Source organism: Pseudactinotalea sp. HY158 (assembly GCF_009660225.1).
GTDB lineage: Bacteria > Actinomycetota > Actinomycetes > Actinomycetales > Beutenbergiaceae > HY158.
Genome location: NZ_CP045920.1, coordinates 2065662 through 2296347, shown reverse-complemented (window position 1 = coordinate 2296347; position 230686 = coordinate 2065662). Strand labels below are relative to the sequence as shown.

Here is a 230686-nt window from a genome sequence, read left to right as displayed (position 1 = left end):
CCGCGAGCTCACCCGCGGCCTCGGTGCCGGGGCCGACCCGGAGGTCGGCAAGAAGGCCGCCGAGGACCACTCCGAGGACATCGAGGAGGTGCTGCGCGGGGCCGACATGGTCTTCGTCACCGCCGGTGAGGGCGGCGGCACGGGCACCGGGGGAGCCCCGGTCGTGGCGAAGATCGCCCGCTCGCTCGGAGCCCTGACGATCGGCGTGGTCACGCGCCCGTTCACGTTCGAGGGGCGCCGCCGCGGCGTCCAGGCCGACTCCGGCATCGAGGCGCTGCGCGCCGAGGTCGACACGCTCATCGTCATCCCGAACGACCGCCTGCTCTCGATCTCCGACCGCAACGTCTCGGTGCTCGATGCGTTCAAGTCGGCCGACCAGGTGCTCCTCTCCGGTGTTCAGGGCATCACCGACCTCATCACCACCCCGGGCCTGATCAACCTCGACTTCGCCGACGTCAAGTCCGTCATGCAGGGCGCCGGCAGCGCGCTCATGGGCATCGGTTCCGCCCGCGGGGAGGACCGCGCCGTCCAGGCCTCCGAGCTGGCGATCTCCTCGCCGCTGCTCGAGGCGAGCATCGACGGCGCCCACGGCGTGCTGCTCTCCATCCAGGGCGGCTCCGACCTCGGCCTGTTCGAGATCCACGAGGCCGCGCGCCTCGTGCAGGAGGCGGCCCACCCGGAGGCGAACATCATCTTCGGTGCCGTGATCGACGACGCCCTCGGCGACGAGGTCCGCGTGACCGTCATCGCCGCCGGCTTCGATTCCGGCAGCCCCACGCCGCGCAAGCAGGTGCCCGCCGCGCGTCCGGCCGCGCAGCCGGCGGTTCCCGCCGTGCCCAGCCGGGTGCCTGAGGACGACGCAGCACCCCTTCCGTCGGTCGCCTCGCCCGCGCGGCCCGCGCCGGAGCCCCAGCGGCCCGCGGAGCCGGCGCCCCGGCGCGCGGACCAGTGGAACGGGTCCGGCACCTCGCCCGCCGTCACCTCGGCCCCCGAGGTGAGCATGGAGGTGCCGCGCGTCTTCGCCGACGAGCCCCGACGCCGCTCGAGCGACGACGACCTGGACGTGCCCGACTTCCTCAAGTGAGCGACGTCGCGCGCTTCCCTCCGACACGCCGACCCGGCTGCCCGCTCCGTCGGGCCCGCTGGTCTAGCGTCTGGAACACGATCAGCCACCACTCAAGGGAGCAACCATGGCCGGAGCGCTGCGCAAGACCATGCTGTACCTCGGCCTCTCGGAGGCCCAGCAGGAAGAGCAGGACCGCCAGGAGGTGATGGAGACGGATTACATCGACGAGGCGAACTACGAGGACGACTACCGTCACGTGGAGCAGGCCGAGATCACGCCGCTGCCCACGGCCCGCTCGAGCCTGCGGCGGATCACCACGGTGCACCCGCGCACGTACAACGACGCGAAGGTCATCGGTGAGGCGTTCAGGTCCGGCACGCCGGTCATCATGAACCTGACCGAGATGAGCGACGCGGACGCCAAGCGGCTCGTGGACTTCTCGGCCGGGCTCGTGTTCGGACTGCGCGGCGCGATCGAGCGCGTGACCAACAAGGTGTTCCTGCTCTCACCCGCCACGGTCGAGATCGCCTCCGAGGAGTCCCAGCCCGAAGGCCAGCAGGCCCGCTTCTTCAACCAGAGCTGAGTGTGCAGATCCTCCTGAGCGTCGCCTACCTGGTGGTGCTGCTGTTCATGATCACGCTGTTCGTCCGGCTCGTCTTCGACTGGATCCAGGTGTTCGCCCGGGATTGGAAGCCCTCCGGCGTCGTGCTGATCATCGCGGAGGGCGTCTACACGGTGACCGACCCGCCGATCAAGGGGCTGCGCCGACTCATCCCCCCGCTGCGGATCGGCTCGATCGCGCTCGACCTGGCCTTCCTCATCCTCCTCATCGGCTGCTCGATCCTCCTGAACATCCTGGCCGGGATGGCACGGTGACGATGCGCCACCGGATCGGGAGAGACCGCGCCGCGCCATCGGCTAGATTTGTCTCCTGAACCTGCACGACCGACTCACGCTCTCAGACTCGAACGAAAATCCGAGGTGACGACCATGTCCCTGCTCACCGCAGACGACGTCCTCAACAAGAAGTTTCAGCCGACCAAGTTCCGCGAGGGCTACGACCAGGACGAGGTCGATGACTTTCTCGACGAGGTAGTCAACACCCTGCGCGCGGTCTACGCCGAGAACGAGGAGCTCAAGGCCCGCCTCGCCGCCGGTGGCGCGGAGGCGCCGGCCGAGTCGGCCGCCCAGCCGTCGTGGCAGTCCCCGGTCCAGTCCGCCTCGGCCGGAGAGCCGGCGGGCTCGACCCCGTCGCCGGAGGAGTCCTCTCCGCCGGAGCAGCCGGAGGCGATCGTCTCCTCGGCGCCCGTGTCGGCGGCGTCGGTGGCATCGGCCCCGGCCCCCGTGTCGGCGCCTGCGGAGGCCGCGAACGAGCCCGAGTCGGCGACCGGCATGCTGCAGCTCGCCCAGCGGCTCCACGACGAGTACGTCTCCAACGGCAAGACCGAGGCCGACCGCCTCATCAACGAGGCGCGCACCGAGAGCGAGCGGATGGTCGGCGAGGCCGAGGAGGTCCGTAACCGCACGATGAGCCAGCTCGAGACCGAGCGCAACGTGCTCGAGCACAAGATCGACGAGCTCCGCGGCTTCGAGCGCGACTACCGCGCCCGCCTCAAGAGCTACCTCGAGGGCCTGCTGAGCGACGTCGAGGGACGCGGCCCGGGCACCTCCTCGCTCGGTCAGACCAGCCAGACGGGCCAGAACGACCTGCGTCGCTACTGACGCCGCACCGATCATTCTCGGATCGAATCGAACCGGACGGCGGATCCCCTGTGGGTCCGCCGTTCGGCTGCCATGAAGGGCACCCATGACCTCCCGCACCCCCGCCGAACCCACGCCTGAGCGCGAGGAGCCCGGGAGCTCTCCCGCGGTCGATCTCGGCGGGCAGGCCCCCGACGTCGAGGCGGCCAGGCCGAAGTGGTCGCGGCTCGAGGGAACGGACGCGGGGTCCGGCGATGCTGATGAGCCTGGTCGGCCCGACGAGCCCGATGAGCCCGGAGTGCCGACCGGGCAGACCGGGCAGACTACGGCCGATGGACGACGCCGGGTGCCGCTGCTCTTCGTCGTCGGGCTCGCGCTCGTGTACTTCATCGCCGACCAGGCGAGCAAGTTCTGGGCGATGTCGGCGCTGGAGCCCGGCAGCTACCGGCCCGTGATCGGCGATCTGCTCGGCTTCCAGCTCGTCTTCAACTCCGGCGCGGCCTTCTCCCTCGCCGAGGGGATGACCTGGGTGTTCACGATCGCCGCGGCGGGCGTCTCGGTGGTCATCGTGCGCGTGGCCCGCAATCTGCGCTCCCGCGCCTGGGCGCTCGTGCTGGCCGGCCTCCTCGGCGGCACCCTCGGCAACCTGTTCGATCGGCTCTTCCGTGAGCCGGGCTTCGGCCGCGGGTACGTCGTCGACTTCATCAACTACAACGGCTTCTTCGTGGGCAACGTCGCCGACATCTTCATCGTGGCCGCCGCGATCGGCATGGGCGTGCTCACGTTCATGGGGATCGGCTTCGACGGCCGGAGCGACGGTCACGTCGACACAGCCAACACAGCCGACACAACTAACACAGCCGACACAACGGGCACAGCGGACACGACGGGTACAGCCGACACAGCAGAGCCCGCCGACAGCGCCGAGGCAGCCACCCCGGTCGAGTCCGCGCGCGTGGCAGAATCCGCCGAGACGGCCGACCCGTCAGCCACCGCCGATACTGCTGAGTCGGTCGGCTCCGCCCCGGCCGACGGGCCGGACGATTCTCGTGCCTGAGATCCGCTCCCTGCCGGTGCCCGAGGGGCTCGTGGGGGATCGAGTCGACGCCGCCCTGTCCCGGCTCCTGGGGATCAGCCGCACCCGGGCCGCCGAGCTCGCCGAGGCCGGTGGGGTCGCCCTCGACGGCGTCCCGGCCGGGAAGTCCGACCGGCTCGCGCCCGGCGCGTGGATCACGGTGGAGCTCCCCGACGTCCAAGCGCCCCCGCCGCCCGAGCCGGTGCCCGGCCTCCTCATCCGCTACGACGACCCGGACCTCGTCGTCATCGACAAGCCCGTCGGGGTCGCGGCGCATCCGAGCCCCGGGTGGTCCGGGCCCACCGTTCCCGGGGCCCTCGCCGCGGCCGGGTACCAGATCTCCACCTCCGGGGCCGCGGAACGTCAGGGCATCGTGCACCGGCTCGACGCGGGCACGTCGGGCCTGATGATGGTCGCCAAGACCGACCTCGCCTATTCGGTGCTCAAGCGCGCGTTCAAGGAACGCACCGTGACCAAGACCTATCACGCTCTCGTTCAGGGGCTGCCGGACCCGTCGATCGGCACGATCGACGCCCCGATCGGGCGCCACCCCAAGGCCGACTACAAGTTCGCGGTCACGACCGACGGGCGGCCGTCGGTCACCCACTACGAGGTGATCGAGGCCGTGCGGGGCGCGAGCCTGCTCGAGATCGGCCTCGAGACCGGGCGCACCCATCAGATCCGTGTGCACACCTCGGCGATCGGTCACCCCTGCGTGGGCGACCTGACCTACGGCGCCGATCCGTCCCTGGCCCGTCGGCTCGGCCTCACCCGGCAGTGGCTGCACGCGATGGCCCTGGGGTTCCACCATCCCCGCAGCGGGGAGTGGACGGTCGTGCGCAGCGAGTACCCCGAGGATCTCGCCGCCGCGCTCGCGGCCCTGCGCGATCACCCCTGAGCCTGCGCCCGTCCTTCCGGCCAGTCGTCCTTCCGGCCAGTCGTCCTTCCGGCCTGCCGTGGAACCGGTGGTGCAGGCCGGCTGCTCGGTGGGCGCGCGCGGCGGGCGTAAACTGTTCCGCGTGACTCCACTCTCCTATGTCATCGCGGGATCCGAGGCCACCGGCGGAGCCGGTATCCAGGCGGACCTCAAGGCGTTCCAGGCGCTCGGCACGTATGGGATGGGCACGCTCACGTGCATCGTCTCGTTCGACCCGGCGAACGACTGGGGGCACCGTTTCGTTCCGCTCGACCCGCAGGTCATCGCCGACCAGATCGAGGCGGCCACGGCCTGCCACGATCTCGACGTCGTCAAGATCGGCATGCTCGGCACGCCGGCGACGATCGACGTCGTGGCCGACTCGCTCGGGCGCCGGCAGTGGCGGCACGTCGTGCTCGACCCGGTGCTCATCTGCAAGGGCCAGGAGCCGGGTGCTGCGCTCGACACGGACAACGCCCTCAAGGCCCGCATGCTCCCGCTCGCGACCGTGGTCACCCCGAACGTGTTCGAGGCTCGCACCCTCGCCGGGATGGAGTCGATCTCCACGGTGGCGGAGCTCGCCGAGGCGGCCCGCCGCATCCACGCCCTCGGCCCGGCCTACGTCGTGGCCAAGGGCGGCGTCGAACTGCCCGGAGCCGACGCCGTCGACGTCTTCTACGACGGCGAACGGACGATCGCGTTCTCCGCGCCGAAGGTCGGCGATGAGCGCGTGAGCGGAGCCGGCTGCACGTTCGCCGCCGCGATCACGGCCGAGCTTGCCAAGGGGGCGGACGTGCTGGACGCGGTGCGCACGGCCAAGGGCCTCGTGACCCGCGGCATCCACGACCGCCTCGCCTGCCACACGCCGTTCGACGTCCTGCGCCTCGTTCCCGGCGCGGAGGCCGTCGCGGTGACCGAACTGACCCTGGACTGACCGTGGCGCCGGCCGCAGCGGGCGAGTGGCCGATCCGGATCGTGCGGGCTCGCACCCCCGACCGGCTCCGGCAGTGCCATGCGGTGCGGGCCGAGGTGTTCATCGCCGAACAGGGCGTGAGCGCCGCCGAGGAACTCGACGGCCGCGACGACCTTCCCGGCACCGTTCACGTACTCGCGCTCGCCGGCGCGGGCACGCCGGTGGGAACGGCGCGGCTGCTCGCCGATGGCCGCGGCACCGGGCTCGCCGAGCAGGACGCCCCGCCGGGGGAGCGGGGCGAGGGGCTACCGGTCGTGCACATCGGCCGGGTCGCCGTGGTCTCCGGGCTGCGGGGGAGGCAGCTGGGCAGGCGCCTCATGAGCGCACTCGAGGAGATCGCCCTGGCCGAATACGGGCGTGTCGCCGGCGGCGAGCGGGCGGTGCGGGTGGAGTTGTCCGCCCAGGAGAGCGCCCTCGGTTTCTACGAGCGTCTCGGCTATCGCCTCGCGCACGAACGGTATCTCGACGCGGACATGTGGCACCGCGACGCCTGGAAGGTCTGTCGGGGCGATTCCTGAGACGGCCGCCGGGCCGCGCTCCTTTCGAGGTCGAGATCGGGTCGAACCGGGTGACATCGGTCGAATTCGGGCAATAGTCGGCCACGAATCGAATGTTCGGCCAGGGTCGGCCGATGTTCATTCGTAGGTCGCGATCGAACGATGATGGTGGCACTTAAGGCATGGATTGATAGCTACTTTAGTCTCGCCGTGACGTAGTTGTTATCAAGCCGATATCACGAGCCGAAGTAAGCGCCCGTCTAGCGGATACCCTGACTCCGTACCTGGGCGTTACCTGAAGGGGTGGCGCCGGGATCCGTCGCACCGAATGCCGCGGGTTCGTACACCTATTGATCGATCTCAGGGGAGTGAGATGCAGCACCTTGGTGAATTGCCGCGTAATTCTGCGCGGTCCAGATGGCGGCGCCCAGCCGTGATCGCCACCGCTTCGGCGGCGGCGCTCTCGCTCGGCGCCATCGGTCTTGCGGGTGGGTTCCCGCCGGCCTCGGCGGCGACGGGGGACGAGAGCGAGGCACAGGCGCGACTCATCGACGGGTCGCTCCTGAGCAGCCTCGACGTGACTCTGCTCGATGATCTGCTCGCGGCGGTGACGACCGAGGCGGGCAACCCGAGCGATGCGGGCCCGAACAACGGCTCGGTCGACGTCGGTGCGCTCGCCGACAACCTCGCGGTCGACGTCGGCTCGATCTCGCTGCCGCTCATCGACGACGGCGCGAATGGGGGGCTCCTCGATCTCGGCGTGGGCGCCGGACTCGGCGTGCTCAACGGCTACGCCGCGGCCCCGAACGGCCAGGAGGCCCACGCGGCCTCCGGCGCGGTGACCGGTCAGGGCGCCATCGACGTGGGCGAGAGCGGCGACGCCATGATGGCCCGCGTCGACCTCACTGCCCTCCTCGGACAGCTCGGCATCGACGGTCTGACCGACACCGTGGTCGACGACCTGTCGATCGGACTCGGTGCCCTCGCCACGACCGCCGACCAGACGGCTCCGGACGCGGCGACGAGCGCCTACGAGATCGCGGGCGCAGAGCTGACGCTCCACAGCCCGGCCGTGGCCGGCCTGTCCGACACGGTCACATCCGTCGTCGATAGTGCCGAGACCGCCGTCAATGGCGTGCTCGGCCCGGACGGCACCGTGCAGGGCGCCCTCGACGCACTCACGCTGGCACCGATTTCGATCGATCTCGGCATCGCGAAGGTGAGCGTCGATCTCGGTTCGCCCGACCTCAATGCGACCGTCGACCTCGGATCCGTCGTCGACGACGTGCTCGGACAGGCACTGACGGACGCCGACGGCATCGTCGGAATCGATCTGAGCACCGGCACGATCACGGTGAACCTCGCGGCACTGCACGCCGACGGCCTCAACAGCCTCGACCCGAACACGAATATCCTCCAGACCGGTGAGATCGACCGGATCACCACCGCGATCGCGAACGCGCTCGGCGACCTGACCGACAATCTCGACACCGCGATCCGCGACGCGGTCGCCGGCATCGACCTCACGATCACGCTCAATCCGACCGTCGGTGGCGACGTCCTCCTCATCACGATCGGCGGCGACGTCGGCATCTCCATCAACGGGACCGTCGGTGACTTCCTCGGCCTCGACGGCAGCGCCGAGCCGGTCGTCGACGTCACGACCACCGTCGAGGTCTGCCTGATCCTTGGAGCGTGTGTCGACCTTGGCAAGGGCCTGCTCGAGACCGCCCTCGAAGGCACGGTCAGCACGCTCCTGTCCACCGTCGGTACCGCCCTCGAGGGCGTCCTCGACACCGCCGTCGGCGGACTCGGTGACACGGTCGGCGGCGCCGTCTCCGGCGTGCTCACCGTGCTCGCCCCGCTCGACCTGGTGCTCGAGCAGATCGTCACCCTCACGGTCAATGCGCAGCCGACCGAACTCGACCCCGCCCAGGAGGGCGACCTCGGAGCCGACTCCTTCACGGTGCGCGCGCTCTCGATCGCACTCCTGCCCGGAGTCCTCGGCGGCGTCACGCTCGACCTGGCCTCCTCCAGCGTCCACACGACCGCGCTCGCGCCCGTGGCGGACGTGACGATCACGGCCCCCACCGCCGGCCAGGCATTCACGATCGCACCGGGTGAGACCGGCGCCGACGTCACCGTCAGCGGCACCGGCGAGGTCGGCGCGGACGTCACCGTGACGGTCGGAGCCGACGAGCAGGCGACCACGGTCGCCGGCGACGACACCTGGTCGGTCACGGTGACCGACCTCGGCGCCGGAGACCACACCGCCACGGCAGCGCAGGACTTCGACGGCGCCACCTCCACGGCGAGCGTTGACTTCGTGGTCGAGGCCCCGGCCGACGCCGACAGCTACGAGCCGGCGTACGCGGCCACGGACGCGGTGCCGAACCAGCCCGCGACCTCGGCCGCGCCGACGTTCACCGACGCCGGCGGCGCCGCGACGACCGCCCCGACCGGAACCTCCTACGCCATCGGCCCGGACGCTCCGACCGGCGCGAGCGTCGACCCCGCCACGGGTGAGGTCACCTGGACTCCGGCGGACTCCGACGCCGGCACGACGGTCACGGTTCCCGTGGTCGTCTCCTACCCGGACGCCACGACCGACGCGGCAGGCGCCCCGTTCACGGTGGGTGACCTGGCCGGTGCCTACAACCCCGCCTACGCGACGACGGCCGCCGTGCCGGGTGCGCAGGCGACCTCGGACGCGCCGACGTTCACCGACGCCGCAGGCGCGACGGTGACCATGCCCACCGATGCGACGTTCGCACTCGACTCGGCCGCACCGAGCGGTGCCGACATCGACGGCGCCACCGGCGTCGTCACCTGGACGCCGGGCATCGAGGCCGCGAACACCATCGCCGACATCCCGGTCCTGGTGACCTACGCCGACGACTCGAGCGACGCCGTCGACGCGCCGTTCGAGGTGGGTTCCGTCGCGGACGCGCTCGCTCCGGCATACGCCCCGACCGACGCGCAGCCGAACGTCGAGGCCACCTCGCAGGAGCCCACGTTCACCGACACGACCGGTGCGACGATCGACGCGCCCACGGGCACGACCTTCGCGCTCGGCGCGAGTGCACCGGCCGGCGCGGAGATCGACGGCTCGACCGGCGCGATCACGTGGACCCCGGGCACGGACGACGCGAACTCCGTGGTCAACATCCCGGTCGTGGTCACCTACCCGGACGACTCGAGCGATGATGCGACCGCCGCGTTCAACGTCGGCGACGTGCTCGACTCGGACGCCTACACCCCGGCATACGAGTCGACCCCGGTGATCCCGGGCGAGACGGCGACCTCCGAGGTGCCGACGTTCACCGACCTCGCCGGTGACGAGGTCTCCGCCCCGGCGGGCACGACCTTCGCCGCCGGGACCGAGGCGCCCACGGGTGCCGTCGTCAACGAGACGACCGGCGCGGTCACCTGGACCCCGAGCTTCGACCAGGCGAACAGTACCGTCTCCATCCCGGTCGTGGTCACCTATCCGGACGCCACGACGGACGAGGCGACCGCGCCGTTCGAGGTCGGCTCGATCGCCGACGCGCTCACCCCGGCGTACACGGCCACGGACGCCATCCCCGGTGAGTCCGTGACCTCCGAGGTGCCGACCTTCACCGACAACGCCGGTGACGACGCAACCGCCCCGGACGGCACGACCTTCGCCCTGGGCGCGGACGCGCCGAGCGGTGCGGCCATCGACGCCGGCACCGGTGCCGTGACCTGGACCCCGGGTGCAGGCGATGCGAACAGCACCGTCTCCATCCCGGTCGTGGTCACCTACCCGGACGCCACGACGGACGAGGCGACCGCGCCGTTCGAGGTCGGCTCGATCGCCGACGCCCTCAACCCGGCGTACACGGCCACGGCCGCCGTCCCCGGTGTCGAGGTCACCTCGGAGCCCCCGACGTTCACCGACAACGCCGGTGACGCCGCGGACGCCCCGGACGGCACGACCTTCGCCCTGGGCGCGGGCGCGCCGAGCGGCGCGACGATCGACACCGCCACCGGTGCCGTGACGTGGACCCCGGCCATCGCGGACGCGGGCAGCACCGTCACGATCCCGGTCGTGGTGCTCTACCCGGACGCCTCCTCGGACGAGGCCGACGCCCCGTTCCAGGTCGGCGACCTGGCGGAGGCCTACACGCCGGCGTACGCCGACACGGCCGCGTTCCCCGGGGTCGAGGTGACGACGGCGCCGCCGACGTTCACCGACGGCAAAGGTGAGACGGCCGACGCTCCCGAGGGCACGATCTTCGCGCTCGGGGCGGATGCCCCGGCCGGTGCGACGATCGACGGCTCGACCGGCGTGATCACGTGGACCCCGGGCGCGGGCGACGCGAACAGCACGGTCGACATCCCGGTCGTGGTCACCTATCCGGACGACTCCACCGACGACGTGAACGCCGCGTTCGTCGTGGGCACCATCGCGGACGACCTCACCCCGGCCTACGGCACGACCGAGGCCACGGTCGACACGCCCGTCACCTCCGACCCGCCCACCTTCACCGGCGGTGACGGTCCCGCGGAGGCACCGACGGGTACGACCTTCGCCCTCGGCGACGACGCTCCCGCCGGCGCGTCGATCGACGAGGAGACCGGGGCCATCACCTGGACCCCGACCCAGGCGGACTCCGGCACGACCGTGCAGATCCCCGTCGTGGTGACCTACCCGGACGCCTCGAGCGACACCGTCGAGGCCCCGTTCGACGTCCAGGTCTCCAACGCGGATGCGTCGGCTTCGGCTGCGGCGTCGGCGAATGCGGATGACGACTCCAATGCGGCGGCTCAGGCGGCTGCGCAGGCGGCGGCGACCGCGGATGCGGACACGACGGCCTCGGCTGCGGCGGATGCCTCGGCGGAGTCGGCTGCTGCGGTGGCTGCGAATGCGGATGCGTCCTCGGATGCCTCGAGTGACGTGAGTTCGGATGCGAATGCGGCGGCTGCTGCGTCGTCGCAGGCTGCGGCGAATGCGGATGCGACCTCGCAGGCGGATGCGAATGCGTCGGCGGCGTCCTCGGCTGCTGCGGATGTCAATGCCGCGGCTGCCTCGGATGCGTCGTCGGAGGCGGCTGCGAATGCGGATGCGTCCTCGGCGGCCTCGGCGGATGCCTCGGCTGATGCGAACGCGGATCTGAATGCGGATGCGTCGGCTTCAGCTGCGGCGTCGGCGAATGCGGATGACGACTCCAATGCGGCGGCTCAGGCGGCTGCGCAGGCGGCGGCGACCGCGGATGCGGACACGACGGCCTCGGCTGCGGCGGATGCCTCGGCGGAGTCGGCTGCTGCGGTGGCTGCGAATGCGGATGCGTCCTCGGATGCCTCGAGTGACGTGAGTTCGGATGCGAATGCGGCGGCTGCTGCGTCGTCGCAGGCTGCGGCGAATGCGGATGCGACCTCGCAGGCGGATGCGAATGCGTCGGCGGCGTCCTCGGCTGCTGCGGATGTCAATGCCGCGGCTGCCTCGGATGCGTCGTCGGAGGCGGCCGCGAATGCGGATGCGTCCTCGGCGGCCTCGGCGGATGCCTCGGCTGATGCGAACGCGGATCTGAATGCGGACGCCTCGGCTGCGGCCGAAGCCTCGGCGAACGTCGATGCCGAGGCCTCGGCGAACGCGAGCGCCGAGACCGAAGGCACCGCCGACGATCAGGGTGCTGCGGCCGACGCGCAGGGCGCGTCCGCCCAGTCGTCCGCGGCGGCGAACGGCTCCGGCGACGGGCAGCTGCCCGACACCGGGTCGACGCTCAACCTGCCGGCGATCCTGGGCGCGATGCTCCTGGCCCTGCTCGGGGCGGGCGTGCTCGTGGCCAACCGCAAGCGCGGCTGACACGATCCGAGCCCATCGGTGAATGAATGAGGTTCGGCCCCGCATCCAGCATGCGGGGCCGAACCTCATTCGGCTGCGGAGCCAGGCCCCCTGTCGGTCGGATAAGGTTCCGCGTGGAGAAGATGCGATGAAGCCCAACGAAGATTCGAACCCGAACCCGAACCCGACGCCCGCGCGCCCGGCGGTGCACAGCGGACTGACCACGGCGAAACGCGTCGTCATCCTGCTGGCGGTGTTCTTCACCGCGTTCCACGTGTTCGCGACGTTCCTGTGGATCGCGCCCACCTCCGCGCTGCGGGACGTCATCCCCGGCAAGGTGCTGCACAACTACATGATCCCCATGTTCGGTCAGAGCTGGAGCGTCTTCGCCCCCGACCCGATCAACGGGGACTACCGGCTGCAGGTGCGTGCCGTCGTCGAGACCGACGGGCAGCCGGTCGAGACCGAGTGGGTCGACGCGACCGCGGCGGAGCTGACCATGCACATGCACAACCTGTTCCCGCCCCGGGCGGCGATGTCGGCGAACGACGTCGCCTCCCGGGTCAAGGGTGCCTTCGACAAGCTCGACAAGGACCAGAAGGACGTCGTGGCCCTCGGGTACTACGACGGCGACGACTGGCGCGATCGGATGGAGACCGCGCTGCGCGCCTACGACGACGACGGCGTCACCCGCTACATGAAGGCCGACCGGCTCGCGTCGGCCTACTCCACGCAGGTGGCCTACGCGATGTGGGGCGAGGACGTGACCCAGGTTCAGTTCAGCGTGAGCCGGCAGAACGTCGTGCCCTACGAGAAGCGGAACGATCCCGAGGCCGAGCGGCCCGGCGTGCAGGCCGTGCCCATCGGCTGGCGCGGCCTGGTCGAGGAGCCCGGACAGTCCCGGGAGAACTTCGCCGAGATCTTCCTCACCGGAGTGGAGGAGTCCGGCCGATGACCGACACGACACGCGACGCCGGCCCGCAGGAGGGCGCTACGGCGCCCGAGCAGGCAGACCGGGGCGAGGCGCCGTCGTCCACGCGCCGCGGCCCGCTCACCGCCGCCGGATCACTGGCCGGCACCCTCCTGAGCGAACTGTTCGGTGTCCTCGGCCGCGGGCTCGATCGCGGGATCGAGCGGATCGAGTACTGGCTCGTCGACGCCCGGCACGCCCGGTACGGACTCGCGATCACGCGGATCCTGCTCGGGCTCACCGGACTCGGGCTGCTCATCACGAACTTCCGCACCCGCTACTACGCCTTCGGCAGCGGGTCGGCGTGGAACGGTGAGGCCGCGCAGCCGGTGAGCGACTTCCCGCAGATCTGGATCTTCAGCCTCTTCCACCGGCTCGCGCTGCACGACGGGTGGTTCACGCTCGCCTGCCTCGTGCTCGGCGCCCTCGCCGTGCTCGTGATCCTCGGGTGGCGCACGAAGATCGTCCTGCCGATCTTCTTCGTCGGGTGGGTCTCGTTCATCGAGGTGAACGACGCGCTCGGCGACCAGGGCGACAACATGTACCGCATCACGCTCCTCGCGCTCCTGTTCGCCGACACCGCCGGGCGCTGGTCCCTCGACGCGCGCCGGCGCGGGCGAGGGCAGGCGCTCCGCGGCCCCTGGTGGAAGCGCGCCTGGCACGGCGGGGAGTTCGCCCCGGCCTGGCTCACGAACACGCTCCACAACCTCGCCCTCGTCGCCGTGGCGACCCACGTGTGCTTCGTCTACGCCTCCGGCGCGCTGTACAAGGCGGGCGGGGCCGCGTGGCAGCACGGCTACGCGATCTACAACCCGCTGCAGACGCAACGGTTCGGACCGTGGCCCGAGCTGAGCGACCTGTTCACCACGTGGGGCCCGATGGTCGCCGTGATCTCGTGGACCTCGATCATCCTGCAGATGTCGTTCCCGATGATGCTCATGCGCCGGCCGACCCGGATCATCGCGCTCTTCGGGATCTGCGGCTTCCACATCGGCATCGCCGTGCTCATGGGGCTGCCGTGGTTCTCGCTCGCGATGATCGCGATCGATGCGATCTTCGTGCGGGATGTGACCTGGGCCCGGCTCGCCGGCCGGATCGGCGACGGCTGGCGCCAGGCCCGGGCCGGGGATCGCGGGGACCCGGACGGCGACGACACCCCCGAACGCGGGGCCACCCCGGCGACGGAGGAGTCCGAGCAGGCCCGGGAGGTGGCGGCCCCGGACGAGGCGCCCGAACCGGCCCGATGACGGCCCCCGCCACATCCGGCACGCGGTGACCCTCCCGCCGGCCCGCCCGCCGCTCTCCCGCGAGGGCCGGCTCGTGCTGTGGATCGCGATCCTCGCCTCGTTCGTCGCGTTCCTCGACGGCACGGTCGTCAACGTGGCCCTGCCCGCCATCGAGAACGAACTGGGCGGCGGGCTCGTGACCCAGCAGTGGGTCGTCGACGCCTATCTCATCACGCTCGGCGCGCTCATCCTCGTGGCCGGCTCCCTCAGCGACGTGTTCGGGCGGATCGTCGTGATCCGGGTCGGGCTCATCGGCTTCGGCCTCACGTCCGTGGCCGTGGGGCTCGCCCCGACCGCGCTCACGATGATCCTCGCCCGCGGCGCCCAGGGCATCGCCGGGGCCATGCTCGTGCCGAGTTCGCTCGCCCTGATCACCTCGACGTTCGGCGGCCGCGCCCAGAGCCGCGCGATCGGCACCTGGACCGGCGCGACCACGACGGCGATGGTCGTGGGCCCGGTGCTCGGCGGCGCCCTCGTGGACCTGGCGTCCTGGCGACTCGTGTTCCTCATCAACGTCGTGCCGATCGCGATCACGCTCGGACTGCTTCACCGGCTCGCCCGCACGGGCCGGCGCGATCGGCGCGATCCCGCGGCGCGGGTCGACTGGCCCAGCGCCGCCCTGTGCACGATCGGCCTGAGCGGGGTGGTGTTCGCACTCATCGAACAGGGCCGGCTCGGGTGGTCGGCGGCGACGATCTGGGGACCGTTCGCCGTCGGAGCGATCTGCCTGGGCGTGTTCCTCGCGCGGCAACGGCGGCTGCCGCAGCCGATGATGCCGCTCACGCTGTTCCGGGTGCGCAACTTCTCCCACGGGAACCTCGCCACCACGTTCGTGTACGCCGCGCTCGGCCTCTACGGGCTCGTCGTGGCGGTGTACCTCCAACAGGGCGCCGGCATGCCGGCCACGGTCGCCGGGTTGGTTTTGCTCCCGCCGACGATCCTCATGATCCTCGGCAGCTCCCGGGTCGGGGACCGGGCGGGGCGCGTCGGCCCGCGGGCGTTCATGACCGCCGGGCCGATCGTCATGGCCGCCGGCGCGCTCGGGCTGCTGCGGGTCGCGGACTCCTTCGACCTGTGGACGCAGGTGCTGCCCTCGGTGGTCGTGTTCGGGATCGGATTGACGTTGACGGTCGCGCCGCTCACCTCGGCGGTGCTCGGGTCGATCGAACCCGCGCGCGCGGGGATCGCCTCGGCGATCAACAACGCCATCGCCCGCGTGGCCGGGCTGCTCGCCGTGGCGGCCCTCGGACCGATCACCGGCGGCGTGCTCGACCTCGGCGGGTTCCACCGCGTCGCCGTCGTCGTCGCGGTGCTGCTCGCCCTCGGCGGCCTCGCCTCCTACGCGGGCATCCGCAACCCCTCCGCACCCGAGCCCGGATGACACCGCCGGCCGGGCCCGTCGAGGCGGCTTAGAATCGAGGGCATGTCGTCGGCTGATTTCGTCCACCTGCACGTCCACACCGAGTACTCCATGTTGGACGGCGCAGCTCGCCTCGACGACCTGTTCGCCGAGGCGCAGCGGCTCGGGCAGACCTCGCTGGCCATGACCGACCACGGCTACCTGTTCGGCGCGTACGACTTCTGGCGCACCGCACGCAAGCACGACATCAAGCCGATCATCGGCGTCGAGGCCTACGTCACCCCCGGCACGAGCCGCTTCGACAAGACCCGGGTCCGCTGGGGGGAGGAGTCCCAGCGCGGCGACGACGTCTCCGGCAGCGGCGCCTACACCCACATGACCCTGCTCGCGGAGAACACCGCGGGCATGCACAACCTGTTCCGGATGAGTTCCCTCGCCTCGCTCGAGGGCCAACTGGGCAAGTGGCCGCGCATCGACCGCGATCTGCTGCAGCGCTACTCCGGTGGGCTCATCGGCACGAGCGGTTGTGCGTCGGGGGAGGTGCAGGTCAAGCTGCGGCTCGGGCAGCGCGAGGCCGCCCGCCGGGCCGCCGGTGAGATGCAGGACATCCTCGGCAAGGACAACTTCTTCATCGAGATCATGGACCACGGCGCCGACATCGAGCGGCGCACGATCAGCGAGCTGCTCGAACTCGCGACGGAGCTCGACGCGCCGCTGCTCGCCACGAATGACCTGCACTACACCCGCGCCGAGGACGCCCACTCCCACGAGGCGTTGCTGTGCGTGCAGTCGGCCTCCACCCTCATGGAGCCCACCTACGACCAGGGGGGAAAGCGGTTCGCGTTCTCCGGGCAGGGCTACTACCTCAAGAGCGCCGCGGAGATGCGCTCGATCTTCCCCGATCACCCCCAGGCGTGCGACAACACCCTGCTCGTGGCCGAGCGCTGCGACGTCTCCTTCACCGAGGAGGTCGGGCGCTACATGCCGCACTACCCAGTGCCCGAGGGGGAGGACGAGATCTCCACCTTCGTCAAGGCGGTCGAGGTCGGCCTGCACCGCCGCTACGCCGGCGCCGTGCCCGACGACGTGGACAAGCAGGCGCGGTACGAGATCGAGGTCATCACGTCCAAGGGGTACGCCGGCTACTACCTCGTGGTCGCGGACTTCATCAACTGGGCCAAGGACAACGGGATCCGGGTGGGGCCGGGGCGTGGTTCGGGGGCCGGGTCGATGGCGGCGTACGCCATGGGCATCACCGACCTCGACCCGCTCCAGCACGGGCTCATCTTCGAGCGCTTCCTCAATCCCGAGCGGATGAGCCTTCCCGACTTCGACATCGACTTCGACGAGCGTCGCCGCGGCGAGGTGATCAAGTACGTCTCGGAGCGCTACGGCGAGGAGCAGGTCTCCTACATCGTCACCTACGGCACGATCAAGGCCAAGCAGGCGCTCAAGGACTCCGCGCGCGTGCTCGGCTACGAGTTCTCGATGGGGGAGCGGCTGACCAAGGCGCTGCCGGCCGCGGTCATGGGCAAGGACATCACCCTGAGCGGGACCCACGACCCGGAGGACAAGCGCTACGCCGAGGCCGGCGACTTCCGCGAGCTCATCTCCACCGACCCCGACGCCGCGCGCGTCTTCGACACGGCCAAGGGGCTCGAGAACCTCAAGCGGCAGTGGGGGGTGCACGCGGCCGGGGTGATCATCGCCTCCGAACCGCTCATCGACATCATCCCGATCATGCGCCGCCCCCAGGACGGGGCCGTGATCACCCAGATCGACTTCCCCGCCGGGGAGGATCTCGGGCTGGTCAAGATGGACTTCCTCGGCCTGCGGAACCTGACGATCCTCGACGACGCCCTGGAGAACATCCGCCTCAACGGCAAGGAGCCCGTCGTCATCGAGGACGTGGCCCTCGACGACCGCGACACCTACGCCCTGCTCTCGCGCGGTGAGACCCTCGGGGTGTTCCAACTCGACGGCGGCGGCATGCGCACCCTGCTGCGGCAGATGCGCCCCGACAACTTCGAGGACATCTCGGCGGTCGGCGCGCTCTACCGCCCGGGCCCGATGGGCGCGAACTCCCACACGAACTACGCCCTGCGCAAGAACGGCCTGCAGCCGATCACCCCGCTGCATCCGGGCCTCGCGGGCCCGCTCGACGACATTCTCGGTACCACCTACGGCCTGATCGTGTATCAGGAGCAGGTCATGGAGATCGCCCAGAAGCTCGCCGGGTACACGCTCGGGCAGGCCGACCTGCTCCGCCGAGCAATGGGAAAGAAGAAGAAGGAGGTGCTCGACGCCGAGTACATTCCATTCTCGGGCGGAATGCGCGCGAACGGCTACACCGACGCCGCCATCCAGGCGCTGTGGGACGTGCTCGTGCCGTTCTCCGACTACGCATTCAACAAGGCCCACTCCGCGGCCTACGGCGTGGTCTCCTATTGGACCGCCTACCTCAAGGCGAACTACCCGGTCGAGTACATGGCCGCGCTCCTCACCTCGACCAGGGTCGACAAGGACAAGTCGGCGCTGTACCTCAACGAGTGCCGGCACATGCGTATCACGGTGCTGCCGCCCGACGTCAATGACTCCGTGGGAATGTTCACCGCCGTCGGGGCGGATATCCGATTCGGGATGGCGGCCGTGCGCAACGTCGGCGAGAACGTCGTGGCCGGAATCATCGCGGCGCGCGAGGAGAAGGGCGCCTTCACCTCCTTCAGCGACTTCCTCGAGAAGGTCCCGGCCCAGGTGTGCAACAAGCGCACGATCGAATCGCTCATCAAGGCCGGCGCCTTCGATTCCCTCGGCCACACCCGCCGGTCGCTGCTCATGATCTACGAGCAGGCGATCGACGCGATCGTCGGCGTCAAGCGCAAGGAGGCCGAGGGGCAGTTCGACCTGTTCGCCTCCCTCGACGGCCCGGACGAGGGCGCGACCTTCGCCGTCGAGGTGCCCGACCTGCCCGAGTGGGAGAAGAAGCAGAAGCTCACCTTCGAGCGGGAGATGCTCGGCCTGTACGTCTCGGATCACCCGCTCGCGGGCATCGATCACGTGCTCGAGCAGGCCGCCGACTGCTCGATCGCGACGCTGAACGAGGACGAGTCACGCCCGGACGGCTCCCAGGTGAGCGTCGCGGGGCTCATCACGGCGGTCGACCGGCGCAGCTCCAAGGCCGGACGCCCGTTCGCGATCGTCACGGTCGAGGACATGACCGGAAGCATCGAGATCATGTTCTTCGGGGAGACGTACCTCGCGTACACGACCGCCCTGGCCCAGGACACGGTCATCATCATCAAGGGCCGGGTCCGCCGCCGGGACGAGGAGATGGGCCTGCACGCGGTCGAGGTGACCGTGCCCGACGTCATCGCCGGCGACCACGCGCCGGTGCGGCTGACCATGCCGACCATCCGGTGCACCGAGCCGATGGTCGAGCGGCTGCGCGGGGTCCTCACCACCCACCCGGGCGGATCCGAGGTTCAGCTGTGGCTCACCGCGGGAGACAAGGCCACGATCATGCGTCTGGACGACGGGTTGCGGGTCGAGCGCAATGCCGCACTCTTCGGGGAGCTCAAGGCCCTGCTCGGTCCGAATTGCCTCAACTGATGAGTGTGCGCGTGTGGCGCGTCCGTATTTCTGCAATCGTGATTTCGGCGGAGCCATTGCGTAGGTGAGCCTCGCCTCCGTGAGGATACCCTGGCCTCATCAAGGTGAGCCTCACCTTGCTGGCGGGAATTCATTTCCAGTGCTTCGATTGATTCATGAGCATCAGGGTGCAGGATTCGGGAACGAGCGCCGGCGAATTGGCCGGCCGGCTCAATTGGCTGCGCGCCGGCGTCCTCGGGGCGAACGACGGCATCGTCTCGGTCGCCGCCGTGGTCGTCGGCGTGGCCGGCGTGACCACCGACAGCACGCCCATCCTCATCGCCGGGCTCGCCGCCGTCATCGGTGGGGCGATCTCGATGGCGCTGGGGGAGTACGTCTCGGTCTCCTCCCAGACCGATTCGCAGCGGGCCCTCGGGATCGAGGAGGACGAGGTCGTCAGCCCGTGGCACGCCGCGCTCGCCTCGGCGATCGCCTTCCTCGCCGGCTCCCTTCTGCCGATGCTGGCGGTCATGCTGCCACCCGCGCCGGCCCGGGTCCCGGTCACGTTCGTCGCCGTGTTGCTCGCGCTGGCGCTGACCGGCTGGGTCGCCGCCTGGATCGGCCACGCGAACACCCGCCGAGCCGCGCTGCGAGTGGTCGCCGGCGGCGCCCTCGCCCTGGTGGCCACCTACGGCATCGGACTCTGGCTCAACTCGGCCGGGGTGAGCTTCTGACACGCGAGGGTGAGGCGATTCGTCGCCCCGCCCGCCCGCGGAGCGATAGCGTGAGGGCCAGGACCCGGAGGAGACGACCATGGTCAACAAGCTGAGCCTGCTAGCCAAGGCCCGCGAGCTCGCCGACAAGGCGAGTCGTGCCCCGAGCGGTCGCGCCGCCGACACGGTCCTCGGTGGCCACGAGAAGCGGATGCGCCAGACCGTCGTCGCGATGCGCGCCGGCGTGACCCTCGCGGAGACCGCCAGCCCGCACGAGGTGACGCTGCTCGTGATCTCGGGCCGCCTCTGGCTGGAGTCGGGAGACGATCGCTGGTCCGCCCGCGAATGGGGTTACCTCATCGTTCCCGGCGAGCCCTACAGCGTCGTCGCCGAGACCGACGCGACCTTCCTCCTCACGGTCGGTATGGCCTGACCCGCGTCGCACGCGCGACGTAGGACGACGCGCGCCTGCTCCGGTAGCCGAGGCGAATCGAGGAGCGTCCGCTGCGTCCGGAGCGCGAAGCGGGATGGGCGCGCGTGCACGGTGACCGAGGTGTGGGCAACCCGGCCGGGCGGCGACGACCGACCGTAGGATGGGTCCCGTGATACGCACGATCGATCTTCGTGGCCAGCACCTCGACGCGGCAGACCTGGAGAGCAGGTTGCCCCGGGCCGAGGTGGACATCGACGTCGCTCTCGAGCGGGTGCGTCCGATCCTGCAGCGCGTGCGCACCGAGGGCGCCGCGGCGCTCGGCGACCTGGCCGAACAGTTCGACGGCGTCCGCCCCGCCCGGTTGCGCGTGCCCGCCGAGGCGATCGCAGCGGCCGAGGCGGCCCTTCCGGCCGACCTGCGGGCGGCGATCGTGGAGGCGATCCGCCGTGCCCGCGCCGCACACACGGCCCAGCTGCCCCAGCCGGCCACGACCGAGCTCGGCCCCGGCGCACTCGTGCACCAGCGCTGGATCCCCGTGCGGCGCGTCGGACTCTACGTGCCCGGCGGGCTCGCCGCGTACCCGTCGTCGGTCATCATGAACGCCGTCGCGGCCCAGGTCGCCGGCACCCGCTCCATCGCGCTCGCCTCCCCTCCGCAGAAGGACAACGACGGCCTGCCGAACGCCACGGTGCTCGCCGCGTGCGCGCTCATGGGCATCGAGGAGGTCTATGCCGTGGGCGGCGCCCAGGCCGTGGGGATGTTCGCCTACGGCGTGGATTCGCGAACGGACGGCGCACCCGACCCGGGCAACTCCTGCCCGCCCGTCGATGTGGTCACCGGGCCCGGCAACATCTACGTCGCCGCCGCCAAGCGCGCCGTGCTCGGCGTCATCGGGATCGACTCCGAGGCCGGCACGACCGAGATCGGCATCCTCGCCGACGACACGGCCGACCCGACGTGGGTGGCGGCCGACCTCATCTCCCAGGCCGAACACGACCCGGCCGCCGCCTCCGTGCTCGTGACCGCGTCGACCGAGCTCGCGGACGCCGTGCGGGAGGCGCTCGAACACCAGGTCACCCTCGCCAAGCACAGCGACCGGATCGCCACGGCGCTCGGGGGCCCGCAGTCCGCGATCGTCCTCGTCGACGATCTCGAGGCCGGCGTGGCCGTCGTCGACGCCTATGCCGCCGAGCACCTCGAGATCCAGACGGCCGACGCCTCCGCGCTCGCGGCCCGGATCAGCAACGCGGGCGCCATCTTCGTGGGGCCGTACTCGCCCGTGCCGCTGGGCGACTACATCGCGGGCTCGAACCACGTGCTGCCCACGGGCGGCACCGCCCGATTCTCCTCCGGGCTCGGAGTGCAGGCATTCCTCAAGTCCGTGCAGGTGGTCGACTACACCGCCGACGCGCTCGCCGAGGTGACCGACGCGCTGAGCGTCCTCGCCGAGGCCGAGGATCTTCCGGCTCACGCCTACGCGGCCCGGATCCGTCGCGGCGACTGAGCCGTTCACAGGAGTGCCCCGACCTCGGTGGCCTCGGTGGCCTGAGTGGACTCGGCGGCCTTGGTGGCGCGGAATCGAGGTGACGCGCGGTCTCGCGCCGCGTACGGTATGGGCATGGACGCCGTATTCCGCATGATCCGTAGCACCGGATTCCGCCGTGGCCCCGCGCGCATCCTCGGTGGCATCTGCGGGGGCATCGCCGCGGCGACCGGGGTCAACGTGCTCTGGATCCGCGTGGCCGTGCTCGTGCTCTTCCTGCTGCCGGTCTTCGGCTTCGGGTTGTACCTGCTCGTCTGGGCGCTCACGCCCTGGGGCGCCGGGGCGATCCCCGCGGAGCGATTTCTCGACGGCTGGGCGGGTCGCTCCTGAGGCCGGCCGGCGGCCCGCCCGCGGTCCGACCGGTGATCCGACCGTGATCCGACCCGGAGGGTTTCCCCCAGGAAGAATCCGGGTGATCCCCGATTCCGTGCACCCATCCCATGATCTACCGTGTTCGCAGGACGCGAGGAGATGACATGTTCGATGCGGTGACCGAGATCGTGCTGGCCACGGCGGCGTCCGCCTGGGTGCTGCCCGTCCTGTTCGTGTGCACGCTGATCGATGGGGTCTTCCCGCCGATTCCGAGTGAGTCCGTGGTCATCGCTCTCGCGAGCCTCTCGGTCACCCATGAGGGCCCGGCCCTCGGATGGATCGTCCTCGTGGCCGCGCTCGGTGCCTTCGCGGGGGACAACCTCGCCTACCTCATCGGCTCGAAGCTGCCGGTGCACCGCTTCGGCGTCTTCCAGCGCCCCAGGGGAGCGAAGATGTTGGCGTGGGCCGAGCGGGCGCTGGCCCGCCGCGGAGTCGTCTTCATCCTGGCCGCCCGCTATGTTCCGATCGGGCGCGTCGCAGTGAACATGACCGCCGGTGCGGTGGGCTACCCCTACCGCCGGTTCGTCCTCGTCTCGGGGGTGGCCGCCGTGATGTGGGCCGGCTACTCCATGGCGCTGGGACTGAGCGCCGGCGCGGTGCTCGACGAGCATCCGCTCATCGCGATCGCAGCGGGCGTCGTGCTCGGGGTGAGCATCGGCTGGGTCATCGACCTCGCCTTCCGAAGATTCTTCGACGACGGCACCGACGCACTCGACATGCTCGACACGGCGGATGAGGCGGGGTCGGCCGGCGCGGTCGCCGAGGAGCCCGCCGGTGCGGCGTCCGAGCCCGTCGAACTGGACCTGACCCCCTGACCGTGCCGGGCGGTCCCCGTCGCGGCGGGGCGACGGTCGTGTCCGGTCAGGTCAGGGCCGCGTCGTCCCGTTCTCCGGTGCGGACCCGGACGGCCTCCTCGACCGGCAGCACCCAGACCTTGCCGTCCCCGGGAACCTCGGTGCGGGCGGCGTCGACGATGACCTGCACGATCCGGGGCGTCTGGGAGTCCTCGGCGAGGATCTCCACCCGGATCTTCTGCAGCAGGGCCACCGTGTAGGAGGCGCCCCGGTACACCTCGCGGTGACCGTGGTAGTCCTCCCGATGTCCGTGCTGGGCGCCGTAGCCGGCGGCGTCCGAGATCGTCATGCCGTGGATGCCGAAGTCCTCGAGCGCCTCCTTGGTCTGCGGGAAGCACTCGGGGCGGATGACGGCGGTGATGAGCTTCATGGTGTTCTCCTCAGGTCCGGAGCTGATGGTCGAGGTCGATGGGCCGGGGGCCGCTCAGCCGCGGACCGAGAACTGGCCCGAGGTGCCCGAGGCGAAGGAGTAGGCGGTCTCGGCGTGTTCGCCCAGGTCGATCCCCTGCACCTCGGACCTCTCGTCGACCCGGAAGCCGATCGTTCGGTCGACGAGCGCGGCGATCGCCCACGTCACGAGCCCGCCGAAGACGACGGTCACGAGCACCGTGACGACCTGTGCGGCGAGGAGACCGGGGCCGCCGCCGTAGAACAGGCCCGCGCGCCCGATCGCCGGGGACGCGATGAACCCGAGCGCCACGGTGCCCACGATGCCGGAGACGAGGTGCACGCCGACGACGTCGAGTGAGTCGTCGTAGCCGAGGCGGTACTTGAGCCCGACGGCGAAGGCGGAGGCCACCCCGGCGCAGGCACCGAGCACGATGGCCCACGCAGGCGTGATGTTCGCGCACGTGGGCGTGACGGCCACGAGCCCGGCCACGACCCCCGAGGCCGCGCCCAGGGTGGTCGCGTGACCGTCGCGGAACCGCTCGACCACGAGCCACGAGAGCATCGCGGCACCGGGGGCCACGAGCGTGTTGATCCAGATGAGGCCCGCCTGCGCGCCGTCGGCCGCGGCCCCGGCGTTGAAGCCGAACCACCCGAACCAGAGGATCCCCGCTCCGAGCATGACGAGCGGAAGGTTGTGCGGCCGCTGGTTCTGGTCGGTGCCGAAGCCGCGCCGGGCGCCGAGGACGAGGCAGAGCACGAGCGCCGCCACCCCGGCGTTGATGTGCACGACCGTTCCGCCGGCGAAGTCGATCGCCTCGCCGAGCCGCCGGCCGATGACCCCGTCCCGCATGAGCCCACCCGTGCCCCACACCATGAAGGCGACCGGCGCGTAGACGAGCGTGACCCACAGCGGCACGAACAGGCACCAGGCGCCGAACCGTGCCCGGTCGGCCACCGCCCCGGAGATGAGCGCGACGGCGATGATCGCGAACGTGGCCGAGAATCCGACCAGGAGCAGGTCGCCGCGGGCCAGCGCGTCGATCGAGCCGAGGTCGGAGAACGGATTGCCCGCGAGACCCGGCACGAACTCGTCCCCGGCGGCGATCGACTGGCCCCACAGCACCCAGACCACCCCGACGATGCCGATCGCCACGAAGCTCATCATCAGCATGTTCAGGGCCGCCTTGACCCGGGTCATCCCGCCGTAGAAGAACGCGAGGCCCGGGGTCATGAGCAGCACGAGCGCCGCGGCCACCATGGTCCAGACGGTCGGAGCGTCCAAAGAGTCCATCGCCTGCCTCCTCCAGCTAAACCATCTCGATATCAAGACATTGCTGGAATATTACGCAACGATGGCTCAAGCGCTGTCAAGGGGTGATCGCATCATGGGCATGGCGACGGCTTGGCGTGCCCAAGGGGTGATCTTGGCGTGTGCTTGGTGTTGGGTGGGTCGGAGCCCGAACGGACGCGTGCCCGACCTACCCGAGCCCGAGGGTGAGTGGATACACGGCTCGTGCCCCGGCCGCGACGAGCAGCCGCGCGGCCACGGTGAGCGTCCAGCCGGAGTAGGTGACGTCGTCCAGCAGGAGGATCGATCGGCCCGCCACTGCCAGGTCGGGCAGTCGCAGGCGCCGGGCCACCGCCGCTAGCCGGTGGGCCGAGTTCACATCCCTGCTCGTGGGCTCGAGCTGCTCCGCGCGCGCGCCGAGCGCCCCGAGGATCGGGACCTCCAGGAGGGCGGCGGTGCCGCCGGCGAGATGGCGCACCAACCGGGGACGCGTGACCGAATCGACCGCGACGATCGCCTCGACCGGCGGCCGCCAGTCCGACAGGAGCGCGCTCAGGGGCCCGCGCAGCCGGTCCGGCACGTCGCCGTCGGGCCCGGTCACGCAGTCGCGCACGGCCAGCGAGAGCCCGAGGCCGTCGAGCCGGGCGAGGGCCCGGCCGGGCTCGGCGGGTGGCGAGATCCGCCCGGAGAGGGCGGCTCCGGCGACCGTGACCCCGGCGGCCTTCATCCCGGTGGGCCAGGCCTTGCGCGGGGTGATCTCGACGCCCGGGCGCTCGAGGGCCCGGGCCGCCGCGGTCACGACCTGCACCGCGGGCAGCTCCGGCACCGGCACGCCCCCGCAGTTGTCGCAGCGCCCGCACGGCTCCCCGGTGAGGGTGGGGTCGTCGAGGCAGCGGCGCAGGAACCGCATCCGGCACTCGTTCGTGCTCTCGTAGTCGATCATCGTGGCCTGCTCGGCCCGCCGGGCCTGCTCGACGCGCTCGTAGCGGGCCGCGTCGTAATCCCAGCGATCGCCGGTGGCGATCCATCCGCCGCGCACCCGCCGCACCGCGCCGTCGACGTCGAGCACCTTGAGCATGAGCTCGAGCCGGGTGCGGCGCAGGTCGACGTGGGTCTCGAGCGCCGCGGTCGACATCGGCGCCTGCCCCTCCCGCGGCAGGGCCGCCAGGGCCGCCGAGACCGCCGCCGGCGGCGGGAACGAGAGGGAGCCGAAATAGTCCCAGATCGCGCGGTCCTCCGGACCCGGCAACAACACGACCTCGGCCCGGTCCGTGGCCCGGCCGGCCCGGCCGATCTGCTGGTAGTACCCGATCGGCGAGGCGGGCGCCCCCAGATGGATGACGAACGCCAGGTCGGACTTGTCGAACCCCATCCCGAGGGCGGACGTGGCCACGAGCGCCTTGACCTCGTTCCCCAGCAGCGCCCGCTCCAGCTCCTCCCGGCGGGTGGGGTCGGTCCCGCCCGTGTAGGCGGCCACCTCGTGGCCGGCCTCGCGCAGGAACCGGGCGGTCTCCTCGGCGGCCGCCACCGTGAGGCAGTAGACGATCCCCGAGCCCGCATAGCCGCCGAGCCGCTCCGCCAGCCACGCGAGCCGGGTCGGCTGATCGGCCACCGGCGCGACCGCCAGGCGCAGGCTGGCTCGGTCGAGGCCGCCGCGCAGCGTGAGCACGTCCGCCCCGAGCTGCTCGGCCACGTCGGCACACACGCGCTCGTTCGCGGTCGCCGTGGTCGCCAGCACCGGCACCCTCGTGGGCAGTGCCGCGAGCAGGGTGGAGATCCGCCGATAGTCCGGGCGGAAGTCGTGCCCCCAGTCCGAGATGCAGTGCGCCTCGTCCACGACCACGAGACCCGCCTCGGCCGCCAGGTGCGGCAGCACCTCCGCGGCGAACGTGGGGTTGTTCAGCCGTTCGGGCGAGCACAGCACGATGTCGGCGGCGCCCGCGCGGATCTCCTCGTGCAGGGCGTCCCAGTCGCCCGTGTTGGCCGAGTTGAGCGTGATCGCCCGGATCCCGGCGCGCGTGGCCGCCGCCACCTGATCGCGCATGAGGGCCAGCAGCGGCGAGATGATCAGGGTGGGGCCGCTGCCGCGTTCGCGCAGCAGCGCCGTGGCCACGAAGTACACGGCCGACTTGCCCCATCCCGTGCGCTGCACCACGAGCGCCCGCGCCCGATCCACCACGAGCGCACGGATCGCCTCCCACTGATCCGCGCGCAGCGTCACGCCCTCCCGCCCGACGAGCCGCGTGAGGACGGCGCCCGCCCGCTCCCGTAGTTCGGCCTCCTCGGGGGATCGGGCCGGGGGAGGTGCGCAGGTGGATGCGGCCGGGGCCGCCGTGGGGGAGGAGCTCATCCTGCGAGACTAACCGCGGCCCCCGACACCGGCGACGGGGGGTCCGCGAGCCGCCGCGAACCCCGCCGCCGCAGGATCCACCGGGCCCGCCCGGCACCGCCCGGCACCGCCATGAACCGCCCGGCACCGCTCGGCACCGCCCGTGTCGAGGCTGTCCACGCTCTCGGACAGTTCATGGCCGGTTCTCAGCCGCCGCTATGGTTGCCCCGGCGGGCGAGCCGTCGACGATCGTCGAGGAGGTCGGTGTGGACGACAAGGTGAGCGTTGCCGTGCTCGGACCCGTGGAGGTCAGCCGGCGCGGGCTCCCCCTGGACCTGGGCGGGGCGAAGCAGCGCGCCCTGCTGGCCCGGCTCGCGGTCTCGGCCCCGGCGGCGGTCTCCGTGGACGCGCTCGTGGAGGACCTGTGGAACTCCGCCCCGCGCGAGCCCACCCGCGCGCTGCAGCAGCACGTCTCGCGGCTGCGCGCGAACCTGCCGGTCGAGCGGCGTCACGGCGGCTATCGGCTGGCGCCGGAGAGCGTCGTCGTCGACGTCACGACCTTCAAGCAGCTGAGCGCTCGCGGCCAGGACCTCCTCAAGGCCGGCGCCGCCGACGAGGCGGCCGGCTACCTCGACCGCGCCCTGACGCTCTGGCGCGGCACCGCCTTCGCCGACCTGGCTCCGAACTCCGGGATGACGACCATCGCGACCCACCTCGAGCATCTGCGCCAGTCGGTCGAGATCGACCGCAACGAGGCCTACCTCGCCTGCGGCCGCGGCCCCGACCTCATCCCGGAACTGCAGCGGCTCACCGGCGCGAGCCCGCTCGTGGAGGCGTTCTGGGCGCACCTCATGGCCGCCCTGTACCAGCACGGCCGGATCCCGGAGGCGCTCGCGGCCTTCCACGCGGCCCGCTCCGCTCTCGTCGGCGCGCTCGGGCACGAGCCGGGGGAGCGGTTGACCGAGATCCACCGGGCCCTCCTCGTGGGCGCCGCGCCGCCCGGGCTCGCCGACTCCCCGGGCGCGCCCGCTGTGCCCGCCTCACCCGCCTCCCCCACTGTGCCCGCTGTGCCCGCCGTGCCGACTCTCCGGGCCGAGCAGCGCCCGAGGGCCCGCGCGCGGGCGAACCGCGACGACGCGCGCCCCGGACTGCCCGGGCGCCGACGCGAGCTCGAGATCCTCGAATCCGCCTGGCGGGAGGCGCGACGCGGACTGCGCGTCGTTACCATCACCGGCGAGCTCGGCATCGGCAAGAGCCGGCTCGCGGAGGAGTTCGCCTCCCGGCTCGCGCGCGAGGGCGCCCGGGTGCGATACGGCCGCTGCGACGACGACGTCGAGAGCGCCTATCAGCCGTTCGCCGACATCCTCGCCGCCGACATCGAGCACGTCGCGGGCACGGACGCCACGCGGGCCCGCAACCGCCTCGGGCCCGACGCCCGCGACCTGCTGCCCATCGCGCCCGCGCTCGCCCCGCTCCTGCCCGGCCCGGGGGAGGGGACCGACCCCGCCACCCAAGTGCACAGGGTCCGCGCCGCCCTGACCCGCTGGCTCATCGAATCCACCCGGGTCACCCCGATGGTGTGGGTGATCGACGACCTGCACTGGTCGAGCCCGGAGACCACGGCGCTCCTCGAGCACCTCATCCGCTCCGCCCGGTCCGCCCGCGTCCTCGTCCTCATCACGCTGCGCGATCGCGACGACCCGGGCACGCGCCGCACCCCGGAACGGTTCCTGCCCGTGCTGCGCCAGTCCGAGGTCGTGACCCAGCTGTCGCTGGGCCGCCTCGACCGGTCCGCGACCCGCGACGTGGTGCTCGCCGAGGTCGCGGGCGGGGGAGGCGAGGCGAGCGAACAGCTCGTCGACCGGATCCAGCACGCCTCGGGCGGACTGCCGCTGTTCGTGCTCGAGCTCATGCGCCAACTGCGCACCCTCCCGGGCGAGGCCGCCCCCGGGACCGTCGCCCCGGCGGACCCCCGCGACGCGGGCCGGCCCCCGCTCGGCGCGATCCCACCCGGGCTGCGGACCGTCATCCATGCCCGCCTCGAGACGCTGCCGCGTCGTGCCCGCGAGGTGCTCGAGCAGGCGGCCGTGCTCGGGCGCCGGTTCGAACTCGAGCTCCTGGCGCAGGTGTACGGCGACGAGGACCGCCTCGACGACGCCCTCTCGGCCGCCGTGTACGCCCGCCTCATCGAGGCGGACGGGCAGCCGTGGCGCTACGTGTTCTGCCACGACGTCGTGCGGGCGATGCTCTACGAGGAGATCGCGCCCCTGCGGCGGGCCCGGCTCCACGCCCGGGCGGCCGCCGCGCTCGAGGCCGCCGCCGCCGCGAACCCCTACGCCCGCGCCCACCACAGCGAGCGGGCCGCGCCGATCGCCGGGCCGGACCGCGCCGTCACCGCGCTCGCGCTTGCCGGCGAGGCGGCCCTGGACCAGCGAGCCCCCGGGAGCGCCGAGCGGTTCTACCGGCGCGCGCTCGCGCTCGCGGACACCACCGCCGAACGGAGCGGCTCGGCCCAGTACTGCGATCTGCTCATCGGGCTCGGGCGGGCGCTCTTCGGCGGGGCCGACCCGGCCTACCGCGACACGCTGCTCGAGGCGGGCCGCCTGGCCCGACGACTCTCCGATCACGACCGGCTCGTGACCGCCGTGCTGGCCAACTCGCGCGGCTGGTACGCGAGCACCGTGGGCCTCGATCACGAGCGCGTGGCCCAGCTCGAGGATGCCCTCGCCGCCTGCCCCGCGGACCGGCACTCGACCCGGGCCCGGCTGCTCGGGGCGTGGGCCGTGGAGATCGTGCGGGACACGAGCCGCCGCGAGGAGGCGCTCGAGCGCAGCGCCCGGGCGCTCGAACTGGCCGAGGGCGCGGGCGACGAGCGGATCCTCGGGCAGCTGCTCTCCGACCGGTACGCCGTGATGTACGCCTCCTTCGAGGATCCGGCGGGCTGCGTCGAACTCAACCGGCGCCTCGAGCGGCTCGCCCGGCGCCGCGGCGACGAGGGGCTCGAGCTCAGCGCGACGATCGGGCTGGCCCAATCCGCGCTGACCGTCGGCGACGGCGCCGAGGCCGATCGAGCACTCGCGCGCGCCCTCGGCCTCGCCGATACGCTCAACGAACCGGCCCGGCTGTGGATGACCCGCTGCTGGCAGGCGACCCGCACCGCCGGCACCGGCGACCTCGCCTCGGCCCGCGCCCAGGCCGACGCCGCCCTCGAGCTGGGCACCGCCTCCGGGCAGCCCGACGCTCACGCCTGGTACGCCGGCCAGATGTTCATGCTGCTCCTGCACGCCGGGGGTCCCGGCGACCTGCGCGACGACTCCGCCGAACAGGCGCTGCGCTACGCCGCGGCCATCCCGGCGTGGCGGGCCGCCCACGCGCTCGCCCTCGCCCACTCCGGTGCGCACGACCAGGCGCGCGCCCTCCTCGCGGAGTTCGTGGACTCCGGCTTCTCCACCCTTCCCCGCGACATGCTGTGGCTGCACGGGATGGCCTACCTGTGCCAGGCCGCCGCGGCGCTCGGGGACGCGCCGTCCGCCCGCCTGCTCGCCGGCGCGCTCGCGCCCTACGAGCGGCTCGTGGCCGACAACGGCACGATCGACGCCGGCCCGATGGCCCTGCACCTGGCCGCCGTGACGGCGGTCGCCGGGGATCGGGAGCAGGCCGCGCGGCTTCTCGACGTCGCCGCCCGCGTCACCGACCGCCTCCGCGCCCCGATCTGGCACGGGCACCTCGACGCGCTGCGCCGGCGGCTCACGCCGCAGGCGTAGGGACGACGCCCGGCTCGCCCGCGTGGACCGGTGCCGGTCTGCTCGGTGTGCGATGCGTAGCGATGACCGCTCCGCTACCCGAGGGCGGCGAGGGCGGCGTCCGGGGCGTCGACCGTGACGACGATCCGGTCGTAGGGCTGTCCCGCCACATCGAGCACGATCGCGGGCCGCTGGCCATGGCAGACCGCGAATGTCGTGCGGTCCGGCTCGCGGAACGTGCCCACCAGGATGACTCCGGGAAAGCCGGTCCCGGGCATTCGCAGGCCGTGCACCTCCTCCAAGCCGTCGGGGACTTCGCGCGCGCCCGTGATCGCCGAGCGCGGAATCGTGACATCGGGGTGAAGTGCCTCGATCTTCTCCGCGATGGACAGGGCGATCGTCACGGTGTCGCCGTGGACCTGCAGCTCAGCCATGGCTCCGAGTCTGTCACGCCGGCCCGGCAGCCGGCCGGCGATCGGGCGATGTTCATCACGTCGGACCGCGTCGTGTGCCTGCCGTGGCGACCCCGCCATGCGGAAGAGTCGGAGCGGTGGACGCCTCAGTAGACTCGTCCCGTGACGAACCTCCCGATCCGACCGGACCTGCGCGGCCTCGAGCCGTACGGCGCCCCCCAGCTCGACGTGCCGCACCTGCTCAACGTGAACGAGAACCCCTACGAACCGACCCCCGAGGTCGAGGCGGCGATCACGGCGGCGGTGACGGACGTCGTCCATACGCTCAATCGCTACCCGGATCGCGAGTTCGCCGGGCTCCGCGCGGACCTGGCCGCCTACCTCGCGGCCGAATCGGGCGTTCGCGGGCTCGGCGTGGAGAACATCTGGGCCGCGAACGGCTCGAACGAGGTCATGTTGCACCTGTTCCAGGCGTTCGGCGGGCCCGGGCGGGTGGCGCTGAGTTTCACGCCCACCTACTCGATGTACCCGGAGTACGCCCGCGACACCTTCACGGCCTGGGTCACGGCCGAACGCAACGCGGACCACACCCTCGACGCGGACACGGTGATCGCCCGGATGCGCGCGGAACGGCCCGCGCTCGTGCTGCTCGCGAGCCCGAACAACCCCACCGGCACGGCGCTGTCGGTGGCCACGATCGAGGAGATCGCGGCGGCGGCCCGAACCACCGGACCGGAGGGGGCAGCGAGCGTCGTCGTGGTCGACGAGGCCTACGCCGAGTTCCGGCGCGAGGGCACGGGCAGCGCGCTCGAACTGCTCGCGCGGCACCCGCACCTGGTGGTGACGCGCACGATGAGCAAGGCGTTCGCGTTCGCTGGGGTCCGGCTCGGCTACCTCGCCGCCGCACCGCAGGTCGTGGACGTGCTGCGGATCGTGCGGCTGCCGTATCACCTGTCGGCCGTCACCCAGGCCGTCGCGCGGGCGGCGCTGGCCCACGCGGGCGGGTTGCAGGCGCAGGTCGCGGAGCTGCGCGGCGCGCGGGACGACCTGGCCGCCTGGCTGGGGGAGAATGGTTTCACCACCGTGGATTCGGACGCGAATTTCATCCTGTTCGGGGAGTTCGAGGATCGGCACGCGGTGTGGCAAGGACTGCTCGATCGCGGGGTGCTCATCCGGGAGACCGGGCCGGAGCGGTACCTGCGAGTGAGCGTTGGCACCGGCGAGCAGATGGCTGCTTTCCGCACGGCACTACTGGAGGTCACCGGCCGATGAGCCCGTCAGCGAATAATGGAACGGCGGCCCGCACGGGCCGCGTCGAGCGCGTCACGAGCGAGTCGAGCGTGCTGGTCGAGCTGGATCTCGACGGCCGTGGGCGCACCGAGATCGACACCGGCGTGCCGTTCTACGATCACATGCTCACCGCGCTCGGCAAGCACTCCCTCATCGACCTGACCGTGCGCGCCCAGGGCGATGTGCACATCGACGCCCACCACACCGTGGAGGACGTGGCGATCTCGCTCGGGCAGGCGCTGCGCCAGGCGCTCGGCGACAAGGCCGGCATCGCCCGGTTCGGGGACGCGCTCGTGCCGCTCGACGAGGCGCTCGCCCAGGCCGTCGTGGACGTCTCGGGCCGGCCCTACCTCGTGCACTCCGGCGAGCCCGCCGGGCAGGAGTACCACCTCATCGGGGGGCACTTCACCGGATCGCTCACCCGACACGTGTTCGAGTCGATCGCCCACCACGCGAACATCTGCCTGCACGTGCGCGTGCTCGGCGGCCGCGATCCGCACCACATCGTCGAGGCCCAGTTCAAGGCCCTCGCGCGGGCGCTGCGCGCGGCCATCGAGCGTGACCCGCGGGTGGAGGGGATTCCCTCCACCAAGGGCGCCCTGTGATGTCTGCCGGCTCCAGTGGCTCTAGCGGCTCCGGCGGCTCCCGTGGCACTGGGGGCTCTGGCGGCTCCAGTGGCACGGGCGGCTCAGGCGGCACGGGTGGCTCGGGTGGCTCGGGTGGCGCAGGGGCCTTCGGCGAGGACGACTTCGATCTCGAGGCGTTCGACGCCGACTTCGCGGCGCACTTCGGCGCGACGACCGAGGAGACGGACGGCGCCGGCGAACCGGGGCCGAGGTCGGGAGCCGGGGATTCGGCAGAGACGGGCGACGCCGACGAGTCGGGGGGGCCGGGCGAGTCGGCTGACGCGGGCGAGTCGGTCGAGCCGGGTGAGGCCGGTGAGTCGGACGGTTCGGACGCGGCCTCGACCGTGACCGCGGTGGTGCTCACCCCGCTTGCGCACGCCCCCGCCCTCGCGCGACTCATGGGCCTGGCCGGGATGGACTGGCCGGTCGTGCCCACGCGGACCGGAGCGGTCACGGCCTGCGCCGTGCCCGTCGCACCGGATGACCTCTCGGCCCTCACCGGGGAACTCCCGGGCGACATCCTCGACGTGGCCAAGGCGCTCTCGCACACCTCGAAGTACGGGGTGGTCCTGCTGACCGCGCGGGTCACGCATTCCGCCGAGGAAGGGCCGGGCGGGAACGTGAGCGCCGACCGGTACGTGGCCGGAAAGCACGTGGAGTCCCTTCCGCCCGGACTCGTGACCACGGGGGCCGACGACGTGGTGGAGCAGCTCGTGCTCGGCCAGATCGCCCCCGCGGACGTTCCCGGCGCGCTCGATCCTGCGACCGAGGCGGCCGCCGGCCCGCAGACTCCGGGAGCCTCGGGCAATCCGACCAAGCGCGGCCCGAAGTGGCGCCGGCCGTGACGCGCATCGCCGTGCTCGACTACGGCTCGGGCAACGTGCGCTCGGTCGCCTGTGCCCTCACCCGGCTCGGCGTCACGGTCGACCTCACGTCGGACCCGGAGGCGGTGGCCGGCGCCGACGGGCTCGTGGTGCCCGGGGTCGGCGCCTTCGCGGCGGTCATGGATCAGCTGCGTCGCGTCGGCGCCCCCCGGATGGTCGAACGTCGCCTCGCCGGCGGCCGCCCGGTGCTGGGAATCTGCGTTGGCATGCAGGTGATGTTCGCCCGCGGCAACGAGCACGGCGTGATCGCCGACGGGCTCGGCCAGTGGGACGGTCTCGTGGAGCGGCTCGACGCCCCGATCGTTCCGCACATGGGCTGGGCGCAGGTGGAGCCCCCGGCCGACACCGTGCTCTTCCGCGGGATCGCCGATGAACGGTTCTATTTCGTGCACTCCTACGCGGCGCGGACCGCGCCCGAGCATACCGACATCACCTGGGCCGAGCACGGCCACCGGTTCGTGGCGGCCGTGGAGAACGGCACGCTGCGGGCCACCCAGTTCCACCCGGAGAAGTCCGGCGACGCGGGCGCGCAACTGCTCGCGAACTGGCTCGAGACCCTGGACTGAGAACGGCCGAGCACGGCCGATCGCCTAGGCTGGTTCCCGGCCGCGTGCCCGCAGACCCATCGACGAAACGGACCTCCATGACCCGCCTGCAACTGCTCCCCGCCATCGACGTGGTCGAGGGGCGGGCCGTGCGCCTCTACCAGGGGGAGGCCGGCTCGGAGACCTCCTACGGCAGCCCGCTCGAGGCCGCCCGGCAGTGGGCGGATGGCGGGGCGGAGTGGATTCATCTCGTCGACCTCGACGCCGCCTTCGGGCGCGGGTCGAATGCCGAACTCATCGCCGAGGTCGTCGCCTCGGTCGACGTGCGGGTGGAGCTCTCCGGCGGGATTCGGGACGACGACTCGCTCGCCCGGGCGCTCGCGACCGGCTGCGCTCGGGTCAACCTGGGTACCGCCGCGCTCGAGCAGCCCGAGTGGACCGCGCGCGTCATCGCCGAGCACGGCGAGAAGATCGCCGTCGGGCTCGACGTGCGTGGCACGACCCTGGCCGGCCGCGGCTGGACCAAGGAGGGCGGCGACCTGTGGGAGGTGCTCGAGCGCCTCGAACGGGACGGCTGTGCGCGATATGTCGTGACCGACGTGACGAAGGACGGCACCCTCCAGGGCCCGAACCTCGACCTGCTCACCCAGATCTGCGAGCACACCCGGGCGCCGGTCATCGCCTCCGGGGGCATCTCGGGGCTCGACGACATCCGCGCGCTCACCGCGCTCGTGGATACGGGCGTCGAGGGCGCGATCATCGGCAAGGCCCTCTATGCCGGAGAGTTCACCCTGCCACAGGCCCTGGACATCGCGGGCCGGCCGTGACCGTTCCGCACGATCACGGCGCCACGCGGGATCACAGCGGGCCGGGGGATCACGGCGCGCCGCGGGATCATGGGGCACTGCCCGACCTGAGCGCGCTCGCCAACCCGACCGAGGCGGGGCCCGGCGGACTCAAGCCGTTCCCCCAGTCCTCGGCCTTCGCCGGGGACGACGGCTCCACGCCCGTGGCCCTGGCCGCTGCGTTCGCCACCGAGCAGCCGCACCGGCTCGGCGCGATCGTCGAGGCACTGCGCGAGGCACGCCTGCTCATCCCGGTCGTGGCGAACCTCGACGAGATGGAGACCCCCGAATTCGAGGGTCAGGTGGTGGGGGAGAAGAGCGCGCACGCCGCCATGGTCACCGTGGCCGCCCCGGACGGTCGGGGGGCGATCCCGGTGTTCTCCTCGGTGGCCGCGCTCACCGCATGGCGTGCGGATGCCCGGCCCGTGCCGGTCGAGGCGCGTAAGGCCGCGCTCGCGGCCGGTACGGAGGCCGATTCACTCCTCGTGCTCGATCCCGGAAGCGACCACACGACCCTCGTGCCCAGCCACGCCGTGGCGGCCATCGCCACGGGGGAGCCGTGGTCGAACCCGCTGGTGGACCCGGAGGTCCACGAGGCGATCGCCGGGATCGTCGAGTCGATCCCGGCCGCCGTCCGTGCCGAGGTCCGGCCGGGCACCGGTGCCGAGATCCGGATCGTGCTCGCCCTGCGGCCCGGACTCGACCGCGTCGGGGTGATCAGCGCCTCTCAGCAGGCTTCGGCGGCCCTCGGCGCCTCGACGGTGGTCACGGCCAGGGTCGACTCCCTCGAGCTGCGCATCACGACCGCCACGGACGCGGAACCCGCGTAGCCGCGTAGCCCGCAGAACGTCTGTAGCCCGTGCAGCCGCTGTCGCCGCTTCCGTCGTACCCGTCCAACCCGTCGTACCCGTCCAACCCGTCGTACCCGTCCAACCCGTCGTACCCGTCCAACCCGTCGTACCCGTCCAACCCGTCGCACTCGTCCAACCCGTCGCACAGTCCAACCTGCTCAACCCGTGTCGTGGCTCTCCCCGCGACCGGCGGATCGCGGCGCTCTATCCACGAGGTGGCCCGGGATCGTCCGTTCGCACCGTGTTCTCCCCGGCCGGCGGCTCGTGACCGGTGGTTCGTGATCGACGGCTCATCGTGCTCTGTCCACGAGGTGACCCGTGACCGTCCGTTCGCAACGTGTCCTCCCTGACCGGCGGCTCGCGATCGGCGGTTCGTGATCGACGGCTCATTGTGCGCCGTCCATGAGGTGGCCCGTGTGTCGGTGGACGACACGCGGTGCGCCGCTCGCGGATCGGAGCAGCCGATCCGTTCAGCGGTCTCGAATTGGTGGTGTGCATGCCGGCGTCGTGTCTGCGCTATGTGCCTCACGGCTCACGCCACGGCTCGCTTCGCGGCTCACGCTACGGCTCACGCCACGGCTCGCTTCGCGGCCGGCTTCGCACTCGTCCGCGAGGCTCGACCGGGTTCCCTGGATTCCGCGGGTTCCGCGGGTTCCCCGGGTCTCCTCGAGGTTCCCCGGGTTCCCCGGGGTCCGAGGGTTCCCTGGGTCCCGCGGGTTCCCGCGTGCCTCCGCGGGTTCCCGCGTGGCTCTGGGGCCTCTTCGGGGTTCCGCCCCGATGCCGCGGGATGGCACCTCGATTCCACGGGATCCGGGCCGTGGTCCCCGTCGTCCCGCTGTCCGGGGTGAATGTCGGTGCTCGGTTCTAGGGTTGTTTCATGAGCACGAAGGCGGCCCGGCAGATGCGAGCGCGGCGAGCGGAGATCGCCTCGCTCGCCTCCGAGGACGCGGTACTGGACCGGGTCCGCCAGGTGCGCAAGGTCCAGGCGGGCGCGGAGGCCGATCTGTTCTTCCTGGCGATCGAGATCGCCCAACGTAGCCCGGTCACCGAAGAGTGCGGGGCGTGGTCGTGTCACACCGATCTGGCCCTGGGGGTCTCGTATTGTGATTCGGTGGCGAACTGGTTCGCGGCCGTGACCGGCTTCTCCACCGACGCCGCCCAGGCGATGCTCCTCGAAGCCCTCGAGGTCGCCGAACGCCTGCCACTGCTGTACGGGCGGGTCCTGGATGGGCGTACCCGGGCGCACACGGCCCGGCTCGTGGCCGAACAGACCCTCGGTTTGACTGTGGAGGCGGCCCGGTTCGTCGATGTCCAGGTCGCTGCCGCCGGGGCGATCCGGGGCCGCTACGCGATCAAGTCCCTGGTGCGGGAGGCGATGATCACCCACATGCCCGACCAGTACGCCGACCTGCAGCGGGCGCAGGCCGATCCGCGCCGGGCCGATGTCCACATCGGCACCGACGGCACCGGCCGCATCGACGCGATCGTGTCCGCGTTCGCCGCCCTCGATCTGGAACAGAGCCTGGCCTTCGGGGCCGCGCAACTCAAGGCCGCCGGATCCGGTGAGGTCCTCGACGCCCGACGCTCGCTCACCTTCGAGGGCATCATCGCCGCCACTCACCACCCCGAACCGGCCCGGCAAGACGGCTTCGACCTCACCGCCGGGCAACCAGGCCAACAGGCCCAGCAGGCCCAGCAGGCCCAGCAGACCCAGGGGACCCAGCAGGCGCAGGGACCGGGGGCGGGGGCGCCGGACTGCACGAACAGCACGAACAGCACGAACAGCACGGGCGGCACGGGCGGGACGGGCGGCACAGTCGGCATCGGCGGTGCTGTGGGCATGGCTGCGGCCGCTGTAGTCGATATGACTCCCGATGAAGCCGCGGGCCAGTTCGACGGCCCGTCCGTGAGCACAGCCGCGGCCCCGGCCACGAGTACGGCCGCGGGTCCCGCTGGGAGTGCAGCCGTGGGCAGCGCCGGGAGTGCAGTCGTGGGCAGCGCCGGGAGTGCAGCCGTGGGCAGCGCCGCCGGAACGGCGGTGGGCGAAGCTGCGGCGGCGGACCCGACCGGCGAGGCGCCTGCCACGGTGACTGGTCGTGGTGTGTCCTGCGGTCCTGCGCGGTCGGGTCGGGGCGTGCCGCGGGCGAAGGTCGTCATGTACCTGCACATGAACGCCTCCGCGTTCTGGCCCGACGGCAGGCCACCCGACCGACCCGGCGGCCCACCCCGTGATCATTCCGATCACGGGCCCGGTCACCATCCTGGCGGCCCGCCTCCCGATCATCTTGGCGGCCCGCCTCCTGATCATCCCGGCGGCCGATCCCCTGATCATCCCGATCGTGATCCCGGCGGCCGGCCTCATTGCCATCCCGGCGGCCTGTCCGACGATGGGTCGTGCGCGGATCCGCCGGGCTCGGCAGGTACGGGCTGTCTCGAAGATACGGCCGGCTCGACGGGCACAGCGGGCGCAGTCGATCCCGAGCACGTCGCCGACGCGGCCTACGTCGCCGGGCGGTTGTCCCGTGAACCCGTGCACATCGAGGGGCCGGGGATCCCGCCCGGGCTCGTGATCACCGCCGCCGAGGTCGCGGCCATGTTCACCACACCCCACGACGCGGCCATGCCCGGGCGCGCTGGCGGGTCCGGCGCGGCGCACGGGCCTGGCGGGTCGGGTGGGCCGTGGGGGCCGCAGGTGTTCGTGCGTCCGGTCATCGACCTCGAGACCGAACACGAAGTCTCCGGCTATGCCGCGGGGGACGTGATCAAGGACCACCTCCACCTGCGGGATCGAACCTGCGTGTTCCCGGCGTGTGCCCGCCCGGCGCGTGCCTGCGATGCCGACCACATCGACCCCTGGAAGACCGATCCCCAGGGTGACCCGGTCGGTGGGCCGACCTGCACGTGCAACCTCGCGAGCCTGTGTCGCCGGCACCATCGCTGGAAGACGCACAATCATCCCGGGCAGCCGCAGGGGCGGGGCTCGTGGTCGTACGTGACGCTCGGACCCGGAACCTACTACTGGACGGGCCCGATGGGCCTACGGTTCCTGCGCACCCCGACCGGCACGACCGAGGTCACGGACCAGGCCTGGCACCGCCACGACCTCGCCGTGCTCCCAGACCTCCACGACCTCCAGGGGCTCCAGGACTTCAACGGGCGTCAGGGCCTCGGCGCTGTTCCAGGCCGCGAGCCGCACCCAGATCACCCGGCGCGCCCGGACCAGCCGGCTCTCCCACGCCACGAGACTCTCCCAGGACTCGGAGCTCGCACGGTCCTCGGAGCTCGCACGGACCTGGGAGCTCGCACGAACCTCGGAGCTCGCACGGACCTCGAGGGTCACGCGGAACAGCCCGACCGCTCGGACATTGAGGCCAGCCCCGACTCGCGGGCCCGCCGGGACGACCTCGACGAGGCCTTCATGGACGCTCTCGACTACGAATACGGCAATGCCGACAGCGACGTCGAGCCCAGCGAGGCCGACCTCGAGGCCATCCTCGCCAACAGGTCATCGCAGCCACCCTCCGTGTAGAGCCCGGAGCACAGGAGCCCGGCGCACAGGACGCTGCTGGGCAGCACCGCCCGGTGACGAGGACGGCGGACACTCTCCAACGATTGCCTGGGCGCCGTGCGCACCTGGCTGCCTGCGCGCCCTACGGGCCTGACGGTCTGTGCGCCCTGCGGGCCTGACTGTCTGTGCGGGGTACACGCCCGACCACCCGTGCCCGACGGCCTGCCGTCCGTATGGAGCGCACAAAGGTCACAAGGGCGCTGTCATTACGTCGTGTCCACGATGCAGACTTATGTCTTGACGCGACCCAAAGTGCTCCGTATAGTCCGTGCTGTGTGACCCACCCCATATCGGAAGCCCGATGGCAGGGCCCGGAGCGGGGCCCCGGGTCGCGCAGAGCCCTCGGCGACGAGGGCTCGAACATCCGAGCCGGAACGCACCCACGGGGCGCCGGTGCGGCTCGCCCATGCGACCACGAAGGCGGATCGCGGCGAGAGGCAGATTCCGTACACATCGAGGAGGATTTGTGGTCAGACGGACAGCAGCCGGCCGATGGTCGGCCCGAGGCGCGACGGCGGTCATGACCGCCGCGTTGGTGATACCCCTGGCGATGACGGGAGCGTCGGCCGCGCCGGGCGACGGGGTGAGCACCGCGGCGCTCCCCGAGCAGGAGCCCGGCGTCACCCTGCGCACATTCCAGCTCGGGCGTGACCCGGGCGCGGTCTGCCCGCTCACCCCGGGCACCACCCCGAACGTCGACAAGATCATGCCGACGATCGACTGGAGCGCCGACGCGGACTTCGGCCTCTCGAGCAACTTCATCACCCACGCCATCGCGAACCTCCACGTTGCCGAGGCCGGTTCGTACGAGTTCCGCATGACCAACGACGACGGTGCGATCTTCTACCTGGACGACCAGGTCCTGATCAACAACGACGGGCCGAGCGACTCGACCTCCGTCACCGCCACCGCCACCCTCGACGCCGGCGTCCACCCCGTGCGCATCGAGCACTACGAGGGCTTCGACAAGCAGCGCCTCACCCTCGAGTGGAAGCAGCCGGGCCAGAGCGCCTTCGAGGTCGTTCCCGCCTCCGTGCTCACCACCGAGGCCGGCGTCGTACGGGTCACGGCACCGGGTACGAAGAGCTGCGTGGGCGACACGGACACCTCCGGCGACGGCATGCCGCTGTCGACCGTCAACCCGAACTACGAGCTGGTCGATCTGCGGCCCGAGGGCTTCGAGCCCGCGGTCTCCGCTCTCGACTTCAACGCGGACGGCGATCTCGTGGTCGTCACCTCCGGCAACGTGAGCCCCGGCGGGTGGACCGATGACCCGTACTCGGGCGAGGTCTACATCCTCGAGGGCGCCCAGGGGGCGGACGGTCCCGAGGACGTCACGGCCGTCAAGGTCGCCGACGAACTGTTCAACCCGATGGGCGTCGCCGTCATCGGCGAGTCGATCTTCGTCTCCGAGCGGGACGGGCTCACCGAGCTCACCGACCCCGACGGCGACGGCGTCTACGACCAGCGCAACCAGTTCGCGACCTGGCCCTTCGGAGAGAACTTCCACGAATTCGCCTTCGGCCTCATCTACGACGAGGACTACTTCTACCTGAGCCTCTCGGTCGCGATCAACCAGGGTGGTCACTCCACCGTGCCGCAGCCGGCGAGTAACCGCGGCACCTCGATCAAGGTCGACCGCGACACCGGTGAGGTCACGTTCGTGGCCGGTGGCCTGCGCACCCCGAACGGGATCGCCTGGGGACCGAACGAGGACGTCTTCGTCATGGACAACCAGGGCGACTGGCTACCGAGCTCGAAGCTCGTGCACATCGAGCAGGACCGGTTCTTCAACCACTACATGACCCCGGCCGGCCCCTTCGACGACCAGCCCGTGACCGACCCGGCCGTGTGGATCCCGCAGAACGACATCGGCAACTCCCCGAGCGCGCCGTTCCTGCTCGAGCAGGGCCCCTTCGCCGGGCAGATGCTCTTCGGCGACGTCACCTACGGCGGCCTGCAGCGGATCTTCCTCGAACAGGTCGAGGGCGAGTACCAGGGCGCCGTGTTCCGGCACAGCGCCGGGCTCGAGGCCGGTGTCAACCGCACGATCGTCGGCCCCGACGGGTCGATCTACGTCGGCGGAATCGGCGAGGCCGGCAACTGGGGCGAGGCCGGCAAGCTCCGGTACGGCCTGCAGAAGCTCGTGCCCGTCGGCGACGACACCTTCGACATGCACGAGATGCGCCTGACGGACGACGGCTTCGCGATCACCTACACCCAACCGCTGTCCGAGGAGACGGCGGCCAGCATCGCCGACGCCTACACCCTGTCGCAGTGGCGCTACGTGCCCACCTCCTCCTACGGTGGACCCAAGATCGGCGAGGAGATCCTCGCCGTGACCGGCGCGGAGGTCTCCGCGGACCGGACCACGGTCAACCTGACGGTCGACGGGCTCAAGCCGGGCCGCGTCGTCCACCTGCGGTCCCCGCACCAGCCCCAGACCTTCTCCTCCGCCGACGGCCAGCGCCTGTGGAACACCGAGGCCTGGTACACGCTCAACACCCTCCCGGGCTACGTCGGACCGGCCGAGCGCGGCTACTACGAGGCCGAGGACGCCGTCCTCGGCGGCGGGGCGGACATCGACACCGAGCACAGCAACTACTCCGGTGCGGGCTTCGCCGACGCGATCAACACCGTGGGCGCGAGCGTGCGGTTCGACGTCACGGTCGACGAGGCCGGGACCCAGCCGGTGTACCTGCGCTACGCCAACGGGCCGAACCCGTTCGAGGGCACCAAGACCATGTCGCTGTACGTCAACGGCGAGCTCATCGGGCCCTGGGAGCTTCCCAGCACCGGCACCTGGAAGGACTGGGGCACGGTCACCCGCGACCTGGACCTGCGTGCCGGAGCCAACTCGATCATGCTCCGCTACGACGAGGGCGACGACGGCAACGTCAACCTCGACATGCTCTCGATCGGCGCACCCGACATCTGCACCCCGTTCCAGGCCGATCCCGGCTACACCGCGATCTACGACGGCACCCTCGCCAGCATGGACGACTGGAGCCTCGCGGGCGGCGGATCCTTCGGGCGCTACGAGGACTGCTCCCTGCGTTCCACCGGCGGCATGGGGCTGCTGTGGTACACCCAGCAGGACTTCGACAACTACAGCCTCAAGCTCGACTGGAAGCTCATCAAGGACGACAACGGCGGGGTCTTCATCGGCTTCCCCGACCCCGGCAACGACCCGTGGGTCGCCGTCAACCAGGGCTACGAGATCCAGATCGACGCGAGCGACGAGCCGGACCGCACGACCGGTGCGGTCTACACCTTCCAGGGCGCCGACGAGGTGGCCCGCGACGCGGCGCTCAACCCGGTCGGGCAGTGGAACTCGTACGACATCGTCGTCTGGGGAGACACCATCAAGATCTTCCTCAACGGCGAACTCGTGAACGACTTCATCAGCACCGACCCGGCCCGTGACCTGAGCCAGGGCTTCATCGGGCTTCAGAACCACGGCGGCGGCGAGACCATCTATTACCGCAACGTGCAGATCGACGAACTGGACGAGGCACCGGTCTACCCGGAGGCGACCCCGGCCGAGGTGACGTTCTCCGACGAGGACGGCACCGACGCCGACACCTACACCATTCCCGCGGTCGAGGGCGTGGCGTACCGGGTCGACGGCGCCGTGGTCGAGGCCGGCACCCACCCGGGCTCCGGCACGGTGACGGTCACCGCCCACGCAACCGGGCGGTACGTGCTGGCCGAGGGCTCCACCGCCGAGTGGAGCCACGAATTCTCCGCCGACGACGGCGGCCCGGTCGGCGTGCTGACGGAGACGGCGGTGACGACCCGGTGCGTGGCCGGCCGGCAGGTGCTCGTGGCGTCGGTGACGAACGTGGCCGGCGCGCCGCTCGATGTGAGTGTGGAGACGGCCTTCGGTACCAGGTCTGTTGTGGGTCTGGCCGATGGTGCGACGAAGTCGCTCGCGTTCACGACGCGGTCGGTCGCGATCGACGGCGGTGAGCTCACCGTCGATGCGACGGGCGGCGACGGGCTCGATGGGCAGGAGGTGCTCGCCTACGAGGCGGTGTCCTGTTCCTAGGTCCGAGTGCGCGACCGGTCGGCCTGCCCCTGCGGGTCCGCCCCCGCGGGGGCGGGCCGACCGGTGAATGAACGTTTCGACATCCGCGGGCGAAGCAGCCCGGCAGTACACATCTCGACGCGGCGAGCGCCGGTCGGGGAGATGGGAGAAGAAGATGGTCAAGCGCAGTGTGGTCAAGCGCAATGTGGTCGGACGTGCCGTGGTCGGTGCGGTCGGTGGTGTGATGCTCGTGGGCGTCGGGACGGCGGCGATGGCCGCGCATCCGGATGCCGAGGACACCAGTGCGGTCGAGATCGGTGTCGAGATCGAGTCGGCGGGTGCGTTGACGATGACGGTCGACGGCACCCAGTCGACGCTGGTCGAGGACGGCTCGACCGAGGAGTTCCGTCAGTTCACGGGCGCGTTGCCGGAGGTGACCGTGACCGATACCCGCAGTGACGCGCCCGAGGGCGTGTACTGGTATGTCAACGGTCAGGCGAGTGACTTCGTGGGCGACGCCGGGCAGGCCCCGATCGGTCCGGAGCATCTCGGGTGGACGCCGGCGATGGTGACCGAGAGCTCGAGCGGGGCCGTGATGGAGGGCCAGGAGGTCGGCACCGTGCTCGATGCCGACGGCGAGGGTCCCGGGCTGGCGGGTGAGGAGTTGTTCCTCCTGGCGCTCGACTCCCAGGAGGCGCACGCGGAGAACGGCAGCTGGACGGCGAACGCGGACCTGGTGCTGCGCACCGAAACCGACGTGGCCCCGGGCAGCTATTCCTCGGTGCTCACCCTCTCGCTGTTCGAGGATTCGTACTGACCCACCCCGGCGGTGCGTGATCGCCCGTGGCCGGGACCCGCGACCGGGTCCCGGCCACGGGCGTGCCGGTGGTCACCACCGGCACGCGACCCGCCCGACACCCGACCCGGCCCCGACACACGAAGACGGCGCCGCCCGAGGTGAGCGACGCCGTCCCTACGCGTGAGAACCTACGAGACGTGCCCGGTGAACTTCTCGCCCGGGCCCTTCCCGGGTTCGTCCTGGACCTCGGAGGCCTCCCGGAACGCGAGCTGGAGCGAGCGCAGGCCGTCCCGCAGCGGCCGGGCGTGCCGGTCGTCCAGCGCGGGCCCGCTCGCGGTGATGAGCCCGGCGAGGGCGTCGATGAGCTTGCGCCCCTCGTCGAGGTCGAGATAGTCGCCGCTCGCCTCGTCCTCGGCGAGGCCGACCTTGACGGCCGCGGCGCTCATGAGGTGGACGGCGGCGGCGCCGATGATCTGCGCCGCGGAGACGTCGGCGATGTCGCGGATCTGCGCGTCCGCCGAGAGATGGGTGTGGTCCGGGCCACCATCGGAGGGCGAGTGGTCGATGCCACGGTCAGCTGCGTTCATATCTGGTAGTGTTCCAGATCGACCGACTGTTGAAGAACACGGCCGCCGAGCCTCACCGCCCGGCACCGCGTCTCCTCGACAGAGTGCAAGTGGAGATTCTCCCACCTCGGCCCGACCGTTCAGCAACACCGAACCGACAGGGCCCAGGTAGTCAAGGTCGGATGCGCCGTGAAGAGCGGACCGCATCCCGTGGTGTGTCCGAGCGATCCACTGCGCCACCTTGAGGCCTCCGCATGCAACCGCGAGCGGGGGCCTTTTCTCGCTCGTGGCGGACGCCCACACACCACGGTGAAGGAGCAACACATCAGCGAGCCCCGCATCAACGAGCGGATCCGTGTGTCCGAAGTACGCCTCGTCGGACCCAACGGTGAACAGGTAGGCATTGTTCGCGTCGAAGACGCATTGCGGCTGGCGAACGAGGCCGACCTCGACCTGGTCGAGGTGGCCCCCGACGCCCGCCCGCCCGTCGCCAAACTCATGGACTTCGGTAAGTTCAAGTACGAAGCCGACCAGAAGGCGCGGGATGCTCGGCGAAACCAGACGAACACGGTTCTCAAGGAGATCCGTTTCCGGCTGAAGATCGACCCGCACGACTACGGCACCAAGAAGGGCCACGTCGAGCGGTTCCTCAAGGGCGGCGACAAGGTCAAGGTCATGATCATGTTCCGTGGCCGTGAGCAGTCCCGCCCCGAGATGGGGATGCGGCTCCTGCAGCGGCTCGCCGAGGACGTGGCCGAGCTCGGCCACGTGGAGAGCGCCCCGCGCCTCGATGGCCGCAACATGACCATGGTGATCGGCCCGAACAAGAAGAAGGCCGACGCCCAGCGCGAACAGCGCAAGCAGCGTGAACAGGCACAGAAGGCTGCCGAGCAGTCGTCGAGTCAGTGACAACCAAGGATGAATGATGCCGAAGAATAAGACGCACTCTGGTGCGAAGAAGCGTTTCCGGGTGACCGGGGCAGGCAAGCTCATGCGTGAGCGCGCCCGCCACGTGCACAAGTTCCAGGAGCGCTCCAGCGCCCAGGCGGGACGTCTGAAGAACGACGTCGTCGTCGCCCCGGCCGACGCCAAGAAGATCAACAAGATGCTCGGCCGCTGACGGCCCCCAACACCAAGGAGACGACGTGGCACGCGTCAAGCGGGCAGTCAATGCCCAGAAGAAGCGCCGGACAACCCTCGAACGGGCCAGCGGCTACCGCGGTCAGCGTTCGCGCCTGTACCGCAAGGCCAAGGAGCAGGTCACTCACTCGCTGAGCTACTCCTACCGCGACCGCCGGGCGAAGAAGGGTGACTTCCGTCGCCTGTGGATCCAGCGGATCAACGCGGCCGTCCGGGCCGAGGGGATGACCTACAACCGGTTCATCCAGGGCCTCAAGGCCGCCGGTGTCGAGGTGGACCGCCGCCTCCTCGCCGAGCTCGCCGTGAACGAGCCGACCGCGTTCTCCGCGCTGGTCGAGACCGCACGGAAGGCCCTGCCGGCGGACGTCAACGCCCCGGCCGCCTGATTCAGGCACACCGCAGCGCCCTCGGGAGTCTCCCGGGGGCGCTGCGCTGTGCTGAGGCGCCGTCTCGTGCTCAGGGACGGCGACGCTCACCTCGGGTGGGCGCCTCGCCCGTGCCTCGCGCGCCGGTGCGCGGACGGGTGGCCACCTCGGGGGTGGTCGAGCGCGCTCGCCGGGCGCGGTTCAGGCCTGCTCGGCGGCCCAGGCGGCGACCCGGGCCGCGGACTCGGCGTCGGAGAGGTCCTCGACGCGGGTCATGATCGACCAGCGCACCCCGAACGGGTCGCGGATCGAGGCGAACCGGTCCCCGGAGACGAACGTCGCGACCGGTTCGCGGACCGTCGCTCCGGCCGCCTCGGCCCGGGCCGCCACCGCGTCGACGTCGGCGCAGTACAGCCCGATCGAGTAGCAGGCGTCGTCCCCGGCCGGGGGAGGGACGAGGTGGTAGGCCGGGCTCGGCTCCCCCAACTGCAGCAGGCCCTGCCCGAAGTCGAGCACGGCGTGCACGACGACCCCGCCCATCTCGGTCACGTCGACCACCCGGGCGCCGAACACGCCCGAGTAGAACTCGATCGCCTTCGCCGCCCCCGGCACGGCCAGGAACGGGGTGAGGCTCGTGGCGCTGTGGGGGACGCCGTCAGTAGTGTGTGCACCGGTGACGCCCCGTGGCGCCGTCATTCTCTCGCTCATGCAGGAACGCTAATCCGCGGTGCACGGCGAGAACTTGTAGATTCGCGACAGGATTCGACCGGGGAGGTGTCCGTGACCGACGAGCTCGACCCCCGCGGCATCCTCTTCCCCTCCGGGCTGCCCGAGTTCCACCGCGTGCCCGCTCCCGCCGAACTCGCCGACCTCGCGCGCTGGTTCTGGATCCCCGAATGGAGGCTGGCGCCGGGGGAGACGTCCCGCCAGGAGGTCCTGCCCTTCCCCGCCTGCAACCTGACCGTGCAGGCCGGCAGCGGTGGGCCGGCCGGCGGTGGGGATGCCGGTGCCACGGTCGGACTGACCGGCCCGACCACCCGGATCTCCCAGCGCGAGCTGAGCGGGAGCGGCTGGGCCGTGGGCGCGCTCCTGCGACCGGGCGGCGTGAGCGCCCTTCGACTCTCGCCCGCCGAGCTGCGCGACCTCGAGGTGCCCTTCGACGCGCCGGGCCTGGCCGGGGCGGTGAGCGACGCGATGGTCGAGGCCGGCCCGCCCGATGTACCCGGGGTGCCCGATGCGCCCGGGGTGCCCGAGGTGGCCGGCCGGCGCGAGCGCGCCGCCGGCGCCTATGGCCGCTGGCTGGCCGAGCACGCGGCCCCGCCCGATCCCGCGGCCCTGACCGCGAACGAGCTCGAGGAGCTGATCCGCACCGACCGCGAGGTCGTGCACGTCGATCGACTCGCCCGCCTCCTCGGTCTCTCCACCCGGAGCGTGCAGCGCCTCTCGCTGCGATTCATCGGGCTGCCGCCGCTGGCCGTCATCCGGCGCTACCGCCTGCAGGAGGCCGCCCTGCGGCTGCGTGAGCACCGGGACGTCACGATCGCCGAGATCGCCGCCGAGCTCGGCTACTCCGATCAGGCGCACCTGGGCGCCGACTTTCGAACCGTGCTCGGATTCGCCCCCGGCGCCTACCGCCGCGGCAGTCGCTGACGGCAGGCGCCCGCCGTTGCCGGGCCTTGCCGGGTCACGGCCGCGGATTCAGGCGTCCGTGCCGTCCTCCGGTGACCGCGGCGAGGCGCTGCCGCGCCCGTTCGGCGGCCCCGCCGGCGGGGGAGGGTCGGTGATGACCCGACCCCCGAAACCCGGCGGGTCGAACGGGGGGCCGTGGGGCATGTCACGGCCGAGGCGTTCGACCGCCTCGCGCATGGCCTCCCGGTAGCGGGCCTGACGCTCCAGCGTGCGTGGGCGGGCGAGCACGCTCGCCACGATGAACGCGATCAGGACGACGAGCAGGTAGATGCGCGTCGCCCGTTGCATCGTGTCGTTGTTCCCGTCGACGGCGGCGATGATGAGCAGGATCCATGCGGGCGCCGCGAGCAGGTGGAGCCCGGCGTAGCAGCCGATCCGCGCGAGCACGCCCCAGCCGCGCCAGATGAAGACGAGCGCCGCGAGGTAGGCGAGGATCAGGATGAGGATCCACATGGTTCCCCCGGGTCGTGGGCGCAGACGTGTCCGCACCAGGTTAGCGCCGCCGGCTCGGTGCGGATGCGTCATGATGGTCATGTGCTGCCCTCGATGACCAACCCCAAGGCCGACCGCGTCCGCCGCATCCGCGCGCTCGCCACAGCCTCCGGCCGGCGCCGTCAGGGCGCCTTCCTCGTCGAGGGGCCGCAGGGGGTGCGCGAGGCCGTGCGGCACGCCCCGCGCCTGGTCCGCGACCTGTACCTGTCGGTCGAGGCCTCTCAGCGTCACGCCGAGATCCTCGACGACGCCACTCGCCACGACCTGTACGTGCACCTGTGCTCCCCGGACGTGATCGACGCGATGAGCGCCGATGCCCAGGGCCTCGTGGCCGTGCTCAGCAGCGACGCGCACTCGCTCGAGGCGATCCTCGAGGGCGCCGGCGACCGGTCGCCCCGGCTCGTGGCGGCCCTGGTCGAGGCCCGCGACCCGGGGAACGCCGGCACCGTGATCCGGGCCGCCGATGCCGCGGGAGCCGACGGCGTCGTGCTCACCGCCGGCAGCGTCGACGTCGAGAACCCCAAGGTGCTGCGAGCCTCCGCCGGGTCCGCGTTCCACCTGCCGGTCGCCACCGGCGCGCGCGCCGAGGAGTTGATCGAGACCGCCCGGGCCGCCGGCCTGCAGGTGCTCGCCGCGAGCGGCGCCGGCGACGTGAGCCTCGACGACCTCGCCGCCGTGGCCTCCGCGGAGGCGGCCGAGCGGGGCCACCACCACACCCCCCAGGTCGGCATCGACCTCACCCGCCCCACCCTGTGGCTCTTCGGCAACGAGGCCCACGGCCTGATCGGCCCCGTCCTCGACGCGGCCGACGCCGTCGTGCGCATCCCCATCTACGGGGAGGCCGAGAGCCTCAACCTCGCGATGGCGGCGACCCTGTGCCTCTACGCCTCCGCCCGCGCCCAGCGCGACTGACGCCCGCCTCGGCGGGGGAGCGGGCGCCGTCCATACGCATGACGCCCGCTCGCGCGAGCGTGACGGCCGCCACTGTCGATTACTTGACACGTCACGTGATCGGCCATACATTTTCATTCAGGTCTTGAGTGTCAGCACGAAGCCCCGGCTAGCTGACCGGCAACCCTCCAGTCGCGGTGGGGTGCCCCGGGTGACGACCAGGCCCGCCACCACCGGTGAACGGGCAAGCGCAACCCGCCAGAGATCCTGGCACCAGGAGAAGGAAAAGCACATGTCGCAGGTCCAGGTACACACGGTCGCATCGACGCGCTCCTCGTACTGCATGCACATGTGTCACATGACGGTCATGGCGATGGGCTGCCCGGCCCGCTGAGCCACCCGCCCGACGCCTCGGGCTCCCGCCCCTTCGGCGTCACCCCTCGGATGACGGCAGGCACACGTGCGGATCGAGTGAGACGATCCGCGTGCCCGGCCACCCGAGCGCTTTCTCCTACGACCTTCACGAAGGCGTTGTCATGGCCAACTTCTCTGCTCGTACCTCGATCGTCTCCCTCGACCTGACCGGCGCCGGCGCCCCCGTGGCGTGGCAGCGCGATCACGACCCGGAGACCGAACTGTTCGTCATGGGCCGGCTCGCGGGCCTGTCCGCCCTCGCCGACAAGGCCGGCGTCGACCTCATCACGCTCGACTCGAGCTTCCGGCTCGGCGGCCGGCGGCGGCGCGACGCGTGGCTCGACGGCGCACTCGCGGCCTCCCGTCTCGGCAACCACACCGCGGCCGCGGTCATCGCCGCGAGCGTGCCCCTCGGCGTCACCCCGAACGACCAGGTCGCCTCCGCGGTCGCGAGCCTGCACCGGTCGACGGCGGGCCGCGGCGGCTGGCAGGTCGAGTCGCCCGCCGCGCACACCGCCCTGCCGGGGGGCGTCGACGCCGTGGTGAACCAACTCCGGTCCCCCCGTCAGCCGGCGCACGGGAGCCGTCGCATCGGGCCCGGCCCCGGCCGTGGTCGTGCGCGTCGGATCCGACGTCGACGTCGAGATCGCCGCCGCCCGCGCCGACGTGGCCCGGCTGCGTGTCGACTCCGTGGAGGAGGCCCGCAACCTCCGGGCCGCCCTGCGTACGGCGGCCCGCGACTGGGGCCGTGACGCCGATGAGATCAAGGTGCTGGTCGACGTCCATACGCTCATCGCGCCGGACGCGGCCCGTGCCCAGGCCCGCGCGGACCTGCTGCGCGACCTCGGGCTCGCGCCCGCCGACGGGCTGCTGCGGACCGCGGGCCCGGCCCACGAGCTCGCCCGGCTGTGGCAGAACTGGGTGCGCGCCGGCGCGGCCGACGGCTTCACGGTGATCCCGGCGTCGGTGCCGACCGACGTCGTGGCGCTCGTGTCCGAGGTGCTGCCCGACCTGCGTGCCCGGGGCCTGCGCAGCCAGATCGCCCCGGTGCCCGCGGAGTTCGCGGCCGCCGAGCGCACCTCTCGTGAGCGCGCCGGCTCCCCGGTCGCCGCCTGAGCCTGGTCGCCGCGCCCCGCCGTCCGGGGAAACTCGCTGGTGCGAGGGACGGGGGAACGTCCCCGGATCGCGGGCCGGCGCGGGCCACTCGTCGTGCGGGGAAATTCGCTGGTGCGGGGGACGCAAAAGTTTCCCCGCCCCGCGGCGGCACCGCTGTTGACGGTGCGGCGGCGGGTTCCCTGGTCCCGCGGGGAAACTTGTTGGTGTGAGCGACGGGGGAATTTCCCCGGATCGCGGGCTGGCGCGGGCCACTCGTCGCGCGGGGAAATTTGCTGGTGCGAGGGACCCAAAAGTTTCCCCGCCCCGCGGCGGCACCGCTGATGATGGCCCGGCGGCGGGCTTCCTGGTCCTGCGGGGAAACTCGTCGGTGTGAGCGATGGGGAAAATTCCCCGGATGGCGGGCCGGTGCGGGCCACTCGTCGTGCGGGGTAGATCGCCGGCGTGCAGGACCAACGAGTTTCCCCGCACCGAGGCGCCGGGCACCGAGACACCGAGGCGCCGAGGCAGCACCGGAGTGGCCGGCGAGTCGCCACCGAGCAGGCAGCCCGGACGGCGGGTTCCCCGGGTCCGTAGACTGGGGCCATGACTGCCCAGGCCAGCGCTGACCACGAATCGAGCACGATGAGCACCGAGACCACCGAGAACACCGGCCCCGTCGACACGGCCGCCGCGATCACCCGGATCGCCGTCGCCGCGAAGGAGGCCTCCCGCCGCCTCGCCCGGCTCACCCGTGCCGAGAAGGACGACGCCCTCGAGGCGCTGGCCGCCGCGCTCGTGGCCGCCACGGCGCGGATCATCGAGGCGAACGACCGCGACGTCGAGCGCGAACGCGCCGCCGGGATGAGCGAGTCGATGCTCGACCGGCTCGCCCTCACCCCCGCCCGGATCGAGACGATCGCCGGGGCGCTGCGGGAGCTGGCGGCGCTGCCCGACCCCGTCGGGGAGGTCGTCTCGGGCCAGCGGCTGCCGAACGGGCTGCGCATCCGCCAGGTCCGGGTGCCGCTCGGCGTCGTCGGCATGATCTACGAGGCCCGCCCGAACGTGACCGTCGACGCCGCCGGCCTCGCCCTCAAGTCCGGCAACGCCGTGATCCTGCGGGGCGGCTCGGCGGCGCAGCAGTCGAACGTCGCGATCGTCGACGTGCTCGGCGACGCGCTGACCGAGCTCGGCCTGCCGCGCACCGCCGTGCAGTCGATCGACGCCTACGGCCGGGCCGGGGCGAGCGAGCTCATGCGGGCCCGCGGGCTCGTCGACGTGCTCATCCCGCGCGGGGGAGCCGGGCTCATCCAGACGGTCATCACCGACTCCCTCGTGCCGGTGATCGAGACCGGCACCGGGAACTGCCACGTGTACGTGGACGCGAGCGCCGACCTCGACCAGGCGGTGGCGATCGCGATGAACTCCAAGACCCACCGCCCGAGCGTGTGCAACGCCGCCGAGACCCTGCTCGTGCACGCCGACGTCGCCGCCGAGTTCCTGCCGCGGGTGCTCACCGACCTGAGCCGCGCCGGGGTCGGGATCCACGCCGATGCCCGCGCCGCCGAATACGCGAGTTCCCACGGCCCGGTCGACGTGGCCACCGAGGCGGACTGGGCGGGCGAGTACCTCTCCCTCGACCTCGCGGTCAAGGTGGTCGGAGGCATCGACGAGGCCCTCGAGCACATCCGCACGTACTCCTCCGGCCACACCGAGGCGATCTGCGCCACCGACGTGCGCGCGATCGGCCGGTTCACCACCGAGCTCGACTCGGCCGCGATCATGGTCAACGCCTCCACCCGGTTCACCGACGGCGGCGAGCTCGGGCTCGGCGCCGAGATCGGCATCTCGACCCAGAAGCTGCACGCCCGCGGCCCGATGGGGCTCGAGGCGCTGACGACGAGCACATGGATCGTCGAGGGCGAGGGCCACATCCGGGCCTGACGCCCGGCGCGCCCGTGTTCGGGGCCGCACCCGCCGGGTTCCCCCGTTTCCGGCGAAACGTGCGAGAATAGGCAGCGGACTTGGACACGGGTGAAAGGACCCTTCATGAGCAGTTCGCTCGTACCCCTCATGGCCGCCGAATCGTCGGAGGGCTTCGGTGCGCTCGGTTACGGGATCGCCGCGTTCGCAATCCTCATCTTCCTGCTGATGGTGACGGTGGCCTTCCGGTCGGTCTGGACCCGCCGTCGCTGACATGACCGGGACCATCGAGGCGTCGACGACGCCGGCAGTAGCGTGACCGGCCGGAGGCGCGGCCGGTGATTGCAGCGGCTCACGAACCGCAGCGGATCGGGATCATGGGCGGGACCTTCGATCCGATCCACCATGGCCACCTGGTGGCCGCGAGCGAGGTCGCCGACGAGTTCGATCTCGACGTCGTGGTGTTCGTGCCCACCGGCGCGCAGCCGTTCAAGCTCGACCGCCAGGTCACGCTCGCCGAGCACCGCTACCTCATGGCGGTCGTGGCCACGGCCTCGAACCCGCGCTTCACGGTCTCCCGCGTCGACATCGACCGGCCCGGCATCACGTACACGATCGACACCCTGCGGGAGTTGCGCGAGCGGTACCCGGCCGCGGAGCTGTTCTTCATCACCGGCGCCGACGCCCTCGATCAGATCCTCCAGTGGAAGGACTCCACGGAGTTGTGGTCGCTCGCCCATTTCGTGGGCGTCACCCGGCCCGGCCACACGGTGGAGACCGACCGGCTGCCGCAGGGCGAATACTCCCTCCTCGAGATCCCCGCGATGGCGATCTCCTCGACCGACTGCCGCGCCCGCGTGGCTGCCGGCAAACCGGTCTGGTATCTCGTGCCCGACGGCGTGGTGCAGCACATCGCCAAGCACGGCCTCTACCGCGACGCCTCGACCTTCACCCACGGAGTCGGCGAATGAGCGCGCATTCGGCCGGCAGCCCGGGCGAGGGCACCGGCGAGTTCGAGAACCTCGACACGGCCGCCCTCGGGGAGCGCCGCCGCCGCCGCGAGGCCGAGCGCGCCATCGAGCGGGCCCGCGAGCAGCCGCTCACCCGGCGGGAGATCCGCGCGCGGGACGAGGCGATCGCCTCGGGCGCGCTCCAGCTTGGGGACGTCGCAGCTCGCGCCGCGCGGACCGGTCACCTTCCCGGGGGCTCACCCGGGCACGAGTCGGCGGCCGGGCCGGCACGCCCCACGGGCGCAGGCTCGACCGACTCGGCCACGTCGACCGGTGAGACCGGTTCGACCGGCTCAGCCGGTTCGACCGGTTCGACCACTTCGACCGGCTCAGCCGGTTCGACCGGTGAGACCAGTTCGACCGGCTCAGCCGGTTCGACCGGTGAGACCGGTGAGACCGGTTCGACCACTTCGACCAGTTCGACCACTTCGACCGGTTCGACCGGTTCGGCCACTTCGACCGGTTCGACCGGTTCTGTCGGTTCGGTCAGCTCGGCGGGTTCTATCGGTGCGACCGGTTCTGTCGGCTCGACTGGTTCTGTCGGTTCGGCCGGTTCCGCGAGTTCCGCGAGTTCCGTCAGTTCGGTGGCCTCGGCGGGTTCGACTGGTTCAGTCGGCTCCGCTGGTTCGGAGGACGCGGCGCGGGAGGAACCGGCCGCGCGGTCTGGCCTCGCTCGTCCCGTTCAGTCCGCGCAGCCCGGTCGTTCGGCCGGGCGGGCCCTGACCCGGCGGGAGCTGCGTGAGCAGGCGGCCGCCGCGGCCGCGGCTGCAGGTGCCGCGACTGCCGACGCCGATGCGTCCCCGGCGGCCGCGAGTGGGGTCAGCTCCCCGTCCGCAGCGCACGCGGGCGCGGAGCGGCCGAGCTACTCGAGCGTGCAGGCCCTGCGCACCGGCCGTCGCGGCCGACCCCGCCGCCGGGCCTGGTGCCCGCGCAGCCATCCCGGCCGGACCCCGAGCCCGCGCCGACCCCGATCCCGAGCCAGCCCCCGACCCCGAGCCAGTCCTCGGCCCCCAGCCAGCCCCCGACCCCCAGCCAGTCCTCGGCCCCCAGCCAGTCCCCGGCCCCGGCCCCGAATCCGGCCGAGGAGGAGCAGGAGAGCACGCAGACCTTCACGCCGCAGTGGGCGTCGATGTCCGCGCCGACCCCGGACGAGAGCCGGCCGCCGCGCCGCGTCAGTTATCGGGACGTGCCGCCGCCGGACGCCGCCGCGCGGCTGGCCGAGGCGGCCCCGGAACGCACGCTGCGTCGTCCGGTGGTTCGACCCGCGACGGGCGTGATCGCAGTCGGCGAGGACCCGACGGGTGCGACCCGCGCCGTGCCGGGCACCCCGCGCAGATCCGTCTACACCGCCTCCGTGCCCGCCCTGAGCGGTGAGGAGGACGTTCCCGTCGCCGAGAGCGCCTCGCCCGTGCACTGGCACAGCACCGCGACGGGGGCGGTCGTGACCGACGACGTGACCCCGACCGGGGCCCCGGTGCCCGAGCCGGGCAGCGCGCACGAGCCCGCCGAGGAGCCGTCCGGGAGCAGCGCCGAGCCGCGCTCGATCGACGAGGTCGTGGCGGGGGAGGACGACACCGGCGAGCAGTTCCCGGTCCGGCCCGAGTGGGCGGCCGTCGGTTCGGTCGGATCGATCGGCTCGGCCGCCACGGCGACGCTCGCCGCCATCGGCCACGAGCCGGGCCTGAGCCCCACGACGGCGGAGGAGGCTACGGAGGGCGCGGAGGCGTCGTCCATAGGCGATGAGGACGAGGACGACGAGGGATCGCCGAGGTGGCTCGTCGTACTGCAATGGCTGGTCATCCTGGCGGTGGCCGTCGTGCTCGGAATGCTCGTGTGGTACGTGGCCACCGGCGGGCTCTCCGGTGAGAGCGGCGCCGCGGGGCCGATCGAGATGTGGAGAATGACATGACCGAGAAGGAGAACCGTGCCCGCAGATGAACGAGCCCGTGAGCTGGCGGTCCGTGCCGCCCAGGCAGCGGCGGCGAAGAAGGGCGAGGGCATCGTGGCCCTCGACGTGGCGGACAGGCTGGTGCTGACCGACGTGTTCGTGATCGTCGGCGCCGAGAGCGAACGGCAGGTGCGCGCGGTGGTCGACGCGGTCGACGAGGAGATGCACCTCGCCGGGGCGCGGGCCGTGCGCAAGGAGGGCACGAACGAGGCCCGCTGGGTGCTCATGGACTACGGCGACATCATCGTGCACGTGCAGCACACCGAGGACCGGGAGTTCTACGCCCTCGAGCGGCTGTGGAAGGACTGCCCCGTGGTGGAGCTGCCCGACCTGTCCGGGATCGCGGCGGCCGCCGATGATCCGGTGGGACAGCGCGAGGAGGCGTGAGCGCCGGCACGGTCATCCTGTGGCGGCACGGACAGACCGACTACAACGCCGAGGGGCGGCTCCAGGGGCAGATCGACATCCCGCTGAACGACGTGGGCCGGGCGCAGGCGGCTCTGGCGGCGGAGCAGCTGGCGCTGCTTGAGCCGGCGGCGATCGTCTCCTCGGATCTGTCGCGGGCCGTCGAGACCGGTCGGGCCCTGGGGGAGCTGACCGGGCTCGACGTGACCACGGACGAGCGGCTGCGCGAGCGCTCGTTCGGGATCTGGGAGGGGCGCACGCACACCGAGATGCGGGCCGAGTGGCCCGACGCGTTCGCGCAGTGGCGCCGGGGTGCCCACCCCGAGGGGATCGACGCCGAGTCGCGCGAGGAGCTCGGGGAGCGGCTCGTGGCGGCGGTCGGTGAGATCGCCGGCCGATATGAGAGGTCGGACACAGTCGTGCTCGTGGCCCACGGCGCCGCGATCGCCACCGGGATCACCGCGCTGCTCGGGCAGAACCCCGAGGGATGGCGCGGAATCGCGGGTCTGGGCAACTGTCACTGGTCCACGCTGCAGCCCTACGGCGGGCAGCCGGCGTGGCGGCTCACGGGCCACAACGTCGGGGTGCCGGTTCGGGATTTCACATCGGCGGGCAGGATCGTCTAGAGTAGAGCCTGCCCGCGAGGGCAACCCGCACGGGGCTATGGCGCAGTTGGTAGCGCGCTTCCATGGCATGGAAGAGGTCAGGGGTTCGAATCCCCTTAGCTCCACAGACTAGTCGAGACCCCGCCCGATGGGCGGGGTTTTTGCGTTGCGGCTCCCGGCCGGGGCTGTTATAGCGCGGATTGCGCCGGGCTGAGATCGAGGGGGAGTGGTGAGGAGAGCTCGTGCATGGTCAGCGCCTTTGATACGTCGGTGCTCAAGCCAGAGCTCGTGCGCGACCTGAGTCGGCTCGCCGACGAGCGGAGCACGCTTTCGACACCCATCTTGTTCGGCCACGCCGGGAGAAGCTCAACCCAAGCGGCACCTCCGTCAGTATCATCGTGGGTGTTGGCCTGCCTGGGCCATTGAGCGAGGGAGGAGCAACATGGCTGAGTTGTGGCTGTCCGCAGACGGCATCGCCGCATGCCTCGGGATCGCCAAAGACACCGTTTACACGTCGACCGCCGAGAAGGCCATGCCTACGCAAGGGGTCCGGCGCCTCTGGAAATTCCAGGCGAGCGAGATCGACGACAGGGTGCGTGCAGGCGTGGCGACCAGCAATCATCAGTCTCCCGCAGTCCATCCCAGTATTGGTGGCCCCTCCTACGTTCGTGACGACGAAGAGCGCGGGGTTCGACGATGACGCTGAGAGATGCCCAGCGCTTGGTGAAGTCTAGGCAACGCGTCGTGGACCACGGCGAGGTCTTCACGCCGGCGTGGATGGTCGGGGACATGCTCGACCTCGTCAAGCACGAGTCCGAGCGGATTGACTCGCGCGTGCTCGAGCCTGCCTGTGGCTCCGGCAACTTCCTCGTCCCCGTCCTGGCACGCAAACTCGTCACGGTCCAGCTTCGCCACGGCAAGAGCGAGTTCGAGAAGCGCCAATACGCACTTTTTGCGCTGATGTGTACGTACGGTATCGAACTCCTTGCAGACAACGCCGAAGAGTGCCGCAACAACCTCGCCGAGGTGTTCAACAAGTTCTTGGGCATCGGTGACGATGACCAGTGGGCGCAAGCAGCACGCGCGGTCCTAGCCGTGAACATCGTCCAGGGCGATGCCTTGACTATGACCGTGCCCAGCGGCCAACCGATCACCTTTCCTGAGTGGGGCTACCTCGGCAAGGGGAAGTTCCAGAGGCGCGACTTTCGCTACGACGACCTCACTCAGCGCGCCTCGTACGAGGGAACCCTATTCGGCGAGCTCGACGACGGCGACCTGTTTGTCCCCGCGCAGACTTATCCGACGATGACCGTCGATCAAATCGCCGAGGTCACCGCGTGACCCTTGCGCCTTTTGCCCTCCGAGGACACAACCCGGATGTCTTGACCTGCATCGCGAACCTCTCCAATGATGAGGTCTTCACCCCGCCAGAGTTCGCGAACCAGATGCTCGACACGCTTGCCGCCGCCTGGGCAGACGCCAACGACGGCGCCGACATTTGGGCCAACCCTGATGTCACGTTCCTCGATCCGTTCACCAAGTCGGGGGTGTTCCTCCGCGAGATCGTGCGTCGGCTCACAGACGGACTGATCCTGACGATCCCCGACCTCGCCCAGCGCGTCGATCACATCCTCACCCATCAGGTCTTCGGCATTGGAATAACCCAGCTCACGGCGCTACTCGCGCGCCGGAGCGTCTACTGCTCGAAGTTCGCCAACGGCCCGCACTCGATCGCTAAGTCATTCACGACCGAGAGCGGAAACATCTGGTTCGAGCGCACTGAGCACACCTGGGGCGGCGGCAAGCGTGAGTTCCGCGTCGATACCCTCACGAGTGAAGAGATCGCGGTCTACACCAACCGCAAGTGTGTCTACTGCGGGGCGGGCGAGGACGACTACGCACGAGGCGGAGACCTTGAGACTCACGCCTACGCCTTCATCCACACCGACGACATCAAAGCTCGCAGTGCGGAGCTGTTCGGAGACAACATGCAGTTCGACGTCATCATCGGCAACCCGCCCTACCAGCTTAGCGACGGGGGCTACGGCACCTCTGCCGCGCCGATCTACCAGATGTTCGTAGAGAAGGCACTTGGGCTCGACCCACGCTTCGCTGTCTTTGTCACCCCGTCTCGCTGGTTTGCAGGCGGCAAGGGTCTCGATGAGTACCGCAAGAAGATGCTCGCCGATCACCGCATGCACGACATCGTCGACTACCCAAAGCTCTACGAGGCCTTCCCGGGCGTGAAGATCAGAGGTGGCGTCTCGTACTTCCTTTGGGACCGCGAGCATGACGGACCTTGCACCATCCAGACAATGTGGGATGGGCAGCCGGTGGGCGAACGGGCGACGCGATACCTCGACGCCTACGATGTGCTGGTCCGTCGGAATGAAGCGGTTCCGATCCTCGACAAGGTTCGGGCGCTCGCTGAGCCAACGCTCGACTCACGGGTGTCGAGCCGTAAGCCTTTCGGACTGCCGACCAACTTTCACGGCAAGCCGAGACCCACTGGCCTCAAAGCTCCTGTGGAGCTCTTCGGCTCGCGGAGGGTGAGCTGGGTGGATCGTGCGGAGATTCCGCTCAACGACTCATGGGTTGATGAGTGGAAGGTGCTCATGACCGCAGTGCAAGGCACGAGCGCTGCGATCGAAACCAAGTTCCTCTCGCGCCCGATTCTCGCGGGTCCAGGCACCGCGTGCAGCGAGACGTATCTTGTCGCTGGCCGGTTCGGGATCGAGGAGGAGGCTCGGCGCTACGCCGGGTACTTGCGGACGCGCTTTGTCCGGTTCCTTGTGTCGTTGCGGAAGTCCACTCAGCACGCCACCAAGGACGTTTACTCATTTGTGCCTGACGTTCCGCTCGACCAGGACTGGACTGATGCTCTCCTCTACGAGCGCTACAGTCTAACTGGCGACGAGATCGCCTTCATCGAGTTGCAGATCGCTGCCCACGACGACACACTCTTCGACGAGGACGGGGCCGACGATAGGGATGAGTAGGGACATCGACGAACTACTTCCTGAGAAGCCGGAGGCTCGGCTGCGGATCTACGCATGGTCGCCGAACGATCCGCCAGTCGGCTATGCGGGACTCCTCAAGGTGGGACAGACGACGAAGGCGGATGTGAACGCGCGCATCCGCGAGTCTCAGGGGCAGATGCAGCAGGCCTACACGCTGCACGTTGATGAGCTCGGCAAATGTGACGACGGGTCGATCTTCCGTGACTCCGATGTGCGCCAACGGTTGATCGACAAGGGCTTCGAGAACCCGATCTTCGGCTCAGCGCGCGAGTGGATGCGCTGCACCCCGGACGATGTGCACACGGCGATTACAGAGCTTCGCACCGGCATGAAACTTACCGGCACCCACCACAAGACGTTCCCGATGCGCCGGGAGCAGGCCAGCGCCGTGGACAAGACTGAGGGCTACTACGAGTCCATCTGGGGCGAGGAGTCCGACGCGGTGCCACGGTTCCTGTGGAATGCCAAGATGCGCTTTGGGAAGACCTTCGCCTCCTACCAACTGGCCAAGCGGCTCGGCGCTAAACGCATCCTTGTGGTCACCTTCAAACCCGCGGTGGAGGATGCCTGGCAGACCGATCTGGAGTCTCATGCCGACTTCGACGGCTGGCAGTACCTGTCCTCAGCGATCGGAGGTAGCCCGGATGAGGCGGACAAGACTCGGCCGCTGGTTTACTTCGGTTCGTTCCAGGATCTGCTCGGGCGAGACCGGAAGACCGGGCTCATCAAGGCGAAGAACGAGTGGGTCCACACGACCAACTGGGATCTCGTGATCTTCGATGAGTACCACTTCGGTGCGTGGCGTGAGTCCGCCAAGGAGCTGTTCGAGGGCGAGGACGAGAAGGTCAAGCAGAAGGAGCTGGCCGCCGAGTACCACGATGGCCTCGTGGCCTTCGACGAGGAGTTGGACGAGCTCGGAAACGATGAGGATGACTTCCTGCCGATCACCACCCGTGCCTACTTGTATCTGTCGGGCACGCCGTTCAAGGCGCTGGCATCCGGTGAGTTTATCGAGGAGCAAATCTTCAACTGGACCTACACCGACGAGCAGCGCGCCAAGGCCGAGTATGCCGCCGCGCACCTGGACGCCTGGAACCCGTACGGGGCACTCCCGGAGATGCGCCTGTTCACCTACCAAATGCCTGACGAGCTCATCGCCGTCGCGAACCGGGGAGAGTTCGACGAGTTCGACCTCAACGAGTTCTTCGAGGCAAAGGGCGCCGGCAACGACGCCGAGTTCACCCACAAGACCGACGTGCAGAAGTGGCTCGATCTCATCCGCGGCGCTCACTTGCCCACCCAGGTCGACGCGATGCGAATGGGTACCCGACCGCCCTTCCCATACTCCGACGTTCGGCTCCTGCCGTACCTGCAGCACTCGTTCTGGTTCCTGCCCAACGTGGCTGCCTGCGAGGCGATGTCGAACCTGCTCGCGGAGAAGCCGAACGTGTTCTGGCACGACTACCAGGTGCTCGTCGTAGCGGGTCCCGGCGCGGGTATCGGGCTGGATGCTCTCCCGCCAGTGCGGGCGGCGATCGGCGACGGGCACGACACCAAGACGATCACCCTGTCGTGCGGCAAACTCACCACGGGCGTCACCGTCAAGCAGTGGTCCTCGATCCTGATGCTGCGCAACCTCAACTCACCCGAGACCTACTTCCAGGCAGCGTTCCGCGTGCAGTCACCGTGGTCGATCAAGAACCCCGATGGAGACAACCCGAGCGCCGAAGCAGTCCTCAAGCCTGTGTGCTTCGCGTTCGACTTCGCGCCCACCCGCGCGCTGCGTCAGATCGCCGACTACGGCGCTGGGCTCTCGCCGGAGACGCCGAACCCCGAGCAAGCGGTCGAAGAGCTCGTGAAGTTCCTCCCCGTGTTGGCCTACGACGGGTCGAACATGACTCAGGTCGATGCCGGCGGCATCCTCGACATCGCCATGTCGGGCACCTCCGCGACCCTCCTGGCCCGCAAATGGGAGTCCGCGATTCTCGTCAACGTCGACAACGACACCCTGCGCAAGATTATGAACAACCCCGACGCCCTCAACGCCGTCATGAACATCGAAGGCTTCCGCGCGCTCGGCAACGACATCTTCGAGACCGTCGTGAACAAGAGCGACGCCGTTAAGAAGGCGAAGAAGGAGAAGAGCGAGGACATCACTCCGGCGGAGAAGAAGGAACTCACGGCGGAGGAGAAGGAGTACAAATCCAAGCGGAAGCAGATTCAGGAGAAGCTAGTCAAGTTCGCCACCCGCATCCCGGCGTTCATGTACCTGACCGACTTCCGCGAGAACACCCTCCACGACGTCATCACCAAGCTCGAACCCGGCCTGTTCCGCACCGTTACCGGACTGACCGTCGACGACTTCCACCTGCTCGTCAGCCTCGGCGTCTTCAACGCAACTCATATGAACCAGGCCGTCTTTGCCTTCCGCCGCTACGAGGACTCGTCCCTGTCTTACACCGGCATCGAGTCCCACGAGGGCCTGGGTCGCTACGGCCTCTACGACACGGTGGTCGCCATCGATAATGATGCCATCACCTGACGACCTGCCCGCCTGACCGAGAGAACCCCGCACGTCCTTCCAGACCCCGCGCAGTATCGAGGAGATGCTGACTGCCATCCATGTGTACGGGTACCTGATACTGGTGATCCAGCGCGAGTTAGTCTGGTGTCCAGATCAGATGATCAAGCTCGCCGACAGCCTCATGTGCCTCAGAAACGTCCGCCACCGTGTCATCCGCTCTCTTCTCCACTCCGGACAACCCACCGACCGAATCAACGCACTCTAAACCGAAAGAGCCACGTAAGTTGCTCGCGGCGCGGACCGCCGACACCTCGACGAATCTGAATTCCGGGCGCGATCAGCCGCCTACGGACAGTTCCTCGTGAGACGTCGAGAGGAACGGCCTCGTGCTCCGGTGAGAAATCTGCCTCGTAGAAGGCCGCTGCCGTTGAAAATTCGGCGCCATGCAGGCAGTCACGTTGGGAGCCGGGAGGTCCACGCGGTAGTCTGGAGCGTCATGAAGAAGATGGCTTCGGTCAGTGCACCTGAGTTGGCGATGGCATACGATCGTTATCTGCTGTTCTATACAAGCAGGAACCAGTGAGTGGAGAGATTGATGGCAAATCGTGCAGAAGGATTCAATTCGGCGCTCATTGCAGCGTTTGCTGATGTTTCAGAACAGATTGATGAGTGGGAGGCCGTGGCGCTCACAGTCGAAGGGACGATTGAACACCTTGACGGTGAGGCTGCTTCGATTGGCGGAACTATCATGAACGCAATTTGGGAGATTGATGGAGATCTCGCCGAGACGGATCATGTCAGGGTGTGTGATTCGGTTGACATTATTGAAGAGGCCTTGCGAAAGGCTGGCGCCGTATTGATTCGAAAGTCTGTCGCGAGTGAGCTGGCGGATGTGGCCACTGACGGCGATGTGCTTGGTGTGGGAGCGGAAGATATTGGTGAAGCGCTCCTTTCGATTTCAACCTTCGAAACCGCAAAGGTGGACTTGATTGACAGTTGTCCGGAAGGTGGGGTGGATGGTGATTTGATCGACGCCATTGAAGCGGCTGAGCGCACTGCTGTCGAGATGGTTCGTGCGGCCAGCGACGATATTCGCAAGACCTGGGAAGACGCTCACATTGCGTCGGATCAGTGTGACCTATATCGACTTCTCGTGAAGCTTGGAGAGCTAGAAGTGGCGGGGCGCCGACTTCGTGCGGCTTATGATGAGTGGTATGCGCTACTCGGCGGCTTGTCAAATGTTGCCCCCGAGCGTATTGGTGGAGTTGATGGGGCAATACTTGAGGGTCTTTCGTCCTTGTGCACCACTCGGTCGGACCGAGGTTGAGTGTGTGACGAGACTCGTTAGTCGCTTTCGATTAGTGCTTGTGGAGCTCTCCCGCTTTGGTGGACCGTCGCCCGACTGGGATACTGGTTTACGGGAGAGAATGTGATCATGGGTGAAGCACGTAAGAAGTGCACGGACTCGTTTAAAGTGGCTCTTCCGGTGTCAGAGTGTGTAGCGAGCGTGCAGCGCACGGTGCTCTACAGTCCTGAGGGATCGCCGTTATCACGCAGGAGTTCCTAGGCGATGCCTGGCGGCAGCGGGAACCGAGAGCATGAGCGCGGTCGGGTGATAGGTGCTGCGAGTGCGTGTCAGGGCGGGCCTCTTCGTCTGGGGGTGAGACGTGTGGACAACGGCTTCTAATCATGTCCTGCGATAGCGGTATTGTCCCCAGTGGATGCCTTCTGGCCGAGGGGTGGAGCGCGTGTCGATCCCACCCTCATCACAGCCCCCTGCTTTCGCTATGGATGCCGCTGAGCTGCGCCTCTCGCGCGCCTCGTCATCTCCGCCACTGCTGCTTCGTGGCCAAGTGAGAGGGTTGCAGAAGCCATGCGTGACCGCCGCCGGCGTACGCTGGGCCCACCATCGTGAAAGAGGCCCGTCATGGCCGCCAGCACGCACGAGTCGCGGACCCGCCCCCGGCGGGCCGAGTTGCTCGCGGCCACGTCGCTGGCGATCGACCTGGGCCTGGGCCAGCCGATGGAGCACATGCTGCGCGCGTGCGTGCTCGGCAGCGGGCTCGCCGAGCGGCTGGGCCTGCCTGCCGAGCAGCGGGACCGGATCTTCTACGCCTCGCTGCTCGCCTGGATCGGCTGCCACGCCGACTCGCCCGAGCTGAGCGCCCTGTTCGGCGACGACATCGCCTTCCGCGCGGGCACCTACGCCGTGGACAAGCACGGCCTCCCGCTCGTCCGGTTCAGCCTGCACTTCCTGGCCGCGGGCGCGGGCGCCGGCACCCGGGCGGTGCGTTCGGCCCGGTTCCTCGCGATGGGCGGGCGGCCGCTGCGCGACCTCATCCGCTCCCACTGTGTGTCGGCGGGGGTGCTCGCCCGGCGGATGGGCATCGACGAGGTGGTCAGGACTCCTGACATAGCTATTGCGGCTCTTCACAATCCAGGGTGTAGTTGGGGTCTGAATCCGCCGGCCTCGAGCAACGATCTGGCTACATAGTTGGTCAGGTTTCGGAAGCCGAGGGCTGAGCCGCGGAGGTGTTCGAGCCGGCCGTTGATCGCCTCAGTGGGGCCGTTGGAAGTGCCGGGCCGGTCGAAGTAGGCCAGGACGTCGCCGGCGCGGCGTGTCAGGGTGCGGCCGAGTCTGCGTAGTTCGCTCAGGGCGGCGGGAACGCCGTGGGCCAGGGAGTCGATCAGGCCGGACATCATCTGCCGCCCTCGTGTCCTGTCGGGGTCGCGGTAGGCGGCGACCATGCGCTGGTAGACGGCCCAGGTCACCTCGACTGGAGCGTGGGCCTCCTCGGCGAAGAGGACGTTGATGCGCTCGTCCTGTTTCGTGGTGAGCAGGTCCGCGCCGGTGTGCAGCACCCGCCGTGCGGAGTAGAGCGGGTCGCCCTTCCTGCCACGATGCCCGTGAGTGTGCTGCTGGATGCGCCGCCGGACCTCGTCGAGGGCGTCACCGGCGAGGCGGATGACGTGGAAGGGATTATGCCGACGTCGGCATAATCCGTTTTATGTCGATGTCCTGGTTATGCCGATGTCGGTGCGTGGGGGCTGCTGCTGCCTGGGTGCGGTGGTGGGCACGTCGGCATAATTCGTGTGGTGCGGGAGCCTGGTTCCTTCCCTGATTGGAAGGAGCAGATTCATGCATTCAACTCCAGATCCGTCTCACGTTCGGTTCATCGGCCCGTTGTCGCCGCATGCGTTGGCGCTGGTGGCGGAACTGACGCGACTTGGTTACACGGCGACGTCGGCAACGGCTGTGATGCTGCTCGCGGCACACCTGTCGCGGTGGTTGGACTCCCAGGACCTCGAGCTGGGGGAGTTGACCGGCCCAGTCATTGAGCAGTTCCTCGCGGCTCGCCGTGCCGCGTACACGAGTCAGTACTCGTTGCGGGCGCTAGGTCCGGTGCTTGGTTATCTGCGCCGTGAGGGGCTGGTGCCGGACCCGGCGCCGGCGCCGGTGCCCTCGTCTCCGGCCGAGGCGCTGCTGGCTCGCTATCGGCGGTATCTGCTCGAGGATCGCGGATTGAGTAATCCAGTCGCTGAGGCGTACGCGCATTGGGTCGCCCCGTTCGTCCAGGCCATGGTCGGCACAGAATCTGTTGCGGGGCTTGCCGGGTTGACTGCCAGCGACGTGACCGGGTTCTTGACCGCGCGTCTGCCGTCGATGACGCGGAAGACGGCGCAGATGACGGCGTGCGCGCTGCGCTCGTTCCTTCGTTTCCTGCACGATCAGCAGATCCTCCCGGTCTTGCTCGCTGACGCGGTCCCGGCGGTCGCGCACCGCAGACTGTCCGGTCTACCCGAGCCGTTGACCCAGGAACAGGTTGCCGCACTGCTGCATGCCTGTGACCGGTCTACCGCGGTGGGGCGACGCGACTTCGCGGTGATCACCGTGCTGCATCGGCTGGGCCTGCGCTGCGGCGAGCTCGCCGGGCTGGGGCTGGATGACGTGGACTGGCAGGCTGGCGTCCTCACCATTCACGGCAAGGGAGACCGGACCGACCGGCTACCGCTACCCGTCGATGTCGGCAAAGCGGTCGTGGACTACCTTCGCGATGGCCGCCCGGATACCGCGGCGCGGACCGTGTTCGTGAAGGCCGTCGCGCCACATACACCGCTGGCGTACTCGGGACTGAGCTGCATCGTTGCCCGGGCGGCCAAACGCGCCGGGCTGGGCACGATCCACGCGCATCGGTTGCGTCACACCGCGGCCAGCCAGACCCTCAACGCGGGAGCGAGCCTGGAGGAGGTTTCGCATCTGCTGCGGCATGCGAGCCCGGCGACCACGGCGATCTACGCGAAGACCGATCAGACCCGGCTAGCCGGCCTGGCGCGCCCGTGGCCGACTGGGGGGAGCGTGTCATGAACACCGTGCTGGAGGACCTCCCGAGGCTGATCGGCGACTATCTGCGGGTGCGACGCGCGCTGGGATACAAGCTGGACGGCGTCGAGCACACCCTGAATCACTTCGTCGCCTACCTGCACGTCCGTGGCGCGCGCACGGTGACGATCGAGCATGCCGTCGGCTTCGCGACGGCACCCCCGGCGCGCACGCCGCGCACCCAGGCGCTGCGGTTATCGGCGATCCGCTGCTTCGCCCGCTGGGCGCACTGCCAGAACCCGGACATCGAGGTCCCGCCGGCCAGGCTCCTGCCGGCGCGACCCACCCGGGTCGCACCGTTCATCTATACCGCTGCGCAGGTCCAGGCGATGCTGGACGCTGCCGGGACGCTGACACCGGAACTGCGCGCAGCGACCTACCAGACGCTGATCGGACTGATGGCCGCGACCGGGATCCGCACCGGGGAAGCGATCGCGTTGGACATCGCGAGCTTCGATCAGCGCGGGCGCACCCTCACAGTGGTCGGGAAATACGGCAAGGTCCGCATGCTCCCGTTGCACCCGACGGTCGCCGCGGCGCTGACCGCCTACCTGCAGCAGCGGGATCGGCTGCTCCCAGCGTCGACGTGCACCGCGCTGCTGATCTCCACCGTGGGCACCCGGCTTCATCCCTCCGGTGTACACCCGACCTTCCGGAAGCTCACCGACAAGGCCGGGTTGGGCCCGGTGTCGTCGTCGTGCCGTCCACGGCTGCACGATTTACGCCACACGTTCGCGGTGAACACCATGCTCGACGCCTACCGCGCCGGCGCCGATCCCGCCGCAGTCCTGCCGGTGCTGGCGACCTGGCTGGGACACACGGAACCCCGGGACACGTACTGGTATCTCACCGGCACCACCGAACTGCTCGCCACCGCGACCGAGCGGCTCGATGCCTCAGCGGCTCCCTCCGGTCGCGACCGAGGGGACCGATCATGACCCGGCTCGCCCCGATCCTGCAGGCGTTCTTCACGACGCGGCTGTCGGCTCAGTATGGTGCCAGCGCCCACACCATCGCCGCGTACCGCGACTGCTGGCGACTGCTGCTGCGTTACGCCGCCATGGCCACCGGCACAGCACCGGCGGCGCTGGAACTGTCGCAGCTGGACCACGACCTGATCACCGGGTTCCTCGCGCACCTCGAATCCGAGCGCGGCAACACGGTCAGCACCCGCAACGCGCGGCTCGCCGCGGTGCACTCACTGTTCACCTACGCCGCGTATCAGTATCCTGAGCACGCCGACACGATCAGCCGGGTCCTGGCGATCCCCGCGAAACGAGCCAGGCGCACCGAGATCACCTACCTCACCCCTCCCGAGGTCGCCGCCCTACTGGACGCGCCGGACCGTTCCACCCCGGCCGGACGCCGCGACCACGCGCTGATCCAGGTCGCGGTCACCACCGGGATGCGAGTCTCCGAGCTCACAGCGCTGAGGGCCGGCGATGTTCACCTCGGCACCGGCGCGCACGTCGTCTGCCACGGGAAGGGCCGGAAGGACCGGATCACGCCACTTGACCGTCAGACAGTCCGGAGCCTGCGGCCCTTCACCGCCGGGGCCAGCACCGACACATTCGTGTTCCCCGCTCGTGAGGGGACGAGGATGAGCCGTGACGCCGTTGCCGCTCGGCTAGCACTGCACACCGCCACCGCGACCAGTACCTGCCCGAGCCTGACCGGTAAGAACGTCACCGCGCACGTCCTGCGGCACACTGCCGCCATGCGGCTGCTGGCTGCGGGGATCGACAGCAGCGTCATCGCTCTCTGGCTCGGTCACGAGAGCATCGAAACCACGCAGATCTACCTGCACGCGAACATGAAGACCAAGGAGGACGCTCTCGCCAGAACCAGACCTACCGGCACCAAACCAGGACGCTACACCGTCACAGACGACGAGCTGCTGGCCTTCCTTCAAGGACTCTGATTATGCCGACATGCCCACCACCGCACCCAGGCAGCAGCAGCCCCCACGCACCGACATCGACATAACCAGGACATCGACATAAAAGGGATTATGCCGACGTCGGCATAATCCGTTCCACGTCGTCCGTCTAGCCGGTGACGCCCTCGATGAGGCCCGTCGCCGGGTACAGCAGGACACCTGTGGGCACCGTGGCCGCACCGGCGACCCGCTCTATGGCGCCCGCCGCACCCTGCACACCGCGCCGACCTGCTCACCCAGAAGCAGACCCGCCGCATCGAGGCCCTCTTCGCCGACGAGGCTCACATCGAGGTCGAGGCGACCTGGGGCGTCTACCAGCGCATGGTCGCCGCCTACCGCGACCCCGACAGGACACGAGGGCGGCAGATGATGTCCGGCCTGATCGACTCCCTGGCCCACGGCGTTCCCGCCGCCCTGAGCGAACTACGCAGACTCGGCCGCACCCTGACACGCCGCGCCGGCGACGTCCTGGCCTACTTCGACCGGCCCGGCACTTCCAACGGCCCCACTGAGGCGATCAACGGCCGGCTCGAACACCTCCGCGGCTCAGCCCTCGGCTTCCGAAACCTGACCAACTATGTAGCCAGATCGTTGCTCGAGGCCGGCGGATTCAGACCCCAACTACACCCTGGATTGTGAAGAGCCCCTTTCACTTCGCACCGCTGACGCCGTCATGTAGTTTGTCGTCGTCAGCAATCGCGAACGGCTAAGAGCGAGTTGTGTTTCAGGACGTAAATGCAATTTCGGTAATTCGTCAATCTCTACCCATTTGCATTGCGCGATCTCGTGCCAATGTTTCGGGGTGGGGTTCCCTTTTGTCTCGATTCCAAATAGATTGTCGATATGCTGGTGAGTGCCCTGAATGTAGGTGTCAATTAAATGTGCCGCGCGGACATCCACATGGAGTCCAGTCTCTTCAAAGAGCTCTCTAGTGGCGCAGGCTTCTGGGGATTCATGGTGCTCAATGAACCCTCCAGGAAAGCCCCAAGTGTCGCCGGAGTAGTGTTGGCGAACCATTAGTACGCGATTGCCGTCTTTCGCTATCAATATTGAACCCATGGTAAATTTCGGCTTGAAGATGAACGCTAATAGCCGCACGATTGCATGAATGATTGTAGCGTTTGAAGATTCCATGAAGCTTTCTACCTTCTGCTGGCGCTATTGGCAGTCTGAATAGTGGTCGGTTTGCTTATGTGAGCCTGCAAGCTCGCGATTCTTTGCCGCGAGGTCACGATTTCGCTGCAGTGCCGCCTCGTCTGGACAGGATCTTCCCGCGCTTGCCTATCGGTGAGGTTCAGAACGGCTGAGCCTCTGGCGCACCCTACCCAACCGTTGCCCGCAATGCGTCTCTGTGAGTGTCGAAGGCGTTGCAAGCACAATTCGGCGCTGGCGCGCCGTGAAGGTCGAAGGAGTCGTGCCTGCGGCCGTAGGCGCGCGCTGCACGCCGACGCTAAGTCTGTTGCGTGCTTGGGATAATGGGCCTCCGGACTCTCCATGACCACACTTTAGAGTACATGGGGCGCTACGTCTTTAGAATGTCGTCTCGGGACTGCTGGACGTATAGGTGACAACTGATCTGGCTTGCCCACTGGGCGGCGTGAAGGATGTGCACCATGCCCTCCCTGCGCCCTACCCCAGGAGTTCCGCGAACGTGTCGCGCGAGTGGCCCGGTCGCGCGGGGGTGGCGTCACAGAGGTTTTCTCACCGTAGGGTTGGTGGTGCCGGTTGGATGCGGCACCCGATCGGTGGGGTGGCGGTGTGTCGCGCTCGGGAGTGTCGTAGCGCGGCCGGGGCCCTGCCGGGCGAGGGTTGTTTCTGACGAAGGTGTCTCCTCAGGGGACGGGGCCCGCGCGTGGTTACCTAACGTGCCACCTTCGACGTGCCGGTTGCGCCTCTCGCGCAGGTCTCGCGCTGGCTGGCCGCTCACCGCAACGGTCATGGCCGTGTCGCCCTGGCGGCGCGCGGGCACACCGTTCGTGCAAGTGCGTGATGCTGTTGCGCTGGTACAAGGAGCGCACCGTCATGCGGATCCTGGCCCACGAGGCGGCCGCGTCGATCGCGACCGCCTACGGTTTGCGCTCGAGGGCATCGACGTCATCGCCGCTCACGCGCCGGGCCTAATCGAGGTCCTTGACCGGGCCGTGGACGCGGGCTGGCAGTACGTGTCCCTGGGCGGCACCCTGATCAACGGCATTCGATCATCCGCGTGCTCCGAGTGCTGCCACGACGTGTGGTACTCGGGCAAACGCAAGCAGCACGTCGGCACCATCCAGGTCCTGACCGACTGAATCGGCTCAAGTTCTCTGCCGCTACCTTGTGGGTTCGGACTCTCGGCCGAGGACCTCGTAGTGGAGTGTCTCGAACACTGCGGGCGTGAGCATCCCGAATTGGCCGTGGAGGCACCGGTTAAACTACCACAGTCCCAGCCGGCGGTGGCGTACTCGACAGGCGTGGCCGCCAACAATCGTGCGGAAGGGGGCGCTATCCGTGCCCCGAGGACCCGTGCCCGCTGGCACCTGAGGGCGGACGGTCGCATGCGGGGGTCGGGACACCCGGTACGATCTAGCCATGCCAGGCACCACAGCACAGAACGGAGATGTCTACCGCGTTCACCGGAACGCCACGCTCGACCGCAACGATACGCGCGAAGCGCACCCGATCGCGTGCGTCGCGTTCTCACCTCACGACCCTGTAGCTTGGAAAGGTCTCCCGCGCACCAGCACTGGAGCCGCGAAGGGCGACCTGCCGAGCCCCACGCACCCGAGCCTCCCGTTCACCCGCGACGGGCACTGGACGTTGCGGTTCGTACGATCCGTCCGCAAGGACCTCACCGGTGACGACGAGTTCTGCCCGTTTATGGTCACCCTCCCCGAACCCGAGCGCGTAGCGGTCCTCGAATTTTACCGTGGCCGTAACCGCCGATGAACCCTCCGCACATAGACAAGGCATGAGCACCATCCCACTCGACACAGCACCGCCCGGGGTCGACGTCGACACCTGGGTCAACGGTGCGCCCGCACGACCAGCCGCCGGCGACTTGTGGCTGCTGTCCTGGGACGGCCACGGTCTTGGCCTCGGTGTGATCGCCTCCCGCCACGACGGCTTCGTCCTCGTTTGGCCGGTGAGCCTGCCCGGCGATCCCGTCGCACCTCCCGCCGTCCAGGTCGACGACACACCGCTCGGTGTACCGCTGTTCCCCTGGCCTTCTCGTGAGACCGGCATCGGTGACGCGCTCCTGCACCGCCGCCTTGGTCCGCTTCTGGCGCCCGAGGCGATGGGCGCGACCGCGGACGCCTTCGAGGACGGCACGCCTCCACCTCTGCCGTTCGCGCCCACCCCGCCCCCTCAGGGCGCCGATGCCGCCGATACCTACTCACGACAGCTCATCGACACCTGGGAGCGCATCTGCTTCATCCAGTGGCCTGCCCCGGACGCCGCCGAGACGATCTACACCGACGCACTGCGGGCTGCCGGGCTCGCACCATCCGAGGTTGCAGACCTGCTTAACCTGCCCACTGACCAGGCGGTCGCGATCTTCCTCGGGCAGGCACCCGTCACGCCAGAGCAGGCGAGCACGCTAGAGGGCGCGGCACAGGCCGAACCGGGGTTGTTGAGGGCGCCGATGCTCGACGCGGCGGCCCGCAAGCTGATCGACCCGGGACGTAAGGCCCAGGTGCTCGCAGTCAGCGGGCACCGCAACGTGTCCGAGAGCCAGGCGCGCGATCTCGTCGCGTCGCAGTTCGCTCTCGCCGCACGGTCGAACGCCAACGCTGACGCACGGCTTGACGCGGTGTTCGCCCGTCTCCTGGCTGACCACTAGCCGTGGACGTGCCGGACCGCAGCTACCTTGCCAGCCTAGCGCGCCGTCACGACCACTGGGCCGTCGCTGCCGCTCTCGTCGCGGCCGAGCGTCGACGCGGCGTGCACGACCTCGACGCGCTGCGCATCGACCCAGTCGCCGAGGTCACACGCGCTGGCGAGGTGCAGGTCGCGGTCGAGGACCTGCCTCAGGACGACTGCCCCGTCGCCGGCTACTACGACCACACCAGCAGGACGATCATCCTGCACCCGTCGCCGACGCTCGCCCGCGACCGGTTCACAATCCTGCACGAGCTCGGTCACCACGTCCAACGGCTCGTCCCGGAGTGGGCCGACGTGTGGTGCGTTCTGCCCGCCCACGAGGGCCGCGTCGCGAACGAGGCGGTTGCAGATGCGTTCGCCGCGCACATCCTCGTGCCGCCTGACCTGGTCGACCTATCCGGTGCCGACGTCACGGCCCGCCAACTCGTCGCAGCACACGTGAAGGTGTCGACCGCGTCCCGCTCCGCACTGGCCCATCAAGTCCTTCGGGGTGCCCGCCCGGCCGACGATGTCGCCGTGGTGGTGTGCGACCTGGCCGGCGAGGTCGTGTTCGCACGCGCCCACGGGCAGCTGTTCGCCCCCGCGCGCGGTCTCGTGCAGCCTGGCCTGGCGGTGCTGCTCAAGCGCGCGCGGGCTGGCAGCGCCACTGCCAGCGGCGACCTTGCACCTGGGCTGGTGGCCACCTCCGGGGCCGTCCACGAAGGACTGCGCGCCGACGTCGCGATCGACACCAGCGGACGTTTCGCGTTCGCTGTCATCCGCACTCAGCGTCGCCTCGCTCCCGCGACCTGGGCGGACCGCACTGTCGAGTGTGCCAGCGCAGCCTGCGGCGAGACCTTCACCCCCGAGCACCGTGCAGCACCCTGCCGCACCTGCGGTGAGCACCGGTGCCTTGCTTGTGGCTCTTGCGCGTGCGCGAATGACGCCACTGCCACGTGCCCCACTTGTCATCTGGCGTACACCGCCGCGGAGCGTGCACAGACCGACCTGCATGAGTGCTGGTAGAGCCGCACTCGAACCCCGGACAGTCTGCCGGCGGGCCGGGCTCACCGGGGTCGAGGAGGCTGGGCTGTGACTCGCCCACCGCGGGGCGCTGCCGGAGCCGGGGCCTGCTGGTTCGGACGGTATTCCTGGTCGGTACGTCGTAGGCTCCTGGAGGCCAGAGTCTCGAGGACGTGCGCACGCTGCGATACACGTATCGTATCAAGGGAGGCGCGTTCCGGCAGGGTCTGGAAGTAGACGATGCGGTAGTTGAACCGCCTGATGCCCTTGGTGCGGACGATCGGCTCACGGTCCCAGCCCGAGAGCGGCGTCCAACCGTCTGGGTACTGTTCGATCGCGCTGATCGCCAGGGCAACCTGCTCGAACAGCGCGTGGCCAAGTCCCGGCTGAATCTGCTCATAGCGTTGCGCGGCATCGAACAGCTCGGCACCCGCGTCGGGATGCTCGGGGTGCCTATCGGTCACCGCGCGGGCTGGGGTACGTGGCGACGAACCTGGCGCGCGTGGCCTCGAACGACCCCAGCTGGACCCGACCCTCGATCACATCATCGAGGCGTCCGGCGACCTCGGTGCGCCACGCGGCGTCGATCTGATCTTGTGATGCCTCGGCGGGAGCACCGTCGAGACTCAGCAGGCCCATGTGGATGACGGCGGCACGCTCCTCGGGAGCGAGCGCGAGCAACGCCCGCTCGACCTCTGCGACTTCCGGTGTCATCCGTCGAGCGTACAGCGGCGTGCCGACACGCCACAGAACCGTGCGGAACGTCACAGGATCAGACCGACATGAATCTCGCGGCCGATCGCCCCGCCGGGCATGGGTCGCCCGGCCTCACGCGGGAGCGCCCGCCTCGCCCGTTTCCACCACGTCGACACCGGCGGCCGTGATCCACGCCCGGGTATCGGCCGGCAGTGCGCCGGTGATCAATGCGTCGACCGAGCCGCTCGGGCTCACGGTGAATGTGGCCGAGGTGTTGAGCTTGTCGGGCGTGGCTACGGCGATCGTGCGGCGCGCGGAGGCGAGCATGGCCCGCTTGGTCTCGGCGTCCTGGGTGGAGGTCGAGGTGAGGCCGGAGTGCTCGTCCCAGGCGCACACACCCAGGATCGCGAGGTCGGCGCGGAAGTCGAGCACGTCCTGCACGGCGCGGTGGCCGAGCCAGGTGAGGTCGTCGCCGTCGAGCGGGCCGCCGGGGGTGATGATCCGGGCGCCCGGGCGTTCCCCCGCGGCGGCGGCCGCGGGCACCGAGAGCACGAGCACGGTCACGTCCCGTCCGGCGAGCGCCCCGGCCACGGCCGCCGCCGTGGTGCCGGCGTCGACGATGATGCTCGACCCGTCGGGCACGAGCTCGGCCGCGGCCCGGGCGATCGCCTGCTTGAGGCCGACCTGACTCTCGAGCCGGAGCGCGAAGGGCGGGCGGGCCCCGCGTGCGGGCAGGCTCACGGCGCCCCCGTGGACGCGCCGGAGCACGCCCTGGCGTTCGAGCTCGCCCAGGTCGCGCCGGATCGTCATCGCCGAGGCGCCCGTGGCCGCCACCAGATCGCTCACCCGCACGCCGGCAGGGGAACGCACAGCGGTCATGATCGTTTTGAGGCGGTTCGCACGTTGCACGTGTTCGATTCCACCGCAACAGTGCTCGACGTGCAATCCACACCCCGCCGCGCCCGGATCGCGACGATCGTCGCGTTCGCCACGAACGGCGCCCTGCCCGCGACCCTGCTCGCCCGCTACGCCGAGGTCAAGACCGCCCTGTCCCTCGACGCGGCCGCCTTCGGCCTCGTCGTCGTCGGCTTCACCCTCGGTGCGGCGGCCTCCTTCCACCTGCCCGGGGTGATCCTGCGCCGGCTCGGAATCCGCCGCACGGCCGCGCTCGGCACCGCCTGGATCGCCCTCGCGCTCCTCGCGGCCGCCGCCGGGGTCGCTCACGGCAGCGTGTGGATCTTCCTCGGCGGCCTCGCCCTGGCGGGGTTCGGGGACGCCGTGGTCGACGTCGCCCAGAACGCCCAGGGCCTGCTCGTGCAGCAGGCGTACCGGCGCTCGCTGCTCTCCTCGATGCACGCCGGCTGGAGCGTCGGCGCGGCGCTCGGCGGCATCGCCGGCACCGTGGCCGCCTCCCTCGGCGTGCCGCTGCCGGTCCACCTCGCCGCGTGGGGCGCGGCCGCCGTCGTCGCGATGGGAGTCTCCGCCCGCTCCTTCCTGCCCGAGCCGGCCGCCGCGCCTCCCGGCCGACAGCCGACAGGGCCCGCCGAGCCCGCCACGCCCGCCACGCCCACCGAGTCCATCGAGTCCACGGCACACGCCCGACCCGCCCGGATCGACGCCCGCGCCCTGCGGCTCCTGGCCCCGCTCGCCCTCGTGGCGCTCGCGGGCTTCGCGGTCGAGGACGTCGGCAACAACTGGTCGGCGGTCCTGCTCGCCACCGAGCGCGGCGTGCCGGCCGCCGCGGCCGGGATCGGCCTGAGCGTCCTGCTCGTGGCCCAGTTCGCCGGCCGGCTGCTCGGTGACCGGTTCATCGACCGGGCCGGGCGCCGGGCCGCCCTGGTCACGAGCCTGAGCGCGGTCGCCGCCGGCCTCGTCGCCGCCGCCTGGGCCCCTGGGCACCCGCCACGATCGCGGGCTTCGCGCTCGCCGGCGCCGGCTGCGCGATCACGGTCCCGCTCGCGTTCGCCGGCGCCGACGCGGTTCCGGGCCTGCGCCCGCATGCGGGGGTCACGTTGGTCAGCTGGACCATGCGCGCCGGCGCCGTCGGACTCAGCCCCGCGATCGGCCAGGTGGCCACGCTCGTCTCGCTCCCGGCCGCGATCTCCGCCGTCGCGCTCCTCGCCGTGGCCGCCCTGCTCCTGCACGCCCGTGGCGCCCGCGCCCCCCACGCTGATAGAGTACGAGGAGTTTCGTAAGGGAGGAGCAGGCCCGCATGAACGCCCCGGCCGAAAGCCCCGTCGCCTGCCTCGACGCCGTCCGGGCGGCCGACCTGCCCCTCGTGGGCGGCAAGGCCGCCAACCTCGGAGAGCTGCTCCACGCCGGTCTTCCCGTGCCGCCGGGCTTCGTCGTCACGACGGCCGCCTACGCACGCGCCGCCACCCGCGCCGGGCTCGACGACCTGCTCGCCGACCCCGCCATCGCCCCCGCCACCCTCCGGGTCGCGATCGAGACGGCGCAGGTCCCCGCCGACCTGCGCGAGGCCGTCACGGGCGCCTACCGCGCGCTCGGACCCGACGCGGCCGTCGCCGTGCGCTCGAGCGCCACCGCCGAGGACCTGCCCGGCGCCGCCTTCGCGGGCCAACAGGACACCTATCTCAACGTCGTCGGCGCGGGCGCGGTGGTCGACGCCGTGCGCCGCTGCTGGGCCTCGCTGTGGACCGACCGCGCGATCGCCTACCGTCGCGACCGCTCGATCGACCCCGCCGACGTGCGCATCGCCGTCGTCGTCCAGGTCATGGTCGAGGCCGACCTCGCCGGCGTCATGTTCACCGCCGATCCCGTGAGCGGCGCGCGCGACCGCATCATCGTCGACGCCGGCGCCGGCCTCGGCGAGGCGGTCGTTTCTGGACTCGTCACCCCCGACCACTACGTGCTCGACCCGCGCGGGCGCCTGCTCGAGTGGACCCCCGGCCGCGGCGAGGTGATCGTGCGCGCGTCCGCCGCCGGCGGCGTCGTCCGCGACGAGCGCACGGACGGCGCCCCCGGCTCACCCCTGCTCACGCGCGCGGCCCTCGCCGGCCTCGCCGCCCACGCCCGCACGATCGCGGGCCACTTCGGCCGCCCGCAGGACATCGAGTGGGCCATCGCCGGATCCGACGCGTGGATCCTGCAGGCCCGCCCCATGACGGCGCTGCCGCCCCCGTCGGTGCCGCTCAACCGCCGGCAGCGGCTGCAGGGCGCCATCCTCACCGAGTACCTGCCGCAGCGGCCCTACCCGATGGACGTGACGACCCTCGTGGCGCGCGGGCCCGCGGCGATGATGGCCGAGATCGGCCGGGAGTACGGCATCGCCGGCCTGTTCGCGGACGTCCTGCGCGAGGAGGAGGGCGTCGCCGTCGCGATCGTGCCCCCGAGCGTCCACCCCACGCCCCGCACGCTCGCGCGCATCGGCGCGGTCGCCCGCCGCATCCGCCGATACCGGCCCGCGGACTGGGCCCGCGACCCCCGACACGCGGACTACCTGGCCGAGGTCGCCGCCCTCGAGGCCCTCGACCTCGCCGCGCTGCCGTGGGCCGGGCTCATCGGGGCGGGTGAACGCGCCCTCACCGCGCAGGACTACTGCCGCGACCTGCGCATCGACTACCTGCCCGGCGCCGCCGCCGCATTCGTGCGCGTGACGCTCGCGGTGACCCTGCTCGGGCGGCGCGCGCTCCTCGCGGAGCTGCTCGGCGGCGTCCGTACGCGCACCGAGGATTCCAATCGCGCGCTCGCGCGGCTTGCGGACGACGTCCGCGCCGATCCGCGGCTGCGCTCGCTTCTCGAGGGCGCACCCGGCGTGAACGTGCCGGCCGCGCTCGAGCGGGACGGCCGCTTCGAGGACTTCCGCGCCGGCCTCGAGGCGTTCCTGCGCGAATACGGCCGCCGGGAGACCGCCTCGCCACTGCTCGTCAGCCCGCCCACCCTGGCCGAATCGCCCGAGATCGTGCTCGGCATGATCATCTCCCTCGCCGGCCGGCCGGCGCCCGCGGGGGAGGCGGTCTCCCGCTCGGCCGAGGCACTGCGGCGACTGCTCGACCACCCGCTGCTGCGCCGCAGCCCGCGCCGGCGGGAGCGGATGCGCCGCCGCGTGCAGGCCGCGCGCGACGGGGTCGCGTTCCGGGAGGACACCCACTTCTACTTCACGGCCGCGCTGCCGACCCTGCGCCGCGTCGTCCTCGAGCTCGGGCGCCGCCTCCACGCAGCGGGACTGCTCGACGATCCCGCCGACGTGTTCCAGCTGCGCTGGGAGGAGGTGGGAGCGATCGCCGAGCCGGACGCGATCGATCCCGCGCGGCTCGACGAGCTGCGGGAGGAGGTCCGCCGGCGCGCCGCCAAGCGGGCCGAGCTCGCCGGGGTCCCGATGATCGACCCGCGCCGGGTCTTCCCCGCGGCGGCCACCGGCGACGCGCTCGTGACCGGCACCCCGGCGGGCTCGGGCACCGCGACCGGGACCGCCCGGATCATCCGCGGCGCCGACGACTTCGACCGGCTCGGCGAGGGCGAGATCCTCGTGTGCCCCTACACGAACCCGGCGTGGACGCCGCTGTTCCAGCGCGCCGCGGCCGTCGTGGTCGACACCGGCTCCACCGCCTCCCACGCGGCGATCGTGGCCCGCGAGTACGGACTCCCCGCCGTCATGGGAACCGGATCCGGCACGGCCGTGATCGCCGACGGCCAGCTGGTCACCGTCGACGGCACCCGCGGACGGGTGATCGGATCAGACCCGCGATGACGACCGCCGACCACCGCACGAGCCCCCGCCGGCGCGGGGACGTGCTCGTGCGCGCGATCCTCGCCGCCACGCTCACCGAACTGCGTGAGCGGGGGTACGCGGCCCTGACCATGGACGCCGTCGCCCGGCGCGCCGGGGCGAGCAAGGCCTCCCTCTACCGGCGCTGGGACTCCCGCGCCGCGCTCGTCATGGACGCCGTCTACGAGCTGGCACCCTCACCCGGCCAGGTGCCCGACACCGGCGACCTGCGCGGCGACCTGCTCGCCGCGCTGCGCCAGAGCGCCGCCGTCCTCGAGGGGCCGGCCGGGGCCGCGCTGCGGGGCATGCTCGCCGAGGCGCTGCCCGAACCCGGCCGGGCCCGCGAGCTGCGCGCCCGCTCGCGTGGCACGAACCGGGCGCTCATGGCCGAGGTGCTCCGCCGCGCCGTCGAACGGGGCGAGATCCCCCCGGGTGCCGTGACCGGGCCCCGCCTCGAGGTGGGGGCGGCGATGCTGCGCAACCACTACCTGTTCCACAACGAGCCCCTGGGCGAGAATGTGCTCGTCGGCATGGTAGACGACGTGCTGCTGCCGCTCTGCCGAGCCGAGCCGCACCGGCCCCCGCCGCCCTTACCGGGCTCGCAGCCCCGGCCGGCTCGGCCCGGCGTAGGCTGAACGCATCCTTCGCGGAGGAGGCCCGACATGGCCGCCAGCACGCACGAGTCGCGGACCCGCCCCCGGCGGGCCGAGTTGCTCGCGGCCACGTCGCTGGCGATCGACCTCGGCCTGGGCCAGCCGATGGAGCACATGCTGCGCGCGTGCGTGCTCGGCAGCGGGCTCGCCGAGCGGCTGGGCCTGCCGACCGAGCAGCGGGACCGGATCTTCTACGCCTCGCTGCTCGCCTGGATCGGCTGCCACGCCGACTCGCCCGAACTGAGCGCCCTGTTCGGCGACGACATCGCCTTCCGCGCGGGCACCTACGCCGTGGACAAGCACGGCCTCCCGCTCGTCCGGTTCAGCCTGCACTTCCTGGCCGCGGGCGCGGGCGCCGGCACCCGGGCGGTGCGTTCGGCCCGGTTCCTCGCGATGGGCGGGCGGCCGCTGCGCGACCTCATCCGATCCCACTGCGTCTCGGCGGGGGCGCTCGCCCGGCGGATGGGCATCGACGAGGTGGTCGCCCGGCAGCTCGGCTACGTGTTCGAGCGATGGGACGGCGCGGGCGCCCCCGACGGCGCGCGCGGGGAGGAGATCCCGCTCGAGATGCGGATCGTGCACCTGGCGGACACGGCCGAGGTGCACCTGCGCGAGGGCGGCACGGCGGCGGCGATCCGGATGGTGCGCGACCGCCGCGGCACCCAGTTCGACCCGGGACTGGCCGATGAGTTCTGCGCCTACCTCGCCGCGCCGCCGGCGGGCGAGTTCGCGGGCGAGCTCATGGACGACGCGTGGTCGGCCGCGCTCGCGTGCGCGCCGCAGGATCGGGTGGTCACGGGTGCCGAGTTGGACGAGTCGCTGCGGGCGATGGCCGACTTCGCCGACCTTAAGTCGGCCTACACGGCCGGGCACTCGCGCGCGGTCGCCCGCCTGGCCGGGGCCGCGGCGCGGGTGGCCGGGATGGCCGAGGGCGATCGGTCGGCCCTGCACCGGGCCGGTCTTGTGCACGACCTCGGCCGGCTCGGGGTGTCGAACGCGGTGTGGGACAAGGCCGCACCGCTCACCCCGGTCGAGCGCGAGCGGGTGCAGCTGCATCCCTACCTCACCGAGCGGATCCTCACCCGGGTGCCGGCGCTGGCGGGGCTGGGCCGGCTCGCGGGCGCGCACCACGAACGCCTCGACGGATCGGGATACCCGCGCGGGACCGGCGGGGAGGGCACGGGAATGCCGGCTCGGATCCTCGCGGCGGCGGACTGCTACGAGGGCTGGCTCGAGCCGCGCCCGCACCGGCCCGCGATGCCCCGGTCCGAGGCCGCGAGTAGGCTGCGCGGCTGTGTCGCGGACCTGCGCCTCGATACGGCCGCGGTCGAGTCGGTGCTGTCGGCCGACGGGCGGCCGGCCCGGCGCCGCGGCACCTGGCCCGCCGGGCTGACCGCCCGGGAGGTCGAGGTGCTCCACCTCATCGTGCACGGGCGCTCCACCCGCGAGATCGCCGCGGAACTGGTCATCTCCCCGAAGACCGCCCGGCACCACGTCGAGCACATCTACCTCAAGCTCGGCGTCTCGAACCGGGTCGGGGCCGCACTCTTCGCGATGGAGCACGGGATCGCCGGCGCCCCGGGCACGCCCACGGGACACTGAGCAAGTCGGAAGACTGAGCGACGGCGGGGCAGCGGAGCCATGGCGACTGACCCGTCGCGGCGGCCGATTCTTGATTGGGGTTGGGGCGCGTGAACACGTCCCGCAGTCACCGCGAAACTGCGCGGAATACCGCTGCGCGAGCAGCGGTGCCTGCGCCTCGTTCGAGAGTGGCGAGGACTTGTGCCTCGGATCTGGGGGGAGAGTCGCACGACTCTCGCACGGGCCGCGCGAATCTTGTCGGGGAAGCGGTCGGCGAGTCGAGTGAGCAGGCTGCCCGCGTCGAGAAGGTCGATGCCTCATCCAGCGCTGCCGGAAGCGCCTTGTGTTCTGTGTGAGGAGGACGTCGGCGTCAGCGGAGAGGACGGCTGCGAGGACGTGACGGTCGTGAGCGTCCATGTCGATGGCTTCGGCTGCGGCGAGGTCCGCGGGGTCGACGTCGATGGGGCATCGGGACCCGGCTCGCCGGGCTCAACCGGCGCCGGTGCGCAGGGCCCGCAGGCCCGAAACCGGGCAAAGATGGGGCAGACGCCCCATGCCGGGGCGCGCTCGCGGGTTCACGATCGGATGCATGAACACCACGACTCGCACGACCGCACCCCTGACCCCGCACGCGGCGACGACCGCCGGTCCGCCCCTCGGGGACGGTCCGGGTGACCACCTCACGGGCTTCGGCGTCATGGGTATTCCCTTCGGCGCAGAGGACTACCTCGCGCTGCGCTGCTGGCCGGAGAGCTCCTTCGGGCCCGGCTACCGGTCGATCTGGCATCACGGCTCCGCCGGCTGGACGATCTACTCCGATGCGTCGCCCGCGCTCAGCTGCGCCCGCTTCGTGGGCTCGGCCGCGCAGCGCACGGTGACCACCCCGATCGGCCTGACCTGGCAGGACGAGGCGAGCGTCGTCGTCCATACGGGAACGGGGCTCGCCTGGACGATGCGCTTCGGCGGCTCGCAGCGGACCGCCCTGCTCAACGCCTGCGCCGGCGCGATCCCCGGGAGGGCGTGGAACACCCGCGGCCTGCTCACCTCGATGGGCCTCATGGTCGGGCCGCTCATCGGCGGCGGGCGGCTGCGGATGATCGGCACGATGCCGAACGGTCAGCGCTACCGGATCGCGGCACGGCACGTCTGGATCGTGACCGAGACCGCCGCCGAGATCGAGGGCCGACGGCTCGAGCCGGCCGAGCCCGACCGGCGCCAGCAGCGACTCGGGCCACTGTGGCTGCCGCGTCGCGGCTTCCTCTACGCCCTCACCACCGCCCGCTTCACCAACTGAGGAGATCCATCATGTCCACCACCACGCACACCACCGCCCCGAGGGGCGAACGGGAGATCGACCCGGAGGCGCTCATGGGATTCATTCACCGCGTCGTGGGCGAGGTGGGGGCCTCCCTCAACGCCGCGCTCGTGGTCATGGGCGACGAACTCGGCTACTACCGCGAGCTCGCCGGCGGCGAGGCCCTCACGCCCGCCGAGCTGGCCGGGCGCACCGGCACCGACGCGCGCTACGCGGGGGAGTGGCTCAACGCCCAGGCCGCCGGCGACTTCCTGCGCTACGACGCGGACGCGGGCCGGTACACCCTCCCCGCCGAGCACGCCGCCGTGCTCGCCGATCCGGACTTCGACTACTACCTGCCGGGCTTCTTCCAGACGGCGTACGGGGCCCTGGCCGATCTGCCGCGGATCGTCGCGGCGGCCCGCTCCGGCACCGGCCTCGGCTGGGACGAGCGCACGGGCGACGTGCACACGGGATGCGGGCGGTTCTTCCTGCCGGTCTACCGCGCCAACCTCGTGAGCGCCTGGCTCCCCGCCCTCGACGGGGTGGTCGACAAGCTCAGCGCCGGTGCCGCCGTCGCGGACGTCGGCTGCGGCCTGGGCGCCTCGACCATCCTCATGGCGCAGGCGTTCGGCGCGAGCACGTTCACCGGCTTCGACTACCACGCCGGTTCGGTGGCAGTCGCGCGCGAGCGGGCCGAGGCCGCGGGCGTGGCGGACCGCGTCCGGTTCGAGGTGGCCGACGCCGCGGCGTTCGGCGGCTCGGGCTACGACCTCGTGACGATGTTCGACTGCCTGCACGACATGGGCGATCCGGTCGGCGCGGCCGAACGCGTGCGCGCCGCGCTCAGCCCGGACGGTACGTGGATGGTGGTCGAGCCGGTCGCGGCCGACCGGGTCGAGGCGAACCTCACCCCGGTCGGGCGGGTCTACTACGCGCTGTCGGTGCTGCTGTGCACGCCCGCCTCCCTCGCCCAGCCGGTCGGGCGCGCGCTCGGCACCCAGGCGGGCGAGGCCCGGCTCGCCCGCGTCGCCGCCGAGGCCGGCTTCGGCTCCTTCCGCAGGGTGGCCGAGACGCCGTTCAACATGGTGCTCGAGGGGAGGCTGTGAGGCGATCGCACGGACGCGAGCCACGCTGGGTGACCGGCCGCGGCGCGCCGTCAGCGGCCGAAGAGGCGCGCGAGCAGCCCGGTGCGCGGCTCGGCTCGCTGGCCCTGTGAGCGTGACCGGGCCGCGCGCGCCGGTCAACGCGTCGGTGTTCTCAGCCGGGAGCGTCAGTATCGCGCCCACGTGCAGGCCGTGGGGTCCCAGCGACCGCTCCGCCGAACGCCACTGAGGACTGGGTCGAGGAAGGAGCGGGTGAGCGTGACCGCAGCGTCGAAGTCCATGCCGCTGCAGACCGGCGTACTCCTCGCTTCCTGCGCGTATTGCGGCGCCCAGGAGGATGGGACATCGAGCGTGGGTGCCGCAGGCAGGTTGCGCATGGATCGTTCAACCTCGACCGCGTTCCATAGTGCTCCGGCGTCGAACTCCTGCGTCCGCGCGAAGACGACGAGGTCCACCAAGTCACGTGCCCGGCTCGATCGTCTATCCCGATCGATCCCGTACCTGGACTCTGTGGCGCACAGCTTGTCGGCGACATGATCGACGGCCGGGTACACGCGGTAGGTCGGCGTCCGGATCCCCTCCATCTCGAACGGCATCGGGGGAGTGATCTTCTCTGGCTCGGCCGTCATGGTCGAGCCCACAACGAGGTCCACGCGGAACCTCTCGATCGATGTCGGGCCGATCAGGGCTTCCATCCGCAGCTCGGCACCATTCACTGCCGGCTGACCGTCGTTGTCGCGGGTGGGGGTTCGGCCCGTGATCTGGAACGTAAACGGGTCATCGGCCTTCCGTCCGCAGGCAGCGCGCAGGCTAAGGACGGCGTCGTCGATGTCCGTGAGCGCAGCCAGAAGATCGATGTCCTTGCTGTGGCGCGCGTCGATCACCCGAGCCAGGACCGCCACGCCGCCCTTGAGCACCCAGGTCTCATCCTGGAAGACACGAGCGAGGAAACGCGAGTAGACGAACTGTCGCTGCAGGTCGCCGGGTCGGCGCCCCGTGCCCTGTGCGGCGTTGCGGGCCCGATCGCCGATCGACCGGCGCCAGGCGACGGGTGTGCGTGGAGCGAGACTCATTCGATCGTCCCGATCGCATTCTCATTCCGGCCGTCCGGCTCGTGGTGGACAACGAGATCTGTTAGGTGCTTGCGAGCCATCGCCGTGGCTACCTTCGTGATCTGCTCGGACCACCTCGCGGGTTGTGAGGATGGTCGGACCTGTTTCAGAACAGCAAGGTCCCGCTCGAGTTCTCGGAGGTCGGGCATGCCCGCGTGCTCGAGTGGGGGCACCATCGTCGGTCGCTGCGCTTCCGGTGCGGCTGCGGGACCTTGACGGTGGGCCTTCGTGGTGACGAGCGCCCGAATCTGCAGTCTGCTGACCTCGCGCGCATACTCGCTCGCGACTTGTTGGACCAGGGGGTTGCCGAGAGCGCGTGCGAGGACCTGGCCCTCGTCGAGCTCGGCGATGCCGAGCAGTGTGCGGATCAGGGGACGGACGCGGGGCGAGTCGGGCCGGCGCCCGGCGGCGGCGTGGAGATCCGCGATCGTCATTCGGCGGGTCGCAATCGCCTCGCGCAGGATCTGAGCCACGTGCTCGAGGTCGTGTCTGGACATCAGCAGGTCGGTGATCGTGCGGGCGATCGTCGTCACGGGCAGGCCGGCGACGACAAGGACATCCTCGGCCATCAGATCGGCACGGTGGATGCGCACCCCGACCTTGCGTGAGCGGTAGGGGCGAGGGAGCGTGTAGTGAAGGTCGACGCTGAGCAGTGACCCGAGATCGTGGAGCCCGGCGGCGCTCGCGTGTGAAACCACGCCGGTCGTCACGGCATTCTGCAGACGCTCGGCCGCTGTCGCCTCCGGCTTCAGCGCGAGCCATTCGGCGCGCAGGTCGACGTTCGGATCCGCGAGGGCGACCGGTTGCGCGTACACCCCGTGGCTCACGCGGTCCAGAAGTCCCCGCTCCACGAGGCGGGAGAGGTGAAGGCGGGTGAGCCCATGAGCAACCGCCTGCCTGGTTGTGAGCAGCCCCCACTGGTCGGCGGCAAGCTCACCGACAGTGACCAGTAGATCCGTTCGCATGGCTCGATCGTATCAAACATATCGATACAATCAAGCCATGAGGGGCTGCCGAGGTTGTTGATTCCGCCCCCGCCGTTCCGCCGTCACCGACGACGCCTATGGCCGGCTGCCGAGGAGGGGAGACCGAATGAGCGGCCAGAACAGGACGCACAACCGGGCCGAGCAGGTCTACGGCGCCCGGCCAGGCGCCGTCCATTCGCGATGGCCGGATGTGGTGCCAGGGAGTGCTCGTGTCATAGTGGCGGCGGCGCGGGTGAGGGCGGCGCGCCCGCTAGCGTGAGCCGCGTCCGCTCCGATAGATCGGGGGAGAGCCCATGGACGCCGTCGACCTCGCCTATCCGTTCATCGGCCGCTGGCTCGCCCGGAACAGTCCGGCCGACCGGGTGCCGAGTCACGGCACGGAGCTGTTCGCCTCGGCCCATGCGATCGACTTCGTGGCCGTCGACAGCGCCGGCCGCACCGCCCCGATCACGCTCCGATCGCTGCTCCGCCCGGAGCCGGCGAACGGGTTCCCGGGGTTCGGCCGTCCCGTGCTCGCGCCGGCCGCCGGGACCGTGGTCGCCGCGCACGACCACCAGCCCGACCACGACGCCCGGCGGGGCATCCCCTCACTCGGTTACGCCCTGACCCAGCGGCGCCGGGCCGCCGACGGCTGGCTCGCGCTCGCCGGCAACCACGTGTTCATCGACGTCGGCGCGGCCGTCATCGCGCTGTGCCACCTGCAGCGGGGGAGCGTGGCCGTGGTCGCCGGTGAGCGGGTCGAAGCGGGCACCGTCCTCGGCCGCTGCGGCAACTCGGGCAACAGCACCGAGCCGCACCTGCACCTCCAGGCGGTCGACACCCCCGACCTCGGCCGTGCCCGCGCCGTGCCGATCACCTTCGGCGGCACGCTCCCGCGGAACGGGCAGGTGATCGAAGCACCCTGATCGCCGTGCGGCCTGCGCGGCGTTCTCGAGAATCCATCGCCTTCGGTCGGAGTGGAACGAAGTCATGACCGAGAATGGACGCTTCTGCCCGGCTCCGTCCGCACGGGCCGTCGACTCGGCACGTGCCGACAGCGAGTCGGCGGGTGGGTCAGAACGCTGCGAGTCGGCGCGAGAACGTCGCCAGGGCGTCGGCGATAGCGCGCAGATCCGTGGTGTCGTCGCCTTCCGCCAAACGCTCGACGATCCAGGTGCGGGCGAGCGTGGAGGCAGGAATGCCGGCCCGTTCGGCGGCGGCCTCGAGTGCCTCGATCTCGGATTCGTTCAGTCGCAGCGAGTACACACGGGAGCGCTGATTGCGTCGTGTGATGAGTGTGCCGGGCCGGAGAGGGGCGTCGGGGTTCGCCTCGGCGGCCTCGGCCTCGAGACGCAGGACGTCCGCAAGGTCGTCGTGGTCGTTCATGGTGGATCGCCTCCTGTGGCGTAGCGACGTTGGTCGGTGGCGTTCGCGGGCCAGCCGTTCACCCCGAAGCGCACTCCGTTGCGGTCGAGCACGATGACGGTCAAGACTCGTCCGGTCGAGCGGGCCCGCCCGATAATTCGGATGCTCTGCCCGCTGGCGCTCGCCGGGTCTGGGATGAATGTCACTGCACCTGGATCAGCCATGGACTCGTTTGCTTCTGCGGGCGTCACACCGTGACGGGCGAGCATGTAGTCACCTCGGTAGGTCCAGTCGGCATCGTGCACGACGATGTCAGTGTATGACGGCTCGTCATACGGGATCAAGAGGTGGCGCCTACTTCTCACGGCTGCGCGTGAGTACGTGCCGCGGCCTCCGGCCGGTTGCCGGGGCCGGACAGACCTCCCGCCTCGCACTGGGGAGCGAGGGCCGCGCTCGTAGACCTGGAGGCCTTCGCCGGCGGGGACCCCTCCCGCGACATTGACGATGCCCGGGAAGGAACCTGCTCCGCGACGCGATCAGTCGCTCGTTCGCGGCCGCACGAACCACGCCGTGATCCACGCGCCCGGTTCGGACGATGTCGGGCGCGCGTGGCAGCATGGATGCCTATGACGGACCAGCCGACCGAGAACGCCACCCCCGCCGCCGACGGGCAGGGCAGCTACGGTCCGTTCGCCTACCTCGCCACCCCGACCGGGCCGCTGTATCGGCGCGTCATGCGCGCCCTCATGGCGCAGAAGGAACGCTTCACGGTCCACGTGCGGCCCGAGGAGGTGGTCGAGGCACTGCGTACGGACGGCGGAGCGCGCGTTCCGGAGGAGGCCGTCGCCGAGGCGCTCGAGCGGCTCGCGCAGCCGTCGTGGGGGAACGTGCTCGCCTTCCCCGACTCCAGCCGGGTCACCGCCCTGGAGGACTTCTACCGGCGGCGCATGCTCTACCAGCTCTCCCGCGAGGGGGAGGCGGCCGAGCGGGCCCTCGCCCAATACGACGCCGCCCTCGGAACCCGCGGCGCCCTGCAGTCCGTCGCGCTGGAGGACATCGTCGTGCTGCTCACCCGGCTGCGCGACACCGCGCTGGCCCATGCGGCGGGGGAGGGCGTCGATACCGCCGTCACCCACCAGGCGCTGCGCAGCCTGCGCGAACGGTTCACCGAGCTCGCCGAGAACGCCGTGGCCTTCATGGGGTCGATGCAGCGAACGATCGATCTGCACGATGCCGACGTCGAGGCGTTCCTCGCGTACAAGGAGGAGCTCATCGCCTACCTCGAGCGGTTCATCCACGATCTGCTCACCCGCGGCGCCGCGATCAGCGGTCTGCTCGCCGAGATCCCGGAGGCCGGCGTCGCCTTCCTCGCGGCCACCGCGGCCGAACGGGAGTCCGCCGACGCCGCCCCGGGCGAGGCGGGCGACGCCCGCGAGGCGGTCCGGCGGACGTGGCTGCGGCAGTGGTCGGGGCTGACCGAGTGGTTCGTCAGCACCCCCGCCCGCGAGAGCGAGGCCAAGCTGCTGCGCGCCCGGGCCCGCGCCGCGATCCCCGCCCTGCTCGCCGTCGTGCGCGCCCTGCACGAGAGGGCCGGCGGCCGCACCGACCGCAGCGAGGACTTCCTCACCCTCGCGACCTGGTTCGCCGCCCTGCCCACGGACGGCGACCGGCACCGGCTCTGGCGCTCGGCGTTCGCACTCACCCCGGTGCGCCACCTGAGCGTCACGCCCGCGACCGAGGAGGCGTGGGCGGCCGTCGAACTCGGCAACGCCACGCCGTGGGAGCAGGCCCCGCCCCTCGAGATCAGCCCGCAGCTGCGCCGCAGCGGATCCTACGAGCGCCGCGGCAAGGCCGTGCGGGTCGCCGACCGCACCGAGGGCAAGCGGCTGCTCGCCGACCGGGCCCGGCACGAGAGCGAACAGACCGCCGCGGCCCGCAGCCGCATCCTCACCGGCGGACCCCGGCCGCTGTCGAGCTTCGGGGAACTCGACCCGGAGGCCTTCCGCCTCTTCCTCGGCCTCCTCGGCGATGCGCTCGCCGCGATGGGTCCGGCCGCCGACACCTCCCAGGTGCACACCTCCGACGGCGAACTGACGGTCACCCTCACCCGCATCCCGGGCGCGGCCACGATGGTGCTCACCACCCCGGACGGGCGGCTGAGCGGCCCGGACCACCTCGTCGACATCGCCTCCGCGACCCTTCCGGGCCCTGAGGTCGAGGCTCCGCCCGAGCCGGTCGTCGGCCCTGCCGACCCTGTCGCCGGCCCCGCGCCCGGTCGGGGCGAGTCGCACTCGCCCGCGCCCGCGGAGGTCTACGCATGAGAAGCCCTATGTCAAGCCGCCTTGTTTTCGGGGGTGAGGTAGGGCTGGAGTGCTCGGTGTTTGCTGGGGTTGTATGGGACGTGGTCTTGCCAGCAGTGCCAGATGATGGTGAGCCATGCTCGGGCGAGGATTCGGACGGCGTGGGGGTGGTCGTGGCCTCTGGTTCTGGCTTGTTGGTAGAGGTGCGCGGCCCATGGGTTGGCTTTGATGCTGTCGGCGGCGAAGTCGGTGACGGCGTCGCGGAGTTGTTTGTCGCAGGACCAACGGAATCCGACGACGCGGATCCTCCCGGATTGGCGGGTCGATGGTGCTGCTCCGGCGAGGCAGATGAGTGCTTCGGGGGTGGGGAATCGGGAGCGGCAGTCGCCGATCTCGGCGAGCAGTCGGGCGGCGCGGACGCGCCCGGATCGGGGCAGGCTGGTGAAGATGTGCGCGTCGGGGTGGGTGGTCAGCTGCTGATCGATGTGCTTCTCCAGGGTGCGGGTCTGGGCCTGGAGGGTGCGCAGGACGGCGACGTGGCTGGCGGTGATCGTGGCCAGGGCTGTGGCGAAGTCACCTTCGGGTCCGCGGGGTGCGGCGAGGATCTTCGTGTGCAGCACGGTGGAGCTGGTGCGTCCGGAGTATCCCTGTTTGCGCAGCCAGGTGCCGAGTCTGGTGGGGGTGAGCCAGTCCAGCTTGTCTTGGGTGTCGAAGCGTTCCAGGAACGACAGAGCTATGTCGGAGTCGATGTCCTTGAACAGTCCGATTGTGGCGGGCAGTGCGTTGCGCAGGTGCGCGCGCAGCTGGTTTCCGGTCGCGATGCGGTGGGCGATGAGGTCCTTGCGTGCACGGCATGCCCGGCGCAGAGCTATCGTGTCGTCTCGGTCCGGGACGAGCGGGCGCAGTCGTGCCCGGTCGGTGCGGAGCGTGTCGGCGAGGACGAACGCGTCGAACCGGTCGTCCTTGTTGCCGGAGGAGCCGTATCGGCGTCGGATGTTCTTGACTTGGTTCGGGCTGATCACGACCACGGTGATGCCGGCGTCCAGCAGCGTGTCGATCACGGGTCCGTCGGGGCGTTCGATCGCGACTTCGGTGGCGTTGTTGCGGGCCAGGAAGGTGAGCAGGGCGCGCAGCCCCTCCGCGGTGTGTTCGATCATGCATCGGTCGATTTCACGGCCGCGATGATCTACCACGCTGACCGCGTGGTCGTCACGGGCCCAGTCCAGACCGGCGGTCACGTCGCCGGGAGGTTCCTCGGGCAGGCACAGGGTTTGTTCATGGGTGGGTGTGTTGGCAGACTTCATGTCAGCCTCCTTGCTGCTCGTACCAGTGGGGAGGCGCCCTCGTCTCACGGTGCTGTGGGAGCCGGGACGTGTCTGCCGGTTCGCTCACTGATCGGCGCTCGCCCCCGTCACCGGGTTTGGCGCTCAGCCCTATCGACGGTCCACACGTCCCGGGCAGCCACCAGACCTCGCAGATCTCATGCTGGACATCAACAGTGTCGAGCGAGCTGGGCGATGGCCCGGCAGCACCCGGGGTGCATCAGCGTCCTATCGAAGAACGCTGACACAAGGAAGGTAGACCAGTGAGCGAGGTCCTGCGGATGAACGAGGTCTGCATATGAGCCCGGCGAGCCCGATCGACCTCGCCCCGACCATCTCCGGGGCGCTCGAGGCCCGCGAGAGCGAGGAACGGGTCCGCGCCGTGCGGGCGCTGCTGGCCCGGCCGGTGCTCCAGGCGCAGGCCGACGGCGAACTGTTCCGGCTCGTGCGCCGCCACGCCGACGCCCTGCGCGCCTGGTTCGATCGCGAGACCGGCTGGCGCCTCCTGGTCGAATCGCAGACCGTGCGCCTCCTCACCGCCCACGTGCCGCACGGGCCCACCGCGATCGCCATCGCCGAACGCCACCCGGCCCGCGCCCGCAAGGGCGACCCGCCCTTCACGCGGCGGCGCTACGTGCTGCTGTGCCTCGCGCTCGCGGTGCTCGAACGGTCCGACCCGCAGATCTCGCTCGGGCGCCTCGCCGAGAACATCGTGCTCGCCGCCCACCGGCCCGGCCTCGACGACGTGGTGTTCACCCTGACCGGCCGCGAGGAACGCTCCGACCTCGTGGCCGCGATCCGCCTCCTGCTCGCCTACGGGGTGCTCCAGCGCGTGGCCGGCGACGAGGAGTCCTACGTCTCGGCCGCCGGCGACGCACTCTACGACGTGGACCGGCGCGTGCTCGCCACGATGCTCTCCACCACCCACGGGCCCGGGCTCGTGGCCGCCACGGCCGGCCCCGGCCGGGGCATCGACGAACTCGAGGCCGCCCTGCACGAGGCCCCGCCCGCCTACACCGAGGAGGAGACCCACCGCCGGCTCCGCCACGCCGTGAGCCGGCGGCTCCTGTGCGACCCGGTCGTCTACTACGACGAACTCCCGGCCGACGAACGCGCCTACCTCGTGAGCCAGCGGGTCCAGCTCACCCGCCGGCTCGCCGAGGCCACCGGCCTCGTTCCCGAACTGCGCGGCGAGGGGATCGCGCTCGTCGACCCCGACGACCAGCTGACCGACGTGCGCATGCCCGAGCAGGGCACCGACGGTCACGCCACCCTCCTGCTGGCCGAACGGCTCGCCGCCGGCGGCGCCACCGACGTCGCCGGCCTGCGCCGCCAGGTGCGGCGCCTCGCCGGCGAACACGCCGCCTACTGGCGCAAGACCGCCCAGGAACCGGGCGCGGAGAACGCGCTCGTGGCCGCCGCCCTCGACCGGCTCGTGGGGCTCGGCCTCGTGCGCCTCGAGGGAGAGGGGAGCGGGGCCGTCGTCCATCCGCTGCCCGCGCTGCGGCGCTTCACCATGACCGCCCCGACCATCACCGCCCGGAGGGCCCGATGACCGCCCCGACCCACACGGACACCGCCGCGCTGCCCCGGCCCACGAGCGAACGCTGGCAGCCGCTGCGGCTCGGCCTGGTCGACCTGTTCTACTACGACGACGAACAGTTCTGGTTCCACGACGGGCGGCTGCTGCTGCGCGGCAACAACGGCACCGGCAAGTCGAAGGTGCTCGCCCTCACGCTGCCCTTCCTGCTCGACGGCTCGATCGCGCCCCGGCGGGTCGAACCGGACGCCGACCCGAAGAAGCGCATGGAATGGAACCTGCTCCTCGGCGGCGCCCACCCCCACACCGAACGCACCGGCTACAGCTGGGTCGAATTCGGGCGCGTCGACGCCGCCGGCACCGAGCACTTCACCACGCTCGGCATCGGCCTCAAGGCCGCCGCGGGCCGTGGCATCGTCAAGACCTGGTACTTCACCTCCACCCGGCGCATCGGCGACCTGCGTCTCCTCGACGAGCACCGCACCGCCCTGAGCGCCGAACGCCTGCGCGACGACCTCGCGGGCTCCGGCGCCGGCCACGTGCACACGACCCAGGAGGCCTACCGCCGCGCCGTCGACGAGGCCATGTTCCGCCTCGGCCCGGAGCGCTACTCGGCCCTGATCGACCTGCTCATCCAGCTGCGCCAACCGCAGCTGTCCAAGCGGCCCGACGAGAAGGCCCTCTCGGCCGCGCTCACCGAGGCCCTCACCCCGCTCGACCAGGCCGTGGTCGCCGACGTCGCCGAATCGTTCCGCTCACTCGAGGACGAACGCTCCGGCGTCGCCGAGGCGAAGGAGACCCTGCGCGCGGCCGAGGCCTTCCTGCGCCACTACCGCGCCTACGCCCGGGTCGCCTCGCGCCGGCGCACGACCGCCGTGCGGGCCGCGAACTCCGCCTACGAGCAGGCCGGACGCGACCTGCGCGAGGCCGAGGACTCCCTCGCCGCGGCCACCGGCGAGGTCGAACGCCTCGCCCGCCACAAGCAGGAGCAGGAGGAGGAGCAGGGCTCCCTCCAGGGGCAGGAGCGGGCGCTGCGGGAGAGCCCGGAGATGCGGGACGCGGCCCGGCTCGAGGACGCCGAGCGATCGGCCCGGGAGGCCGAGGACCTCGAGGCCGCGGCGGCGCAGGAGCAGCGGCGGGCCGCCGCGAGCGCCGAGGAGCAGGTCCGCGAGGCCGACGAGGCCGCGGCCCAGCGGGACGAGGCGGCGACCGGGGCGCACCGGCAGGCGGCCGAGGCCGCCTCCCTCGCCGCGGCGGCCGGGCTGGCGCCGGAGCATCCACGGCTTCTGGACGACGCTGCCGCGGCCGGGCGGGCGCTCGATCGGCGCCGCGACCAGGTGCGTCACGTCGAGGCCCTCGTCGCGGCGGCGGCCCGCGCCCGCGGCCAGGCCGAACAGGAGCGGCGCGCCCTCGACGCCGCCCAGAGCGCCTTCGCCGGCCGGACCGAGGAGCTGCACACCGCCCGGGAGGCGGTCCAGGCGGCCGTCACCGGCTACCGCGAGGCGGTCCGCGGCCACCTGCGCGGGCTCAGGTCGCTCGACCTGGCCGGGAGCATCGACGAGATCGTCGAGGCGGCCGAGGCCTGGGCCCGCACCCTCACCGGCGACGCGCCGGCCCGGAGTGCGATCGCCGCGGCGGCCACGGACGCGCTCGCGCGCATCGGCCGGGAGCGGGCCACCGCCGACCACGAGGCCCGGGTGCTCGCCGGGGAGCTGGCGCAGCGGCGGGCCGAGATCGCCGAACTCGAATCCGGTCGCGACCCGGAGCCGCCCCCGGCCCCCGGCCGCGACGAGGCCGCCCGCGTGGGCCGGGCCGGGGCCCCGCTGTGGCGGCTGACCGATGTCGCCGGCGGCGTGAGCGAGGGCGACCGGGCGGGGATCGAGGCCGCGCTGCAGTCGGCCGGGCTGCTCGACGCGTGGGTGCTGCCCGACGGCACCCTCGAGGCCGCGGGCGACGTCGTGCTCGGCCCGGCGGGCCCACCGGTCGCGGACTCCCTCGCCTCCGTGCTCGTTCCCGCCCCCGGGCCCGACGAGACCGTCGGCGCCGAGGCGATCGGGGCGGTGCTGGCCCGGATCGGCCGGGGCGCGGACTCCGGCGCCGCCTGGTGGGTCGACACCGGCGGCCACTGGGGCGCCGGCCCGGCCCGCGGCTCGTGGACCAAGCCCCGGGCCGAATACCTCGGAGCCGGGGCCCGCGCGGCCCACCGGCGCGCCCTGCTCGAGGACCTGCGCGCCCGCGTCGAGCTCCTCGAGGAGAACCTGCGGGCGGCCCGCGCGGCCGTCGCGGCCGCGGACGCCGCCGCCGCGGAGGTCCAGCGCGAGCGGGCCGGCTACCCCGAGATCCTCGAGCGGGAACTGAGCGCGGAGCACGCGAGGTCCGCCCGCGCCCAACAGGAGGCCGACCGCGCCGAGGCGGCGACCCATGCCGCCGAGACGACCTGGCAGCGCGCCGACGACGAGGCCACGTGGGCGCAGACGGAGCTGACCGACCAGGCCGGCGAGCTCGGCCTCGGCACCACGAGCACCGAGATCGACGCCGCCCGCGAGGCGGTCCACGCCTACCGGGCCGCGCTCGAGCGGGCGCGCTCCGCCGTCCATGCGCTCACGGCGGCGACGACCGCCCTGGGACGGGCGACGGCGCGCTCGGAGGAGGCGCGGGAGCTGCTCGCCTCGCGCGAGGCGGACCACCGGCAGCGGCGCGCCCGGGCCACCGGGCTGCGGTCCACCTTCGAGGAGCTGCACGCGACCGTCGGCGCCTCGGTCGCCGAACTGCAGGCCCGCCTCGGCGAGGCCACTGCCGCCCTCGACCGCGTGGCCGAATCGCTCGCGCGCACGGCCCGCGACCAGCTCGGCGCCGCCTCGACGCAGGGGCGGCTGACCGAGACCGTGCAGGAGCTGCAGCGCCGGCGCGACGAGTCCGACCGGGCCCGCGCCGACTCGATCGAGGAGCTGCGACTCTTCGCCGGAACAGGACTGCTGCGGGTCGCCCTGCCGGAGGAGCCCGTGCCGGACGGGCCCGAGGCCTGGAACCTCACCGCGACCCTCGCCCTCGCCCGCTCCGTGGAACAGCAGCTCGGCGACGACGAGTCCCCCGACGCGTGGGCGCGGGCCCAGCAGCGCGTCTCCGGGGCGGCCACCGACCTGAGCGCGCAGATGAGCCGGCACGGGCACACCGCCTTCGTCGAGCAGCACGGCGACGTGCTCGTGGTGCGGGTGCGCTACCTCAACGAGGAGGTCGACATCGACCGCCTCGCGCTCCGGCTGGCCCAGGACGTGGCCGATCGCGAGCGTCTCCTGAGCGCCCGCGAACGGGAGATCCTCGAGAACCACCTCGTGAGCGAGGTCGCCGGGCACCTGCACGAGCTGCTGCTCACCGCCGAGGGCCAGATCGACCGGATGAACCGGGAGCTCGCCGCCCGCAAGACCTCGACCGGCATGCAGCTGCGGGTGCGCTGGCGCGAGCGCGGCGACGGCCCCGCGGGTCTGGCCGCCGCGCGCGGGCTCATGGTGCGCTCCGATGCCTCCTGGACGGCACAGGACCGGGCCGCCATCGGCGACTTCCTGCAGGCGCAGATCGCCGAGGTGCGTCAGGCCGACCCCACGGGGAGCTGGCAGGAGCACCTCGAGCGGGCCCTCGACTACCGGCAGTGGCACACGTTCGTGGTCGAGCGTTGGCAGAGTGGGCAGTGGCGCTCGGCCTCCGGCCCGGCCTCGGGCGGCGAGCGGGCGCTGGCCGTGTCGGTGCCGCTGTTCGCGGCCGCCTCCGCGCACTACAACTCGGCCGGGCCGCACGCGCCCCGGCTCATCCTCCTCGACGAGGCGTTCGCGGGTGTCGACGACGACTCCCGCGCCAAGTCCCTCGGGCTGCTCGCCACGTTCGACCTGGACGTCGTGATGACCAGCGAGCGCGAATGGGGCTGCTACCCGCAGGTCCCCGGGCTCTCGATCGCTCAGCTCTCCCGGGTCGAGGGCATCGACGCCGTCGGCGTCACCCGGTGGCGCTGGGACGGGCGCCGGCGCGAACGGGATGCCGAGGTGGCCGCGGCGGCCCGCGCCGGGGGCGAGACGATCGCCGCCGACGACGCCACCCTGTTCGGATGAGCGGCGCGGCGGCCGCGCTCGAGACGCTCCTCGGCGGGCCGGAGACGGCCTGGCTGCTGTCCCGGGTGCGCCGCCGGATCCTCCGCCGGGAGGAGGGCGCTGCGGGCGAGGTGCTCACGGGCGTCGTTCGCCTGAACGATCCGACCCCCGAGCAGCGCGCCGCGGCCTGGCGGCTCGTGGGGCGGCCGCGACGCGCCGGCGACTCGGTGCGCGTGGACCTCGCGGTGGTGGAGGAGATCCTGCGCCGCGGCCCCTGGCCCGCCGGACTGGCCGACGCGGTCGAGACCCTCACGGGCCCCATCGTGGACCACGCGGCCGAGCGCGACCGCGAGCGGGCCGCCTGGGACGCCGCGCGCGACGCGTTGTGGCCGGCCGCCCGCCGCTTCCCCGGGCTCGGCCCGTGGTGGGAGCAGTGGTGCGGTGTCGGCGGGCTCAAACGCGCCGCCGCCGCCGAGGCCGCCCGGGCCCCCGGCCCCGGCGGAGCCGGTACCGTCACGGGTCCCGCGGTGGGGGAGCGACTCGCCTCCGACGCGGCCGCCGTGCTCGACCTGCTGCCCGCGGGCGGTGAGCCGCTCGCCGTGCTCGCGCGCCGCGCCCTCGGCGACGCCCACGGCCTCGACTCCGCCCGCCCGCTCGGCCGGCTCGTCGCGGGCATCGTGCGGGCCGCGTTCTCCCCGGAGACGGCCGAGGATCTCTCCGCCCGGGACGTGTGGGCCAGGGCCGGGGTCGTGCTCTCGACCGTGGCCTCCACGGCCCTGTGCCTCGGGGTCGCGGGGTTCGACCCGGCCGATGTGGGCGGTGCGGGTGAGCTGGGCGGTGTGAGCGCCGTGCCCGCACCGAGGGCCGCGACCGCCGCGGCGCTCGAGGCGATGCGGGCGGCGCGGATGCCGCTCGTGCTCACGCTCGAACAGGTGCGCTCCGGGGGCGTGCGGCCCGTGCCCCGCGCCGGCGTGATCCACGTGTGCGAGAACCCGACGGTCGTCGAGGTCGTGGCGGACCGGTGGGCGCGGGCCCCGCACGACGGCCCGACCGGCGGGGTGGTCGGCGGGGCAGCCGGCGCGACGGCCGGTGGGGTGGCGTCCGGCCCGGTGCTCGTATGCACCTCCGGGCAGCCGTCCACGGCGGTGGTCGACCTGCTCGCCGCGCTCACCGCCGAGGGCGCCGCCGTTCGCTATCACGGCGACTTCGACTGGGCCGGCCTGCGGATCGCGCGCTCGCTCGCCCGGCACGTGCCCTGGCTGCCGTGGCGCTTCGAGGCCGGCGACTACCGGGCGGCGCTGAGCGGACCGGTGCCCTCCCTGCCGCTGACCGGCAGCCCGGCCGAGTCCCCGTGGGATCCGGGCCTGGCCCGCGCGATGGCCGAGCTCGGGCTCGCGGTCGAGGAGGAGGCCGTGGCCCAGGAACTCGCCGCCGATGTGCTCGCCGGCGTCCTCGGCGGCCGCCCGGCCCCTGTGTCTGGCCGCCGGGCCTCGGGGCAGGAGTCAGGTACGGGCATCGAGGAGGAAGCCGAGGTCGACTTCTAGGAGCCGGGCGTTAGAAGTCAGTAGCCGCAGCCCCTCGTGCTGCGCCTGGGACAGGAGCATTCGGTCGAACGGGTCGCGCCGTGCGAGCGACGGAAACGAGCTGAGGCCGACCCCGTGCTGTGCATTGAAAGGCAACTCGATCAGGCCCGCGTCCGCGCCGGCACCGACGATGTCACCGGGAACGCGCAATCGTCCAAGCATCTCCTTGAGAGTGATCTCCAGAACCGAGACCGCGGAGAAGTGCACCCGCGGTGCCTCGGCCACCTGCGCGCGGGCCCGGCCACCGAGTCGTGGATCGCCGGCGAGGACCCAGATCAGGGCATTCGTGTCGAGCAGGACTCCGATCATGACGCCGGTGCGCCGTAGAAGAGGTCGTCGATCTCGGCGTCCGGACCGTCGAAGAGCGACGGATCACTCCGGTAGTCCTGCCACCCGTCCACGCCGATGACCACCGTCGGAACCTGATGGGCCACCAGATCGACACCTCTTCCCCATGCCCTGGCGGCGCGCAGTGGCGATCGGGGGCCCCACGGCCACGGGGCGGGCGAGGCCGGGAGTCTCACCAGAGCCCGCCGGCCCACAGGCCCAGCCCGGCGGCCGCCGTCGCGGCGATGAGCACGCCGAGCCCGTTGAGCGCGCCGGCGACCCAGCGTCGCTCCTGCACGAGGCGCACGGTCTCGAAGCTCGCGGTGGAGAACGTGGTGTAGCCGCCGAGGAAGCCGGTGCCGACCACCAGGTGCCACGTCTCGGGCACGATCCGGCCCGCCGCCAGCCCCGTGAGCAGCCCGAGCACGAAGGATCCGCTCAGGTTGATGAGGATCGTGGCCCACGGCACCGTGGCGGCCATCCGGGCGCGGATGAAGCCGTCGAGCACGAGCCGGGCCGCGGCGCCGAGCCCGCCCGCGAGGGCCACGAGCGTGAAGGTCCAGGCCGCCACCTCAGCCCGCCCGTCCCGATGGGCCACCGCAGAGCGCCGCCGCCGCGATCCCGCCCCACGTGGCGAGCGCCCCGAGGATCAGCGTGGTCAGCGCGTAGCCGAGTCCCGCGCCGGCCCGGCCGTCGCCGAGGAGGGAGGCGGTGCCGACCGCGAGGGTGCTGTACGTCGTGAACCCGCCCATGAAGCCGGTTCCGAGCAGCAGCCGCCAGGCTCGCCGGCGTCCGTGATCGGGGCCGCTGCGGGTGAGCCCCGCGAGCAGGACCCCGAGCAGGAACGCCCCGGCGACGTTCACGGCGAGGATCGCGACCGGGATCCCGGCCACCGGCTCCCAGGCGAGGGCGACGGCCTCCCGCGCCGCGGTGCCGGCGGTCCCGCCGAGGGCCACGAGGCCGAGGGAGGAGGCGCGCAGGTGCGGCGGCCGCGCTACACCGGGCCCGGCCCGCAAGGGCGAGTCGAGGCCGGGATCGGGGTCGAGGGGCAGGGCGCGGTCACCGGTGAGACGGGTGGCCGGGGTGGCGGGGATGTCGTCGTTCACTGGACTCCATAGGGCAGACCGGGGTGGTCGAGCTCGATCTCGGTGAGACGGTTGTACTTCGCCACCCGTTCGCCGCGTGCGGGGGCGCCCGACTTGAGTTGGCCGGCGCCGGTGCCCACCGCGAGATCGGCGATGAAAGGATCCCACGTCTCACCGGAGCGGTGGGAGATCATGCACGCCATGCCCAGCTCGTGGGCGGTGCGGATCGCCTCGAGGGTCTGGGAGACCGTGCCGATCTGATTCGGCTTGATGAGCGCCGCATCGGAGTAGCCCGCCTCGAAGCCGGCGCGGATGCGCGCCGGATCGGTCACGTACAGGTCGTCTCCCACGAGCTGCACGCGCCCGCCCGCGGCGCAGGCCAGGGCGATCCAGCCGCCGGGATCGTCCTCGGCGAAGCCGTCCTCGAGGCTGCGGATCGGGTAGTCCTCGAGGAGGCCGAGGTAGTAGTCCACCAGGCCCGTCCGATCGAGCTCGATCCCGTTGATCCGGTAGCGGCCGTCGCCGAGGTGGAAGCTATTCGCCGCCGGATCGAGCGCGATGGCGACCTGCGCCACCCCGGGCGGGTACCCGGCGTCCGTGATCGCCTCGACGAGCAGGTCGAGAGCCGCACGGGGATCCGACACGGGGGGAGCGAAGCCGCCCTCATCGCCCAGGCCCGAGCTGCCGAACCGGCGGCGCACGAGCGCGGCGAGCGCGTGATAGACCTCCGCGCCGATCCGGACCGCGTTCTCCTCGCTGCCCGCGGCGACCGGCGCGATCATGAACTCCTGGAACTCCAGGTCGTTCGCGGCGTGCGCGCCGCCGTTGAGCACGTTGAAATGCGGCACGGGCAGCCGTTCGCGTGCACCGGAGGCGCGCGCGATCCATTCGTGCAGGCTGAGCCCGGCCGCGTGCGCGAAGCCCCGGGCGGCGAGCATGGAGACCGCCACGACCGCATTCGCGCCGAGCCGTGAGTATTCGCCGGTGCCGTCGGCCTGGGCGAGCGCCCGGTCGAGGCTCGCCAGATCCGGCCAGTCGTGGCCCGTGAGCAGGGGTGCGATCCGCTCATGGACGCCGGCCACGGCCGCCCGTACGCCGCGCCCGGAATAGGCCTCGTCGTGGTCGCGCAGCTCGACCGCCTCGTGCGCACCGGTCGAGGCGCCCGCGGGGGCGGCCGCGCGCAGCATCGTGCCGTCGGCGAGGCGGGCGCGGGCCTCGAGCGTCGGATAGCCGCGGGAGTCGAGGATCGTGCGGGCGGTCAGGTCGGCCAATCGCAGGGGGGCATTCATTGTTCGTCCTTTCGCCAGGGCAGTTCGTCCTCGCCGCTCACGGGGTTGAGCGGGATCACGACGAGCGGCCGATGCTGATGATGTGCGAGCTGCACCGCCACGGATCCGCTGAAGAACGAGTGGAGCGAGCCGCGCAGGCCCGCCTCGCGGGTGCCGACGACGATCATCGCCGCGTCGAGTTCGTCCGCCAGCCGTGCGAGTTCGCGGGCGGCGCCCCCGGCCAGGGCGCGCAGGCTCCATCGCACCCGGCTCCCGCGGAGCGCCGAGGCGATCGAGTCCCGCAGGCCGGGGTCGATCTCCGCCACGTCGGACTCGGCCGAGTCCGGGTCGATCGGCATCGCCACGACCGTGCCGTCGGGCAGCTCACGCACCGGATAGCGCGAGGTGTCGACGAAGGCGCACACGAGATCGGCACCGACCTGACCGGCGAGGATCGCGGCCTCGGCCACGACGGCGGCCGGCTGCCCGGGGATCACCCCGACGATGATCGGGCGAGGCCTGTCGGTCACGTTGCCTCCTACCTTCGGGCGCGCTCGCGCCGATCGGGTAGGGACCGTTGTCGGAGGAATCCGAGGTTGGCTGCGGCGAGCCCCACCGCCGCGACGTCCATGCGTCTGCAACCATTCTGGCACGCCCGGGTTCGCGGGGCGAGTGGTGAGACCCGGCCGGCCCGCCGGCGGACTCGAGGAAATCGCTTGACGGCGGCCCCTGCGCGCGCCGTATCGTCGCGCTACTCACGCCCGCACCGCGGTCCGCGGCCGATCACCCACCTCAGCCCCCCGGACCTGCCGGCGACGGGGACGGCACGAAGAGAAGGGGACGATCGATGTCCTTTCAGGCCTACCTCGACACCATCGAAGACCGGACCGGACTCACTCCGCGGCAGCTGGTCGACATCGCGACGAGTCGGGGCTACGACTCCGCCGACGTCAAGGCCGGCGTCATCCTCGACTGGCTCGCCACCGACTACGGCCTGGGGCGCGGCCACGGCATGGCGCTCGTCCACGTGATCAAGAGGGGCCCGCGCATCGACGCCGCGCACGTCGGATCCACCGGCCCGCACCGCGACGAGGCGGATGTGCTCTGGCTTGACGGCAAGGCGACCCGGCCCCGATGATCACGATCACGACTCGGGACGACGTCCGGTTGCCGGGGTCGTCGACCGCACGCTTCGTCGGCGACGGGCCCGACAATCTCCAGATGCTGTGCATCCACGCCTCGCCGACGATCATCCAGGAGTTCGTGACCCCGCCGCGGACGTGGTGAGCCGGCGGGCCCCGTGCGCAACCGTCCGCCCGCCCGTGGGCCCCGGCTCGGCCGTCACGGCTGCTTGCGCACGGCGTACCGGTGGAGAACGACACCCTGGGAGCAGGCGCGCTCCTCGAGCAGGTCGAGCCCGAGCGGTTCGGGCATGCGGTCGAAGAGCGGGCGGCCTGCGCCGAGGATCGCGGGGTGCGTGAACAGCACCAGTTCGTCGAGCAGGTTCGCCTCGAGTACCTGGGTCGCGATCGTCGCCCCGCCGATCCCGATCGGACCCTCGCTCGTCTCCCGGAGTTCGGCGAGCCGCTCGATCGCGTCCGATCCGATCACCCGGGTGTTGTGGCCGGCCTCGGTGCGGGTGCGCGAGACGAGCACCTTCGGCGCCGACGTCCAGATGCGCCCGTACTCGCGCAGGTACTCCGGCGCCGAGGCGTCGTCGGCGGCGCGCGGCCAGAAGCCCTCCATGGTCTCGTAGACCACCCGGCCCTGAACCATCGCGACGAGCTCACGGGCCCGCTCGTTGAACACCCGGTGGAGCGACTCGTCGATGCGCAGCCAGTCCCCACCGCCGGACTCGCCCGCGGCATGCTCGATGCGCAGGTCGAGCGAGACGTTCATCCAGTACACGAAGGTCCCGGCCATCGGCTTCCTCTTCCCAGGATCGGGCGCCCCACGCTATGCCGACGCGGGCGCGGACACAATGGCGCGGCCGGAAAAAGACGTGACAGCGGTGCGTAGGGTGACGTCCCGAAGGGAGAACAGATGACTCACACCGACCGTCCCGATCCGGCCGCCCGGCTGCGGCATGCCTTCGCCGCCGCCGACTCCTCGAGCCGGCTCCAGGCCGCGCTCGCCGCCGGAACCGATCCCGAGCCCGACCAGCTGACGGTGCTCGTGGACCAGTGCGCGCTCGAGCCGGACTTCTTCGTGCGGGACATGCTCACGTGGGCCCTCACCCGGCACCCGGAGCACACGGTCGTTCCGCTGGTGCTGGCGCAACTCGACCGGGTGGAGCCCCAGGCCCGCAGTCAGGCCCTCCACACGCTGTCCAAGATCGGCGACCCGGCCACGTGGAGTGCCATCACGCCCTCCCTCCTGCACGATGTGGACGACGAGATCGCCAGGGCGGCGTGGCGCGCGGCGGTCGTGCTCGTTCCCTCCGGCGGGGAGGGGGCGCTGGCCTCCGAGCTGGCCGCCGAATTCGGGCGCGGCGGCCGGGATGTCCAGCTGAGCCTGAGCCGGGCACTCGTCGCGCTCGGGGAGCGCGCTGCTCCGGCCATCGACGCGGCCGCGACGAGCGGCGAGGAGGCGGCCCGAACCCACGCGGTGGCGACCGGCCGGCTGCTCGAGGATCCCGACGAGGGGTTCGAGTCGGCGATCTTCGAGGCTCGACGGCTCGTCGCCCTCGGGCCCTGACTTCCCGCCCGGCCGGTTCGCCCGGATCGGCGCTCCCGGTTCGTCCCGGCGGCGCGGCACTTGACCGGGGCCGGGCCGACCGGTCCACACTGTGACGTATGGACGGCCCAGCCCGGCTCGAGTTCGTGGACGGCGCTGTCGACGGCCCGCTTCGGGGCGTGATCGGGTCGATGGTCGGGTACCGGGCCACCGGGGCCATGCCGTCCCTCCACCGGGGCGTGCCCTCGCCCTCGCTCACCTTGATCGTCAACCTCGATACGCCGATCGTCGTCGGTGAGCATGCCGGCGCCCTCGCCGACGGCTCCGCCCGGGCGTACGAGAACATTCTCGGCAGCCTGCACGTCCGGCCCGCCTACGTGTTCCAGCCGAGTCGGCAGGCGGGCATCCAGCTCGCCCTGCACCCGCTCGCCGCGCGGCGTCTCGTCGGCGTGCCGGTGCGTGAACTGTCGGATCTCTCGACCGATGCGGCGGACGTGCTGGGCGAGGGCATCCGGCTGCTGCAGGAGCGGATCGCCGACCAGGCGGGCTGGCCGCAACGGTTCGCGACGGTCGAGCGGTACCTGCTCGACCGGGCGGGGCGCGCGCCGTCCGTCGCCCCGGCACGCCCGGAGGTGAGCGCCGCGTGGCGCTGGATGGTCGCGAACCGGGGGAGGGGCCGGATGGACGATCTCGCCCGTCACGTTCTGCTCAGCGGCCGGCAGCTCACCAGGGTCTTCCGCGCCGAGTTCGGCGTGACGCCGAAGGCCGTCAATCGGCTCATCCGGTTCGACCGGGCCCGCCGGATCGTCCAGTCCCGCGTCCTGGCGGGCCGCGCGGTCCGGCTGGCGGACATCGCCCAGGAGACCGGCTACTTCGACCATGCCCATCTCGTGCGCGAATTCCACGGCTTCCTCGGCTGCAGCCCCACGGACTGGCTCGCCGAGGAGGTCGGAAACATCCAAGCCGGCGGGCATCGCCACGGGGAAGACTTGCGGTCATGACCACCGACGACACCGCCTCGGCCCCTGCACCCACCGTCTGGCCGGCACTGCAGGCCAGGGACGCGCACGCTCTCATCGAGTTCCTCGTGGAGACGGTCGGCTTCCTCAGAACCGCCGTCTACGGGGACGGGGGCACGGTCGCCCACGCCCAGCTCGACTGGCCCGAGGGCGGCGGCGTCATGCTCGGATCGCACAAGTCCGGCGGCGAATGGTCCCTCGAGCCCGGCACGTTCGGGGCGTACGTCGTGACCGATCACATCGACGAGCTCTACGCCCGCCTCGTCGCCGCCGGGGCGACGATCCTCCGCGAACTCGCCGACCAGGACTACGGCAACCGCGAATTCGCGATCGCCGACCCCGAGGGCAACCGCTGGTCGTTCGGGCCCTACCGCGGCGAGCCGCGCGCCTGACCGGCACGACACTCACCCCGGCTGACCTCGGCCCGCTCAAGGGGCCGTCCGTCCAGATCGGTACCCTCAACGCGAGCCGCACGGGCTACCCGAACGGGGGCCTCGCCTACCAGTGGCGGGGAGATCGCCCAGGGTCGCTAGAACTGTGTGGGTAACGGTCATAGGTGACAATGCGTACACATTGATACCGTGACAAGTGAGGTCTCGACCTGAGAGCTGCGCCCAGGATGTTGCCGCCTACCGCGAGGCGATCGACGCCGACGATGGCGCGCGCGTCGGTCTCGACGAGCTACGACGCGACCTGGCGCAGTGAGCTACCGTGTCGAGCCCGCCACCGCTGCTGCCCGCCGCGCTGCCCACCGCCGCGAGGTGTATGACCGCCAACGATCGTTTTCGGGGCGGATGCCGGCGACGTCGATCGGGGCCCGACTCGCCGAGCATCGGCCAATCGAAATTCATCTCCCAAACCCATGCGCACCGAAACTTGCGCTAGATCGTTTTCGGTTGCCCCGGTAGAATGGTCTGAGAGCCAGGAGAGGGGAGCCCCATCGTGGCTACGACGTTCGATATCGAGGAGCGCTGGCCCGAGTTGTTCGCGCAGCTCGACGAGACCCAGCGTCGTGCCGTGGTGCAGTCGCTCGCCAGCGCGTGGCACGAGGGGTGGACCCCGAACCGCGAGGATGTGGAGAACCTGACCGACGAGGCCCGCGGCGCGATCGACGCCGAGGAGTACCGCCGGCGCGCCCATGCAGCGGTGGAGCGTCAGCGAGCGATGCCCCAGCAGCGGGTGTTCTTTCGGGATGTGAAGCCGTATGAGGTCCCAGAGAAGCTGGAGGACTTGAAGGGTCCAGTCGGGGGTGTTGTCGATCTGCCCCACACGGTGCTATGGGCACCGGGTGGTGGCCGCGTCGATCTTGATGCGGAGGGAGGTGCAGGTCTGGCGTATCGGGCGGTGTTGTCCGAGGGTACCCTTGCCGACCAGGTGGCCGTCGTCAATCGCGACCGGCTCATGGCGGTGTGGCCGGGGCTGCTGTTGCCGCGGCGTGTTCGCGAGCTGTGGGAGGCTCGGTTCCCCGAGTTGCGTGCGGTGGTGAGTGCGTGAGCGCGGAGAGCGACGCGCAGCGGGAGGTAGCCCGAATCGCGTTGGCGGGCATCGCGGAGGCCGGGTTCGCACTGGCGGGCTCGGGTGCGATCCGTGAACATGGCGTGATCAACCGGCCGACCGAGGATGTTGACCTGTTCACCACGGAGCAGGACACTGACGAGTTCGCGAGAGCTGTCGAGCGCGTGGTGGCGGACCTGCGTGGGAGTGGATATGAGGTCGAGGAAGCCCGCCGGGCCGCGCACTTCGCTCGTTTGGCGGTGAGCACTGGCGAAGGGTTCCAGTTCGACGTCGACGCGATCCGCAGGTGGGGTCGGTTCACTGACGAGGAACTGGTGAGCGCAGCCGCCGCGCGTGATGCTGGATTCGAGGTGAGCGTGTTCGCCCAGCAGTTGGAGGCTGTGCGCAGGGTGACGCTCCTGGACGTCGAGCGGTATGGCATCAGCGCCGAGCAGTTGTCTGCCGTCAATGCGCGTTGCATGCAGTGGGCCGCGCACCTGCGTGGGCGGTCGGACGGTGCCGAGGTGGAGTCCTCGCGTCTGGCCGAGCTACAGCGCTCACGGCCGAGTGATGGTTTCCCGAGGGCTGCACCTCGGGCGACCAGCCAGCCACCGCGGACGGGACTGCAGAGGGGCCCCCAGGTGCGCCACGGCGGCCCGTACCTGCCGGGCCACGGTAGCGGGACCGGGCAGGGGAGGTGAGGCCGTCATGAGCAACCTCGTGGGTTACGTGCGAGTGTCGAAGCGCGAGCAGAACCCCGAGGCCCAGGGGGCCGAGCTGCGCGCCGCCGGCGCGGCGCGCGTGTTCGTCGACCACAGCGAGTCGAGCTGGGTCACGGACCGGCCACAGTGGCTCGCGTGCCTGGACTACCTGCGTCCCGGCGACACCCTCATGGTGCGTCGCCTCGACCGCATCGCAGGCAGCCAGACGATGGCGATCCAGACGCTCAATGAGCTGCACAAGGCAGGCGTGAACATCAAGAGTCTGACCGAGCCCGATATCGACACGACGACCCCGATGGGGCGGGCGCTGTTCGGCATCGTCGCCGTGTTCGCGCAGTTGCGCGTCGACACGATCCGGGAGAACACCCGGCGCGGCCTGGCGCATGCTCGTGCTCAGGGGCGTGTCGGCGGGCGGCCGTCGGTGATGACGCCCGAGCGCATCGACGCCGCGATGAGGATGCGTGCCGACGGACAGAGCATCGCGCGCATCGCGAAGGTACTCGGCGTGGGCGCCTCGTCGGTGTCCCGAGCCCTGGCCAAGGTGGACGCCGAGGCCGAGGCGACCGTCTCGTCGTAGGAGGTCCTGACCGTTCCTCCCCATCCTCCCGATAGCTGCAGCCCGGTCACCCTTCGGTGATTGGTCGTGACGCTGCCGACGGTCCGCGAGGTGGCGGACATCGTCGAGCTCGACACCCGCCTCGTCCGGTCGCGATGGGCGAGGATGGGTCCATGGCCGGGCGACACATCCTGTGGGACATGGGCGGCACCCTGCTCGACACGTATCCCGACGTCGAGCGCACGCTGGCCGCCGTCGTCTCCGAGCACGGCTCGACCGTGGATCCGCTCACCGTGGCGTTCCTGACCCGCGGCGGCCCCGGCAGTTCCACCGCGGGGGCGATCTCGGAGCTGTCGGCGCGGTTCGCTATCCCTCGCCGCGCGTTCGTCGGCGCCTACGACGCCCTGAAGCGGCGGTGGCGCGACGCTCCGCCACCGGTCATGCCGGGAGCGGGCGAGGTGATGGGCCGGGTCTTTCGAATGGGCGGGCTCAACCTCGTGGTGACGCACCGAGATCGCGCCAGTGCCGAGGCGCTCGTGGCCGCGCGCGGCCTCGAGGTGGACGACCTGATCTGCGCCCCGGACGGGTACCCGCGCAAGCCGGATCCGGCGATGTACGCGGCGATGCTCGAACGGCACCACCTCGACCCCGCCGACTGCCTCGCCGTGGGCGACCGGGACGTCGACGTCGCCGCCTCCCTCGCGGCCGGCATCGCCTCGCTCCGGTTCATCGTGCCCGCACTTCCCGCCCCGGCCGTTCCGCACGGCACGTTCATCGGCGACCTCACCGAGGTCCTGCCGTTCCTCGGCTGATCCCGGCACCGACCCGGCCACGGGCGGGAATCGGCGTGCGCGGGCGCGGGTGGCGGTTGTAGCGTGAACGGGCCGCCGGTCCCGAGGCGGCAGTCGACTCCACCGGGGGAAGATGGACGCCTTCCTGATCGTGAGCGTGCTCGGGCTGCTGGTGATCGCGGCGGCCACCCTCATCGCGTCCCGGGTCGGGGTCGCCAGCCCGCTGCTGCTCGTGGTGCTCGGCCTCCTCGTGAGCCTCGTGCCGGCGGTGCCCGAGGTGACGATCGCGCCGGAGTGGATCCTCGCCGGGGTGCTTCCGCCGCTGTTGTACTCGGCTGCGGCCTCGATGCCCTCGCTGGACTTCCGGCGCGAATTCACGGCGATCGGCAGCCTGTCGGTCGTGCTCGTGATCGTGAGCGCACTGCTCACCGGGCTGTTCTTCACCTGGGTGATCCCGGGACTCTCGCTCGCGTGGGGGATCGCGCTCGGGGCGATCGTCAGCCCGACGGACGCGGTGGCCACCTCGATCGTCAAGCGGACCGGAATCTCGCCCCGGGTGATCACGATGCTCGAGGGGGAGGGGCTCCTCAACGACGCGACGGCGCTCGTGCTGTTGCGCGCGGCGATCGCAGCCACCGCGGCCGCGGTCTCGATCGTCGGGGTCGCCGGTTCCTTCGCGCTCGCCGTCGCGGTGGCCGCCGCGGTCGGGTTCGCCGCCGGTCGCCTCAACCTGGCGGTGCGCTCGCGGGTGAGCGACCCGACGGTGAGCACGGTGCTCTCCTTCACCGTGCCGTTCCTCGCCTCGGTGCCGGCCGAGCTGCTGCACGGCTCGGGGCTCTTCGCGGCCGTGATCGCCGGGCTCGTGACCGGCCGCGGTGCCGTCCGGCGGATACCGTCGCAGCATCGGCTCGCCGAGCAGCAGAACTGGCGCACGATCGAACTCCTGCTCGAGGGTGGGGTGTTCCTCCTCATGGGGCTCGAGCTCACCGGCGTCCTCGATCAGGTGATCCGCGACCACGACGGGTATGGACTGGCGATCGGGGCCGCGGCGGGGGCGCTCGGGGTGACCGTGGCCGTGCGCACCGGGTACGTCGCGCTGCTCGTGGCGTCGCTGGGGTGGCGGGCGCGGCGCCACCGGCGACTGCGGCCACGGCTCGATGCCGTGCAGGAGCGCATCTCCCAACCCGGTGCGGACCAGCGCTGGGCGGAGAACGGCAGGCGGGGCCGGCGTGGGCGGCAGTGGACCCTCGAGCGGGTGCGCGTCCGGGTGGCGCGGCTCTCCGCCGACATCGACTACTTCCTCGCCCGGCCCTTCGGGTGGCGCGAGGGCACGGTGGTCGTCTGGGCGGGCATGCGCGGGGTCGTGACGGTCGCCGCCGCCCAGACCCTCCCCGCCGACACCCCGCACCGGTCGCTGCTCGTGCTCATCGCGTTCATCGTGGCGGCCGGCTCGCTGCTCCTGCAGGGCAGTTCCCTCGGCGCCGTCATCCGCTGGGCCAAGCCGGACACGGAGTCCCCGGTGGTGCTGGCCGCCGAGCGCCGCGCGCTGCGCGAGCTGCTCGAGGAGGCCGCCGCCGGGGCGCCGGCGGCGGCCTCCCAGCTTGCCGTGCTCGCGGCCCAGCGGGACGCACTGCTCGACGCGCGCGACAGCGGCCGCTACTCCTCGGCCGCGCTGAGCGGCGCCCTCGAGGTGCTCGACGCCGAACAGGTCCGCCTCGAACTGCTCGGCGAGGGCTGATCGCCCGCCCGAGTCGGCTCGACCCCACCGGGCCAGTACGCTGAGAACCCCGACGCGCCGCACCCCCGAGAGGACCCCCGTGGCCGCAAGCCTCTTCGCCCTGCTGGACGATATCGCCGTGCTCGCCCGGGCCGCCGCCTCGTCCGTCGACGACGTCGCGGCCGCCGCCGGCCGCGCCTCCTCGAAGGCCGCCGGCGTGGTCATCGACGACGCCGCCGTGACCCCGCAGTACGTGCAGTCGATCAGTCCGAAGCGGGAACTGCCGGTCGTGTGGCGGATCGCGCGCGGCTCGCTGCTGAACAAGGCCGCGATCATCGTGGTCATCATGGTGCTGAGCGCCTGGGCCCCCGGGGTGTTCCCGTGGCTGCTGCTCGCCGGCGGCACCTATCTCGCCTACGAGGGCGCCGAGCGCGTGTGGCACTGGCTGCACCGCCGGCACGCACCGAAGGCCTCGGCCACCGAGGTGCTCGAGCGCCCGGCGGCCGACGAGGACAAGATCGTCGCCAGCGCCGTGCGCACCGACCTCGTGCTCTCCACCGAGATCATGCTCATCTCGCTCGCGAGCATCGACGTCGACGGCTGGGTCATGCGCCTGGCCGTGCTCGTCGTCGTGGCGGTCGTCATGACGCTCGCCGTGTACGGGGCGGTCGCGCTGCTCATCCGCATGGACGACGTCGGCCTCTGGCTCACCCGCCGCTCCGCCGCCCTCGCGCGCACCATCGGGGCCGGCCTCGTGCGGGCGATGCCGAAGGTCTTCTCCCTCATCACGGTCGTGGGCGTCGTCGCGATGCTCTGGGTCGGCGGCCACATCCTCGTGACGAACCTGGCCGAGGTCGGCTGGGCCGGCCCGCACCACGTGGTCGTCGCGGCGACCGAGGCCGTCGGCGGGCCGGGCGCCCTCACCTGGGTCATCGACTCGGCCCTCTCGGCCGTAGCCGGCCTCGTATGGGGAGCGGTGATCGTCGTCGTCGTGGGCGCGATCGGGCGACTGCGCCGGCGCCGCGCCTGACCGAGTCGGCCGCCCGTCGCCCTATTCACCGGCTCGCCAACCCACCGGAATATCGCCCCGCCCGCGCGCCTTGAGGAGATCATGAGCGACATCACCGCAGCAGGAACACTGGAGTTCACCGGCCTCGGCACCGTCACCCGCCTCGGCTTCGGGGCCATGCGCCTCACCGGCCCGGGCATCTGGGGCGAGCCCGCGGATGCCGAGACCGCCCGCGCGGTCGCGCGCCGCGCCGTCGACCTCGGCGTCGACTTCATCGACACCGCCGACTCCTACGGGCCCGAGGTGAGCGAGCGGATCCTCGCCGAGGCGCTCCACCCGTACCCGCCCGGGCTGCGGATCGCCACGAAGGCCGGCCAGGTGCGCACCGGCCCGAATAAGTGGATCCCCGTGGGCCGGGCCGAGTACCTGCGCCAGCAGGCCGAGCTGAGCCTGCGCCGGCTGCGGGTCGAGGCGCTCGACGTGTTCCAGCTCCACCGGATCGACCCGAAGGTCGAGCTCGCCGAGCAGTTCGGCGTCATGGCCGAGCTGCTGGCGGAGGGCAAGGTGCGCTCGCTCGGACTGTCCGAGGTGAGCGTCGAGGAGATCCGCATCGCGCAGACGTACTTCCCGGTGTCCTCGGTGCAGAACCGCTACAGCCTCGTGCAACGCGGCTCCGAGGGCGTGCTCGACCACTGCACCGACCACGGCATCGCCTTCATCCCGTGGGCCCCGCTCGACGCCGGTCGCCTCGCCGCACCCGGGGGAGCGGTCGACGCGGTGGCCACGCGCCTCGGCGTCACCCACTCCCAGGTGGCCCTCGCCTGGCTGCTCCAGCGCTCGCCGATGATGCTGCCCATCCCCGGCACGGGCTCCGTGGCCCACCTCGAGGAGAACGTGGCCGCCGCCGGCGTGATTCTGGACGACGCAGCGCTCGTCCCGCTCGACGCCGCCTCCTGAGCGCGGCTCGCCCCGCCCAGGAGGCCCGCTGAGACGGCCGGCTCAGCCGGCCCGGTGGCGTGGCCGGCCCGGCTCGCACGACCGGTCGGGGGAGCCGGTGGTTCCGGTCCGGGATAATGGGGGGAAGTCGTCGTTGCGAAAGGGAGTCGATGTCGGAATTGGTGGCGAACCTGCGGGCCGTCGAGCGGAGAATCGAGGAGGCCGCGCGCCGGACCGGTCGAGACCCGGCCGACGTCCGGCTCCTGCCGGTCTCCAAGACGGTGCCCGAGGAGCGCCTGCACGAGGCCGTGGCGGCCGGCTGCCACCGGCTCGGGGAGAACAAGGTGCAGGAGGCCAAGCGCAAGTGGCAGGCGCTGGCGGATCTCGACGTGTCGTGGGCCGTGATCGGGCACCTGCAGACGAATAAGGCAAAGGACGTGGCCGCCTTCGCCGCCGAGTTCCAGGCGCTCGACAACGTGCGTCAGGCCGCCGCGCTCGATCGCCGGCTCCAGGCGGCCGGGCGGGGGCTCGACGTCTACGTGCAGGTGAACACCTCCGCCGAGGAGTCCAAGTTCGGACTCGTGCCGGAGGAGCTGCCCGGCTTCCTCGCCGAGCTTCGGGCCTATTCCTCGCTGCGGGCACGCGGGCTCATGACGCTCGCGGTCTTCTCCGCCGAGGAGGCCCGCGTGCGCGAGTGCTTCCGGCTGCTGCGCACGCTGCGCGACCGCGCCCGCGAGAGCGATCCCGATCTCATCGGCCCCGGCGAGCTCTCGATGGGCATGAGCGGCGACTTCGAGCTCGCGATCGAGGAGGGCGCGACCTGCGTGCGCGTGGGGCAGGCGATCTTCGGTGCCCGCGCCACCCCCGACTCCCACTACTGGCCGCCCGCGCAGGGCTGAGTCGCCAGACCCCATCGGCGCCGGCCGCCGAGACAGACCATGAGGGTTGTCCTGACCCTCCCAGAGGGGGTTGGGGCCACCCTCATCGGCGGGCGCCATCATGAGGGTTGTCCTGACCCTCTCACAGGGGGTTGGGGCCACCCTCATCCGGCACGAGTCTGCCCCGGGGCTGCCAGTTCCGTCCGCGACGGGCCGGATAGGCGCGCGCCAGCAGCACGAGCGCGAGTGCGACGAATGCGATCGCGCTCAGTCCGGCCGAGACCGCATGGGCCGTCTCCCACGTCGAGCGGTACGCCTCCCAATCGGATGGGAGCGTGCCTGGCGTCCAGGCCGCCACCAACGAGTTGACCGGCCGGTTTCCCAGCCAGTAGGAGACGAGCGTGCCGGCCATCGCCACGGCGGCGACGGCGAACCCGGTCGCCGCCCCGGCCTGCCGGCGCCGCGATGCCGCGACCGCGGCCCAGGCGGCGGTGACGAGGCCGAGCACCTCGGCGATCCCGCCGACCACCGCGAAGCCGCCGTAGAAGGTGTGCATGACCGCCAGCCAGGCCGGGCCGTCGAGGCTCAGGCTCCCCGGGGCCTGCAGGACGTGGCCGAGCGTCAGCCCGAACACGAGGGTGGCGCTGAGGAGGGCGAGCCCGTGCAGGGCCCGGATGGTGGTCGAGGCGGCGTGAGTCGTCATGTGGAACTCCCTTCGAGGAGGCTGGGACCGCGGCTGCTGCCCACGCTCTGTTCCAAACGGTACATCTGTGTGACGGTGTCGGCGAGGGGTTTTCCGGGCGGCCCGAGATCGCCGCCCTGGCACCGGCTGCGCCTGTGAGGGGCCGCCCGGTCGCTACGATGGCCCATCGTGAGCGAGGCACGAGACCGGCTGTTGTCGACGGTGGTCGACGAGATCGCCGAGCACGGCATGGCCGGCCGCAGCCTGCGCGAGCTGGCCGGCGCCGTCGGCACGAGCCACCGCATGCTCCTCTACCACTTCGGCTCCCGGGAGGGCCTGGTCGCGGCGATCAGCGCCGAGGTGGATGAACGCGAACGCGGACTCCTGGCCGGCCTCGTCGCGGGCGCCGACGGCCCGGCCGACCTGGTGCGCGGCCTCTGGGTGCGCGTCTCCTCACCGCAGTGGCGCCCGTATGTGCGCCTCTACTTCGAGTCCCTCTCCTCGAGCGCGCGCTACCCGAGCGCGGAGGACGACCTGACGGCGCCCTGGCTCGAGGCGGGCGCCCGGGCGGCCGAGGCCGGCGGCTGGACGATCGGAGCCGACGATCTGCGCCTGGCCGTCGCGGTCGTGCGGGGGCTCCTGGTCGACGTGCTGGCCACCGGCGAGACCGCCGCGGCGACCGCCGCGCTCGAGCGCTTCCTCCGGCTGTGGGACCCGCCCTCGGCAGGGTGAGGGCGCGGCCGGCCGCAGGCGGCATTCCGTCGAGCTCCGGCCGGCCACCACCCGCACAGAATCGCGCGGTCGGCTCGTCAACCCGGGCTGTGCGCGGGGGAGGGGAAGTGGGTCGGGTGGGGGCCCGCCTGGCTGATCGGCACCGGAAGCCGCTGCTGCGTCGAGGCGGGCGGCGACCCGTGCGGGTCCGCGGCCAGGCGCTCGTGCAGCCGGTCGAGCGCCTCCCTGCCCAGGGCGTGCCCGTCGACGGCGACGGCCGGTGAATCCGGCACGCCGACGACCTCGATCAGGCCGGGTGAGGACGACGCGGGCCCGAGCGTGCTGTGGCCGGAGCGCACGAGCTCGAAGAGCACGCCGAGACCGAGATCGGCCGCATACGGCAGCACGGCGGTGGCGCCGCTGGCGCGCACCTCCTGCGCCAGCGATTGACCCACGAGGAAGTTCGGCTCGGCGGGCCCGAGCACGGTGATGTCGACCCCGCCCGTGCGGGCCGCGTGCTCGATCGCGCGTGTGCGCTGCACGTTCTGCCACGACCGGTCCGGACCGCCGATGAACACGACCCGGCGGTGCCCCGCGGCCGCCAGCCCGCGCATCAAGGCGGCGAACGCGCTCGCCGTGTCGGCCACGACGGAGGTGTGCCCGTCGATCTCACGATCGACGAGCACGGAGGGCCGCAACGCCATCGCCCGGGTGACCAGGGCGTCGTCCCCGCGCGGAGCCACGACCACGAAGCCGTCGACCTGACGCGCGAGATCGGCCAGGTGCGACAGTTCGGCGGCCGCCGCGAGCGGCTGGGCCGTCACGGTGAGGTAGAGCCCCAGCTCCTCCGCCCGATCCTGTGCCCCGGCGATGATCGGCGTGAAGAAGGCGTTGCTCAGGGTGGGGAAGAGCATCGAGACGATCCCGGTGCGGCCCAGCGCCAGCTGCCGGGCCAGCCGGTTCGGTACGAAGTCCAACTCCCGGGCCGCCACGAGCACCCGCTCGGCCGTCGCCGGCGCCACGAGGGCCGGGTGATTGAGCGCGCGCGAGGCGGTCGCCTTGGAGACCCCCGCCCGGATCGCCACATCGTTCAACGTCGCCACGCCGCCTCCATTCGCCTCGAACTCCTCTCGCCCGGCCGCCGGTACTCCATGGTGGCGGGTCGGAGCCGATCCCGCCGCACGGTCGCCGGCCGTGCCGCCCGTGCCGGCCGTGCCGGCCGGCGAAGGGTTCACAACCGAACCGAGTTGCCTATACACTACTGGCCGTAACCGGTTCCACAACCGGTTACATCGGAAGTTTACCGATCCCTTCCCTGCCTCGACCACGGGAGTGACATGCGAGGACGCAAGTACTCATTCCTCATCCTGCCGGGACTGCTCGTGCTCCTCGTCGGCTTCCTCATCCCCTCGGTCGCGATGCTGCTCGCCCCACCCGGCCTCGGCCCGGCCGACGTGTTCGCCCGGCTCGGGCAGATGCTCACGGACTCCTACGACCTGGAGATCATCGGCCGCACGGTCGGCCTCGGCCTGATCACCACGGTCATCTGCGTGGTGCTCGGCTTCCCGATCGCGTATCTGCTCGCCCGGACGGCGGGCCGGTGGGCCGGCATCCTGCTCGCGCTCGCGATCTTCCCGCTGCTGCTCTCCTCGGTCGTGCGCACCTTCGGCTGGCTCGTGCTCCTCGGCTCCCAGGGCGCCATCGGGCAGCTGCTCACCGGCCTGGGACTCGTGGACGAGGCGCCGCAGCTGCTCTACACGCCGCTGGCGATCGTGCTCGGCCTGACCCAGCTGTTCCTGCCGCTGGCGATCATCACCTGCTACTCGTCCGTGGCGCAGGTCGACGCCGGCCTCGACGACGCGGCCCGCGGCCTCGGCGCCACGCGCACCCGCACCTTCTGGTCGGTCGTGTTCCCGCTGTCGCTGCCCGGGGTCGTCGTCGCCGCCACGCTCGTGTTCGCCGGGGCGATCACCGCCTACACCACCCCGTACCTGCTCGGGGGGTCGCGGCAGCGGATGCTCTCCACCCAGCTCTTCACCTACTCCAGCACCACCCTCGACTGGGCGGCGGCGAGCGCCACCGCGATCATCATGACGATCCTGGTGTTCGCGGTCTCCGGCGCCTCCGCCCTCCTCGCCCGGAAGGGAGCCGTCTCGTGAAGAACCGCCGCCCCGTCACCGGAACCCTCGCGGTGCTCGGCTACGTCGTCATGATCGTGCCGCTGCTGTTCGTGGTCGTCACCGCGTTCTCGGCCGAACGCACGCTCCGCTTCCCGCCCTCGAGCTATTCGCTCACGTGGTTCGGCGAGGCGCTGAGCTACACCCCGTTCATGACCTCGCTCGCCAACAGCCTCGGGCTCGCGCTCATCGCCGTGGTCATCGCCCTCGCCCTCGGGGTGCCGGTCACGCTCGCGATCCACCGCGGGAACCTGCCGGGCAAGAGCCTGCTCGAGGGGCTGTTTCTCTCGCCCCTGATCGTGCCGGAGCTCGTGGTGGGCCTGGCGCTCTACCAGCAGCTCATGGTGCGGTTCGGGCTCGACAACTTCCAGACCCTGCTGTTCGGGCACACGGTGCTCATGTTCCCCTACGCCGTGCGCGTGACCGGGGCTTCGCTGGCGCTCATGGACCCGGCGGTCGAGGACGCCGCCCGGGGACTGGGGGCCTCGCCCGTGCGCACCTTCTTTTCGGTGGTGCTGCCGCAGCTGCGCCCGGGGCTGTTCTCGGCCGCGCTGCTGAGCTTCATCGCCTCGTTCAACAACGTGCCGCTCTCGCTGCTCCTGCAGAGCCGGGAGTTCCGCACCCTGCCCGTGGTCATGCTCGACTACGTCCAGCAGAACTACACGCCCATCGTCGCCGCGATCTCGGTGCTCATCCTGGCGGCCACGGTGCTGATCGCGGTCATCACCGAGCGAACGGTCGGCTTCACGCGAGTATTCGGAGGAATCAACGGATGACTGCTGCCGAGTTCCAGAACCTCACCAAGTCCTTCGGCGACTTCACCGCCGTGGACGACATGAGCCTGACGATCCCGCAGGGCAGGCTGACCACGCTGCTCGGCCCCTCGGGCTGCGGCAAGACCACGAGCCTGCGGATGCTCGCCGGCTACCTGTCCCCGGACTCGGGGCGAATCCTCATCCACGGCACGGACGCGACGACCACGCCGCCGGAGAAGCGCAACCTCGGGATGGTCTTCCAGTCGTATGCGCTCTTCCCACACATGACCGTGGCCGAGAACGTGGCCTTCGGCCTCAAGGTGCGCCGGGTCCCGGCCGAGGCGCGTCGCCGCAAGGCGCTCGAGTCGCTCGAGCTCGTCGGGCTCGCCCATCAGGCCGGCAAGAAGCCGAAGCAGCTCTCGGGCGGGCAGCAGCAGCGCGTCGCCCTCGCCCGGGCGATCGCGATCGAGCCGGAGCTGCTCCTCCTCGACGAGCCGCTGTCGAACCTCGACGCACGGCTGCGGATCCAGATGCGCGCCGAGCTCCGACGCATCCAGTCCGAGACGGGACTGAGCGTCGTGCTCGTGACCCACGACCAGGACGAGGCGCTCGAGATGAGCGACGAGATGGTGCTGATGAAGGACGGCCGGATCCAGCAGCAGGGCGCCCCGCAGGACGTGTTCCCGAACCCCGCGAACCGGTTCGTGGCCGAGTTCCTCGGCTACGAGAACTTCCTCACCCTCGCCGGCGGCCGCCGGGCGACCGTGCGGCCCGAGCACCTGCGCCTCACGGAGAACACGGCCGGCACCGCCGACGCCCGGCACACGGCGGACGCCGCCACGCTCACCCTGACCGGGCACGTGCGCGACATCGTCTACCGCGGCGTCGACGTGCTCACGACCGTCACCGCCACCGACCGGAGCGGGGACGAGGTGCGCCTGCTCGTCGATTCCCGCGCCACGACCGTGCCGGACCTGCGGATCGGCGACGCGGTGAGCGTCCACGCCCCCGACCGGCACGTCGTCACCCTCTCGAACTGACCCGCCCCGAGCGCCCCACCCCCATCGGAAGGACCACCCACATGATCACTCAGCGACAGATCCTCGGCACCGGAGCCGCGGTGCTGGCCGCCACCCTCACCGTGGCCGGATGCAGCGACTCGGGCGAGCAGTCGGGCGGTGACGCCGGCGGATCGGCGAGCATCGTCGTCTCCACGTTCCCGTTCGGGGTGGAGGAGTTCACCCAGGCGGTGCTCGACCCGTTCACCGAGGCCACCGGCATCGAGGTGGAGATCGACACCGGCTCGAACGCCGACCGGCTCTCCCAGCTCTCCCTCGCCGACGGTTCGAACGGCGTCGACGTCATGCTCATCTCCGACACCTACGCCGGGATGGGCGAGGAGGAGGGCCTCTTCCAGCCGGTCACGGCCGCGGACGTGCCGACCATGGACGAGATCGCCCCGTTCGCGGTCTCGGAGCAGTACTCCGGCCCCGCGTACAGCTACCAGCTCAACGGCACCATGTACAACACCGACGAGCTCACCGCCGAGGAGGCCGCCTCCTGGGACCTCTACGCGAACGCGGACTATGCGGGCCGGCTCGCGCTGCCCGACATCTCGGTCACGGCCGGGCAGCTCATGGTCTCCGGGGTCGCCGCGAGCGTCGGCTCCGGCCCCTACGACGTCGACGCCGCCTTCGCGACCCTCGGCGAGTGGGCCCCGAACATCCTGCAGTTCTACAGCTCCACCACGGAGATGACGAACCTGCTCACCCAGGGCGAGATCGTCGCCGGCGACGCGCTCAACGGGTTCGCCACCGAGCTCGTCGCGGCCGGCGAGCCGATCGCGTGGACCGCCCCGGCGCAGGGCCGGTACATGGCCACGAACCGGGCGATGATCCCGGTGGGCGCCGAGAACGTCGAGGGGGCCACGAAGTTCATCGACTTCCTGCTCGGGGTCGAGGCGCAGCAGGCCTCCGCGGAGATCGTCGGCGACCTGCCGGTCAACCTCGGCATCGAGTTCCCGCAGGAGATCATCGACGTCGTCGGCGACATCGCCCAGGACCCGACCGGCGCCGGCTACGAGACCCTCGACCCGCGCGAGATCGTGCCGAACCGCGACGTGTGGGTCGAGCGCTTCGCCCGCGAGGTCGTCGGTGGCTGAGCCGGTGCCCGCCCCGAACCCGACCGACCTGCTCACCCGGCTGCCGAAGGTCGACCTGCACTGCCACCTGCTCGGCACGGTGCGTGCGGCCACGTTCGGCGAACTGGCCCGGCGCGAGCGGCTCGACCTGCCGGAGAGCCCCGAGGCGATCTACGCGGGCATCAATTCCCGCCCGCCGGATCCGGAGCTGTACCGCAGCACCCGCATCCCGATGCCGCAGGGCCGCAGCCCCGACGAACCGAAGACGTCCTACTCGCTGTTCCAGGCCTCCGAATGGGTGCGGGCCGTGGTGCGCACCCCCGAGGACCTGTCCCGGATCGCCTACGAGGCGTGCGCGGACGCGTTCCTCGGCTCGGGCACCCGGCACCTCGAGTTCTCCTTCGACATGATCCCCGGCCACCTCGCCCCGATCGGGTACGCGGGCGTGGTCGAGGCGATGGCGGATGGGATCCGCCGGGCCGAGCGCGAGTTCGCCATGACGGCCCGGATGCTCGCGGCGATCGACCGGTCCGGCTCCGCGCAGGAGGCGCTCGAGTGGATCCGCACCGTGGTCGAGCACCCGCACGAGTACGTCGTCGGGATCGGCCTGGACAACCTGGAGAACTCCGGCCCGCCGGAACGGTTCGCCGAGGCCTACGCGCTCGCGGGCGCCGCCGGGCTCGGGCGCACCGCCCACACGAGCGAGCACGTGCCGGCCGCGACGAACGCGGTCACCTGCCTCGACGTGCTCGGCTGCGACCGGCTCGACCACGGCTACTTCATCCTCGAGGACGACGAGGTGGTGGCCCGGATGCGGGCGGAGCAGGTGCCGTTCACGGTCGCCTCGACCACCTCCCGGCGCTCCTGGCGGCCGTGGCGGCGCGCGTCGATCGCGGCGATGATCGAGGCCGGGATCAACGTGTTCCCCGCCTCGGACGACCCGGCGATGTTCCCGACCACGCTCCTGAACGAGTACCTCATCCAGCACGAGCAGATCGGCACGAGTCTGGAGCACCTCGGCCGGATGGCCCTCGCGGGGATCGACGCCTGCTGGCTGCCCGAGCCGGCGAAGAGCGAGCTGCGGGCCCGCTCCGAGGCCGAGATCGCCGACCTGCTCGCGGGCCGGCCGGCCTGAGGGCCGCCGAACGCGGGATTCCGTGCGGGTCGCAGCCGGCCTCGACGGAGTCCCGCGTTCGGCACCGCGGTATCAGCCGAGCGCCGGCCCCCAGTCCCCGGGCACCGGGGAGCCCGCCTCGTAGTCCTCCATCGGCACGGTTCCGGCCTTCCAGGCGGCGAGCACCTCGTCGGTCAGCCGCCAGCACTCCTCGGCCGCATCCCCCCGCACGGAGAGCATCGCCTCCCCGTCGAGGATCGCGGCGAGCACCTCGCCGTAGGCCGTGAGCTCGGCGCGGCGCAGCTCGGTGGCGAACGTGCTCTGCTCGAGCTCGAAGGGGTCCTCGGTGCCGTTGGTCGTGAGCCGCAGCTCCATCACGTCCGGGTCGAGGCCGATGATGAGCCGGTCGCGGGTGTCCGCGCCGCGGAACCCCTCCGGCAGGTGCCGCACGTCCTCGAACGTGATGACGATCTGCTTGTGCGTGTGCCCGAGCGCCTTGCCGGAGCGCAGCGTGATCGGCACGCCCCGCCAGCGCTGATTGACCACCTCGACCGTCACCTGCGCCATCGTCTCGGTGTCGCGGGCGGGATCGACCCCGGTCTCGTCGAGGTAGTTCGGCACGTGCCGCTCACCGATGGTGCCGGCCGTGTAGCGGCCGCGCCGGCTCGCCGTGGCCGCGTCCCCGCCCCAGAGCCGGGTGGCGCGCAACACCGCGGACTTCGCGTCCCGCAGCTCCCGCCCCGTGATCTGCGAGGGCGGCTCCATCGCCACGACCGCCATGACCTGCAGCAGGTGCGATTGGATCATGTCGACGAGCGCGCCCGCGTGGTCGTAGTAGCCGGCCCGGCCCTCGAGCGCGAGCGCCTCGTCGTAGGCGATCTCGATCGCCGCGATGTGATCGGCGCTCCATACCGCCTGGGTCATCCGGTTCGCGAACCGCAGCGCCATCACGTCGATCACGGTCGACTTGCCGAGGAAGTGATCGACCCGGTGCACCCGCTCGTCCGGCACGAGGCGGGCCACGAGCTCGTTCAGCGCCCGCGCGCTCTCCTGATCGCGGCCGAACGGCTTCTCCATCGCCAGGTGCGTGTCCGGGGGCAGGTCGCAGTGGGTGAGCGCGTGGCACGCCCGCTCGGTGACCGCCGGCGGCAGCGCGAAGTACAGCACGAGCCGCTCATTCGCGTCGCCCGCGACGTCGGCCAGCACCCGCGCGAACTCGTCGGCGTCGGTCACGTCGAGGCGGTGGTAGTCGCTCTCGCGATGTCGAGCGAGGACGGCGTCGCTCGCCCCTCCCTCCGCCAGCGCCTCGCCGAGCCGGTCGGCGAAGCCGTCTGCGCCCAGGTCCGCGCGGTCGGCGCCGACGATCCGCAGCGGCCGGTCCGGGTCGCGTTCGAGGAGCGACCCGAGCCCGGGGAGCAGGAGCCGGCGCGTCAGGTCGCCGGAGGCGCCGAGCACGAGGAGGGTCGTCGGGGTGGTCATGGGGTCTCCTGCTCGGTCGTGGTCTCGTTGAACGCGTGGCCCACCTGCTCGATCTCCGCGGAGAGCACGGCGTCGGCCGCCCGCACGAGGGTGAGGTGGCTGAACGCCTGCGGGAAGTTGCCGATGTGGAACTGCCCGGCCGGGTCGTACTCCTCCGCGAGCAGGCCGAGCTCGGAGGTGCATTCGACGAGCCGGTCCATGAGCTCGTACGCCTCGGGGATCCGGCCGCTCTTGGCGTACTGCTCGACGAGCCAGAAGGAGCAGGCGAGGAACGGGTGCTCGTCGCCGGCGAGCCCGTCGGTGCCGGTGGTGCGATAGCGCAGCAGCAGGCCGTGCTTGGTGAGGTCGCGCTCGATCTGGGCCACGGTCGCGAGCATGATCGGGTCGTCGTAGGCGATGAAGCCGGTCTGGGGGATCTGCAGGAGGGAGGCGTCCACCTCGGCGTTGTCGTAGGTCTGGGTGAAGCCGCCGGTCTCGGCGCTGATGCCCTTCGAGAGGATCTCCGCGCGCAGCCGCTCCCGCAGCGCCGCCCATTCGCGGGCGGGGCCCGGCAGGCCGTAGTCGGTGCAGGCGCGCACCCCGCGGTCCAGCGCGGCCCACATCATCACCCGGGAATGGGTGAAGTAGTGGGGATCGCCGCGCATCTCCCACAGCCCCTGGTCCTTGTCGTCACTGTGGCGCACCACGTGGTCGATCATCGCCCGCTGCAGCGGCCACGAGAAGTCGTCCTCCTCCACGCCGGCCTCGCGCAGCTTGGCCAGGGCGATGATCACCTCGCCCACGACGTCGGCCTGGAACTGGTTGACCGCCGCGTTGCCCACCCGCACCGGCCGGGAGTCGGCGTATCCGGGGAGGTGGTCGAGGATGCGTTCGGGCAGCTCGCGCTCGCCGGCGATGCCGTACATGATCTGCAGGTCCTCCGGGTCGCCGGCGACGGCCCGCAGCAGCCAGTTGCGCCAGTGGAGGGCACCCTCGGTCCGCCCGTGCAGCAGCAGCGCCTCGAGCGTCAGGGCCGAGTCCCGCAGCCAGCAGAACCGGTAGTCCCAGTTGCGCTCCCCGCCGGGATCCTCCGGCAGGCTGGTCGTGGGCGCGGCGACGATCCCGCCGGTCTCGTCGTTGGTCAGCGCCCGCAGCACGAGCAGGGAACGGCGCACGACGCCCGCCCACGACCCGCCCGCCTCGATCTGGGCGCTCCAGTCCTGCCAGTACTGGCGGGTCTGGCGCAGCGCCTCGCGCACGTCGACCGGCGTGCACCCGCCGACATGGGACGGCACCCAGGTGAGCACCCACGAGTGGGAGTGCCCGGCGTGGAGCTCGAACGAACCCCGGTGCCGGGTGTCGGCGGCCTCGAGCCGCGGGCCGTGGAGGATGTAGGCGTCCGGTCCGGCGATCGCCTCGAGATAGGAGCCGTCGTCGTCGTGGACCCGGCGCACCCACGGCACGGTCGAGCCGTAGTTCGGGCGCAGCACGAGCTCGTGGTCGATCTGCACCGTGCCGGAGAGGCAGCGCACGTGCCGCACGAGGTCCGAGCGGCCGTCGACCGGGGGCATGAACTCGGTGACCTCCGCCTCGCCGGTCGGCGTCCGCCAGCGCGTGACGAGCACGAACGTGCCCGGTTCGTAGTGCCGGCCGAGCACCTCGCCCTCGCGCGGGGCCATGAGCCAGCGGCCGTGCTCCTCGGTGCCGAGCAGCGCCGAGAACACGGCGGCGGAGTCCATCCGTGGCAGGCACAGCCAGTCGATGCTGCCCGTGCGGGAGACGAGCAGACTGGAGCGTCGATCGGACAGGAGTGCATAGTCGCCGATGGGAGTACTCACCCCTCCACCGTAGACGCCTGACCAGGGTTGCGGCACGGGACCGGCGACTTCGCCTGCCCGATCCGCCCGAATCGGGGCCGGTAGCGGCCGGTAGCGGCCGGGCTGGGTCGGGCTGGGTCGGGCTGGACCGGACCGGAGCGATCGGCGAGCTCGCGCGGCGGGTGAGCGGGCGTCGTCCATACGAGAGAAATCTCACGCAAGCTGCCGTCGCGGCGGGGACTCGCTACGGTGGGCGGCTGAGCGTTTCAGCCGGCTGCTTCGACCAGCCGGGCGCACCGTCACCCGACACCGACCGAGGGCCCTCATGATCGAGTTCGACGTCTACCTCGCCATCACGGCCCTGAGCGTGCTGGTGATCTGCTCCTACGTGTTCCAGTTGATCAGCACGAAGACCCGGATCCCCACGGTGCTCATGCTCCTGCTGCTCGGGGTGGGCATCCGCGAGCTGCTCACCTCCCTCGACCGGCACGTCGAGGTGCCGCTCGACTTCATCCAGTTCTTCGGGGTGCTCGGGCTCATCCTCATCCTGCTCGAGGCCGGGCTCGACCTGAACGTCTCCCGGCGCAAGCTGCCGCTCGTGCGGCGGGCGACGGCGTCCGCGCTGTTCGTGCTGGCGATCTCGATCACCGGCATCGCCGCGGTCGTCCACGGCCTGCTCGACCTGCCGTGGCTGACCAGCTTCGTCTACGCCGCGCCGCTGGCGGTCATCAGCTCGACCATCGTGGCCTCGAGCATCGGCTACCTGAGCGAGGACAAGCGCGAGTTCCTCACCTACGAGTCCGCGCTGTCGGACATCTTCGGGATCCTGCTGTTCAACGTGCTCGTGGCCGGCGGCGGATTCTCGATCGGGCTCGTCGCGCTCAACGTGGGCAGCATCGCGCTGGCGCTCGTGGTCTCGGTGATCGTGTCGGTGCTGCTCGTCGTGCTGCTCGCGAAGGTCAAGGTGCACATCAAGGCCTTCCTCATCCACCCGGTGCTCATGCTCGTGTACGCGCTCGGGCACCTCTTCAACACCCCGACCCTGCTCACCGTGCTCATCTTCGGGCTCATCATCAACAACTGGGGGCAGAGCCGGCATCGGCCGCTGCACCGCTACCTCGACCCGGGGTCGGTGGAGCGGGCGACCGAGACGATCAAGTCCGTCACGAGCGAGTCGGCCTTCCTCGTGCGCACCGTGTTCTTCACCCTGTTCGGGTACACGATCGACGTGCGGGTGCTCGGGGACGGGCGCGTCGTGGCGGTCGGGGCCGCGATCGTGGCCACGATCTTCGCCGCCCGGTACGTGTACCTGCGGATCTTCGTGCGCCACCACGTGCTGCCCGAGCTGTTCTTCGCCCCGCGCGGGCTCGTGACGGTCGTGCTGTTCTACTCGATCCCCGCGAGCATGACCGTCAACGCCTTCAGCGACGGGATCGTGTTCTTCGTGGTCGTGGCCACGACCCTCGTCATGACCGTCGGGAGCCTGTGGTTCACCCCCCGCGAGGCCACCCGGCGGGTCGAGGACGCCCGGAGCGCCCGGGAGGGTGAGGGCGCCCTCGCCGCCCGCGCGGGGGAGGACGGCGAGGGCGAGCCGGCGGGAGTCAGCGCAGCGGCGCCCGGAACCGGTCGAGCATGAGCCAGACGAAGCCGGCGGTGATGACCGTTCCGCTGAGCGCGTGCACGAACCCGAACCACCTGCTTACCTCGAAGCCGAGCCCGACGAGCATTCCCTGCACCGCGAAGAGCAGCACGGCGAGCACGAGCGGGATCACCCACGACTTCCAGCCCGAGCGGGCCAGGAGGCCGGTGACGAGCACGAGCAGGGCGAGGTAGCCGAGCGCGGTTCCGAGCTCGCCGTGCGGGGCGAAGGCGGCCCGGGTGGCGTCCTCGCCGCCGCCCGCGGCCTGGGCGCCCCAGAATCCCAGGGCGGCGAAGCCGATCTGGAGCGCGCACAGCACGACGCCGAGCAGCGCGAGCCAGCGCTGTGCCGTGTCGAATCCGCTCCGGTACCCCGCGACGGCGGGGACCGGCGCGGGCTCGTGGCCGGCACGATTTCTTGTTGCGGTGGTCATGACGACTCCTTCCACGGTGGCGTGGCGGCGTCTCCGCCGCGCCCGAAGACCATGCCGGCGGTGCCGTCGACCTCGACGGGCTCGCCGTCGCGCAGCGTGGACGTCGCAGCGACCGTTCCCAGGACCGCCGGGATTCCGTATTCCCGGGCCACGATGGCCGCGTGGGAGAGCTCGCCGCCGATGTCCGTCACGAGCGCTCCCGCGAGCGGGAACAGCGCCGACCAGGCCGGATCGGTCATGCGCGTGACGAGGACCTCCCCGCCGCGCAGCGTGCCCGCGTCCGCCTCGCCGTCGACGATGCGCACGGCCCCGCGGTAGCGGCCGGGGGAGCCCGGGATTCCGGTGAGGATCGGGACGGCTCCGTTCCGGGGCGCGGGCCGGGTGGGCCCGTGTGCGGGCCCGTGCGCGGGTCGGTGTGCGGGTCGTGTCGCCGGGTCGGAGCCCGGTGCGGCCGGCCGCCCGGCCCGCGCCCACAGCATCGCCTCGTTCACGAGCCGGGCGCGGCGGGGCAGCCCGCGCAGGTCCGGCGGGGCGGGACTCGGGCCGCCGAGCACGGCCGGCCCCGGATGCGCGCGCGTCCAGGCACGCTCGGCCCGGGCGGTCGCGACCGCCACCCGCAGGTCGGCGCCCCCGCCCTCGACGGCGGCGAGGAGATCGTCCAGCCCGAGGTCGACGACGTCGTGCGCGCGGTCGATCCGCCCCTGGCGGGCCAGGCTGCGCCCGGCCGCGAGCGCCGCCTCGTGGACGAGCCCGCCGCACTGCGAGCCGGTCCAGAAGGCGACCTCCTCCCGCAGCCCGTGGGCGGCCTCGGCCGCCGCGAGGGCGGCGTCGAACTCCCGTCGGGCCCGCACCGCCAGCCCGGACCGGGCCTGCGCCACGGCGCCCCGGCGCGCGCTGCGGACCGACTCGACGCGGCCGGAGGCGGCCGCCGGATCGGTGAGCAGCAGCGCGCGCACGAGGTCGGGCCGGTCCGCGAGCACGCCCGAACCGGGGTCGTCGTTCAGGCAGGACCGGGCGTACCGGTGCAGCCAGTCGGCATAGTCCCGCGCGAGGTCGGGGGACGTCTCGGCGAGCACCGCGGCCACCTCCTCGCCCGCCGCGACCCGCGCGCGGGCGCCCGGATGCCCCGCCAGTCGCTCGCCGATGCGGGCGAGGGCGACGGATCCCGCGGAGGTCGCCGGTGAGGCGCCGGCGAGCAGCCGCAGGCAGGCGCGATCGTCGTAGCCGAGCAGGCGCCGGCACACCCGCACGAAGGCGTAGACCGGGACGATGCCCGGCACGGTGAGGTCGAAGTGCAGCCGCATCGCCCGGGCGAACAGGTCCCTGCTGTCGCGCAGGTGTGCGGCGAGGCCCGGGCCGTCCAGGCCGCCGGTCGCCACCGCGCGGAGCGTCTCGAGCCGGTGCTCCAGGTCGGGCCGGTCGATCTCGCGCCAGCGGGCGACGGCCGCCGCGACGGCGGTGGGGGAGGCGTGCACGCGCGCGGCGCGCATCCGCCGGCGCAGCGCCGTGCGGGCGAGCACGGCCAGGAGGAGCGGGTGGGGCGGGGCGCCGGTCCCGTCGCCGGCCAGGGGGACCATCCGTTGGTACAGCTCACCGCCGATCGAGCGGCACTCCACCCTGCCGATGAGCCCGCCGTAGCGCCGGAACGCGGCGCTCAGCCCGTCCGTCACGGCGCGGGTGGCAAGGGAGGCCCCGAGCGCGGTCATCGGTTCCGCATACCGCTCGGTCTCCTTCGTCTACGTCCCGGGCAGGTGCGCGGGCCGCGGCGGCCGTGGCAGCGCCGTGATGGGCCGCGCCTGCAGCACGACGAGCCGGCCGGCGTCCATGGCCCACTCGACGTCGGCCGGCGCGCCGATGATCGCCTCGATCCGTGCCGCCAGGTCGGCGATCGCCCGGGCCTGCTCGGCCGTGAGGGCCTGGAGCGAGGCCCGCTCGGCGAGGGCCGCCCCGCCGGTCACCCGCCACCGGTCGGGCGTGACGAGGCCGGCGGCGAGGCGATCCCCGAGTCCCGGCACGGCCGAGACGACGGCGACGTCCCGGTCACCGGTGACCGGGTCGGCCGAGAAGGCCACCCCGGCCACGTCCGGGTCGAGTTGGCGCTGCACGAGCACGGCCATCCCGCCGGCTCCGGCCATTCCGCCGGCTCCGGCCGGCCCCGGCGTGTCCGCCCCCACCCGGGTGGAGGCGGCGGATTCCCAGCACGCGCGGACCGCCGCGCGCAGCCGATCCTCGCCGCGGACCCCGAGCACGGTCCGGTACAGGCCCGCGTGGGACGCGAGCGGGCCGTCCTCGACGACGGCCGAGGACCGGACGGCCAGCGTCGCACCTGCGAAGTGGGCGGCGATGGCGTGGACGGCCGCCCCCACGGCGGGTGGGACGGGCAGCGGACGGCGGGATGCGTCGTCCACAGGCGGGTGCAGGGCCGCGAGCGCCAGCGCGTCCCGGTGGGCCTCCGTGCTGAGCACGAGCCCCTCCGGCACGGCGATCCCCGCCGCGACGAGCCGCGCCAGGCCCGCGGCCTTCGCGCCGAGCTGCGAGACCACATCGGCCTCACCGGGCTCATCGGCCTCCTCGGCCGAGCCCGGGTTCCGTTCGGGCGTGCTGCTGCCCGCCAGGGATTCGACGTACCCGGCCGCGCCCGGGCGTTCGACGTCGCCGGGCGGGAGGATTCGGTTCGTGGTCACGGTTCAAGCGTGCGCCCCATCCCGCGCCGCCGGTATCGGTCGAACTACGTAATCGACCCGTTCGACCCGTTCGACCGCCCGAGCAGGCCGGAGTCGGCGAGGTAGCGGGTCAGTGCGGCCCGGGAGCCGAGGCCGAGTCGCTGATAGACGTGGTCGAGATGCGAGGTCACCGTGCGCGGGCTGATGAACAGCGCGGTCGCGACCTCGGCGTTCGTGCGCCCCTCCGCGACGAGGCGGGCCACCTCCAGTTCCCGCCGGCTCAGCCGCACGGGTTCGGCGGATGCCGGTCCGGGGCCGGGCGGGCCGCCCCGCGACTCGGCGGCGAGTGGGTCGAGGTCGTGCACCAGCGCGCGTGCCCGCCGGGCGTGGTCGCGCGCGCCCAGCTGTGAGAACACGGCGAGTGCGTCGCCGGCGAGGTGGCCGGCCTCCTCCGCGGGGGAGTCGGCGCCCGCGTGCGTCCACCGGGCCAGGTCGAGGCGGGCGCGGGCGGCCAGGAAGGGGAGCCCGAGGGCGTCGAAGCCGTCGATGCTGCCGCGCAGCAGCGCCTGGGCGCGGTCGAGGGTGGAACGATCCGGGTGGCCGGCGGGCGACCCGGGCGCCGGGATCGGCAGGCACGCGGCGTCGATTCCGGCGGCGACGGCCGCGGGAAACGCGGTGCCGCAGGACCAGGCGCGGACCTGGTCCGCCAGCGCCGCCGCGGCGGCCGGGTCCGTGACGGCGAGGGCCTCGCCCAGCACCAGGGCGGGGGCGAACGGATACCAGCTCGCGGTGAGGTCGGCCAGCGGCGCGCCCACCCGCGCCGCCTCGCGCGGGTTCCCGCGGGCGAGGGCGAGGGCCGCGCCGGCCGTGCACACCGCGATCGACGGGCGTGGCTCGCCTCGGGTGGACCGGGCCTGGAGCGCGCGGGCCCGGGCGAGCAGGCCGTCCGCCTCCGGCAGCGAGCCGCGCAGCACGAGCAGCCAGGCGTGCATGCCCAGCGCCCGGTCCCAGTTCCCGCCGAGGAGGTCGGCCAGGATCAGCCGCATCCGCGGCCACACGGCCATCGTCTCCACGCCGAGGCTCTCGCCGATCTCCAGGCCGGCGGTGCTGCGGCGCCGCAGCTCCGGGATGTCCCCGGCGATGCTCGCGATCACGGAGAGCTGGTCGAGCGCGCGGGCCTCGAGCACGGGGTCGCCGGTCGCGCGGGCCAGGTCGAGTGCCCGCGTGTTCCCCGTGCGCGCGGCGCCCAGGTCGCGGGCGAGCGTGTCGCCGGCGGCCTCGACGAGCCACAGCCGGATGCGCAGCCCGGGGTCGTGGAGGCGGGCCGCGATCGGGCGGAGCCGATCGGCCAGCTCCGGCACGATCGCGACGTCGCCGTCGCGCACGGCGACGAGCATGCGCGAATACAGCACCTCGGCGAGCTCGCGGGAGGGTTCGAGCCCGGCCTGCGCGCGGGTCGCGGCCTCGAAGTGGTCGGCGGCCACGGCCCCCTCGCCGTCACCCCAGGCCAGCAGGGCCAGCTTCCGGTGGGCGCGGGTGATGCCACCCGCGTCACCTCGCCGCCGGGAGTGGCGCAGGGCCGCGCGCCACTGGGCGACCGCCTCGTCGCGCCGGCCCGCCTGGAGCGCCAGGTCGCCGAGTTCGACGAGCAGGCCCGCCTGCTCGGAGTCCGGGGAGAGGTCGCGGGCCGCGCGGAGGTAGCGGGCGGCCTCGTCGATCGCGCCGAGGTCGCGTGCCCGCCGGGCGGCCCCGATCACGACGGCCGGATCGGTGAGCGAGCCGCTCCGCAACAGGTGGTCGGCGATGCGGGGGTCGTCGGGATCGTGGGCGCGCAGGGCGCGGGCGAGTTCGCCGTGCCGGCGCCGCCGGGTGGCCGGGACCATCTCCGCGACGAGGGCCTCCCGCAGGAGGCCGTGGGCGAGTCTCGACGCACCGTCGTCGCCGGTGACCACGAGCAGGCGCCGCTCGAGCCGTTCGAGCAGCTCGTCCAGCGGGGTCGAGAAGGGGGCGCGCGCCCCGGAGTCGGGGCGGGCGGCCGCGGCGAGCACGGCGTGCCCGGGGTGCGTCCCGGCCAGGGCGAGGAGCTCGAGGAGGTGACGTTCGTCGTCCGTGAGCCCGGCGAGCCGGACCGCCAGCCGGGCCCGCAGGTCTCCGGGCAGCGGCGCGCCCGAGCCGGCGAGGCGCGGCGGATCGCTCGAGCGGAGATCGGCGGCCACGGCCGTGAGCAGCAGCGGCACGCCCGCGCAGGCCTCGAGCACGCGCACCGTCAGCTCGGGATCGACCGGCGGTCCCAGGGCGCCGGTGAGGAGGCGGCGGGACTCGGAATCCGTGAGCGCCTCGAGCCGGAGGTGCTCCTGCGACCAGGTGCCCGCGGCGAGGCGCGCGAGCAGCCGTACGGACCGGGTGTGGTGCGGCTCGTCGGCGCGGGTGGTCACGACGAGCAGGAGCCGGCGGCCCTCGATCGTCACGGCGAGGTGGGCCAGGAAGGCGGCGCTCTCGGGGTCGAGGGCGTGGGCGTCGTCGATGAGGAGGGCGAGCGGGGCGCGCCGGGTGAGTCGGTCTGTGAGGCGGGTGAGGCCGTCGACGATGCGCAGCCGCTCCAGGGCCGGGTCGTCGAGGGGCCGGGGCGCGCCGAGCCCGGCGATGACCGGAGCGAGCTGGTCCAGGCCCCGCAGCAGGCTCGCGCGCTCCGGCGGCGGGACGGCCCGCAGGAGCCCGCCGAACAACGACACGACGGGGGCGTAGGCGAGGTCGTCGCCGGCCTCGTCGGCGCGGCCGATGCCCGTGAGGAATCCGGCACGGCGGGCGAGCGTGAGGGCCTCCTCGCCGAGCCGGCTCGTGCCGATCCCGGGCGGGCCGCTCAGCACCACGGCGACCGGATCGCCGGCTGCGGCACGGGCCAGGGCCGCCTGGATCCGGCCGAGCTCGGCGGCGCGCCCCACGAGCGGGAGGGCGCGCACGACCGCCCCGTCGGCATCGCCCCGGCCGCGATCGCGCACAATTCAGGTATGGCACAGCCGCACCGGGGCGGTCAACGGAGCCCGGCGCTGAAGCCGGATGCCGGATCCCGGCACCGGAGCCCGGATCGGCCCCTGGCGCCGCCCGAACGCCCGGCGTACGCTCGTGGCTGCAGGCAGGAGGGTCGAGATGGCGCACAGTATTCGCAGATGGGCACCGGCCGGGGCCGTCGCGCTCGTCGTCGCCGCCTCGGGGGCCTGGGCCGACGCCGGGTCGGGCATCGCCACCCAGAATCTGCCCGAGCGCGACGCCGGCGAGGTGCTCGCGCTGCTCGCGGGGCACGATCACGAGCAGTTCAGCGCGAGCTTCGAGACGACCAGCGACCTCGGGCTGCCCGCGCTGCCCACGAACATCCCGGGTACGGACTCCGGGGCGCTGTCGGCGCTCTCGGCGCTCACGGGCGACCACGAGGGTCGGGTCTTCGTGGGCGAGAAGGGGCAGGCCCGCGTGCAGGTCTTCGAGGACTTCGGCGAGCGGGACCTCATCACGAACGGCACCGAGGCCTGGTACTTCGACTCCGGCGACAACTCGGTGGTGCACGTGAGCGCGCCCAGCGGTGCCGGGCATGCCGATGAGAACTCCGGTACGCCGGGCACGCAGGCGCTCCAGGTCACGCCCGAGGCGCTCGCCGCCCGCGTGCTCGCGGCGGTCGACCCGAGCACGCAGGTGAGTGTGGACGGCACCGGTTCGGTCGCGGGCCGCGCCGCCTACAACCTCGTGCTCACCCCGCGCACCGCCGACACGCTCGTGGGGCGGGTTGCGGTCGCGGTCGACGGCGATACGGGTATCCCGCTGCGCGTCGCGATCACCCCGCGTGGCGCGGACCGGCCCGCGCTCGAGGCCGCGTTCACCTCCTTCGACCTCGGCGCCCCCGACGCCGGCCTGTTCTCGTTCACCCCGCCCGCCGGGGCGACCGTGACCGAGCAGGAGCTTCCGGCGCTCCCCGATGGGCATGGAGTGGCCGATGGGCATGGACGGGGCGATATGCACGCGACGGGCGATGCGCCCGGAGCCGCGCGGCCCACGGTCGTCGGCGACGGCTGGGCCGCGGTGCTCGAGCTCCCGGCCGGCACAGTCGGGTCCGACGCGTTCGCCGCCGGCGGTCTCGCCGACCAGCTGACCACCAAGGTCGACGGCGGCCGCGCCCTCGAGACCTCCCTGGCCACGATCCTGTTCACAGACGACGGCCGGGTGCTCCTCGGCGCCGTCCCGCTCGACCGGCTCCAGGCGGCCGAATGAGCCCTGCCGCCGGCCCGGCGGTCGAGACCTCCGGGCTGACGAAGCGATTCGGCCGCCAGGTCGCCGTCGACGGGCTCGACCTGGCGGTGCCGCGCGGGAGCGTGTTCGGCTTCCTCGGCCCGAACGGCTCCGGCAAGACCACGACCATCCGGCTGCTGCTGGGCCTCGCGGCCGCGACCGCCGGCACCGCCCGCGTGCTCGGCTCCGAGGTGCCGCGCGGGCTGCCGGACGCCCTGCCCCGGGTCGGCGCCCTGATCGAGGGGCCCGCGTTCTACCCGTTCCTCGGCGGCGCCGCGAACCTGCGCCGGCTCGATGCGGCCGATCCCCGCGCGAACCCGCGCACGCGCACGGTCCGCGTGGCCGGCGCGCTCGACCGGGTCGGGCTGTCCGCCGCCGCCCGCAAGAAGGTGCGCGCCTACTCCCTCGGGATGAAGCAGCGCCTGAGCATCGCCGCGGCCCTGCTCACCCCACGCGAGCTCGTCGTGCTCGACGAGCCCACGAACGGGCTCGACCCGCAGGGGACCCGGGAGGTGCGCCGGCTCATCCGCTCGCTTGCGGACGACGGAGCCACCGTTCTCGTGTCGAGTCACCTGCTCGCCGAGGTCGAGCAGGTGTGCAGCCACGCCGCGATCATGCAGGACGGCGCGCTGCGGGCCCAGGGCACCCTGTCCGACCTGCGGGCGGCCCGCCGGCCCCGGGTGCGGGTGCGGACCCCGGATCGCGAGCAGGCGGCCGGGATCCTCGCCGGTCTCGGTCTCCGGGTGGTGCAGGGCGCGCCCGGGGATCCGCCGGATCTGCTCGCCGAAGCCGCCGGGCCGGCCGAGGATTCCGGGTCTGCTCGGTCTGCCGGGTCTGCCGGGTCTGCCGGGTCTGCTGAGGGTGCCGGGTCTGCTGAGGGTGCCGAGCTTGCTGGGTCCGTCGAGTCGGTCGGGGAGCTGCCAGAGCCCGAGCTGCTCGTCGCCGCGCTCGTGGGCGCCGGGGTGCGGGTGCGCGGCTTCGAGGTCCTCACCCCCTCCCTCGAGGAACTGTTCGTGGGCCTGACCGGCGAGGGCTTCGATGTCACCCGGTGAACCCGCGGTGGGGGCCGCGCGCCGAGCCGCCGTGGCTACCGGAGACGCCGTGGGCGCCCGGCGCGGCCGGGTCGGGTCGCTGTTCGCCTCGGAGGTCGGCCTGCTGTTCCGGCGCGGGCGCACGTGGGCGATGCTCGCGGCCCTGGCCGTGATCCCGGTGCTGCTCGCGCTCGTGGTGTACTTCTCCGCGGAGCCGCCCGGGCCCGGCGAGGGGCCGCCCTTCCTCGACCGGGTCACCCAGAACGGCATGTTCGTGGCGGTCACGGCCCTCGTGGTCACGACCCCGCTGTTCCTGCCGCTCACGATCGCGGCCACCGCGGGCGACACGGTCGCGGGGGAGGCCGCCCACGGCACTCTTCGCTACCTGCTCGCGGCCCCGGCCGGCCGCGGGAGGCTGCTGCTCGTCAAGTACGGCGCGGCGGCGCTCTTCTGTGTCGCGGCCCCGGCCGTGGTGCTCGTCGCCGGATGGGTCGTCGGCCTCGTGCTCTTCGGCGCGGGCCCGGTCACCCTCGTGTCGGGGGACGTGGCCTCCACCGGCGAGGCGCTCGTGCGCACGCTGCTGGTGGCGGCGCACGTCGCGATCTCGATGCTCGGCCTGGCCGCGATCGGGCTGTTCATCTCCACGCTCACGGACGTGCCCGTCGGAGCGATGGCGGCCACGGCCGTGCTCGCCGTCGTCGCCCAGGTGCTCGGCCAACTCGACCAGCTCGCCTGGCTACACCCCTGGCTCTTCTCGCACTACTGGTTCTCGTCGGTCGACCTGCTCCGGGAACCGATCAGCTGGGGCTCCTTCACCGATAACGCGCTCCTGCAGGCGGGCTACGTCGCCTTCTTCGGCGCGCTCGCGTACGGCCGGTTCGCCACGAAGGACGTCCTCTCCTGACCCTGGGACGGATGCGCCCCAGCAGGCCTCGCTGCCACGATCGGCCCTATGCGCCTCGTGCGCGCCGGCCGAGCCGGACCAGGGTCACGACGGCGGCGAGGGTGAGGGCCGCGATGGCCGCCGCGAAGACCAGACTCGCCGAGCGTAGATCCCAGGCCGTGGCCAGGAGCCCCACGAGCACCACCGGCAGCGAGAGGCCGACATAGCCGATCACGAAGAACGTCGACATCGCTTCGGCGCGCCGGTCGGGCGGACTGGCCGCCGTGATCGCCGCGACCGCGGCCCGGAACGTGATCCCGTGGCCGACGCCCACCACGACGTTCGTGACGACCAGCGCCGCGAGTGAGGCGGTCAGGAGCGAGCCGGCGAACGCCGCCAACCCCGCCAGGAGCACGAGGCAGCCCGTCGGGAGGGCGGCCGGACCGGTGAACCTCGCCAGGGACACCTGCCCCAGGGCGGACCCGGCGAACATCGAGAACAGCAGCAGCCCGGCCAGGGCCGGGCTCGAATCGTCGAGGAGTTGCCGCAGGATCGCGGGCTCGATCGCGGTGAGCAATCCGAAGACCGAGAACGCGGCGAAGCCGACGAGGGCGGCCGGCAGGAACGCCGCCCGCGCCTGGTGAGGAACGCTGAGGCGCTGGGGAGGTGGCAGGCGGCGTCGCACGTGCCCCACGGTTTCGGGCATGAGCCACACCGCCGCGAATGCCAGCACGAGCAGCGCCAGGTGGGCGGCGTAGGGCAGGCGCAGCGGTGCCGGTGCCCAGGCGGCGAGGAATCCGGCCAGGAGCGGCCCGAAACCGAGGCCGAGCATGTTCACGGTGGTGGCCACGAGGGCGGCTCGTGGTCGAAGCTCGGGGCGCGCGAGTTCGATGATCGCCACGGTCGCGGTGCCGGTGAAGATGCCCGCGGAGACTCCCGAGAGCACGCGCCCGGCGAACAGGATCGCCGGTCCTGTGCCGAGAAGGAACACGAGCCCGGAGGCGGCGGCCGCAGCCAGCCCGGCCAGAAGCATCGGACGGCGGCCCACCGAGTCCGAGGCGCGGCCGAGCAGCATGAGGGCGGCGAGCACCCCGGTGGCATAGACCGCATAGATGAGCGTGGTCATCAGGTTCGAGAACGAGAAGAGCTGCTCGTACAACGGATACAACGGTGTGGGCAACGTGGTGCCCACCATGACGATCCCGAACGCGAACGCCACCCCGGGCAGTGCGACCTGCGGAGGAAGGGCTCGCCGAGCAGTGGTCCTCACGGGGATCGAGGGTAGCGCCGACGTCTCTCCGACGACGTATCGACCGGCCGTGGGTGCCGGTGCGGGGCCGGCGGGACGATCCAGGCGCGCACGTGGTCCAATACGGTGCAATTGTCCTACAAGTTGGCCACGGGATGTCCGATAACATCGAGCCTTGACGGCGCCAATCCCGCATGATCTACTGTCGTCATGGTCACCAACGGCGATGATGTACGACAAGCGAACGAGATTGCCCCTCTCCTGTCTGACAACATTGAGGAGGGTGGACTGAATCGGTCGCTCTTCGCCCGAGTCGCCCGTCTGCTCCGTAGTCGTGGAATTCGGGGCGGTGACGCGCTGCCGACGGAGGCGAGCCTCGCCCGCGACCTCGGTGTCGGCAGACCGCAGCTACGCGAAGCGCTCAGCGCGCTCGAGGCCATCGGTGTGGTTCGTAGTCGTCAGGGTGCGCGCCGAGTCTGGGTCGACTTCGACCTGGGCCGCTTCTCGATGCGGGCACTCTCCATACTGGCGCCCGATGACGCCGTGGCACGGGATCTGTTGGAGGTGCGCCATGCACTCGAGACGAGCCTCTTGCCCCGTGCCGTGCAGTTCCTGGATCGGGTTCAGCGTGCAGAATTGCGCGAGTTGGCCGCGGAGATGCTCAGCCTCGCGAAGGGCGGACAGTCGTTCTCCAGCATCGACATGGCGTTCCACAGGCAACTCTTCAGTCCGCTGAACAACTCGGTCCTCAACGGTGTGCTCGAGTCCTTTTGGGCCGTGTTCGACGAGATTCGACCCCCGAGTGAAACGGTTGTCGAAGATCCAGAAATCGCAGCGATGCACGGGTACATCCTCGATGCGATCGAAGAGGGAGATATGCGCCGCGCCGTCCACGAATTGGATGCGCACTTCTACGGCGTTCGCAACAGGTTTCCGGATATGACCTTCTCGAGTCATGAGGCGGCAGTCCGGTCCCAATAGACCAGGAATGTCCGAAGAGCCCATCGCGGTCACACCTGTGTGTGGGCATGAATCAGTAGAACAGGAGTGATAGCATGAAACGCAGGAGTTTCACTGGCATGGCAGCCGTCGCCACGGCGGCGATGATGATGGCCGCCGGCTGCTCTGGCTCGGATGGTGGTAGTGAAGGGTCCGGAGACGGCCCGGTCGACGTCACGTACTGGCTGTGGCAAGACGACGCAACCGACCCCACGTGGGACAATCTCGCAGAAGAGTTCAACAAGACCCACGACGATGTCCAGGTCACGCTCGAAAACATTCCGCTCGACCAGTACCAGAATCAGGTCGTCACAGCCGTGCTCAACGGCACGGGCCCGGACGCAGCGCGATCGAAGGACTGGTGGCTCGGACAGTTCGCCCCGCAAGGGGCGATCGCGGACCTCACGCCGTTCGTCGACTCGTGGGACGGGAAGGCAGACGTGGTCGACGCGCTCTGGGACACCGGGAGGGTTCCAGGCGACGACCACATCTATATGCTCCCGCACCAATACACGACGCTCTACCTCTACTACCGTGTGGACTACTTCAAGGAGGCCGGCATCGAGCCGCCCGCCACACAGCAGGAGTTCTTGGATGCCGCCAAGGCGCTGACGAAGGACGGACGCTACGGCTTCGACGTCCGTGGTGGCGCCGGCGGCCAGGATCAGTGGCTCGCATGGATGTATGCCGGCGGTGCGCAGATCGTCGACTCCGATGGGAATATCGTCCTCGATGACGACACCGGCGTCGAGGTCAACCAGCGGTACCTCGATCTCGTCACCGACCTGAAGGCGACTCCGCCCGGCTCGATCACCGCGGACTTCGCCGCCGTCAAGACGAACTTCGCGGACGGCCTGACTGCGATGATGATCCACCACCCCGGATCCCTCAAGGAGATGCAGGAGCACTTCGGCGACAAGCTCGGCGTGATCCCGGTTCCGACGGTCGACGGGCAGCCGGGCCCGACACTCGGGAGCATGAGCGGAAACGTCATCATGGCGAACTCCGAGAAGAAGGAGGCGGCCTGGACGTGGATCTCCTGGTTGAGCGAACAGGACCAGATGGAGACGATGTCGAACTCTGCGCAGGGGCAACTGCCGGTGCTGCAGTCGGTCATCGACACTCCCGCCTACACGGATGACCCGCAGCTCAAGGTGGCCGTGGACGCGATCCCGCGCGCCAAGGTGTGGCCCGGGATCCCGGGCGTGGCCGAACTGGCGGCAAAGGAATGGAACCCCACGATCCAGCAGGCGTTCCAAGGATCGATCACGAGTGATGAGGCCCTCACGACCATGGCCGACGTCCTACGTGAGGGTGCCGAGTAGTCGTGGCTGCAACCCAGACGCCACCACGAGTGGTGGCCCGTGCGCGGAAGCGACGGGTCACCACCCCGGTCAGGCGTAAGCGTGTATGGAACGTCGAGCCATTCGTGTTGCTGGCCCCCGCCGTGATTTTGGTGGCGGTGTTCGCAGGGTATCCACTCGTGCGTTCGGTCTGGTACTCGTTCAACGAGGTTGCGCCGTTCTCCGGCGAGACCACGTTCGTCGGAATACAGAACTTCATCGACATCATCTCCGATGCCGGCTTCACCCCGACGCTCGGGCGCACGGCTGTGTGGGTGTTCGGAGCGGTATCGCTGCAATTTCTGGGTGGCTTGCTCGTCGCACTCCTGTTGAACACGCGGTTTCCGCTGCGGGGGATGTACCGAGGTCTCATCATGGTTCCCTGGGCGACACCGAGCGTGCTCGTCGCCTTGATGTGGAAGTGGATCCTCGATCCCAATAACGGCGTACTCAACCGGACGCTGATGAATCTTGGAATCATCGACGCTCCGATCGAATTCCTGTCGTCGAGTGATACCGCGTTGTTCACCCTGATCGCTCTGGACGTCTGGCAGGGAATCCCGCTGTTCGCCGTCATGATCCTGGCAGCTCTCCAGAGCGTGCCGCCGGAGCTCAAGGAGGCTGCCTCGATCGACGGGGCGGGCCGTGTCGGGGTCTTCCGCCACGTCGTCATCCCGGCGATCCTGCCCACGATTCTCATCACGACCGTGCTCCGACTCATCTGGACGGCCAACTATGTCGACCTCATCTACATTCTCACGGGCGGCGGTCCCGGGCATGCCTCGACGACGCTCGCGCTGGAGTCGTATCTGACTGCCTACAAGGCGACGGACTTCGGGCAAGGAGCAACCTACGCGGTGCTGCAGGCGGCGATCCTCGCGATCTTCGTCGTGATGTATGTCCGTCTCTCACGAAAGCGGGGTGACCTCGGATGAGAACCAAGACCGGATCGTTCCAGTGGCTGCTGTCACGCTCGGTGCTCGGCATCGCCCTCGTCATCATCCTCATGATGACCTTGGGGCCCTACGTCGTCATGCTGCTCACCTCGTTGACCCCGGCGTCGGACCTCACGGCAGCCGGAGCGTCGCTGGTGCCCGACTCCTTCACGTTCGACTCCTACCGTCAGCTCCTCTCGACGACTCCGTTCCTGCAGTACATGACCAACAGCCTGGTGGTCGCGGCCATCGCGGTGCCCCTGACGCTGGTGGTTTCGACCGGAGCCGCAATCGCCCTGTCTCGTTTCCGGTTCAGAGGCAGGCAATCGTTCATGACGGGCCTGCTGCTCGCACAGATGTTCCCCGCGGTGCTGCTCGTGATCTCGTTGCAGGGTCAACTTCGCAGCTTCGGACTGATGGACTCAAGGTTCGGCCTGGCACTCGTGCATGCGGCCTTCGCGACGCCGTTCGCGGTCTGGCTTCTCAAGGGCTTCGCGGACTCGATCCCCCGGGATATCGAGGAGGCGGGTCAGATCGACGGGGCGAGCACCTCGCAGGTCATCCGCAAGCTGGTGTTGCCGCTGCTGCTCCCGGGAATGGTCGCGGCGGGAACCTATGCGTTCATCCTGACGTGGAACGAGTTCCTCTACGCATTGACGTTCACCTCCTCCACGGGGACGCGGACGTTGCCGATCGGACTGCATCTGTTCATCGGCGAGTACCAGATCCGATGGGATCTGCTGACCGCGGGCGGTGTGCTGTCGGTGCTCCCGGTGATTGCAGGGTTCCTCATCGTTCAGCGCCGGCTTGTCGCCGGGTTGGCCGCCGGTGCTGTCAAGGGTTAGACCTCACTTCTAGAAGGGAAGAGTTTTCAGTGAAGATTGAATCGATCAGTGCCCAGTTGTCGCGCATGCCGCTCCCGAAGGGGCCGTGGGGGGACCAGATCCACCACGTGACCGACATCGAGATCCTTCTCGTCGACATCACCACGGACAGCGGTCTCGTCGGTACGGGGTTCAGCCATACGTCGGGCGTCGGCGGTCGGACGATGCGCGCGATGCTCGACGAACTCACCCCGACTCTCATCGGCAAGGATGTCAACCCTCGAAAGGTGTGGCACGAGGCGTGGCAGTATCTGCGCGACAACGGCCCCGGCGGGGTGACGACGCTCACGCTCGCGGCCGTGGACCTCGCTCTATGGGATCTGTTGGGCAAGCACCACGATCTCAGCCTCCCGGCGCTCCTCGGGCAGGTACACGACCGCATCCCCCTGTATGGCAGCGGGATCAACCTGAATCTGTCCGTCGACGAATTGGTCGAACAGGTACAGGAGTGGAAGGCTGCCGGCTTCTTCGCCGGCAAGGTGAAGGTGGGCAAGCCGGACATCGAGGAGGACTACTTCCGTCTGCGCAAGATCCGAGAGGCGGTCGGGAGCTACCCGCTCATGATCGACGCGAACCAAGGGTGGACCTACGCGCGGGCTCAGCAGGCACTGAACCGGTTCGCGGATCTCGATCTGTACTGGGTCGAGGAGCCGTTCCGGGTCGATGACGTCGTGTCCCATTCGCGGCTCAAGCGCCACACTGCGACGCCGATCGGCCTCGGCGAGAACCTGTACACGCTTCAACAGTTCAACGAGTACCTCACGGCGGACGCGTGTGACTTCATTCAAGCGGACCTGGGGCGAGTCGGCGGGATCACCCCGTACATGGACATCGCCGCGCTCGGGCGGGCGTTCAACGCACCGATGATCCCGCACTTCGTGATGGAACTGAGCGCGACTGTTCTCTGTGCCGTTCCGAACGCCCTCGGCGCCGAGATGACCGACGGCGGCACGCTCACCGAATTGGGCGTGATCGAGCCCCACGTGCATGTCGACGGGTACTTCGTTCCTCGCAGCACTCCGGGCCTGGGGCTGGAGTTCAATCGGGCGCTGCTCTCCAAGAACGCCATCTGACGGAGGGAATGAGAATGACAGACATCTTCGACGTCACGGACCGCATCGTGCTGATCACCGGTGGCTTCGGTCAGATCGGCCAGGAGTTCGTCAGGGAGTTCCACGCGCGCGGAGCCCGGATCGCCGTCGCCTCGCGCGGCGCGGGCCCGGACCTCATGAGGAGCACCTTTCCCGACCTCGGGAGTGACCGCGTGCTGCCGGTCCCCATCGACATCACCGACAAACTCAGCGTCGAGGCGGGACTCGACGCCATCGAGGAGCGCTGGGGTGATAGTCCCGACATCCTGATCAATAACGCCGGTCTCGACACGCAGCCGAGTGCCCCGCCGGAGGTTTCTGGACCCTTCGAGGACTTCCCGATCGACGTGTTCAGGGACGTCGTCGATGTCAACCTGGTGGGCACCTTCATCATGACGCAGGCAGTCGGATCGAGGATGCGCGAGCGTGACAAGCCCGGTTCGATCGTCAACGTCGGCTCGATCTACGGGATGGTCTCTCCCGTCCAGGACATCTACGCATACAAGGAGGAGGCCACGGGGACGCCGTTCATCAAGCCGGTCGCCTACGCCGCCGCCAAGTCCGGTGTCTACAACCTCACCCGCTATTGCGCGACCTACTGGGGGCGTCATCGCGTTCGGGTGAACACCCTGACACCGTCCGGTGTCGGCCGAGACACGCAGGACGCGCAATTTCAAACGAACTACACCGCCAGGATCCCGATCGGACGGATGGCCCGGGCGGACGAGTTCAACGGTGCCGTCGTGTTCCTCGCGTCCGACGCATCGCGCTACATGACCGGGTCCAACCTCGTCGTCGACGGCGGGTGGACGGCGTGGTGACCCTGCCGGACGAGCTGTCGGTCCTGACGGCGGCGATCGCCACGCCGCTTCGCCCCGACGAATCCCTCGATGAGGGAGTCCTGTTCGAGCTGACGACCCGCTATCTCGAGCGCGGCATCGAGGGGCTCTACTGCTGTGGGTCCTCCGGTGAGGGCGTGCTCCTGTCGACCGAGGAGCGAAAGAGGGTCGTTGCGACCGTCGCTCGTGCGGTCGGGGGACGGGTGCCCGTCGTGGCGCACATCGGCGGCGGGGCCACCCGCGATGCGATCGAACTCGGACGTCATGCGGCGGAGGCGGGCGTGACGGCGGTATCGATGATCCCGCCCACCTACTATCGCTTCGGTCAGGACGCGGTGGTCGAGCACTACGCTGCGGTTATGCGGGCCGTCGAATTGCCGATGATCGTGTACAACATTCCACAATTCACCGGTACGGAGTTCACGCCCGAATCGATCCGGCCACTCCTGGAGAACGATCAGGTGGTCGGTGTCAAACATACCGCCCACAACATGTTCTCGCTGCAGCAGATGGCGGCCCGGTTTCCCGGAAAGGCATTCATCAACGGATTCGACGAAGTCTTCGTCGCCTCGCTCGCGGCAGGTGCCCGGGGGACGATCGGAACCACGGTGGGGCTGCAGTACGAACTGTTCGCGGCCGCGCGACGACGATTCGATTCTGGCGATGTCGACGGTGCTCGACAGGTGCAGGGCCGAATCAACGACATCATCCGGGAGCTCGTGGATATCGATGTGTTCCCGGCCGCCAAGTACGTGTCGGGCCGCGACGCTGCGGGCCTGGGCAGCCTCGGATCGTGCAGACGGCCGTTCGTTCCGTTGTCACAGGCTGCTCGGGCCCGTCTCGATCGACTCGACGAACGGTTGACGGAGTACCTCCGGCTGACCGCGCACGAGGAGCGTTCTGCCCGGGTGTGAGAGGTGCGAGGATCCGACGAACGCGGGCCGTGCGGCCCGCGTTCGTGGCGGGAGTGGGAAGGTGCCCGCGTGCGCAGGCGCCGGCGGGGAGCATGACGTGCGGCCTACACTCCGGCGACCTCGACGTGGTGGTGGAGGGCGTCGCGCACGAACCGGGCGCCCTCGGGCGAGCGACGGGTGTAGTTCTTCGCGAACCTGGGGTCGGCCACGTACATGTCCGCGAGGTCGCGAACGACCTCGGCCGTCAGCTCCCGGCCCTGCCAGGCCGAGCGCAGCCAGGCAAGGTGCCGGGCCGCGACCTGCTGAGCCGCGGGAGAGGTGGGCGGCGCGCCCGAGGCGATGACGTCGTCCCAACTCGAGTTGAGGTGCGCGACCTCACGGCGGAAGCCGTCCTTCTCCGGCTCGCCGAGGCCCTCCCACCAGCGGTTGGAGCGGTCGGCGGCCTCGTCTCCCCAGCGCTCGCGGACCTCGGCGTCGTAGACGGTGTGGTCGAATCCGTTGAACATCTCTTCCGGCATGAGGGTCTCTCCATTCTCGAGGGCGGCGATCGTGGTGTCGACCGCGCGTCGTTGGTCGTTGATGCGGGCGCTCTCGCGCTCGAGGCTCTCCCGCTGCTCGCGCAGGGCGAGGAGGTCGTCGGTCTGGCCGGCGAGCAGCTCCTTGATGCGTGCGAGCGGGATGCCCAGCTCGCGCCACAGCAGGATGCGCTGCAGGCGCACGAGGGCGGCCCGGTCGTAGTGGCGCAGCCCGCCCGGGCCGGTCGTCGTGGGTCGAAGCAGGCCGATGCGGTCGTAGTGGCGCAGGGTGCGGGAGGTGAGGCCGGTCGTGCGGACCACCTCGTGGATCGAGTGCATGGGCTCCTGCCTCGTCGGGATCGGTTGATCGATGCTGCACGACCAGGTGTACCGGTTGACGTTACGTCAAGCGCAAGGGGGTGAGGGTGGGGAGGCCCGTCGACGTCGCGTCCCCGCCGCACCGGGCGCGGGATTCTGCCGACGTCGCGGGCCGCTACCTGGACAGAATCGCGCGTTCGGCTGCGATCACTCCGGCCGCCTCGGCTCCGGCCGCCTCGACTCCGGCGGGCTCGCCCTCGACCCCGAAAACCGTTCCCAGGGCACCGGCGAAGCGATCCGGGCCCTCGGTCACGGCGAGCCGGCGAGCCCGCGTCGAGGGGGCGTGCACGAGCATGGCGGCGAAGTGCCGCACGGCCCGCTCCGCCTCGGGGGAGTCCTCGCCCCGGCGGCGCAGCCGGGCCAGTTCCTCCTCGACGAGCCCGTCCACGTGGTCGCGCAACGCGAGGATCGCGGGAGTCGCCTCGGCCTCGGCGACCGCGGCCGCGAACCGGTCCGTTGCCCGGGCCACCTCGTCGCGCGCCCGGGCCGAGGCCTCGAGATCGGCCACCGGGGCGTGTCGAGCGATCGTGGCGAGGTCGAGGAGTTCGACCCCGGACACCTCGCCCGCGGCCGCATCCACGTTCGCGGGCATCCCCAGATCGACCACGAGCAGCGGGTCGCGCGTGCGTTCCCGTGCCTGCGCCACGAGCCGCGCCCCGACGACCGGCCCGATTCCCTGCCCGGTGTCCGACCCAGTGCCCGACCCAGTGCCCGGTAGGGCGCCCGCCCGGGTCGCGGGCGCCACGGTCGAGGTGACGAGCAGATCCGCGCCGGCCAGCAGGTGGGCGAGCCGTTCCCACGGCCTCGGCACGGCGCCGTCGCGGCCGGCCATCGTCGCCTCCCGGCCCGAGGGGGAGACCACGTCGACCTCGCCGGCTCCCCGCTCCCGCAGCGCCACGAGCGCCGCCCGGGCGTAGGAGCCCGTGCCCACGAGCACGATCCGCGCCTCCCGCCACGTGCGGATCCTGCTCTCGGCCAGGTCGAGCGCGAGCCGGATGAGCGAGCGGCCCACGGCGTCGATACCCGAGCCCGTGCGCACCCGGCGGGAGGTGGTCGAGGCCATCTGGAACAGCCGCTCCAGCTCCGGGGTCATCGTGCCCGATTCCCGGGCGAGCACGGCCGAGCGACGCACCTGCCCGGCGATCTCCACCTCACCCACGGCCACGGACTCCAGCCCGGAGGCGACCGCGAACAGGTGGGCCGGCACGCGCGATCGCGTGAGCAGCCGGGTGGCCGCTCGGACCGTGGCGGGCGGGATCCGCGCGGACCGGGCGAGCCGCCCGATCAACTCCTCCGCGGCGCTCGACGACGGGGCCTCACCGGCCGCCTCGACGTCGAGATACGCCTCGAGCCGGTTGCACGTGGAGATCGCCACGGCACCCCGCACCCCGGGCAGGGTGAGCAGCTCCGCGGCCGGGAGGGCCGCGCCCGTCAGCCGATCGAGCACGTCGAACCCGGCCGTCCGGAAGCTCACACTCAGACAGACCAGCACCGGGCCAGGGTAAGCCTCCACGGCCGGCCCCGATCGCGACGGGGCGTCAGGAAACCGCATGATTGTGCGGATTCGGCGCGAACCGTGGCAGGATCGGGAACCGTGCACACTCCCACGATCCACCCCCTCGAGGGCGCCACCGCCCTCGCCCCGCTCATCGAGGCCTACCGCGGCCGCCGCCCCGACCGGCTGCCCGTGTGGTTCATGCGACAGGCCGGGCGGTCCCTGCCCGAATACCGTGCCGCCCGCGCCGCCCGTGCCGGCATCGGGATGCTCGAGGCGTGCCTCGACCCGGCCCTCGCCACCGAGATCACACTCCAGCCCGTGCGCCGTCACGGGGTCGATGCGGCCATCCTGTTCTCCGACATCGTGATCCCGCTGCGCCTCGCCGGCGTCGAGGTGGACATCGCCCCCGGCGTCGGGCCCGTGTTCGCCGAGCCGATCCGCGACCGTCGCGGCATCGAGGAGCTCGTGGCCCGGCCGATCGAGGAGGGCATGTTCGCCCCGGTGACCGAGGCCGTGCGGCTGCTCACCGCCGAGCTCGGGCCGATCCCGCTCATCGGCTTCGCGGGCGCCCCGTTCACCCTCGCCGCGTACATGGTCGAGGGCCGGCCCTCGCGCGATCACCTCGCGGCCCGCACCCTCATGCACGCCGATCCCGGCCTCTGGCGCGCCCTCGCCGACTGGACGGCGCGCCTGTCCGGGGCGTTCCTCCTCGCCCAGGCGCGGGCCGGGGCGAGCGCGGTGCAGCTCTTCGACTCCTGGGCCGGCTCGCTGCCCGCGCCCGACTACCGCCGCCTCGTGGCGCCCGCCTCGCGGCTCGCGCTCGCCCCGGTGCGCGAGGCGCGCATCGCCGGCGGGACCGTGCCGACCGTCCACTTCGGGGTCGGCACGGCCCACCTGCTTCCCGACCTCGCCGGCGTCGGGGCCGACGTCCTCGGCGTCGACCACCGGCTCTCCCTGACCGACGCCGCCCGCGCCGTGCCGGGGGTGCCCCTCCAGGGCAATATCGACCCCGCGCTCCTCGGCGCGCCGTGGCCCGTGCTCGCCGAGCACGTGCATCGCGTGATCGAGGACGGCGCCCGCGCGCCCGGGCATGTGCTCAACCTCGGTCACGGGGTTCCGCCCGAGACGGATCCGGGGGTGCTCACCCGGATCGTCGACCTCGCCCATGCGTGAGGTCGCCCATGCGTGAGGTGGTCGTGATCGGGGCCGGGATCGCGGGCCTCGTGGCGGCGCGCGCGGCCGCGGCCGCCGGCGGGTGTCACGTCACGCTCGTGGCCCCGGCCGGGGACGGTCAGGTGCAGCGCGGGCGGCTGCGGCCCGTCGGCCCGGTGGTCTCCGGCCCGGTGGGCCCCGGTCCGGTGGTCCCCGGACCGGGGAGGTCGGAGGCGTCGGCCGGAACGGCGGTCGGGGGAACGATTCCGGCCCCGGGTACACCCGGTGCCTGGGTGGAACTCGGGGCGGAGGGCTTCGCCACCCGCGGGGGAGTGATGGCCGACTACCTGGCCGAGCTCGGCCTGGCCGGAGCCATCCTCGATCCGGCTCCCCACCCCACCCGCGTGTACCGGCGGGGCGGGCTGCTGCCGATCCCGACCGCCGCGGTGCTGGGCATCCCCGCGGACCTGTCGGATCCCCTGCTCGCGCGCTCGATCGGAGCCGGCGCCGTGCGCCTCGCCCGCGAACTCGACGCCGAGCCCCTCCCGGACCCGCTGCCCGGCGCACCCGGCGTACTCGGCACGCTCGGAGACCTCGTGCGCCGGCGGATGGGCCCCGCGGTCGCGGAGCGGTGCGTCGCCCCGCTCGTGGCCGGCGTGCTCGGCCGTGATGCGGACCGCACACCCGCCGAGGACCTCGTGCCCGGCCTCACCGCGCACCTGCGCGCCGCCGGCTCGCTCGCCGGTGCCATCGGCCGGATCCGCGCCGAACGTGCGGGGACGGCGGCACGTGTGGGGAGGTCCGAGCGCGATGGGCCATCGGGGGGCACTGCCCCGAGCGGGCCGAGCGGACCGAACGGGCTGAGCGGGCCGAGCGGGCCGGGCGAGGAGGGTGGGCCGGGCGCGACGGCCGGGAACGGCGAGCTGGCGGGCCTGGCCGGGGGGATGTCGGTGCTCGCGATCCGGCTGCGCGCCGAGTGTCACCGGCTCGGAGTGCGGCGGGTGTACACGCGGGTCACAGCCATCGGCGGGGCCGGGATCGACGGGGCCGGGATCGACGGGGCCGGGGTCGACGGGGCCGGGATCGGCGGGACCATGTCGATCGAGGGGACCGAGCGGAGTGCGGGCGGGTTTCGGCTGCGGCTCGAGGGCGGGCGCGTGCTCCGGGCGGCGCGGGTGGTGGCCGCGGCCCCCGTGCCCGGGCTGGGTGAGTGGCCGGCGGTGCGCCACCGGCAGGTGCTCGTGCTCGCGGGCGACCTCTCCGGCCCGACCGACCGCGGCGGGATCATCCTGCCCGATGACCTGCCCGGTGACGTGCCCGGTGATCGGCCCAATGGCCAGCCCGGCGACCGGCCCGGCACCCGACTCACCGCCGTGACGTTCACGAGCGCGAAATGGGGCGGGTCGAGCCCGTGGGGGGAGGTCGTCCGGCTCACGTATTCCGGCCACCGCCCCCGCACCCCCGAGCACGGGCGGGCGGACCTGCGCGAGCTGGGCTACGTCGTCCATACGCGTGCCTGGGCCCACCGGGCCTGGCGGCTCCCGATCGCCCGCCCGGCCACGGACACCCCGGAGCCGCCGGGGATCCGGCTCACCGGCGCGCACGTGCTCGGCCCGGGACTGGCACGGATCGTCGCGCACGCCCGCGCCGCCGGCGAGGAGGCGAGTGCCTGAGCGGGCCGCGCCGATCGTGCTGACGCGCGGTCGTGATCGAGGTGACGGGGCGTCGCGAGTCGGGGCGCGGCCGCGGGCTTACGGTGTGCGGGTGACTACCGATACGTACACCCTGTGGGCCGTGGTCCGGCGCGATCCGGCCGGCGGCGCGGCAGCCCCCACGACCCCGGCCACCCCCACGACCACCGCGGTCGCCGAGTTCGAGGACGTGATCGCGGCCCTGCCCGGAGCGGCCGAGCTGCGAGGAATCTACGACGTGTCGGCCCTCAAGGCCGACGCCGACCTCCTGTTCTGGCTGCACGGGCCCACCGCCGAGGGGCTCCAGGCCGCCTGGCGGGCCCTGCGCGGCACCCGCCTGCTCGCGGACACGGCGCCCACGTGGAACGCCATGGGCCTGCACCGCGAGGCGGAGTTCAGCCGGGATCACGTGCCGGCGTTCGTGCGCGGGGTCGAACCGCGCGGCTGGCTGTGCGTGTACCCGTTCGTGCGCAGCCGCGAGTGGTACCTCCTGCCCGCCGAGGAACGGCGCGCGATGCTCGCCGAGCACGGCCGCGCGGGCGCGGGCTTCCAGGTGCTCACGAACACGGTCGCGGCCTTCGCGCTCGGGGACTACGAATGGGTCGTCCCGCTCGAGGCGGACGATCCGGCCGAGCTCGTCGACCTCATGCGCGCGCTGCGCTACGTCGGGGCCCGCCGGCACGTGGTGCTCGAGACCCCGTTCTTCACCGGGCGGCGGATCGCCGCGGCGGAGGCGGCGGAGGTGCTCGGGTGAAGCCGGCCCCGGCCACGGGAGTCCACCTCGCGGCGGGCGCCCGGGTGCCGAGCGCGAGCCCGGCCGCGGCCGCCGGCGAGGCCCACGTGAGCGCCCCGACGTCCTACGACGCGGTGCTGCTCGCCGGGTTCGGCGGCCCCGAGGGGCAGGCCGATGTGCTGCCGTTCCTGCGCAACGTCACCGCGGGCCGGGGGATCCCCGACGAGCGGCTCGAGGAGGTGGCCGTGCACTACCGCCACTTCGGCGGGGTCAGCCCCATCAACGGCCACAACCGGCAGCTGCGCGAGGCGCTCGAGGCGGCCCTCACGGCCGCCGGACTCGACCTGCCCGTGTACTGGGGCAACCGGAACTGGGATCCGTACCTGACCGATGCGGTGCGCGCCGCCCACGACGCCGGCCACACCCGCCTGCTCATGATCCCGACCTCCGCCTACGCCTCCTACTCCTCGTGCCGGCAGTACCGCGAGGATCTCGCCGACGTGCTCGAGGCGACCGGGCTGGCCGAGGCGATGGAGGTGGACAAGGTGCGCCAGTTCTTCGATCACCCCGGCTTCGTCACCCCGTTCGTCGAGGGCGTGCGCGCCGGGCTCGCCGACCTGCGCGCCCGCGGCGCCGAGCGGATCGAGGTGCTCTTCGCCACCCACTCGATCCCGATCGACGACGCCCGCCGCTCCGGCCCGGCGCTGCTGCCGGACGGCCACGCGAGCGATTGGGGTGACGGCGGGGCGTACGCCGCCCAGCACCTCGCCGTCGCGGGGGTCATCATGGAAACCCTCGACGAGCCCGGGGCCGGCTGGCAGCTCACCTACCAGTCCCGCTCCGGCCCGCCCGACCAGCCCTGGCTCGAACCGGACATCAACCACGCGATCGAGGCGCTCACCGACCGCGACGCCGTGCTCATCGTGCCCCTCGGGTTCCTCTCCGACCACATGGAGGTCATGTGGGACCTCGACGAGGAGGCGACCGAGACCGCCACCGCGCGCGGGCTGGCGTGCGCGCGGGTGCCCACCCCGGGCGTGCATCCGGACTTCGTGCGCGGGCTCGTCGACCTCGTGGCCGAACGGGCCGGCGCCCGCCCGGTGGCCGAGCGCGCCGCTCTCACCGACCTGGGCCCGTGGTTCGACGTCTGCCGTCCCGGCTGCTGCGAGAACGTGCGGCGCGGCTTTCGGCCCGCGATCGCCGGCGTGGCACCGTGATCCGCATCGGCACCCGCGCCTCGGCGCTCGCGACCGCCCAGTCCGGCACGGTCGTGGCGGCACTCGCCGCCGCCGGGGAACCCGCCGAGCTCGTGCCGATGGTCTCCGCCGGCGACCGCACCCGCGCCTCGCTCGCGAGCCTCGGCGGCACCGGGATCTTCGCGACCCGGCTGCGCGAGGCGCTGCTCGCCGGCGAATGCGACGCCCTCGTGCACTCCCTCAAGGACCTGCCCACCGCGCCCCATCCGGGACTCGCGTTCGCCGCCACCCCCGCCCGGGAGGATCCCCGCGACGTGCTGTGCGGGGCCCGGCTGGCCGACCTGCCCCGCGGTGCCCGGGTGGGCACCGGCTCCCCGCGCCGGCGCGCCCGGCTGCTGGCCGCCCGGCCCGACCTCGACGTGGTCGATATCCGCGGCAACGTCGAGACCCGGCTCGCCCGCGCGCTCGGGCCCGGCGCCGACCTGGACGCCGTCGTGCTCGCCGCCGCCGGCCTGCGCCGCCTCGGCCGCACCGAGGTGATCGACGAATATCTCGACGGGCCCGCCGCCCCCGGCCAGGGGGCGATCGTCGTCGAGGTGCGCGCCGGCGACGACGCGCTCGCCCGCCGCCTGCGCGTGCTCCACGATGCGCCGACGTGGGCGGCCACCACGGCCGAACGCAGCCTGCTCGCCGCGCTCGAGGCGGGGTGCGCGGCCCCCGTCGCGGCGCTCGCCGGCACCGGGGACCCTGCGAGCCCCGGGAACTCTGACAACCCTGAACGCACCGGGCCCTCTGGGAACCCCGACCTGCGGCTCGAGGCGATCGCCTACGCCCCCGACGGGTCGAGTCTCGTGACCGGCACGGCCACGGGAACGGCCGAGGGGGCCGGGGCCCTCGGCCGCGGGCTCGCCGCCGAGCTGCTCGCCGGGGGCGCGGCGGCATGGCTGTGAGGGCGGCCGGCCCGCGCGCCCGGGTGCTCGTGCCCCGGGCGGGGGAGTGGGGACGACGCGTGGCCGGCCTGGTCGAGACCCTCGCCCAGGAGGAGGGCGTGGGCGCCGAGGCGTGGATCGTGCCGCTCATCCGCACCCTCCGCGCCCCGGCCGGACCGCTCGAGGCGGCCGCCACCCGGGTCGCGTCCGGCCGCTACGACTGGATCGTCGTGACGAGCGGGGCCGCCGCCCCCGCCCTGGCGGCCTGGCACGTGCCCGCGACCACCCGCGTCGCCGCCGTCGGCCCGGCAACCGCGCGGGCGCTGGCCGAGATCGGCTGGCGGGTCGACCTCACGCCGCGGTCCGCCACGGCCGCCGCGCTCGCGGCCGCGCTCGGGGAGGAAATCGACGGCCCCGGCACGGGCGACGGCGACGGCCCCGGCACCGGCGGGCGGCGGATCCTGCTGCCGCACTCCGACCTCGCCCACCCCACCCTCGCCGCGGACCTGGCGGCCCGGGGCTGCACGGTCGAGGAGGTCACCGCCTACCTCCCCGGACCGCGCCCCTGGGCGGCGACGACGCCGCTCGGCTGCGCGCCGGCGAGGCGGATGCAGCCCTCGTCACCTCCGGCTCCGTGGCCCGGGCACTGGCCGCCGTGCCCATCGGCGCCGGCACCGCCCTCGTCTGCCTCGGCGATCAGACCGCCCGAGACGCCCACGCGGCCGGGCTCACGGTCACGGCCACGGCGGCTGCGCCGTCCATGCGCTCCCTCGTGACCACCGCCCTGGGCCACCTGCCCGCCCCGACGCCCCCGCACCGCTGAGGAGTATCCGTTTGAGAATCCGGCCCCGCCGACTGCGCGCCACCCCCGCCCTGCGGGCGATGTCCGCCGAGACCCGCCTCCATCCGCGCTCGCTCATGCTGCCGATGTTCGTGCACGAGGGCGACGCCCCCAGGCCGATCGCCGCGATGCCCGGGGTGGTCCAGCACGGCCTCGACTCCGCCCGCTCGACCGCCTGCGCCGCCGCCGCGGCGGGGATCGGCGGCCTCATGCTCTTCGGCGTGCCTGCCCGCAGGGACGCGACCGGCAGCGGCGCCACTGATCCCGACGGCATCCTCAACCGGGCCATCGCCGCGATCGCGGCCGAAGTGGGCGACGAACTCGTGGTGGCCGCCGACCTGTGCCTGGACGAGTTCACCGACCACGGCCACTGCGGCGTGCTCGACGCCGACGGGGCCGTCGACAACGACGCCACGCTCGAGCGCTACCGGGCGATGGCCCTCGCCCAGGCCGAGGCCGGAGCCGGGCTGCTCGGCCTGTCGGGGATGATGGACGGCCAGGTCGCGGCCGTGCGGGACGCCCTCGAGGAGGCCGGGCGCACCGACTGCGCGATCCTCGCCTACTCCGCGAAATACGCGTCGAGCTTCTACGGGCCGTTCCGCGAGGCCGTCGGTTCGACGCTCCGCGGGGATCGGCGCACCTACCAGCTCGACCCGGCCAGCGCCCGGGAGGGTCGGCGCGAGGCCGCGCTCGATGCGGCCGAGGGGGCCGACGTCGTCATGGTCAAGCCCGCGCTCGGCTACCTCGACGTGCTCGCCGGGATCGCCGCCGAGAGCCCCGTGCCCGTGTGGGCCTATCAAGTGTCGGGGGAGTACGCGATGATCGAGGCCGCCGCAGCGAACGGGTGGATCGACCGGGACGCCGCGATCGCCGAATCGGTCACGTGCATCGTGCGGGCCGGAGCCGACGCGGTGCTCACGTACTGGGCGCTCGACCTGGCGGCCGCCCTGCGCGATGCGCCGACGACGCGGCGGGGGGAGGGGGCATGAGCGAGCTGGACCGGGCCCGGGGCGTCATCCCCGGCGGGGTCGACTCGCCCGTGCGGGCGTGGGCCGGCGTCGGCGGGGACCCGCTCGTGATCACCGGCGCGCGCGGGCCGCGGGTGTTCGACGAGTCCGGGCGCGGCTATCTCGACCTCGTGGGCTCGTGGGGGCCCGCGCTCCTCGGCCATGCGCACCCCCGGGTGGTCGAGGCGGTTCGGGACGCCGCCGGCCGGGGCCTGTCCTTCGGCGCCCCGACGCCCGGGGAGACCGACCTGGCCGAGCTCATCCGCGACCGGGTTCCGGCCGCGGAGCGGGTGCGGCTCGTCTCCACGGGCACCGAGGCGACCATGACGGCGGTGCGGCTCGCCCGCGCCGCGACCGGCCGGGACCTCGTGATCAAGTTCGCCGGGCACTACCACGGTCACTCGGACGGGCTGCTCGCCGACGCGGGCTCCGGCGTGGCCACGCTCGCGATCCCCGGGTCCGCGGGCGTTCCAGCCCCGATCGCCGCGCTGACGGTCGTGCTCCCCTACAACGACGAGGCGGCCGTGCGGGCCGCGTTCGCCGCCCATCCGGGCCGGATCGCCGCCGTGATCACCGAGGCGGCGGCCGCGAACATGGGGGTCGTGGCCCCGCGCGCCGGGTTCAACGCGTTCCTGCGCCGGGTCACCCGCGAGCACGGGGCGCTGCTCATCGCCGACGAGGTGCTCACCGGCTTCCGGGTCGGCCCGGCCGGCTGGTGGGGCCTCGACCGGACCGACGAGTGGACGCCGGACCTGTTCACGTTCGGCAAGGTGATCGGGGGCGGTCTGCCCGTGGCCGCGGTCGCCGGCCGGGCGGGGGTGCTCAACCTCCTCGCCCCGCTCGGGCCGGTGTATCAGGCGGGCACGCTGAGCGGGAACCCGGTGGCGGTGGCCGCCGGCGCCGAGACCCTGCGGCTGGCGGATGCGGGCGTGTACGAGCGGGTCGACGCGGCGGCCGCCGCGATCGGTGCCGCCGCCGCGGAGGCGCTCGCCGGCGCCGGCGTGCCCGCGCTCGTGAGCCGGGCCGGGAACCTGTTCTCGATCGTGTTCGGGCCGGACTCGCTGTGGCCGGACGGGCGCCCACGCGACTACGCGGGCATGCAGCGCAGCGAGCACTGGCGGTACGCCCCGTTCTTCCACGCCCTCGTGGTTGCGGGGATCGCGCCGCCGCCCTCTCCCTTCGAGGCCTGGTTCGTCTCCGCGGCCCACGACGCCGCCGTGGTCGAGGAGATCGCCGCGGCCCTGCCCGCGGCGGCCCGGGCGGCCGCGGCGGCGCCGCGGCCGGAGTCGTAGTTCGGCTGCAGGAATCGGGAGCCGGGGCTGGGGTCGCGGGACTACCAGCAGCAGAACCCGCCGTCGACGAGGAGGTCGACCCCGGTGCAGAAGGACGCGGCCGACGAGAGCAGGAACACGGTCGGCCCGGCGATCTCGCTCGGCTCGGCCATGCGCGCGAGCGGGGTGTCCGCCGCGAACCGCCGCGCCTGGTCGGCGACCTCGGGGCGGCGGTTCATCGGGGTGGCCGTGTAGCCCGGGCTGATGGCGTTGACCCGGATGCCCCGGTCGGCCCATTCGACCGCCAGCGACTTCGTCAGGTGTGCCACGGCGGCCTTGGCCGAGTTGTAGTGCACCTGCGTCAGCCCGCGGTTGGCGATGGTGCCGGACATCGACGCGACGTTGACGATGGCGCCGCGCCGGCGCGGGAGCATGACCCGGGCCTGCGCCTGGCAGCTGAGGAAGACGCCGGTGACGTTCACGTCGTACAGGCGCTGCCACTGCTCGCGTGGGAGGTTCTCCGCGGGGGCCGCATTCGCGATTCCCGCGGAGTTCACCGCGAGGCTCAGCTCGCCCAGGTCGGATTCGACGGTGGCGACGGCGGCGCCGAGGGCGTCCTCGCTCGTGACGTCGCATTCGAGGGGCAGGGCGGTGCGGCCGAGGCCGCGAATCCCCTCGACGGTGGCTGCGAGGGAGTCGCCGTCGCGATCGAGGCAGGCGACGTCGGCGCCGGCGGCGGCCATCGCCCAGGCGATCGCCTGGCCGATGCCGCTCGCCGCACCCGTCACGAGTCCGACCTGCCCGGCGAGGGAGAAGTCGGCGCCGTGGGAGCGTGCGGGGGAGGGATTCATATGGGTCTCCGAGGATCGAGGATGGACAGCGGGATCGGGGCGAGCAGCACCGGCGGCACGGGCAGCACTGTCGGCACGGGGTCGGTCAGGCCGTGGCGAGGGTCATGACCCGCTCGGGGGTGGCCTCCGCGCGCGGCAGCAGGCCCTGGGCCTCGCCCCCGGCGAGCACGAGCACGCGGTGCGAGAGGCCGAGGACCTCGTCGAGATCCGAGCTGACGACGATCACCGCCAGCCCCTTCTCCGCGAGTTCGCGGATGACCTCGTAGATCGCGGCTCTCGCGCCGACGTCGATCCCGCGCGTCGGCTCGTCGAGGACGACGACGTTGGGCCCGAGTTCGAGCCATTTGCCGATGACGACCTTCTGCTGGTTCCCGCCGGAGAGGGCGCCCACGCTCGTGTCCGGCCTGCCCTTGACGCCCATCCGCTCGATCACCCGCTCCGCGAGGGACCGGACCTTCTCCTCGCCGATCCAGCCGCCGCGGGTGACGCCCGGGAAGTTGACGAGCATCGAGTTCTCGCTGATGGTCGCCTCGGCGATGATGCCCTGGTGACGGCGATCCTCCGGCACCATGACGACGCCCGCGGCGAGCGCGCCGGTGACCGACCCGTTCGTGAGCGCGGTGCCGTTGACGTGCACGCTGCCGTGACTCGAGCGGTCGGCACCGGTGATCGCCCGAACGAGTTCGGTGCGCCCCGCCCCGACGATCCCGGCGATCCCGAGGACCTCCCCGGCGTGGACCTGGAAGGAGACGTCACGGAAGCGACCGTTGATCCCGGCCAGGTCCTGCACGTCGAGCACGACCTGCCCGGTGGGCGCGGGCATCTCCGGGAAGAGACGCTCGACCGAGCGCCCGACCATCTGGGAGACGAGGATGTCGACGTCGATGTGGCTCTCGTCGTGCTCAGCGATCAACGCCCCGTCGCGAAGGATGACGATCCGGTCGGCGATCCGCCGGATCTCCTCGAGGCGGTGACTCACGTAGACGAACGAGTGGCCCTGGTCGCGCAGCGCCCGCACCTGCGTGAAGAGCGCGTCGGTCTCCTCGGCGCCGAGCGCGGCCGTGGGCTCGTCGAGGATGAGGAGGCGGGCGTCGACCATGAGTGCCTTGGCGATCTCGACCTGCTGCTGCGCCGCGACGCTCAGGTGCCGAACGAGCGTCGTCGGGGGCGGCCGGAACCCGAGCCGACGCAACGCCTCGGCCGCCTGCCGGTTGAGCGTCTTGTGGTCGACGAACCCGCCGGCCGAGGCCGGCCAACGCCCGATGACGACGTTCTCCGCGGCGGTCAGGTCCGGCAGGAGCCGCATCTCCTGGTGGATGAGGGCGATCCCGTTGTCGAGCGCCTCCCGCGGCGATCCCGGGGTGTAGGGCCGGCCGCGCCACGTCATCGTGCCCGTCGTGGGCGGCGTGAGCCCGGCGACGATGCTTGCGAGGGTCGACTTGCCGGCGCCGTTCTCGCCGAGGAGCGCGACGACCTCACCGGGGCGGATCTCGAGGTCGACGTGGGCGAGTGCCTGGGTGCCGGGGTAGGCCTTGCTGATCCCGGAGAGGACGAGTCCCTGATCGTTGGTGCTCATGATGGTCTCCTTGCGCGTCGGCGTCCGATCACGGGTGCTGTTCGATGAAGGGCTCGACGTTCTCGGGTGTCGTGACGATGCCTTCCTGGAGCTGCTCGGCGGGGACGTCCTTCCCGTCGATCAGCTTGATGGCCGAGTCGAAGGCGAGGCCGCCCATGAGCTGGGTCTGCTGGGTCACGGTCGCGTCGATGACGCCGTCACGAACCGCCTCGAGGCCCGCGACGTCGCCGTCGAACCCGACGATGAGGATGTCCTCCGGGCTGTAGCCGGCGGCGCGGGCGGCCTCGGCGGCCCCCAGGGCGAGGGCGTCGGCGCGGCCGAAGATGATGTCGATGTCGGGGTTGGCCTGGAGCATGTCCTGGGCGATGTTGAAGCCCTCGTCCTGGTGCCATCCCTGCGAGGCCTGACGGGCGACCTCGGTGATGTCGGATCCCTCGAGGGCCTCCTCGAAGCCCTTGTTTCGGGCGATCTCGGGGGTGGTGCCGATCTGGCCCTGGATGACCCCGAGTCTGCCCTCGCCGCCGGTCTGCTCGACGACCCAGTCACCGAGGGCCTTGGCCGCGGCGACGCTGTCCGTCGCGATGAACGTGTCGCCCGGTTCCTCCTCCGGGTTGCGGTCGACCGTCACCACGGGGATGCCGGCTTCGTGCGCATCGCGGATCGGGACGGACGCGGCGGTGGCGCCGGCCGGGATGTAGATGATCGCGTCGACCTTCTGGGTGATGAAGTCCTGGATCTGGCTCACCTGCCGGTTCGCGTCGCCGCCGGCGTCGGAGAGGATCACCTCGACGCCGTCCTCGGCGCCCCGGGCCTGCACGGCCTCGCGGATCTGGTTGAAGAAGTCCGCCTGCTGGTTGGCCACGGCCAGGCCGATGCTGATCGTGTCGTCGCTCTCGCCGGCCTGGGTCAGGGCGCAGCCGCCGAGGAGCGTGATGCCGGCGATTCCGGCGATGAGTGCGCGCGAGGCGCGGGACCTGAGGTTCATAGTGCTCTCCTTCGAGTGAATGGTGTGGATCGGGGATGCGCGAGGTGTCGCGCGGGCGCTCTACTTCGTGCGGCGCTGGAGGACGTCGGCCATGACGGCCAGGGCGATGACGAGGCCGATGAAGATCTGCTGCAGGAACGGGGAGACCCCGAGGAGGTTGAGGCCGTTGCGGAGCATGCCCATGATGAACACGCCCGCGATGGTTCCGGCGATCCGGCCGGTGCCGCCGTTGAGGCTCGCGCCGCCGATGACGACCGCGGCGATCACGTCGAGCTCCAGGCCCGTGCCCGCGGACGGCTGGGAGGAGTTGAGTCGGGTCGCGAGGATGACCCCGCCGAGCCCGGCGAGCAGGCCCGCCCAGACGTAGGTCATGGTCGTGATCTTCTTGACCTTGAGCCCGGCCAGCCGGGCGACGTCCTTCCCGCCGCCGATGGCGTAGAGGGAGCGGCCGCCGGGGCGGCGCTTGAGGTAGATCCCGCCGATGGCGAACGTGACGATCATGACGAGCACCGTCACGGAGAGCACGCCGATGTAGCGGTTCGAGGACAGCTGGAAGAACCAGTCCGGGTAGCCGATGATCTGGCGGCCGTCGGTGATGAGGTTGGCGAGCCCGCGTGCGATCGAGAACATCGCGAGGGTCGCGATGAACGGCGGGAGCTTTCCGAGGGTGACGCCCAGGCCGTTCGCCAGTCCGGCGAGGGCGCCGGTGGCCAGGGCCGCGAGGATGGCGATCCACATCGGGAAGCCGCCGTCGTGGCTGAGCCAGCCGAGCACCATCGTGCTCAGGGCGAGCACGGAGCCGACCGAGAGGTCGATCCCGCCGGTGATGATGACGGCCGTGGCGCCGACGGCGATGACCGAGAGCACGGTCGCCTGGTCGAGCACGTTGAGCAGGTTCGAGCTGCTGAAGAAGCCGGGGGTCGTCAGCGACAGGACGACGAAGAGTGCGGCGAGGCCGACGAAGGCTCCGCCGGATCCCGTGAGCCGGGTGTACCAATGCGGTGTCGGCCGGCCGGTGGCCTGGGTCGTGGGGGTGGTGTCGATCGTTGTAGACATCTGGGGTGCGCTCCGTTGCGATGCGTCTGGGGTCAGTTCATGAACATGCCGCCGTCGATGTTCAGCGCCTGTCCGGTGATGTACGTACCGGCGTCGGAGGCGAGGAACATGAGGGCGTGCGCGATGTCCGCACCGGAGGCGGCGCGGCCGAGGGGGATCGATTCGATGGCGTTGCGGATGTACTCGCCGGGCTCGTAGCCGCCGATGAGGCGACCCCATTCGCGGTCGTTGTACTCCCACATCTCCGTCTCGACGATGCCCGGGCAATAGGCGTTGACACGGATGTTCTCGGGGGCGAGCTCCTTGGCGAGCGACTGTGTCATGCCCATGACGCCGAACTTCGAGGCGGCGTAGCTCGGGGTGAAGATGAAGCCCTCACGTGCCTGGCCGGAGGCGGCGTTGAGGATGCTGCCCCCGCCCGCGGCCCGGAGCAGCGACAGCGCCTCGCGGGCGGCGAGGAACTGGGCCGTCGTGTTGACGGCGAGCACCTTGGCGAAGTCCTCGGTACTCGTCTCCTCGAGGCGGCTGATCGTGATGATGCCGGCATTGTTGACCAGGACGTCGAGCGAGCCCCACTCGGACCGCACGTGCGCGAAGACGCCGGCGACGTCGTCCTCGTCCGTGGCATCGGCCACGAGGCCGGTCACGTCGAGCCCGGTCTCGTTCAGGGCCGAAGCCGTGTCGAGGACGGCGGGGGTCAGGTCGGTCAGGAGCACGCTGGCCCCGGCCCGGGCGAACCCCTCGCCGATGTCGGCCCCGATCCCGCGGGCGCCGCCCATGACGACGACTCGCCTGCCGGTGAAGTGTCCCGCGAAGAGCGCGGAGAAGTCGGTGCTTGGCATTGTGAATCCTTTACTGTCGGTGCCCGGAGGGTTCGTGGCGGGATCGGTCGAGTGCGCGTGCCCACTGCCGGCGTCGGTCGTGGTCGGCCGCGGTCGGTGCCGGGTCGAAGCTGTCGGACTCGATTGCGAGCCCCCGCAGGGCGGCCTCGTCCCAGAGGTCGACGGTCAGGCCCGCGAGGTACGCGGCGCCGATGCCGGACAGGCCCGTGCTCGCGGGCCGCACGACGGTGCGATCGCTCAGGTCCGCCTGGCGCTGCATGAGCCAGTCGTTCCCGGCGGGGCCGCCGTCGACGTAGACGCGGGGCCGGCGTCCCGCCACCGAATCCGCTCGGGTCAGGACGTCCTCGATCTGGAGCGGGATGGATTCGAGCGCGGCGCGGGCGAGGTGCGCCGTCGTGGCGCCGAGGTCGAAGCCGCTGATGAGCCCGACCGCCCGGGTGTCCCACCACGGTGCGCCGAGTCCGGCGAACGCGGGCACGAGATCCACTCCGCCGGAGTCCGGGACGGTCCGGGCGAGTGCGGCGAGTTCGACGGGGGACCGATCGAGGATCGAGCTCAGCCACACGAGCGTGGCCCCCGTGGCGAGGATGTTTCCCTCGAAGGCGCGGGCCGGCGTGCCGGTGTCCCACGCGATCGTGCGCGCGAGGCCGGTCTCCGCCTCGACCGGGCCGGAGGTCAGGCCCATGATCGACGAGCCGGTCCCGTAGGTGACCTTGACGGCCTCGGGGTCGCGGGCCGCGTGCGCGAAGAGCGCGGCGTGGGAGTCGCCGAGCACGGCTGCCACGGGCACCCCGGTCGCGCCCGGGAAGATCTCCTCGGTCAGCCGCGGAGCGGCGTTCGAGCGGGCGAGCGGGGGCAGTGACTGCGGAGGGATCGAGAACAGGTCGCACAGGGCGTCGTCCCAGTGCGCCGTGTCGATGTTGAGCACCTGGGTGCGGCCGGCGTTGCCGAGCTCGATCTGATCGGTGCCGGTCAGGCGCCGCATGAGGAAGGAGTCGACGGTCCCCAGGCGCAGGTCGCCCGCCCGTGCCCGTGTGCGATCCGCGTCCCAGCGATCGAGGATCCACTCGAACTTGAGCGCGGAGAACATCGGGTCGAGGGGGAGCCCGGTGCGCCGGCGGACGTCGTCGGCGTCCTCGGCCAGTTCCTCGGCGCGGGAGGAGGTGCGCCGGTCCTGCCAGCCGATGACGGGCGAGCACGGCTCGCCGTGGGGATCCCACGCGAGCGCGGACTCACGCTGGCTGCTCAGGGCGAGCGCGACCGGCGGGTGCCCGACGCTCTCGGCCGTGGCCCGCGCCGCCTCGACGACGCTCGCGAGCACCCGGTCCGGGTCCTGCTCCACCCAGCCCGGCCGGGGGCTCTCGGCGGTCAGGGGCACGCTGGCGCCGGCGCGCACGCGACCGTCCGCCGTGACCACGACCGCCTTCGTCGAGCTGGTGCCCTGGTCGATCGCCAGAACGTACCCCGTGCTAGGCATGGCGCAGGGCCTCGGTGCTCGCCTCGACGATCTTCTCCGGCGTGAGGCCGAAGTAGTCGAGGAGGAACTCGTTCGATCCGGTCGGGGCGAACTCGTCGTGGACGCCGAGCAGGCGCACGGCCGGACGGGTCGTGGGGCGCTGGGCGATGCGGCTCGCGACCGCGGCCCCGAGTCCACCGGAGAGGGTCGCCTCCTCCACCGACACGATCGCCTCGACCCGGCCGGCGAGCTCGTCGAGGAGGTCGAGGTCCAGGGGGGCGATGTAGGCGGCGTTGACGACGGTCGCCTCGATGCCGGAGGCGGCGAGGGTCTCGGCGGCGACGAGTGCACCGTGGACCATCGTTCCGGTCGCCACGAGTGCGACGTCGGCGCCCTCCCGCAGGATGCTCCAGCGCCCGCGTTCGAGCACGTGGCCCTCGGGGGTGACGTCGGGGACCTTGAAGCGGCCCACGCGGATGTAGGTGGGGCCGGGCCGGGCGGCGGCCAGGCGCACCGCCTGGCGGGTCTCGGCGCGGTCCGCGGGCACGACGATGTCGAGGCCGGGCAGCGCGCGCAGCCACGAGAGGTCCTCCACGGAGTGGTGGGTCGGGCCGAGTTCGCCGTAGGCCATGCCGGTGCTCTGGCCGCAGAGGATCACCGGGTACTGGCTGTAGGCGATGTCGGCCTTGACCTGCTCGAGGGAGCGGCCCGTGAGGAACGGCGCGGCGCTGCTGACGAACGGCACCAGGCCGCCGTTGGCCAGGCCGGCGCCGACGCCGACCATGTTCTGCTCGGCGATGCCGACGTTGACCAGCCGCGGCCCGAACTCCTCGCGGAAGCCGCCGAGCTTGCTGGATCCGACCGAGTCGTTGCAGACGACGACGATGCGCTCGTCCTCGCGGGCGAGGGCGCAGAGTTCGTCGGCGAACGCCTCGCGGTTGTCGTAGACGGGGGCCTTGGTGGGGGTGGCGGTGCTCATACCAGTTCCTTCAGTGCGGCCTCGACCTGCTCGGGCGAGGGGACCTTGTGATGCCAGGCGACGTCGTCCTCCATGAAGGAGATGCCCTTGCCCTTGATCGTGTGGGCGACGACCGCGACGGGACGGCCGCTCGTCGAGGGGGTGAATGCGGCGAGAAGCTGGGTGAAGTCGTGCCCGTCGATCTCGCGGACCTCCCAGCCGAAGGCGCTCAGGCGCTCGGGCAGCGGGTCGAGGGAGTTCGTGTCCTCGGTGCGGGCGCCCTGCTGGAGGCGGTTCCGGTCGACCACCGCGACGAGATTGTCCAGCTTGAAGTGGGAGGCGGCCATGAAGGCCTCCCAGTTGCTGCCCTCCTGCAGTTCGCCGTCGCCCAGCAGCACGAACACCCGGTTCGAGGCGCCGCGCAGCTTGGCCGCCTTGGCGATGCCGGTGGCGATCGGCAGACCGTGCCCGAGCGGGCCGGTGTTCGCCTCGACCCCCGGCACCTTGAGGCGGTTCGGGTGGCCGTTGAGGGGCGAGAGGGGGGCCATGAACGTGGGGAGCTCGGACGGCGAGAAGTAGCCGCACGAGGAGAGCACCGTGTACAGGGCCGCCGCGCAGTGCCCCTTGGAGAGCACGAGGCGGTCGCGACCGTCCGCGTCGGGGTCGCCCGGGTCGATGTCGAGCACGGCGTAGTAGAGGGTCGTGAGCACGTCGGTGATCGACATGTCTCCACCGATGTGGCCCTGCTGGGCGGCATCGATGGTCCGGAGGTTGTCGGCACGGTGGCGGGTGGCCTCCGCGGCGAGAAGGCTCACCTTCTCGGCGGCGGCGGCCCGGGAGATCTCGTCGCGGAGTCCTCGCCAGCGGGCTACCTGCGCTTCGTCGACGCTTAGCATGTGCATGTCCATTCATCGGTGACTAACAATGCATCTAGTAGGCCACGGCGTTCGATGGTTGTCAAGAGGTGTGATGAGAACTCGGTGCGGCCCGGTGCGGCGGCTGCCGCCGATCGGCCCGGTTGCTCGCCTATGCTGTGTCTCGGACCGGCGCGAATGACGAGGGGATGGACTGGTGGCAACCGAGGAAGTCGGATCGGGCGGTGGCTCGGACCGTGAGGACGCCCGGCTCGCCCTCATGACCAAGGTGGCCAAGCTCTACTACGAGGCCCGCATGCGGCAGCCGGAGATCGCCGAGCGGCTGGGACTGTCCCAGTCCCGTGTCTCCCGCCTCGTGCGGGAGGCGCACGACCACGGGATCGTACGCACCGTCGTCCTCTCCCCGAAAGGCCTGCGCTCGGATCTCGAGGCGGAGATGATCGCGCGCTTCGACCTGCTCGACGCGGTCGTGGCCGAGCCCGCCAGCACCGACGACTATGCGGTCATGTCCGCCGTGGGGTCGGCCGGTGCGACGTACCTCGAGGCGACCCTCAACAGCTCCGACCGGGTCGGGGTCTCGTCCTGGTCCTCGACCCTGCTCGCCGCCGTCAATCTCATGGTTCCCCGGCCGCGCTCGCCGATGGCCGGCGCGGTCGTCCAGGTCATCGGGGGCGTGGGGCGCCCGGACGTGCAGGTGCAGGCGAACCGCCTGGCCGAACGCCTGGCGCAGGTGGCCGGTGCCGAGCCCAAGTTCTTTCCCACTCCCGGGCTCGTCGGCTCCCGCCAGACCCGGGACGCGATGATGACCGATCGCTACCTCGCCGGAGTCACCGACGAATGGCGCGGCATCACCACGCTGCTGGCCGGGATCGGCACTGTGCGTCCGTCCTCGTTGCTCGCCTCCTCGGGGGCCGCGGTCGACGATCATGACGTCGCCGAACTGACCGGCCTCGGGGCGGTCGGGGACATCTGCCTGCGGTTCTTCGACGCGCAGGGCGCCGCGGTGCGTTCGAGCATCGACGAGCGGGTGCTCGGCATCGACTCCACCCAGTTGCTCGGCATCCCCCGCCGGATCGCCATGGCCGTGGGGCACCGCAAGGTCGAGGCGATCCGAGGTGCGTTGCTCGGTGGCTGGGCGAACATCATGATCACCGACGTGGCCACCGCCCGCGAGGTGCTGGGCGACTGACCGGCGGCCACCGGGGCGACTGCCGGAATCCAGGGCGGGCCGGGGATCAGGAGCGGCGTGCCGGATCGCCGAGGTCGTGGTCGACCATGAGCGGGGCCCAGTCGACCTCGGCGAAGCGGCTGCGCTGCGTTTCGAGTATCTGCGGTAGGCGCCGGCGGGAGATGGGGTGGAGGTACTCGGTGAACTCGCCCATCCGGTCGAACTGCTCCCGGACCCGGTCGCCGTGGCCGCGCAGATCCCCGGATTCAGCGATGAACGCCTCGAGGCGCTCGGTGTAGGCGGGCAGGGCCGGGTCGTCGGCGATCGTCATCTGCCACAGCCGCAGGCTCGAGAACCGCGCCCACGATCGACAGGAGTCGACGTAGTCCCGGTACCGTCGCAGCACGGTGCTCGTGGCCGCCTCGATCTCGCGGGTCTGGGTCCCGACCGATTCGCCGGCCAGCCGTTCGAGCCCGTCCAGGGCGTCGTCGAGAAGGCGGCGATCGGCGGCCGCGGCCGCCTGGATCTGCTCGTCCAGGTGCGCGACCTGATCCCAGCCGGACGACGTGAACTCACCGGCCGAGAGAGCCGCGGACTGCACGTGGAAGAGCCGCGTCGCCGTCGCCTCACGCTCCTCGTCGGCCACGGGCTGCTGCTCGCGCGCCACCTCGTCGAGCCGGCGGGCGATCCGCTCGATGCCATCCTCGATCCGGCCGAGCCGGGCCTGCATCGCCATCGCCGTGAGCGCGCCGGCGAGCGCCGCCGCGTTCACCACCTCGTCGCCGAGCGAGCGAGGGCGGGCCGCATGTGTCCAGGAACCGGATTCCCCGCGCGTGATCGTCAGGATCCCGGGGCCGTGGATCTGCTGGATCGCCGTCGCCATCGAGGGATCGACGCGCACGAGTCGAGCGACCGCCCCCGGCGTGGCGTGCATGCCGTCGATAGCTGCGAGCAGACCCTCGGTGTGACGACCGAGTTGGTCGGGCAGCGATCGGATCGTCGTGCCGAGGGCGTCGAGATCGGCGGGCAGCCCGAGCGCGAGGAGCTCGTCCGGGCGGTCGGTGGCGTAGGCCAGGATCGGGGGAACCGCCGGAACCACCGGGCGGGCGGCGGGCGGTAGTGGAGTCGGTGGCGGCAGCGGCGGCACAGGGGGCTGGTGGGAGCGGAAGCGCCATGCGGACGCGGCCGAGATCACGATGAGGATCACCGCGATCGTCACCATCCAGCCGACCGGCGTCATGCTGCCAGTATGCGACAGGCACGGCCGTCACCGGAAGGAGGATCAGCGCGGCCGGTTCTCCGGGCCGACGATCATGACCGACGTGGGTGGGGCGAACACCACGGGGACGGGCCGGCGGGCCGGCATGAGCTCGAACCGGTGGTAGATCCGCGCGAGGCCGCGCAGGACCCACGCGGCGGCCGCGCACCACAGCGGCCACTGCCACCACCAGGCGGCGCTCCACGCGGGCGGCACCTCCAGCCCGAGCCCGAGCAGCCCGACCCCGAGCACCACGAACATCGCACTCAGATGCCACACGTAGATCGTCATCGACCGCGCGCTCACCCAGCCCACGAGGCGCCGCAGCGGCCCGGTGGCGAGGCGCACGAACGGTCCGCGCAGGGCGAGCGCGACGGCGGTCAGGAGGATCGCGTGGGCGAGGGCCAGGAGCGTGGGCGGGCTCAGGTTCGAGATCGCCTCGCCCGGCATGCCGATGAGGCTGAGCGGGTAGGGGCCGGCCGCGAGCAGCACGAGCGCGGCCGACAGCGCGAGTGCCGCGACGATCCACCAGGCACGCGCCCCTGGACGGCGCTCCGGCAGCAGCGCATAGGCCAGCCCCGCCGTGAAGGGCACGGCCCACACCGCGAGCAGGTTGAGCCAGGCCAGCTGCGGCGCCGCGCCGGAGAACCGGAGCAGATCCACGATGACCGGCAGCGGCAGGAGTACGAGGGGTGCCGCCCAACCGAGCCGGACCACGAGCGCCCGGAGCGCGGGCGTGAGCAGGAGCAGCGCCCCGTAGACGCCGAGGAACCACAGCGGCTGCGGCACGATCCGCACCGCCTGCGCCACGGCGGCCCCGGGCACGCCCACGGCCGGCAGGAGGAGTGCTACGCCGGCCCACGTGAGCGCGAAGGCGAGCACCGGCGTCAATAATCGAGGCAGGCGCCGACGGAGCGTGATCCCGACCGATTCCCTCCGGCCCAGCCCGGCCGCCGCGCCCGCGGCGAAGAACAGCAGCGGCAGCACCTGGAGCACCCACGTGAGGAGCCAGCCCGGGCCGGTCGCGAGCGCGTTGCCGATCGTCAGGGCGGTGCCGTCCCAGGCGACCTGCGGCATGAGCCAGTGCACGGCCACGACGGCGAGCGTGCCGAGGGCCCGCACGAGGTCGACGAACGGATCGCGGGCGCGGCGCCGACCGGATGAGGCCGACTGGGCGGGTTGGGCAGGGGCCGCGGCCGGATGCGCCGGGGCGGGGAGGCGGTGCGGTCGTAGGGAGACGGGCGGGGAGGCGGTGGCCACGATGGTCCTGACTGTGTGGGAATGGGATCCCGTCCAGTCTTCGAAATCGGGCAGATCGCCACCATGGCGCCAGCCGCCGCGTGGGAGCGGGCGAGCCCGAACTCATCGTGGGGGCCGGCCCCGGGGGCCCGCCCCCGTCAGCGCTGGAGGTAGCGGACGACGGCGAGCACGCGGCGGTGAGCGGCGTCGTCCGTGGGCAGATCGAGCTTGGCGAAGATCGAGGAGATGTTCTTCTCCACGGCGCCGGCGGAGAGGAACAGGGCGGCGGCGATCGCGGAGTTCGAGCGGCCGAGGGCCATCTGCTCGAGCACCTCGCGTTCGCGGGGGGTGAGGCGTTCGAGGGCGGCGCGTTCGGGGGTGGCGCGCAGGAGCTGGCTCACGACCTCGGGATCGAGCACGGTGTGCCCGGCGGTGATCCGCTCGAGGGCGTCGATGAACTCGCTCACGTCGGCCACCCGATCCTTGAGCAGGTAGCCGATCGCGCGGGCGTTGCCCTGCAGCAGCTCGGTGGCGTAGCGGGTCTCGACGTATTGGGAGAAGAGCAGCACACCGTGCTCGGGGTGGCGCTCGCGGATCCGCAGCGCGGTGCGCAGGCCCTCGTCGGTGAAGGTGGGGGGCATGCGCACGTCGATCACCGCGACGTCGCACGGGGTGCCGGCGTCGGCGCGGGCCTCGATGGCCGCCTCGAGCTGCGTGCCGTTGTCGACCGCGGCCACGACCTCGTGCCCGCGGCGGGTGAGCAGCGAGGTGAGCCCGTCGCGCAGGATGGCCGAGTCCTCGGCGATCGCGATCCTCATGGCGCCACGGTAGCGGGGCCGGGCCGACTCACCGCCCGGCCACCCGCATCGGCAGTGTGATCGTGACGACGGTCGGCTCCCCGGCGGGGCTCTCGATCCGCAGGCCGCCGTCGACCGAGGCCACCCGGTCGCGCAGGCCGGCGAGGCCGGTGCCGTGGCCGTCCGCGCGGGGCGGGGCCGGTTCGGCGCCGCCGATGCCGTCGTCCCGCACCCGCAGCCACAGGGTCTGGTCCCGCTGCTCCGCGAGCACGTAGACGCCGCTCGCACGCGCGTGCTTGACCGCGTTCGTGATCAGCTCGGCGATCGCGAAGTAGGCGATCGACTCGATCGGCGGGTCCGGGCGCAGGTCGGGGGCGATGTCGACGGTCACGGGCAGCGGGCTGCGGGAGGAGAGCGTCTCGACGGCGACCGCGAGGCCGGCCTCGAGCGCGGGCGGGCGGATGCCGCGGGCGAGTTCGCGCAGCTCGACCAGGGTGTCCTTCGTGGCCGCGTGCGCCTCGGCCACGAGGTCGCGGCCCTGGGCCGGGTCGCTCTCGAGGAGCTCGGTCGCCTCCCCGAGCTGCATCGCCAACGCGACGAGCCGGGCCTGGGTGCCGTCGTGCAGGTCGCGTTCGATCCAGCGGAGCTTGGTGTCCGCATCGGCCACGGTGCGCCCCCGGGAGGATTCGAGGGCGGCCACCCGCAGGCTCGAGCGGGTGGGGCCGAGCAGGACGGCGGCGAGTCCTGCCCAGGCGGCGGCGAATCCGCGGGCGAGCTGGGGCCACAGGAACCAGAGCACGATGCCGGCCACGCCGCAGGCGATGAACGATGACGTCGTGTCCATCGGGGTGCCGTCCCACCAGAGCGAGCCCCGGTGCCACGTGCCGTCCGCGGCCTGCTGGGCGGGCAGGAAGCGGTACCAGAACCAGTACGTGAGCAGGCCGGCCGCGACGACGAGGAACACGAGCACGAGCACCGCGGAGACGATCGCCAGGGGCAGCGCGATCACCAGGAAGAGCACGGCCCGCCAGCCGGCGCCGTCGCCGATCGTGTTCGCCAGGCCCCGCCAGAAGCCGTGGCCGCGGCGGCGCGGGAGCGGGTGCGCGATCTCGGTGCCGAGGAGGCGGGCGTAGCCGCGGAACATCCCGCCCCAGCCGCGGGCGCCGAGCACGAGCCATCCGGGCAGGTAGAGCCCGGCCACGGTCGGGGCGAGCGCGGCCGTGAGGCAGGCGCACAGCACCGCGTAGGCGAAGCCGAACGGCGCCGTGAGCAGGATGAGCAGCTCCGTGCCCAGGTCGCGCCAGGCCCGCGAGGTGAACGGCGCGGACCAGAGGCGCTGCGGGGCGCGGCGGCGGGTGACGACCGGGACGATCGGCGGCGCGTCGGTCGGGGAGGGTGCGCCGGTCGGGGAGCGTGCGGGCATGACCACCATTCAATCGGCCCGCGGGGGCCCGGACCAAGGCGGCCTGCCCCCGTGTCCGGAGGGGGATGGCCCCAGCGCCGCGTTGGTGCCGGCCGGCCGGCCCCCGCCGGCGGCCGGCCCCCGCCGACGCCGTCGCCCGCGCCCCGGTCCGCTTATCCGCCCGCCGCCCCGCCCGCCGGTGCCCTACATGCCCGGCCCGACGAGCGAGGCGACGATGCCGCCGTTCATCGTGGTCAGCACGACCACCTGGCCGGACGCCGTGGCCGGTCCGAACAGCTTGGCGTCGTTGATGCCGGCGTCGGCATATTCCGCGTTCTCGCCCGGGTCGGGCGCGCTCCACAGCAGGCGCCCGCTCGCGCCGTCGTAGGCCTCCACCCAGGCGTCGCCGCCGAAGGGGCCCACGATCACGGCGCCGCCGGCCATGCCGAGCTGATCGTGGTTGTTGTTGAACGAGGACGGCCCGATCAACTGCAGCGGCTGTCCGGTCGAGGCGTCGAACACGCCCACCTGCTCGCTCGTGAGGAACCCGGCGACCAGGCCGCCGGAGCCGGCGAGCGGGCCGGTGGGGATCCGGGAGAAGTCCATCCCGTCGACGGTCTGCGGCAGCGGCGTGGGCCGCGCACCCGAGTGGGGGTCGTCGGTCGCCGGCGAGTACCGCAGCAGCCCGCCCGTCTCGCCGTCCTCGTCCTCGTAGCCGACCACGAACCCGCGCTCGGTCGGGGCCGCGTGAGTGAGCACCCTGGGCACCGGCAGCTCGGCGTGCTCGATGTCGCCGGTCACCGGGTCGAGCCGCACGGCCCCGGAGGCCTCGTCGAGGTACCGGGCCATCCACACGGTGCCGTCCTCGGCCACGACCGGATCGGTGCGCAGCCCGGCTATCTCGGTCTCGAAGCCGATCACGGCATCGTCGGCGCGGAACCCGAACACGTCGTCCTTCATGCGCAGCAGCACCGTGTCCCCGGCGGCCGTGGCGGAGTCGCACCCGGCCAGCACGGTCGGCGTCGAGGAGATCTCCGCGCCGTCGGCCGGATCGAGCACCGAGACCGCGAAGCCGTCCTCGCCGTGGGACGCGGCCACGATCGACCCGCCGGCGGTGACCGCGAGGCACAGGCCCGCGCCGGTGGCGCTCTGCCAGGCGAGTTCCCCGGTGGCGAGGTCGAGGGCCACGACCAGCCCGCCGTCGTCCGTGCGTGCGGGAACGAGCACGTGACCGTCCCGGTCGAACAGGGCCGGGCCGGCGAGGCTCGCCCCCTCGATCTGCGCGAGCCAGCCGCCGCCGGGGGCGTCGTAGCTCACCGCGGCGAAGCGGGCGTCCCGGATGAAGGAGACGTCCCGGGTCACCGCGTAGTCGAACACGCACCACCGGAAGGCCGTCGGATCGGTGATGCCCGCGAGGGTGCACAGGGTCTCGGCCACGGCCCGCTGCGCCGGGGTCAGGTCGTCGTAGCCCAGGTGCACGTCCGGGAAGGACCGGTCGGTGAACGTCGCGGTGCTCTCGCCGTCCTCGTAGTCGAAGAGGGCCTCGCCCTCGCCGATGCGCCAGCTCTCCCCGAACGCGCCGTAGAGCGCCTCGACGGGCGGGTCGAGCGGCAGCTGCTGCCCGCCACGGGCGGTCAGGTCGTTCTCCGCCGCGCCGTCGGGGCTGCCGAGCAGGCCCTCCCAGGCCGCCTCGGATGTGCCGGCGTCGACGAACACGTCGAAGTTGCCGGTCTCCAAGCCCCGCACGCTCACCTGCACATCGTCCGGTCCGGCCACGAACAGGTCCCCGGCGAAGGCCCACGCGAAGTGGTCGCCCAGGTCGATCCCCTCGGTCAGTTGCGCCATCGGGACGGGGCCGCCGTCGATCCGGACCACCGGGTCGCGGTGGGTCCGGGCACTCACCCGGTGCCCGCCGACCTCGATCGCGGCGGCGGTGATGATCGAGACCCGGGTGCTGTCGCCGTAGGGCTCCTGCCGGGTCTGCACGGTCAGCTGCTCCGAGTCGGCGAGCACGAACTCGCCCACGAGCTGCAGGTCGTAGCGCACCCCGTCGAACGTGCGCAGATGCGGTTCACCCGATCCGCCCCCGCACGGGCCGGTGCACGGCGTGGGCTGCCTGGGGGAGGGGGGCATGTTGTCGTCGAAGAGGCTGTCGAGGGACTCCTTGAAGCCCTTCTTCATGTCCTTGAAATATTGCGACACGCACTTGATGGGCGAGCCCTTGCAGCCGCCGAGGTCGTCCACCGGCTTGAGCGTGGGCTGGGCCTTGAGCGGGATGCCGTCGTCGTCGCCGAAGCCGACCGGGGTCACGCGGGCGGGGCCGGGCCCGCGCTGGAGGGCGTGCTCGATCCGCAGGGTGCCGCTCTCGGCGCGGGCGTCGGCGGCGTCGGTGGCGCCCGCCTGCGCGCCGGTGGGAACGCTGCCGAGGACCGTCTGCAGGCCGGTGGTCCGTTCGCCGTCGGCCGTGACCCCGAACCACTGGAACTGCCCGCCGCGCATGCGGTGGCCGAGCAGCTCGGCGGAGGGCAGGTCCGCCTCGTCGGCCGCACTCGGCAGGCCCTGCCCGAACGCGAAGTCGACGATCAGCGGCGCCCCGCCCGCCACGCCCAGATGCGACAGGTCGAGCACGAGCAGGTCGTCCGCGTCGACGGACCGGTCCCCGGTCGGGGTCGCGATGACCTGGAGGCGCTGCTCGCCGCCGGTCGAGACGATCCCCGCCACGACGTCCAGATCCTCCCGGAACGTGTCCGGCGTATCGCGTATGGACGGCGCCAGGTCGGGTATCGGAGTGAACCTCACCCCGTCGATCAGCTCGAGTGCCGCATCCTCCTCCCCGGTGAGCCCGGCGAGGAGGCGATCGGTCACGTCGACGAGCGAGCCGTCGGCGAGCACCGTGCGCACCCGCTCGTAGACCCACGTGTCCTGCACCGGCTCGTCGCCGGTGGGCACCGCGGTGGCGGGCTCGGGCGCCGGCGCCGGTTCCGCCTCGGCCGCGCCGCCGGAGAACAGCGAACAGCCGGCCAGCAGCAGGGCCACCGAGGCGGCCGCCGCGACCGCTCGGGCGGGCGCGTGCACGGCGGGACGTCGATCACGGGTGGTCATGGGGCGGGTTCCTTCGCTCGGTCGTGTCATGGACTCGGGCGCGGGCGCCGATCTGCCCCATCGCTCGGTTCGACCTCACAGCCAAGCAGCCCCGGCTCACAGACCGCTCACAAACGTTCGTGCGGGGATACTGGAGGCCGTCCGGGCGGCGGGCCGTCGTCGCCGGTGATGAAGGAGGAAGCAGTGGAGCAGCGGATCTTGGGGCGCACCGGCCGACCGGTCTCGGTGATCGGGCTCGGCACGTGGCAGCTGGGCGCGGACTGGGGCGATGTCCGTGAGGAGGAGGCCCGCGCGGTGCTGGAGGCCGCGTATGAGGGCGGCGTGCGGTTCTTCGACACCGCCGACGTCTACGGCGACGGGCTCAGTGAGCGCAGGATCGGCGCCTTCCTGCACGAGCGGGGCATCGACGACGTGGTCGTCGCCACGAAGGCGGGCCGCCGGATGCCGCAGACTCCGCAGATCTATTCCCTCGACCACCTGCGCGCGTGGACCGACCGGTCACGCGCGCACCTGCGGGTGCAGACCCTCGACCTCGTGCAATTGCACTGCCCGCCCACCGCCGTCTACGGCACCGACGCCGTCTTCGACGCCCTCGACACCCTGGTCGAGGAGGGGCGCATCGCCCGCTACGGCGTGAGCGTCGAGACCCGTGCCGAGGCGCTCACCGCGATCGCCCGCCCGAACGTGGCGAGCGTGCAACTCATCCTCAACATGATGCGGCTCGGTCCGCTGGCCGAGGTACTCCCGGCCGCGCGCGCCGCCGGTGTGGGGATCATCGTCCGGGTGCCGCTCGCGAGTGGGCTGCTCTCGGGCCGCTACGACGAGAACACCACCTTCGCCGCGAACGACCACCGCACCTTCAACCGCGACGGCAGCGCGTTCGACGTCGGCGAGACCTTCTCGGGCGTCGACTTCGCGACCGGTCTCGAGGCGGTCCGCCGGCTGGCCCCGCTCGTTCCCGACGGCGCGACGATGGCGCAGTTCGCGCTCCGGTGGATCATCGACCAGCCGGGTGTCAGCACGGTCATTCCCGGTGCCCGCACGCCCGAGCAGGTGCGCACCAATGCGGGGGCCGCCGACCTCGCCCCGCTGCCGGCCGGCACGGTTGCGGCCGTGGAGGCGGTGTACCGCGAGCTGATCGCCCCGCAGCTCGGTGACCGCTGGTAGTCCTGCGATGGCTGGGGCCGATCTCACGGAGGAGACGTCGTGCCTCGCTCCTGTGCCCACGGCACCCATCCGTGATGAGCGTCGACCCCTGTCAGAACAGTATCAATGGTGATACTGTTAGGTGTGGCGAGCGTAGAGAAGATCCTCGAGCGGATGCGGGTCGCACCCGCCGGAGTTCGGTTTGCGGACCTCGCGAAGGTCTGCACCTACTACTTCGGAGAGCCCAGGATCCGTGGTACGTCTCACCACGTCTACAAGATGCCCTGGTCAGGGGACCCGCGAGTCAACATCCAAGACGATCGCGGGAGATCCAAGCCCTACCAAGTGCGCCAAGTCCTTGCAGCGATTGAGAAATTGGAAGGGGAGCAACTGTGACCACCATCAGGGCCGATCATTACACCTACCGCGTGCGCTGGTCCGCCGAGGATGCGGGGTACGTCGGAACCGTGGCCGAGATGCCCTCGCTCTCGTGGATCGCGGACGATCAGGTGGCTGCACTGACCGGAGTGCGCTCCCTCGTGGAGGACATCCTCGACGATTTACTCTCCGGCGGGGAGAAGCCGCCCGAGGCGATTTCGGATCGAAGCTACTCCGGCAAGTTCATGGTGCGGATTCCGCCCGAGGTGCATCGCCACCTTGCCGTCGAGGCTGCTGAACAGAACGTGTCGCTCAATCGCCTCGTGGCCGCCCGTCTCGCGAGCGCCTGAGCCTGGATCCACCGTCCGGATCTCGGTGATGGTGTGAGGTCCGGGTTCTGGCGGGTCCGGTTGTGTGGGCGTGAGGGGGGCCGCCGGTCTGCCCGGCTTTTCCACATGTGTTCCGGTCGTGCCCGTGGGGGCTGGTGGTCAGGGTGTCGGGGACGCGTTCGCGGTGAACTTTCCCGAGGGCGCGTGGGCCAGGGCTGAGGCGCGTATATCGGCGTGGACCTGCTCGATGATGGCGTGGCCGCGGTGGGCCTCCTCGGCCTCGAGCATGCTCAGGGGCGAGTCGGTGAAGACGGCGTGACGCTGGAGGCGACGTGGCAGGAGGTCGGGGACGCGTTCGCCCTGTGGCCCGCCCACTGACGCCAGGCTGTATGCGGCCTTCATTGGCGGCAACCTCACGCAACGAGGGAGCCTTCAACAAGCAGACCCCATATTGAAGACTAGGATGCTAGCCTTCAATATGGACCGTTCTTGTTGAAGCCTCGCCACATGGAGGGCCTGATGCCGCAGTCACGACGCCCCGAGGGGACGCCCGCCGGTGGGCAGGTCACGCAGGCGCAGCGCCACGTGGGCGCACTGCGGCCGGCTTCCTGGCCGGCGCTCACCTACGAGGAGCACCCGTGGCACATCACCGCCGAGCAGGCTCATCGCCTCGGGGCCGTCGAGACCCGGCGACTGTCACGCCCGTACCGGGCCGCCCTACCTCCGCAGATCGCCGACCTGGACGTCATGGGCGCGCTGGAGCGGAGCGCGTTGGAGGCGGCCGAGGACGCTGCGGCCCTGACACGGGAGTTCGATGCCGCGATGGCAGCCCTTCCGGTGCCGATGCCTGCGATCCTGCTGCGATCAGAGTCGGCGTCAAGCTCCCAGATCGAGAACCTCACCGCGAATGCTCACAACATCGCGGCCGCCACGATCGGTGCCGACGCCAAGGAGAACTCGGCACTCGTGGCAGCGAACGTGGCAGCGATGCACGAAGCACTGGCTCACCTCGGCCCACTCGACCTCCCGACAATCCTGTCCATCCATCGAGCGCTACTTGCGACATCGCAGCCAGATGCCGCTGGGGTGCTCCGCGGTGAGCAGGTGTGGGTCGGTGCCTCCGACCAGAGTCCCCATGGTGCCGCATTCGTCGCCCCGCATTCCTCCCTCGTCCCGGCCCTGATGGGCGACCTGCAGCGGTTCATCGAGCGCCGTGACATGCCTCCCCTGGTCCACGCCGCCATCGCCCACGCACAGTTCGAGACGATCCACCCCTTCAGCGACGGCAACGGACGAACCGGTCGGGTCCTGGTCCACTCCATGCTGCGCACCTCGGTGCCGATCACGAGCTCCACCGTCCCCGTCTCCGCGGGCCTCCTGGGCGATACCGGCAGCTACGTCCGCGCGCTGACCGACTACCGTGACGGCGACCCGGGCCGCATCGTGACCTCCATGTCCCTGGCCGCCCACGACGCAGCCCGCTACGGAAGGGCGCTGGCCCAGCGCATCGTCGAAACCCGCTCGGGGTGGGTCTCCTCGATCGACGCGCGCTCTGATTCAGCGGCCTGGCGACTCGCGGACCACCTGTTCAGTCAGCCGGTCGTCAACGCCGCCCACGTATGCACTGCGCTCGACGTCTCCGACCGAGGTGCCCGCAACGCGATTACGAAGCTCGTCGAGGCGGGCGTACTGCGCAAGGCGGTCCTTGGACGCCGGCGGAACGTCGTCTGGCAGGCTGACGCGGTTCTAGCGGCAATGGACGACTTCGCCCGCGCGGCCGCCCGCAGACGCTAGAAGTCCCCGCCGGGGAATCAGTGTGGGGCCCCGAAGTCGGCTTCACCGCCTCAGACCTCGTCGTCGGACAGTGCGTCAGGCGGCGGCCGCGATACGCAACGCCGCCATCAGCCTGCTTTGACTGGCCGGCCGGACCTACCAGCGCCGCTGCAACCCCGTGAGCGTCGCGAAAGCGGAATCCCGGGTGACGAGCGGGATGTTCTCGACGATCGCCTGCCCGGCGAGCAGCCGATCGAAGAGATCCCGATGGTCCCAGCGTAGGGAGCCCGCATACAGGGCGTGCTCGGTGGTGAGGTCGAGTGGTTCGGCTTCGATCTCAGCCACGCGCCGTGACCATGCGGCGAGCAGCGGCTCGGCCTCGTCGAACTTGCCTAGGCGCACCTTGGTTGCGACCTCCATGGCGGAGACCGCGGACACGAGGAGGCGGGTGTTCCGGTCTGCCAGTTCGGCCCGAAGTGTGGAGGGAATCCGCCGTGACGCGCCGAGCAGCCAGACGAACGTGTGCGTATCCAGCAGGTACGTCACTCCCATGCCGCGAGTTCCTCCTCCGGAAGCTCGTCGAAGAAGAAGGAGTCGGGCAGGTCGATCGGGAGAGTGTCGAAGGTGCGTTCCCCGACCGGATCGATCGGCGTGAGCCGCACGACGGGATGGCCGGATCTGGCCACGGTGATCTCCTCTCCCTGTTGGGCGCGTGTGATGAGTCGGGAAAGGTGGGTCTTCGCCGCCTGCACATTGACAATTTCCATGCGACCTATTGTGGGTGGTCTAGTTGGTCTGGTCAACCAGTTTTCGGTGCGTCTCGGGCTCTCGTATCGGCGGGCCGTCTGGTCGGTCATCACCTTGGACCACCGCACGACCGCGCAGAGACTCATCTACGCTGTCGGCGTGCTCATGGGCGCGAACTTCACGAACCCTTCCGGGAAGCGGGCTCGACCCACGGGTATTGCTCGGCCTGGCGTGGGTGCGCGGCCGGGACATGAGGGCGAGGCCCTGCTGCAGCGCTCCCTGCTCTACGTTTCCTCGACTCGGGATCGCGACGAGTTCGTGATCACCTGGTTCGGCGAGCCGCACGAGCTGGTCGCTGCGGCGCTCGACGAAGACGAGGACTGATGGTGGGGCGTTGCCTGGGTGGGTGGGCCTGAGGTCGCTTCTCGGGGTGGTGGAGCGAACGGCACTTACATACGCTCCTGGGTACGTAGAGGAGGTGCAGGGTGCGCACGATGTCGTACTCGGAGTCCTGGGCCAGGTACGCGGAGACTCTCGACGCTGTGATCGACGACCGCGTGGAGGTCGTCATCACCCGAGCGGGTCGTGAACCGGTCGTCATGGTGGCGCTCGACGAATACAAGTCCCTCAAGGAGACCATCTACCTGCTTCGTAGCCCCGCCAATGCTCGTCGGCTGCTCGAGTCGATCGACGGGTTGGAGAAGGGGCGCGGCACCGAGCACGACCCGGTCGAATGAAGCTTCTCCGGGGTGACCTGGGGCGCTACGCCTCTTCCGTCCGGGCGCCGCACGTGGCAGTCTCGACCTCCTCCCGTCGCCGCCGTGACGGCGGGAGGCACGGTTGGAGCACGCCATGGGACTCATCCACATCGACCTGTTCACCACGCTCGACGGCGTCGCACAGGCGCCCGGCGGCCCGGAGGAGGACCCCGAGGGCGGGTTCGCATTCGGGGGCTGGCAGGCGCCGCTGTTCGACGATCTCGTCGGCGAGCAGATCGACGCCGGCATGGAGGGCATGGACGCACTGCTGCTCGGACGCCGCACCTACGACATCTTCGCGGGCTATTGGCCGGGCGAGCGGGGCCCGATGGCCGAGCGGCTCAACCGTCTTCCCAAGTACGTGGCCTCACGCAGCACCCGCGACCTCCGCTGGAACAACTCCACCCAGCTCGGTCCGGACCTCGCCGCCGTGCGGGAACTGCGGATCCGGCATGAGCACGTCCACGTGATCGGCAGCCTCGACCTCGTTCAAACGCTGTTCGCGGAGCGGTTCTTCGACAGGCTCACGCTGTGGGTGTATCCGATCCTCCTCGGCGGCGGCAAGAAGGTCTTCGCCGGCGGCGCCGTGCCCACGAGCCTCGAGCTCCTCGAGCCGGTCGTCGCCTCCCCGAAGGGCGCGATCATGCAGCGCTACGCGCTCCGCGAGGGCACCCCGGAGGTCGGCGACATGGCCGAACTCGACCAGGACGAATAGCCCCTCCCGCCGCATCGAGCCCGTCGAGCCGAGCGCGTCCCACGCCGGGCAGGGCGATGGCTCCGGACATTCATCCAGATGGACTGAAGCCTTCGTGACGCGTGGCTGATGCAAATACGATGCACGCATGCGAACCACCGTTGATCTTCCTCCTGCCGTTCGCCGGCGTGCCGAGGAATTGGCGGCTGCACGCGGGCAGTCCCTCTCGGCCACCGTTGCCGAGTTGACCATCCGCGGCCTGGGTCAACTCGACGAACCCATCACGATCGAGGTCGATGAACGCTCCGGATTCCCGGTGATGGAGTTCGGGCGAACGATCACGCCCGAGGATGTGGCCGCGGCACTGGACGACGAGTGACCACGTTCCTGCTGGACGCGAACGTACTGATCTCGCTCACCGCGCGTGAACATGTACACCATGAGCGGGCCACGCGGTGGGCCATGGGTGTCGACTCGTTTGCGGTGTGCCCGATCGTCGAGGGTGCATTGATCGGGTTCGCACTACGCCTCGGGGCCACGGCGGCCGAGGCCCTCGAGAGCCTTCGCCTCATTCGAGAGCGGCCGGGTTACGAGTTCTGGCCGGACACACTCTCCTATTCCCGGGTCCCCCGCGACCGCGTTCGCGGACATCGCCACGTCACCGACGCCTACCTGGCTTCGGTGGCGGCGTCCCGGCCGAACGCAATGTTGGCCACCATGGACGAGGCGCTTGCGAGGTCCATGCCCGAAGCGACGCTGCTCCTGACGCGAGGCGCATCCGCGATCGCTGATATCGCAGGTGCGGACGTGGCAGACATCTTGGTGCGGGGCGCCGCGCCCTCATGGTGGTGTGGACTTGCGTTCCCGCGTCGCCTACCGGGGATCCTTGATCCTGTCCGCCGCGATCACGAGCATCGCCACGAAGCAGCCGACCAATCCCAACGCGCCGACGACGATCGCGGCAACCGGGTGGACTCCCCAGAGGATCTCCTCGTGACGGATCTGCCCGAACATGCCGTCAATCAGGATGGACCCGAACAGGAATCCGAGGAGCCAGCCCGCGACGTACCACGGCCATCGGCGAGCGGGCCGCTGCTCGTCGCGGAAGCTGGCGGCATACTCGCTCGCGGGGCCGAAGGCCGCCACCGGGTCCTCTCCGCTCTCGGCGAGGTGGCTCTCGACCTGCGCGATCGCATCCCCGATCACCTCTCCGGGGACATCGCGCAGCCGCAGCGCGAAGGTCAACTCCTGGGTGTACTTCTCAACCGTGGTCATGCTCAGCTCCGTTCCCTTGCACCCGCATGATCGACGACGCTCGCTCCGTGAACGTGTGCCACCGCGCGCGCTGCTCCTCGAGTCGATCACGCCCCGCCCCGGTGATCCGGTAGTACTTCCGGCCGGGGCCGCCATCACCCTGACGCCACTGCGAACTGAGCGCTCGCTCTCGTTCGAGACGGTTCAAGACCGGGTAGAGCGTTCCACCCTTGATCGTTCCCATCCCCGCATCGGCCAGCTGCGCAGCGATGAGGTACCCATACGTCTCGCCCTCGGAGACCACCGCCAGGGCCATCGTCTCCAGCACGCCGCGAAGCCAATCGCTCGGCCACTCCTCATCCATATCTAGATGCTCACAGCGACTAGATCATGCGTCAACCTAGTGGGGTGGCGTGTGCCCGGCTGCGCCATCCGCTCACGTGTGATCCCGCAGCTCAGGGCCGGACTGGCACAACGCGTGGGCGCTCGCGCGTACGGTAGGCGGGTGAGCGACGTCGTCAAGGAGAACCCCGACGCGCCCGCGGGCGCGTTCGAGGCGGAGGCGGCGGGCCTGCGCTGGCTCGCCGCAGCCGGTGCGCGCGTGGCCGAGGTCCGAGACGTGTCGGCGAGGCGGATCGTGCTCGAGCGCATCGAGCCGGCCGCGCCGACCGCTCGGGCCGCCCGCGACTTCGGCCGGTCGCTCGCGACCACCCACGGCGCCGGCGCCCGGGCGTTCGGCGCCAGGCCCGACGGCTGGGACGGGCCGCTGTTCATCGGCCGCCTCGAGCAGCCGGCCGCCGCCGAGACGAGTTGGGGAGCCTTCTACGCCCGCGACCGCGTGGCCTGCTTCCTCGAGCGCGCGGTCGCGAACGGCAACCTGGATCGCGCCGGAGCGGAGGTGGTGCGCGAGGCGTGCGAGCTCGTGGCCTCCGGCGCGCTCGACGACGACGAGCCGCCCGCCCGCATCCACGGCGACCTGTGGAACGGGAACCTGCTCTTCTCCCCGGAGGGCGCGGTGCTCATCGACCCGGCCGCGCACGGCGGCCACCGCGAGACCGACCTCGCGATGCTCGACCTGTTCGGGGCGCCCCATCTGAACGAGATCGTGCGCGGATACGAATCGGTGCACCCGCTGCGCGACGGGTGGCGAGAACGCATCCCGCTGCACCAACTGCACCCGCTCGCCGTGCACGCCGTCGGCCACGGGCCCGCATACGGACGCCTGCTCATCGACGCGGCCCGCGCCACCTGCGCACTGGCGTGACGGCCTGAAGGTCGGCGGGCGCCGTCGATCGTCTCGTGTCTGACGGCCTGACGCCGTATCGTCATACATGTCAAGCTGCAGCATGATGGTTGTCGGACTCGGACTCGACGACGTGAATGAGCGCAGCCTGCGCCACCGGGTGATTCGCTCCTCGAAGGGCGTGTGCGGCCGATTGCCGCGTGGGAGGTCGGGACGTGAGCGGATACGACGAGCGGGCCGCTCGAGCGCTGGCCGAAGGTGAATTCGACCGCCTGCCCGGCACCTCTCGAACCTCTCGAGGCTCCCGAGGTGGGCGACGTCTCGGCCGTCATCTCGGTGCGGCTACGCGGTGATGAGATCGACGCGCTGGAACGGGCGGCGGCCGCGGCGGGTGTTCCGCTGAGTACGTTCATCCGGCAGGCGGCCCTGAGCGTCGCGAGCCCCCTCGACATGCGAGCGGTCAGCGCACAGGCCGAGACCTTCGAGATCGAGGCCCGCCGACTGCTGGCGCTGCTGCGCGGCAAGGCGTCCTGACCGGCCGCGTCCGAGCACCGTTCGAGCGGCGGGCGACCTCCGGCGTCGGACCGGTCGGGAGGCCGGCCCGACCTCAGGGCCCGCTGCGCCCGCCCCCATGCCCCACGAAGTGGTCCATCGTGTGGTTGACCCCGAGGAAGTCCATCGCCCGGTCGAACATGGGGCTCGGCAGCAGCCGCAGCGCCGGCAGGAAGCGCACGAGCCGCGGCAGGATGAGCACCTCCCGGCCGCGCTCGACCGAGTCGATCACGGAGCGGGCCACGTCGGGTTCGTGCAGGATCGGCAGCAGGTGCGGGAACCGCGTGGTCACGCCGCCGAACATCCCGGTATCGATGTAGTACGGGCACACGAGCAGCGTGCGCACCGAGCAGCGCGGCCGTCCCCGCAGCTCCGCCCGCAGCGACTCGGTGAACCCGATCACGGCATGCTTGCTCGCCGAATAGTCGGTCTGCCGGGCGACGCCGGTGAGCCCGGCCGCGCTCGCGATGTTCACGACCGCGCCGCGATCGCGCTCGAGCATCCCCGGCAGCAGCGCGCGCGTGGTCCAGTACGCGCCGAGCACGTTGACGGCGAACGTGCGCCTGATCTGCTCGCTCGAGTTCGCGAGCAGCTCGCCGCCGCTGACGATCCCCGCATTATTGACGACGACGTCCACCTCGCCCGCGCGTTCGGTCGCCGCGACGACCGCGGCCTCGTCGGTGACGTCGACCCGATCGGCCCGGCACCGGCCCCCGAATTCGCCGATCCGCTCGGCAGCCCGCTCGGCGACGTCGAGGTCGGCGTCCCAGAGAACGACGTCCGCGCCCCGGCGCGCGGCTTCCCACGCCATCCGGCGTCCCAGGCCGCGCCCGCCACCGGTGACCACGACGGTGGCACCGCGCATCTGCACCGGACGATGTCTCATCCGGCCCGCTCCACCGCGGCGGTCGGCCTCATCCACCCATCTTGCGCCATCGTCCGATCCGCGCGCAACTGCTACCCTGCAAGCGCTTTCCGTCCCGATTCGATACAGAGGAGTATTCGTGAAACGACGTACAGTGCTACGGCTCGGACTCGCCGGAGCCGCCGCGACGATCGTCCCGATCGAGGCCGCCGGCGCCGCGAACGCGACCGCCGGTGCGAGCCGGCAGCTGACCGTGTGGCTCACCGACCTGGAACTCGAGACGATCGCGCATTTCGTCGAGTGGGGGATGGCTCCCCGGGCGCAGGCCTACGACGACCTCGTGGTGGGCAGCCGGGCCGCAGACCTCGCCCGGGCGGCCGACACCACGCCGGTCGAGCCGCTGTTCTACGTCGGCCCGTTCTACGAGACCCCGGAGGAGCTGCGCGAACTCTCGCTGCGGTTCCGCGCCGACGCCCATGCGGCATACCGACTGGCGCTCGGCTACTACGTGACCGGGGGTCGCGAACTCGCCGCCGCCGCCCGGAGCCTCGTCCTGCGCTGGCACGCCATCGAGACTCTCTCCCCGAAGGACGACACCCCGCTCGTGTGGGCCAACCAGTTCCCGGAGTTCGTGTGGGCGGCCGACGTCCTCCGCCGGCACAGCGACGTGTGGCACAGCGCCGACGAGACGCTCTTCCGTGACCTCGTCACCCGAGGGCTCGCCCTCGACCCGTCCCACCGCACGAACAACTGGGGCAGCTGGGGAGTCGTGCTGCGGCTGACCAGCGCGGCCTACCTCGGCGACCGCCCCCTCTTCGATTCCGGAATCACCCGCTGGCGGGAGCTGCTCGAGAGCCAGTTCGATCACCGCGGTTGGCAGCCGGCGGAGATCGGCCGCAACAACGACACCGGCAATCGCGGCATCTGCTACTCGCACTTCAACCTGCACCCGCTCACCCTCGCCGCGCAGATCGCCCAGAACAACCGGGTCTTCCTCTTCCCGGAGAAGAACTCCGCCGGCGCGGGGCTGGAGGAGGGCTTCGAGACCGTCATGCGCTGGGCCGCCGATCCCGAGCAGTTCTCGCGCGATACGGGCTATTGGCCCGAGGAGTACGAGTGCACCCGACTCAACGGGGCGGCGCCGTCGTACAACTACGGCTACGGCGAGATTCTCGACCTGTACTTCCCCAACCGCGACTTCCGGCGCTGGGCGCGGGCGGACCGCCCGTTGAGCTTCAACTGGACGGGCAGCATGCTCACGGTCACGCACGGACAGGCCTTCTAGCGGCCGGTCCCCGTCCCCGCGGGCGGCGACGGTGACGCGGACACGCGCCATCGTCCAGGTGGCGGATGTCTCCGGTCGTGGTCGGTGGCATCGTCGGACGATGCGAAACCCAGCCGACGACCTGCTGACCCACGACGAACTACCGCCCGGATACGGGACCCTCAACCCGTTCGTCGCGGTCCGCGGCCCGGGCGGGGCGCCCGGATTCATCCGCTTCACCTGCGATGTCCTCGGTGCGCGCGAGACCCGCGCGGCCCGCGCCGTCGACGCCGATGAGTTGCTCATCCACGCGGAGGTGCGCCTCGGGGCCTCGACGCTCATGCTGTGCGACGCCAAGCCGCAGTGGCGGTTCACTCCCGCGCTGCTGCAGGTGTACGTGCGCGACGCGGGCGCGGTGCTCGATCGGGCCGTGGAGCACCGCGCCCGCGTGATCACCGACGTGAGCGACTTCCACGGCGGCCAGCGATTGGCCCGGTTCCTCGACCCCTGGCACAACGTGTGGTGGCTCTTCGAGTACGGGCCCGCCAGCGTGGCTCCGAGCGAGGCGCCCGACGTCGTGCCCACCTGGCGGCCCGATCCGTCGGCGCCGCCGAGCTACGCACACCGCACGATCGACGCGGCGTTGACGCGGCTCGGGCCGGCCCGATCAGCGGCGGCGTTCGGAGGCGATGACGAGCGCGCGGGCGGCGACCTCTTCTGCAATGAAGCGGTGGCGTGGCAGGAGTCGACCGCACGAACAGCGCATCCACGTCCCGAGTGAGGCGGGCGCGGTCGTAGGCGAGGGCCATCGCCGCGCCCCCGACTACGAACAACTGCGCGAACACTCCGGCCGCGGCGAGTCGGTCGGACAACTCGTGGAACAGGGCGCGGACCCCTTCCGCGTCGAGCTGCACGGCCTGGGTCATGCCCGTGACAACGAGCGGGAAGTGATGAGTATCCCACGTCGGCGAAATGCCGCGGGGCTCTCCTGATCGGCCTCGGCGCGGAAGATCGCCGGAACCGCCGGGTACCACGCACTGGTGTGCCGTGAAGCGTCGAGCGCCCACAGTGGTGTCGTCCAGCCATCACGCTCGGCCAGGTATTCGGCGAGCGCCGCGAACGCGGCATCGACCTCGGCAGAGCCGATAGGGACAGGCTGGTCGTCAAAGACTCCAGCAGCGAGGTCGGGGCCACCGCGTCGCAGGACGGAGGTGTAGTCGTCCAAAGTCTGGAGGATGCCGAACCGCCAGCACGCATCGAGGGTCTCGCCGTCGACGAGGAGCTTGCGGCAGGACTCGGCGTTCTGTGCCGCCGTGTGACGCACGCCCACGCTCGGGGTCGGGGTCGGCTCGGGAGTCGTGCGGGCAGCATCCAGCAGCTTGCCAACCGACAGGACTTCACCTTGGAACACCATGACTACGTCTCCTCGCTCCTCTCTATTCTCTCAGCCCTGTCCACGGGAGTCGTGCAACACCGCGACCGCAGTGCCACCAGCCGCGCGCCGGCCCTTCGCGTCCTGGGTCGTGACCGTGGAGGTCGCGCCGGAACCGGAATCAGGGTCGAGCGGCCCGATCAGCGGCGGCGTTCGGAGGCGATGACGAGCGGGAGTGACCCCGCCCAGAAGGCGATCGCCCAGGGTGACAGGCCGGTGGCGGCGAGGAGCCCGGCCGCGGCCGTGAACAGCGTGAGCTTCACGGCCAACGCGCCGGTGCGGCCGAGCCGGTGTCGGGCCCGCGGCGCCAACCACCGTCCCCAGACGAGTCCCGCCCCGATCGGCAGGGCGAACGCGAGCAACACGCCGGCGACCGGCCCGTCGACCGAGCGGGCCCCGCCGACCGCGTACGCGGCCAGGAGGAGCAGTTCGTCCAGGAAGACCGCGACGTCGAGCGGCGACGGCCCGCCCCGTCTCGGTCCCCTGCGCGACGGACCGTCCGGTCGCGGGGGAGTGTCGGCGGGAGCAGGCTCCAACGCCGAGGGACGACGCCCGGCCGGGTTCGGCTCGGGCGTCTCACCGTCGAGCCGGATCGCCAGGCCGACGGCGGGTCCCCCGTGGCGTCGAGGCCGTCCGAGCGCGAGGGTGAGTGCGAAGACGTCGAACTTGCGGCCGTACTTGCGGCGCAGGGCGCGCGTGGCCTCCCCTCGCAGCCGGGTGGGAAGGATCCCCGCTCGGCCCCGGCGCCACTCGCTCAAGGGGGTGCCGTCGAACTGGCAGGGAGCCAGCTCGATCTGGGGATTGCGCTCGATCCGGCGAACCTTCCACGAGCGGGCGGGGGTGTAGCCGAACCACCCGGACCCCACCGGCGCCAGCCAGATCGGCGTGATGGCGGCGGACCCGTCGGCCCGGAAGGTCTTGAGCGCGTAGAACTGATCACCGCCGGGGTCCGCGCGGAATCGGATCATCGCGGCCTCCTATCGTGTGCACGCACCGTCGCCCCCACAGCCGCCGGCCCCCCGCTGGTGCCTGGACGAGAGCGGTGGTGGGTCCGGGCGAGTGTGGTGTCGGTGGCGAGGGTCAGCTCGAGGAAGCGGACGATCGCATCGCTCACGGCGGTGAATCGTAGGGAGTGGAACAGGTCGAAGGAGTGTTGGGCGCCCGGCAACTCGGCGTAGGTGACCGGCCGGCGGGAGACCGCCCGGAGCCGCTGGGCGAAGGCGCGGGCGTCCTCGCGCAGCACGAGCGTGTCGAGCGTGCCGTGGATGATCAGGAAGGGTGGGGCGTCGGGCGTGATGGCCTCGTGTGGGGACGCGGGTCCGGTGCCGGCTCCGCCCACGCCGCCGTAGTAGCCGTAGATGCCGATCACGCCGAGGACCTCCTCCCCGGACAGTGCGGCCGTCGAGGCCAGGTGCGCGCCGGAGGAGCCCCCCGCCAGGACGATCGCGTTCGGGTCGCCACCGTAGGCGCCGATATGGGCGCGGATCCAGGCGAGCGCGGCTCGGGTGTCGCCGAGCTGATCGGCATAGTCCACCCCGATGAGGCGATGGTCGAGGCTCACGCATACCCATCCGCGGGCGGCGAGGCGGTAGATGAGCGGCCGGGCCCCGATCATCTTGTTGCCGATGCGGAAGCCGCCCCCGTGGATGTAGACGAGCACCGGAGCGCTGCTCGGCCGGCGGCGACGTGAGAGGTAGACGTCCAGGCGGTTCCCGCGACGGGCCGGACCGTAGCGGCGATTGCGCACGCGACGCACGTCCGGGCGCCAGGAGATGAACGGCACGAGCAGCACGCGCCACCACACCGGTCGGGTGGCGCGCGGCCGCCCGGGCTCGCCGTAGGTGGCGAGGAGGGCCGCGGTCAGCGCCGGCCGCGCGGACCGGGTGCGAACGGCGAGCCACGCGAGTGCCGCGGCGTCCGCGGTCGTGAGCGCGGCGACCAGCCACCACAGCAGCCCGGAGGGTGCGGCGGTGAGCAGATCCCAGGTTCCGGTCGCGAGCCACAGCCCGCCGAGGAACGGCTGCTCATTGATCAGGTACCCGAACGCGAACTGCAGGTTGAACGGCGAGCTGTGCCGGGGTCTCGGCGGGCGAATCGCCATGGCCGTGAACAGGGCCAGGACGAGTGACGTCTGGATCGCGCTGCCCATGCTTCTCCTCTCCGGTCGCGCCGCCACACGGCGGAACCTCGACCACTACGATCGTCGTATGCGACGGTAGGTTCGTCGTCACCGCGACGTCAAGGAGTTATCGCGTTCCCGCGACGAACGGGCCCGGCGTTCCAGATGCTGCCCGCCGCGTGGCCGACGAGAAGCTTCGTGTAGTAGATCGGGGCGAACCAGGGCGCACTGGCGGAAGGACCGAGGCTGCGATCGAGGGCGAGACCCGCGAGGCTCGCGCCGAGCGCGAGCGGGAGGCGGCGCCGTCGGGGTGAGAACGCAACGAGGGTGCTCGCGCCGAGCATGAACGTGAAGTGAGCAAGCGTCCACGTCAGCGCTGAGCCGGCCGAACGGCTCCGGGTGGCGGTATCGACGCCGGCGATGGTCGCCGCGTGGGCTATGTGCAGGGCGGCGAATGCGGCATGTGAACCGGGTCCCTGGCCGGGGCGTTCATACCAGCGAACGCACGCGCGGGTGTTGTTGACCCACGCGCCGCCCCACAGGTCCACGGCCGCGAGGCGGAGCGCCACGCGGTGACGCGGCGTGGCATCGTCGCCGAGCGCGCGGTCCCCGGCGACAGCGGCCGCCGCGACGGCCGTTACCGTTCCCCACCGCTCCACGCGAGTCTGTCCCGGGCCCACGAAGGAGTCCCATGCCCCCGCCAGTCCCGTCCGCGACGCCGGCGCTGCCGGTGCGCCCTCGTCGTGCGTACTCGATCGCATCGGATCCGCTCCATCTCCTCATCGGACCGTACGCCTCGCGCCGGCCTCACCGTCATCCTTCCGCCCGCCAGCCCGGCGAACATCGGCCACATGGCGGGTTCGACCGCGCGAGCGACCGCCTCGGCGGCCGGCGGAACGACCAGGCCTCACGGGCCGGAGCCGTCCCCGACGAATCAGCCATCTGGCCGACGACTCGCGGCCGGGCGGGGGGCAGGCTGGAGCCATCTGGGAGGAGGAGTCGTGCATCCAGAACTTCGGATGATGATCACCAGGGTCCGTGCCGACGAGCGCGCGCCGCGTGCGTCCATGGACCGGCCTCCCGCCGGGAGGGTCGATAGACACCTCGGCGCCGTCGCGCCCTCGCGGCGGGGTTCGCGCGCGGATCGGCGGGCGAGGGCGGCATGAACGCCGAGACCTGGGCGGCGCTTCCGTGCCGCGACCACGCCGAGGACCTGTGGTTCTCGCAGGATCCCGAGGTGATCGAGCGGGCCAAGGCGCTCTGCCTCGAGTGTCCGTTGCGGGCGTACTGCCTGATCGGGGCGGTGGAACGTCACGAGCCGTGGGGCGTCTGGGGTGGGCAGCTCTTCGAGGACGGCCGTATCGTGGCGCGCAAGCGGCCGCGCGGCCGCCCTCGGAAGGTCGACGCACTCACCTGAGCCGTCTCGGATGGCGGCGGCGGGTTTCAGGCGCGCGCGGCCGCGACTCCGGCCAGCCACGCTCCGAGCACCGCGCCGGCGTCGGCGGGCCGTCCGCGTGCGCCGTGGCCGATGAGGCGGTCGAAGAACAGGCCGTTCATGATCGCGATGAGGTCGATGGCCCGCTCCCGAGGCTCCGGCACGCCGAGGCCCTCGAGCAGCCGCTCCGCCTGGTCGAGGATGGTGCGGCGGATCGGGGAGTCCGTGGTCAGGAGTGCATGCAGTTCGGGATCGTCGAGGCAGTCGATCGACAGCGCCATGCGCGCGCGGGTGTCGACCCCGCGCGCGACCACCTCGTCGAAGGCCGCCACCAGTTGCGCCGTCGCCTCGCCCACAGTGCGCGGCGTCGGGGCGCCGGGCGGCACGAGATGGGCGATCGAGGCGACGCGACCGGCGACCATGAGCACGAGGTCGCGGCGGGTCCGGGCGTAGTTCGACGTCGTGCCGATCGGCAGGCCGAGCCGCCGGTCGATCCGCCGGTGGGTCAACGCGTGGCCGCCGCCCTCGGCGACCAATTCCATCGCCGCCTGCGCGATGTCCTCTCGCCTGCTCACTCGCCTCGACTCCTCTGCTTCCCGCCCGCCGCACCTGTCCACTACGATCATAGTGATGATTCGGTCGGACGGGGGCACCCCCGGGTGCGCGACGGGGTGGCGCGAGCGGACCCGCCGCCGGATTCGCGGCGGTGGCCCACTGTGGATCTCGATCACCACCGGCGTAGCCTCGTGACCATGGCCGCGTCGAGCCCGCCGCCCACGCTGCGCGGCCGCGGGGCGGAGATGAACCACCTCGGCCGGGCGCTCGAACGAGTGCTCACCGGGCAGTCGGTCCGCGTGCTCATCGAGGGCGAGGGGGGCATCGGAAAGTCCCGGCTACTCGCCGAGACGCTCACGCTGGCTCGGGCCCAGGGTTTCGAGGTCGTCACCGCCAAGGGTGACGAGGTGCAGCAGACCCGGCCCTTCGGCGTGATCGCCGACGCCCTCGGCTGCGTTCGCACCGCGACGGACACCCGTCGGCGCGACATCGCCGAACTGCTCACGACACACGAACACACCGACCGCGGCACGATCACGGTGAGCAGCGATCCGGGCCTGCAGTTCCGGGCCGTCGACGCGCTGAGCGATCTGGTCGAGGCCCTCGCCGTGGCCGGGCCGCTCGTGGTCGGCCTGGACGACCTGCACTGGGCGGATCCCTCGAGCCTGCTCACACTGGCCGCGATCGAGCGGGCCATCGAGGGGCTGCCCGTCCTGCTCATCGCCTGCTATCGCCCGTTCCCGCGGTCGAGGTCCCTCACCGAGGTGGTCGCGCGCCTCGGTGCCGCGGGCGCGGTCCGCCTGCGCCCCGGCCCGCTCGACGAATCGGACGTCGCGGGACTCGTCGCGGAGGTCGTCGGCGCCGATCCCGGCGGCGGTCTCGTGGCGCAGGCATCGGCGGCGGCGGGCAACCCGCTCTTCCTCATCGAGCTGCTCGATTCGATCATGCGCGAGGGGGGTCTCCACCGCAGCGACGGACGTGCCGACATCGGGGACCGGTCCCTTCCGGCGTCGCTGCGGCTGACGATCCTGCGCCGGCTGAGCGCGCTGCCGGAGGCGGCATTGCGGGCCCTACGGGCCGGCTCCCTCCTCGGGTCGAGCTTCTCCCCGGACGAACTCGCCGCCGTCGTCGGCGGCGGCCTCGCCGACCTCGCCCCGGCCCTGGAGACGGCACTGGACTCCGGGGTACTCGAAGAGGACGGCGATCACCTGCACTTCCGCCACGATCTGATCCGCGAGGCGGTCTACGCGGACATCCCGGCGAGCCTGCGACACGGGCTGCACCGCGACGCGGCGACCCGGCTGGCGGCGACCGGAGCGCCGGCCGCCCGGGTGGCCGAGCAGTTCACGCGGGGGGCCTTCCCGGGTGATCCGGAGGCGATCGACTGGCTGATCCGCGCGGCCCGAGGGGCGGCCTCGAGCGCGCCCGAGACGGCCGCCGCCCACCTCGCGCGCGCGGCCGAGTTGATGACGCCGGGCGACGGCCGGCTCGATCTGCTCCTGAGCGAGCGTGCCGATGCGCTCATGCTGGCGGGGAGCGTCGTCGAGGCCGTCACGTCCTGTCGATCGCTGCTCCGGCGCCCCCATGACGCGCGCGCCGAGGACGCCGTGCGGCTCCGGCTCGGTGCCGCGCTGCTCGTCAACGGCCGCCCGGGCGAGGCCCTGCGGGAGCTGGACGTCGTGGTCGGATCCGCGGACGCGAGCGCCGCCCAGCGAGCGAGCGCGTTGAGCGAGTCTGCGACGGCGCGCATGTGGCTGGCGGACTTCGATGGTGCGGACGACGCCGCCCGGCGCGCGTACGAGCTGGCCGAGGCGGCCGGGAGCCGCCGATTCGCGGCTGCGGCGCAGGCGACCAGGTCGGTGGTCGCGTGCATGCGCGGCCACATGGCCGGCGCGATGGAGCTGAACGACCAGGCGCTCGATCTGGCCGAGCGCAGCTACCGCCGCGACGGCCACGGCTATCCGGTCTACGCGACCCGCGGCTGGATCCTCGTCGAGCTGGATCAGCCCCAGCGCGCCCACCGGGTCCTCGACGAGGGCCGCTCCCTGAGCGAGGAGCTGGGCGTTCGCTGGCCCCTGGTCACCTACCAGTCGTACCTGGCCGTCGTCCGGTTCGCCGCGGGGGAGTGGGACGACGCCGCGGCCGAGCTGGAGGCGGGGATCGGCCTGGCCGAGGAGTCCGGAGTGACGTATGCACTCAAGCCCAGCTACAGCGCACTCGCCCTCATACGGCTGCACCGAGGTGATCTCGCCGGCGCTCGCAGCGCGGTGGACGCGGCCGAGACGATCGGCGACCGGGGGTCGAGGCTGTTCGACCACCGGGTCAGGTGGGCCCGCGCGCTCCTGCGGGAGGCGGAGGGCGACCCCGCGGGCGCGTACCGGATGCTCGCCGCGGGGTGGCGCGGGTGCCGCGCGGCGGGAATGGCGGTCGACTACGCCGTCATCGGCCCCGATCTCGTGCGTCTCGCCCGCGCCGCCGGGGACCTCGAGTCGGCCGAGGAGGTGACGCGGGTCGTGACCGCCGTCGCGTCGGCGAACGACGTCGCCTCGATCAGCGGCGCCGCGCTCCGCTGCCGCGCGCTGCTGCGTGACGACGCCGACGCCGCGAACGGGGCGATCGATGCCTACGTCGGCGGGGCTCGTCGTCTCGAAGCCGCACTCGTCCGCGAGGAGGCCGCCGGGCTGGCCGCCGCGCAGGGCAGGCGCGACGACGCCCGGGCACTGCTCCGGGAGGCGGCCGCCGTCTTCGAGGGGCTCGGGGCCACGAGGTGTGTCGTCCGGGTCGATGCGGCGCTGCGGCGGCTCGGGGTGCGGCGGGGGAGCCGCGGTCCGCGCCGGCGGCCCGACCGGGGGTGGGCAAGCCTGACCGAGACCGAGTCCCGGATCGCCGACCTCGTGGCCGAGGGGCTGACGAACCCGCAGATCGCGGGGCGGCTCTACGTCTCGCGGCGGACCGTGCAGACCCACGTCTCGCACGTCTTCACCAAGCTCGGCATCAGCTCGCGGGCCCAGCTCGCCACCCAGGTGACCCAGCACCGCAACGATGCGCTCGCGGGCATGTGAGGGCATCGTTCGGCCGGCGCGAACCGGGCGCACGCGCGGAACGTCCGGCCTAGATGTCAGCTCGGTCGGACGTGGCTGTGGCAGCCCGCGTGGTCTGGACCGTTCCCCGGCCGTTGGAGCGGGACCGGCGAGCCGCGACGACGACGACCGCTGCGACGAGGGCGTGGAGTCCGAGGAGTGTGCCGGTGGCGGCGGGAGTGACCGCAGACAAGGGCACCACCAGGGACACCAGCCACGCCGGCACCGCCAGCGCGGTCCAGATCCGAAGCCCCCGCGCAGTCCGGGCCTGCAGAATCCGGAGCGTCAGCATGCCGAGGACTGCGGCGACTCCTGCGGTCACCGCTACGGCCGGCCCGCTGATGTTCCGGACGTTCGGTCCCGTTGATACCGCCAGGTCCACTCCGGCCAGTTCGCTTGTGAACCACCACGTGATCGTCGCGCTCACGACGGCGGCTCCGACTATGACCAGGTCCGTCGACCAGGGCGGGCTTGATCGGGCCGTGCGCTGTGCCGTGGCTGCTCGTGTGATCATCAGGTCTCCTTCGTGACGGTGGCGGCCCCGTCCGGTCACCACTACGATCGTAATAGTGTAAAGACTACGGTCGTAGTGGTTCTAGCGCGATTCGCCTGTCGCCCTCAGAGCGCAAAGCACCAGATCAGCACTCCGGCGCAGATCGCGAGCATCGTCGACGCGTTCAGGAACAGGTTTCGGCCGAAGTCTCGCGCGCGGACGTGCATGGCGATGGCGCCGATGAAGTAGGCCACCAGGCAAGCGCTCGTGAGGAGGCCGAGCCCTTCTATCCAGATTCCGGCCACGAGCCCACCGGTGGCGGCGAACTTGATGACCGGCATGATCCACCACAGGCGGCGTGGCCAGCCCACGTCGCGGAAGCAGTCGGCGATGAACTGCACGGGCTTCAAACAGAGTAAGCCGTCGATCAAACAGATGAGAGCGAGGGCGGCGACCGGCCAGACCGGGTCAGGTAGGAGAGTCATGCAGAAACCATACCATACCGTATGGTGTGGTATGGTTTCTGCATGAGTGCACGGGAAGAGTGGATCATGGCAGGCCTCGCAGCGCTGCGCGCGAACGGGATCGACGCCGTACGCATCGATCCCCTCGCAGAGACGCTCGGCAAGACGAAGGGCTCGTTCCATCACCACTTCGCCGGTGTTGAGAAGTATCACCGAGCTCTGCTCGAGCGGTTCGAAGCAGATGCTGTGGGCGAGGTGCATCGACTGATCGAAGCAGTGGCCGATCTCGACCTGTCTCAGGCGCTGGCTCGAATTGCAGTAAGCATCCGATACGACGCCCGTATCGAGTCGGCGGTTCGCGGATGGGCGGCGACGAATACCGCCGCTCGGGAAGCGATGGCTCGCGTAGATGCCGCGAGGCTCGACGCGCTCACCGAGCTTTGGGGGTCGGAATTCGGCGATCCCAGGCAAGCGCGCATCGCCGCACTGGTGCCACATCTGGTGATCGTCGGAGCATCCGTCGCACAGCCGACACCGAGCCGGGGGGACATGGCCGCGGTGTTCGCAGTGCTCTCCTCCCTGGTGCCCCACGTCGGCGCGGGAATGCCCGCCGAGACGCGCGATTGCGACCCCGGATAGGGCGGGGCAGGGTTCAAGCGGGCTCGGCCCTGTTCCAGAACTGGTGATTGAGCCCGCTAGTCGAGGCGATCGTCTCGACGGTGAACTGCTCCTCGATTCCACCCAGGCCTTCCCAGAGCGAGACGCCGCCGCCGAGGAGGATCGGCACGATCGCCAGGTGCATGAAGTCGACCAGACCCGCCTGCAGGAACTGCCGAACTGTCGAGGGCCCGCCGCCGATGCGCACGTCGCGGACTCCCGCCGCTTCCTGAGCTCGCCGCAGGACCTCGAGCGGTGACCCGCCCACGAAGTCGAACGTCGTCCCGTTGTCGAAGGCGATCGGGGCACGGGGATGGTGGGTCATCACGAACACCGGCGTCTCGAACGGCGGCTCCTCTCCCCACCAGCCGCGCCAGCCGTCGTCCGGCCAGGGGCCCGTCTGGGGTCCGAACTTGCGGCGTCCCATGATTTCCGCGCCGATGCCCTGGGCCCACATGCTCGTGAGTGCCCGATCCAGCGTGATGGGGGCGGACGCCCGGTCGATGCCGTGGATCACGCGCCCGTCGAACCAGTCGAACAGGCCGTGTGCCGCACCGATCGGGGCATCGAGGCTGACGAAGTCGCCGGCTGCATATCCGTCGAGCGAGACGAGTAGGTTGTGGACGCGGGTGCGGCTCATGGGAACTCCTCGGGCGATGGTGCCGGGCACGTGACGAGACCGTAGGCTCACCCGGCGCCGACCCGCAACCAGTTTTTGCCCGCGGCCGCCTCAGTCGGCCGCGGGGGCGGGTGACGGGCCGGCGTGGCGCTCGGCCCGCGTCGCTCCGGAGACGCCGATCGCCCGGTGCACCAGGCGATCGTCCTCGAGCGCGTCGAGAAGCGCGATCGCGTAGTCGGCGCGGCGAAGGCGCCAGTCGCCACCCGTGGCATCGAGCTGCGAGTCTTTGTGCAACTGCCCGGTCGCGGGCCCGTCGGAGAGCATCGTCGCGCGCACGATGGTCCAGTCCAGGCCGCTGCCCTCGAGCATGCCCTCTGCTCGGGCCAGGTCGGCGTACGCGGAGCGGAACCGCAGCCAGACCATGGCCAGTACGGGTCGGGGGCGGGTGGCGACCACCGAGCGGCTGCTCGTCATGACCAGCCTGCGCACGCCCGCCGGGGGCATCGAACTCAGCAGCGTCCGCACGATCGAACTCGCGCCGACCGCCATGACGACGGCGTCCTGCCCGGCGAGTGCGGGTGCGAGCGCCCGCGGATCGGCGGCATCCCCGGAATAGTGCGCCCGCACCCCGGGGGTGCCGCGCAGGTCGTGGGGTGGGCGGGCGAGGGTGGTGACGGCGTGGCCGCGTCGTGCGGCCTCCGCGATGACGTGGCGCCCGGTCCGGCCGGCGGCGCCGATGACGAGGATCTTCATGACGGGTCTCCCTTGCGGAGTGGGTCTGCGTTCGTGGCTTCGGTCGATCGTGCGGGCACGGCTCGGGCGGCGATCGTCTCGATGAGGGGGCGCCTCTTGGTGTTGACAAACGCGGCGAATCGCCAGCGATCGTCGCTGCGCACCGCCACCCAGGTCTGCAGTTTGCGGCCGTGCCTTCCCGCGTGCCGGCCCGTGCGCCGGCCGCGGACGATGGCGCCCCAGCTGGTCACGACGGCGACGTCGTCGTGGATGAACTGCACATCCTCGATCCGGCCGACCAGGCGTGATCCCCGCATCGGCCCGGCGAACAGGGGGCGGTGCTGCTCGACGATCTCGGCACGGCCCCGATATCGGGCACCGAACCACACGACGTAGCTCGCATCGCGGGTGAAGCCGGCGCCATAGGCATCGGCGTCCTCTCCCCAGGCGGCCATCACCCGGTCGAAGGCCTCGTGGACTGCGAGGTGGTCCTCCTCGAGGGCGGTGGCGTCGTGGTCTGTGTTCATGTCGGGCTCCCTGACGACTGGCGATCGTGGACACGATCAATGTTCGTCTGGTGTCCGGCCGACTGTCAAGAACAATGTTCGTGCTGTAGTACGTTGGTCGTGTCCGTGCGTGAGGAGGAGCCGAGGTGGATGAGGGTCCGGGTATATCCAGAAGTGATGAGCGGGCGGTTCCGACGCCGCCGTGGCGCACGCCGCCGCGGGCCGGGAGGCGCCGGATCACGCGGGACGAGATCATCGACGCGGCGCTCACGGTGCTCGAGCGTGACGGGGCGGACGCCCTGACGACTCGTGCGGTGGCCCAGCAGATGCGGACGGGGCCGGCGTCGCTGTACGCCCACGTCGCGGGCAAGGACGAGTTGCTGGAACTTCTCGTCGACCGCGTGATCGGAGAGATGCCCGAGCCGCCGCAGCCACGGCCGCCGGTGTGGGCCGACCAGCTGCGGCAGATGTGCCGGGACACAAGGGCGGCCCTGCTGGTTCACCCCGGGATCGCGGCGGTCGCGCTCGGCACGCCTCCCGGCGGGCCGCACGCGTTGCACCGCACCGAGTGCCTGCTCGCGGTGCTCCGCGCCGGTGGCCTCCCCGATCGCGTGGCCGCGCTCGCGCTCGACCTGTTCTCCCAGTATGTGGTTGCATCCGCGTTCGAGGCCGACCTGCGGCGCCGGGCGTCCGGAGCGGGACCCGAGTGGCCGGCCGAACTGGAGCGCTACTTCTCCTCGCTGTCACGCGACCGCTTTCCCCACACCGTTCAGCTCGCCGCCCAACTCACCAGGCCCGCGGAGGACGAACGGTTCGAGTTCGGTCTCGACGTGCTGATCGCCGGGCTCCACTCGCTCACGGACGTCCCCGGGCTCGGGGATCTCACTCCTGGGCCGGGTTGATGAAGTCCGATTCGTAGGCGGCGATCACGGCCTGGGGCCGGTCGCGGGCACCGAGTTTCGCGAGGAGGTTACCCGCATGAGTCTTGATCGTCTCCGGGCTCACCATGAACTCGGCCGCGATCTCGGCGTTCGACAGGCCGCGTGCCATCTCCGCGCCGTCGTCCGCCTCGGCCACCACGGCCAGGTCCGGCTCGGCGCCGATGGTCATGCGCAGACCCGTGCGGACGAGTTCCTCGTCGTCGACCAGCGCCACTCGGATGGTCATGGCGAGGTCCGCAGCGGTAGCCGGACCCACATAGCCCACGACTCGTCCTGCGGCCCGGTGCTCACCTGACCGCGGAGCACGGTGACGCGCTCCCAGACGCCGGCGAGGCCGGCGAACTGGAGGTTGATGTTGGGCCCGGCGAAGCCGAGCGACCAACCGGCGGCGCCGTGGGTGCCGGCCTTGGCTGATGTGCTCGGGGCATCGGATCGACGGGTGGGTGCGTGTGTCGTGGATGCCGTGTCATCCAGGGTCGTGACCGGGCTTGCCGGGCGCCCCCTGGATGGGGCATCTCCCTCCCCGAGCCGGGGAGATCTACCCGGCGGGGAGCACGCGGGGAACCGAATCCTCCGTGCCCGGCTCGACCACGAGGAACTGGCCCATCATGCCGGCGTCCTCGTGCCGCAGGATGTGGCAGTGGTACATGTACGGGGCCGCCGGATCGGTGTAGTCGCGGAACTGGACGGCGACACGCACCACGGACTTGTCGGGCAGGTGCACCGTGTCCTTGCGGCCGGCCTCCCACGGCTCGGGCGGCTTCCCGTTGCGGTCCAGCACGGTGAAATCGCAGCCGTGGATGTGGAAGTTGTGCGAGTAGACCGTGTTCTCGACCTCCCAGATCTCCAACGCGCCGGCCGGTACGACCTCGTCGATGCGGGACATGTCCATCTCTTCGCCGTTGATGGAATCGTGGCCCTGCAGCTTGAATGTGCGAACCCTGGCACCCGCCGACGGGACGAGCGGGGCGGGTCCGGGCAGTTCGGCGGGCGGGGGAGTGCCCGGCTGCGCGTCGTCGCCGACGCGGACCTCCATGATCGACAGGTCGCCCTGATCGATGCGCTCCGATCCCGAGGTGGTGGTCATCCGCACCCGCTCACCGGGCTCGAAGGCGACGACGATCTCGGCGCGCTCGGCGGGCCCGAGCGCGAACCGCGACAGCCGTGCGGGCTTCGGCATCAGCCCCTGGCCGGTGGCGATCAGGGTGAACTCGCGGTCGTCGGCGAAGCCGACGTTGTACAGGCGGGCGTTCGAACCGTTGAGGAGGCGGAACCGCACGGTGGTCCGGGTCAGCTCGAGGTAGGCCCCCAGCGTGCCGTTGACGAGGACGTCGGTTCCCATCTGACCGAAGTTGGGCACCGTGTCGAAGGGCATCTCGCCGTCGTCCTCGATCGTGCGGTCCTGGAGGATGCATGGAATGTCGTCGATGCCGTAGTCGTGAGGCAGGTCCAGGGAATCGGTGTCGTCGTCGTCGATGATGATCATTCCCGCGACGCCGTTGAAGACCTGGCGAGCCGTCTCGCCGTCGGGGTGGGGGTGGTACCACAGGGTCGAGGCCCGGTTGTCGACCGTCCACGACGGCGACCAGGTGTGGCCGGGCTCGATCGGCTGGTGCGGGCCACCGTCCATCCTCGCGGGAAGGAGCATGCCGTGCCAATGCATCGTCGTGACCTCGTCGACGCCGTTGGTCACGTGCATCGTCACCCGGTCCCTCGTGCGCAGGCGCAGGGTCGGGCCGAGGTAGGACCCGTTCACGCCCCAGGTCTGGGTCGTGGTGCCCGGCAGGATCTCAGTGCTGCCCCGCTGCACGGCCAGGGGGAACGTTCCGTCGTCCGGGTGGAGTTCGTCCGGTATCCGCACCGGGGTGCGCGGTGTCCACGGGCGTTCGGGCGCCGGTGGGCCGCCGCCCCCGCTGCACGAGGCCAGCGCGACGCCGGCGGCCCCGGCGCCGACGAGGGTGAGGAACGTGCGTCTGTCCACGCGCCGACCTTCTGATCGCCCGGGCCCATTGCCTTCTCCGGTGGCGTGTCGCATGCCGGCGACGCTAGTGCGCCCACATTATAGTGTCAATATGGAATTAGATGAGGGTCGCCCAGGTGCCGTGCAACGCGTCGAGGCGGGGATCCGCGCCCTGATCACCGGGGGAGTCCTGCATAACCACGAGGTCGCGGCGCGTGTCGGTCTGCACGTCCTCGACCTGCAGGTGCTCAACCTCCTCGCCGTGGCCGGTGGTCGGATGACACCGTCCGCGCTCGCGGCGGCGATGCACACCCCGCGGTCCTCGATTTCACGGATCGTGCGCCGGCTCGAGGCCGCCGGCTACGTGCACCGCACGGAGTCGCGTGACGACGGCCGGAGCGTCACGGTCCACGTCGATGCGGAGCGGCTCGCGGCCATCACGGGCGAGTACCGTCACCAGTCCGATGCCCTTCAGTGTGCGCTCGCCGACATCGATGACGACGAGGTCGGGGTGATCGCCCGGTTCCTCGAGGGGCTCGTCGACCCCGATCGGCGCTCTGCGGCCGGCCGGCGGGATGGGCCGAGGGGTGAGGGGACCGGCTGAGCGCCGGACGCGCGTGCGTGGGCCTCAGCCCCAGGACGGCGCGGCGCCGGCGTATCTGGGCGGCAGGTGTGGCCATGTCAGGGGAACCCCATCGATCGAGCCCGGCGGGGAGATGCCGCTCCAGCCGTCACCGAATGGGACCCGATAGGCCGTCGCGTCCGCCGGCGCGGTCCCGGGGAGGTCATCGCGGGCCCCCTGGTCGAGCAGCCAGGCCGCGGTCCGCGCGAGGGAGAGGCGCACGTGCGATGCCCGCCCCGCTCTGGCCCGGTGTGCGAGCGCGATGAGCGTGCCCGCGGCGAGGAGGTAGCCGGTGGCGTGATCGAGGAGTTGGCACGGCAGCCGTCCCGGCCGGGCGCCGTCCGTGCTGCTCGCCCACCCGATGCCCGAGGCGACCTGGACGAGGCTGTCGAACCCGCGCCGTCCGGCCCACGGCCCGCTCGTTCCCCACGCCGAGAGGGTGACGACGATCGTGCCGGGATGTCGAGCCGCGAGCTGATCCGGGTCGAGCCCGAAGCGCCGGAGCGACCCGGGTCGATAGCCGGTGACCACGACATCGGCGCGGAGGAGAAGATCGTCGAGTGCTGCGAGCCCGCCGTCCGTGTCGAGGTCGAGTGCGGCGCTCGCCTTTCCGACGACGCCATCGACCGCGCTCAGCGGCAGTTCCGGGCGGCGAGGGTCATCGATGCGGAGCACGTCGGCCCCGAGTGCGCCCAGCATGCGCGTTCCGACCGGTCCGGCGATCACCCGGGTGAGATCCAGGACCCGGACTCCCGAGGCGGGCAGGCGGGCCGCGCCGGGCAGCGGCTTCGCCGCGCCGAGCGGCTCGACGGTGACGACGGATCCCGTGCCCGCGTGTCTGCCGGGGTCGCTCGCACGCCATTCGTCCGCGGTCCGCGCCGCGACGGCCAGCCCGCCCGCCGCGTATGCACCCGCCTCGACGTCGAGTGCAGACCGTTCGGAGATCGCTCGGCCGACGCACTCGACGACGCCCTCGTCGTCATCGCGATCGGGCACGCCCAGCGCCTCGAGGAGCGCTCGGCGATGCCACGGATAGTTCGCGTGCGTGCGCACCCACCCGTCCGCGGCCGGCCACAGGCGCGATAGGGGAGCGAAGCCGGCGAGGGGCCGCCCGGCAGGATCGCGCAGCCATGCCTCAGCGCGCACGGCCGCCGCGACGTGGGCGGTGGTCACGTCCATCGCCGGATAGCGCCCGGTGCGGGCGACCGCCAACTCCGCGCCCGCCGCCAGGCACGCCGCCACCGACGCGAGTGCACCATCGGTCACCGCCAGCGGCGACGCCAACCCCGGGGCCGGGCGCGGGCCCGAGATCTGCGGTAGCGCCGAAGCCGTCAGGCCGAGGTCGCGCACCAGTTCCCGTGCGGGTGCGAAATCCATCGCCTCATTATCGTCCGCCGGTGGGCCCGCAGGAATGGTGGACGAGGAGCCGCGGCTCCTCTGTGCCTCCTGTGCCTCCTGTAGGTCCTACGGCTTCTGTCGCTTCTATGGCTTGTGTGTGAGGACGGCGCGCGCGCCAGATGCGGCGTCCGGCCTCGCCGAGCGCGGTGACCGCGAGCATGAGCCCGAGCCCGAGGAGTAGGCCGCGGATGGGATCGTCACCGACCGTCGCGCCGGCGAGGTAGCCCAGGAGCGACCAGCCACCCGCCCAGAACACGGCTGCGGCGGCGTCGACGGCCGAGAACCGGCGGAGCGGATAGCCCACCGCGCCCATCGTGAGGGTCGTCGCGGTGCGCACCCCGGGCACGTATCGGGAGGCCAGCAGCACCTGCCCGCCCCGCCGCGCCAGGGTCCGATGAACCCAGTCGTATGCGGCGCGGCCTCGGCCGCCCGAGCGCAGACCTGTGCGCAGCCGCCCGATCGACCGGCGCCCGATGAGGTAGGCGACGTGGTCGCCGGCGAATGCGCCGACCGCCCCCGCCAGGATCACCAGCGCGAGCTGGCCATCCCCCGAGCTGGCGTAGACCGCGACGACGACGAGCGCCGTCTCGCCCGGGATGATCGGCAGGAACCCGTCGAGCGCGGCGAGTGCGAACAGCGCGGCGTAGACCCACGGTGACGAGACCACCTCGTGGACGAGACTCAGGATCGACTCGCTCACGAGATCGCCGCGATCGGGGGTCCGATGAGAAGGTGACGCGCCATGTGAATCAGCGTGGCGCGCCACGCCGGTGCGCTGCATCGGCCACCTGGCGGATCCTGTGGTCCACCCGGAGGGTGATGCCGAGTTCCGGGGTCATCCCGGCGGTGTGGGGCCGGCGCTCACCCGGCTAGGCGGGCGGCCCGGTGGTTCTGCGGGCTGAGGCCGTAGCGTCGCTTGTACGCCGAACTGAAGGTGAACGGACTGCCGTACCCGACGCGCCGCGCGACCGCCTGCACGGTGGCATCGGGTTCGAGCAGCAGATCCGCGGCCAGTGCCAGGCGCCAGCCGGTCAGGAACGCCATCGGGGGTTCACCGACCAACTCCGTGAATCGCCGCGCGAGCATCGCCCGAGCCACTCCGACCTGACCGGCCAGGGAGGACACCGTCCAGGGATGGGCCGGGTTGTTGTGCAGAAGCCGCAGGGCCGGCCCGGCCACCGGGTCCGTGCGTGCCCGGTACCACGCAGGAGCGCGCGCTTCCGGTCGCGTGAACCACGTGCGTAGCGCGGTCACGAGGACCAGGTCGAGCAGTCGGTCGAGCACTGCTCCCTGCCCCGGGTGAGCGTGCCCGACCTCCTCGGCGAGCAGCCGGACGTATGGGCAGTCCCAGTCCTCGCCTCGGAGAACGATCAGTCGTGGGAGCGCGTGCAGGAGTCGGCGGCTCACCTCGCCGTCGCCCGTATAGGTGCCGGTGAGCAGCACGACCGTGCCGGACGTGCTGTTCCCCCACGTGCGAACGCCGCGATTCATCGATTCGGAGACGTCGCCTCCGTCGACGCTCGTGCACGACTCACCGGGCCCGATGATCGCCTGTGGGGCGGTGCCGGGGGAATCGCCCACCGTGTAGTGGTCCGGGCCGCGCACGATCGCCGTATCGCCCGCGTCGATGGCGTGCGGGGCCGCATCGTCGAAGCAGATGCATCCGCTCCCGCGCACGACCGACAGGATCGTCAGCGGCGCCTCGTCGCGGATACGCAGCGCCCACGGCGGGTCCATCTGGGTACGGAGCAGGAACGCGCCCACCGCTCGTGGACCGGTGAGAAATCCGGCCAGGGCATCCATTCCGCCACTGTAGACGCCGGCGAATGCCGTCGAGCGTTTCGGACATGGTGCATCTCGTTGCCCACGGATTCACTGGAGCGCATGAGTACTACATTGATCATCGGTTCGGAACGGGAAAGACCGGCAGGAGGGTCGCGGCCCGGCTGCGCGGGCTCGGCGAGACGGTCAAGGTCGGCTCGCGCCGCGGCCCGATCCCATTCGACTGGGACGACGAGGCCGGCTGGTCCGCCGCCCTCGACGGCGCCGATTCGGCCTACATCACCTTCTATCCCGACATCTCGTTTCCGGGTGCATCGGAACGGATCGCCACCCTTGTTCGCGCCGCGCGCGCCGGGGGCGTGGGCCGGCTGGTGTTGCTCTCCGGGCGGGGTGAACCCGAGGCCGTTGCGGCCGAGGACGCCGTGCGCGAGAGCGGCGCCACCTGGACCGTGCTGCGGTCCGCCTGGTTCGCCCAGAACTTCAGCGAATACTTCCTCCTCGAGCCCGTGCTCGAGGGGCAGATCGCGCTCCCGGCCGGTGACGTCGCCGAGCCCTTCCTCGATCTGGACGACCTTGCGGACGTCGCCGCTGCGGCCCTGACGCGGGATGGGCACGCCGGCCGGACCTATGAACTGACCGGGCCGCGGCTCCTCACCTTCGCCGACGCCGCCGCGGAACTGACGCGGGCGACCGGACGGCGGATCGACTACCGGCCACTCACGCCCGACCAATACGCCCGTGCGGCGATCGGGGCGGGCGTGCCCGCGGAGGAGGTCGGGCCGTTGACGGACCTGTTCGGCCGCGTGCTGGACGGTCACAACGCGTACCTGACCGACGACGTCGAACGCGTGCTCGGGCGGGAGCCCCGCGACTTCGCGGACTATGCCCGTTCGTCGGCGGCATCCGGCGTGTGGAACCCCGCCGCGAGGGCGGGTGACATCCGATGATGGAGGGACTCACCCGGGCACTGACGGTCGCTGCTGCGATCGGCGCCGGCCTGGGCGCCGGCGTCTATCTCGCCTTCTCCACGTTCATCATGCCCGGTCTCCGGCCGTTGGCGCCCCCACAGGCGATCGCGGCCATGAACTCGATCAACAAGGCCGCCCCGGCCAGTCGGCTGCTCATGCTCGTGCTGTTCGGTGCCGGAGCGCTGTGCGTGCTCGTGCTGATCGCCGGGCTCCGCCACCTCGGCGATCCGGCGGCGTGGTGGCAGATCGCCGGTGCCGCACTCTACCTGGTCAGCGTCGCGATCCTGGTCGGCTACCACGTGCCGCACAACGACCGGCTCATGCAGATCGACCTGCAGGCGGTCGACGCCGGCGCCGTCTGGTCGCGCTTCTACACCGGCTGGATGGCCTGGAACCTTGCGCGGACACTGACGGCCGTGGCCGGTGCGGTCGGCCTGACGCTCGCACTGCGCGCGCACTGACGCGCACTGACACGCACTGACACACCGGCGCCGCGGACCTCAGCCGCGCGGGCGTCGGTCGCCGATGTCGGCGACTCCCTGCTCCCGGGCCCAGTCCCGCATCTGATCGTTGAACGACTCGTCGACGTTCTCCGGGGGCCGGGCCGCGGTGGCTTGTTTCCGGGACCGATGAGGCGAGTCCGCGCAGCTCGATCAAACGATGGCACGACGTGGGATGCCGTGCCATGTCAGCGAGCGCCGGGCGCACGTGCGGACCTCTCGGGTGCGTCGGGCGCGTGACGTCCTGCGGCGGGGCCGGTCGCCGGCAACATCGGGCGGCATGTGTCGCCGACGCCGTCATCTGGCGGATGTCTTGGCGATTCGGGGAGTTCAGTATTGACGACGTCGCCCGGCGGAACCGGGCCGCGGTGACGTCGGAGACAGCAGGAGACAGCAGGAATCAGGAGGCCACGGCATGGCAGAGTCATCGAGCACGACAGCGGTGCCGACGCGGTGGGTGCCGCACGTCCCGCCGGCCGGGGCGCCGGCGTCCCCGCCGACGGGCCCCGTTCGGCCGCGGCCGGGGCTGGTCCTGGCCGCGGCGTGCGTGTGCCAGCTGCTCGTCGTGCTGGACATCAGCGTCGTCAACGTCGCGCTTCCGAGTATCGGCGACGCGCTCGGCTTCGCCTCCAGTTCGCTGTCGTGGGTGATCAACGCCTACACGCTCACGTTCGGCGGTCTCCTGCTCCTGGGCGGCCGGCTCGCGGACCTGATCGGCCACCGGCGCACGATGCTCGCGGCGCTGGCGTTGTTCGGCACGGTCTCGCTGCTCGGCGGGCTGGCGACCGGGCCCGGTCAGCTGATCGCCGCCCGTGCCGCCCAGGGAGTCGCCGCCGCCGTGCTGTCGCCGGTCTCCCTCACGGTGCTCATGGTGGCCTTCCCCGATGCACACGGCCGGCGGCGGGCCCTGGCGGCCTGGGGCGTGGTCGCGACCGGCGGCGGGGCGCTCGGAGTGCTGCTCAGCGGCGTGCTCACGCAATACCTCAGCTGGCGGTGGGTGCTCTTCATCAACGTCCCGATCGTCCTTGCGGCCGCCGGCCTCGCCCTGACCGCGATCCGCGGCCACGGCGCACGGGCGCACGCGCAACTGGACGTCCTGGGCGCGTTGCTCGCGACCGCGACGACGACGCTGCTCGTCTACGGCTGCGTGCACGCCTCCGAGAGCACGTGGTCCGATCCCGTGACCCTCGCGGTGTTCCTGCTCGCCGCTCCGTGCGGCGCCGGATTCGTCCTCCGTGAGACACGCGCGGCCACCCCGCTGGTGCGCCTGTCGGTGTTGCGAGTCCGCCGGGTCTGGCTCGCGGTCGTCGTGCTCGCGTTCATCGGGGCGGCCATGATCTCGGGGTTCTACTTCGGGTCGTTGAGCCTGCAGCAGGTCCTCGGCTACGACCCCGTGATCACGGGATTGGCCTTCCTGCCGTTCTTCGCATGCATGGCGATCGCCACGTCGGCCGGCCCGAGGCTGCTCGAGCGGTACGGCACCCGCCTCGTGCTCACCGCCGGACTCGTCGTGGCCGCGGCGGGGATGGCGGCGTTCGGGCGACTCGGCCCCGGATCGGGATACCTCACCTTTCTGATCGCCACCGTTCCCGCGTCGATCGGGCTGGGACTGTCGCTCGCGCCGACCCTGACCATGGGCACCGCCGGGGTCGAGCGCGACGACGCCGGCATGGTGAGCGGACTGCTCAACACGAGCCGTCAGGTCGGCGGAAGTCTCGCCCTGGCCGCACTGGCAACCGTCGTCGCTGCGGTCGCCGGTCCGAACGCCGGGGGAGTGGAGGCGGCCACCGGCTACCGGGCTGCGTTCGTGCTCACCGGAGCGCTGCTGTTCACGGCGGCCCTCATCGTGCTCACATGCGTGCCTCGGCGCGCCCCTGATCGACAGCAGGCGGGCGAGCGGTGACGCGCGAGTGACAAGGCCTGCCACGTCGGAACCGGCGCGGCCCACACAGGTGCCAGGCGGCGTGATCGAGACGATACTGGAGGTCGGCGCTGTGAAAGGAGCGACCATGACCGACAAGATCCTCATCATCACCGGCGACGCCGCCGAGACCCTCGAGGTGTATTACCCGTACTACCGACTGCAGGAGGCGGGGTACGAGGTCCACATCGGCGCACCCGAGAAGCGAACCCTCCAGTTCGTCGTGCACGACTTCGTCGACGGGTTCGACACCTACACCGAGAAGCCGGGGCACACCTGCCAGGCCGACGTCGCGCTCAGGGACGTCGACCCCGCGGACTACGTGGCCGTGGTCGTGCCGGGCGGGCGGGCGCCCGAGTACCTTCGCAACAACCCGGAGGCGCAGCGGATCGTCCGGCACGTCTTCGAGCGGAACATCCCGGTGGCCGCGACCTGCCACGGCCCGCTGCTGCTGGCCGCCTCGGGAGTGCTCGACGGACGCACCTCCGCGGCGTACCCGGAACTGGCAGTCGACGTGACGACCGCCGGCGGAGTGTTCGAGGACGGCGGCGGCGTGGTCGACGGCAACCTCGTGACCTCGCGTGCCTGGCCCGACAACGGCACCTGGATGAAGGCCTTCCTGCAGGTGCTGGAGAAGGCGCGGGTCTCGGCCTGAGGACCGGCCGCCGTTCGACACTCGAACGCGAGACTCTGTGCGGGTACACGCCGCTCACCCGCGCAGAACCTCGCGTTCGGCCGGTTGGTGGGACGTACTGGGCCGCTGGAGGCTCGTCTGGTCGACGTGCGCGCGAGCGGACGCTGGCGCATCTACACCGCCCGGCTGGACGGCCTGGACTCGTTGCGGCGCGAGCTCGACGACTTCTGGCGCCAGGCACTGGACAACCTCAAGCGTGTCGCCGAGGACGAGTATCACCGGAATCGGGAGCGATCATGAGCACGACCGGCCAGGCCACGTCCCTGCAGTTCGAGATCATCATCCACGTGCCGCAGCGCCGCGCCTTCGAGGTGTTCGCCGAGGAGTTCGACCGGATCAAACCCCGCTCGTACAACCTCCTCGACGTCGACATCGCCGAGACCGTGCTCGAGGGCCGGGTCGGCGGGTCCATCCACGATCGCGGCATCGACGGCAGCGTCTGCCGGTGGGCCCGCGTGCTCGCCTTCGAACCGCCCGAGCGGCTCGTGTTCAGCTGGGACATCGACAGCCGGTGGCGCCCCGAACACGATCCGGCCCGCACCAGTGAGGTCGAGGTGCGGTTCGTCGCGTTGGCCGCGGAGACGACGCGGGTCGAACTGCGCCATCGCCACCTCGACCGGCATGGGGACGGCTGGTCGGGCTACAGCGCGGATCTGGAGGCCGAGGCGGGCTGGCCCACCTTTCTCGAGCGCTACCGCGTGCTGGCGGTGGCATCGTGAGCGCCCGCACGACCGCTCGGCCTGACCTGCGGCGCCTCGCGTTCGCCGAGCGCACCGACTTGGCGGAGCTCCTCGACACCCTCACGCCCGAGGAGTGGGCGGCGCCGTCGCTGTGCCGGGGCTGGTCGATCCACGATGTGGTCGCCCACGTGGTCAGCTACGAGGAGCTCGGGCCGGCGGGGATCATCGCGCGCCGGTTCAAGGGCCGGCGCCGCGGCGGACCGAACGAGGTGGGGCGCGCCGAGTACGCGCGGCGATCCCCCGTCGAATTGTCGGCGTTCCTGCGCGCGCACCTGGTGCCGACCGGTCTGACCTCGTGGTTCGGCGGCGCGATCGGGCTCACCGACGGGCTGATCCATCACCAGGACATCCGCCGTGCCCTCGACCGCCCCCGGACCGTGCCTCCCGAGCGCCTCCGGCCCGCCCTGGAATTCGCGCTCCGATCGCCTAAGCTGCCCAGCCGCGGGGATGCGGCCGGCCTTCACCTGGTCGCCGACGACCTGGACTGGGAGCACGGATCCGGGCCCGACGTCGCCGGTCCGGCCGAGGCGCTGCTCATGGCCATCGCCGGACGACCCGACGCGCTCACCGATCTGCGTGGGCCCGGGGCGCCGGTCTTCGCCGAACGGATCAACGCCCGGCAGCGGACCTGACCTGCTCGATACGCTCGCTCACCTCACCGTCCAGGGTCGGCGTGTGACCGGGTGCACCCAGGGGGCGGTCACCGCGACCGCGCCGAGGCCGGGCGCCTTGAACACGACGCCGACCTGGCGCCCGCCGTGGCCGGCGGCTGACCGACGCGGGAGAGGCCGAGCGAGACGAATCGGGCGAGCGGGTCGGCCGGATCCGTGAACGGGCCTCGGCCGTGCTGCCCGCCCGCGACTACGCCACTCTCATCGAGTTGCTGGAGCGCCTGGTGTCGGCGATGCGATAGGCCGAGCCGCCGGGCCCTGGTCGCAGTCCTGCCTTGCGCGGTGGCCGATATGATCGTCCCAGCCGATCGAGGAGGCAGCCCTGTACGCCCTGCACGCGTTCTGGTCACCCGAGCGCGGCCTGTGCCTGTGGGGCGAGGACAGCGCCCGCGCCGTCAAGAGCACCAGTCAGGCGCGCCGCAGCGCCCGGACGCACCCGTTCGCGGCCGATGCGGCCGTGCTCGCGGAGGCACTCGGTCTCACAGCACCTGCGGCCGGCGGCAGCGACACCGCCACGCTGGCGCTTCCCTCACTCCTCACCGCCCCGCTCGACTCGCCCGACGTCGTGCGCGTGCGGCCGCGGCCGGCGCCGCGCACGGAGCCGGCGCTGACCGCCTGGACCGTGCCGATCCTCATCCTCGATCCGGTGGCCGCGCTCGCTTTCCTCGACCTGGACGTCGACGACCCGTTCGACGACGTCCGTCTCGGGGAGTCGGTGTGGCACCTGGCCGAGGTCGCGGCCCTCGCCCGGGACCTGGCCGAACGCGGCCGTGTGCTTCCCACCGTCTCGCTCATGGACGGCGCCCGCGGCCTCGCGTGGTGGCGTCCCGTCGAGCAGGGCCCGGATGCGCGCACCGTGGCCGGCCTGGTCTCGACGCTCCCGCCGGTGGGCCGGGCCGTCGTGGCCGATCCCGCCGACCTGACGGGCCGGCATCCGGCCACGCTCGTCGAGGCCGCCCTGGACCAGCTCACCGACGCGGCCGTGCGGGCGCGGCTGGAGGTCACGGGAACCCCGGGGCTCGCGGGCGTGCCTCGCCGGCGCGGACGGCTCCCGAAGACGATTCCCGCAGCCGAGGCCTGGCTCGATGCCCTCGGCACCGCCGACGGCGAGTTCACGGCCGAGGCGGGCGATCTCGAGCGACTCGCGGCATCGCTCGCGGCCTGGGACGAGTTCGGGGCCGGGGCACCGGGCCGGGCCCGGGCGACGTTCCGGCTCGTGTCGCTCGACGACCTCGACGACGACCTCGATGGTCTGGATGGTCTGGATGGTCTGGGCGGCTTCGACGACGATGACGACGACGGCCTCGAGCGATCCGCCGCCGGGGTTCGCCCCGCAGGCGGCGGCCCGGGCGCCCGCTGGCGGCTGCAATTCTGGCTCCAGTCGGCCGAGGACCCGACCCTCATGGTGCCGGCCTCGCAGGTCTGGGACGGGGGCGAGGGCCTGGCCCGCTGGCTCGACCGGCCCGACGAACTCCTGTTGGCCGAACTGGGCCGGGCCGCCACCGTCTACCCCGACCTGGCCGGGGCGCTGCGCCGCGCCCGCCCCGTCGCGCTCGACCTGGACGCGACCGGCGCCCACGACTTCCTCGCCCACCGCGCCGACCTGCTCGACCAGGCCGGCTTCGGGGTGCTCCTGCCGTCCTGGTGGCAGCAGCGCAGGCGGCTCGGCCTCAAAGCGACGGCCGCACCCCAGGTCGAGGGCGGCGTGGGCGCGGGCATGCTCACCGCCGAGAGCCTCGTCGACTTCGACTGGCGTCTCGCGCTCGGCGAGGAGACCCTGAGCGAGGAGGAACTCGCGGCCCTGGCGGCCGCGAAGGAACCGCTCGTGCGCCTGCGCGGCCAGTGGGTCGCCGTCGATGCCGAGCAGATCCGCCTCGGGCTGGAGTTCATCGCCCGCCGGCGCGAGGCCGGCCCGCAGCACTCGGTCGCCCAGGTCCTCGCCCTGGCCGCGAGCCACCACGACGCCGAGGCACCGCTGCCGGTCACCGCCGTCCACGCCTCCGGCCTTCTCGGCGATCTGCTCGAGGGGACGGCCGATACGGCGCTGGCCCCCGTCTGCCCGCCCCCGGGACTGCACGCCGAACTGCGCCCGTACCAGGAGCGGGGGCTGGCCTGGTTGAGCTTCCTCGACGGCCTCGGCCTGGGCGCGTGCCTGGCCGACGACATGGGCCTGGGCAAGACCATCCAGCTGCTCGCCCTCGAGCTGCACGCCCGCGCCCAGCGCCCCGAGTCGGGGCCCACGCTACTCCTGTGCCCCATGTCGCTCATCGGAAACTGGCAGCGCGAGGCCGCCCGGTTCGCCCCCGGACTCACCCTCTACGCCCACCACGGCCCGACCAGGCCACGCGGGAAGGCGCTGGTGCAGCGGCTGGCGAGCTGCGACGTCGTCCTCACGACCTATCACACGGCCACCCGCGATATCGACGAGCTCGCCACCCACGACTGGGGCCGGCTCGTGCTCGACGAGGCCCAGGCCGTCAAGAACCACCTCACGCGCGCGAGCAGGGCCGTGCGGCGGCTCGACGCGCGTCACCGCGTGGCGCTCACGGGCACGCCGGTGGAGAACAAGCTCGCCGAGCTGTGGTCGATCATGGATCTGCTCAATGCGGGCATCCTCGGCTCGATCGAGCAGTTCCGAACCCGCTTCGCCAAACCGATCGAGCGGCAGGGCCTGACCGAGCCGGCCGCCCGGCTGCGGCAGGTGACCCGCCCCTATATCCTGCGCCGGCTCAAGACCGATCCGCAGATCGCCCCGGACCTGCCCGAGAAGATCGAGATCAAGCAGTACTGCAACCTCACCCGCGAGCAGGCCTCCCTCTACCAGAGCGTCGTGGCCGAGATGATTCCCAAGATCGAGGCCGCCGACGGCATCGCCCGCCGCGGCAATGTGCTGGCGACGATGACCAAGCTCAAGCAGGTGTGCAACCATCCGGCCCAGCTGCTGCACGACGGCTCCCCGGTCGCGAAGCGCTCCGGGAAGGTCGCCCGCCTGCACGAGATCCTCGCCGAGATCATCGGGGCGGGGGAGAAGGCGCTGCTGTTCACCCAGTACACCGAATTCGCAGACATGCTGCTGCCGCACCTGGCCGCGGCCTACGGCTCCCCGGGCGCGGGTGGCTCCGGGGTGCTCTACCTGCACGGCGGCACGCCGAGATCCCGGCGCGATGAGCTGGTCCAGCGGTTCCAGGACCCGGGTGGCCCCGGGATCTTCCTCCTCTCCCTCAAGGCGGGCGGCACCGGCCTCAACCTGACGGCGGCGAGCCACGTGCTGCACCTGGATCGCTGGTGGAACCCGGCGGTGGAGAACCAGGCGACCGACCGGGCCTTCAGGATCGGGCAGCGGCGCAACGTGCAGGTGCGCAAGTTCATCTGTGCCGGCACCCTGGAGGAGCGGATCGACGAGATGATCGAACGCAAGCGGGAACTGGCCGACCTGGTGGTCGGTGGCGGGGAGTCCTGGATCTCCGACCTGTCCACCGAGGAGCTGCGGCGCGTGTTCACCCTGTCCGAGGAGGCGATCGGTGAATAGCTGGTACCCGCCGCCCTCGCGGCCCCGCCCCGCCGACGGCATCAAGGCCCGCAGCACCCGCGGCGCCATCGCCCGAACCTGGTGGTCGGAGCGCTTCATCGACGTGCTCGAGTCCCTCGGGGTGGGCGGGCGGCTCGCGCGCGGGCGCACCTACGCCCGCAAGGGGCAGGTGCTCGACCTCGACATCGCCCCCGGGTCCGTGACCGCGACCGTGCAGGGCAGCCGCGCCCGGCCGTACCGGGTGCGCATCGGGCTGACGCCCTTCGACAAGGCACAATGGGCGGGCGTGGTCGACCGCCTCGCGGGCGATGCCTGGTTCACGGCGAAGCTGCTCGCCGGCGAGATGCCCCCCGATATCGAGGAGGTGTTCGCCGCGGCGGAGCTCCCGCTGTTCCCCGCGAACGCGCGCGACCTGTCGATGGACTGCTCCTGCCCGGACGTCGCCGTGCCGTGCAAGCACCTGGCGGCCACGTTCTACCTGCTCGCCGAGGCCTTCGACACCGACCCGTTCCTCGTGCTCGCCTGGCGCGGCCGCGACCGCGAGGAACTGCTCGCGGCGCTGAGCTGCGCGCGTGGGGGCGCGGTGGCCGCCGACCGTATCGAGCGTGGTGACGACGCAGCGCCCCTCGCCGCGTGCCTCGCCTCGTTCTACTCTTCCGGTGGCCGGGTGGCGCCCGGCTCGGTGGCCGCGGCTCCGGCCGAGGCGCTCCTCGACCAGCTTCCGCAGGTGGGGATCTCGGTGCGGAACGTGCCGATCGTCGACGCGCTGCGCCCGCTCTACCGGGCGCTGGGGGACGAGGAGCCGCCGCCCGGGTAGGCGTTCAGGGTTCGTCCGCCCGGCCACCTGCCGCGGCGCACATCAGGGCAGAGTAGGTCACATCAGGGCGCATCGGCGCGCAGACGCTACAGCCACGTCTCGATCACGGCCACATGCCCGGGCGCGCCGGCGAATTTTCGATCATCGGTGAGCAACGGCACCCCGAGCGATTCGGCCAGGATCACGTAGAACGCGTCGTAGGCGGTGTAGTTGTCCCGCAGCGCCAGTGCGCGCCGCTGAAAGGGCTGCATCGGGTATCGCGTCAACGGCAGATCCGCGAAGTCGTCGAGCATCAGTTCGGCGCGCTCGACGGTGATCCGGATCGAGGGCTTGGAGGTGAGCAGCAGTCCGCGGATCGCCGACACCACCTCGGCATCGATGAGCGCTGGCGCGTGGACCCGCTTCTCACGGCCGAGGCGTTCCCGCAGCCCGGAATCCCCTTGCCGGTTCTGCAGGAGTCGAACGATGATCGAGGCATCGACGACGGTCATGTCAGTGCCGGCCGTCCTCGATGAACGAGCGGATCTCCTCGGTGCCGACCTCGATCCGCTCGCGGGAGGCGATCCGCGCCAGTATCTCCGCCATCACAGGCTGTGAGGCATCGTCGTGGATCAGTTCGCGAAGGTAACTGGACAGGGACATGTTCCGGGCCTTCGCACGTGCGCGCAGAATCTGCGCGTCCTCGGACGCGACATCCCGGACTTGCACGATCTCGGTGCTCATGCGCCCAACCTACCGCGATTGCATGAATTCTGCATGATTGGTCGACCGCAGCGTTCATGGTCTCCTCACCGCTCGGGTGCGGCACCCCTATGGGTGCGCCGCCTGCCAACCATCGCTCACCCCGTCCCGGTGGTCCGCGCCGGTCACGTGCCGCAGGAAGGCCACGAGCCGGATCATCGTCGTGCGCGCATCGGGGTTGCTCAGGTCGAACTCGAACACGTGCCCGGAGGGGGAGTCCTCGTCGAGGACCACCTCGTCGACCTGCACACCGGCCGCGCGCAGGCGCCGCGCGAGGTCTCGTGATTGCGGGCCGAGCGGATCCTGCGGGGCGGAGCTGATGAACGAGGGCGGGAAAGATCGGGTCACGTGGTCGACGATCGTGGCCTGCTCGAACCGGGGATCGGATGGGAATCGACGCGTGCCGGTGTAGGCCCACACGATCGTGCGCACGTACCAGGCGTAGAGCCCGTACACCGCGCGGATCGCGTAGGAGGCCCGCATATCGTAGGTGCCGCTGGCCAGCACCGCGCCGCGCAGCCGGCCCGGGTCGACGACCCTCGGCAGACCGGTCCAGGCGGCGTAGTCCGCATCGGTCGATGCGAGGACGCTCTGGGCGAGCATGTGCGCCCCGGCGGAGTCGGCCCCGAGCACGAGCCGGCCGGGGTCGACACCGAGGTCGGCCGCGTGCTCCACGACGTAGCGCACCGCCCGGCGCAGCTGATGGATCTGGGCCGGGTAGACGGCCTCCGGGGCCGTGGTGTATTCGAGGCCGATCACGGTGAAGCCGTGGGAGGAGAGCACCTCGAGGTAGGGACGCCGGCGCTCCTTGCGGCCCTGCACGAACCCGCCGCCGTGCACCCACAGGACCGTCGGCAGCGGCCCGGCGCCCCGCGGCCGGTAGACGTCGAAGCGACAGGCGGGCTCGGCCGGGTCGTAGACGAGATCGAGCCGGGCATCGATGTCGTCCGGCACGTACGGAGTCGTGGTGGCGACCGGGTCCGCCTCGTTCTCGCTGATGAGACGCAGCATCCACACCCGCGGCCACGGGGACAACTCGTAGGTCAGCGCCGCCGCGGCACTGAGTGCGGCGGCCACGATGCCGCCGTACAACCACATGCGACGCAGAACTCGACTCGACGGTTCACTGCCCACGGCGCGCAGCCGGTGTTCTTCACGTTCCATTGCCACGCTCCAGCACGACCGAGTCCCGATTCCATCGTGCCCCCGCCGGTGCCCGGGGCCAAGGTCCCCGCGGGCTCGGACCGGTGTATTCGCCGGTCGGCTCAGCCCCGCAGCGAGGCCTCGATCTCGGCCGCGGTGGGGGAGGTGGCCGGGCCGCGCCGGGTGACGGCGAGGGCCGCCGCGTGGTTCGCGCGCTCGACGGCCTCCCCCAGCCCCGCACCGGCGGCCAGGGCGGCGCACAGCACGCCGCAGTGCGCATCCCCGGCGCCGTTCGTGTCGATCGCCGTCACCGCCGGGGCCGGCAGGTGACGCGCCGCCTCCGCGCCGGCCAGGATCGCGCCGTGCGCACCACAGCGCAGCACGACGGCGCAGCCCAGCTCCCGCGCCAGGTCGCCCGCGAGCGACTCCCGGCCCGCGCCGGCATCCAGGCCGATCCGCCGCGCGAGCAGCCGGGCCTCGCGTTCGTTCGTGCTCCACACGTGCGCCGCCGCCATGAGCCCGGCCAGGGGCGCTCCCTCCGCCTCGCCGACGAGCGGACCCGGGTCGACCACGACCCGTGCGCCGGCCGGCAGGCCGGGCAGCCAGCCGAGCAGCACCTCCCGGTGCGGGCTGGGAACGAGCGAGTACCCCGAGACGTAGACGACGTCGCGCGCGCCCACGCGAGCGGCGTCGAAGTCCGCCCGCCGGGCGAGCCCCTCCGCGCCGAGCGTGGAGACGAAGGTGCGCTCGGCGTCGTCCTCGATGAACGCGATCGAGAAGCCCGAGTCCTCCGGCTCCGGCGCGGCGAGGACCTCGATGCCCTCCGCGCGCAGGGCCGAGCGCACGATGTCGCCGAACGGTCCGGTGCCGTGCCCGCCGAGGTAGACGACCCGGGCGCCGTCCCGGGCGGCCGCGGCCATGACGTTGAAGCCGCCGCCGGCGAGCAGGTCGGCCGAGCGGGCGAAGAGGTCGCCGCCGCGCTCGGGCAGGTGCGGCACGGTGAGCACGAGGTCGACGAGCGCCTGCCCGGCGTGCAGCACCCGTCCCGGGCCGGCTGGAGTCACCGGGCCGCTCACGGCGCCGCGGCCCGCAGTCCGAGCAACGCGTCGACCCGGAGCTCCAGCCCCAGGTCGTTCACGGCCTCGACCCTCGCCCGCACGTCGGTGGGGAAGGCGCCCGCCCCGGCGCAGGCCCCGAGGATCGCGCCGGCGATCGCGGCGATCGTGTCGGTGTCCCCGCCCACGGCCGCGGCCAGGCACAGCCCCTCGAACGGGCGCCGGGCGTACCGCTCGACGATGAGCAGCGCGGCCACGACCGACTCCTGGGAGTGCACCGACGTGCCCACGACCTCATCGAGGAAACTCGCGAAGTCGCCGGTCTCGCGGGCCGGCCCGCGCAGCGCCTCGAACCGGGCCGCGACGTGCCCGCCGGCCTCCCAGTGCCCGAGCCGCGCACCCGCGCGGGCCGCCGCCACGGCGAGCGTGAGCGCGCGGGCCGCCGGGGCGCCGTCCACACCCGCGCTCACGGCGGCGGCCACGGCCGCGGCCGCCGACAGCGCCCAACCCGGGTTGTGGGTGACGCGGCTCGCCGACACGACCGCCTCGAGCAGCCCGGCGGATCCGGGCAGACCGGCGGGTGAGGCGATGCCGACGGGGGTGATGCGCATGGCGGCACCGTTCGTCGTCCCGAAGCGACCCGCCTCGGCCACGTCGGTGCCGGCGGCGATCGCGGCGAGGGCGGCCTTGGTCGAGGGCCCGAGCAGGTCGAGGGAGCCGCGGGCGATCATCCGCGCCTCCCAGGCCCGCAGCGCGCCGGCGAAGGCGCGGGCGTCGATCCGGCCGCCACCGGCCACGAGCAGGTCGGCCACGAGGAGGGCCTGCTCGGTGTCGTCGGTGACCGACCCGGCCGGCATGCCCGGGGCGATCGGCTGATCGGCGGGGGCGTCGCACAGCCCGGTGATCACCCCGAAGCGCTCGGCGATCTCGGCCCGGGAGAAGGACTGGGTGGGCATGCCCAGGGCGTCGCCGATCGCGAGCCCGAGCAGCGCCCCGAGGGCCCGGTCGCGGATGCTCATCGCGGCAGCGCGGCCAGGCCGTGCTCCTGGCGACCGATGCGGGCGCGCCGGGCGATCACCGAGACGACGAAGGAGAGCACGAGCGCCACGAGCACCCCGAGGTTCGCGCCCGCCCAGGCGCCCTCGCGCCCGCCCACGATCCCGAGCAGATAGCCCTGCCAGTTGTTCCACGACGCCTCGGCGGCGAAGCCGTTGGCCACGAGGCCCCAGCCGATGACCGAGGCGATGACCATCGTGGCGATGGCGGTCCAGTCGACGGCGCGGTAGCGGCCGGCGGAGGTGAACAGGGCCGCCTCGTCGTAGACCGTGCGGCGGGTGAGGATGTCGGCGATGAGGATCCCGGCCCAGGCCGCCATCGGCACCCCGAGCGTGATGAGGAAGCTCTGGAACGGCCCGATGAACGTGCCCGCGAAGAACACGACCCAGATCGTGCCGGCGGTGAGGATGACCCCGTCGATCGCGGCGGCGGCCGGGCGCGGGATGCGGATGCCGAGGCTGAGCAGCGTGAGGCCGGAGGAGTAGATGCCCAGGATCGCCCCGGAGACCTGCGTGAGCACGGCCACGATCCAGAACGGCACGAGCGCCCACAGCGGCAGGATCGTGATGAGGGCCCCGATCGGGTCGTCGCCGATCGCCGCGGCCAGGTCGGCGTTCGACTCGGCCAGCAGCAGCCCGAACACCACGAGCACGACGGGCGCGATCGAGGCTCCGAACGTGTTCCAGGCGACGATCGTGCGGTCGCGGGTGGAGCGCTTCTGGTAGCGGGTCCAGTCGGCGGCGATGTTGATCCAGCCGAGCCCGAACCCGGTGAGCACCATGACGAGCGCGCCGAGCATCTGCTGCGCCGAGCCGTCCGGGGTGGAGCCGATCTGGTCCCAGTTGATCTTGCCCGCCGTGAGCACCATGAACAGCACGGTCATGAGTCCGGTCGCCCACGTGAGCACCGACTGCACCTTCATGATCGTGTGGTAGCCGAGCACCGAGGCGATGACGATGAGCGCGGCGATGAACAGCGTGGCCAGCAGCGTGATCGCCGTGCCCGTTCCCCAGCCGAGCGCCCTGAACACCGTGGAGGTGGCGAGCACGGCGGTGATCGCGAGCACGGTCTCCCAGCCGATCGAGGTGAGCCAGGAGATCACCCCGGGCACCTTCTGGCCCTGCACGCCGAACGCGGCCCGGGAGAGGATCATCGTGGGGGTGCTGCCGCGCTTGCCGGCGATCGCGATGAGCCCGCACAGCGCGAAGCTGATGACGATCCCGATGATCCCCACGACCGTGGCCTGCCACAGCGAGATCCCGAAGCCGAGCAGGTAGGAGCCGTAGCTCATCCCGAACACCGACACGTTCGCGGCGAACCACGGCCAGAACAGGTCCCGCGGCCTCGCCGTGCGTTCGGACTCGCCGATGATCTCGATCCCGGCGGTCTCCACGATCCCGCGGGTGGCGCTCGCCCCGGTGGCGATCGGCGCACCGCCCTGATCATGGACGACGCCGCTCGCCTCGCGCGCGCCGGTGGGCGTGGGCTCTGCTGGTCCCGATGGGCTCGGCGACATCCTGGTCTCCTTCGGACGGACGGGTCACGACCGGGCCATTCTTGCAGGTCGGGCGCTTCGACGAGATCGCGGAAGAGGACCTCGACGGCTTCATCACTCGGCTCGGCAGGCCGACACCGAGGCGCTCGCGCGCAGACTGACGTCGACGCTTCGACTCACGCATTCCGCTCGAGCCGACATCGCGTCGATTCTCGCGCGGTCGCACGAGGAGTTCGCCCCGCGTGCACGCCACCGCTATGAGACCGTGATCGCGGCTGCCATCCGTGATGCGGCCGCAGCGGTCGACGGGGTCGGGCGCACCCGGCGGCCCATCCACAGATTTCTAGGGTCCCTTGTCTTGATCGGCTATCCCCACTTGCCTAGAGTGGTGGTCAAGGAAGTCAAGTACCGACGAGTCGCGGCGCAGTTGCGACTGCGAGGCTGGGTGATCGGTCGAACAAGAGGATCACACGAGATGTGGGTCTCACCTGAGGGTCGACGACTAGTACTTCCGAAGCACCGAATGATCAGCGCGGGAGTCGTCCGGAGTGTCATCGCGGCCCTGGACGGCGACGCGCCCGACGCATGGAGATAGATTTAGATGGCGATGAGGATCGTGGCGCGGAGGGAGGGGCGCTGGTGGACAGTCGACATCCCAGAACTCGGGGTGGTGACCCAGGCCCGCCGTCTCGATCAGGTGCGCGCGATGGCCCGTGAGGCCGCCGCGTTGGCTCTCGATGTCGATGAGTCGTCGATCCGGGTCGATCTCGATATCGAGGTCGATGACGCGATACGCCTGTCGTGGGAAGCCGCACGAGACAAGGAGGCTCGTGCGCGTGCCGACGCCGCCGACGCCGCACGGTTGGCACGGAACGCGGTGACCGGGCTTCGTTCCCAGGGGCTGACACAGCGCGAGGCCGCCGAGGTGCTCGGCGTCTCCTACCAGCGGATTGCGCAACTGGAGAAGCGGGCCGGCTGATCTCCGCGCCGCGATCAGCGACGCCGTCCCCACGCGAGCAGGAGCCCGAGCATCAGCGCCGCGCCGTGGATATCGGCGACGACGGCCAGCGCCGCGCCCGTCGCGATCACCGCCGCGAGCACGAGCTCGCCGGTCGACCGGCCCGCCTGTTGCCGTATCCGGGCGACGCCGGCACCGACGAAGCCGAGCACGATGAGCGGCAGCCACGCGGTGGCGAGCAGCGCCCCGCACCACAGCGCCACGGCCGACGGCGCCCAGCGGGGGAGCCGCTCGTGGCGGTGCCAGGCCGCCACCGCGACCGCCCCCGTGAGCCCGCAGACCGCGATGGAATTTCCGCCTCCGATCGGCTGCCATAGCAGGGCAAGGAACTCGGTCGCGACCCCGACGGCGAGATACTGGACGATCCACCACCCCCGCGAGATCACCTGCTCCGCGATCGCGCCGATCAACGCGAGGAACAGCAGGTTCGATGCCAGGCCGGCGATCCCGCCGTCCTGGACGAGCAGCGCGGTGCCGAACCGCCACCACTGCCCGTGCAGCGCCGCCGGGCTGCGCTCGAGCGCGTCGAGCAGGGCCGGGTGGATCAGCTGCGCCACTCCCATCGCGGCGGTCACGGCGAAGACCGCCCCGGTGAGCCAGGGCCGTCGCCGACACCGGGTGGGCTCGGCCCGTCGCATCGACCCCTCATGCGCGATCGTCACATCACCGACACGATAGGCCTGGACGCCCGGGCGCGCGACGCCGTCCCCACGAGCGGCAGGGTCTATTCCACCGTGACCGACTTGGCCAGGTTGCGCGGCTGATCCACGTCGGTGCCGCGCTCGACCGCCATGTAGTAGGCGAAGAGCTGGGAGACGACGTTGAACACGAGCGGGGCGAGCAGATCCGCGGTCGTGGGTACCCGGATGACGGTCTCGGCCGGCAGCTCCCGGTCGACGTTTGTGACGACGATCGCGTGCGCCCCGCGCGCGTTCATCTCCACGAGCGCGCTCACGGACTTCTCCCGCAGCCAGTTGTCCTGGAGGTAGCAGACCTCGAAGAACGAGTCGTCGATCAGGGCGATCGGCCCGTGCTTGAGCTCGCCGGCGGCATACCCCTCGGCGTGGACGTACGTGACCTCCTTGAGCTTGAGCGCGCCCTCGAGCGCGATCGGGTAGAGCGTGTCGCGCCCCACGTAGAGCGCGTGGGAGTAGTCCGAGTACGTACGGACGACGTCCCTCACCTGCTCCTCGACGCTTGCCAGCGCCGCCTCGATCGCCTCGGGCAGGAGGGCGAACTCGTCGGTGTAGCGCACGAGATCCTGCCGGCTCATGCCCTTGGCCTGGGCGAGCGCGATGCCGAAGAGGGTGACCGCCGCGACCTGGGAGGTGAAGGCCTTCGTGCTCGCCACGGAGATCTCGGCGCCGACGTGGGTGTAGATGCCGCCGTCGACCTCGCGGGCGATCGTGGAGCCCACGACGTTGACGATGCCGATGCAGTGGACGCCGCGGCGCTGCAGCTCCTGCAGGCACGCGAGCGTGTCGGCGGTCTCGCCGGACTGGGAGACGATGAGCGCGACCGTGTTCTTCGGGGTGTGGAAGGAGCGGTAGCGCAGCTCGCTCGCGACCTCGGCGCGGATGGTGACGTCGTCGGTGAACTGCTCGATCAGGTACGCGGCCTCGAGGCCCGCGTAGTAGGCGGTGCCGCAGCCGACCACGATGATGTTGCGGATCGACCGGAGCTGGTCGTCGGTGAGGTTGAGCCCGCCGAGCTGGACCCGGTTCGTCTCCGGGTCGATGCGTCCGCGCAGGGTCGCGCGCAGGGCCTCGGGCTGCTCGTGGATCTCCTTGAGCAGGAAGTGGTCGTAGCCCTTCTTCTGGATCGAGGCGAGGTCGACCTGGAGTTTCTCGACCGCGGGTTCGAGCGGCTGGACGTCGACGTCGTAGAGGGCGATGCCGCCGCGGGTGCAGACGCCGATCTCGCCGTCCTGGAGGTAGACGACGCGGTCGGTGTGGCCCACGATCGCGGCGGCGTCGCTGGCCACGAAGGTCTCCTGCTCTCCCAGGCCCACGATGAGCGGGCTGCCGCGGCGGGCGACGACGATCTCATCGGGGTTCTCGTCGGACAGCAGCGCGAGGCCGTAGGTGCCGACGACCATCTTGAGCGCGCCGCTCACGGCCTCGAGCAGGGTGCCGTGCAGGGGGAGGAGCGCGTCGACGAGTGCGGCGAGCACCTCGCTGTCGGTCTCGCCGGCGAACGTGTATCCGCGTTCGGTGAGTACATCGGCGAGCTCGGCGTAGTTCTCGATGATCCCGTTGTGGATGAGGTAGACGCGGCCGACGTGATGCGGGTGGCTGTTGCGCTCGCTCGGCACGCCGTGGGTGGCCCAGCGGGTGTGCCCGATGCCGACCGTGTCCGCGGTGACGCGGGTCGCCACGGCATGCTCCAACTCGGCGACCTTGCCGACGGCGCGCACGAGGGTGACACGGGCGTCGTCGTCGATCGTCGCGATCCCGGCGCTGTCGTAGCCGCGGTACTCGAGCCGCTTGAGGCCGCTGGTGAGGATGGGCTGGGCGGGCCGGTGGCCGATGTATCCGACGATTCCGCACATGGAGGACCTCCTGGTCGGGGCGGGCCGGTCGGCCCGGGGTGCGGGAAAATCGTACGGCCGCGGGCGGCCCCGATGAAAACGGACGCGCGGGGTTTTCGTGGGAGGTGGGCCGAGCGCCGTCGGTGCGGGGGCCGATCCGCCGATGGATCAGCGGGTGACGAGCACCTTGACCTGGTGCCCAGCGGAGGCGGCCTCGAAGGCCTCGGCGGCATCGTCGAGACGGAATGTGGCGGTGATGAAGTCATCGGTCGATACGGTCCCGCTCGCAAGGATCTCCATGGCGGTTCGGTAGTCCTCGGGCAGATAGGTGGCGGACCCCTGAATGCGCAGTTGCTGATCCTGGATGAGCGGCAGCGGCACGGTCACGGAGGCCTCCGGAACGCCGACGACGACGACCGTGCCGGCCTTGAGTGCGATCTCGATCGCCTGATCGATCGTCGATTGGATCGCCACGCAGTCGAATACGACATCGGCGCTCTCTCCGAGCACCGACCGAACGCGGGTAGCGACATCGTCCTCGCGCGCATCGACGACGTCGTCGGCACCGAGCGCGAGTGCCAGCCGGCGCTTCTCGGGCAGGGGATCGGTCATGATGATCCGCGCGGCGCCGGCGTGCCGCGCTGCCTTGAGTACGAGGAGGCCGATCGTGCCCGCTCCGACGATGGCCACCGCCTTGCCGCGGAGATCGCCGGCGAGGCGAACGGCGTGCACGGGGGTCGAGAGGGGCTCGATGAGTGCGGCCTGCAGGTCGGTGAACTGTTCCGGTACCCGGTGGAGCCGGGTGGAGGCGACCGTGAAGTAGTCGGCCATGCCGCCCTGGTCCCAGCCGCATCCGAAGAACTGCAGATTCTCACAGAGATTGGACCGATCGGTACGGCACATCTTGCAGTTCCAGCACGGCAGGGTCGGCTCGACCGTGACCCGGTCGCCGACTTCGAAGGCCGTGACATCGGGACCAAGCGCATCGATCACCCCGACGACCTCGTGGCCGGGGTTGTAGGGCAGTGCCACGAACGGATGCCGTCCGGCAGCTGCGTGGGTGTCGGATCCGCATACCCCCGTGACAAGCATGCGCACGAGCACCTCGGCGTTGCTCGGCGCGGGGCGGGGAGTCTCGTCGATCCGGATTTCTCCGGGGGCGACGACCGTGACGCGGCGGATCATCTCGTTCATGTGGGGCCGGCCTTTCGGTGCTGGGCGAGTGCTCACGCTCTCGCAGGGTCGATGCGGGGTTATTTGATGGCGCCCATGGCGAGGCCGCGGACGAGGCGTTTCTGGGCGACCCAGCCGGCGATGATCACGGGGAGGACGGCCAGGGTGGCGGCGGCGGAGAGCGCGGCGAGGAATTGGCCGCGGCCGGAGACGAAGCTGCCGAGGAAGGGTGGGGTGGTGCGGGCGATGGTCGAGGTGAGCAGGTTCGCCAGGAAGTACTCGTTCCAGGCGAAGATGAAGCAGATCAGGGCCGCGGCGGCGATCCCGGGGGCCACGATCGGCACGACGATGCGTAGGAGCTCGGTGCGGAAGCGGGCGCCGTCGACCTGGGCGGCCTCGATGATCTCGGTGGGGACCTCGATGAGGAAGGACCGCATCATCCACACCGCCAGGGGCAGGTTCATGCCCACGTACAGGATCGACAGGGCGGTGATGTTGTCCAGGGCGCCGGCGGCCTGCAGGAGCATGTAGATCGGTATGACGGCCGCGGCGATCGGCAGGAACTTCGTGGAGATGAAGAAGAACAACACATCGGTCGAACGTTTGATCGGCCTGACCGAGAGCCCGTAGGCGGCCGGTACCGCCAGGACCATGACGATGATCGTGGACACGACCGAGGCCGAGACCGAGTTCGTCAGGTAGATCGCGAAGCCCCGGTCGAAGACCTTGGAGAAGTTCTCCAGGGTGAAATCGGCCAGGAACGTGGGCGGCATGGTCGCCGCATCACGCTCGGTCTTGAACGCGGTGAAGACCATCCACGCGATCGGGAAGAAGAACCCGGCCGTCAGCGCCCAGGTCAGCAGCGACAACCCGAACGAGCCGACCCGCCGGGCCAGCGGCTTATGCCGCTTGACGTTCTCGTGGGTTGTACGCGTGGGCGAGATCGAGGTCGACATCAGCGTGTTCCTTCCGTCTTGAACACCTTGAACAGGGTCCGCAGGGCCACCATCGCCACGATGATCGTCACGATGACCGAGAGCACCCCGTAGGCGGCGGCCTCCCCGATCTCCAGACCGACGAAGGCCCGCTCGTAGAGCAGGTACGACAGGGTCTTGGTGCCCCCGGTCCCGCGGGTCATGATCGCCACCGGGTCGAAGACCTGCAGCAGCAGGATCGCCCCGAGCAGGACCGCCAACTCCACGTACTGACGCAGGTGCGGGATCGTCATGTACAGGAACGTGCGCACCGGGCCCGCGCCATCGACCGCCGCGGCCTCGAGCACGTCACCGGGCTGGGACTGCAGGCCCGCGAGCAACAACAACATCATGAACGGGGTGTACTGCCAGATGAGCACGATCATGATCGTCACGATCGGATGATCGGTATTCCACGCCACCGGCGAGATCCCCACCAGTGAGAACGCCCAGTTCACCATCCCGACATTCGAATCGAGCAGCGCCCACTTCCAGACGAGCGCCGCGGCCGCCGGCATCATCAGGAACGGGGTGATCAGCAGCGTGCGCGCCAACCCCTGACCGATGAACCGGCGATCCAGGAGCAACGCCAACGCCATCCCGAACACGACCGCCACCGCCACACTCACCCCCACGATGAGCACCGTGGCCCACAACGAGGACAGAAACACCCCGCTGCCGAGCACGTTCGCGTAATTATCGAACCCCACGAACCGCTGCTCACCCGGACGCAGCAGATTCCACTCCCGGAACGAATAATAGATCGTCACCAGGAACGGCACCTGCGTGATCACGATCGCAGTGATCAAAGCCGGCCACACAAGCAACCGAGCCAAGCGGATTCCAGACCTCGCCCGGGCAGAAGAACCCACCCGGCGCGGCGATGCCTGCGGGGAGGCGGTGACCGTGACCATGACTCTCTCCTTCGAGTGCGTGGATCGATTCCGACCGATCCTTCGACGAGAGCGCGGTGCCCCACGTGTTCACGGGGCACCGCGCCGCGCTGCTATTTCTGTGCGTCGCCGGCCTTCTGGGCCAACTCTTGAACCTCGGCCAAGGCGTCGTCGACCGACTTTCGGCCCGCGTACACCTCGGCGAAGACCTGCGAGGCGCTATTTCCCAGGTCCTGCCACTCGGGGATCGTGATGAACTGAATCCCGACATAGGGCTGGGGGTTGACGCCCGGATGCTCCGGGTTCACGCTCAGCATCGTCTCTTTGGTGATATCCGCGAAGGCGCCGGCCGCCTCCTGATATTCCGGAATGTCGTAGGTCGACAGTCTCGCGCCGGGGGGCACGCGGCTCCAGCCGAGCTCATTGCCGACCAGGCTCGCATAGTCCTTGCCGGTCGCCCACTTGATGAACTCCCACGCGGCCTCCTGCTTCTGGGAGGTCTTGGGGATCGCGAGGTTCCACGACCACAGCCATCCGGACTCGTCGGTCTCGACCACCGGGGCGTGTACGTAGCCGACGTTCCCGGCCACCTCGCTCAGGTCGGGATCCTCGACGCTGCCGGCCGCGCTCGTGGCGTCGTACCAGAAGGCCGCCTTCCCCTGCGTGAACAGGTTGAGGCACTCGGTGAAGCCGTAGGAGACCGGATCCGCCTCGCCCGAATCCCGGATCGTCTCCGACCAGAAGGTGAGAGCCTTCCGGAATCCCTCCTGGTCCACCTGCGCGTTCCAGTCCATGTCGAACCAGGAGCCGCCGAAGGTGTTGACGACCGTGTTGAGGGAGGCGATTCCCTCGCCCCAGCCGGGCTTGCCGCGCAGGCAGATCCCGGCGTGGTCGTCGGTGTCGACCTGCTTTGCCATCGCCGCGACCTCCTGCCAGGTCGGGCGCTCGGGCACCGTGATCCCGGCCTCGGAGATGATGTCCCTGTTGTACATGAGGAAGGACGACTCGCCGTAGAACGGTGCCGCGTAGAGGTCGTCGTCGACGGAGACCGAGGTGCGAACCGGCGGGAAGAGGTCGTCGATGTCGTACTCGGCGTCGTCGTCGGCCCATTGCGACAGGTTGACGATCCAGTCGTTCTGTTGCCACAGCCGGACTTCGTAGGCACCGATCGTCAGGATGTCGTACTGCCCGCCCTGGGTCGCGATGTCCTTGGTCACCGCATCACGCAGGTCGTTCTCCTCCATCTGGATGAAGTTGACCTTGATGTCGGGGTGGTCCGCCTCGAACTCCCCCTTGAGCTGCTCCATGTCGACCATCTGCGGGTTGTTCACCGTGGCCAACGTGAGCTCCGTGATGGTGCCGCTGTCGGCCGAGCTGTCACCCGCACCGCCACCGGCACCGGAGCAGGCGGTCAGTGCCAGTGCGGACGCGAAGAGGGCTGTGCCCCAGGCCGCTGCCCGTGATGTATTCAATCGTGAACTCATGAAAACCTCTCTGTCCTCAACGTACGGGTCTGCCACGTAGCTCTGGGAGCCGTGGCATGTCACCGGTGTCACGACGGACTATACAGACGCATGTCACCGATGACAAGCATCGTTCGTCAAGGCTACGATCGGACCGCGGCATGGCTGGACCAGCATGTCGGCCTGCGAATGTTCGGCGGCGTCGAGGTGCCGGTCGAGTTCGTCCGTAGGTGATCTGATTCGTCATGCAATCGAGTGGAAGGACAGACAGATGGGCGACTTCGGTGGGCGGACAGTCCTGGTCACGGGCGCAAGCGGAGGGATCGGCGGTGAGATCGTGCGCCAGTTGTGTAGCGCCGGGGCCGCGGTGCTCGCCGCGGGGCCGGATGGCGACTCGCTCGAAGCGATCGTCGCGGACACAGGCGCCCGCCCGCTTCCGTTCGACCTCGAATCCGAGGACGCAGTCCGCGGAGCCATCGAAGGTGTCGACCTCTACGGCGTCGTGAACTGCGCCGGGTGGGGCGGAATCGTGTCGCCGACGACTGAGGCCGATGTCGACGTCTTCGACAGGGTCATGGGGATCAACGCCCGCGGGACGCTCCTCGTGACCAAGTACGCGTCGCGGGAGATGATCCGCCTCGGGGTCGGCGGCTCGATCGTCAACGTTTCGAGCCAGGCAGCGCTCGTTGCGCTCGACGGGCACGGCTCCTACGGTGCCTCGAAGGCCGCGATCGATGCGATCACCCGCGTGGCGGCACTGGAGCTCGGTGCGCATGGAATCAGGGTCAACAGCGTCAATCCGACCGTCGTGATGACCCCGATGTCGGCCGGCTACTGGGGGCGTCCTGAGATCGGAGGGCCATTCCTGGAAATGATGCCCTTGGGTCGATGGGCGACCGAGAAGGACATCGCTGCGCCGATCGTCTTCCTGCTCGGTGACGGGGCATCAATGATCTCCGGGGTGTGCCTACCGATCGATGGCGGCTACTGCAGCCGATGAGGGCACGTCGCCCATTGCCCGGGTTCGAGGTGCCTCGACTGCCATGCACGACGAACGCTCGATGAGCGACACCGCCAGCACGTTGGACTTCTTCACGCGTCGACCGGGGAACTCGAGACGCAGCATAATGCGTTCGGCCGCGAGACGGCCCAGTTGAGCAGGATCCTGATCGATGACGCTCAGTGGGGGGTCGAGGAGGTCGGCCATCGGGAAGTCGCCGAAGCCGACCATCGGAATGGGTGCCGACCGCATCGCGCGGACGAGCATCATCGAACTGCGTGCATTGGAGGAGAAGATCGCAGTCGGCGGATCCGGGAGGGATATGAGGCGGCTGAGCGTGGCGTTCGTTCGTGACTGATCGGAGACATGGACGGCCACCAGGTCGTCGTCTGTGCCTCCGAGGGCCTCGTCGTGCGCGCGGCGCCACCCCTGCAGCCGCTGCCGTTCGGTGGACAAGTGGATCATGTCGCCGATGTAGGCAATCCTCGTATGGCCGTGTTCGAGGAGGTGTCGCGTCGCGACGTAGGCGCCTTCCTCGTCATCGTCGGTGAACGAGTCCGCGTTGATCCCGATGGGAGTGCGGTCGACGAACACGATGCTGGTGTGTTGCTGCCAGCGCGCAAGCCATGAATGATCGGTGCCGACAGGGGCGATGACCAGCCCGGAGAGCTGTCGGCTCAGGAGTGTCTCGATCGTTGCACGTTCCTCGTCCGGGTCCTCCCCGAGGCTCGTCACCACGGTGGACATACCGTGCTCGCGCGCGACCCGGTCGACCGATCGGATGATGAGCGCGAAGTACGGATCGACGACATCCGGGACCGCGACCCCGAGAACGAGACTACGGCCGGCGCGGAAATTGGTCGCGAGCACGTTGGGCACGTAGTTGAGATCCTTCATGACCTTCTCCACGAGCGCTCGCGTCTCCGGCAGCACATGGGCGTCGCCGTTGAACACCCGCGATACCGTTTTCGCGCTCACGCCCGCATGAGCTGCGACATCGCGCATCGTCACCAATGGATTCCACCTCCGGATCGGGAACGCCGTCCTGTCGACTACCGTACCGGAGCCCGCACAGGCGCGACTCCCGCCTGCCTTTCCGGCGGGAGTCGCAGCGACTAGCCGATCATCCGATGACGCCGGCCAGTTCGCGAAGGCGCGGAAGGGCGCGCTCGGTGAGGAGCCGGCGACGGGTGAGTTCGTCGTGCGAGAGGCTGTCCTTCCACAAGGCCCGGCCGGCCATCGCCCCCGCGGCACCGTTGGCCATCGCGATGCGAACCTGCTCGATGAACGTGCTGTGGTCCACTCCGGCCGACAGGGCCGCCCACGGCGCCCCGTGGGCTGCACGGGTGACGTCGCGACACGCCTCGGCGGATCCCGGGTACTGAAGCTTCAGCACCTTTGCGCCGCACTCGACGGCGAGGCGGGCGCCGTCCGCGACCAGGCCCGGGAACCGGCGGGCGTAATCGGCGTCGCTCTCCCCCTCGAGTTGGTACGTGAGGAGTTCGACGATGAGGAGGACCCCCTCTCGCGTGCACGAGTCCGTGAGGTCTCGGATCTCGTCTGCCAGCCGCGACGTCGCGTCCTGGCGGTCGGGTCGCGAGTAGAAGAGCATCTTCGCGGCGTCACCGCCGAGGTCACGGACGGTTCGTGCCGTGACTCCGGGGACGTACCGTGTGTATCGGAGTCCGTCGACGGTCTCGAAGCCCGAGGCATCCATTCCGACGACCAGACCGGTGTCGCGGCCGAGGATGCCGTCGTCGACGATCGCGGGTAGCGCGACCTCCGGATCGAGCAGGACCGCGGGTGCGTTGTTGGCGAGGTCTCGAACGAGGTCGGCCTTGACGGTGGCCAGTTCGGCTGTCGTGATGGCGGATGGGCCTTCCGGAGCGTCGGGGATGGCGGCCTTCATACCGTTGCGTTGGTCGGCCGCCACGATGAGCAGGTTGCCATCGGCGGTCGAGATGCGTCGCATGGCGCGACGTTCGAGGACGTTCAACGGATTCGCCGTTGCAGTCTTCATGGGTATTCTCTCCAATTCACTGTGGGTCTAACGGAGGGTCGGTTCTGCGTAGGCAAGCCGCAGTGCGGTCCGGGCCGCGCCGAATGCCGTCTCCTGTTCGCGCGTCGAGACGGACATGTTCGGAAGAATGTGGTCGCGGGCGCGCTGGACGGCGCGCATGCTCGCCCAGCCGCCGGTCAGTGTGCTCGACTGGGCAGGCGGAAGCTCACGGTCCATCGTGGCGAGGAGGAGTGCGATCTCATCGTTGCTGTGCCTCAGAATCGCGGCGAATATCTCTGCCGGGTTCACGTCATCGGTGCGGATCGCGAGCTGGAGCACGCCGTCGTCATTGCGGGCGCCGGAGACCATGACGCCCCCGTCGGCCAGCGTGCCTCGGTAGGGCAGAGCCATGACGGCGTCGTCGAGGCGATCTCGGCCCGAACGGTCTGTGATGCCGGCGAGTTGCAATGCTCGACGCAGCAGCAGGCCCGTCTTGACCCCGGCAACCAGAACATGCTTGCCGGGGATGACGTGACGGACCTCGTTGATGAGATTCGCTGCGAGCCTGGAGCGGGCGTCGAAGCCGAGCGGGGTGTCGATGACGCGCACGAGGACTTCGGCGGTGCCCATCGATACGTGGTAGCGGTCGGAGTCCGCATCTTCGCCCGCCTGCATCGCTACGAGGTGATCGTGCCCGGCGACGGTCAATCGGGAGTCCGAGAACCGCGACGGCAGATCGGCGACTGCCCGCCCCCAGGCGTCCCCGGCCTCACGCAGGGGAGGGAGGAGCGCGGCCGTGGCTCCCAGCTCCTTGAGGATCTCCGGCCACGGCGCCCCCGTGTCCTGGTCGAGCAGGCCTGTGCGTGAGGTCAACGAGTACTCGAGCGCGACGTCACCTCCCAGTGACATCGCAACGAACTCAGGCAGATTGAGCCAGCGCAGTTCATCGAGTCGCAGGCCTTGATCGCGGAAATAGGCGAGCTTGGACACGGATACCTGAGCGCCGAGTGGAAGGCCCGTGCGACCGGAGAACTCATCGCGAATTCGCTCGGGGAACGGGGTCATCGGCTCCCGTGGATCGAACCAGGCGATCGCGGGCGTGACGGGCGAGCCCGCGCGGTCGATCAGGATTCCGGATTCGCCCATTCCTGCGATCGCGATCGACGACACTCGCGCGCGAGTCAGGGTTTCCAGACGCGCCGACGTCTTCTTCAGAAGCGCTCGGACTGCCGCGATGAGCCCGTCGGTAGTCATCTCGGTCGTGCCGGCGTTGCCGGCGCGCCACGGCGTGGCGATCTGCTCGCTCACGACCTCCTGGGCGGCTTCATCGACCACCAGCAGTTTGATCGATGTACTGCCGAGATCCAGGCCTGCCGCGAGGGCGTCGTGCCCAATTCTTCCGGTCGGCGATGAATCGGGCCCCAGGCACGTCGCCACAGCTCTCCCTCTCGTTGGTCTGGACAGATCCTGTTCAGTCGCACGATCTCAACCATGACACCGGTGACTTGATGTGTCCATCCTGGGTGTGCGCCAGTGTCGTGTCAAGTCCGCGAGTATCGACGCCGCGCGTGACTCGCGGGTCGGACCCGCACCTTGTAGCATTCCGCGTGACATCGGTGTCACTTCTCCGATGTCACGCCGTGCCCGGCAAGGGGCTCGGCCTGTCGACAGCGAGAGGATTTCCGATGACGGACTTCAACGGCCGGACGATTCTGGTGACGGGTGCGACCGGAGGGATCGGTGGCGAGATCGTGCGTCGGCTGCAGGCAGCGAACGCCGATGTGATCGGTGCAGGTCGGGACCCGGAGAAGCTCGCGGTCCTCGCCGATGAGACCGGTGCCCGCACTGCGCAGTTCGAGCTGACGTCCGAGGATGAGGTCGCGGGTGCTCTTGCGGGGTTGGAGCCGTGGGGAGTGGTCAACTGCGGCGGCTTCGGCGGCGAGATCGCGACGCCGATGGATACCGACATGGAGGTCTTCGACCGTGTCATGGCGATCAACGCTCGGGGAACCATGCTTGTCACCAAGCACGCCGCTCGTGCGATGGTCCGGCTCGGGCGGGGCGGCTCGATCGTCAACGTCTCCAGCCAGGCCTCACTCGTGGCGCTGCCGGGGCATGTCTCCTATGCGGCCTCCAAGGCGGCCATGGACAGCCTGACGAGGGTCAGTGCGCTGGAGCTCGGCCCGTACAACATCCGTGTCAACAGCGTCCACCCGACCGTCGTGATGACAGAGATGTCGGCCTTCTACTGGAGCCGCCCCGAGATCGGCGGGGCGTATCTCGAGCAGATGCCGCTCGGGCGCTGGGCAACCGAGGCCGAGATCGCCGAGCCTGTTGTCTTTCTGCTCAGTGACGGCGCGTCGATGATCACGGGGGCGCACCTGCCCATCGACGGCGGCTTCACCTGTCGCTGAGGCCACCGTCGATGAGTGTCGGCCCGATGTCGAACTCGGGCCGACACGCGACGAGTCGCGGGACACGGTCGATGGAGCGGGGGTGGGCGCTCGCGGTGTCGTGAGCGGGGACGACATCGGCGGCCCCGCCGGAACGGGGCCGCCGATGGTCGGGTCAACGGGTCAGCATTCGGAGGCGTAGAGCGCCGCCTGGCCTTCCTCCGTGTCGAGGTTCTCCTTCGTCACGATCGTGAAGCCGGTCTGGATCTTCTCCTCCGTCGGCTCGCCGTTGATTGCGGCGATTGCCTGTTCCACACCCTGGTAGCCGATGTCGTAGGGCTGTTGGGCGATGATCGCCTGGAGCACGCCGTCCTCGAGCGCATCGACCTGTGCGGGACCCGCGTCGAAACCGACCACGTCGACTTCACCGACCGCGCCGGCCTGTTGGATTCCGGTCGCTGCGCCTTCGGCGCTGAAGAT

At 71.4% G+C, this 230686-nt stretch carries 212 protein-coding genes, 1 tRNA gene, 6 pseudogenes and 1 riboswitch (2 of these 220 only partly in view); of the genes and pseudogenes, 134 read left to right on the top strand and 85 right to left on the bottom strand.

Annotation, left to right across the window (positions count from 1 at the left end):
* The 18 genes from ftsZ to GCE65_RS10055 form a co-directional block, all read left to right on the top strand.
* On the top strand, positions 1-1084 hold the 3' portion of the coding sequence (gene ftsZ, locus GCE65_RS10140) for a cell division protein FtsZ (protein ID WP_153878311.1). It extends 176 nt beyond the left edge of the window; 1084 of the gene's 1260 nt are visible here — the last part of the coding sequence; its start codon lies off the left edge, out of view; the stop codon is at positions 1082-1084.
* A 106-nt stretch (positions 1085-1190) separates the two neighbouring features.
* A complete protein-coding gene (locus GCE65_RS10135; protein WP_152818322.1) occupies positions 1191-1649 on the top strand; it encodes a cell division protein SepF in 459 nt (152 codons plus the stop codon).
* A 2-nt stretch (positions 1650-1651) separates the two neighbouring features.
* Complete coding sequence (locus GCE65_RS10130; protein ID WP_153878310.1) at positions 1652-1942, top strand: YggT family protein; 291 nt, start codon at positions 1652-1654, stop codon at positions 1940-1942.
* A gap of 114 nt (positions 1943-2056) precedes the next feature.
* Positions 2057-2788 (top strand): DivIVA domain-containing protein, encoded by a 732-nt coding sequence (locus GCE65_RS10125; RefSeq protein WP_152818321.1) that lies wholly within the window; start codon positions 2057-2059, stop codon positions 2786-2788.
* Between the two features lie 85 nt (positions 2789-2873).
* Entirely contained in the window at positions 2874-3824 is a 951-nt protein-coding gene (locus tag GCE65_RS10120; protein ID WP_153878308.1) for a signal peptidase II, read from the top strand.
* Positions 3817-4740 carry an RluA family pseudouridine synthase gene (locus GCE65_RS10115; protein WP_153878307.1) on the top strand — a complete coding sequence of 308 codons (924 nt, stop codon included), beginning with the start codon at positions 3817-3819 and terminating at the stop codon, positions 4738-4740. The genes GCE65_RS10120 and GCE65_RS10115 overlap by 8 nt, the downstream gene beginning before the upstream one ends.
* A gap of 121 nt (positions 4741-4861) precedes the next feature.
* Positions 4862-5692: a bifunctional hydroxymethylpyrimidine kinase/phosphomethylpyrimidine kinase gene (gene thiD / locus GCE65_RS10110; protein ID WP_153878306.1), complete on the top strand. Its 831-nt coding sequence runs from the start codon at positions 4862-4864 to the stop codon at positions 5690-5692.
* A 2-nt stretch (positions 5693-5694) separates the two neighbouring features.
* Entirely contained in the window at positions 5695-6249 is a 555-nt protein-coding gene (locus GCE65_RS10105; RefSeq protein ID WP_153878305.1) for a GNAT family N-acetyltransferase, read from the top strand.
* Between the two features lie 412 nt (positions 6250-6661).
* A complete protein-coding gene (locus tag GCE65_RS10100; protein ID WP_194928672.1) occupies positions 6662-12058 on the top strand; it encodes a YPDG domain-containing protein in 5397 nt (1798 codons plus the stop codon).
* Positions 12059-12185: 127 nt separating this feature from the next.
* Positions 12186-12992, top strand: a complete 807-nt coding sequence (locus GCE65_RS10095) for a DUF5819 family protein (RefSeq protein ID WP_227993331.1) — start codon at positions 12186-12188, stop codon at positions 12990-12992.
* Complete coding sequence (locus tag GCE65_RS10090; protein ID WP_152818318.1) at positions 12989-14254, top strand: HTTM domain-containing protein; 1266 nt, start codon at positions 12989-12991, stop codon at positions 14252-14254. Before GCE65_RS10095 ends, GCE65_RS10090 begins: the two co-directional genes overlap by 4 nt.
* Positions 14255-14279: 25 nt before the next feature.
* Positions 14280-15674, top strand: coding sequence for an MFS transporter (locus GCE65_RS10085; protein WP_153878303.1), 1395 nt, complete (start codon positions 14280-14282; stop codon positions 15672-15674).
* A gap of 42 nt (positions 15675-15716) precedes the next feature.
* On the top strand, positions 15717-19262 hold the full coding sequence (gene dnaE, locus GCE65_RS10080) for a DNA polymerase III subunit alpha (RefSeq protein WP_152818316.1): 3546 nt from the start codon (positions 15717-15719) through the stop codon (positions 19260-19262).
* A 155-nt stretch (positions 19263-19417) separates the two neighbouring features.
* Positions 19418-19975: a VIT1/CCC1 transporter family protein gene (locus GCE65_RS10075; RefSeq protein WP_153878302.1), complete on the top strand. Its 558-nt coding sequence runs from the start codon at positions 19418-19420 to the stop codon at positions 19973-19975.
* 79 nt (positions 19976-20054) lie between these two features.
* A complete protein-coding gene (locus tag GCE65_RS10070; protein ID WP_152818447.1) occupies positions 20055-20387 on the top strand; it encodes a LuxR family transcriptional regulator in 333 nt (110 codons plus the stop codon).
* A 169-nt stretch (positions 20388-20556) separates the two neighbouring features.
* On the top strand, positions 20557-21891 hold the full coding sequence (gene hisD / locus GCE65_RS10065) for a histidinol dehydrogenase (protein WP_153878301.1): 1335 nt from the start codon (positions 20557-20559) through the stop codon (positions 21889-21891).
* 114 nt (positions 21892-22005) lie between these two features.
* On the top strand, positions 22006-22260 hold the full coding sequence (locus tag GCE65_RS10060; RefSeq protein ID WP_152818312.1) for a PspC domain-containing protein: 255 nt from the start codon (positions 22006-22008) through the stop codon (positions 22258-22260).
* A 146-nt stretch (positions 22261-22406) separates the two neighbouring features.
* Positions 22407-23117, top strand: coding sequence for a DedA family protein (locus tag GCE65_RS10055; RefSeq protein WP_194928671.1), 711 nt, complete (start codon positions 22407-22409; stop codon positions 23115-23117).
* Between the two features lie 46 nt (positions 23118-23163).
* On the opposite strand, the gene GCE65_RS10050 is transcribed toward GCE65_RS10055, so the two are convergent.
* From GCE65_RS10050 to GCE65_RS10040, 3 genes are all read right to left on the bottom strand, one after another.
* Complete coding sequence (locus tag GCE65_RS10050; RefSeq protein WP_152818310.1) at positions 23164-23526, bottom strand: P-II family nitrogen regulator; 363 nt, start codon at positions 23524-23526, stop codon at positions 23164-23166.
* Between the two features lie 54 nt (positions 23527-23580).
* Positions 23581-24837: an ammonium transporter gene (locus tag GCE65_RS10045; RefSeq protein WP_153878299.1), complete on the bottom strand. Its 1257-nt coding sequence runs from the start codon at positions 24835-24837 to the stop codon at positions 23581-23583.
* A 187-nt stretch (positions 24838-25024) separates the two neighbouring features.
* On the bottom strand, positions 25025-27184 hold the full coding sequence (locus tag GCE65_RS10040; protein WP_153878298.1) for a RecQ family ATP-dependent DNA helicase: 2160 nt from the start codon (positions 27182-27184) through the stop codon (positions 25025-25027).
* Positions 27185-27381: 197 nt separating this feature from the next.
* Here GCE65_RS10040 and GCE65_RS10035 point away from each other — a divergent pair, with 197 nt between their 5' ends.
* Positions 27382-30927, top strand: a complete 3546-nt coding sequence (locus GCE65_RS10035) for an AfsR/SARP family transcriptional regulator (protein ID WP_194928670.1) — start codon at positions 27382-27384, stop codon at positions 30925-30927.
* A gap of 74 nt (positions 30928-31001) precedes the next feature.
* Here the strand turns inward: GCE65_RS10035 and GCE65_RS10030 are convergent, their stop codons facing one another.
* Positions 31002-31340, bottom strand: coding sequence for a hypothetical protein (locus GCE65_RS10030; protein ID WP_153878296.1), 339 nt, complete (start codon positions 31338-31340; stop codon positions 31002-31004).
* A gap of 141 nt (positions 31341-31481) precedes the next feature.
* Here GCE65_RS10030 and GCE65_RS10025 point away from each other — a divergent pair, with 141 nt between their 5' ends.
* The 9 genes from GCE65_RS10025 (at position 31482) to GCE65_RS09985 (ending at position 44775) form a co-directional block, all read left to right on the top strand.
* Positions 31482-32591: a histidinol-phosphate transaminase gene (locus GCE65_RS10025; protein WP_153878295.1), complete on the top strand. Its 1110-nt coding sequence runs from the start codon at positions 31482-31484 to the stop codon at positions 32589-32591.
* Complete coding sequence (gene hisB / locus GCE65_RS10020; RefSeq protein ID WP_153878294.1) at positions 32588-33214, top strand: imidazoleglycerol-phosphate dehydratase HisB; 627 nt, start codon at positions 32588-32590, stop codon at positions 33212-33214. Before GCE65_RS10025 ends, hisB begins: the two co-directional genes overlap by 4 nt.
* On the top strand, positions 33214-34080 hold the full coding sequence (locus GCE65_RS16270; protein WP_194928669.1) for a hypothetical protein: 867 nt from the start codon (positions 33214-33216) through the stop codon (positions 34078-34080). The genes hisB and GCE65_RS16270 overlap by 1 nt, the downstream gene beginning before the upstream one ends.
* Complete coding sequence (gene hisH / locus GCE65_RS10010; RefSeq protein WP_228759890.1) at positions 34077-34685, top strand: imidazole glycerol phosphate synthase subunit HisH; 609 nt, start codon at positions 34077-34079, stop codon at positions 34683-34685. The genes GCE65_RS16270 and hisH overlap by 4 nt, the downstream gene beginning before the upstream one ends.
* A gap of 77 nt (positions 34686-34762) precedes the next feature.
* Positions 34763-35491 carry a bifunctional 1-(5-phosphoribosyl)-5-((5-phosphoribosylamino)methylideneamino)imidazole-4-carboxamide isomerase/phosphoribosylanthranilate isomerase PriA gene (gene priA, locus GCE65_RS10005; protein ID WP_153878292.1) on the top strand — a complete coding sequence of 243 codons (729 nt, stop codon included), beginning with the start codon at positions 34763-34765 and terminating at the stop codon, positions 35489-35491.
* Positions 35488-36339 carry an SseB family protein gene (locus tag GCE65_RS10000; RefSeq protein WP_153878291.1) on the top strand — a complete coding sequence of 284 codons (852 nt, stop codon included), beginning with the start codon at positions 35488-35490 and terminating at the stop codon, positions 36337-36339. The genes priA and GCE65_RS10000 overlap by 4 nt, the downstream gene beginning before the upstream one ends.
* Before the next feature lie 898 nt (positions 36340-37237).
* Positions 37238-39889 carry an HNH endonuclease signature motif containing protein gene (locus tag GCE65_RS09995; protein ID WP_153878290.1) on the top strand — a complete coding sequence of 884 codons (2652 nt, stop codon included), beginning with the start codon at positions 37238-37240 and terminating at the stop codon, positions 39887-39889.
* 559 nt (positions 39890-40448) lie between these two features.
* The gene (locus GCE65_RS09990; protein ID WP_153878289.1) at positions 40449-43979 is read left to right on the top strand and encodes a family 16 glycoside hydrolase; all 3531 of its coding nucleotides are present in this window, start codon (positions 40449-40451) and stop codon (positions 43977-43979) included.
* Between the two features lie 154 nt (positions 43980-44133).
* Entirely contained in the window at positions 44134-44775 is a 642-nt protein-coding gene (locus GCE65_RS09985; RefSeq protein ID WP_228759889.1) for a hypothetical protein, read from the top strand.
* A 170-nt stretch (positions 44776-44945) separates the two neighbouring features.
* On the opposite strand, the gene GCE65_RS09980 is transcribed toward GCE65_RS09985, so the two are convergent.
* Entirely contained in the window at positions 44946-45344 is a 399-nt protein-coding gene (locus tag GCE65_RS09980; protein ID WP_152818298.1) for a DUF1844 domain-containing protein, read from the bottom strand.
* A 288-nt stretch (positions 45345-45632) separates the two neighbouring features.
* On the opposite strand from GCE65_RS09980, the gene infC reads away from it, so the two are divergent.
* The 3 genes from infC to rplT are packed head-to-tail and all read left to right on the top strand — an operon-like array spanning position 45633 to position 46849.
* Positions 45633-46232, top strand: coding sequence for a translation initiation factor IF-3 (infC, locus tag GCE65_RS09975; protein WP_153879222.1), 600 nt, complete (start codon positions 45633-45635; stop codon positions 46230-46232).
* A gap of 16 nt (positions 46233-46248) precedes the next feature.
* Positions 46249-46443 (top strand): 50S ribosomal protein L35, encoded by a 195-nt coding sequence (gene rpmI, locus GCE65_RS09970; protein WP_152818296.1) that lies wholly within the window; start codon positions 46249-46251, stop codon positions 46441-46443.
* 25 nt (positions 46444-46468) lie between these two features.
* Complete coding sequence (gene rplT / locus GCE65_RS09965; protein ID WP_153878288.1) at positions 46469-46849, top strand: 50S ribosomal protein L20; 381 nt, start codon at positions 46469-46471, stop codon at positions 46847-46849.
* Between the two features lie 180 nt (positions 46850-47029).
* Here rplT and GCE65_RS09960 read toward each other — a convergent pair whose 3' ends face one another.
* Positions 47030-47536: a glyoxalase/bleomycin resistance/extradiol dioxygenase family protein gene (locus tag GCE65_RS09960; protein ID WP_153878287.1), complete on the bottom strand. Its 507-nt coding sequence runs from the start codon at positions 47534-47536 to the stop codon at positions 47030-47032.
* A gap of 72 nt (positions 47537-47608) precedes the next feature.
* Between GCE65_RS09960 and GCE65_RS09955 the strand changes: the two genes are divergently transcribed.
* Positions 47609-48478, top strand: a complete 870-nt coding sequence (locus GCE65_RS09955; RefSeq protein ID WP_153878286.1) for a helix-turn-helix domain-containing protein — start codon at positions 47609-47611, stop codon at positions 48476-48478.
* Positions 48479-48526: 48 nt separating this feature from the next.
* Here the strand turns inward: GCE65_RS09955 and GCE65_RS09950 are convergent, their stop codons facing one another.
* The gene (locus tag GCE65_RS09950) at positions 48527-48970 is read right to left on the bottom strand and encodes a hypothetical protein (RefSeq protein WP_153878285.1); all 444 of its coding nucleotides are present in this window, start codon (positions 48968-48970) and stop codon (positions 48527-48529) included.
* Positions 48971-49063: 93 nt separating this feature from the next.
* Between GCE65_RS09950 and GCE65_RS09945 the strand changes: the two genes are divergently transcribed.
* The 15 genes and pseudogenes from GCE65_RS09945 (at position 49064) to GCE65_RS09875 (ending at position 65335) form a co-directional block, all read left to right on the top strand.
* Positions 49064-49921 carry an RNA methyltransferase gene (locus GCE65_RS09945; protein ID WP_153878284.1) on the top strand — a complete coding sequence of 286 codons (858 nt, stop codon included), beginning with the start codon at positions 49064-49066 and terminating at the stop codon, positions 49919-49921.
* Between the two features lie 120 nt (positions 49922-50041).
* Positions 50042-50157: riboswitch (SAM riboswitch) on the top strand.
* 763 nt (positions 50158-50920) lie between these two features.
* Positions 50921-51430: pseudogene (locus GCE65_RS09940) on the top strand (hypothetical protein); the annotation flags it as partial.
* A gap of 582 nt (positions 51431-52012) precedes the next feature.
* Complete coding sequence (locus GCE65_RS09935; RefSeq protein WP_370460099.1) at positions 52013-53350, top strand: glutamate-5-semialdehyde dehydrogenase; 1338 nt, start codon at positions 52013-52015, stop codon at positions 53348-53350.
* Between the two features lie 105 nt (positions 53351-53455).
* On the top strand, positions 53456-53602 hold the full coding sequence (locus tag GCE65_RS09930) for a hypothetical protein (RefSeq protein WP_153878282.1): 147 nt from the start codon (positions 53456-53458) through the stop codon (positions 53600-53602).
* A 65-nt stretch (positions 53603-53667) separates the two neighbouring features.
* Positions 53668-54300: a nicotinate-nucleotide adenylyltransferase gene (gene nadD, locus GCE65_RS09925; protein ID WP_228759888.1), complete on the top strand. Its 633-nt coding sequence runs from the start codon at positions 53668-53670 to the stop codon at positions 54298-54300.
* Positions 54301-55261: 961 nt separating this feature from the next.
* Positions 55262-56248, top strand: coding sequence for a hypothetical protein (locus tag GCE65_RS09920; protein ID WP_153878281.1), 987 nt, complete (start codon positions 55262-55264; stop codon positions 56246-56248).
* 15 nt (positions 56249-56263) lie between these two features.
* Positions 56264-56674 (top strand): ribosome silencing factor, encoded by a 411-nt coding sequence (rsfS, locus tag GCE65_RS09915; RefSeq protein WP_153878280.1) that lies wholly within the window; start codon positions 56264-56266, stop codon positions 56672-56674.
* On the top strand, positions 56671-57318 hold the full coding sequence (locus tag GCE65_RS09910; RefSeq protein WP_153878279.1) for a histidine phosphatase family protein: 648 nt from the start codon (positions 56671-56673) through the stop codon (positions 57316-57318). Before rsfS ends, GCE65_RS09910 begins: the two co-directional genes overlap by 4 nt.
* Positions 57319-57349: 31 nt before the next feature.
* Positions 57350-57422 (top strand) — tRNA-Ala (locus GCE65_RS09905).
* 317 nt (positions 57423-57739) lie between these two features.
* Positions 57740-57997, top strand: coding sequence for a helix-turn-helix domain-containing protein (locus tag GCE65_RS09900; RefSeq protein ID WP_228759887.1), 258 nt, complete (start codon positions 57740-57742; stop codon positions 57995-57997).
* Between the two features lie 44 nt (positions 57998-58041).
* Positions 58042-58638 (top strand): SAM-dependent DNA methyltransferase, encoded by a 597-nt coding sequence (locus GCE65_RS09895; protein ID WP_228759886.1) that lies wholly within the window; start codon positions 58042-58044, stop codon positions 58636-58638.
* Complete coding sequence (locus GCE65_RS09890) at positions 58635-60296, top strand: Eco57I restriction-modification methylase domain-containing protein (RefSeq protein WP_153878277.1); 1662 nt, start codon at positions 58635-58637, stop codon at positions 60294-60296. The genes GCE65_RS09895 and GCE65_RS09890 overlap by 4 nt, the downstream gene beginning before the upstream one ends.
* Positions 60289-62859, top strand: a complete 2571-nt coding sequence (locus GCE65_RS09885; protein WP_153878276.1) for a DEAD/DEAH box helicase family protein — start codon at positions 60289-60291, stop codon at positions 62857-62859. The genes GCE65_RS09890 and GCE65_RS09885 overlap by 8 nt, the downstream gene beginning before the upstream one ends.
* Positions 62860-63436: 577 nt before the next feature.
* Positions 63437-64168, top strand: coding sequence for a hypothetical protein (locus tag GCE65_RS09880; protein ID WP_153878275.1), 732 nt, complete (start codon positions 63437-63439; stop codon positions 64166-64168).
* Between the two features lie 600 nt (positions 64169-64768).
* A complete protein-coding gene (locus GCE65_RS09875) occupies positions 64769-65335 on the top strand; it encodes a hypothetical protein (protein ID WP_153878274.1) in 567 nt (188 codons plus the stop codon).
* On the opposite strand, the pseudogene GCE65_RS09870 reads toward GCE65_RS09875, so the two are convergent.
* Positions 65272-65823: pseudogene (locus GCE65_RS09870) on the bottom strand (transposase); the annotation flags it as partial. The gene GCE65_RS09875 and the pseudogene GCE65_RS09870 overlap by 64 nt on opposite strands.
* 157 nt (positions 65824-65980) lie before the next feature.
* Here GCE65_RS09870 and GCE65_RS09865 point away from each other — a divergent pair.
* The 4 genes and pseudogenes from GCE65_RS09865 to GCE65_RS09850 all read left to right on the top strand — a co-directional run.
* Complete coding sequence (locus GCE65_RS09865) at positions 65981-67207, top strand: tyrosine-type recombinase/integrase (RefSeq protein ID WP_153878273.1); 1227 nt, start codon at positions 65981-65983, stop codon at positions 67205-67207.
* A complete protein-coding gene (locus tag GCE65_RS09860; RefSeq protein WP_153878272.1) occupies positions 67204-68160 on the top strand; it encodes a tyrosine-type recombinase/integrase in 957 nt (318 codons plus the stop codon). The genes GCE65_RS09865 and GCE65_RS09860 overlap by 4 nt, the downstream gene beginning before the upstream one ends.
* The gene (locus GCE65_RS09855; protein WP_153878271.1) at positions 68157-69143 is read left to right on the top strand and encodes a tyrosine-type recombinase/integrase; all 987 of its coding nucleotides are present in this window, start codon (positions 68157-68159) and stop codon (positions 69141-69143) included. The genes GCE65_RS09860 and GCE65_RS09855 overlap by 4 nt, the downstream gene beginning before the upstream one ends.
* Before the next feature lie 106 nt (positions 69144-69249).
* A pseudogene (locus GCE65_RS09850) lies at positions 69250-69800 on the top strand (transposase); the annotation flags it as partial.
* On the opposite strand, the gene GCE65_RS09845 reads toward GCE65_RS09850, so the two are convergent.
* Positions 69783-70295, bottom strand: a complete 513-nt coding sequence (locus GCE65_RS09845; protein WP_153878270.1) for an NUDIX hydrolase — start codon at positions 70293-70295, stop codon at positions 69783-69785. The pseudogene GCE65_RS09850 and the gene GCE65_RS09845 overlap by 18 nt on opposite strands.
* A gap of 803 nt (positions 70296-71098) precedes the next feature.
* Here GCE65_RS09845 and GCE65_RS09840 point away from each other — a divergent pair.
* The 3 genes from GCE65_RS09840 (at position 71099) to GCE65_RS09830 (ending at position 74027) form a co-directional block, all read left to right on the top strand.
* Positions 71099-71449 carry a hypothetical protein gene (locus GCE65_RS09840; RefSeq protein WP_153878269.1) on the top strand — a complete coding sequence of 117 codons (351 nt, stop codon included), beginning with the start codon at positions 71099-71101 and terminating at the stop codon, positions 71447-71449.
* Between the two features lie 659 nt (positions 71450-72108).
* Entirely contained in the window at positions 72109-72981 is an 873-nt protein-coding gene (locus GCE65_RS09835) for a hypothetical protein (protein ID WP_153878268.1), read from the top strand.
* Positions 72982-72983: 2 nt separating this feature from the next.
* The gene (locus GCE65_RS09830) at positions 72984-74027 is read left to right on the top strand and encodes an ImmA/IrrE family metallo-endopeptidase (RefSeq protein WP_153878267.1); all 1044 of its coding nucleotides are present in this window, start codon (positions 72984-72986) and stop codon (positions 74025-74027) included.
* 41 nt (positions 74028-74068) lie between these two features.
* Here GCE65_RS09830 and GCE65_RS09825 read toward each other — a convergent pair whose 3' ends face one another.
* The 3 genes from GCE65_RS09825 to GCE65_RS17095 form a co-directional block, all read right to left on the bottom strand.
* Positions 74069-74488 (bottom strand): hypothetical protein, encoded by a 420-nt coding sequence (locus GCE65_RS09825; RefSeq protein WP_153878266.1) that lies wholly within the window; start codon positions 74486-74488, stop codon positions 74069-74071.
* The gene (locus GCE65_RS09820) at positions 74478-74738 is read right to left on the bottom strand and encodes an addiction module protein (RefSeq protein WP_153878265.1); all 261 of its coding nucleotides are present in this window, start codon (positions 74736-74738) and stop codon (positions 74478-74480) included. The genes GCE65_RS09825 and GCE65_RS09820 overlap by 11 nt, the downstream gene beginning before the upstream one ends.
* Before the next feature lie 114 nt (positions 74739-74852).
* A complete protein-coding gene (locus GCE65_RS17095; protein ID WP_370460225.1) occupies positions 74853-75629 on the bottom strand; it encodes a DeoR/GlpR family DNA-binding transcription regulator in 777 nt (258 codons plus the stop codon).
* Between GCE65_RS17095 and GCE65_RS17090 the strand changes: the two are divergent.
* The 6 genes and pseudogenes from GCE65_RS17090 to GCE65_RS09790 all read left to right on the top strand — a co-directional run.
* A pseudogene (locus GCE65_RS17090) lies at positions 75630-76553 on the top strand (MFS transporter); the annotation flags it as partial. It abuts the gene before it with no gap.
* A gap of 379 nt (positions 76554-76932) precedes the next feature.
* Complete coding sequence (locus GCE65_RS09810; protein ID WP_153878263.1) at positions 76933-79431, top strand: PEP/pyruvate-binding domain-containing protein; 2499 nt, start codon at positions 76933-76935, stop codon at positions 79429-79431.
* Positions 79428-80084: a TetR/AcrR family transcriptional regulator gene (locus GCE65_RS09805; protein WP_153878262.1), complete on the top strand. Its 657-nt coding sequence runs from the start codon at positions 79428-79430 to the stop codon at positions 80082-80084. Before GCE65_RS09810 ends, GCE65_RS09805 begins: the two co-directional genes overlap by 4 nt.
* A 27-nt stretch (positions 80085-80111) precedes the next feature.
* Positions 80112-81704 carry an HD domain-containing phosphohydrolase gene (locus tag GCE65_RS09800; RefSeq protein ID WP_153878261.1) on the top strand — a complete coding sequence of 531 codons (1593 nt, stop codon included), beginning with the start codon at positions 80112-80114 and terminating at the stop codon, positions 81702-81704.
* A gap of 568 nt (positions 81705-82272) precedes the next feature.
* Positions 82273-82977: a hypothetical protein gene (locus GCE65_RS09795; protein WP_153878260.1), complete on the top strand. Its 705-nt coding sequence runs from the start codon at positions 82273-82275 to the stop codon at positions 82975-82977.
* Between the two features lie 11 nt (positions 82978-82988).
* Entirely contained in the window at positions 82989-84086 is a 1098-nt protein-coding gene (locus GCE65_RS09790; protein WP_153878259.1) for a class I SAM-dependent methyltransferase, read from the top strand.
* Between the two features lie 164 nt (positions 84087-84250).
* Here the strand turns inward: GCE65_RS09790 and GCE65_RS09785 are convergent, their stop codons facing one another.
* Both GCE65_RS09785 and GCE65_RS09780 read right to left on the bottom strand, forming a co-directional pair.
* Positions 84251-85156, bottom strand: a complete 906-nt coding sequence (locus GCE65_RS09785) for a nucleotidyl transferase AbiEii/AbiGii toxin family protein (protein ID WP_153878258.1) — start codon at positions 85154-85156, stop codon at positions 84251-84253.
* Positions 85153-86160 carry a type IV toxin-antitoxin system AbiEi family antitoxin domain-containing protein gene (locus GCE65_RS09780; protein ID WP_153878257.1) on the bottom strand — a complete coding sequence of 336 codons (1008 nt, stop codon included), beginning with the start codon at positions 86158-86160 and terminating at the stop codon, positions 85153-85155. The genes GCE65_RS09785 and GCE65_RS09780 overlap by 4 nt, the downstream gene beginning before the upstream one ends.
* 314 nt (positions 86161-86474) lie before the next feature.
* On the opposite strand from GCE65_RS09780, the gene GCE65_RS09775 reads away from it, so the two are divergent.
* Positions 86475-87086 (top strand): M23 family metallopeptidase, encoded by a 612-nt coding sequence (locus tag GCE65_RS09775; protein ID WP_153878256.1) that lies wholly within the window; start codon positions 86475-86477, stop codon positions 87084-87086.
* Positions 87087-87234: 148 nt separating this feature from the next.
* Here GCE65_RS09775 and GCE65_RS09770 read toward each other — a convergent pair whose 3' ends face one another.
* On the bottom strand, positions 87235-87546 hold the full coding sequence (locus GCE65_RS09770) for a hypothetical protein (protein WP_152909858.1): 312 nt from the start codon (positions 87544-87546) through the stop codon (positions 87235-87237).
* Positions 87543-87830, bottom strand: a complete 288-nt coding sequence (locus GCE65_RS09765; RefSeq protein ID WP_228759885.1) for a hypothetical protein — start codon at positions 87828-87830, stop codon at positions 87543-87545. The genes GCE65_RS09770 and GCE65_RS09765 overlap by 4 nt, the downstream gene beginning before the upstream one ends.
* A gap of 321 nt (positions 87831-88151) precedes the next feature.
* Between GCE65_RS09765 and GCE65_RS09760 the strand changes: the two genes are divergently transcribed.
* Positions 88152-89846 carry a TIGR02677 family protein gene (locus GCE65_RS09760; RefSeq protein ID WP_228759884.1) on the top strand — a complete coding sequence of 565 codons (1695 nt, stop codon included), beginning with the start codon at positions 88152-88154 and terminating at the stop codon, positions 89844-89846.
* Between the two features lie 11 nt (positions 89847-89857).
* Here GCE65_RS09760 and GCE65_RS09755 read toward each other — a convergent pair whose 3' ends face one another.
* Complete coding sequence (locus tag GCE65_RS09755; protein WP_153878254.1) at positions 89858-91129, bottom strand: IS110 family transposase; 1272 nt, start codon at positions 91127-91129, stop codon at positions 89858-89860.
* Positions 91130-91445: 316 nt separating this feature from the next.
* Here GCE65_RS09755 and GCE65_RS09750 point away from each other — a divergent pair, with 316 nt between their 5' ends.
* From GCE65_RS09750 to GCE65_RS09740, 3 genes are read left to right on the top strand one after another with little or no spacing between them, the layout of a single operon-like run.
* Positions 91446-92702, top strand: coding sequence for a TIGR02678 family protein (locus GCE65_RS09750; RefSeq protein WP_152909856.1), 1257 nt, complete (start codon positions 91446-91448; stop codon positions 92700-92702).
* On the top strand, positions 92699-96787 hold the full coding sequence (locus tag GCE65_RS09745) for a TIGR02680 family protein (protein WP_153878253.1): 4089 nt from the start codon (positions 92699-92701) through the stop codon (positions 96785-96787). The genes GCE65_RS09750 and GCE65_RS09745 overlap by 4 nt, the downstream gene beginning before the upstream one ends.
* Entirely contained in the window at positions 96784-98310 is a 1527-nt protein-coding gene (locus GCE65_RS09740; protein WP_153878252.1) for a TIGR02679 family protein, read from the top strand. The genes GCE65_RS09745 and GCE65_RS09740 overlap by 4 nt, the downstream gene beginning before the upstream one ends.
* Here GCE65_RS09740 and GCE65_RS09735 read toward each other — a convergent pair.
* The 6 genes from GCE65_RS09735 to GCE65_RS09715 form a co-directional block, all read right to left on the bottom strand.
* Positions 98269-98658: a type II toxin-antitoxin system VapC family toxin gene (locus GCE65_RS09735; protein ID WP_153878251.1), complete on the bottom strand. Its 390-nt coding sequence runs from the start codon at positions 98656-98658 to the stop codon at positions 98269-98271. The two genes, GCE65_RS09740 and GCE65_RS09735, sit on opposite strands and share 42 nt — an antisense overlap.
* Positions 98655-98783 carry a hypothetical protein gene (locus tag GCE65_RS16840; protein ID WP_255475268.1) on the bottom strand — a complete coding sequence of 43 codons (129 nt, stop codon included), beginning with the start codon at positions 98781-98783 and terminating at the stop codon, positions 98655-98657. Before GCE65_RS16840 ends, GCE65_RS09735 begins: the two co-directional genes overlap by 4 nt.
* 86 nt (positions 98784-98869) lie before the next feature.
* On the bottom strand, positions 98870-99247 hold the full coding sequence (gene crcB / locus GCE65_RS09730) for a fluoride efflux transporter CrcB (protein WP_153878250.1): 378 nt from the start codon (positions 99245-99247) through the stop codon (positions 98870-98872).
* Position 99248: 1 nt separating this feature from the next.
* Positions 99249-99782: a CrcB family protein gene (locus GCE65_RS09725; RefSeq protein WP_370460098.1), complete on the bottom strand. Its 534-nt coding sequence runs from the start codon at positions 99780-99782 to the stop codon at positions 99249-99251.
* Positions 99779-101050 (bottom strand): phosphopyruvate hydratase, encoded by a 1272-nt coding sequence (eno, locus tag GCE65_RS09720; RefSeq protein ID WP_153878249.1) that lies wholly within the window; start codon positions 101048-101050, stop codon positions 99779-99781. The genes GCE65_RS09725 and eno overlap by 4 nt, the downstream gene beginning before the upstream one ends.
* Complete coding sequence (locus GCE65_RS09715) at positions 101047-101559, bottom strand: universal stress protein (protein ID WP_153878248.1); 513 nt, start codon at positions 101557-101559, stop codon at positions 101047-101049. The genes eno and GCE65_RS09715 overlap by 4 nt, the downstream gene beginning before the upstream one ends.
* Before the next feature lie 317 nt (positions 101560-101876).
* Here GCE65_RS09715 and GCE65_RS09710 point away from each other — a divergent pair, with 317 nt between their 5' ends.
* A complete protein-coding gene (locus GCE65_RS09710) occupies positions 101877-102167 on the top strand; it encodes a DUF4287 domain-containing protein (RefSeq protein ID WP_152909850.1) in 291 nt (96 codons plus the stop codon).
* Positions 102164-102316 (top strand): hypothetical protein, encoded by a 153-nt coding sequence (locus tag GCE65_RS09705; protein ID WP_153878247.1) that lies wholly within the window; start codon positions 102164-102166, stop codon positions 102314-102316. The genes GCE65_RS09710 and GCE65_RS09705 overlap by 4 nt, the downstream gene beginning before the upstream one ends.
* A gap of 54 nt (positions 102317-102370) precedes the next feature.
* Here the strand turns inward: GCE65_RS09705 and GCE65_RS09700 are convergent, their stop codons facing one another.
* On the bottom strand, positions 102371-102952 hold the full coding sequence (locus GCE65_RS09700) for a dihydrofolate reductase family protein (RefSeq protein WP_153878246.1): 582 nt from the start codon (positions 102950-102952) through the stop codon (positions 102371-102373).
* A 120-nt stretch (positions 102953-103072) separates the two neighbouring features.
* Here GCE65_RS09700 and GCE65_RS09695 point away from each other — a divergent pair, with 120 nt between their 5' ends.
* From GCE65_RS09695 to GCE65_RS09640, 11 genes are all read left to right on the top strand, one after another.
* On the top strand, positions 103073-103726 hold the full coding sequence (locus tag GCE65_RS09695) for a HEAT repeat domain-containing protein (RefSeq protein ID WP_153878245.1): 654 nt from the start codon (positions 103073-103075) through the stop codon (positions 103724-103726).
* A 98-nt stretch (positions 103727-103824) separates the two neighbouring features.
* Positions 103825-104706 (top strand): helix-turn-helix domain-containing protein, encoded by an 882-nt coding sequence (locus GCE65_RS09690; RefSeq protein WP_153878244.1) that lies wholly within the window; start codon positions 103825-103827, stop codon positions 104704-104706.
* Positions 104703-105116, top strand: a complete 414-nt coding sequence (locus tag GCE65_RS09685) for a VOC family protein (RefSeq protein WP_153878243.1) — start codon at positions 104703-104705, stop codon at positions 105114-105116. Before GCE65_RS09690 ends, GCE65_RS09685 begins: the two co-directional genes overlap by 4 nt.
* Before the next feature lie 550 nt (positions 105117-105666).
* Positions 105667-106218 carry a hypothetical protein gene (locus tag GCE65_RS17085; RefSeq protein WP_370460097.1) on the top strand — a complete coding sequence of 184 codons (552 nt, stop codon included), beginning with the start codon at positions 105667-105669 and terminating at the stop codon, positions 106216-106218.
* Positions 106215-106919 carry a nucleotidyl transferase AbiEii/AbiGii toxin family protein gene (locus GCE65_RS09670; protein ID WP_153878242.1) on the top strand — a complete coding sequence of 235 codons (705 nt, stop codon included), beginning with the start codon at positions 106215-106217 and terminating at the stop codon, positions 106917-106919. Before GCE65_RS17085 ends, GCE65_RS09670 begins: the two co-directional genes overlap by 4 nt.
* Before the next feature lie 7 nt (positions 106920-106926).
* Positions 106927-107517 (top strand): recombinase family protein, encoded by a 591-nt coding sequence (locus GCE65_RS09665; RefSeq protein WP_152909845.1) that lies wholly within the window; start codon positions 106927-106929, stop codon positions 107515-107517.
* A 152-nt stretch (positions 107518-107669) separates the two neighbouring features.
* On the top strand, positions 107670-108308 hold the full coding sequence (locus GCE65_RS09660) for an HAD-IA family hydrolase (protein WP_228759883.1): 639 nt from the start codon (positions 107670-107672) through the stop codon (positions 108306-108308).
* A gap of 112 nt (positions 108309-108420) precedes the next feature.
* Positions 108421-110025: a sodium:proton antiporter gene (locus GCE65_RS09655; protein WP_153878240.1), complete on the top strand. Its 1605-nt coding sequence runs from the start codon at positions 108421-108423 to the stop codon at positions 110023-110025.
* 79 nt (positions 110026-110104) lie between these two features.
* Positions 110105-111034 (top strand): DUF808 domain-containing protein, encoded by a 930-nt coding sequence (locus GCE65_RS09650; protein WP_153878239.1) that lies wholly within the window; start codon positions 110105-110107, stop codon positions 111032-111034.
* Between the two features lie 81 nt (positions 111035-111115).
* Positions 111116-111970, top strand: a complete 855-nt coding sequence (locus tag GCE65_RS09645) for an aldo/keto reductase (protein WP_153878238.1) — start codon at positions 111116-111118, stop codon at positions 111968-111970.
* Positions 111971-112119: 149 nt separating this feature from the next.
* Complete coding sequence (locus GCE65_RS09640) at positions 112120-112848, top strand: YggS family pyridoxal phosphate-dependent enzyme (RefSeq protein ID WP_228759882.1); 729 nt, start codon at positions 112120-112122, stop codon at positions 112846-112848.
* Between the two features lie 121 nt (positions 112849-112969).
* On the opposite strand, the gene GCE65_RS09635 is transcribed toward GCE65_RS09640, so the two are convergent.
* Positions 112970-113530: a DUF1772 domain-containing protein gene (locus GCE65_RS09635; protein ID WP_153878236.1), complete on the bottom strand. Its 561-nt coding sequence runs from the start codon at positions 113528-113530 to the stop codon at positions 112970-112972.
* Between the two features lie 168 nt (positions 113531-113698).
* Between GCE65_RS09635 and GCE65_RS09630 the strand changes: the two genes are divergently transcribed.
* Positions 113699-114241 carry a TetR/AcrR family transcriptional regulator gene (locus tag GCE65_RS09630; protein ID WP_153878235.1) on the top strand — a complete coding sequence of 181 codons (543 nt, stop codon included), beginning with the start codon at positions 113699-113701 and terminating at the stop codon, positions 114239-114241.
* 77 nt (positions 114242-114318) lie between these two features.
* On the opposite strand, the gene GCE65_RS09625 is transcribed toward GCE65_RS09630, so the two are convergent.
* The gene (locus tag GCE65_RS09625; protein ID WP_153878234.1) at positions 114319-115323 is read right to left on the bottom strand and encodes a LacI family DNA-binding transcriptional regulator; all 1005 of its coding nucleotides are present in this window, start codon (positions 115321-115323) and stop codon (positions 114319-114321) included.
* A gap of 234 nt (positions 115324-115557) precedes the next feature.
* Here GCE65_RS09625 and GCE65_RS09620 point away from each other — a divergent pair, with 234 nt between their 5' ends.
* The 5 genes from GCE65_RS09620 to GCE65_RS09600 are packed head-to-tail and all read left to right on the top strand — an operon-like array spanning position 115558 to position 120427.
* The gene (locus tag GCE65_RS09620) at positions 115558-116379 is read left to right on the top strand and encodes an ABC transporter permease (RefSeq protein WP_152909834.1); all 822 of its coding nucleotides are present in this window, start codon (positions 115558-115560) and stop codon (positions 116377-116379) included.
* Positions 116376-117173 (top strand): ABC transporter permease, encoded by a 798-nt coding sequence (locus tag GCE65_RS09615; RefSeq protein ID WP_228759881.1) that lies wholly within the window; start codon positions 116376-116378, stop codon positions 117171-117173. Before GCE65_RS09620 ends, GCE65_RS09615 begins: the two co-directional genes overlap by 4 nt.
* Positions 117170-118192, top strand: a complete 1023-nt coding sequence (locus GCE65_RS09610; RefSeq protein WP_153878233.1) for an ABC transporter ATP-binding protein — start codon at positions 117170-117172, stop codon at positions 118190-118192. The genes GCE65_RS09615 and GCE65_RS09610 overlap by 4 nt, the downstream gene beginning before the upstream one ends.
* 41 nt (positions 118193-118233) lie before the next feature.
* Positions 118234-119313, top strand: coding sequence for an extracellular solute-binding protein (locus tag GCE65_RS09605; protein ID WP_153878232.1), 1080 nt, complete (start codon positions 118234-118236; stop codon positions 119311-119313).
* Complete coding sequence (locus GCE65_RS09600; protein ID WP_228759880.1) at positions 119306-120427, top strand: hypothetical protein; 1122 nt, start codon at positions 119306-119308, stop codon at positions 120425-120427. Before GCE65_RS09605 ends, GCE65_RS09600 begins: the two co-directional genes overlap by 8 nt.
* A 72-nt stretch (positions 120428-120499) precedes the next feature.
* Here GCE65_RS09600 and GCE65_RS09595 read toward each other — a convergent pair whose 3' ends face one another.
* On the bottom strand, positions 120500-121885 hold the full coding sequence (locus tag GCE65_RS09595) for a glucose-6-phosphate dehydrogenase (protein ID WP_153878231.1): 1386 nt from the start codon (positions 121883-121885) through the stop codon (positions 120500-120502).
* Positions 121882-123702 carry a glycoside hydrolase family 15 protein gene (locus GCE65_RS09590; protein WP_228759879.1) on the bottom strand — a complete coding sequence of 607 codons (1821 nt, stop codon included), beginning with the start codon at positions 123700-123702 and terminating at the stop codon, positions 121882-121884. Before GCE65_RS09590 ends, GCE65_RS09595 begins: the two co-directional genes overlap by 4 nt.
* Before the next feature lie 304 nt (positions 123703-124006).
* Between GCE65_RS09590 and GCE65_RS09585 the strand changes: the two genes are divergently transcribed.
* Complete coding sequence (locus tag GCE65_RS09585; protein ID WP_153878229.1) at positions 124007-125317, top strand: cation:proton antiporter; 1311 nt, start codon at positions 124007-124009, stop codon at positions 125315-125317.
* Here the strand turns inward: GCE65_RS09585 and GCE65_RS09580 are convergent.
* Genes GCE65_RS09580 through GCE65_RS09565 form a run of 4 tightly spaced genes read right to left on the bottom strand, consistent with a single transcriptional unit; the run spans position 125283 to position 131415 of the window.
* Complete coding sequence (locus GCE65_RS09580) at positions 125283-125753, bottom strand: hypothetical protein (RefSeq protein ID WP_153878228.1); 471 nt, start codon at positions 125751-125753, stop codon at positions 125283-125285. The two genes, GCE65_RS09585 and GCE65_RS09580, sit on opposite strands and share 35 nt — an antisense overlap.
* Positions 125750-127459, bottom strand: coding sequence for a PEP-utilizing enzyme (locus tag GCE65_RS09575; protein WP_153878227.1), 1710 nt, complete (start codon positions 127457-127459; stop codon positions 125750-125752). The genes GCE65_RS09580 and GCE65_RS09575 overlap by 4 nt, the downstream gene beginning before the upstream one ends.
* Before the next feature lie 30 nt (positions 127460-127489).
* The gene (locus GCE65_RS09570; protein WP_153878226.1) at positions 127490-128437 is read right to left on the bottom strand and encodes a PEP/pyruvate-binding domain-containing protein; all 948 of its coding nucleotides are present in this window, start codon (positions 128435-128437) and stop codon (positions 127490-127492) included.
* A 44-nt stretch (positions 128438-128481) separates the two neighbouring features.
* On the bottom strand, positions 128482-131415 hold the full coding sequence (locus tag GCE65_RS09565; protein ID WP_153878225.1) for a LuxR family transcriptional regulator: 2934 nt from the start codon (positions 131413-131415) through the stop codon (positions 128482-128484).
* Positions 131416-131563: 148 nt separating this feature from the next.
* Between GCE65_RS09565 and GCE65_RS09560 the strand changes: the two genes are divergently transcribed.
* The 3 genes from GCE65_RS09560 to GCE65_RS09550 are packed head-to-tail and all read left to right on the top strand — an operon-like array spanning position 131564 to position 134626.
* The gene (locus tag GCE65_RS09560) at positions 131564-132673 is read left to right on the top strand and encodes a DUF2092 domain-containing protein (protein WP_153878224.1); all 1110 of its coding nucleotides are present in this window, start codon (positions 131564-131566) and stop codon (positions 132671-132673) included.
* Positions 132670-133743: an ABC transporter ATP-binding protein gene (locus GCE65_RS09555; RefSeq protein ID WP_153878223.1), complete on the top strand. Its 1074-nt coding sequence runs from the start codon at positions 132670-132672 to the stop codon at positions 133741-133743. The genes GCE65_RS09560 and GCE65_RS09555 overlap by 4 nt, the downstream gene beginning before the upstream one ends.
* Positions 133730-134626 carry an ABC transporter permease gene (locus tag GCE65_RS09550; protein WP_153878222.1) on the top strand — a complete coding sequence of 299 codons (897 nt, stop codon included), beginning with the start codon at positions 133730-133732 and terminating at the stop codon, positions 134624-134626. Before GCE65_RS09555 ends, GCE65_RS09550 begins: the two co-directional genes overlap by 14 nt.
* A 46-nt stretch (positions 134627-134672) precedes the next feature.
* On the opposite strand, the gene GCE65_RS09545 is transcribed toward GCE65_RS09550, so the two are convergent.
* Positions 134673-135875: an MFS transporter gene (locus tag GCE65_RS09545; protein ID WP_228759877.1), complete on the bottom strand. Its 1203-nt coding sequence runs from the start codon at positions 135873-135875 to the stop codon at positions 134673-134675.
* Between the two features lie 189 nt (positions 135876-136064).
* Between GCE65_RS09545 and GCE65_RS09540 the strand changes: the two genes are divergently transcribed.
* From GCE65_RS09540 to GCE65_RS09510, 7 genes are all read left to right on the top strand, one after another.
* Positions 136065-136835, top strand: coding sequence for a FadR/GntR family transcriptional regulator (locus GCE65_RS09540; protein WP_153878221.1), 771 nt, complete (start codon positions 136065-136067; stop codon positions 136833-136835).
* 98 nt (positions 136836-136933) lie between these two features.
* Positions 136934-138178 (top strand): sugar ABC transporter substrate-binding protein, encoded by a 1245-nt coding sequence (locus GCE65_RS09535; protein ID WP_194928667.1) that lies wholly within the window; start codon positions 136934-136936, stop codon positions 138176-138178.
* 2 nt (positions 138179-138180) lie between these two features.
* A complete protein-coding gene (locus GCE65_RS09530) occupies positions 138181-139131 on the top strand; it encodes a carbohydrate ABC transporter permease (protein WP_153878219.1) in 951 nt (316 codons plus the stop codon).
* Entirely contained in the window at positions 139128-139976 is an 849-nt protein-coding gene (locus GCE65_RS09525; RefSeq protein WP_153878218.1) for a carbohydrate ABC transporter permease, read from the top strand. The genes GCE65_RS09530 and GCE65_RS09525 overlap by 4 nt, the downstream gene beginning before the upstream one ends.
* Positions 139977-140005: 29 nt before the next feature.
* Complete coding sequence (locus GCE65_RS09520; RefSeq protein WP_228759876.1) at positions 140006-141088, top strand: mandelate racemase/muconate lactonizing enzyme family protein; 1083 nt, start codon at positions 140006-140008, stop codon at positions 141086-141088.
* A 14-nt stretch (positions 141089-141102) separates the two neighbouring features.
* The gene (locus tag GCE65_RS09515) at positions 141103-141927 is read left to right on the top strand and encodes an SDR family oxidoreductase (RefSeq protein ID WP_153879215.1); all 825 of its coding nucleotides are present in this window, start codon (positions 141103-141105) and stop codon (positions 141925-141927) included.
* Positions 141912-142859, top strand: coding sequence for a dihydrodipicolinate synthase family protein (locus GCE65_RS09510; protein WP_370460096.1), 948 nt, complete (start codon positions 141912-141914; stop codon positions 142857-142859). The genes GCE65_RS09515 and GCE65_RS09510 overlap by 16 nt, the downstream gene beginning before the upstream one ends.
* Before the next feature lie 104 nt (positions 142860-142963).
* Here the strand turns inward: GCE65_RS09510 and GCE65_RS09505 are convergent, their stop codons facing one another.
* The gene (locus GCE65_RS09505; protein WP_153878216.1) at positions 142964-143713 is read right to left on the bottom strand and encodes a MerR family transcriptional regulator; all 750 of its coding nucleotides are present in this window, start codon (positions 143711-143713) and stop codon (positions 142964-142966) included.
* A gap of 154 nt (positions 143714-143867) precedes the next feature.
* On the bottom strand, positions 143868-145244 hold the full coding sequence (locus GCE65_RS09500) for a glutamyl-tRNA reductase (protein WP_194928665.1): 1377 nt from the start codon (positions 145242-145244) through the stop codon (positions 143868-143870).
* Between the two features lie 102 nt (positions 145245-145346).
* Between GCE65_RS09500 and hemE the strand changes: the two genes are divergently transcribed.
* From hemE to GCE65_RS09460, 8 genes are all read left to right on the top strand, one after another.
* Positions 145347-146423 carry a uroporphyrinogen decarboxylase gene (gene hemE, locus GCE65_RS09495; RefSeq protein WP_153878214.1) on the top strand — a complete coding sequence of 359 codons (1077 nt, stop codon included), beginning with the start codon at positions 145347-145349 and terminating at the stop codon, positions 146421-146423.
* Positions 146424-146431: 8 nt separating this feature from the next.
* Positions 146432-148075, top strand: coding sequence for a hypothetical protein (locus tag GCE65_RS09490; RefSeq protein WP_153878213.1), 1644 nt, complete (start codon positions 146432-146434; stop codon positions 148073-148075).
* Positions 148076-148166: 91 nt separating this feature from the next.
* On the top strand, positions 148167-148847 hold the full coding sequence (gene hemQ, locus GCE65_RS09485) for a hydrogen peroxide-dependent heme synthase (RefSeq protein WP_153878212.1): 681 nt from the start codon (positions 148167-148169) through the stop codon (positions 148845-148847).
* On the top strand, positions 148844-150043 hold the full coding sequence (locus GCE65_RS09480; protein ID WP_228759875.1) for a ferrochelatase: 1200 nt from the start codon (positions 148844-148846) through the stop codon (positions 150041-150043). The genes hemQ and GCE65_RS09480 overlap by 4 nt, the downstream gene beginning before the upstream one ends.
* Positions 150040-150972 (top strand): hydroxymethylbilane synthase, encoded by a 933-nt coding sequence (hemC, locus tag GCE65_RS09475; RefSeq protein WP_228759874.1) that lies wholly within the window; start codon positions 150040-150042, stop codon positions 150970-150972. The genes GCE65_RS09480 and hemC overlap by 4 nt, the downstream gene beginning before the upstream one ends.
* On the top strand, positions 150963-151727 hold the full coding sequence (locus tag GCE65_RS09470) for a uroporphyrinogen-III synthase (RefSeq protein WP_153878211.1): 765 nt from the start codon (positions 150963-150965) through the stop codon (positions 151725-151727). Before hemC ends, GCE65_RS09470 begins: the two co-directional genes overlap by 10 nt.
* 58 nt (positions 151728-151785) lie before the next feature.
* On the top strand, positions 151786-152781 hold the full coding sequence (hemB, locus tag GCE65_RS09465; protein WP_370460095.1) for a porphobilinogen synthase: 996 nt from the start codon (positions 151786-151788) through the stop codon (positions 152779-152781).
* Positions 152778-154091 (top strand): glutamate-1-semialdehyde 2,1-aminomutase, encoded by a 1314-nt coding sequence (locus GCE65_RS09460; RefSeq protein ID WP_153878209.1) that lies wholly within the window; start codon positions 152778-152780, stop codon positions 154089-154091. Before hemB ends, GCE65_RS09460 begins: the two co-directional genes overlap by 4 nt.
* A gap of 41 nt (positions 154092-154132) precedes the next feature.
* On the opposite strand, the gene GCE65_RS09455 is transcribed toward GCE65_RS09460, so the two are convergent.
* The 8 genes from GCE65_RS09455 to GCE65_RS09420 form a co-directional block, all read right to left on the bottom strand.
* Positions 154133-154921 carry an SDR family oxidoreductase gene (locus GCE65_RS09455; RefSeq protein ID WP_153878208.1) on the bottom strand — a complete coding sequence of 263 codons (789 nt, stop codon included), beginning with the start codon at positions 154919-154921 and terminating at the stop codon, positions 154133-154135.
* A gap of 85 nt (positions 154922-155006) precedes the next feature.
* On the bottom strand, positions 155007-156497 hold the full coding sequence (locus tag GCE65_RS09450; RefSeq protein ID WP_153878207.1) for a sugar ABC transporter ATP-binding protein: 1491 nt from the start codon (positions 156495-156497) through the stop codon (positions 155007-155009).
* A 28-nt stretch (positions 156498-156525) separates the two neighbouring features.
* Positions 156526-157482, bottom strand: a complete 957-nt coding sequence (locus GCE65_RS09445) for a substrate-binding domain-containing protein (RefSeq protein ID WP_152910205.1) — start codon at positions 157480-157482, stop codon at positions 156526-156528.
* A 60-nt stretch (positions 157483-157542) separates the two neighbouring features.
* Positions 157543-158538, bottom strand: a complete 996-nt coding sequence (locus GCE65_RS09440) for an ABC transporter permease (RefSeq protein WP_153878206.1) — start codon at positions 158536-158538, stop codon at positions 157543-157545.
* A 32-nt stretch (positions 158539-158570) separates the two neighbouring features.
* The gene (locus GCE65_RS09435; protein ID WP_153878205.1) at positions 158571-159380 is read right to left on the bottom strand and encodes an SDR family NAD(P)-dependent oxidoreductase; all 810 of its coding nucleotides are present in this window, start codon (positions 159378-159380) and stop codon (positions 158571-158573) included.
* Positions 159381-159390: 10 nt separating this feature from the next.
* On the bottom strand, positions 159391-160857 hold the full coding sequence (locus tag GCE65_RS09430; protein ID WP_153878204.1) for an FGGY family carbohydrate kinase: 1467 nt from the start codon (positions 160855-160857) through the stop codon (positions 159391-159393).
* Positions 160850-161815, bottom strand: coding sequence for a transketolase family protein (locus GCE65_RS09425; protein WP_153878203.1), 966 nt, complete (start codon positions 161813-161815; stop codon positions 160850-160852). The genes GCE65_RS09430 and GCE65_RS09425 overlap by 8 nt, the downstream gene beginning before the upstream one ends.
* Positions 161812-162690 (bottom strand): transketolase, encoded by an 879-nt coding sequence (locus GCE65_RS09420; RefSeq protein ID WP_153878202.1) that lies wholly within the window; start codon positions 162688-162690, stop codon positions 161812-161814. The genes GCE65_RS09425 and GCE65_RS09420 overlap by 4 nt, the downstream gene beginning before the upstream one ends.
* 175 nt (positions 162691-162865) lie before the next feature.
* On the opposite strand from GCE65_RS09420, the gene GCE65_RS09415 reads away from it, so the two are divergent.
* Entirely contained in the window at positions 162866-163858 is a 993-nt protein-coding gene (locus GCE65_RS09415) for a sugar-binding transcriptional regulator (RefSeq protein ID WP_228759873.1), read from the top strand.
* A 46-nt stretch (positions 163859-163904) separates the two neighbouring features.
* On the opposite strand, the gene GCE65_RS09410 is transcribed toward GCE65_RS09415, so the two are convergent.
* The 5 genes from GCE65_RS09410 to GCE65_RS09390 form a co-directional block, all read right to left on the bottom strand.
* Complete coding sequence (locus GCE65_RS09410; RefSeq protein WP_153878201.1) at positions 163905-165077, bottom strand: hypothetical protein; 1173 nt, start codon at positions 165075-165077, stop codon at positions 163905-163907.
* Between the two features lie 42 nt (positions 165078-165119).
* Positions 165120-166355 (bottom strand): acyltransferase family protein, encoded by a 1236-nt coding sequence (locus GCE65_RS09405; RefSeq protein WP_194928664.1) that lies wholly within the window; start codon positions 166353-166355, stop codon positions 165120-165122.
* A 137-nt stretch (positions 166356-166492) separates the two neighbouring features.
* Complete coding sequence (locus tag GCE65_RS09400) at positions 166493-167152, bottom strand: response regulator transcription factor (protein WP_153878199.1); 660 nt, start codon at positions 167150-167152, stop codon at positions 166493-166495.
* A gap of 28 nt (positions 167153-167180) precedes the next feature.
* Positions 167181-168554 (bottom strand): sensor histidine kinase, encoded by a 1374-nt coding sequence (locus GCE65_RS09395; RefSeq protein ID WP_153878198.1) that lies wholly within the window; start codon positions 168552-168554, stop codon positions 167181-167183.
* 183 nt (positions 168555-168737) lie between these two features.
* Positions 168738-171635: a PQQ-binding-like beta-propeller repeat protein gene (locus GCE65_RS09390; RefSeq protein ID WP_194928663.1), complete on the bottom strand. Its 2898-nt coding sequence runs from the start codon at positions 171633-171635 to the stop codon at positions 168738-168740.
* A gap of 183 nt (positions 171636-171818) precedes the next feature.
* Between GCE65_RS09390 and GCE65_RS09385 the strand changes: the two genes are divergently transcribed.
* Together GCE65_RS09385 and GCE65_RS09380 are read left to right on the top strand one after the other, a co-directional pair.
* Positions 171819-172802 carry an aldo/keto reductase gene (locus tag GCE65_RS09385; protein ID WP_194928662.1) on the top strand — a complete coding sequence of 328 codons (984 nt, stop codon included), beginning with the start codon at positions 171819-171821 and terminating at the stop codon, positions 172800-172802.
* Between the two features lie 371 nt (positions 172803-173173).
* Complete coding sequence (locus GCE65_RS09380; RefSeq protein ID WP_228759872.1) at positions 173174-173509, top strand: type II toxin-antitoxin system HicB family antitoxin; 336 nt, start codon at positions 173174-173176, stop codon at positions 173507-173509.
* Between the two features lie 150 nt (positions 173510-173659).
* Here the strand turns inward: GCE65_RS09380 and GCE65_RS16625 are convergent.
* A pseudogene (locus tag GCE65_RS16625) lies at positions 173660-173806 on the bottom strand (IS1380 family transposase); the annotation flags it as partial.
* Positions 173807-174007: 201 nt separating this feature from the next.
* Here GCE65_RS16625 and GCE65_RS09370 point away from each other — a divergent pair.
* Positions 174008-175282, top strand: a complete 1275-nt coding sequence (locus GCE65_RS09370) for a Fic family protein (RefSeq protein WP_153878194.1) — start codon at positions 174008-174010, stop codon at positions 175280-175282.
* A gap of 135 nt (positions 175283-175417) precedes the next feature.
* On the opposite strand, the gene GCE65_RS09365 is transcribed toward GCE65_RS09370, so the two are convergent.
* Entirely contained in the window at positions 175418-175813 is a 396-nt protein-coding gene (locus GCE65_RS09365) for a type II toxin-antitoxin system VapC family toxin (RefSeq protein ID WP_153878193.1), read from the bottom strand.
* Positions 175804-176028, bottom strand: coding sequence for a type II toxin-antitoxin system Phd/YefM family antitoxin (locus GCE65_RS09360; protein WP_153878192.1), 225 nt, complete (start codon positions 176026-176028; stop codon positions 175804-175806). The genes GCE65_RS09365 and GCE65_RS09360 overlap by 10 nt, the downstream gene beginning before the upstream one ends.
* A 139-nt stretch (positions 176029-176167) precedes the next feature.
* Between GCE65_RS09360 and GCE65_RS09355 the strand changes: the two genes are divergently transcribed.
* From GCE65_RS09355 to GCE65_RS17080, 5 genes and pseudogenes are all read left to right on the top strand, one after another.
* Entirely contained in the window at positions 176168-176392 is a 225-nt protein-coding gene (locus GCE65_RS09355; protein WP_153878191.1) for a hypothetical protein, read from the top strand.
* Between the two features lie 101 nt (positions 176393-176493).
* Positions 176494-176745, top strand: a complete 252-nt coding sequence (locus GCE65_RS09350) for a type II toxin-antitoxin system Phd/YefM family antitoxin (protein WP_153878190.1) — start codon at positions 176494-176496, stop codon at positions 176743-176745.
* 115 nt (positions 176746-176860) lie between these two features.
* On the top strand, positions 176861-177481 hold the full coding sequence (locus tag GCE65_RS09345; protein WP_153878189.1) for a dihydrofolate reductase family protein: 621 nt from the start codon (positions 176861-176863) through the stop codon (positions 177479-177481).
* Between the two features lie 127 nt (positions 177482-177608).
* Entirely contained in the window at positions 177609-177839 is a 231-nt protein-coding gene (locus GCE65_RS09340) for a hypothetical protein (RefSeq protein WP_153878188.1), read from the top strand.
* A pseudogene (locus GCE65_RS17080) lies at positions 177836-178186 on the top strand (PIN domain-containing protein); the annotation flags it as partial. The gene GCE65_RS09340 and the pseudogene GCE65_RS17080, both read left to right, overlap by 4 nt.
* 147 nt (positions 178187-178333) lie before the next feature.
* On the opposite strand, the gene GCE65_RS16620 reads toward GCE65_RS17080, so the two are convergent.
* Both GCE65_RS16620 and GCE65_RS09330 read right to left on the bottom strand, forming a co-directional pair.
* Positions 178334-178735, bottom strand: a complete 402-nt coding sequence (locus tag GCE65_RS16620) for a hypothetical protein (RefSeq protein ID WP_228759871.1) — start codon at positions 178733-178735, stop codon at positions 178334-178336.
* Complete coding sequence (locus tag GCE65_RS09330) at positions 178722-179078, bottom strand: PadR family transcriptional regulator (protein WP_152910422.1); 357 nt, start codon at positions 179076-179078, stop codon at positions 178722-178724. The genes GCE65_RS16620 and GCE65_RS09330 overlap by 14 nt, the downstream gene beginning before the upstream one ends.
* Positions 179079-179180: 102 nt before the next feature.
* Here GCE65_RS09330 and GCE65_RS09325 point away from each other — a divergent pair, with 102 nt between their 5' ends.
* Entirely contained in the window at positions 179181-179978 is a 798-nt protein-coding gene (locus GCE65_RS09325) for a fructosamine kinase family protein (RefSeq protein ID WP_370460224.1), read from the top strand.
* Between the two features lie 288 nt (positions 179979-180266).
* Positions 180267-180491 carry a ribbon-helix-helix protein, CopG family gene (locus GCE65_RS09320; RefSeq protein WP_153878185.1) on the top strand — a complete coding sequence of 75 codons (225 nt, stop codon included), beginning with the start codon at positions 180267-180269 and terminating at the stop codon, positions 180489-180491.
* 73 nt (positions 180492-180564) lie between these two features.
* Here GCE65_RS09320 and GCE65_RS09315 read toward each other — a convergent pair whose 3' ends face one another.
* Positions 180565-181395, bottom strand: a complete 831-nt coding sequence (locus GCE65_RS09315) for an SDR family oxidoreductase (protein ID WP_153878184.1) — start codon at positions 181393-181395, stop codon at positions 180565-180567.
* 118 nt (positions 181396-181513) lie between these two features.
* On the opposite strand from GCE65_RS09315, the gene GCE65_RS09310 reads away from it, so the two are divergent.
* Positions 181514-182659: an alginate lyase family protein gene (locus GCE65_RS09310; protein WP_153878183.1), complete on the top strand. Its 1146-nt coding sequence runs from the start codon at positions 181514-181516 to the stop codon at positions 182657-182659.
* A gap of 100 nt (positions 182660-182759) precedes the next feature.
* Entirely contained in the window at positions 182760-183419 is a 660-nt protein-coding gene (locus GCE65_RS09305) for a VOC family protein (RefSeq protein WP_153878182.1), read from the top strand.
* Between the two features lie 141 nt (positions 183420-183560).
* On the opposite strand, the gene GCE65_RS09300 is transcribed toward GCE65_RS09305, so the two are convergent.
* The 4 genes from GCE65_RS09300 to GCE65_RS09285 form a co-directional block, all read right to left on the bottom strand.
* Entirely contained in the window at positions 183561-184052 is a 492-nt protein-coding gene (locus GCE65_RS09300; RefSeq protein ID WP_153878181.1) for a hypothetical protein, read from the bottom strand.
* A 158-nt stretch (positions 184053-184210) separates the two neighbouring features.
* Entirely contained in the window at positions 184211-185038 is an 828-nt protein-coding gene (locus tag GCE65_RS09295; protein ID WP_153878180.1) for a DUF2568 domain-containing protein, read from the bottom strand.
* Positions 185035-186219, bottom strand: a complete 1185-nt coding sequence (locus GCE65_RS09290) for an alpha/beta hydrolase (protein WP_153878179.1) — start codon at positions 186217-186219, stop codon at positions 185035-185037. Before GCE65_RS09290 ends, GCE65_RS09295 begins: the two co-directional genes overlap by 4 nt.
* 89 nt (positions 186220-186308) lie before the next feature.
* Entirely contained in the window at positions 186309-186950 is a 642-nt protein-coding gene (locus GCE65_RS09285) for a hypothetical protein (protein WP_152910431.1), read from the bottom strand.
* Between the two features lie 401 nt (positions 186951-187351).
* On the opposite strand from GCE65_RS09285, the gene GCE65_RS09280 reads away from it, so the two are divergent.
* Positions 187352-187606 carry a WhiB family transcriptional regulator gene (locus GCE65_RS09280; protein WP_152910432.1) on the top strand — a complete coding sequence of 85 codons (255 nt, stop codon included), beginning with the start codon at positions 187352-187354 and terminating at the stop codon, positions 187604-187606.
* A 26-nt stretch (positions 187607-187632) separates the two neighbouring features.
* Here the strand turns inward: GCE65_RS09280 and GCE65_RS09275 are convergent, their stop codons facing one another.
* Positions 187633-188199: a TetR/AcrR family transcriptional regulator gene (locus GCE65_RS09275; protein ID WP_194165119.1), complete on the bottom strand. Its 567-nt coding sequence runs from the start codon at positions 188197-188199 to the stop codon at positions 187633-187635.
* Between the two features lie 177 nt (positions 188200-188376).
* Here GCE65_RS09275 and GCE65_RS09270 point away from each other — a divergent pair, with 177 nt between their 5' ends.
* Positions 188377-191241 (top strand): AAA family ATPase, encoded by a 2865-nt coding sequence (locus tag GCE65_RS09270; protein WP_194928661.1) that lies wholly within the window; start codon positions 188377-188379, stop codon positions 191239-191241.
* A gap of 49 nt (positions 191242-191290) precedes the next feature.
* On the opposite strand, the gene GCE65_RS09265 is transcribed toward GCE65_RS09270, so the two are convergent.
* Together GCE65_RS09265 and GCE65_RS09260 are read right to left on the bottom strand one after the other, a co-directional pair.
* Positions 191291-191773, bottom strand: a complete 483-nt coding sequence (locus tag GCE65_RS09265; protein ID WP_153878177.1) for a DUF6069 family protein — start codon at positions 191771-191773, stop codon at positions 191291-191293.
* 104 nt (positions 191774-191877) lie between these two features.
* On the bottom strand, positions 191878-192237 hold the full coding sequence (locus tag GCE65_RS09260) for a DoxX family protein (RefSeq protein ID WP_153878176.1): 360 nt from the start codon (positions 192235-192237) through the stop codon (positions 191878-191880).
* A gap of 42 nt (positions 192238-192279) precedes the next feature.
* Between GCE65_RS09260 and GCE65_RS09255 the strand changes: the two genes are divergently transcribed.
* A complete protein-coding gene (locus GCE65_RS09255; protein ID WP_153878175.1) occupies positions 192280-192855 on the top strand; it encodes a TetR/AcrR family transcriptional regulator in 576 nt (191 codons plus the stop codon).
* Between the two features lie 13 nt (positions 192856-192868).
* On the opposite strand, the gene GCE65_RS09250 is transcribed toward GCE65_RS09255, so the two are convergent.
* The 3 genes from GCE65_RS09250 to GCE65_RS09240 form a co-directional block, all read right to left on the bottom strand.
* Positions 192869-193513 (bottom strand): dihydrofolate reductase family protein, encoded by a 645-nt coding sequence (locus GCE65_RS09250; RefSeq protein ID WP_153878174.1) that lies wholly within the window; start codon positions 193511-193513, stop codon positions 192869-192871.
* 90 nt (positions 193514-193603) lie between these two features.
* Positions 193604-194245 carry an NAD(P)-dependent oxidoreductase gene (locus tag GCE65_RS09245; RefSeq protein ID WP_152910438.1) on the bottom strand — a complete coding sequence of 214 codons (642 nt, stop codon included), beginning with the start codon at positions 194243-194245 and terminating at the stop codon, positions 193604-193606.
* Positions 194242-194751 carry an SgcJ/EcaC family oxidoreductase gene (locus tag GCE65_RS09240; RefSeq protein ID WP_152910439.1) on the bottom strand — a complete coding sequence of 170 codons (510 nt, stop codon included), beginning with the start codon at positions 194749-194751 and terminating at the stop codon, positions 194242-194244. Before GCE65_RS09240 ends, GCE65_RS09245 begins: the two co-directional genes overlap by 4 nt.
* Positions 194752-194876: 125 nt before the next feature.
* On the opposite strand from GCE65_RS09240, the gene GCE65_RS09235 reads away from it, so the two are divergent.
* Entirely contained in the window at positions 194877-195632 is a 756-nt protein-coding gene (locus GCE65_RS09235; protein ID WP_153878173.1) for a TetR/AcrR family transcriptional regulator, read from the top strand.
* Here GCE65_RS09235 and GCE65_RS09230 read toward each other — a convergent pair.
* Both GCE65_RS09230 and GCE65_RS09225 read right to left on the bottom strand, forming a co-directional pair.
* Positions 195613-195897 carry a response regulator transcription factor gene (locus GCE65_RS09230; RefSeq protein WP_153878172.1) on the bottom strand — a complete coding sequence of 95 codons (285 nt, stop codon included), beginning with the start codon at positions 195895-195897 and terminating at the stop codon, positions 195613-195615. The two genes, GCE65_RS09235 and GCE65_RS09230, sit on opposite strands and share 20 nt — an antisense overlap.
* Positions 195898-196209: 312 nt before the next feature.
* On the bottom strand, positions 196210-197652 hold the full coding sequence (locus GCE65_RS09225; protein WP_153878171.1) for a multicopper oxidase family protein: 1443 nt from the start codon (positions 197650-197652) through the stop codon (positions 196210-196212).
* A 91-nt stretch (positions 197653-197743) separates the two neighbouring features.
* Between GCE65_RS09225 and GCE65_RS09220 the strand changes: the two genes are divergently transcribed.
* Positions 197744-198235 carry a MarR family winged helix-turn-helix transcriptional regulator gene (locus GCE65_RS09220; protein ID WP_194928660.1) on the top strand — a complete coding sequence of 164 codons (492 nt, stop codon included), beginning with the start codon at positions 197744-197746 and terminating at the stop codon, positions 198233-198235.
* 24 nt (positions 198236-198259) lie between these two features.
* Here the strand turns inward: GCE65_RS09220 and GCE65_RS09215 are convergent, their stop codons facing one another.
* The 3 genes from GCE65_RS09215 to GCE65_RS09205 all read right to left on the bottom strand — a co-directional run bounded on the left by GCE65_RS09215 (position 198260) and on the right by GCE65_RS09205 (position 201454).
* Positions 198260-199630, bottom strand: coding sequence for a CoA transferase (locus GCE65_RS09215; protein WP_152910444.1), 1371 nt, complete (start codon positions 199628-199630; stop codon positions 198260-198262).
* Positions 199631-199637: 7 nt separating this feature from the next.
* Positions 199638-200351 carry a DedA family protein gene (locus GCE65_RS09210; protein ID WP_153878169.1) on the bottom strand — a complete coding sequence of 238 codons (714 nt, stop codon included), beginning with the start codon at positions 200349-200351 and terminating at the stop codon, positions 199638-199640.
* Positions 200352-200512: 161 nt separating this feature from the next.
* Positions 200513-201454, bottom strand: a complete 942-nt coding sequence (locus GCE65_RS09205; RefSeq protein ID WP_153878168.1) for an AraC family transcriptional regulator — start codon at positions 201452-201454, stop codon at positions 200513-200515.
* A 44-nt stretch (positions 201455-201498) separates the two neighbouring features.
* Between GCE65_RS09205 and GCE65_RS09200 the strand changes: the two genes are divergently transcribed.
* The 9 genes from GCE65_RS09200 to GCE65_RS09160 all read left to right on the top strand — a co-directional run bounded on the left by GCE65_RS09200 (position 201499) and on the right by GCE65_RS09160 (position 211273).
* The gene (locus GCE65_RS09200) at positions 201499-202380 is read left to right on the top strand and encodes an NmrA family transcriptional regulator (RefSeq protein WP_227993905.1); all 882 of its coding nucleotides are present in this window, start codon (positions 201499-201501) and stop codon (positions 202378-202380) included.
* The gene (locus GCE65_RS09195) at positions 202377-202862 is read left to right on the top strand and encodes a DUF1772 domain-containing protein (RefSeq protein ID WP_152910447.1); all 486 of its coding nucleotides are present in this window, start codon (positions 202377-202379) and stop codon (positions 202860-202862) included. Before GCE65_RS09200 ends, GCE65_RS09195 begins: the two co-directional genes overlap by 4 nt.
* Before the next feature lie 454 nt (positions 202863-203316).
* Positions 203317-204804: an MFS transporter gene (locus tag GCE65_RS09190; protein WP_153878167.1), complete on the top strand. Its 1488-nt coding sequence runs from the start codon at positions 203317-203319 to the stop codon at positions 204802-204804.
* A 106-nt stretch (positions 204805-204910) separates the two neighbouring features.
* Positions 204911-205477, top strand: a complete 567-nt coding sequence (locus GCE65_RS09185; RefSeq protein ID WP_152910449.1) for a DJ-1/PfpI family protein — start codon at positions 204911-204913, stop codon at positions 205475-205477.
* A gap of 126 nt (positions 205478-205603) precedes the next feature.
* Positions 205604-205756: a hypothetical protein gene (locus GCE65_RS09180; protein WP_153878166.1), complete on the top strand. Its 153-nt coding sequence runs from the start codon at positions 205604-205606 to the stop codon at positions 205754-205756.
* Positions 205753-206235: an SRPBCC family protein gene (locus tag GCE65_RS09175; protein ID WP_153878165.1), complete on the top strand. Its 483-nt coding sequence runs from the start codon at positions 205753-205755 to the stop codon at positions 206233-206235. Before GCE65_RS09180 ends, GCE65_RS09175 begins: the two co-directional genes overlap by 4 nt.
* On the top strand, positions 206232-206888 hold the full coding sequence (locus tag GCE65_RS09170; RefSeq protein WP_153878164.1) for a maleylpyruvate isomerase family mycothiol-dependent enzyme: 657 nt from the start codon (positions 206232-206234) through the stop codon (positions 206886-206888). Before GCE65_RS09175 ends, GCE65_RS09170 begins: the two co-directional genes overlap by 4 nt.
* A 496-nt stretch (positions 206889-207384) precedes the next feature.
* Positions 207385-210456: a DEAD/DEAH box helicase gene (locus tag GCE65_RS09165; protein WP_228759869.1), complete on the top strand. Its 3072-nt coding sequence runs from the start codon at positions 207385-207387 to the stop codon at positions 210454-210456.
* Positions 210449-211273 (top strand): SWIM zinc finger family protein, encoded by an 825-nt coding sequence (locus tag GCE65_RS09160; protein WP_153878163.1) that lies wholly within the window; start codon positions 210449-210451, stop codon positions 211271-211273. The genes GCE65_RS09165 and GCE65_RS09160 overlap by 8 nt, the downstream gene beginning before the upstream one ends.
* A gap of 86 nt (positions 211274-211359) precedes the next feature.
* Here the strand turns inward: GCE65_RS09160 and GCE65_RS09155 are convergent, their stop codons facing one another.
* From GCE65_RS09155 to GCE65_RS09130, 6 genes are all read right to left on the bottom strand, one after another.
* Complete coding sequence (locus GCE65_RS09155) at positions 211360-211764, bottom strand: type II toxin-antitoxin system VapC family toxin (RefSeq protein WP_152910452.1); 405 nt, start codon at positions 211762-211764, stop codon at positions 211360-211362.
* A 1-nt stretch (position 211765) separates the two neighbouring features.
* The gene (locus GCE65_RS09150) at positions 211766-211996 is read right to left on the bottom strand and encodes a hypothetical protein (RefSeq protein ID WP_152910453.1); all 231 of its coding nucleotides are present in this window, start codon (positions 211994-211996) and stop codon (positions 211766-211768) included.
* Between the two features lie 87 nt (positions 211997-212083).
* On the bottom strand, positions 212084-213178 hold the full coding sequence (locus GCE65_RS09145; protein WP_153878162.1) for an alpha/beta hydrolase: 1095 nt from the start codon (positions 213176-213178) through the stop codon (positions 212084-212086).
* Positions 213179-213279: 101 nt separating this feature from the next.
* On the bottom strand, positions 213280-214221 hold the full coding sequence (locus GCE65_RS09140) for a PfkB family carbohydrate kinase (protein WP_153878161.1): 942 nt from the start codon (positions 214219-214221) through the stop codon (positions 213280-213282).
* An 8-nt stretch (positions 214222-214229) separates the two neighbouring features.
* Complete coding sequence (locus GCE65_RS09135) at positions 214230-215231, bottom strand: ADP-ribosylglycohydrolase family protein (protein ID WP_153878160.1); 1002 nt, start codon at positions 215229-215231, stop codon at positions 214230-214232.
* A complete protein-coding gene (locus GCE65_RS09130; protein ID WP_153878159.1) occupies positions 215228-216784 on the bottom strand; it encodes a cytosine permease in 1557 nt (518 codons plus the stop codon). The genes GCE65_RS09135 and GCE65_RS09130 overlap by 4 nt, the downstream gene beginning before the upstream one ends.
* On the opposite strand from GCE65_RS09130, the gene GCE65_RS17075 reads away from it, so the two are divergent.
* Both GCE65_RS17075 and GCE65_RS09120 read left to right on the top strand, forming a co-directional pair.
* Positions 216744-217358 (top strand): type II toxin-antitoxin system HicA family toxin, encoded by a 615-nt coding sequence (locus tag GCE65_RS17075; protein WP_370460093.1) that lies wholly within the window; start codon positions 216744-216746, stop codon positions 217356-217358. The genes GCE65_RS09130 and GCE65_RS17075 overlap by 41 nt on opposite strands.
* 6 nt (positions 217359-217364) lie before the next feature.
* Complete coding sequence (locus tag GCE65_RS09120; protein ID WP_152910457.1) at positions 217365-217742, top strand: helix-turn-helix domain-containing protein; 378 nt, start codon at positions 217365-217367, stop codon at positions 217740-217742.
* A 14-nt stretch (positions 217743-217756) separates the two neighbouring features.
* Here the strand turns inward: GCE65_RS09120 and GCE65_RS09115 are convergent, their stop codons facing one another.
* From GCE65_RS09115 to GCE65_RS09090, 6 genes are all read right to left on the bottom strand, one after another.
* Positions 217757-218443, bottom strand: coding sequence for a rhomboid family intramembrane serine protease (locus tag GCE65_RS09115; protein ID WP_153878158.1), 687 nt, complete (start codon positions 218441-218443; stop codon positions 217757-217759).
* 62 nt (positions 218444-218505) lie between these two features.
* Positions 218506-220332: a glutamine--fructose-6-phosphate transaminase (isomerizing) gene (glmS, locus tag GCE65_RS09110; RefSeq protein WP_153878157.1), complete on the bottom strand. Its 1827-nt coding sequence runs from the start codon at positions 220330-220332 to the stop codon at positions 218506-218508.
* A 147-nt stretch (positions 220333-220479) separates the two neighbouring features.
* Complete coding sequence (locus GCE65_RS09105) at positions 220480-221505, bottom strand: zinc-binding dehydrogenase (protein WP_228759868.1); 1026 nt, start codon at positions 221503-221505, stop codon at positions 220480-220482.
* Between the two features lie 59 nt (positions 221506-221564).
* A complete protein-coding gene (locus GCE65_RS09100) occupies positions 221565-222440 on the bottom strand; it encodes a carbohydrate ABC transporter permease (protein ID WP_153878156.1) in 876 nt (291 codons plus the stop codon).
* Positions 222440-223252 (bottom strand): carbohydrate ABC transporter permease, encoded by an 813-nt coding sequence (locus GCE65_RS09095; RefSeq protein WP_228759867.1) that lies wholly within the window; start codon positions 223250-223252, stop codon positions 222440-222442. Before GCE65_RS09095 ends, GCE65_RS09100 begins: the two co-directional genes overlap by 1 nt.
* A 212-nt stretch (positions 223253-223464) precedes the next feature.
* Entirely contained in the window at positions 223465-224835 is a 1371-nt protein-coding gene (locus tag GCE65_RS09090) for an ABC transporter substrate-binding protein (protein ID WP_152818483.1), read from the bottom strand.
* Between the two features lie 250 nt (positions 224836-225085).
* Between GCE65_RS09090 and GCE65_RS09085 the strand changes: the two genes are divergently transcribed.
* Positions 225086-225814: an SDR family oxidoreductase gene (locus GCE65_RS09085; RefSeq protein ID WP_152818484.1), complete on the top strand. Its 729-nt coding sequence runs from the start codon at positions 225086-225088 to the stop codon at positions 225812-225814.
* On the opposite strand, the gene GCE65_RS09080 is transcribed toward GCE65_RS09085, so the two are convergent.
* The 3 genes from GCE65_RS09080 to GCE65_RS09070 form a co-directional block, all read right to left on the bottom strand.
* Complete coding sequence (locus GCE65_RS09080) at positions 225782-226819, bottom strand: LacI family DNA-binding transcriptional regulator (protein ID WP_152818641.1); 1038 nt, start codon at positions 226817-226819, stop codon at positions 225782-225784. The genes GCE65_RS09085 and GCE65_RS09080 overlap by 33 nt on opposite strands.
* Positions 226820-226937: 118 nt before the next feature.
* Complete coding sequence (locus GCE65_RS09075) at positions 226938-227834, bottom strand: hypothetical protein (RefSeq protein ID WP_227993450.1); 897 nt, start codon at positions 227832-227834, stop codon at positions 226938-226940.
* A gap of 27 nt (positions 227835-227861) precedes the next feature.
* A complete protein-coding gene (locus GCE65_RS09070) occupies positions 227862-229250 on the bottom strand; it encodes an FGGY family carbohydrate kinase (protein ID WP_228759866.1) in 1389 nt (462 codons plus the stop codon).
* 248 nt (positions 229251-229498) lie between these two features.
* On the opposite strand from GCE65_RS09070, the gene GCE65_RS09065 reads away from it, so the two are divergent.
* Entirely contained in the window at positions 229499-230227 is a 729-nt protein-coding gene (locus GCE65_RS09065; protein WP_153878154.1) for an SDR family oxidoreductase, read from the top strand.
* A gap of 162 nt (positions 230228-230389) precedes the next feature.
* On the opposite strand, the gene GCE65_RS09060 is transcribed toward GCE65_RS09065, so the two are convergent.
* Positions 230390-230686, bottom strand: the final stretch of a protein-coding gene (locus GCE65_RS09060; RefSeq protein WP_152818485.1) for an ABC transporter substrate-binding protein. The gene runs 705 nt beyond the window's last position; the window shows 297 of its 1002 coding nt (coding positions 706-1002); its start codon lies off the right edge, out of view — the gene reads right to left on this strand; its stop codon occupies positions 230390-230392.

Coding starts and splice junctions, on each gene's coding strand:
- GCE65_RS10135 (WP_152818322.1), top strand. CDS start 1,191: ATGGCCGGAGCGCTGCGCAAGACCATGCTGTACCTCGGCCTCTCGGAG.
- GCE65_RS10125 (WP_152818321.1), top strand. CDS start 2,057: ATGTCCCTGCTCACCGCAGACGACGTCCTCAACAAGAAGTTTCAGCCG.
- GCE65_RS10120 (WP_153878308.1), top strand. CDS start 2,874: ATGACCTCCCGCACCCCCGCCGAACCCACGCCTGAGCGCGAGGAGCCC.
- GCE65_RS10095 (WP_227993331.1), top strand. CDS start 12,186: ATGAAGCCCAACGAAGATTCGAACCCGAACCCGAACCCGACGCCCGCG.
- GCE65_RS10090 (WP_152818318.1), top strand. CDS start 12,989: ATGACCGACACGACACGCGACGCCGGCCCGCAGGAGGGCGCTACGGCG.
- dnaE (WP_152818316.1), top strand. CDS start 15,717: ATGTCGTCGGCTGATTTCGTCCACCTGCACGTCCACACCGAGTACTCC.
- GCE65_RS10075 (WP_153878302.1), top strand. CDS start 19,418: ATGAGCATCAGGGTGCAGGATTCGGGAACGAGCGCCGGCGAATTGGCC.
- GCE65_RS10070 (WP_152818447.1), top strand. CDS start 20,055: ATGGTCAACAAGCTGAGCCTGCTAGCCAAGGCCCGCGAGCTCGCCGAC.
- GCE65_RS10060 (WP_152818312.1), top strand. CDS start 22,006: ATGGACGCCGTATTCCGCATGATCCGTAGCACCGGATTCCGCCGTGGC.
- GCE65_RS10055 (WP_194928671.1), top strand. CDS start 22,407: ATGTTCGATGCGGTGACCGAGATCGTGCTGGCCACGGCGGCGTCCGCC.
- GCE65_RS10050 (WP_152818310.1), bottom strand. CDS start 23,526: ATGAAGCTCATCACCGCCGTCATCCGCCCCGAGTGCTTCCCGCAGACC.
- GCE65_RS10045 (WP_153878299.1), bottom strand. CDS start 24,837: ATGGACTCTTTGGACGCTCCGACCGTCTGGACCATGGTGGCCGCGGCG.
- GCE65_RS10040 (WP_153878298.1), bottom strand. CDS start 27,184: ATGAGCTCCTCCCCCACGGCGGCCCCGGCCGCATCCACCTGCGCACCT.
- GCE65_RS10035 (WP_194928670.1), top strand. CDS start 27,382: ATGGTTGCCCCGGCGGGCGAGCCGTCGACGATCGTCGAGGAGGTCGGT.
- GCE65_RS10030 (WP_153878296.1), bottom strand. CDS start 31,340: ATGGCTGAGCTGCAGGTCCACGGCGACACCGTGACGATCGCCCTGTCC.
- hisB (WP_153878294.1), top strand. CDS start 32,588: ATGAGCCCGTCAGCGAATAATGGAACGGCGGCCCGCACGGGCCGCGTC.
- GCE65_RS16270 (WP_194928669.1), top strand. CDS start 33,214: ATGTCTGCCGGCTCCAGTGGCTCTAGCGGCTCCGGCGGCTCCCGTGGC.
- priA (WP_153878292.1), top strand. CDS start 34,763: ATGACCCGCCTGCAACTGCTCCCCGCCATCGACGTGGTCGAGGGGCGG.
- GCE65_RS09995 (WP_153878290.1), top strand. CDS start 37,238: ATGAGCACGAAGGCGGCCCGGCAGATGCGAGCGCGGCGAGCGGAGATC.
- GCE65_RS09990 (WP_153878289.1), top strand. CDS start 40,449: ATGACCGCCGCGTTGGTGATACCCCTGGCGATGACGGGAGCGTCGGCC.
- GCE65_RS09985 (WP_228759889.1), top strand. CDS start 44,134: ATGGTCAAGCGCAGTGTGGTCAAGCGCAATGTGGTCGGACGTGCCGTG.
- GCE65_RS09980 (WP_152818298.1), bottom strand. CDS start 45,344: ATGAACGCAGCTGACCGTGGCATCGACCACTCGCCCTCCGATGGTGGC.
- rpmI (WP_152818296.1), top strand. CDS start 46,249: ATGCCGAAGAATAAGACGCACTCTGGTGCGAAGAAGCGTTTCCGGGTG.
- GCE65_RS09960 (WP_153878287.1), bottom strand. CDS start 47,536: ATGAGCGAGAGAATGACGGCGCCACGGGGCGTCACCGGTGCACACACT.
- GCE65_RS09950 (WP_153878285.1), bottom strand. CDS start 48,970: ATGTGGATCCTCATCCTGATCCTCGCCTACCTCGCGGCGCTCGTCTTC.
- GCE65_RS09945 (WP_153878284.1), top strand. CDS start 49,064: ATGACCAACCCCAAGGCCGACCGCGTCCGCCGCATCCGCGCGCTCGCC.
- GCE65_RS09935 (WP_370460099.1), top strand. CDS start 52,013: ATGACTGCCCAGGCCAGCGCTGACCACGAATCGAGCACGATGAGCACC.
- GCE65_RS09930 (WP_153878282.1), top strand. CDS start 53,456: ATGAGCAGTTCGCTCGTACCCCTCATGGCCGCCGAATCGTCGGAGGGC.
- GCE65_RS09900 (WP_228759887.1), top strand. CDS start 57,740: ATGGCTGAGTTGTGGCTGTCCGCAGACGGCATCGCCGCATGCCTCGGG.
- GCE65_RS09885 (WP_153878276.1), top strand. CDS start 60,289: ATGAGTAGGGACATCGACGAACTACTTCCTGAGAAGCCGGAGGCTCGG.
- GCE65_RS09880 (WP_153878275.1), top strand. CDS start 63,437: ATGGCAAATCGTGCAGAAGGATTCAATTCGGCGCTCATTGCAGCGTTT.
- GCE65_RS09875 (WP_153878274.1), top strand. CDS start 64,769: ATGGCCGCCAGCACGCACGAGTCGCGGACCCGCCCCCGGCGGGCCGAG.
- GCE65_RS09865 (WP_153878273.1), top strand. CDS start 65,981: ATGCATTCAACTCCAGATCCGTCTCACGTTCGGTTCATCGGCCCGTTG.
- GCE65_RS09860 (WP_153878272.1), top strand. CDS start 67,204: ATGAACACCGTGCTGGAGGACCTCCCGAGGCTGATCGGCGACTATCTG.
- GCE65_RS09855 (WP_153878271.1), top strand. CDS start 68,157: ATGACCCGGCTCGCCCCGATCCTGCAGGCGTTCTTCACGACGCGGCTG.
- GCE65_RS09845 (WP_153878270.1), bottom strand. CDS start 70,295: ATGGAATCTTCAAACGCTACAATCATTCATGCAATCGTGCGGCTATTA.
- GCE65_RS09840 (WP_153878269.1), top strand. CDS start 71,099: ATGGCCGTGTCGCCCTGGCGGCGCGCGGGCACACCGTTCGTGCAAGTG.
- GCE65_RS09835 (WP_153878268.1), top strand. CDS start 72,109: ATGAGCACCATCCCACTCGACACAGCACCGCCCGGGGTCGACGTCGAC.
- GCE65_RS09820 (WP_153878265.1), bottom strand. CDS start 74,738: ATGACACCGGAAGTCGCAGAGGTCGAGCGGGCGTTGCTCGCGCTCGCT.
- GCE65_RS09810 (WP_153878263.1), top strand. CDS start 76,933: ATGAACGCCCCGGCCGAAAGCCCCGTCGCCTGCCTCGACGCCGTCCGG.
- GCE65_RS09805 (WP_153878262.1), top strand. CDS start 79,428: ATGACGACCGCCGACCACCGCACGAGCCCCCGCCGGCGCGGGGACGTG.
- GCE65_RS09800 (WP_153878261.1), top strand. CDS start 80,112: ATGGCCGCCAGCACGCACGAGTCGCGGACCCGCCCCCGGCGGGCCGAG.
- GCE65_RS09795 (WP_153878260.1), top strand. CDS start 82,273: ATGAACACCACGACTCGCACGACCGCACCCCTGACCCCGCACGCGGCG.
- GCE65_RS09790 (WP_153878259.1), top strand. CDS start 82,989: ATGTCCACCACCACGCACACCACCGCCCCGAGGGGCGAACGGGAGATC.
- GCE65_RS09785 (WP_153878258.1), bottom strand. CDS start 85,156: ATGAGTCTCGCTCCACGCACACCCGTCGCCTGGCGCCGGTCGATCGGC.
- GCE65_RS09780 (WP_153878257.1), bottom strand. CDS start 86,160: ATGCGAACGGATCTACTGGTCACTGTCGGTGAGCTTGCCGCCGACCAG.
- GCE65_RS09775 (WP_153878256.1), top strand. CDS start 86,475: ATGGACGCCGTCGACCTCGCCTATCCGTTCATCGGCCGCTGGCTCGCC.
- GCE65_RS09770 (WP_152909858.1), bottom strand. CDS start 87,546: ATGAACGACCACGACGACCTTGCGGACGTCCTGCGTCTCGAGGCCGAG.
- GCE65_RS09760 (WP_228759884.1), top strand. CDS start 88,152: ATGACGGACCAGCCGACCGAGAACGCCACCCCCGCCGCCGACGGGCAG.
- GCE65_RS09755 (WP_153878254.1), bottom strand. CDS start 91,129: ATGAAGTCTGCCAACACACCCACCCATGAACAAACCCTGTGCCTGCCC.
- GCE65_RS09750 (WP_152909856.1), top strand. CDS start 91,446: ATGAGCCCGGCGAGCCCGATCGACCTCGCCCCGACCATCTCCGGGGCG.
- GCE65_RS09745 (WP_153878253.1), top strand. CDS start 92,699: ATGACCGCCCCGACCCACACGGACACCGCCGCGCTGCCCCGGCCCACG.
- GCE65_RS09740 (WP_153878252.1), top strand. CDS start 96,784: ATGAGCGGCGCGGCGGCCGCGCTCGAGACGCTCCTCGGCGGGCCGGAG.
- GCE65_RS09735 (WP_153878251.1), bottom strand. CDS start 98,658: ATGATCGGAGTCCTGCTCGACACGAATGCCCTGATCTGGGTCCTCGCC.
- eno (WP_153878249.1), bottom strand. CDS start 101,050: ATGAATGCCCCCCTGCGATTGGCCGACCTGACCGCCCGCACGATCCTC.
- GCE65_RS09710 (WP_152909850.1), top strand. CDS start 101,877: ATGTCCTTTCAGGCCTACCTCGACACCATCGAAGACCGGACCGGACTC.
- GCE65_RS09705 (WP_153878247.1), top strand. CDS start 102,164: ATGATCACGATCACGACTCGGGACGACGTCCGGTTGCCGGGGTCGTCG.
- GCE65_RS09700 (WP_153878246.1), bottom strand. CDS start 102,952: ATGGCCGGGACCTTCGTGTACTGGATGAACGTCTCGCTCGACCTGCGC.
- GCE65_RS09695 (WP_153878245.1), top strand. CDS start 103,073: ATGACTCACACCGACCGTCCCGATCCGGCCGCCCGGCTGCGGCATGCC.
- GCE65_RS09690 (WP_153878244.1), top strand. CDS start 103,825: ATGGACGGCCCAGCCCGGCTCGAGTTCGTGGACGGCGCTGTCGACGGC.
- GCE65_RS09685 (WP_153878243.1), top strand. CDS start 104,703: ATGACCACCGACGACACCGCCTCGGCCCCTGCACCCACCGTCTGGCCG.
- GCE65_RS09665 (WP_152909845.1), top strand. CDS start 106,927: ATGAGCAACCTCGTGGGTTACGTGCGAGTGTCGAAGCGCGAGCAGAAC.
- GCE65_RS09660 (WP_228759883.1), top strand. CDS start 107,670: ATGGCCGGGCGACACATCCTGTGGGACATGGGCGGCACCCTGCTCGAC.
- GCE65_RS09655 (WP_153878240.1), top strand. CDS start 108,421: ATGGACGCCTTCCTGATCGTGAGCGTGCTCGGGCTGCTGGTGATCGCG.
- GCE65_RS09645 (WP_153878238.1), top strand. CDS start 111,116: ATGAGCGACATCACCGCAGCAGGAACACTGGAGTTCACCGGCCTCGGC.
- GCE65_RS09640 (WP_228759882.1), top strand. CDS start 112,120: ATGTCGGAATTGGTGGCGAACCTGCGGGCCGTCGAGCGGAGAATCGAG.
- GCE65_RS09635 (WP_153878236.1), bottom strand. CDS start 113,530: ATGACGACTCACGCCGCCTCGACCACCATCCGGGCCCTGCACGGGCTC.
- GCE65_RS09620 (WP_152909834.1), top strand. CDS start 115,558: ATGCGAGGACGCAAGTACTCATTCCTCATCCTGCCGGGACTGCTCGTG.
- GCE65_RS09610 (WP_153878233.1), top strand. CDS start 117,170: ATGACTGCTGCCGAGTTCCAGAACCTCACCAAGTCCTTCGGCGACTTC.
- GCE65_RS09605 (WP_153878232.1), top strand. CDS start 118,234: ATGATCACTCAGCGACAGATCCTCGGCACCGGAGCCGCGGTGCTGGCC.
- GCE65_RS09595 (WP_153878231.1), bottom strand. CDS start 121,885: ATGACCACCCCGACGACCCTCCTCGTGCTCGGCGCCTCCGGCGACCTG.
- GCE65_RS09585 (WP_153878229.1), top strand. CDS start 124,007: ATGATCGAGTTCGACGTCTACCTCGCCATCACGGCCCTGAGCGTGCTG.
- GCE65_RS09580 (WP_153878228.1), bottom strand. CDS start 125,753: ATGACCACCGCAACAAGAAATCGTGCCGGCCACGAGCCCGCGCCGGTC.
- GCE65_RS09575 (WP_153878227.1), bottom strand. CDS start 127,459: ATGACCGCGCTCGGGGCCTCCCTTGCCACCCGCGCCGTGACGGACGGG.
- GCE65_RS09560 (WP_153878224.1), top strand. CDS start 131,564: ATGGCGCACAGTATTCGCAGATGGGCACCGGCCGGGGCCGTCGCGCTC.
- GCE65_RS09555 (WP_153878223.1), top strand. CDS start 132,670: ATGAGCCCTGCCGCCGGCCCGGCGGTCGAGACCTCCGGGCTGACGAAG.
- GCE65_RS09550 (WP_153878222.1), top strand. CDS start 133,730: ATGTCACCCGGTGAACCCGCGGTGGGGGCCGCGCGCCGAGCCGCCGTG.
- GCE65_RS09540 (WP_153878221.1), top strand. CDS start 136,065: ATGGTCACCAACGGCGATGATGTACGACAAGCGAACGAGATTGCCCCT.
- GCE65_RS09535 (WP_194928667.1), top strand. CDS start 136,934: ATGGCAGCCGTCGCCACGGCGGCGATGATGATGGCCGCCGGCTGCTCT.
- GCE65_RS09525 (WP_153878218.1), top strand. CDS start 139,128: ATGAGAACCAAGACCGGATCGTTCCAGTGGCTGCTGTCACGCTCGGTG.
- GCE65_RS09515 (WP_153879215.1), top strand. CDS start 141,103: ATGACAGACATCTTCGACGTCACGGACCGCATCGTGCTGATCACCGGT.
- GCE65_RS09505 (WP_153878216.1), bottom strand. CDS start 143,713: ATGCACTCGATCCACGAGGTGGTCCGCACGACCGGCCTCACCTCCCGC.
- GCE65_RS09490 (WP_153878213.1), top strand. CDS start 146,432: ATGCGTGAGGTGGTCGTGATCGGGGCCGGGATCGCGGGCCTCGTGGCG.
- GCE65_RS09470 (WP_153878211.1), top strand. CDS start 150,963: ATGGCTGTGAGGGCGGCCGGCCCGCGCGCCCGGGTGCTCGTGCCCCGG.
- GCE65_RS09460 (WP_153878209.1), top strand. CDS start 152,778: ATGAGCGAGCTGGACCGGGCCCGGGGCGTCATCCCCGGCGGGGTCGAC.
- GCE65_RS09455 (WP_153878208.1), bottom strand. CDS start 154,921: ATGAATCCCTCCCCCGCACGCTCCCACGGCGCCGACTTCTCCCTCGCC.
- GCE65_RS09450 (WP_153878207.1), bottom strand. CDS start 156,497: ATGAGCACCAACGATCAGGGACTCGTCCTCTCCGGGATCAGCAAGGCC.
- GCE65_RS09445 (WP_152910205.1), bottom strand. CDS start 157,482: ATGAACCTCAGGTCCCGCGCCTCGCGCGCACTCATCGCCGGAATCGCC.
- GCE65_RS09440 (WP_153878206.1), bottom strand. CDS start 158,538: ATGTCTACAACGATCGACACCACCCCCACGACCCAGGCCACCGGCCGG.
- GCE65_RS09435 (WP_153878205.1), bottom strand. CDS start 159,380: ATGCCAAGCACCGACTTCTCCGCGCTCTTCGCGGGACACTTCACCGGC.
- GCE65_RS09430 (WP_153878204.1), bottom strand. CDS start 160,857: ATGCCTAGCACGGGGTACGTTCTGGCGATCGACCAGGGCACCAGCTCG.
- GCE65_RS09425 (WP_153878203.1), bottom strand. CDS start 161,815: ATGAGCACCGCCACCCCCACCAAGGCCCCCGTCTACGACAACCGCGAG.
- GCE65_RS09420 (WP_153878202.1), bottom strand. CDS start 162,690: ATGCTAAGCGTCGACGAAGCGCAGGTAGCCCGCTGGCGAGGACTCCGC.
- GCE65_RS09410 (WP_153878201.1), bottom strand. CDS start 165,077: ATGACGCCGGTCGGCTGGATGGTGACGATCGCGGTGATCCTCATCGTG.
- GCE65_RS09400 (WP_153878199.1), bottom strand. CDS start 167,152: ATGAGGATCGCGATCGCCGAGGACTCGGCCATCCTGCGCGACGGGCTC.
- GCE65_RS09395 (WP_153878198.1), bottom strand. CDS start 168,554: ATGCCCGCACGCTCCCCGACCGGCGCACCCTCCCCGACCGACGCGCCG.
- GCE65_RS09390 (WP_194928663.1), bottom strand. CDS start 171,635: ATGACCACCCGTGATCGACGTCCCGCCGTGCACGCGCCCGCCCGAGCG.
- GCE65_RS09370 (WP_153878194.1), top strand. CDS start 174,008: ATGCCGCAGTCACGACGCCCCGAGGGGACGCCCGCCGGTGGGCAGGTC.
- GCE65_RS09365 (WP_153878193.1), bottom strand. CDS start 175,813: ATGGGAGTGACGTACCTGCTGGATACGCACACGTTCGTCTGGCTGCTC.
- GCE65_RS09360 (WP_153878192.1), bottom strand. CDS start 176,028: ATGGAAATTGTCAATGTGCAGGCGGCGAAGACCCACCTTTCCCGACTC.
- GCE65_RS09345 (WP_153878189.1), top strand. CDS start 176,861: ATGGGACTCATCCACATCGACCTGTTCACCACGCTCGACGGCGTCGCA.
- GCE65_RS09340 (WP_153878188.1), top strand. CDS start 177,609: ATGCGAACCACCGTTGATCTTCCTCCTGCCGTTCGCCGGCGTGCCGAG.
- GCE65_RS16620 (WP_228759871.1), bottom strand. CDS start 178,735: ATGACCACGGTTGAGAAGTACACCCAGGAGTTGACCTTCGCGCTGCGG.
- GCE65_RS09330 (WP_152910422.1), bottom strand. CDS start 179,078: ATGGATGAGGAGTGGCCGAGCGATTGGCTTCGCGGCGTGCTGGAGACG.
- GCE65_RS09315 (WP_153878184.1), bottom strand. CDS start 181,395: ATGAGACATCGTCCGGTGCAGATGCGCGGTGCCACCGTCGTGGTCACC.
- GCE65_RS09305 (WP_153878182.1), top strand. CDS start 182,760: ATGCGAAACCCAGCCGACGACCTGCTGACCCACGACGAACTACCGCCC.
- GCE65_RS09300 (WP_153878181.1), bottom strand. CDS start 184,052: ATGGTGTTCCAAGGTGAAGTCCTGTCGGTTGGCAAGCTGCTGGATGCT.
- GCE65_RS09295 (WP_153878180.1), bottom strand. CDS start 185,038: ATGATCCGATTCCGCGCGGACCCCGGCGGTGATCAGTTCTACGCGCTC.
- GCE65_RS09290 (WP_153878179.1), bottom strand. CDS start 186,219: ATGGGCAGCGCGATCCAGACGTCACTCGTCCTGGCCCTGTTCACGGCC.
- GCE65_RS09285 (WP_152910431.1), bottom strand. CDS start 186,950: ATGCGATCGAGTACGCACGACGAGGGCGCACCGGCAGCGCCGGCGTCG.
- GCE65_RS09280 (WP_152910432.1), top strand. CDS start 187,352: ATGAACGCCGAGACCTGGGCGGCGCTTCCGTGCCGCGACCACGCCGAG.
- GCE65_RS09270 (WP_194928661.1), top strand. CDS start 188,377: ATGGCCGCGTCGAGCCCGCCGCCCACGCTGCGCGGCCGCGGGGCGGAG.
- GCE65_RS09265 (WP_153878177.1), bottom strand. CDS start 191,773: ATGATCACACGAGCAGCCACGGCACAGCGCACGGCCCGATCAAGCCCG.
- GCE65_RS09260 (WP_153878176.1), bottom strand. CDS start 192,237: ATGACTCTCCTACCTGACCCGGTCTGGCCGGTCGCCGCCCTCGCTCTC.
- GCE65_RS09255 (WP_153878175.1), top strand. CDS start 192,280: ATGAGTGCACGGGAAGAGTGGATCATGGCAGGCCTCGCAGCGCTGCGC.
- GCE65_RS09250 (WP_153878174.1), bottom strand. CDS start 193,513: ATGAGCCGCACCCGCGTCCACAACCTACTCGTCTCGCTCGACGGATAT.
- GCE65_RS09245 (WP_152910438.1), bottom strand. CDS start 194,245: ATGAAGATCCTCGTCATCGGCGCCGCCGGCCGGACCGGGCGCCACGTC.
- GCE65_RS09240 (WP_152910439.1), bottom strand. CDS start 194,751: ATGAACACAGACCACGACGCCACCGCCCTCGAGGAGGACCACCTCGCA.
- GCE65_RS09230 (WP_153878172.1), bottom strand. CDS start 195,897: ATGACCATCCGAGTGGCGCTGGTCGACGACGAGGAACTCGTCCGCACG.
- GCE65_RS09220 (WP_194928660.1), top strand. CDS start 197,744: ATGGAATTAGATGAGGGTCGCCCAGGTGCCGTGCAACGCGTCGAGGCG.
- GCE65_RS09215 (WP_152910444.1), bottom strand. CDS start 199,630: ATGGATTTCGCACCCGCACGGGAACTGGTGCGCGACCTCGGCCTGACG.
- GCE65_RS09205 (WP_153878168.1), bottom strand. CDS start 201,454: ATGGATGCCCTGGCCGGATTTCTCACCGGTCCACGAGCGGTGGGCGCG.
- GCE65_RS09200 (WP_227993905.1), top strand. CDS start 201,499: ATGGTGCATCTCGTTGCCCACGGATTCACTGGAGCGCATGAGTACTAC.
- GCE65_RS09195 (WP_152910447.1), top strand. CDS start 202,377: ATGATGGAGGGACTCACCCGGGCACTGACGGTCGCTGCTGCGATCGGC.
- GCE65_RS09190 (WP_153878167.1), top strand. CDS start 203,317: ATGGCAGAGTCATCGAGCACGACAGCGGTGCCGACGCGGTGGGTGCCG.
- GCE65_RS09185 (WP_152910449.1), top strand. CDS start 204,911: ATGACCGACAAGATCCTCATCATCACCGGCGACGCCGCCGAGACCCTC.
- GCE65_RS09175 (WP_153878165.1), top strand. CDS start 205,753: ATGAGCACGACCGGCCAGGCCACGTCCCTGCAGTTCGAGATCATCATC.
- GCE65_RS09155 (WP_152910452.1), bottom strand. CDS start 211,764: ATGACCGTCGTCGATGCCTCGATCATCGTTCGACTCCTGCAGAACCGG.
- GCE65_RS09150 (WP_152910453.1), bottom strand. CDS start 211,996: ATGAGCACCGAGATCGTGCAAGTCCGGGATGTCGCGTCCGAGGACGCG.
- GCE65_RS09145 (WP_153878162.1), bottom strand. CDS start 213,178: ATGGAACGTGAAGAACACCGGCTGCGCGCCGTGGGCAGTGAACCGTCG.
- GCE65_RS09135 (WP_153878160.1), bottom strand. CDS start 215,231: ATGAGCATCCGCGACCGGGCCCTCGGGGCGCTGCTCGGGCTCGCGATC.
- GCE65_RS09130 (WP_153878159.1), bottom strand. CDS start 216,784: ATGTCGCCGAGCCCATCGGGACCAGCAGAGCCCACGCCCACCGGCGCG.
- GCE65_RS09120 (WP_152910457.1), top strand. CDS start 217,365: ATGGCGATGAGGATCGTGGCGCGGAGGGAGGGGCGCTGGTGGACAGTC.
- glmS (WP_153878157.1), bottom strand. CDS start 220,332: ATGTGCGGAATCGTCGGATACATCGGCCACCGGCCCGCCCAGCCCATC.
- GCE65_RS09105 (WP_228759868.1), bottom strand. CDS start 221,505: ATGAACGAGATGATCCGCCGCGTCACGGTCGTCGCCCCCGGAGAAATC.
- GCE65_RS09100 (WP_153878156.1), bottom strand. CDS start 222,440: ATGTCGACCTCGATCTCGCCCACGCGTACAACCCACGAGAACGTCAAG.
- GCE65_RS09090 (WP_152818483.1), bottom strand. CDS start 224,835: ATGAGTTCACGATTGAATACATCACGGGCAGCGGCCTGGGGCACAGCC.
- GCE65_RS09085 (WP_152818484.1), top strand. CDS start 225,086: ATGGGCGACTTCGGTGGGCGGACAGTCCTGGTCACGGGCGCAAGCGGA.
- GCE65_RS09080 (WP_152818641.1), bottom strand. CDS start 226,819: ATGCGCGATGTCGCAGCTCATGCGGGCGTGAGCGCGAAAACGGTATCG.
- GCE65_RS09075 (WP_227993450.1), bottom strand. CDS start 227,834: ATGAAGACTGCAACGGCGAATCCGTTGAACGTCCTCGAACGTCGCGCC.
- GCE65_RS09065 (WP_153878154.1), top strand. CDS start 229,499: ATGACGGACTTCAACGGCCGGACGATTCTGGTGACGGGTGCGACCGGA.